This window comes from Paenibacillus sp. J31R122 (assembly GCF_056269185.1).
This window is the reverse complement of record NZ_JBWDNM010000002.1, coordinates 461,370-692,055: the sequence shown is the minus strand read 5'-3', so window position 1 is coordinate 692,055 and position 230,686 is coordinate 461,370. Positions and strand designations below refer to the sequence as shown.

At 42.4% G+C, this 230,686-nt stretch carries 221 protein-coding genes, 4 pseudogenes and 1 riboswitch (2 of these 226 only partly in view); of the genes and pseudogenes, 177 read left to right on the top strand and 48 right to left on the bottom strand.

Annotated features, from left to right (window positions below):
• Nucleotides 1-1,990: the 5' portion of a hypothetical protein gene (locus AC0YN7_RS06300; protein WP_475809088.1), read on the bottom strand. 425 nt of this gene lie to the left of the window's left edge; only the first 1,990 of its 2,415 coding nucleotides appear in the window; it begins with the start codon at nucleotides 1,988-1,990; its stop codon lies beyond the left edge, outside the window.
• Between the two features lie 241 nt (nucleotides 1,991-2,231).
• Here AC0YN7_RS06300 and AC0YN7_RS06295 point away from each other — a divergent pair, with 241 nt between their 5' ends.
• Genes AC0YN7_RS06295 through AC0YN7_RS06285 form a run of 3 tightly spaced genes read left to right on the top strand, consistent with a single transcriptional unit; the run spans nucleotide 2,232 to nucleotide 5,918 of the window.
• Nucleotides 2,232-3,713: a spore germination protein gene (locus AC0YN7_RS06295; RefSeq protein ID WP_475809087.1), complete on the top strand. Its 1,482-nt coding sequence runs from the start codon at nucleotides 2,232-2,234 to the stop codon at nucleotides 3,711-3,713.
• Nucleotides 3,706-4,809 carry a GerAB/ArcD/ProY family transporter gene (locus AC0YN7_RS06290; protein WP_475809086.1) on the top strand — a complete coding sequence of 368 codons (1,104 nt, stop codon included), beginning with the start codon at nucleotides 3,706-3,708 and terminating at the stop codon, nucleotides 4,807-4,809. Before AC0YN7_RS06295 ends, AC0YN7_RS06290 begins: the two co-directional genes overlap by 8 nt.
• A complete protein-coding gene (locus AC0YN7_RS06285; RefSeq protein ID WP_475809085.1) occupies nucleotides 4,806-5,918 on the top strand; it encodes a Ger(x)C family spore germination protein in 1,113 nt (370 codons plus the stop codon). The genes AC0YN7_RS06290 and AC0YN7_RS06285 overlap by 4 nt, the downstream gene beginning before the upstream one ends.
• A 106-nt stretch (nucleotides 5,919-6,024) precedes the next feature.
• On the opposite strand, the gene yjcZ is transcribed toward AC0YN7_RS06285, so the two are convergent.
• Complete coding sequence (gene yjcZ / locus AC0YN7_RS06280) at nucleotides 6,025-6,135, bottom strand: sporulation protein YjcZ (protein ID WP_475809084.1); 111 nt, start codon at nucleotides 6,133-6,135, stop codon at nucleotides 6,025-6,027.
• A 203-nt stretch (nucleotides 6,136-6,338) separates the two neighbouring features.
• On the opposite strand from yjcZ, the gene nirB reads away from it, so the two are divergent.
• The 6 genes from nirB to AC0YN7_RS06250 all read left to right on the top strand — a co-directional run bounded on the left by nirB (nucleotide 6,339) and on the right by AC0YN7_RS06250 (nucleotide 12,818).
• The gene (gene nirB, locus AC0YN7_RS06275; RefSeq protein ID WP_475809083.1) at nucleotides 6,339-8,780 is read left to right on the top strand and encodes a nitrite reductase large subunit NirB; all 2,442 of its coding nucleotides are present in this window, start codon (nucleotides 6,339-6,341) and stop codon (nucleotides 8,778-8,780) included.
• 36 nt (nucleotides 8,781-8,816) lie between these two features.
• Nucleotides 8,817-9,143 (top strand): nitrite reductase (NAD(P)H) small subunit, encoded by a 327-nt coding sequence (locus AC0YN7_RS06270; protein WP_475809082.1) that lies wholly within the window; start codon nucleotides 8,817-8,819, stop codon nucleotides 9,141-9,143.
• A 53-nt stretch (nucleotides 9,144-9,196) separates the two neighbouring features.
• Nucleotides 9,197-9,982 (top strand): formate/nitrite transporter family protein, encoded by a 786-nt coding sequence (locus AC0YN7_RS06265; protein WP_475809081.1) that lies wholly within the window; start codon nucleotides 9,197-9,199, stop codon nucleotides 9,980-9,982.
• Between the two features lie 275 nt (nucleotides 9,983-10,257).
• Nucleotides 10,258-11,214, top strand: a complete 957-nt coding sequence (locus AC0YN7_RS06260; RefSeq protein WP_475809080.1) for an ATP-binding protein — start codon at nucleotides 10,258-10,260, stop codon at nucleotides 11,212-11,214.
• A gap of 28 nt (nucleotides 11,215-11,242) precedes the next feature.
• Complete coding sequence (locus AC0YN7_RS06255) at nucleotides 11,243-12,115, top strand: tetratricopeptide repeat protein (RefSeq protein WP_475809079.1); 873 nt, start codon at nucleotides 11,243-11,245, stop codon at nucleotides 12,113-12,115.
• A 124-nt stretch (nucleotides 12,116-12,239) separates the two neighbouring features.
• Complete coding sequence (locus AC0YN7_RS06250) at nucleotides 12,240-12,818, top strand: LURP-one-related family protein (RefSeq protein WP_475809078.1); 579 nt, start codon at nucleotides 12,240-12,242, stop codon at nucleotides 12,816-12,818.
• Nucleotides 12,819-12,915: 97 nt separating this feature from the next.
• Here AC0YN7_RS06250 and AC0YN7_RS06245 read toward each other — a convergent pair whose 3' ends face one another.
• Nucleotides 12,916-13,485, bottom strand: a complete 570-nt coding sequence (locus tag AC0YN7_RS06245) for an SGNH/GDSL hydrolase family protein (RefSeq protein ID WP_475809077.1) — start codon at nucleotides 13,483-13,485, stop codon at nucleotides 12,916-12,918.
• A 328-nt stretch (nucleotides 13,486-13,813) separates the two neighbouring features.
• On the opposite strand from AC0YN7_RS06245, the gene AC0YN7_RS06240 reads away from it, so the two are divergent.
• The 7 genes from AC0YN7_RS06240 to AC0YN7_RS06210 all read left to right on the top strand — a co-directional run bounded on the left by AC0YN7_RS06240 (nucleotide 13,814) and on the right by AC0YN7_RS06210 (nucleotide 25,899).
• Nucleotides 13,814-14,536, top strand: a complete 723-nt coding sequence (locus AC0YN7_RS06240; protein WP_475809076.1) for a recombinase family protein — start codon at nucleotides 13,814-13,816, stop codon at nucleotides 14,534-14,536.
• Nucleotides 14,537-14,563: 27 nt separating this feature from the next.
• Nucleotides 14,564-15,553, top strand: a complete 990-nt coding sequence (locus tag AC0YN7_RS06235; protein WP_475809075.1) for a recombinase family protein — start codon at nucleotides 14,564-14,566, stop codon at nucleotides 15,551-15,553.
• 432 nt (nucleotides 15,554-15,985) lie between these two features.
• Nucleotides 15,986-16,108: a hypothetical protein gene (locus AC0YN7_RS06230; protein ID WP_475809074.1), complete on the top strand. Its 123-nt coding sequence runs from the start codon at nucleotides 15,986-15,988 to the stop codon at nucleotides 16,106-16,108.
• A 552-nt stretch (nucleotides 16,109-16,660) separates the two neighbouring features.
• Complete coding sequence (locus AC0YN7_RS06225; RefSeq protein ID WP_475809073.1) at nucleotides 16,661-18,205, top strand: TIGR02677 family protein; 1,545 nt, start codon at nucleotides 16,661-16,663, stop codon at nucleotides 18,203-18,205.
• Complete coding sequence (locus AC0YN7_RS06220; RefSeq protein ID WP_475809072.1) at nucleotides 18,177-19,370, top strand: TIGR02678 family protein; 1,194 nt, start codon at nucleotides 18,177-18,179, stop codon at nucleotides 19,368-19,370. Before AC0YN7_RS06225 ends, AC0YN7_RS06220 begins: the two co-directional genes overlap by 29 nt.
• The gene (locus AC0YN7_RS06215) at nucleotides 19,367-23,554 is read left to right on the top strand and encodes a TIGR02680 family protein (protein WP_475809071.1); all 4,188 of its coding nucleotides are present in this window, start codon (nucleotides 19,367-19,369) and stop codon (nucleotides 23,552-23,554) included. Before AC0YN7_RS06220 ends, AC0YN7_RS06215 begins: the two co-directional genes overlap by 4 nt.
• Nucleotides 23,555-23,766: 212 nt before the next feature.
• Nucleotides 23,767-25,899 carry a protein kinase domain-containing protein gene (locus AC0YN7_RS06210; RefSeq protein ID WP_475809070.1) on the top strand — a complete coding sequence of 711 codons (2,133 nt, stop codon included), beginning with the start codon at nucleotides 23,767-23,769 and terminating at the stop codon, nucleotides 25,897-25,899.
• A gap of 537 nt (nucleotides 25,900-26,436) precedes the next feature.
• On the opposite strand, the gene AC0YN7_RS06205 is transcribed toward AC0YN7_RS06210, so the two are convergent.
• The 3 genes from AC0YN7_RS06205 to AC0YN7_RS06195 form a co-directional block, all read right to left on the bottom strand.
• Entirely contained in the window at nucleotides 26,437-28,374 is a 1,938-nt protein-coding gene (locus AC0YN7_RS06205; protein WP_475809069.1) for a glycosyl hydrolase family 18 protein, read from the bottom strand.
• Between the two features lie 224 nt (nucleotides 28,375-28,598).
• The gene (locus AC0YN7_RS06200; RefSeq protein ID WP_475809068.1) at nucleotides 28,599-28,877 is read right to left on the bottom strand and encodes a YxcD family protein; all 279 of its coding nucleotides are present in this window, start codon (nucleotides 28,875-28,877) and stop codon (nucleotides 28,599-28,601) included.
• Nucleotides 28,878-28,879: 2 nt separating this feature from the next.
• On the bottom strand, nucleotides 28,880-29,299 hold the full coding sequence (locus tag AC0YN7_RS06195) for a hypothetical protein (RefSeq protein WP_475809067.1): 420 nt from the start codon (nucleotides 29,297-29,299) through the stop codon (nucleotides 28,880-28,882).
• Nucleotides 29,300-29,516: 217 nt separating this feature from the next.
• On the opposite strand from AC0YN7_RS06195, the gene AC0YN7_RS06190 reads away from it, so the two are divergent.
• Nucleotides 29,517-30,056: a DUF309 domain-containing protein gene (locus AC0YN7_RS06190; RefSeq protein WP_475809066.1), complete on the top strand. Its 540-nt coding sequence runs from the start codon at nucleotides 29,517-29,519 to the stop codon at nucleotides 30,054-30,056.
• Nucleotides 30,057-30,074: 18 nt separating this feature from the next.
• Here AC0YN7_RS06190 and AC0YN7_RS06185 read toward each other — a convergent pair whose 3' ends face one another.
• Nucleotides 30,075-30,650, bottom strand: coding sequence for a beta-class carbonic anhydrase (locus AC0YN7_RS06185; protein ID WP_475809065.1), 576 nt, complete (start codon nucleotides 30,648-30,650; stop codon nucleotides 30,075-30,077).
• Between the two features lie 30 nt (nucleotides 30,651-30,680).
• Nucleotides 30,681-31,007 carry an iron-sulfur cluster biosynthesis family protein gene (locus AC0YN7_RS06180; protein ID WP_475809064.1) on the bottom strand — a complete coding sequence of 109 codons (327 nt, stop codon included), beginning with the start codon at nucleotides 31,005-31,007 and terminating at the stop codon, nucleotides 30,681-30,683.
• A gap of 241 nt (nucleotides 31,008-31,248) precedes the next feature.
• On the opposite strand from AC0YN7_RS06180, the gene AC0YN7_RS06175 reads away from it, so the two are divergent.
• The 6 genes from AC0YN7_RS06175 (at nucleotide 31,249) to AC0YN7_RS06150 (ending at nucleotide 38,392) form a co-directional block, all read left to right on the top strand.
• On the top strand, nucleotides 31,249-32,763 hold the full coding sequence (locus AC0YN7_RS06175) for a carboxypeptidase M32 (RefSeq protein ID WP_475809063.1): 1,515 nt from the start codon (nucleotides 31,249-31,251) through the stop codon (nucleotides 32,761-32,763).
• Nucleotides 32,764-32,901: 138 nt separating this feature from the next.
• A complete protein-coding gene (locus AC0YN7_RS06170) occupies nucleotides 32,902-33,912 on the top strand; it encodes an ABC transporter substrate-binding protein (protein WP_475809062.1) in 1,011 nt (336 codons plus the stop codon).
• 16 nt (nucleotides 33,913-33,928) lie between these two features.
• Nucleotides 33,929-34,723: an ABC transporter ATP-binding protein gene (locus AC0YN7_RS06165; RefSeq protein WP_475809061.1), complete on the top strand. Its 795-nt coding sequence runs from the start codon at nucleotides 33,929-33,931 to the stop codon at nucleotides 34,721-34,723.
• A gap of 82 nt (nucleotides 34,724-34,805) precedes the next feature.
• Nucleotides 34,806-35,603, top strand: coding sequence for an ABC transporter permease (locus AC0YN7_RS06160; protein WP_475809126.1), 798 nt, complete (start codon nucleotides 34,806-34,808; stop codon nucleotides 35,601-35,603).
• A gap of 330 nt (nucleotides 35,604-35,933) precedes the next feature.
• Complete coding sequence (locus tag AC0YN7_RS06155) at nucleotides 35,934-36,497, top strand: outer spore coat protein CotE (protein ID WP_475809060.1); 564 nt, start codon at nucleotides 35,934-35,936, stop codon at nucleotides 36,495-36,497.
• 227 nt (nucleotides 36,498-36,724) lie between these two features.
• On the top strand, nucleotides 36,725-38,392 hold the full coding sequence (locus tag AC0YN7_RS06150) for a putative amidoligase domain-containing protein (RefSeq protein ID WP_475809059.1): 1,668 nt from the start codon (nucleotides 36,725-36,727) through the stop codon (nucleotides 38,390-38,392).
• Nucleotides 38,393-38,543: 151 nt separating this feature from the next.
• Here AC0YN7_RS06150 and AC0YN7_RS06145 read toward each other — a convergent pair whose 3' ends face one another.
• The gene (locus AC0YN7_RS06145) at nucleotides 38,544-38,879 is read right to left on the bottom strand and encodes a YolD-like family protein (RefSeq protein ID WP_475809058.1); all 336 of its coding nucleotides are present in this window, start codon (nucleotides 38,877-38,879) and stop codon (nucleotides 38,544-38,546) included.
• Between the two features lie 399 nt (nucleotides 38,880-39,278).
• Between AC0YN7_RS06145 and mutS the strand changes: the two genes are divergently transcribed.
• The 14 genes from mutS (at nucleotide 39,279) to glnA (ending at nucleotide 56,371) form a co-directional block, all read left to right on the top strand.
• On the top strand, nucleotides 39,279-41,975 hold the full coding sequence (gene mutS / locus AC0YN7_RS06140; protein WP_475809057.1) for a DNA mismatch repair protein MutS: 2,697 nt from the start codon (nucleotides 39,279-39,281) through the stop codon (nucleotides 41,973-41,975).
• A gap of 28 nt (nucleotides 41,976-42,003) precedes the next feature.
• Nucleotides 42,004-44,004, top strand: coding sequence for a DNA mismatch repair endonuclease MutL (gene mutL / locus AC0YN7_RS06135; protein ID WP_475809056.1), 2,001 nt, complete (start codon nucleotides 42,004-42,006; stop codon nucleotides 44,002-44,004).
• On the top strand, nucleotides 44,001-44,777 hold the full coding sequence (locus AC0YN7_RS06130; RefSeq protein ID WP_475809055.1) for a class I SAM-dependent methyltransferase: 777 nt from the start codon (nucleotides 44,001-44,003) through the stop codon (nucleotides 44,775-44,777). Before mutL ends, AC0YN7_RS06130 begins: the two co-directional genes overlap by 4 nt.
• Nucleotides 44,774-45,787 carry a tRNA (adenosine(37)-N6)-dimethylallyltransferase MiaA gene (gene miaA / locus AC0YN7_RS06125; protein ID WP_475809054.1) on the top strand — a complete coding sequence of 338 codons (1,014 nt, stop codon included), beginning with the start codon at nucleotides 44,774-44,776 and terminating at the stop codon, nucleotides 45,785-45,787. Before AC0YN7_RS06130 ends, miaA begins: the two co-directional genes overlap by 4 nt.
• A 17-nt stretch (nucleotides 45,788-45,804) precedes the next feature.
• The gene (hfq, locus tag AC0YN7_RS06120) at nucleotides 45,805-46,050 is read left to right on the top strand and encodes an RNA chaperone Hfq (RefSeq protein WP_475809053.1); all 246 of its coding nucleotides are present in this window, start codon (nucleotides 45,805-45,807) and stop codon (nucleotides 46,048-46,050) included.
• A gap of 152 nt (nucleotides 46,051-46,202) precedes the next feature.
• Nucleotides 46,203-48,674 carry a transglycosylase domain-containing protein gene (locus AC0YN7_RS06115; RefSeq protein WP_475809052.1) on the top strand — a complete coding sequence of 824 codons (2,472 nt, stop codon included), beginning with the start codon at nucleotides 46,203-46,205 and terminating at the stop codon, nucleotides 48,672-48,674.
• A gap of 18 nt (nucleotides 48,675-48,692) precedes the next feature.
• A complete protein-coding gene (locus AC0YN7_RS06110; RefSeq protein WP_475809051.1) occupies nucleotides 48,693-49,343 on the top strand; it encodes a peptidylprolyl isomerase in 651 nt (216 codons plus the stop codon).
• A 225-nt stretch (nucleotides 49,344-49,568) separates the two neighbouring features.
• The gene (locus AC0YN7_RS06105) at nucleotides 49,569-50,126 is read left to right on the top strand and encodes a ribonuclease FAU-1 family protein (RefSeq protein WP_475809050.1); all 558 of its coding nucleotides are present in this window, start codon (nucleotides 49,569-49,571) and stop codon (nucleotides 50,124-50,126) included.
• Nucleotides 50,123-50,800, top strand: a complete 678-nt coding sequence (locus AC0YN7_RS06100; RefSeq protein WP_475809049.1) for a YdcF family protein — start codon at nucleotides 50,123-50,125, stop codon at nucleotides 50,798-50,800. The genes AC0YN7_RS06105 and AC0YN7_RS06100 overlap by 4 nt, the downstream gene beginning before the upstream one ends.
• 89 nt (nucleotides 50,801-50,889) lie before the next feature.
• Nucleotides 50,890-51,876, top strand: coding sequence for an AAA family ATPase (locus AC0YN7_RS06095; protein WP_475809048.1), 987 nt, complete (start codon nucleotides 50,890-50,892; stop codon nucleotides 51,874-51,876).
• A 27-nt stretch (nucleotides 51,877-51,903) separates the two neighbouring features.
• The gene (gene hflX, locus AC0YN7_RS06090; RefSeq protein WP_475809047.1) at nucleotides 51,904-53,196 is read left to right on the top strand and encodes a GTPase HflX; all 1,293 of its coding nucleotides are present in this window, start codon (nucleotides 51,904-51,906) and stop codon (nucleotides 53,194-53,196) included.
• 39 nt (nucleotides 53,197-53,235) lie between these two features.
• On the top strand, nucleotides 53,236-54,528 hold the full coding sequence (locus tag AC0YN7_RS06085) for a methionine gamma-lyase family protein (protein ID WP_475809046.1): 1,293 nt from the start codon (nucleotides 53,236-53,238) through the stop codon (nucleotides 54,526-54,528).
• A 61-nt stretch (nucleotides 54,529-54,589) separates the two neighbouring features.
• Complete coding sequence (locus AC0YN7_RS06080; protein ID WP_475809045.1) at nucleotides 54,590-55,000, top strand: MerR family transcriptional regulator; 411 nt, start codon at nucleotides 54,590-54,592, stop codon at nucleotides 54,998-55,000.
• A gap of 45 nt (nucleotides 55,001-55,045) precedes the next feature.
• Nucleotides 55,046-56,371, top strand: coding sequence for a type I glutamate--ammonia ligase (gene glnA / locus AC0YN7_RS06075; protein ID WP_475809044.1), 1,326 nt, complete (start codon nucleotides 55,046-55,048; stop codon nucleotides 56,369-56,371).
• Nucleotides 56,372-56,714: 343 nt separating this feature from the next.
• Here the strand turns inward: glnA and AC0YN7_RS06070 are convergent, their stop codons facing one another.
• Entirely contained in the window at nucleotides 56,715-56,837 is a 123-nt protein-coding gene (locus AC0YN7_RS06070; protein ID WP_475809043.1) for a hypothetical protein, read from the bottom strand.
• Nucleotides 56,838-57,165: 328 nt separating this feature from the next.
• On the bottom strand, nucleotides 57,166-57,276 hold the full coding sequence (locus tag AC0YN7_RS06065; RefSeq protein WP_475809042.1) for a YjcZ family sporulation protein: 111 nt from the start codon (nucleotides 57,274-57,276) through the stop codon (nucleotides 57,166-57,168).
• Between the two features lie 196 nt (nucleotides 57,277-57,472).
• Here AC0YN7_RS06065 and AC0YN7_RS06060 point away from each other — a divergent pair, with 196 nt between their 5' ends.
• Both AC0YN7_RS06060 and AC0YN7_RS06055 read left to right on the top strand, forming a co-directional pair.
• Nucleotides 57,473-58,231 (top strand): CAP domain-containing protein, encoded by a 759-nt coding sequence (locus AC0YN7_RS06060; RefSeq protein ID WP_475809041.1) that lies wholly within the window; start codon nucleotides 57,473-57,475, stop codon nucleotides 58,229-58,231.
• 608 nt (nucleotides 58,232-58,839) lie between these two features.
• The gene (locus AC0YN7_RS06055) at nucleotides 58,840-59,055 is read left to right on the top strand and encodes a hypothetical protein (protein ID WP_475809040.1); all 216 of its coding nucleotides are present in this window, start codon (nucleotides 58,840-58,842) and stop codon (nucleotides 59,053-59,055) included.
• Between the two features lie 76 nt (nucleotides 59,056-59,131).
• On the opposite strand, the gene lexA is transcribed toward AC0YN7_RS06055, so the two are convergent.
• Complete coding sequence (lexA, locus tag AC0YN7_RS06050) at nucleotides 59,132-59,752, bottom strand: transcriptional repressor LexA (protein ID WP_475809039.1); 621 nt, start codon at nucleotides 59,750-59,752, stop codon at nucleotides 59,132-59,134.
• A 157-nt stretch (nucleotides 59,753-59,909) separates the two neighbouring features.
• Here lexA and yneA point away from each other — a divergent pair, with 157 nt between their 5' ends.
• The 9 genes and pseudogenes from yneA (at nucleotide 59,910) to AC0YN7_RS06005 (ending at nucleotide 65,762) form a co-directional block, all read left to right on the top strand.
• The gene (gene yneA / locus AC0YN7_RS06045) at nucleotides 59,910-60,284 is read left to right on the top strand and encodes a cell division suppressor protein YneA (RefSeq protein ID WP_475809038.1); all 375 of its coding nucleotides are present in this window, start codon (nucleotides 59,910-59,912) and stop codon (nucleotides 60,282-60,284) included.
• A gap of 264 nt (nucleotides 60,285-60,548) precedes the next feature.
• Nucleotides 60,549-61,262 (top strand): ABC transporter ATP-binding protein, encoded by a 714-nt coding sequence (locus tag AC0YN7_RS06040; RefSeq protein ID WP_475809037.1) that lies wholly within the window; start codon nucleotides 60,549-60,551, stop codon nucleotides 61,260-61,262.
• Nucleotides 61,259-62,611 carry an ABC transporter permease gene (locus tag AC0YN7_RS06035; protein ID WP_475809036.1) on the top strand — a complete coding sequence of 451 codons (1,353 nt, stop codon included), beginning with the start codon at nucleotides 61,259-61,261 and terminating at the stop codon, nucleotides 62,609-62,611. The genes AC0YN7_RS06040 and AC0YN7_RS06035 overlap by 4 nt, the downstream gene beginning before the upstream one ends.
• A gap of 28 nt (nucleotides 62,612-62,639) precedes the next feature.
• Complete coding sequence (locus AC0YN7_RS06030) at nucleotides 62,640-63,722, top strand: efflux RND transporter periplasmic adaptor subunit (RefSeq protein WP_475809035.1); 1,083 nt, start codon at nucleotides 62,640-62,642, stop codon at nucleotides 63,720-63,722.
• Between the two features lie 122 nt (nucleotides 63,723-63,844).
• Nucleotides 63,845-64,036: a DUF896 domain-containing protein gene (locus AC0YN7_RS06025; RefSeq protein ID WP_475809034.1), complete on the top strand. Its 192-nt coding sequence runs from the start codon at nucleotides 63,845-63,847 to the stop codon at nucleotides 64,034-64,036.
• Between the two features lie 62 nt (nucleotides 64,037-64,098).
• Nucleotides 64,099-64,182, top strand: a pseudogene (locus AC0YN7_RS06020) (hypothetical protein); the annotation flags it as partial.
• Between the two features lie 34 nt (nucleotides 64,183-64,216).
• Nucleotides 64,217-64,357, top strand: a complete 141-nt coding sequence (locus AC0YN7_RS06015) for a hypothetical protein (protein ID WP_475809033.1) — start codon at nucleotides 64,217-64,219, stop codon at nucleotides 64,355-64,357.
• Between the two features lie 88 nt (nucleotides 64,358-64,445).
• A complete protein-coding gene (locus tag AC0YN7_RS06010; protein ID WP_475809032.1) occupies nucleotides 64,446-64,952 on the top strand; it encodes a hypothetical protein in 507 nt (168 codons plus the stop codon).
• A 24-nt stretch (nucleotides 64,953-64,976) separates the two neighbouring features.
• Nucleotides 64,977-65,762, top strand: coding sequence for an HAD family hydrolase (locus AC0YN7_RS06005; RefSeq protein ID WP_475809031.1), 786 nt, complete (start codon nucleotides 64,977-64,979; stop codon nucleotides 65,760-65,762).
• Between the two features lie 74 nt (nucleotides 65,763-65,836).
• Here AC0YN7_RS06005 and AC0YN7_RS06000 read toward each other — a convergent pair whose 3' ends face one another.
• Entirely contained in the window at nucleotides 65,837-66,385 is a 549-nt protein-coding gene (locus AC0YN7_RS06000) for a 1,2-dihydroxy-3-keto-5-methylthiopentene dioxygenase (protein ID WP_475809030.1), read from the bottom strand.
• A gap of 143 nt (nucleotides 66,386-66,528) precedes the next feature.
• On the opposite strand from AC0YN7_RS06000, the gene metH reads away from it, so the two are divergent.
• Nucleotides 66,529-69,969 (top strand): methionine synthase, encoded by a 3,441-nt coding sequence (gene metH, locus AC0YN7_RS05995; protein ID WP_475809029.1) that lies wholly within the window; start codon nucleotides 66,529-66,531, stop codon nucleotides 69,967-69,969.
• A gap of 119 nt (nucleotides 69,970-70,088) precedes the next feature.
• Nucleotides 70,089-71,024 carry a ribonuclease Z gene (gene rnz / locus AC0YN7_RS05990; RefSeq protein ID WP_475809028.1) on the top strand — a complete coding sequence of 312 codons (936 nt, stop codon included), beginning with the start codon at nucleotides 70,089-70,091 and terminating at the stop codon, nucleotides 71,022-71,024.
• Nucleotides 71,025-71,099: 75 nt separating this feature from the next.
• On the opposite strand, the gene AC0YN7_RS05985 is transcribed toward rnz, so the two are convergent.
• Together AC0YN7_RS05985 and AC0YN7_RS05980 are read right to left on the bottom strand one after the other, a co-directional pair.
• Nucleotides 71,100-71,732 carry an SdpI family protein gene (locus AC0YN7_RS05985; RefSeq protein WP_475809027.1) on the bottom strand — a complete coding sequence of 211 codons (633 nt, stop codon included), beginning with the start codon at nucleotides 71,730-71,732 and terminating at the stop codon, nucleotides 71,100-71,102.
• Entirely contained in the window at nucleotides 71,729-72,016 is a 288-nt protein-coding gene (locus tag AC0YN7_RS05980; RefSeq protein WP_475809026.1) for an autorepressor SdpR family transcription factor, read from the bottom strand. The genes AC0YN7_RS05985 and AC0YN7_RS05980 overlap by 4 nt, the downstream gene beginning before the upstream one ends.
• Before the next feature lie 196 nt (nucleotides 72,017-72,212).
• Between AC0YN7_RS05980 and AC0YN7_RS05975 the strand changes: the two genes are divergently transcribed.
• The 15 genes from AC0YN7_RS05975 to AC0YN7_RS05905 all read left to right on the top strand — a co-directional run bounded on the left by AC0YN7_RS05975 (nucleotide 72,213) and on the right by AC0YN7_RS05905 (nucleotide 89,387).
• Nucleotides 72,213-74,498 (top strand): DEAD/DEAH box helicase, encoded by a 2,286-nt coding sequence (locus AC0YN7_RS05975; RefSeq protein WP_475809025.1) that lies wholly within the window; start codon nucleotides 72,213-72,215, stop codon nucleotides 74,496-74,498.
• A complete protein-coding gene (locus tag AC0YN7_RS05970; RefSeq protein ID WP_475809024.1) occupies nucleotides 74,495-75,823 on the top strand; it encodes a ribonuclease H-like domain-containing protein in 1,329 nt (442 codons plus the stop codon). Before AC0YN7_RS05975 ends, AC0YN7_RS05970 begins: the two co-directional genes overlap by 4 nt.
• Nucleotides 75,824-75,904: 81 nt before the next feature.
• Nucleotides 75,905-76,714, top strand: coding sequence for an HAD-IIA family hydrolase (locus AC0YN7_RS05965; protein WP_475809125.1), 810 nt, complete (start codon nucleotides 75,905-75,907; stop codon nucleotides 76,712-76,714).
• 39 nt (nucleotides 76,715-76,753) lie between these two features.
• Nucleotides 76,754-77,569, top strand: coding sequence for an Fpg/Nei family DNA glycosylase (locus AC0YN7_RS05960; protein WP_475809023.1), 816 nt, complete (start codon nucleotides 76,754-76,756; stop codon nucleotides 77,567-77,569).
• Between the two features lie 43 nt (nucleotides 77,570-77,612).
• On the top strand, nucleotides 77,613-77,957 hold the full coding sequence (locus AC0YN7_RS05955) for a cyclic-phosphate processing receiver domain-containing protein (protein ID WP_475809022.1): 345 nt from the start codon (nucleotides 77,613-77,615) through the stop codon (nucleotides 77,955-77,957).
• A gap of 401 nt (nucleotides 77,958-78,358) precedes the next feature.
• Entirely contained in the window at nucleotides 78,359-79,375 is a 1,017-nt protein-coding gene (locus tag AC0YN7_RS05950) for a 23S rRNA (cytidine(2498)-2'-O)-methyltransferase RlmM (RefSeq protein ID WP_475809021.1), read from the top strand.
• A gap of 240 nt (nucleotides 79,376-79,615) precedes the next feature.
• A complete protein-coding gene (locus tag AC0YN7_RS05945; RefSeq protein ID WP_475809020.1) occupies nucleotides 79,616-81,235 on the top strand; it encodes a serine/threonine protein kinase in 1,620 nt (539 codons plus the stop codon).
• A gap of 85 nt (nucleotides 81,236-81,320) precedes the next feature.
• Entirely contained in the window at nucleotides 81,321-82,877 is a 1,557-nt protein-coding gene (locus AC0YN7_RS05940) for an ABC-F family ATP-binding cassette domain-containing protein (protein ID WP_475809019.1), read from the top strand.
• A gap of 157 nt (nucleotides 82,878-83,034) precedes the next feature.
• A complete protein-coding gene (locus AC0YN7_RS05935) occupies nucleotides 83,035-83,733 on the top strand; it encodes a response regulator transcription factor (RefSeq protein WP_475809018.1) in 699 nt (232 codons plus the stop codon).
• Complete coding sequence (locus AC0YN7_RS05930; RefSeq protein ID WP_475809017.1) at nucleotides 83,730-85,088, top strand: sensor histidine kinase; 1,359 nt, start codon at nucleotides 83,730-83,732, stop codon at nucleotides 85,086-85,088. The genes AC0YN7_RS05935 and AC0YN7_RS05930 overlap by 4 nt, the downstream gene beginning before the upstream one ends.
• A gap of 37 nt (nucleotides 85,089-85,125) precedes the next feature.
• Nucleotides 85,126-85,986 carry a carbon-nitrogen hydrolase family protein gene (locus AC0YN7_RS05925; RefSeq protein ID WP_475809016.1) on the top strand — a complete coding sequence of 287 codons (861 nt, stop codon included), beginning with the start codon at nucleotides 85,126-85,128 and terminating at the stop codon, nucleotides 85,984-85,986.
• A gap of 44 nt (nucleotides 85,987-86,030) precedes the next feature.
• Nucleotides 86,031-86,690: a GNAT family N-acetyltransferase gene (locus tag AC0YN7_RS05920; RefSeq protein ID WP_475809015.1), complete on the top strand. Its 660-nt coding sequence runs from the start codon at nucleotides 86,031-86,033 to the stop codon at nucleotides 86,688-86,690.
• A 16-nt stretch (nucleotides 86,691-86,706) separates the two neighbouring features.
• Entirely contained in the window at nucleotides 86,707-87,381 is a 675-nt protein-coding gene (locus AC0YN7_RS05915; protein WP_475809014.1) for a GNAT family N-acetyltransferase, read from the top strand.
• The gene (locus AC0YN7_RS05910) at nucleotides 87,378-88,154 is read left to right on the top strand and encodes an MBL fold metallo-hydrolase (protein WP_475809013.1); all 777 of its coding nucleotides are present in this window, start codon (nucleotides 87,378-87,380) and stop codon (nucleotides 88,152-88,154) included. The genes AC0YN7_RS05915 and AC0YN7_RS05910 overlap by 4 nt, the downstream gene beginning before the upstream one ends.
• 294 nt (nucleotides 88,155-88,448) lie before the next feature.
• Nucleotides 88,449-89,387, top strand: coding sequence for an aldo/keto reductase family protein (locus tag AC0YN7_RS05905; protein WP_475809012.1), 939 nt, complete (start codon nucleotides 88,449-88,451; stop codon nucleotides 89,385-89,387).
• A gap of 157 nt (nucleotides 89,388-89,544) precedes the next feature.
• On the opposite strand, the gene AC0YN7_RS05900 is transcribed toward AC0YN7_RS05905, so the two are convergent.
• Entirely contained in the window at nucleotides 89,545-90,186 is a 642-nt protein-coding gene (locus tag AC0YN7_RS05900; protein WP_475809011.1) for a thiamine diphosphokinase, read from the bottom strand.
• Between the two features lie 219 nt (nucleotides 90,187-90,405).
• On the opposite strand from AC0YN7_RS05900, the gene AC0YN7_RS05895 reads away from it, so the two are divergent.
• Nucleotides 90,406-91,044: a trimeric intracellular cation channel family protein gene (locus tag AC0YN7_RS05895; protein WP_475809010.1), complete on the top strand. Its 639-nt coding sequence runs from the start codon at nucleotides 90,406-90,408 to the stop codon at nucleotides 91,042-91,044.
• Nucleotides 91,041-91,541 (top strand): low molecular weight protein-tyrosine-phosphatase, encoded by a 501-nt coding sequence (locus tag AC0YN7_RS05890; RefSeq protein WP_475809009.1) that lies wholly within the window; start codon nucleotides 91,041-91,043, stop codon nucleotides 91,539-91,541. The genes AC0YN7_RS05895 and AC0YN7_RS05890 overlap by 4 nt, the downstream gene beginning before the upstream one ends.
• Nucleotides 91,542-91,616: 75 nt before the next feature.
• On the opposite strand, the gene AC0YN7_RS05885 is transcribed toward AC0YN7_RS05890, so the two are convergent.
• On the bottom strand, nucleotides 91,617-92,354 hold the full coding sequence (locus tag AC0YN7_RS05885) for an alpha/beta hydrolase (RefSeq protein WP_475809008.1): 738 nt from the start codon (nucleotides 92,352-92,354) through the stop codon (nucleotides 91,617-91,619).
• A gap of 288 nt (nucleotides 92,355-92,642) precedes the next feature.
• Here AC0YN7_RS05885 and pdhA point away from each other — a divergent pair, with 288 nt between their 5' ends.
• The 11 genes from pdhA (at nucleotide 92,643) to AC0YN7_RS05830 (ending at nucleotide 105,462) form a co-directional block, all read left to right on the top strand.
• The gene (pdhA, locus tag AC0YN7_RS05880) at nucleotides 92,643-93,710 is read left to right on the top strand and encodes a pyruvate dehydrogenase (acetyl-transferring) E1 component subunit alpha (RefSeq protein WP_475809007.1); all 1,068 of its coding nucleotides are present in this window, start codon (nucleotides 92,643-92,645) and stop codon (nucleotides 93,708-93,710) included.
• A 20-nt stretch (nucleotides 93,711-93,730) separates the two neighbouring features.
• On the top strand, nucleotides 93,731-94,708 hold the full coding sequence (locus AC0YN7_RS05875; protein ID WP_475809006.1) for an alpha-ketoacid dehydrogenase subunit beta: 978 nt from the start codon (nucleotides 93,731-93,733) through the stop codon (nucleotides 94,706-94,708).
• Between the two features lie 132 nt (nucleotides 94,709-94,840).
• Complete coding sequence (locus tag AC0YN7_RS05870) at nucleotides 94,841-96,154, top strand: dihydrolipoamide acetyltransferase family protein (protein ID WP_475809005.1); 1,314 nt, start codon at nucleotides 94,841-94,843, stop codon at nucleotides 96,152-96,154.
• A 3-nt stretch (nucleotides 96,155-96,157) separates the two neighbouring features.
• A complete protein-coding gene (gene lpdA / locus AC0YN7_RS05865; protein WP_475809004.1) occupies nucleotides 96,158-97,573 on the top strand; it encodes a dihydrolipoyl dehydrogenase in 1,416 nt (471 codons plus the stop codon).
• A 116-nt stretch (nucleotides 97,574-97,689) separates the two neighbouring features.
• Nucleotides 97,690-98,175 (top strand): acyl-CoA thioesterase, encoded by a 486-nt coding sequence (locus tag AC0YN7_RS05860; RefSeq protein ID WP_475809003.1) that lies wholly within the window; start codon nucleotides 97,690-97,692, stop codon nucleotides 98,173-98,175.
• A gap of 62 nt (nucleotides 98,176-98,237) precedes the next feature.
• A complete protein-coding gene (locus tag AC0YN7_RS05855; RefSeq protein WP_475809002.1) occupies nucleotides 98,238-99,197 on the top strand; it encodes a thymidylate synthase in 960 nt (319 codons plus the stop codon).
• A gap of 36 nt (nucleotides 99,198-99,233) precedes the next feature.
• On the top strand, nucleotides 99,234-99,725 hold the full coding sequence (locus tag AC0YN7_RS05850) for a dihydrofolate reductase (protein ID WP_475809001.1): 492 nt from the start codon (nucleotides 99,234-99,236) through the stop codon (nucleotides 99,723-99,725).
• Between the two features lie 249 nt (nucleotides 99,726-99,974).
• Entirely contained in the window at nucleotides 99,975-101,462 is a 1,488-nt protein-coding gene (locus AC0YN7_RS05845) for a glutamate synthase subunit beta (protein WP_475809000.1), read from the top strand.
• 116 nt (nucleotides 101,463-101,578) lie between these two features.
• Nucleotides 101,579-101,899: a hypothetical protein gene (locus AC0YN7_RS05840; protein ID WP_475808999.1), complete on the top strand. Its 321-nt coding sequence runs from the start codon at nucleotides 101,579-101,581 to the stop codon at nucleotides 101,897-101,899.
• Between the two features lie 50 nt (nucleotides 101,900-101,949).
• Nucleotides 101,950-103,086, top strand: coding sequence for a hypothetical protein (locus tag AC0YN7_RS05835; protein WP_475808998.1), 1,137 nt, complete (start codon nucleotides 101,950-101,952; stop codon nucleotides 103,084-103,086).
• 96 nt (nucleotides 103,087-103,182) lie between these two features.
• On the top strand, nucleotides 103,183-105,462 hold the full coding sequence (locus AC0YN7_RS05830) for a type IA DNA topoisomerase (protein WP_475808997.1): 2,280 nt from the start codon (nucleotides 103,183-103,185) through the stop codon (nucleotides 105,460-105,462).
• 83 nt (nucleotides 105,463-105,545) lie between these two features.
• On the opposite strand, the gene AC0YN7_RS05825 is transcribed toward AC0YN7_RS05830, so the two are convergent.
• Together AC0YN7_RS05825 and AC0YN7_RS05820 are read right to left on the bottom strand one after the other, a co-directional pair.
• On the bottom strand, nucleotides 105,546-106,280 hold the full coding sequence (locus AC0YN7_RS05825) for an HAD family hydrolase (RefSeq protein ID WP_475808996.1): 735 nt from the start codon (nucleotides 106,278-106,280) through the stop codon (nucleotides 105,546-105,548).
• 111 nt (nucleotides 106,281-106,391) lie between these two features.
• Nucleotides 106,392-106,616 (bottom strand): hypothetical protein, encoded by a 225-nt coding sequence (locus tag AC0YN7_RS05820; RefSeq protein ID WP_475808995.1) that lies wholly within the window; start codon nucleotides 106,614-106,616, stop codon nucleotides 106,392-106,394.
• A gap of 158 nt (nucleotides 106,617-106,774) precedes the next feature.
• Here AC0YN7_RS05820 and AC0YN7_RS05815 point away from each other — a divergent pair, with 158 nt between their 5' ends.
• The 10 genes from AC0YN7_RS05815 (at nucleotide 106,775) to AC0YN7_RS05770 (ending at nucleotide 115,709) form a co-directional block, all read left to right on the top strand.
• Nucleotides 106,775-107,500: a phosphonate ABC transporter ATP-binding protein gene (locus AC0YN7_RS05815; RefSeq protein WP_475808994.1), complete on the top strand. Its 726-nt coding sequence runs from the start codon at nucleotides 106,775-106,777 to the stop codon at nucleotides 107,498-107,500.
• Nucleotides 107,497-108,009 (top strand): GNAT family N-acetyltransferase, encoded by a 513-nt coding sequence (locus AC0YN7_RS05810; RefSeq protein ID WP_475808993.1) that lies wholly within the window; start codon nucleotides 107,497-107,499, stop codon nucleotides 108,007-108,009. Before AC0YN7_RS05815 ends, AC0YN7_RS05810 begins: the two co-directional genes overlap by 4 nt.
• Nucleotides 108,010-108,024: 15 nt before the next feature.
• On the top strand, nucleotides 108,025-108,636 hold the full coding sequence (locus AC0YN7_RS05805) for a DUF3298 and DUF4163 domain-containing protein (RefSeq protein WP_475808992.1): 612 nt from the start codon (nucleotides 108,025-108,027) through the stop codon (nucleotides 108,634-108,636).
• A gap of 65 nt (nucleotides 108,637-108,701) precedes the next feature.
• Nucleotides 108,702-109,283 (top strand): response regulator, encoded by a 582-nt coding sequence (locus AC0YN7_RS05800; RefSeq protein ID WP_475808991.1) that lies wholly within the window; start codon nucleotides 108,702-108,704, stop codon nucleotides 109,281-109,283.
• A gap of 325 nt (nucleotides 109,284-109,608) precedes the next feature.
• On the top strand, nucleotides 109,609-109,806 hold the full coding sequence (locus AC0YN7_RS05795; protein ID WP_475808990.1) for a hypothetical protein: 198 nt from the start codon (nucleotides 109,609-109,611) through the stop codon (nucleotides 109,804-109,806).
• Nucleotides 109,807-110,156: 350 nt separating this feature from the next.
• Nucleotides 110,157-111,335: a phosphotransferase gene (locus tag AC0YN7_RS05790; protein WP_475808989.1), complete on the top strand. Its 1,179-nt coding sequence runs from the start codon at nucleotides 110,157-110,159 to the stop codon at nucleotides 111,333-111,335.
• Nucleotides 111,332-112,255 carry a polysaccharide deacetylase family protein gene (locus AC0YN7_RS05785; RefSeq protein WP_475808988.1) on the top strand — a complete coding sequence of 308 codons (924 nt, stop codon included), beginning with the start codon at nucleotides 111,332-111,334 and terminating at the stop codon, nucleotides 112,253-112,255. The genes AC0YN7_RS05790 and AC0YN7_RS05785 overlap by 4 nt, the downstream gene beginning before the upstream one ends.
• 20 nt (nucleotides 112,256-112,275) lie before the next feature.
• On the top strand, nucleotides 112,276-113,235 hold the full coding sequence (locus AC0YN7_RS05780; RefSeq protein ID WP_475808987.1) for an AAA family ATPase: 960 nt from the start codon (nucleotides 112,276-112,278) through the stop codon (nucleotides 113,233-113,235).
• A 12-nt stretch (nucleotides 113,236-113,247) separates the two neighbouring features.
• Nucleotides 113,248-114,375, top strand: coding sequence for a DUF58 domain-containing protein (locus AC0YN7_RS05775; protein ID WP_475808986.1), 1,128 nt, complete (start codon nucleotides 113,248-113,250; stop codon nucleotides 114,373-114,375).
• Nucleotides 114,375-115,709 (top strand): DUF4129 domain-containing protein, encoded by a 1,335-nt coding sequence (locus tag AC0YN7_RS05770; protein ID WP_475808985.1) that lies wholly within the window; start codon nucleotides 114,375-114,377, stop codon nucleotides 115,707-115,709. The genes AC0YN7_RS05775 and AC0YN7_RS05770 overlap by 1 nt, the downstream gene beginning before the upstream one ends.
• An 83-nt stretch (nucleotides 115,710-115,792) precedes the next feature.
• On the opposite strand, the gene AC0YN7_RS05765 is transcribed toward AC0YN7_RS05770, so the two are convergent.
• Complete coding sequence (locus AC0YN7_RS05765; RefSeq protein ID WP_475808984.1) at nucleotides 115,793-116,767, bottom strand: YpdA family putative bacillithiol disulfide reductase; 975 nt, start codon at nucleotides 116,765-116,767, stop codon at nucleotides 115,793-115,795.
• Between the two features lie 257 nt (nucleotides 116,768-117,024).
• Between AC0YN7_RS05765 and AC0YN7_RS05760 the strand changes: the two genes are divergently transcribed.
• On the top strand, nucleotides 117,025-117,564 hold the full coding sequence (locus AC0YN7_RS05760) for an ADP-heptose synthase (protein WP_475808983.1): 540 nt from the start codon (nucleotides 117,025-117,027) through the stop codon (nucleotides 117,562-117,564).
• Nucleotides 117,565-117,698: 134 nt separating this feature from the next.
• Here the strand turns inward: AC0YN7_RS05760 and xerS are convergent, their stop codons facing one another.
• Nucleotides 117,699-118,793 carry a tyrosine recombinase XerS gene (gene xerS, locus AC0YN7_RS05755; RefSeq protein WP_475809124.1) on the bottom strand — a complete coding sequence of 365 codons (1,095 nt, stop codon included), beginning with the start codon at nucleotides 118,791-118,793 and terminating at the stop codon, nucleotides 117,699-117,701.
• 241 nt (nucleotides 118,794-119,034) lie between these two features.
• Entirely contained in the window at nucleotides 119,035-119,634 is a 600-nt protein-coding gene (locus AC0YN7_RS05750) for a bifunctional transcriptional activator/DNA repair enzyme AdaA (RefSeq protein ID WP_475808982.1), read from the bottom strand.
• Between the two features lie 343 nt (nucleotides 119,635-119,977).
• On the opposite strand from AC0YN7_RS05750, the gene AC0YN7_RS05745 reads away from it, so the two are divergent.
• From AC0YN7_RS05745 to AC0YN7_RS05695, 11 genes are all read left to right on the top strand, one after another.
• Nucleotides 119,978-120,634 (top strand): cell wall hydrolase, encoded by a 657-nt coding sequence (locus tag AC0YN7_RS05745; protein WP_475808981.1) that lies wholly within the window; start codon nucleotides 119,978-119,980, stop codon nucleotides 120,632-120,634.
• A 221-nt stretch (nucleotides 120,635-120,855) separates the two neighbouring features.
• On the top strand, nucleotides 120,856-121,575 hold the full coding sequence (locus AC0YN7_RS05740) for a DsbA family oxidoreductase (protein ID WP_475808980.1): 720 nt from the start codon (nucleotides 120,856-120,858) through the stop codon (nucleotides 121,573-121,575).
• 26 nt (nucleotides 121,576-121,601) lie between these two features.
• Nucleotides 121,602-122,690, top strand: a complete 1,089-nt coding sequence (locus tag AC0YN7_RS05735) for a lactonase family protein (RefSeq protein ID WP_475808979.1) — start codon at nucleotides 121,602-121,604, stop codon at nucleotides 122,688-122,690.
• 46 nt (nucleotides 122,691-122,736) lie between these two features.
• A complete protein-coding gene (locus AC0YN7_RS05730) occupies nucleotides 122,737-122,952 on the top strand; it encodes a cold-inducible protein YdjO-related protein (RefSeq protein ID WP_475808978.1) in 216 nt (71 codons plus the stop codon).
• Nucleotides 122,953-123,083: 131 nt separating this feature from the next.
• A complete protein-coding gene (locus tag AC0YN7_RS05725; protein ID WP_475808977.1) occupies nucleotides 123,084-124,406 on the top strand; it encodes a sensor histidine kinase in 1,323 nt (440 codons plus the stop codon).
• A 2-nt stretch (nucleotides 124,407-124,408) separates the two neighbouring features.
• Nucleotides 124,409-125,059, top strand: coding sequence for a response regulator transcription factor (locus tag AC0YN7_RS05720; RefSeq protein WP_475809123.1), 651 nt, complete (start codon nucleotides 124,409-124,411; stop codon nucleotides 125,057-125,059).
• A gap of 107 nt (nucleotides 125,060-125,166) precedes the next feature.
• Nucleotides 125,167-125,649, top strand: coding sequence for a thiol-disulfide oxidoreductase DCC family protein (locus AC0YN7_RS05715; RefSeq protein ID WP_475808976.1), 483 nt, complete (start codon nucleotides 125,167-125,169; stop codon nucleotides 125,647-125,649).
• Nucleotides 125,624-126,556: a DoxX-like family protein gene (locus tag AC0YN7_RS05710; protein ID WP_475808975.1), complete on the top strand. Its 933-nt coding sequence runs from the start codon at nucleotides 125,624-125,626 to the stop codon at nucleotides 126,554-126,556. Before AC0YN7_RS05715 ends, AC0YN7_RS05710 begins: the two co-directional genes overlap by 26 nt.
• Nucleotides 126,553-127,230 carry a DUF4166 domain-containing protein gene (locus AC0YN7_RS05705; protein ID WP_475808974.1) on the top strand — a complete coding sequence of 226 codons (678 nt, stop codon included), beginning with the start codon at nucleotides 126,553-126,555 and terminating at the stop codon, nucleotides 127,228-127,230. Before AC0YN7_RS05710 ends, AC0YN7_RS05705 begins: the two co-directional genes overlap by 4 nt.
• A 133-nt stretch (nucleotides 127,231-127,363) precedes the next feature.
• Nucleotides 127,364-128,239: a radical SAM/SPASM domain-containing protein gene (locus tag AC0YN7_RS05700; RefSeq protein WP_475808973.1), complete on the top strand. Its 876-nt coding sequence runs from the start codon at nucleotides 127,364-127,366 to the stop codon at nucleotides 128,237-128,239.
• A 179-nt stretch (nucleotides 128,240-128,418) separates the two neighbouring features.
• Nucleotides 128,419-129,267, top strand: a complete 849-nt coding sequence (locus tag AC0YN7_RS05695) for an undecaprenyl-diphosphate phosphatase (protein ID WP_475808972.1) — start codon at nucleotides 128,419-128,421, stop codon at nucleotides 129,265-129,267.
• 32 nt (nucleotides 129,268-129,299) lie between these two features.
• On the opposite strand, the gene AC0YN7_RS05690 is transcribed toward AC0YN7_RS05695, so the two are convergent.
• Nucleotides 129,300-130,622 (bottom strand): voltage-gated chloride channel family protein, encoded by a 1,323-nt coding sequence (locus AC0YN7_RS05690; protein ID WP_475808971.1) that lies wholly within the window; start codon nucleotides 130,620-130,622, stop codon nucleotides 129,300-129,302.
• 222 nt (nucleotides 130,623-130,844) lie between these two features.
• Here AC0YN7_RS05690 and AC0YN7_RS05685 point away from each other — a divergent pair, with 222 nt between their 5' ends.
• From AC0YN7_RS05685 to AC0YN7_RS05630, 12 genes and pseudogenes are all read left to right on the top strand, one after another.
• Nucleotides 130,845-132,788, top strand: a complete 1,944-nt coding sequence (locus AC0YN7_RS05685) for an ATP-dependent DNA helicase (RefSeq protein WP_475808970.1) — start codon at nucleotides 130,845-130,847, stop codon at nucleotides 132,786-132,788.
• 339 nt (nucleotides 132,789-133,127) lie between these two features.
• A complete protein-coding gene (locus AC0YN7_RS05680) occupies nucleotides 133,128-134,045 on the top strand; it encodes a tyrosine-type recombinase/integrase (RefSeq protein WP_475808969.1) in 918 nt (305 codons plus the stop codon).
• Between the two features lie 262 nt (nucleotides 134,046-134,307).
• A complete protein-coding gene (locus AC0YN7_RS05675) occupies nucleotides 134,308-134,736 on the top strand; it encodes a GNAT family N-acetyltransferase (RefSeq protein ID WP_475808968.1) in 429 nt (142 codons plus the stop codon).
• 77 nt (nucleotides 134,737-134,813) lie between these two features.
• Nucleotides 134,814-135,554, top strand: a complete 741-nt coding sequence (locus AC0YN7_RS05670) for a spermidine synthase (RefSeq protein WP_475808967.1) — start codon at nucleotides 134,814-134,816, stop codon at nucleotides 135,552-135,554.
• Nucleotides 135,555-135,905: 351 nt separating this feature from the next.
• A pseudogene (locus tag AC0YN7_RS05665) lies at nucleotides 135,906-136,100 on the top strand (IS5/IS1182 family transposase); the annotation flags it as partial.
• Between the two features lie 261 nt (nucleotides 136,101-136,361).
• Nucleotides 136,362-136,856 carry a hypothetical protein gene (locus AC0YN7_RS05660; RefSeq protein ID WP_475808966.1) on the top strand — a complete coding sequence of 165 codons (495 nt, stop codon included), beginning with the start codon at nucleotides 136,362-136,364 and terminating at the stop codon, nucleotides 136,854-136,856.
• Nucleotides 136,857-136,921: 65 nt separating this feature from the next.
• Nucleotides 136,922-138,097 carry a copper amine oxidase N-terminal domain-containing protein gene (locus AC0YN7_RS05655; RefSeq protein WP_475808965.1) on the top strand — a complete coding sequence of 392 codons (1,176 nt, stop codon included), beginning with the start codon at nucleotides 136,922-136,924 and terminating at the stop codon, nucleotides 138,095-138,097.
• Between the two features lie 107 nt (nucleotides 138,098-138,204).
• Complete coding sequence (locus AC0YN7_RS05650) at nucleotides 138,205-138,561, top strand: nuclear transport factor 2 family protein (protein ID WP_475808964.1); 357 nt, start codon at nucleotides 138,205-138,207, stop codon at nucleotides 138,559-138,561.
• Between the two features lie 402 nt (nucleotides 138,562-138,963).
• Complete coding sequence (locus AC0YN7_RS05645; RefSeq protein ID WP_475808963.1) at nucleotides 138,964-139,119, top strand: hypothetical protein; 156 nt, start codon at nucleotides 138,964-138,966, stop codon at nucleotides 139,117-139,119.
• Nucleotides 139,120-139,160: 41 nt separating this feature from the next.
• Nucleotides 139,161-140,171: an SDR family oxidoreductase gene (locus AC0YN7_RS05640; RefSeq protein ID WP_475808962.1), complete on the top strand. Its 1,011-nt coding sequence runs from the start codon at nucleotides 139,161-139,163 to the stop codon at nucleotides 140,169-140,171.
• Nucleotides 140,172-140,400: 229 nt separating this feature from the next.
• Complete coding sequence (locus tag AC0YN7_RS05635) at nucleotides 140,401-141,489, top strand: glucosaminidase domain-containing protein (protein WP_475808961.1); 1,089 nt, start codon at nucleotides 140,401-140,403, stop codon at nucleotides 141,487-141,489.
• Between the two features lie 68 nt (nucleotides 141,490-141,557).
• Nucleotides 141,558-142,076, top strand: coding sequence for a hypothetical protein (locus tag AC0YN7_RS05630; RefSeq protein ID WP_475808960.1), 519 nt, complete (start codon nucleotides 141,558-141,560; stop codon nucleotides 142,074-142,076).
• Between the two features lie 67 nt (nucleotides 142,077-142,143).
• On the opposite strand, the gene AC0YN7_RS05625 is transcribed toward AC0YN7_RS05630, so the two are convergent.
• On the bottom strand, nucleotides 142,144-142,290 hold the full coding sequence (locus AC0YN7_RS05625; protein ID WP_475808959.1) for a hypothetical protein: 147 nt from the start codon (nucleotides 142,288-142,290) through the stop codon (nucleotides 142,144-142,146).
• 130 nt (nucleotides 142,291-142,420) lie between these two features.
• Between AC0YN7_RS05625 and AC0YN7_RS05620 the strand changes: the two genes are divergently transcribed.
• Entirely contained in the window at nucleotides 142,421-143,101 is a 681-nt protein-coding gene (locus AC0YN7_RS05620) for a hypothetical protein (RefSeq protein WP_475808958.1), read from the top strand.
• Nucleotides 143,102-143,156: 55 nt separating this feature from the next.
• Here AC0YN7_RS05620 and trhO read toward each other — a convergent pair whose 3' ends face one another.
• On the bottom strand, nucleotides 143,157-144,053 hold the full coding sequence (gene trhO, locus AC0YN7_RS05615) for an oxygen-dependent tRNA uridine(34) hydroxylase TrhO (RefSeq protein WP_475808957.1): 897 nt from the start codon (nucleotides 144,051-144,053) through the stop codon (nucleotides 143,157-143,159).
• A gap of 261 nt (nucleotides 144,054-144,314) precedes the next feature.
• Here trhO and AC0YN7_RS05610 point away from each other — a divergent pair, with 261 nt between their 5' ends.
• From AC0YN7_RS05610 to serS, 12 genes and pseudogenes are all read left to right on the top strand, one after another.
• Nucleotides 144,315-145,283, top strand: a complete 969-nt coding sequence (locus AC0YN7_RS05610) for a 2-hydroxyacid dehydrogenase (RefSeq protein WP_475808956.1) — start codon at nucleotides 144,315-144,317, stop codon at nucleotides 145,281-145,283.
• Nucleotides 145,284-145,304: 21 nt separating this feature from the next.
• Nucleotides 145,305-145,910, top strand: coding sequence for an NAD(P)-dependent oxidoreductase (locus AC0YN7_RS05605; protein ID WP_475808955.1), 606 nt, complete (start codon nucleotides 145,305-145,307; stop codon nucleotides 145,908-145,910).
• A gap of 174 nt (nucleotides 145,911-146,084) precedes the next feature.
• A riboswitch (purine riboswitch) is annotated at nucleotides 146,085-146,195 on the top strand.
• A gap of 91 nt (nucleotides 146,196-146,286) precedes the next feature.
• On the top strand, nucleotides 146,287-147,225 hold the full coding sequence (locus AC0YN7_RS05600) for an EamA family transporter (RefSeq protein ID WP_475808954.1): 939 nt from the start codon (nucleotides 146,287-146,289) through the stop codon (nucleotides 147,223-147,225).
• Between the two features lie 287 nt (nucleotides 147,226-147,512).
• Nucleotides 147,513-148,394, top strand: coding sequence for a hypothetical protein (locus AC0YN7_RS05595; protein ID WP_475808953.1), 882 nt, complete (start codon nucleotides 147,513-147,515; stop codon nucleotides 148,392-148,394).
• A 40-nt stretch (nucleotides 148,395-148,434) separates the two neighbouring features.
• A complete protein-coding gene (locus AC0YN7_RS05590; protein ID WP_475808952.1) occupies nucleotides 148,435-148,956 on the top strand; it encodes an AAA family ATPase in 522 nt (173 codons plus the stop codon).
• Nucleotides 148,957-149,131: 175 nt separating this feature from the next.
• Nucleotides 149,132-149,608: a hypothetical protein gene (locus tag AC0YN7_RS05585; RefSeq protein ID WP_475808951.1), complete on the top strand. Its 477-nt coding sequence runs from the start codon at nucleotides 149,132-149,134 to the stop codon at nucleotides 149,606-149,608.
• A 333-nt stretch (nucleotides 149,609-149,941) separates the two neighbouring features.
• Nucleotides 149,942-150,796 carry an alpha/beta fold macrolide esterase gene (gene mle / locus AC0YN7_RS05580; protein WP_475808950.1) on the top strand — a complete coding sequence of 285 codons (855 nt, stop codon included), beginning with the start codon at nucleotides 149,942-149,944 and terminating at the stop codon, nucleotides 150,794-150,796.
• 251 nt (nucleotides 150,797-151,047) lie between these two features.
• Nucleotides 151,048-151,470, top strand: coding sequence for a GNAT family N-acetyltransferase (locus tag AC0YN7_RS05575; RefSeq protein ID WP_475808949.1), 423 nt, complete (start codon nucleotides 151,048-151,050; stop codon nucleotides 151,468-151,470).
• A 195-nt stretch (nucleotides 151,471-151,665) separates the two neighbouring features.
• A complete protein-coding gene (locus AC0YN7_RS05570; RefSeq protein WP_475808948.1) occupies nucleotides 151,666-151,989 on the top strand; it encodes an AraC family ligand binding domain-containing protein in 324 nt (107 codons plus the stop codon).
• 245 nt (nucleotides 151,990-152,234) lie between these two features.
• A pseudogene (locus AC0YN7_RS05565) lies at nucleotides 152,235-152,868 on the top strand (alpha/beta fold hydrolase).
• Nucleotides 152,855-153,391, top strand: coding sequence for a P-loop NTPase family protein (locus AC0YN7_RS05560; RefSeq protein WP_475808947.1), 537 nt, complete (start codon nucleotides 152,855-152,857; stop codon nucleotides 153,389-153,391). Before AC0YN7_RS05565 ends, AC0YN7_RS05560 begins: the two are co-directional and overlap by 14 nt.
• Before the next feature lie 282 nt (nucleotides 153,392-153,673).
• Complete coding sequence (gene serS, locus AC0YN7_RS05555; RefSeq protein ID WP_475808946.1) at nucleotides 153,674-154,963, top strand: serine--tRNA ligase; 1,290 nt, start codon at nucleotides 153,674-153,676, stop codon at nucleotides 154,961-154,963.
• A gap of 119 nt (nucleotides 154,964-155,082) precedes the next feature.
• Here the strand turns inward: serS and AC0YN7_RS05550 are convergent, their stop codons facing one another.
• Complete coding sequence (locus AC0YN7_RS05550) at nucleotides 155,083-156,243, bottom strand: serine hydrolase domain-containing protein (RefSeq protein ID WP_475808945.1); 1,161 nt, start codon at nucleotides 156,241-156,243, stop codon at nucleotides 155,083-155,085.
• Nucleotides 156,244-156,349: 106 nt separating this feature from the next.
• On the opposite strand from AC0YN7_RS05550, the gene AC0YN7_RS05545 reads away from it, so the two are divergent.
• Nucleotides 156,350-156,880, top strand: a complete 531-nt coding sequence (locus tag AC0YN7_RS05545) for a hypothetical protein (RefSeq protein ID WP_475808944.1) — start codon at nucleotides 156,350-156,352, stop codon at nucleotides 156,878-156,880.
• 27 nt (nucleotides 156,881-156,907) lie between these two features.
• Here AC0YN7_RS05545 and AC0YN7_RS05540 read toward each other — a convergent pair whose 3' ends face one another.
• Nucleotides 156,908-158,020: an SGNH/GDSL hydrolase family protein gene (locus AC0YN7_RS05540; protein ID WP_475808943.1), complete on the bottom strand. Its 1,113-nt coding sequence runs from the start codon at nucleotides 158,018-158,020 to the stop codon at nucleotides 156,908-156,910.
• 100 nt (nucleotides 158,021-158,120) lie between these two features.
• Entirely contained in the window at nucleotides 158,121-158,390 is a 270-nt protein-coding gene (locus AC0YN7_RS05535) for an excalibur calcium-binding domain-containing protein (RefSeq protein ID WP_475808942.1), read from the bottom strand.
• 115 nt (nucleotides 158,391-158,505) lie between these two features.
• Between AC0YN7_RS05535 and AC0YN7_RS05530 the strand changes: the two genes are divergently transcribed.
• The 39 genes and pseudogenes from AC0YN7_RS05530 (at nucleotide 158,506) to AC0YN7_RS05340 (ending at nucleotide 186,069) form a co-directional block, all read left to right on the top strand.
• Nucleotides 158,506-159,048, top strand: coding sequence for a histidine phosphatase family protein (locus AC0YN7_RS05530; protein WP_475808941.1), 543 nt, complete (start codon nucleotides 158,506-158,508; stop codon nucleotides 159,046-159,048).
• The gene (locus tag AC0YN7_RS05525; RefSeq protein ID WP_475808940.1) at nucleotides 159,045-159,524 is read left to right on the top strand and encodes an NUDIX hydrolase; all 480 of its coding nucleotides are present in this window, start codon (nucleotides 159,045-159,047) and stop codon (nucleotides 159,522-159,524) included. Before AC0YN7_RS05530 ends, AC0YN7_RS05525 begins: the two co-directional genes overlap by 4 nt.
• A 43-nt stretch (nucleotides 159,525-159,567) precedes the next feature.
• Nucleotides 159,568-160,029, top strand: a complete 462-nt coding sequence (locus tag AC0YN7_RS05520) for a GNAT family N-acetyltransferase (RefSeq protein WP_475808939.1) — start codon at nucleotides 159,568-159,570, stop codon at nucleotides 160,027-160,029.
• Between the two features lie 51 nt (nucleotides 160,030-160,080).
• Entirely contained in the window at nucleotides 160,081-160,617 is a 537-nt protein-coding gene (gene pyrE / locus AC0YN7_RS05515; protein ID WP_475809122.1) for an orotate phosphoribosyltransferase, read from the top strand.
• Between the two features lie 299 nt (nucleotides 160,618-160,916).
• Nucleotides 160,917-161,597: an HAD family hydrolase gene (locus AC0YN7_RS05510; RefSeq protein ID WP_475808938.1), complete on the top strand. Its 681-nt coding sequence runs from the start codon at nucleotides 160,917-160,919 to the stop codon at nucleotides 161,595-161,597.
• Between the two features lie 48 nt (nucleotides 161,598-161,645).
• Nucleotides 161,646-162,161, top strand: a complete 516-nt coding sequence (locus AC0YN7_RS05505; RefSeq protein WP_475808937.1) for a GNAT family N-acetyltransferase — start codon at nucleotides 161,646-161,648, stop codon at nucleotides 162,159-162,161.
• 33 nt (nucleotides 162,162-162,194) lie between these two features.
• On the top strand, nucleotides 162,195-162,542 hold the full coding sequence (locus tag AC0YN7_RS05500) for a hypothetical protein (RefSeq protein WP_475808936.1): 348 nt from the start codon (nucleotides 162,195-162,197) through the stop codon (nucleotides 162,540-162,542).
• Between the two features lie 27 nt (nucleotides 162,543-162,569).
• Nucleotides 162,570-163,346, top strand: a complete 777-nt coding sequence (fabI, locus tag AC0YN7_RS05495; RefSeq protein ID WP_475808935.1) for an enoyl-ACP reductase FabI — start codon at nucleotides 162,570-162,572, stop codon at nucleotides 163,344-163,346.
• A gap of 90 nt (nucleotides 163,347-163,436) precedes the next feature.
• Nucleotides 163,437-163,949 carry a GNAT family N-acetyltransferase gene (locus AC0YN7_RS05490; RefSeq protein WP_475808934.1) on the top strand — a complete coding sequence of 171 codons (513 nt, stop codon included), beginning with the start codon at nucleotides 163,437-163,439 and terminating at the stop codon, nucleotides 163,947-163,949.
• A 16-nt stretch (nucleotides 163,950-163,965) separates the two neighbouring features.
• Nucleotides 163,966-164,499, top strand: a complete 534-nt coding sequence (locus AC0YN7_RS05485) for an NUDIX hydrolase (RefSeq protein WP_475808933.1) — start codon at nucleotides 163,966-163,968, stop codon at nucleotides 164,497-164,499.
• An 18-nt stretch (nucleotides 164,500-164,517) separates the two neighbouring features.
• A complete protein-coding gene (locus AC0YN7_RS05480) occupies nucleotides 164,518-164,958 on the top strand; it encodes an HIT family protein (RefSeq protein ID WP_475808932.1) in 441 nt (146 codons plus the stop codon).
• Between the two features lie 62 nt (nucleotides 164,959-165,020).
• Nucleotides 165,021-165,473, top strand: coding sequence for a hypothetical protein (locus tag AC0YN7_RS05475; RefSeq protein WP_475808931.1), 453 nt, complete (start codon nucleotides 165,021-165,023; stop codon nucleotides 165,471-165,473).
• 75 nt (nucleotides 165,474-165,548) lie between these two features.
• A complete protein-coding gene (gene hisA, locus AC0YN7_RS05470) occupies nucleotides 165,549-166,298 on the top strand; it encodes a phosphoribosylformimino-5-aminoimidazole carboxamide ribotide isomerase (protein ID WP_475808930.1) in 750 nt (249 codons plus the stop codon).
• Between the two features lie 158 nt (nucleotides 166,299-166,456).
• Nucleotides 166,457-166,885, top strand: coding sequence for a hypothetical protein (locus tag AC0YN7_RS05465; protein WP_475808929.1), 429 nt, complete (start codon nucleotides 166,457-166,459; stop codon nucleotides 166,883-166,885).
• Between the two features lie 30 nt (nucleotides 166,886-166,915).
• Nucleotides 166,916-167,266, top strand: a complete 351-nt coding sequence (locus AC0YN7_RS05460) for a glyoxalase superfamily protein (RefSeq protein ID WP_475809121.1) — start codon at nucleotides 166,916-166,918, stop codon at nucleotides 167,264-167,266.
• Nucleotides 167,267-167,318: 52 nt separating this feature from the next.
• Nucleotides 167,319-167,846 carry an NUDIX hydrolase gene (locus tag AC0YN7_RS05455; protein ID WP_475809120.1) on the top strand — a complete coding sequence of 176 codons (528 nt, stop codon included), beginning with the start codon at nucleotides 167,319-167,321 and terminating at the stop codon, nucleotides 167,844-167,846.
• A gap of 32 nt (nucleotides 167,847-167,878) precedes the next feature.
• Nucleotides 167,879-168,610, top strand: a complete 732-nt coding sequence (locus AC0YN7_RS05450) for a ZIP family metal transporter (RefSeq protein ID WP_475808928.1) — start codon at nucleotides 167,879-167,881, stop codon at nucleotides 168,608-168,610.
• Nucleotides 168,611-168,661: 51 nt separating this feature from the next.
• Entirely contained in the window at nucleotides 168,662-169,174 is a 513-nt protein-coding gene (locus AC0YN7_RS05445; protein WP_475808927.1) for an acyl-CoA thioesterase, read from the top strand.
• 189 nt (nucleotides 169,175-169,363) lie between these two features.
• The gene (locus AC0YN7_RS05440) at nucleotides 169,364-170,188 is read left to right on the top strand and encodes a hypothetical protein (protein ID WP_475808926.1); all 825 of its coding nucleotides are present in this window, start codon (nucleotides 169,364-169,366) and stop codon (nucleotides 170,186-170,188) included.
• Between the two features lie 144 nt (nucleotides 170,189-170,332).
• Complete coding sequence (locus AC0YN7_RS05435; protein ID WP_475808925.1) at nucleotides 170,333-170,854, top strand: VanZ family protein; 522 nt, start codon at nucleotides 170,333-170,335, stop codon at nucleotides 170,852-170,854.
• A gap of 40 nt (nucleotides 170,855-170,894) precedes the next feature.
• Nucleotides 170,895-171,590, top strand: coding sequence for a response regulator transcription factor (locus tag AC0YN7_RS05430; RefSeq protein ID WP_475808924.1), 696 nt, complete (start codon nucleotides 170,895-170,897; stop codon nucleotides 171,588-171,590).
• Complete coding sequence (locus AC0YN7_RS05425; RefSeq protein WP_475808923.1) at nucleotides 171,583-172,692, top strand: sensor histidine kinase; 1,110 nt, start codon at nucleotides 171,583-171,585, stop codon at nucleotides 172,690-172,692. The genes AC0YN7_RS05430 and AC0YN7_RS05425 overlap by 8 nt, the downstream gene beginning before the upstream one ends.
• 134 nt (nucleotides 172,693-172,826) lie before the next feature.
• The gene (locus AC0YN7_RS05420) at nucleotides 172,827-173,705 is read left to right on the top strand and encodes a carbohydrate ABC transporter permease (protein WP_475809119.1); all 879 of its coding nucleotides are present in this window, start codon (nucleotides 172,827-172,829) and stop codon (nucleotides 173,703-173,705) included.
• A gap of 57 nt (nucleotides 173,706-173,762) precedes the next feature.
• The gene (locus tag AC0YN7_RS05415; RefSeq protein ID WP_475809118.1) at nucleotides 173,763-174,596 is read left to right on the top strand and encodes a carbohydrate ABC transporter permease; all 834 of its coding nucleotides are present in this window, start codon (nucleotides 173,763-173,765) and stop codon (nucleotides 174,594-174,596) included.
• Nucleotides 174,597-174,623: 27 nt separating this feature from the next.
• Entirely contained in the window at nucleotides 174,624-175,784 is a 1,161-nt protein-coding gene (locus AC0YN7_RS05410) for an efflux RND transporter periplasmic adaptor subunit (protein ID WP_475808922.1), read from the top strand.
• A gap of 40 nt (nucleotides 175,785-175,824) precedes the next feature.
• Complete coding sequence (locus AC0YN7_RS05405) at nucleotides 175,825-177,111, top strand: ABC transporter substrate-binding protein (RefSeq protein WP_475808921.1); 1,287 nt, start codon at nucleotides 175,825-175,827, stop codon at nucleotides 177,109-177,111.
• Nucleotides 177,112-177,234: 123 nt separating this feature from the next.
• Nucleotides 177,235-177,534, top strand: coding sequence for a hypothetical protein (locus tag AC0YN7_RS05400; RefSeq protein ID WP_475808920.1), 300 nt, complete (start codon nucleotides 177,235-177,237; stop codon nucleotides 177,532-177,534).
• Nucleotides 177,535-177,585: 51 nt separating this feature from the next.
• A pseudogene (locus AC0YN7_RS05395) lies at nucleotides 177,586-178,251 on the top strand (HAD family hydrolase); the annotation flags it as partial.
• Nucleotides 178,252-178,407: 156 nt separating this feature from the next.
• Nucleotides 178,408-178,833 (top strand): GNAT family N-acetyltransferase, encoded by a 426-nt coding sequence (locus tag AC0YN7_RS05390; protein ID WP_475808919.1) that lies wholly within the window; start codon nucleotides 178,408-178,410, stop codon nucleotides 178,831-178,833.
• 79 nt (nucleotides 178,834-178,912) lie between these two features.
• Nucleotides 178,913-179,464 carry a 2'-5' RNA ligase family protein gene (locus AC0YN7_RS05385; RefSeq protein WP_475808918.1) on the top strand — a complete coding sequence of 184 codons (552 nt, stop codon included), beginning with the start codon at nucleotides 178,913-178,915 and terminating at the stop codon, nucleotides 179,462-179,464.
• 26 nt (nucleotides 179,465-179,490) lie between these two features.
• Nucleotides 179,491-180,372, top strand: coding sequence for a class I SAM-dependent methyltransferase (locus AC0YN7_RS05380; RefSeq protein WP_475808917.1), 882 nt, complete (start codon nucleotides 179,491-179,493; stop codon nucleotides 180,370-180,372).
• Between the two features lie 61 nt (nucleotides 180,373-180,433).
• Nucleotides 180,434-181,066, top strand: a complete 633-nt coding sequence (locus AC0YN7_RS05375) for a hypothetical protein (protein WP_475808916.1) — start codon at nucleotides 180,434-180,436, stop codon at nucleotides 181,064-181,066.
• 18 nt (nucleotides 181,067-181,084) lie between these two features.
• Nucleotides 181,085-181,594, top strand: coding sequence for a hypothetical protein (locus AC0YN7_RS05370; RefSeq protein ID WP_475808915.1), 510 nt, complete (start codon nucleotides 181,085-181,087; stop codon nucleotides 181,592-181,594).
• A 98-nt stretch (nucleotides 181,595-181,692) separates the two neighbouring features.
• Nucleotides 181,693-182,508, top strand: a complete 816-nt coding sequence (locus AC0YN7_RS05365) for a GNAT family N-acetyltransferase (RefSeq protein ID WP_475808914.1) — start codon at nucleotides 181,693-181,695, stop codon at nucleotides 182,506-182,508.
• Between the two features lie 34 nt (nucleotides 182,509-182,542).
• Entirely contained in the window at nucleotides 182,543-183,010 is a 468-nt protein-coding gene (locus tag AC0YN7_RS05360; protein ID WP_475808913.1) for a hypothetical protein, read from the top strand.
• Between the two features lie 122 nt (nucleotides 183,011-183,132).
• Nucleotides 183,133-183,549 (top strand): BlaI/MecI/CopY family transcriptional regulator, encoded by a 417-nt coding sequence (locus AC0YN7_RS05355; RefSeq protein WP_475808912.1) that lies wholly within the window; start codon nucleotides 183,133-183,135, stop codon nucleotides 183,547-183,549.
• Nucleotides 183,546-184,406, top strand: coding sequence for a M56 family metallopeptidase (locus AC0YN7_RS05350; protein WP_475808911.1), 861 nt, complete (start codon nucleotides 183,546-183,548; stop codon nucleotides 184,404-184,406). Before AC0YN7_RS05355 ends, AC0YN7_RS05350 begins: the two co-directional genes overlap by 4 nt.
• A gap of 62 nt (nucleotides 184,407-184,468) precedes the next feature.
• Nucleotides 184,469-185,203 carry a DUF3105 domain-containing protein gene (locus AC0YN7_RS05345; RefSeq protein WP_475808910.1) on the top strand — a complete coding sequence of 245 codons (735 nt, stop codon included), beginning with the start codon at nucleotides 184,469-184,471 and terminating at the stop codon, nucleotides 185,201-185,203.
• Between the two features lie 104 nt (nucleotides 185,204-185,307).
• Entirely contained in the window at nucleotides 185,308-186,069 is a 762-nt protein-coding gene (locus tag AC0YN7_RS05340; RefSeq protein ID WP_475808909.1) for an aminoglycoside adenylyltransferase domain-containing protein, read from the top strand.
• Nucleotides 186,070-186,136: 67 nt separating this feature from the next.
• Here the strand turns inward: AC0YN7_RS05340 and AC0YN7_RS05335 are convergent, their stop codons facing one another.
• Together AC0YN7_RS05335 and AC0YN7_RS05330 are read right to left on the bottom strand one after the other, a co-directional pair.
• Nucleotides 186,137-186,277 carry a hypothetical protein gene (locus AC0YN7_RS05335; protein WP_475808908.1) on the bottom strand — a complete coding sequence of 47 codons (141 nt, stop codon included), beginning with the start codon at nucleotides 186,275-186,277 and terminating at the stop codon, nucleotides 186,137-186,139.
• Between the two features lie 124 nt (nucleotides 186,278-186,401).
• Complete coding sequence (locus AC0YN7_RS05330; RefSeq protein WP_475808907.1) at nucleotides 186,402-186,773, bottom strand: iron chaperone; 372 nt, start codon at nucleotides 186,771-186,773, stop codon at nucleotides 186,402-186,404.
• A 496-nt stretch (nucleotides 186,774-187,269) separates the two neighbouring features.
• On the opposite strand from AC0YN7_RS05330, the gene AC0YN7_RS05325 reads away from it, so the two are divergent.
• The 5 genes from AC0YN7_RS05325 (at nucleotide 187,270) to AC0YN7_RS05305 (ending at nucleotide 190,682) form a co-directional block, all read left to right on the top strand.
• Nucleotides 187,270-188,070, top strand: a complete 801-nt coding sequence (locus tag AC0YN7_RS05325; protein WP_475808906.1) for an inositol monophosphatase family protein — start codon at nucleotides 187,270-187,272, stop codon at nucleotides 188,068-188,070.
• The gene (locus AC0YN7_RS05320; protein ID WP_475808905.1) at nucleotides 188,070-188,612 is read left to right on the top strand and encodes a DNA topology modulation protein; all 543 of its coding nucleotides are present in this window, start codon (nucleotides 188,070-188,072) and stop codon (nucleotides 188,610-188,612) included. The genes AC0YN7_RS05325 and AC0YN7_RS05320 overlap by 1 nt, the downstream gene beginning before the upstream one ends.
• 40 nt (nucleotides 188,613-188,652) lie before the next feature.
• A complete protein-coding gene (locus AC0YN7_RS05315) occupies nucleotides 188,653-188,985 on the top strand; it encodes an SRPBCC family protein (protein ID WP_475808904.1) in 333 nt (110 codons plus the stop codon).
• 171 nt (nucleotides 188,986-189,156) lie between these two features.
• On the top strand, nucleotides 189,157-189,888 hold the full coding sequence (locus AC0YN7_RS05310) for an endonuclease/exonuclease/phosphatase family protein (RefSeq protein WP_475808903.1): 732 nt from the start codon (nucleotides 189,157-189,159) through the stop codon (nucleotides 189,886-189,888).
• 395 nt (nucleotides 189,889-190,283) lie between these two features.
• Entirely contained in the window at nucleotides 190,284-190,682 is a 399-nt protein-coding gene (locus AC0YN7_RS05305; RefSeq protein ID WP_475809117.1) for a CHRD domain-containing protein, read from the top strand.
• Between the two features lie 206 nt (nucleotides 190,683-190,888).
• Here AC0YN7_RS05305 and AC0YN7_RS05300 read toward each other — a convergent pair whose 3' ends face one another.
• The gene (locus AC0YN7_RS05300) at nucleotides 190,889-191,758 is read right to left on the bottom strand and encodes a helix-turn-helix domain-containing protein (RefSeq protein WP_475808902.1); all 870 of its coding nucleotides are present in this window, start codon (nucleotides 191,756-191,758) and stop codon (nucleotides 190,889-190,891) included.
• A 127-nt stretch (nucleotides 191,759-191,885) separates the two neighbouring features.
• On the opposite strand from AC0YN7_RS05300, the gene AC0YN7_RS05295 reads away from it, so the two are divergent.
• The gene (locus AC0YN7_RS05295) at nucleotides 191,886-192,707 is read left to right on the top strand and encodes a phytanoyl-CoA dioxygenase family protein (protein ID WP_475808901.1); all 822 of its coding nucleotides are present in this window, start codon (nucleotides 191,886-191,888) and stop codon (nucleotides 192,705-192,707) included.
• A 225-nt stretch (nucleotides 192,708-192,932) separates the two neighbouring features.
• On the opposite strand, the gene AC0YN7_RS05290 is transcribed toward AC0YN7_RS05295, so the two are convergent.
• Nucleotides 192,933-193,715 (bottom strand): phytanoyl-CoA dioxygenase family protein, encoded by a 783-nt coding sequence (locus tag AC0YN7_RS05290; protein WP_475808900.1) that lies wholly within the window; start codon nucleotides 193,713-193,715, stop codon nucleotides 192,933-192,935.
• A gap of 150 nt (nucleotides 193,716-193,865) precedes the next feature.
• On the opposite strand from AC0YN7_RS05290, the gene AC0YN7_RS05285 reads away from it, so the two are divergent.
• From AC0YN7_RS05285 to AC0YN7_RS05275, 3 genes are all read left to right on the top strand, one after another.
• Nucleotides 193,866-194,741: an AraC family transcriptional regulator gene (locus tag AC0YN7_RS05285; RefSeq protein WP_475808899.1), complete on the top strand. Its 876-nt coding sequence runs from the start codon at nucleotides 193,866-193,868 to the stop codon at nucleotides 194,739-194,741.
• Between the two features lie 332 nt (nucleotides 194,742-195,073).
• Complete coding sequence (locus tag AC0YN7_RS05280; RefSeq protein WP_475808898.1) at nucleotides 195,074-195,418, top strand: hypothetical protein; 345 nt, start codon at nucleotides 195,074-195,076, stop codon at nucleotides 195,416-195,418.
• A gap of 285 nt (nucleotides 195,419-195,703) precedes the next feature.
• Nucleotides 195,704-196,081 (top strand): VOC family protein, encoded by a 378-nt coding sequence (locus AC0YN7_RS05275; RefSeq protein ID WP_475808897.1) that lies wholly within the window; start codon nucleotides 195,704-195,706, stop codon nucleotides 196,079-196,081.
• Nucleotides 196,082-196,241: 160 nt separating this feature from the next.
• Here the strand turns inward: AC0YN7_RS05275 and AC0YN7_RS05270 are convergent, their stop codons facing one another.
• Nucleotides 196,242-196,679, bottom strand: coding sequence for a helix-turn-helix domain-containing protein (locus AC0YN7_RS05270; protein ID WP_475808896.1), 438 nt, complete (start codon nucleotides 196,677-196,679; stop codon nucleotides 196,242-196,244).
• A 368-nt stretch (nucleotides 196,680-197,047) separates the two neighbouring features.
• Between AC0YN7_RS05270 and AC0YN7_RS05265 the strand changes: the two genes are divergently transcribed.
• Nucleotides 197,048-200,233, top strand: coding sequence for a beta-N-acetylglucosaminidase domain-containing protein (locus tag AC0YN7_RS05265; RefSeq protein ID WP_475808895.1), 3,186 nt, complete (start codon nucleotides 197,048-197,050; stop codon nucleotides 200,231-200,233).
• 685 nt (nucleotides 200,234-200,918) lie between these two features.
• On the opposite strand, the gene AC0YN7_RS05260 is transcribed toward AC0YN7_RS05265, so the two are convergent.
• The 7 genes from AC0YN7_RS05260 to AC0YN7_RS05230 form a co-directional block, all read right to left on the bottom strand.
• Nucleotides 200,919-201,917, bottom strand: a complete 999-nt coding sequence (locus tag AC0YN7_RS05260) for a substrate-binding domain-containing protein (RefSeq protein ID WP_475808894.1) — start codon at nucleotides 201,915-201,917, stop codon at nucleotides 200,919-200,921.
• A 76-nt stretch (nucleotides 201,918-201,993) separates the two neighbouring features.
• Complete coding sequence (locus tag AC0YN7_RS05255) at nucleotides 201,994-202,989, bottom strand: ABC transporter permease (RefSeq protein WP_475808893.1); 996 nt, start codon at nucleotides 202,987-202,989, stop codon at nucleotides 201,994-201,996.
• A gap of 30 nt (nucleotides 202,990-203,019) precedes the next feature.
• Nucleotides 203,020-204,528 (bottom strand): sugar ABC transporter ATP-binding protein, encoded by a 1,509-nt coding sequence (locus AC0YN7_RS05250; protein ID WP_475808892.1) that lies wholly within the window; start codon nucleotides 204,526-204,528, stop codon nucleotides 203,020-203,022.
• A gap of 231 nt (nucleotides 204,529-204,759) precedes the next feature.
• Entirely contained in the window at nucleotides 204,760-209,724 is a 4,965-nt protein-coding gene (locus AC0YN7_RS05245; protein ID WP_475808891.1) for a glycosyl hydrolase family 95 catalytic domain-containing protein, read from the bottom strand.
• A 388-nt stretch (nucleotides 209,725-210,112) separates the two neighbouring features.
• Nucleotides 210,113-211,099 carry a substrate-binding domain-containing protein gene (locus tag AC0YN7_RS05240; RefSeq protein WP_475808890.1) on the bottom strand — a complete coding sequence of 329 codons (987 nt, stop codon included), beginning with the start codon at nucleotides 211,097-211,099 and terminating at the stop codon, nucleotides 210,113-210,115.
• Nucleotides 211,096-212,877: a cache domain-containing sensor histidine kinase gene (locus tag AC0YN7_RS05235; RefSeq protein ID WP_475808889.1), complete on the bottom strand. Its 1,782-nt coding sequence runs from the start codon at nucleotides 212,875-212,877 to the stop codon at nucleotides 211,096-211,098. Before AC0YN7_RS05235 ends, AC0YN7_RS05240 begins: the two co-directional genes overlap by 4 nt.
• 6 nt (nucleotides 212,878-212,883) lie before the next feature.
• Nucleotides 212,884-214,503 (bottom strand): response regulator, encoded by a 1,620-nt coding sequence (locus tag AC0YN7_RS05230; RefSeq protein ID WP_475808888.1) that lies wholly within the window; start codon nucleotides 214,501-214,503, stop codon nucleotides 212,884-212,886.
• Nucleotides 214,504-214,949: 446 nt separating this feature from the next.
• Here AC0YN7_RS05230 and AC0YN7_RS05225 point away from each other — a divergent pair, with 446 nt between their 5' ends.
• Nucleotides 214,950-217,541: an alpha-L-fucosidase gene (locus AC0YN7_RS05225; RefSeq protein WP_475808887.1), complete on the top strand. Its 2,592-nt coding sequence runs from the start codon at nucleotides 214,950-214,952 to the stop codon at nucleotides 217,539-217,541.
• Between the two features lie 535 nt (nucleotides 217,542-218,076).
• On the opposite strand, the gene AC0YN7_RS05220 is transcribed toward AC0YN7_RS05225, so the two are convergent.
• The 3 genes from AC0YN7_RS05220 to AC0YN7_RS05210 all read right to left on the bottom strand — a co-directional run bounded on the left by AC0YN7_RS05220 (nucleotide 218,077) and on the right by AC0YN7_RS05210 (nucleotide 222,733).
• A complete protein-coding gene (locus AC0YN7_RS05220) occupies nucleotides 218,077-218,412 on the bottom strand; it encodes a hypothetical protein (protein ID WP_475808886.1) in 336 nt (111 codons plus the stop codon).
• The gene (locus tag AC0YN7_RS05215; RefSeq protein WP_475808885.1) at nucleotides 218,375-219,082 is read right to left on the bottom strand and encodes a hypothetical protein; all 708 of its coding nucleotides are present in this window, start codon (nucleotides 219,080-219,082) and stop codon (nucleotides 218,375-218,377) included. Before AC0YN7_RS05215 ends, AC0YN7_RS05220 begins: the two co-directional genes overlap by 38 nt.
• An 867-nt stretch (nucleotides 219,083-219,949) precedes the next feature.
• Nucleotides 219,950-222,733, bottom strand: a complete 2,784-nt coding sequence (locus tag AC0YN7_RS05210; RefSeq protein WP_475808884.1) for a glycoside hydrolase family 95 protein — start codon at nucleotides 222,731-222,733, stop codon at nucleotides 219,950-219,952.
• Nucleotides 222,734-223,590: 857 nt separating this feature from the next.
• On the opposite strand from AC0YN7_RS05210, the gene AC0YN7_RS05205 reads away from it, so the two are divergent.
• Nucleotides 223,591-223,767, top strand: a complete 177-nt coding sequence (locus AC0YN7_RS05205; RefSeq protein WP_475809116.1) for a TetR-like C-terminal domain-containing protein — start codon at nucleotides 223,591-223,593, stop codon at nucleotides 223,765-223,767.
• 137 nt (nucleotides 223,768-223,904) lie between these two features.
• On the opposite strand, the gene glgP is transcribed toward AC0YN7_RS05205, so the two are convergent.
• The 5 genes from glgP to AC0YN7_RS05180 form a co-directional block, all read right to left on the bottom strand.
• The gene (gene glgP / locus AC0YN7_RS05200) at nucleotides 223,905-226,082 is read right to left on the bottom strand and encodes an alpha-glucan family phosphorylase (protein WP_475808883.1); all 2,178 of its coding nucleotides are present in this window, start codon (nucleotides 226,080-226,082) and stop codon (nucleotides 223,905-223,907) included.
• Between the two features lie 271 nt (nucleotides 226,083-226,353).
• Nucleotides 226,354-227,757, bottom strand: a complete 1,404-nt coding sequence (locus AC0YN7_RS05195) for an ABC transporter substrate-binding protein (RefSeq protein ID WP_475808882.1) — start codon at nucleotides 227,755-227,757, stop codon at nucleotides 226,354-226,356.
• A gap of 32 nt (nucleotides 227,758-227,789) precedes the next feature.
• Nucleotides 227,790-228,953 (bottom strand): efflux RND transporter periplasmic adaptor subunit, encoded by a 1,164-nt coding sequence (locus tag AC0YN7_RS05190; protein WP_475808881.1) that lies wholly within the window; start codon nucleotides 228,951-228,953, stop codon nucleotides 227,790-227,792.
• Nucleotides 228,954-228,989: 36 nt separating this feature from the next.
• The gene (locus AC0YN7_RS05185) at nucleotides 228,990-229,868 is read right to left on the bottom strand and encodes a carbohydrate ABC transporter permease (protein WP_475808880.1); all 879 of its coding nucleotides are present in this window, start codon (nucleotides 229,866-229,868) and stop codon (nucleotides 228,990-228,992) included.
• Between the two features lie 12 nt (nucleotides 229,869-229,880).
• Nucleotides 229,881-230,686: the 3' portion of a carbohydrate ABC transporter permease gene (locus AC0YN7_RS05180; RefSeq protein WP_475808879.1), read on the bottom strand. It continues 67 nt past the right edge of the window; the window shows 806 of its 873 coding nt (coding positions 68-873); its start codon lies off the right edge, out of view — the gene reads right to left on this strand; the stop codon is at nucleotides 229,881-229,883.

The window sequence follows — 230,686 nt, the reverse complement described above, 5'->3', positions numbered from 1 at the left end:
TTAACCATTTACCTTGTCGGTCGAAACTCTCTAAACGGTGATCAAGAAGTACAATCACCTCATCTTGATAGGGAATAATTTTTACATTTGCAGTATCATTCATGTTATAGCCTATATAGAAAGAACGATACTCCTGCTTCTGTACATGATACTGATACAGAGAACCATTGAGATAATACCAGGTAAGCCCGATTTCTGCATCGTCGTACAATTGTTGCGGTCGGAAATACTCTAACTCTACCTTATCCATATTTACTGTAGACTCAAACGGTTGCGTCGCGCGATCCACAAGCTTTAATTCCGTATTAACAGTCAAGCGGTTAGCAGTAGAATCGATATACAATTGGTCTTTCTCAATTGTTATCTGATAGGGAGTAGGCACGGCGAGCGCAGCCACTACCTCTAGCTTGTCATTCAGCTTCAACACGCGAGAGCCTTCCGTATCCGCAACAATCCAAGTATCATTCACTCGAATGAAATCCCTGGCTCCACGACCTGAAGATCCTTCTCCATTCGTAACAGAAACCGTAATTGGTAATTCTCCGATCTTAGCTAATACCCCATCTTTGTATTCGTAAAAATGACGTTCCACCAAAACGAACCACTGGAATCCAATCTTACGGTATGTTTTTGCATAGCCATAATCTCCATCACGATGCACTTGATCCACAGCTTGATGAAGCTCATCCGGAATCGGTTCGTTCGTATTATTATCCTGAAAGCTCCATTTGGGTATCTTGTGACGGAACGTTTCATAGGAATCCAATGTACGCTTATCTTCCTTGATGATGAAATCCTTCAGGGGCGTCGACCAGATCGTCTCCGGGTCGGCTTCTTCAGTGTTAGTCAGATCATGGAAGGAGATATATTTGGTCTTATCGTTAACTTCGTATTCCACAAGCGCCCCTCGTGAGGATATCCACTTCCCCCCTTTTGTTGAGAATTGTGTATACTCAGGCGGATTATCTTCTAAGGAATACCCGTCCTTGTACTGAATAACCTCCAACTTTTCAGGCGACACACTAGTGAAGGTGTGGGGGTTCAATGCTTGCCAATTTCCTTCCCAAAGTCTTGGTTCAAAGTCAAATAAAGTGAAATCATAGTTGAGAAAGGACATATCTTCCTCCCCGGAATGGCTGCGGAAACGTCCAATAATTTGTGGTGAAGCATCCAGGAATGTCATTAATTTGGCATCAACCAAATCATAACCGACATAACGCGACACCATATAAATAGGATCTTGGTAGTAGATTATGTCGCCTTCCCCATCATGAAAAGAGTAAACTGTCGGACCTTCCGGAATTTTAAATACATTTGTATTGGGAAAATACTGTAAATCATGGGCTTTTGTCGGTATTTCCATTGGTATGGAATTCATTAACGCACTGTTAAATCGCTCCCATTCGTTACGGGACGGATCAAATACATACTCTGAAAAGCCTGATGCATTGAGCACCTTCAAGAAAAATAAACGCGGTTCCTCCGCGACAGTGACAGATAGTACCTCTTGAGGACCAAAAAAGATGTTTTTCATCTCTATAACGATTGGTGTAGACCCTATGTGAACAACAATCCAAGCTCCATGGTCAATATACCCTTCAGCTTTGGGGTCCCTCTCAATGAGTTGAGTACCTATGAGTAGGTTCTCTCCGTTCAGCCATGCCTGTGAGGGTAGAGATTCCTTCCATTCGTACAGAACTTGCTTAGCTGTTCCGTCTGAAGTGTAGTAGAGATTAAGGTCTTGCACGTAAATCATTTTCCGGTCTTTTTTCCACAGCACATGGGGTTCCTTCAAATCCGTCATAAATTCGCCATATGCGGGCTTCCAAACTTGTTCTATAGAAGCCGGATTCTGTATAGGGGTAGGGCTTTGTAGCGCGGGTACATGATTTGTATTCTTATTACCGTTTAACATGAAGAAAACAATAGCAAGCAATGTAATGCTGGCGCAGACAATAATAATGAACGACCGTCTTAGTGGTTTCATCATAGCCACCCTTCAAAAATCGTATAATTTCCACAACTATTAGACGCAAATGGTTGTAAAAAGTTTCCAAATATATATTAGACTTCTCATCTCCTATCATAGAATTCACTTTTCGAGAAAATAATGGAATATTCATCCTGCAACAGGGAGAATCTACAAAGTAGCTATCATATCATTGTAAGGGGGCAGGGTCGTGGGCTTTTTTAGAACAATGCTTAATAATAATCGAAGAAAGAGCAGACCTATGTCTAAAAAGACCACGTTATCATTCCAACCGGTATTTCCCACAGTGCAAGAGAATATTCAATATTTGAAAGAGGCGCTGTTTCATACGGACGATTTAGTAGGCCAAACCGTATCGATCCCAGGGTATACGAGCGAGTTCCTTTTTATGTACACCATGTGCGATCAGAGTAAAATTCGTGAGGAAATATTAAAGCCGATATCGGAAAAAAAAGACGGAGATTTAGAAGAAATTCTGATCTCGATGCGAGCGAGCAAGCACGATGATCTTGAGAAAGTGGTTGATTTGTTAGTTAAAGGGAATGCCGTGCTATTTATCGAAGGTATGGAAAAGTGCTATGTAATAGAGGTGAAATCGAATCATGTTCGAAATGTCACCGAACCGAGCAATGAGAAAGTTGTGGAGGGCTCACACGAAGGTTTTGTGGAAAGTGTCGGAATTAATCTACAGCTCGTTCGCAAACATATCGAGAATCGAAATTTGGTTGTGAAGCGGTATAAACTTGGAAATGAAACGAAAATTGAAGCGGTGATTGTCTATTTGCAGAATCTGGCCAATCCCAAGCTTGTCGATGAAGTCGATCGCAGAATACAGAATATTGATGCAGATAATATCTCATCTTCCGAATTTATCGAAGAATTTATTGAGGACAAATCTTTCTCACCCTTTCCACAGCTGCTGCATACGGAGAGACCGGATCGAGTTATTGGCAATCTGCTGGAAGGCAGAGTCGCGCTGTTGGCCGAAGGCAGTTCTACCGCACTAATCATGCCTGTGACTTTTTTTGCTTTTTATCAATCGCCGGACGATTATAGTTTTCGTTCACTGCAAGGATCGTTTCTCCGATTCATCCGAGTATTTAGTTTAGCCATCGCCATCGGTCTTCCAGCTTTTTATATTGCGGTGGTTTCTTTCCATTTTGAAGTGATCCCGCAGGACTTGCTACTGCCGATTAAAAGCAGCATTGAGCACATTCCGTTCCCGCCGATCCTTGAGGCGCTATTTATGGAGCTGACTATCGAATTGCTACGCGAAGCTGGCATTCGGCTCCCTGGTCCGGTGGGACAAACGATTGGGATCGTCGGTGGTCTTGTTATTGGAGACGCGGTTGTCAAAACAGGTCTGGTATCCAACGCCATGATCATTGTTGTCGCCTTAACAGCGATTGCTTCATTCGTTGTGCCTTCTCATGAGATGAGTGCATCGGTCCGAATGTTGCGCTTTCCTGTCATGGTTGCCGCATCTCTATTCGGATTTATAGGAATTGTCTTCAGCTTAATGATCATTCTAATTCATCTCTGTAAATTAGAATCGTTTGGGGCGCCTTATTTTGCCCCTGTCGCACCGTTTCGATGGAAAGACTGGAAGGATACGATAATTCGGATGCCCCAGTGGAAATTAAACCAACGTCCGCATGATCCAGCTCCTCAAAAACTAGATCAACAGCCACATTCAGTGAAAGAAGAGCAGAGTGATGATTAATGCGAGGGATCAAATTACACCAGGACAATTGTTTTTTTTGGTTATCCAGACTCAAATTGGTGTCGGGCTGTTAATGTTGCCTGCAAAGTTGCATAGCGCAGCGCAAGGGGATTCATGGATATCCGTCCTTATCGCCGGATTATTAGTTCAATTTTTTATTGTGATCATATGGTGTTTAAGCAAGAGATTTCCTTCGCTTACGTTGTATGATTATTTGCCAATATTATTAGGAAGATATATTGGAAAACTTGTCCATCTCGTATATTCTGCTTACTTCCTATTTGTGTCAAGCATTATTATTTTGCGGTTTGCTAATATTATCGGTGACTGGGTACTAATTGATACGCCCAAATGGATCGTTATGGGTATGATGACGAGTGTATGTATCTATTTGGTCCGAGAGAGCTTACGAACAATTGCTCGTTTTTTTGTACTTGTATTTTTCTGTAACATTGCGGTGATCATCATCTTTATTTGTGCGTATCTCCATGTTAATTTTCTATATATATTGCCGGTTGGACAAGCTGGAATATGGAATATATCGAAAGGCGTGCATGAAACCATGACGTCATTATCGGGGTATGAGATTCTGTTAATTTGTTATCCTTTCGTGGAAGGAGGCAGCGAGGGAAAAATCAAAGCGGTAACCTTTGCGAATATTTTCACCACATTGGTATATACCTTTGCGGTTTTTACCAGTCTTATCGTATTCAGTCCGCCGGAGCTAGAACTGCTTCCTCAACCTTTTCTTTTCATGGTTAAGGCGCTTTCTTTCAGTGTGTTCGAGCGGCCAGACATCTATTTTCTATCCCTTTGGGTGGTCGTGGCAGCCACTTCTGCGATGGGTTATATGTTCATGGCTTCCAGGGGGATTGCTAATCTCTTTCAGCAGCAGAGCGATCATCGCAAGGCAGTGCCTTATACAGCGGCACTAGTTTTTATAATTGCACTGTTCATTCACTCTCCGCTCTTAAAGGATACTCTGGATAAAATGATATCGATCGCAAATTATGTGTTTATATTTGGGATCCCATTTGTGCTATTGATGATTTCCGTTCTGTTCAAAGTAAAGGGAGCTAGGGGGAGAACGAAGTGAGAACGGGGTTAATCTTATTCGCAACCTTCTCCATGGTAGCAATTCTATCGGGCTGTTGGGACCAGCAAATGCTGAAGGAAACTAGAATTGTAAATATCGTCGGCTTTGATTTGGATCCGGAAGGGAAGCTTCAGGTTACCTCTTCGGTAATCGATGTCAGCGGTTCGCAATCCGGAAGGAAGGATATTGATGAAATCCACACGGCGACAGGAAATATATCCAGACATTTGCGGGATATACTTGATCGTGAGGTGTCCGGTGTATATTCGGCTTCCAAGCTCCGTGTCATTCTAATTGGAGAGGCTTTGGCGAGACAAGGTATTTATCCGTATCTCGATGTATTATACCGTGATCCCAGAAGTGCTTTGAATGCGAATATTGCTGTCGTAGAGGGTACAGCTCATGATGTCATCCGTACAACAAAAACAGGAACTAAACTTTTGGGCGAGCATTTTTACAAGCTAATCCAAAGTACGGAGCGTAGAACGGTAGTTCCGGCGGTTAACGTTCAACTCATCTGTCCGATCATGCTGGATCAAGGTGATGATTTCGCTGTCCCCTATATTTCTAAAAATAAGACGCCTTCGATTTACGGGATAGCTTTATATAATGGCGATAAAATGACAGACAAATTAAAATCTGAAGATTCATTGTTGTACCTGTTAATGAACGATAAATTAGCCAAGACCGCTAGCTTGACGCTTAAAATAAATGCGGAGGAAAATCGGGACCCAGAAAATTATATAGCAATAGACATTCAAAAATTAAAACGGAAGTTGAAAGTAAACGTCCAAAACAACCGAAACATTAAAGTGACGCTCAATTTGAAATTAAAAGTAACTGTAATTGAATACGCTAAGGATCATTTGAATGATAAGCGAAACTTGGATCGGTTGGATAAGAAGCTATCGGAAGAATTGACGAGAAGAGCGCAAGAGATTACGCAGAAAATGCTGTCGGCCAATCATGACGGGTTTGGGATCGGTCGAAAAGTAATGGCTTACTATCCGAATACATGGAAAAGGCTGCATTGGAAAGAGGATTACCCGAGGGTGGAGTTTATTCCTAAAGTGACGGTTGAGATAGTTAACCACGGAATAATGTACTAAATATATGCTCTCACCGGAACGCAAAAGACCCATAGAATGGGTCTTTTTGAGAAGTGTATGAAGGGAATTGACATCCAGAATGTATGGTTACATCCTAGACGTTTATTTAATAGCCGCCGCCGAAACGCATGCAACTACAAGCGATAATCACCAACAAAATGAAAAGCACCAGAATAGTACCAAGGTTTGTAAAAGCACCACCTACATTACCAGACATTTTTATAGCACCTCCTTACGTGTTGAGTACTCTATAATTTATGCATGAGCTTAACGGTCTGACTGTGTGTTTGTTATACAAGCAAATATACAGTGAGAATAGCCCATCCTATTTAAAAATAATGTGATTTTATTCACATATAAATATGTTCTAGGATGCTACACTTATTTTGCAAAGCAAAGCAGAGAAGGAGGCATTCTAACATGCAAGAACAAAAAAAAGAGAAACTAATAGTGATTGGTAACGGTATGGCTGGGATAAGTACAGTTGAGCAAATTCTGAAATTAAGTGATTCGTTTAATATTACGGTATTCGGTAGTGAACCACATCCTAACTATAATCGTATTATGCTTTCATATGTTCTGGAAGGTAGCAAGACGGTCGATGATATTGTCTTGAACGACTGGAACTGGTATAAAGACAATCGAATTACGCTGCATACGACAACGACGGTGACACATATTGATGCGGGAAGTAAGCAAGTGACTACAGACAATGGGATGACGGAATCTTACGATAAGATTATTATTGCTACAGGATCTAACCCGTTTATTCTACCGATTCCTGGTAGCGATAAAGAAGGCGTAGTAGGTTTTAGAGATATTAGCGACTGCAACCAAATGATTGATGCTGCTCAGAAATATAATAAGGCTGCGGTAATTGGTGGTGGACTGTTAGGGTTAGAAGCTGCTAAAGGACTCGTGAATTTGGGCATGGATGTCACGGTGGTCCATTTGATGGAAGATATTATGGAACGTCAACTGGATCACAGCGCTTCGTCAATGTTACAAGCGGAATTGGAACGTCAAGGCATTAAATTCGCTATGGGAAAACAAACCACTGAACTTATTGGGGGGGATAGGGTAAGTGGATTACGTTTCAGCGACGGTAGTGTATTAGAAGCGGAGCTTGTTGTGATGGCGGTGGGTATTAAACCAAACATAGCACTCGCCATGGCTAGTGGTATGGAAGTAGGAAGAGGTATTGTTGTAGATGATTATATGCGTACTTCATTTGAAGGTGTATATTCTGTCGGTGAGTGTACGCAGCATCGGGGAGTATGTTACGGGCTCGTAGCCCCGTTATTTGAACAAGGACATGTGCTCGCAAAGCATATTTGCGGAGTAGACACATTACCATATGAAGGTTCTATTGTAGCAACAAAACTTAAAATTTCTGGTATCGACGTATTCTCAGCAGGTGAGTTTGTTGAGGGACCGGAGCACACTGTGATTGCTGCTAAAGATGAGTGGAAAAGTACCTATAAGAAAGTTCTTCTACATGACAATATCATTGTCGGAGCTGTCTTATTCGGAGATGTAACGGAGTCTTCTAATCTGCAAAAGTTAATTAAGCAACATTCCGAAATGACAGATGATGTTTATAATACAGTCATGGGTTCAGGATGCTGTGGTGGTGGAGCTAAGAAAAAATCTTCTGTAGAAACAATGTCTGATGATGAGATTGTTTGTGGATGTAATGGGGTAACTAAGAAAACAATTATCGATGTTATTACGGATCAGGGTTTAACGACGGTAGATGAAATTAAAGCTTGTACTGGCGCAACCCGTTCGTGTGGAGGATGTAAACCAGTTGTTGAGCAAATACTGCAGTATGTTCTTGGGGATGGCTTCAAGATCTCTTCGAAACAAGGGATTTGTAGTTGTACTTCGCTTGATAGAGATGAAGTGGTAGCAGAGATTACGGCGAAAGGTTTGACAACGACACGCGAAGTTATGAATGTACTTGGGTGGAGTAACGCGGAAGGCTGCTCTAAATGCCGTCCAGCAATTAACTACTACTTGGGTATGATTTATCCAGAGAGTTATGAAGACGAGAAAGAATCACGGTTTGTTAACGAACGAATGAACGCGAATATTCAAAAAGACGGGACATACACTGTTGTTCCACGGATGTATGGTGGCGTTACGACACCGAAAGATCTCAAGATAATCGCTGATGTTTCCTTAAAATATGATGTCAAGGTCATTAAAGTGACAGGTGGACAAAGGCTGGCTCTGATTGGAGTCAAGAAGGAAGACTTACCAAAGGTATGGGAAGAACTTGATATGCCTTCAGGTTATGCTTATGCTAAATCGCTGCGTACGGTCAAAACATGTGTAGGTTCCCAATTCTGTCGATTCGGCACACAAGATTCCATGTCTATGGGAGAACTTTTAGAACGTAAATTTGAGCGTCTCGATTTACCTGCCAAATTTAAATATGCTGTGAATGGTTGTCCGCGGAACTGTGCGGAAGCATGTACCAAGGATATCGGTATCGTAGGAAATGATGGAGGCTGGGAAATCTTTATTGGAGGCAATGGAGGGATTAAGTCTCGTATTGCTGATAGCTTCTGTAAGGTTAAAAGTGATGAAGAATTGATTGAGATTTGTGGAGCAATTATGCAATATTATCGTGAAACCGGCAAATACTTGGAGAGAACTTCGGAATGGGTAGAACGGATAGGCCTTGAACAGATTCAGTCTGCGATATTGGATAATCTAGATAACCGCAAAGAACTCGTTAATCGAATTGAAATTGCGCTACAACAGGTGAAAGATCCATGGAGAAAGATGCTTAATGATGACAAAACACGTACAGCTCTGTATGAAAATAAAAAATCTGCAATTTTAGTGGAATAACCCATTAGTGTGTTGAATGGAAAGGGGAGAGATCAAATGGAAATGACAACGAATTATTATTCTATTGGTTCAATTGAGGAGTGTTTAGTGCAAGTGGGTCGAGTTGTGATCATTGAAGGTCAGGAGATTGCTATATTTCGTACTTCGGATGGGACTGTATACGCTTTGGCAAACAAGTCACCACACCCTAAGGGAGGGCCTTTGGCAGAAGCGATCGTATCTGGACATTATATTTACGATCCCTTATATGACTGGAAGATTGATTTAACGAGTGGAGTTGTGCAAGCACCAGATACAGGCCAAGTCGCGACATATCCTGTTATTGTGAGTAACGATGATATTCAAATTGGCGTTTATGCCTAACAATCTATCATATGAAAATATAAATAACGAAAGGCATTTAGGAGGTAGTCCGCTTGTATACACAAAGTGTAGAGAACATAGTAGATTCGGCGGTTAAGAAAAAAGAAAAGATGAACGAAAGTTTACTTCGCTATACAATTGCTGCTGCATTAGCGGGTGCCTTTGTAGGAATTGGGATTATCCTAATTTTCACATTAGGTGCCCCATTAGCCGCAATGAAGTCACCTTATCAATCCCTCGTTATGGGGGGATCTTTTGGAATCGCACTCACGTTAGTCATATTTGCAGGTTCAGAGCTATTTACGGGTAATAATATGTTTTTTACGATGAGTACATTAGCAGGTAAAACAACCGTGAAGGATACACTTAAGAACTGGAGTATCGTATTTTTAGGTAATTTACTAGGTGCTTTGGTGCTTTGCTTATTGGTTCTAGGTACGGGGCTGTTCAAGGATATACCTGCTGAACACCTTATCTTTACGGCAGTAGCTAAAAAGATGCAACTACCCGTAATGGAACTGTTTTTTCGAGGTATTCTTTGTAACTGGTTAGTATGTCTAGCTATTTGGATGTCCATTCGGGCCAAGGAGGATGTTGCTAAATTAATTCTCATTTGGTGGTGTCTATTTGCCTTTATAGCGAGTGGTTATGAGCATAGTGTGGCTAATATGACGCTATTAAGTATTGCTACCTTATTACCGAATCACCCAGAAACAATCTCTATTGCTGGATGGTTGCATAATATGATCCCGGTTACTTTAGGCAATATTGTTGGCGGAGGTCTGTTCGTTGGTATGGCGTACTGGGTTATTTCCCCAGTTCGAAAAAATAAGAAATAAAACATAATCGTTGGAATGTAAAAGGTGCTTTATAGGTCATAGCCCCGTCAAGTTGACGGTAGTAAGAAGAGTTTGTTAAGCGGCGATCGCTTCTCGGTATTCTATCGGAGAGAGGTCGCCTAATTTTTTCTGGAATTGCTCTTTGTAACCTCGAAAGTCCTCAAACTTTTCCCCCAGCCTAAAACTTTTGTACCCAATGCGGTTGTTTTTATAAAAACGAAGAAATTAACTTGAAATATGGTAAACTTATCTCAAAACTATAGGGAGAGAATAGGATGTCCGATCATGATGAACTTGCCGAACAAAGGCGAAAAAATTTAAAACTCATTCATTTTAGTAAAGATGATCAAGCACTTGTTGAGTCGGATAAACCAAAGGAGACGTTTGCAGATGTGGGCGGCCTAGAGGACGTGAAGAAGAAAATCAGAATGAATTTTATTCTGCCGCTGAAACAACCGGAGATATTCGCAGCATACGGAAAGGCGGCTGGTGGCAGTCTCCTGCTTTTTGGACCGCCGGGTTGCGGTAAGACGTTCTTGGCGCGAGCAGTAGCGGGAGAAATTGACGCAAATTTCATGCACATCGAGTTACAGGCAATTCTCTCGATGTACGCTGGGCAGAGCGAGCATAACCTACATGATATTTTCGAGAAGGCAAGGGAGAGCAAACCATGTGTCATTTTCATTGACGAACTGGATGCCATGGGGGGAAGCCGTCATCAGATGCGTCAACATCACGACCGAATGCTTGTCAATCAGCTTCTTCTAGAACTTGACGGCTTGCAAGCAGAAAACGATAACGTATTTGTAATTGGTGCGACGAATACTCCTTGGTATCTTGATTCTGCCTTGCGTCGTCCGGGACGTTTCAATCATCTTGTATTTGTACCGCCGCCGGAGGAAGCTGAACGGGAGATGATTCTTCAACTCAAAATTTCGGGGAAGCCGACGGATTCTATAAATCTAGCAAAGATTGCTTCGGAGACGAAGTTGTTTTCAGGTGCCGATCTAGAGCAAGTAGTGAGTGATGCTGTGGAATTGGCAATGGAGCGCACCTTCGAAACAGGTGAGATTCAACCGATCACGCATGATGATTTGAAGAAAGTGGCGAAGTCACGGAAGGCAACAACGCTGGATTGGTTCTCGACGGCGAAAAATTATGCTACTTTTAGTGATGTGAATAGAGACTATCAAGTCGTAATGGACTATGTAAAAAAGCACGGAATCAAGTAACAGGATTGGAAACGGGAGGTCTATGGCTGTGGAAAAACATTCTAATCAAGCAGCCTATGCAGCAGTACATCAGCTGATTGAATGGAAACGTTATAAGGAAGCTTTAGTCGAAGTAGAACAAATTCTGCGACAGGAACCAGAGAATCCGGACATTTATGCACTTATTTCTCATATATATTTCTTAATGGATGAATACGAGAAGGCGCTGCATTGGACGAATGAGACGCTTAAACGAGAGCCGGAGCAAGAATTAGCCTGGTATGTGCGTGTCGTTGTTTATTATGAGACAGAGAATGAAAAAGCGTTCAACGAAGCATTGCAGGAAGCTATGCGAATCGATCCATATGAAGCCAATTATTATTTCTTTAAAGCGAATAAGTTAAATAAGAAGGGGAAATTCGTTGAGTCGAAGGAGCAGCTGTTGCATGCCTTAGAGCTCAGACCAGAAACTCCGCTTTATTTGGCTATGCTGAGTTACACAGAGGCGTTGCTAGGAAACTTTGCGGATTCAACTAGATTAGACCGACAGGCGATTCAATATGACGCCGAAATGCCATATGTCCTCTTATATTTGGCATGGGCTGCGGGTCTGCGTGGGGATTACAAGCTTAAAGAGACATACATGCGAAACGCGGTTAGGATAAATCCGGATGATAAACAGTTTCAAGACGAATATTTAGAGTCGCTGCAGCAAAGTGAAAAGCTGTTTCGTGTATTTTTATGGCCTACCAAAATATTACGCAAACTGAAACCGTGGCAAATATTAGTTTCATGGATAGTCGCATGGGCATTATTCAAACCACTCATTATCCTCTTCCTTTTGCTTTATGTGCTAGCACATTGGGTAACGAAGTGGATTGTACACGTGCGAGTGTTCGGCTGGAAACGTAGAGGCTCGTAAGAGCTGAATGAAATATATTGGAGACTCGAAGATTTTTCAATGATTAAAAACATACATAGCTTGACTGGTTAAAAATACATAGTAAGAAGTAAATGTTGAAAGTTAAGAAAGAGGAGACTAAGAAATGAATTCTAAATTCACTCATACGCAGTATCTAGTTAGGAAAAAAGTTCTCACTATTGTGGGAGCCAAATTTCATATTTACGATAACAGCGACCAATTGGTTCTGTTCTCGCAGATGAAAGCTTTCAAGCTCAAAGAGGACATACGGCTATATGCTGATGAAACGATGAATGAAGAGTTGATCACCATTAAGGCGCGCAGTGTTATCGATTTCTCTGCAACCTATGATGTGGTCGATGCCGTGAGCGGAGAGCGCCTTGGTACACTGCGTCGGAAAGGTATGAAGTCGATTCTCAAGGATGAGTGGGTTATTTTAAATTCAAAAGAAGCTGAGATCGGGTTCATCAAGGAAGATAGCCGTCTGATGGCGCTGCTTAGAAGATTCCTTAGCAACTTAATTCCACAAAAATTCAATGTAGAGATAAATTCTAAGCTGATAACGGTCTTCGAACAAAATTTTAACCCTTTTGTCAGCAAGCTGAATGTGGACTTTTCACTGGATACTGCCAATCAGTTAGACCGACGATTTGGTCTTGCAGCCGCTGTACTGCTGCTTTCGATTGATGGGAAACAGGGATAGATTGAATATTGCTAAAGACACTGATCCGTCAGTGTCTTTTTTTCATGTAGAGTGAGCGATTGCTCACATTAACACCTCCATTGTTCTTACTTACAAATTAACGATTAAAGATCATTTCAGCAATTTTTCTATATCCTGTTGCGTTTGGGTGAATCAAATCCTTAGACCAAATCGTGTTGTCACTTGACATAGGGTGATTCCAAAAATCAATATGATCTAAATTGTACGCACTGCTAAGAGATAAAATGAACTCATTTGCTTGTAATAACTGTTCTATTACTATTTGTTTTTTTTCCTGTGGTAAAGGTAATCTAACAGTAAAGTCAGGAAGATTTCCTAATATGATGGCAGCCCCAGACTTACTTAATGTATCGATTATTAGTTCCATTTCGCTCCTATATTCATCGAGATTCCAACGGCCTTTTAAAATATCATTAGCCCCAGCGATCAGACTAACCAAGTCAGGTTGCAAGGCTAAAGCTTCTTCAAGTTGCTTTTCGCGAATCTCTTTAGTGATCAACCCACGTTTAGCTAGATTGGTGAATTTTAAAGTAGGCTCATGCAGCTCAGCAAAGTGTTCAACCCAACTTTTTAATGGGACTCCATCAACCTCATCACCTATTCCTTCGGTAATGCTATCACCTATGGCTACGTAGTGTTTCCACATGTCAGTCACTCCTTTTAGAAAATTATCTTCTAGCATAGAATAAGACAGGTTTAGATAAGAATCCTTCTTTTTCTGTTTAAATCTAACGAAAAGAATCGGAATGGAGCACGCAGTTGAATGAGACGGTTTAGATATGTTTATGAATAAGCCTTTAACCAGAAATGGAGAGCTCGTATCAAACGATGTGGGGTAAATCTGCTGATGGCTCCAATGAAAAGCTGAGAATGCTTCGCACATATATCTATATTCTTTTGAATATATATTAAGGTATTTGAAGAAATTGAGCGAGAATTCATTCAAAATAACCTGAAATAGAACAAGCCGGAGCATGGATGGACATGCGCTTCGGCTTGTTTTTATTTTGTTAAGTTTTCTGCTTGTCTTGCGTAGAATGATGCACTTTGGGGAGAGGTATGTCTATCTCGGCCTCGGCTTGGACAGTTTGGCTCAATATCCGGGCCACATGCTCATGAAATTGCCGCAACGCTTTGTCGGATGGCTGATTAACTTCTTTGATTATATATTCACATTTATTCATGAATTACGTCTCCAAAATTTTACAGTTGTCATATTCGATGATGTGTCATCAAAAATGCTCAACATTCTATTTGGAAGGCGGAAAAATATTAACACGTATGGAGTAGAGGAACTTATGGAAAGCAAAACTATTAAGCACGTAGCCGTCTATTTAAGAAAATCACGGGACGATGGTGAATTTGAAGACGTTCTCTCGAAGCATAGGGATACTCTTCTGGCCCTGGTCGAGAATCGAAATTGGACCTATAGGTTATATGAAGAAGTGGCCTCTGGTGAAAAGATAGAGTCCCGTAAGGAAATGCAGAAGTTACTTCGGCATGTTGAAGACCAGCTCTATGATGGCGTAGTGGTCATGGATATTGACCGTTTGGGGCCTGGAGAAAATAAGGATTGGGCACTCATAAAAGATACGTTTTTGAACTCCGAGACGGTAATCATTACACCAAACAAGATATACGATCTGGAAATAGACAATGACGATGTATCCTTTGATTTCATGTCTATTTTTGCCTGAATAGAATATAAAACGATTAAGCGAAGAATGAAGCAGGGCAAAGAGGCTGGGGCGAAGAAAGGCATGTGGACAAACGGAAAGCCACCGTTTCCATACTATTATGATAAGAACACAAGGTCGGTACTGGTGGATGAAACGAAGCGTCCGATTTACCGAGCGATTGTAGAGAAATATCTTAATGGAACAAACTTGGGACATATCGCCATTTGGTTGACGGATAACAAGATACCCACGCCATACAACATTAAGCCTGATGGAAAGAACAAGGGCTGGTCAAATATTACGGTTCAACGGTTACTGGCAAGCGAAATCCATTTGGGTTACATCACTTATGGCAAAACCCGTTCCAAGCGTGGTCAGGTGGAGCTTGTACCCGAAGAAGAGCGGATTAAAGTCATGGGAACACATGATAAGCTGAAAACACCGGAAGAACATGAAGCGATTATGGAACGGCTGCTTAAGAATCGCATGTTGAATCCCAATTCAAGACGTAACATTTTTCCTTTGTCAGGCTTGCTTTATTGTGAAAAATGCGGTTCGCGGATGAGGATCCGGGTAGGAGAGAACAAGAAGCAGGGGCAGCACTGGAGTGCATTGTGCTATCACCAGTACAAAGATGGCAGCAAATGTGAACAGCGTGGCAAGGTAATGGACGCTGATTTTTTCAATGCTCTGTATGATCGGATTATTCATGTAGACCCGGATATATTACGGGAAATTGAACTGCATGGAAGTCGTTATAGTGATACGCAGACGATCATTGAGGTCAAGGAGCAGGATTTGAAGAAGCAGAAGCGGGCGCTGGACAAGCTACATGAATCGTATGAAGAGGACATGATAACGAAACAAGTGTTTTTGGAGAGGAGGGCAATACGTTCAAGGCAAATTCAGAAGTTGGGAGAAGAGTTGAAGGATTTACGGAAGGTTGTAGTAGATGAAGGAAATTATCCGGCTGTTGAGCAGATATATGAACGGGTAGAGCAGTTTAGGGTTGTGGAGCGTCGCGGTGACGAGTGAAGAGAAGAAAGGGCGTTGAAGAAGTTGGTTGAGCGGATTGTGTATAATCGGGAAGGGAATCGGGTGGAGTTGACGGTTTGTTATAAGTGATTTGAATTAGGATAAGTCTTTGGAGGCTTCTGGAAAAAATTCCAGAAGCCTCTTTTAATATGGTACAATATACCTAAATTAGCTATTATCAGATTTACAACTTCATATAAAGAGGCAATAAATAGAGTAAAGAGCTTTATCAATATTAAGGAAAGTAATCTATTATCACTTGATGTAATAGGACAAATCAGAAATAAAGTAACACAATTTGGTATTTATAGAGAAATTGATTTTCATGAAGTTATTGGAACAATAAACAACACAATACAGTTTCTTATTGCAAGTTTATTTCCTTCTTTCATGAATGACGGAACTGACTAATATAAATTGGATGAGCTAATTATGAAGATTAATGAAACCCTAGAATTGGCTAGGTATCAGGAGAACATTTACTGGTCGGGTTATTTCGGAGAAGAGTTTGCAGATCTATATAATCTAATTGACGAAGTCAAAAACGACAATTAGTTTCAGGAATTCTTAGAACAGCGTAACATGGAGATCTATATTGAACGCGATTGGTATATTGATGCGAGCACGTTTATGATATTATTCTTTGATGACTACGAGGATAAATCACTAGAGTTCAGCACTGTTGATTATCCTAGTTTTAACATTACTTTTTTAAAGAATAATTAAGAAAGGATAATTGCTTACATAGACCATTATCATAATTTGCTAAATGACAATGATAACGCAATATATGAATGCAGTAAAGTAGGTGGCATATCTAGGGCAACTTTGATTTCTTGGGCTCGAAGAAGCAGTTTTAAAAAAACAATATAGTTCCAATACTTTGAAATCTATCTTGAAAAAGAATATTCTTGAAAGTTAATCAGGAAGTCTGATCTGAACTTCAGTTAACTTCGGATTCAAGCGTCGGGGCATTCACCCCTCGGTCCGGCAAAGGTAATGGGAGAGAATTCGGCCGATCTCCAATATCGATATTTCCAAATATTTAAAAACGAGAATACGTTTATCAAATTATGTAAAACAGGACTTCGAAAAGGAGTGTTTCGTTTGGATTTGTCATTGACGCGTGCTATAAAAGAAGCAAGTTATTTGTCAACACAAAAAACGCACCGATATCGTCCAATATTAAGATACATGTATGAGCAACATCGCATATTTAATAATGAAGTTTTACCGATAGAAATTTTCACGCATCTTAAACAATTTCCGGAATTTGGCGATTATACGCTCGAAGAGCAAGATGCTGATTTATCGGTTTTAGTTGAAAACAATAACTTAGTGTTGAACCAAGATAATACAGATGCTGTTACATTGGAAGAACTTATTAGGAATCGAAAAACATATTCACTAACAGAATATACGATTGAATTTGAAAAAATACTTATTTTTATGGAGAAAAAACTTCACCGTATACGTGGTGGTTCTTTGGATAAAAAACTCACTGAGCATCTATATAATGCGCTTGTAAAATTAAACGGATTCTCCGTGCAAACCGAGTTGGATTCGTCTTCGCTTGTTCAACTATATGAAGCGTGGGAGGAGCTGTTCGAACGGTTTACAAAGCTTGATAATGATGCTTCGGATTATTTGAATCATATCAGCGGTGATAAATTGGATAGCAAAATGGAAACCGATGCCTTCATCGTATTTAAAAATCAGTTCTGTTCTTATTTAACGGATTTCATGGTTGAACTTAACCGCAATTCGCCTGCGATAATTAATATTATTACACGCATTTCGGAGAAGAAAATTCAAAACATCATATTGCAGCTCGTCCGTCATAAGAAAAATATGCCGACCACGACGGTCGTGTCGGATAAAGAGTATTCCGATACCTTTTTTGATGTATGGACAGGCATCCGTAACTGGTTTTTGGCAAGTAATACTAAATCGAGCAAAGCGTTTCAACTTGAGTTTCGTACTCGGGATGCCATTAGTAAAATGTCTAAGCTTGCACATTTTTATGCGGAGCGACAATTTGTGAAAAAGAGTCGAGTAACAGAATTTTTACGACTTGCAGACATGGTGCATGAGTCCGGCAACTTGGAAGTAGCTCATAAAGTTTTTTCTTACCTATTCGGATTCGAAGGCATCCAGCATTTCAAAGTCGCACGGAAACCGTCGGAAAGGAATGATGGTACGGTATGGGATTTTGACCCGGATGAGCTAGATGTGACGTATCGTATTCGACCACCATCCGAGAGAACCATAAAACAGAATTTGAAGGTATCGAAAGTGAGCCAGGAGGCACTCGAACAGCAACGGTTGCTCGCGGAGCGACTGGCATACGAAGAAAGTGTATTAAAAGCGCTCGTGGAGCAGCCTTGCTTAATCTTAAAGGATTTGGACACCAGAGTTGAGCCGTTTGTTCGAAAAGCATTATTGGATTGGATAAGTGCGGCGTTCTTGAATCCAGTTGGCTACGGCATCTATGAAGGTACCACAGAACTGGGCGTAAAATTTAAACTTCATAAGGTTAGTAACGATATTATTGAACTGCATTGTTTGGATGGAATCCTCTTCTTGCCCGATTTCGAAATGACATTTACGGAGGTGAAAACGCGTGAAAAAGCTGTCCCAGGAGTCTCTTGATTGCATTCATCAATTGCTTGATAATTTTTGGGTTGTACGCAAGGAAAATCCAGAGCTTTTTTATGAAATTAAACAAAACGAAGGGTTTCTGCGGGATTACTTTAAGGACTACTTCCGTTTTAAGTTGGTAGTTGGGACAGATTTTGCAAAAGTTGAGAAGTTTCAAGTAACGCCTCAACCGTCAACAGGCATATCAGATTTCAAAGAGGTGAAAGATTACGTCATTTTTTACTGTGTACTTGCGTTTTTGGATGGAAAGGCATCAAAACAATTTACGCTGTCAGATGTTTGCCAAGCGGTCGTTTCGTACTACCCAAGAAGTTCCAAGGGATCAGTCAATGAAAACCCTCTACCATTAACATGGAAGGGTAACGAAGGGTATAAAAACCGACTATCACTTGTCCGTGTATTGAAAGAAGCTGTTCGGCGGTGTCTGATAGAAGTAATGGATAAAAACATTGAAGACTTCCAAGACCGAGAAACGAATGATGCACTGCTGCGTTCAACCGGGCTTGTGAAATATTTTATGCGTAATATCAGTTTTAATATTGAAGGAAAATTGACGCTAAATGATATTGTGTTGCTTCAAGAAACTCAGGAACGGGAATTAGGTATAGAAAGAAGGCATTTACTGTACCGGAAATTGTTTTTAGAGCCAGCCTTGTATCGGCATGAAGTATCGGCGGCAGATTTTGATTACTTAAGACAGTACGGTCGCCACCTAAATGAACATGCCGAAAAATACTACGATATGAATGTGGATGTCTACGGGAGCAGTGCTTTTTTAGTAAAAGAGAACGTTAGCACGTTTCGGCGGTTCTTTCCAGCAAGTAATGCTGAATCGAACCTAATTGTTCAGTTTGCAACGTTGTTGCGACTTAAAATCATCGACGATAATGACAGTCTCGTTGAACAAAAAGATGGGACAGTCATTTTAACAAATATTGATTTGGATATTATGTGTCGGCAGCTTATAGATGAAAATAGCCACGGATGGACGACGGGCCTAAAAAGTATGAGTATCACTGAAGTTAAGAATACAATTAAAAATACGCTATTTGAATGGAAATTAGCGGAGACAACGCAAGAAGGCGATTTGAAACTATACGATGTAATCGGAAGATTTTTTGAAAAACCTAAAGAAGAAAATAATAAAGGAGTATGATGATGACTAACGATGCACGGCGTTGGAAGCCTCACCGCTTCATCCTATTTAACTATTGGTATTTTAATTATGAAGAATATTACTTCAAGAACGGAAGACTGTTACTGCGTGGTCATAATGGTGCGGGAAAGTCGATTGCCATGAATACGCTTTTTACATTCATGCTGGATGGAAACAAAGACCCTAAGCGGTTGGACCCATTTGAGTCAAGTGACCGCAAGTTTTATGACATCTTGCTTGGAGAAGAGTCGTTAAACAAGGACATTATCGAGCGCATTGGTTATGTTGTGATTGAATATAAGTTGACGAACACGGAGCAGTACATCACGACGGGATTTGGACTGCATTCCAAACGAAAAAACAGAAGGTTGGAAGATGCCTGGGGGTTTGTGATTCATGACCGTTATCGGCGTATTGGGCGTGGACCAAATCCGATCTCACTCTATAAGGTAGAAGTATTAGATGGTTCACCGGAGCAAATTCCCTTAGATAGAAAACAAATAACGACAGCAATCGGCGAGAGTGGTACGGTCGTTGATAGTAAAGATTACGCGGAACTGATTAATAAGCAACTGTTCAAGTTTCCGGATGTAACAGGACTTAAGCTTTTTACCGATGTTCTCGTACGGCTTAAGAGCCCTAAGTTAACCAAAGGCGGGGGACCTGACGATTTAAAGGAAACATTGAACGATTCATTGCCGCCATTATCGGACCATGAATTGTCCGCTTTAACTACTACCATAGAAGCGCAAGACCAAACACAGCGGGAAATCTTCAAAACACTGAGCGACCTTGGTTTTGCAACGAAACTGGATAAAGGTTATGACGATTATGTTTCATACGTATTTGCGGAGAAGGCTAAGTACTATTTGGAAAGTGAAAACACGTGGAATGCCATTGCTTTGGAACAGCAGACGATACTAAGTGATATTGAAACCAAGAGTGTTGACTACGATGAGACCGAGCAAAAAATCCGAAATATTGAACATGAAATTGAAGGGTTGAAGCAAGCAAGGCAGGAATTGGGGCATGATGAAATAGCGGATTTGGATGATACTCTTCAATCTGCCAGACAAGAACTAACCAGAATATCGAATGAAAAATCAGACAAAACAAATCGCTATGAGTTGAAGAAAACATTATTAACGGATGCGAATTACGAACGGCGAAATATTGAAAATGAATTGTGGACAATTGAGAAAGAACTAAAAGCCGCGTTGGAAAGTCTGGAGGAGCTGGGGATGGATTCGGTATTTGAAGACATCTATCTGGCATTCTTTGACCATTTCGAGCGGAATGAAAAAATTGGCGATTATAATTTTTTGAATTGGGAATCTGAAATAAGGATTAGACTTCAAAGGCTTGGGGTGCTACTCAAACAAATTAGAGAACTGGAACAAAAGAAGCGCGATCTGGATGGTATGAGACAACAAATAGAAGAGAAACAAGACGTTCTTCACAACGAAAGAGAAAAGCGTACGACCCTTGCGAATATCTATGATACGGAACGAAACGACGCTTATGTAGAGCTTGAAAACTGGATAAACGAATTAACAGCTCTCGTGCTTAGCGTTAATAGCAGTACGAGCGTGAAACGGATGATTAATGGATATCTAGAAAACGTGACTGAAGAAGAGTTGATGTCTCCAATCTCGGTTGCGCGCGAAGAACAAGTGTCCCAGTGCCTTAAGGAGCAAGCATCGCTAGAAGTACAAATGCAATCAAAGGTTGAAGAAAGGAAGCTTACTAAAGAAGATATCGGTGTTCTCGAGGGCACTGATGAAATTGAACCTGAATTTCCTGTAGCCAAGCAAATCCAGTTACGTGAGTTCATAGAAAAAGGGATTCCTTACGTACCATTTTACGCTGCGGTTGATTTCAAAAAGAACCTTACTGAAGAACAGAAGTCACGTTTGGAGTCGGTACTAACCGAAACTGGTGTACTAACTTCGCTGATTGTACCCGCTAACCTTTATAACGAAGCGTTGTCCGCAACGGTTCTCAGTACTCATCAAGCTCAGGCGCCGAACAATCTAACAAAGTATCTAGATATTTCGGCTGCCGGAGATGTGAGTCATGATGATGTGCTAGCAGTTCTGAGGGGGATTTCGGTTTCGGAGTCGGACGCCTTTTTTGTAACGGATGAAGGATCATTTAAAAGTTCTTTTACAGCCGGAACAGCTTCGCAGAATGGTGTAGCCAAATATATTGGAAAGCATGCTCGGGAACAAGAGCGGCTCCGTAAAATCGCAGCGTTAAAAGAAAAAGTTGCTGCACTTGAGTTAGAAATTGATAAGCTTGAAGTGCTTTCTAATGAAAGTAAAACGCGACAAAGGAAAATTGAAGTTGAGTATCAATCGTTTCCGAAATTTTCGGCCCTAAAAGATGCTAAGCAACAATTTGAAGTCGTTGCAAAACGCATCGCAGAATTGTTGGAACCTGAAGTCTCGTCGATAAACGAAAAATTCAAGGAACTCAAAACCAGCGTGGAGACGCAAAGCAGGAACCTGAACGCAGAGTTCGAAGACATCGCAATTGAGAAAAATGAGCAAGTCGTATCTGATGCGTGTGATGGTTTACGTAATTTCGAGCGAGCGTTATTACAACTAAAAAGTTCCTACCGTTCACGAGGGGATAAACAAAATCTTTTAAAGATTCAAGATGACAAGATTAGTGTTGTTATAGATGGTGTGGATGAGGCGAGGGCCGCCGTTTTGTCACTAGAAGGGCAAATCAAGAACATAGATATTCGAATAGAAAACTATGAAAAGCGATTACAGGACATTGGCACGGATAATAATCGTGAGCTTGCCAAAAGTATTAACAGTAAACTGGAACAATTGCCAAAGGAACAAAGGGAGCTGGACAGGCGACTTAATGACCTGAAAAACGATTTGAAACATTCTCGTGACCGCCTTCCGATTGGAACTCAGAAAGAACAGTTTATGAAGGAGCTAGTTTCGGCTTGGGAAACTGCCTTATTGCAAGATGTAAAAGAATTCAGGGAAAAGTTTGGGCTTGAAACCGAAACAGATACGAAATCGCTTGCCGAGAGTGTCATGTCGAAGATCGGGCAACTCCTCACGAAGAAGGATAGAACTAAAAATAAAAGCGAGTTGGGCAACGTCTTCTCGGATGCGGACAAGGGATTGCCGGAATACAACTTAATGATGGAACCGGTGGAATTCGAAGTTGATTTTTCACATATCGCTATTGAAGACGAAAGCCGAGTTGAAATGCTTAAAATGATAGCTAGGCGTGAAAAAATTACAATAGAGTATCAGGGCCGTCGTGCTTCGCCGTCGTATGCCAAAAACAAACTGATCGAGCATGAGGAAATGCTTTCAAAGGTAATGGCTGAAAAGGACCGCGAGATTTTCGAAGACTACCTAATTAACCATGTCGGAGAAACAATAAAAAACAAAATTCGAAATGCGAAAGAATGGGTAACACGTATCAACACAATAATGGAAAAGACGCAAAACTCCAGCGGACTAAAGTTTGATGTCGAATGGTCACCGAAAAAGAGTGACAGTGAACAGGAACTCGATACAATAGAATTAGTTCGTTTTTTGGAGAAGGACCCAATGTGGCTTGCGGATCCAGATAGGAAAAGGATTGCCCAGCATTTTCGTACCAAGGTGTATGAAGCGAAACACAAATCTGAGTTGAGCGGAACACAGACTCTCATGGAAGATATTAAGTTGGTCTTGGATTATCGAGATTGGTATGAATTCATTATTTACTACGAAAAAACAGGCGAAAAGCGCAAAGAAATGAAGAAAAGCAATTACAATACCTTCTCCGGCGGAGAGCGAGCAATGGCAATGTATACACCACTCCTAGCAGCAGTTGATGCACGTTTGCAAAATGCTCACTGTGAAGCTCCTCGTATATTTGCATTAGACGAAGCGTTTGCTGGCGTAGATGATAACAATATCAAAGAAGCGTTCAAAGTAATTGAGAGGTACGACTTTGATTACACATTAAACTCACAATCTTTATGGGGTTGTTACGAGGAAGTTCCTGATCTGTCGATTTATGTTCTGAATCGAATGGGGAATTCAAATCTTGTTAATTCAATTTCATACTCATGGAATGGCATTAAGAAGACGCGTGTGGAAGAGCCTTATGAAACAAGCGAGGACGTTCAATCTTCGTTTGCTCAGGTTACATTGTTTTGAGTTATTTGGCGTTCACCACGTGCAGCGTAGGTGAATGAAATTCCTCATGAAGGCAGCAATCTGGACAAATTCATGAGGAATAGTGTCACAAGATGATGGGTTTTCTTTATCTTGAACGATCACCCTTGCGATCGCTTAAAAAGATGAAAGAACTTAGCTTTAATATGCTTGCTAAAATCTTATAAGAAAACCTGCCGGAGGAAACTGGATAGATGGAATCATCATTACAGCAATTAGTTGAGATTTTCCGAAACATCGATGGTTTTAACAGAGTGTTCTTGCTTTTTCGTCAAAAATACAGAAGTTACGGAAGAATTACCAAAAGTACGACAGTTAATCTTGAAGATCCAACACCTGATGAATTACGGGTATTAAACGGATTTTTGGGTTCGGCTTATGGGAAAGATGAGGTAATCCCAATTGCTGCGGACAAAATAGAGAAGGAAATTCGGAATAGTAAATATCGAGAATTATTCGATGGATATGATCTAAATGATTTTTTAAAAATGTACTATGGGGGGAAGTTAACTTCAAAAAGTGAAGACAAGCAGCGTTATGATGCAGAAAAGATGAAATTTTTCCAAGCACTTTCGAGTGAACATCAGATGGAAAGTTCATTCTACCAATTTATTTTATTTATCAAGACTTATAAAAATGCACCATTTATTCATATTATGTACAAAAAGAACCCCGAGCTCCTTAAACAATTGCTTGAATTAATTAAAAAATTATTTGATTACTTACCTTTAAGTAGTAACATCTATTTGCCTATGCTAGCTTATGAGTTTACTGATAATTTTTATGATTTGAATCCTAGATCTGATGGCGGTAAAATTTTGCTGTTTGCATTACAAGTATTAAATCATTTGACATCAGGAAATGTGCTCATTTCAAAACCAAATGAGGAGCAGATCAAAGAGATTTTACGAGGTTATAATATTATATATTGTCCAGAGGCTAATAGAAAAACGCATCGTTTGTGGATTTCAGTTACTCTTAATGAAGAGGAAAACAGATATCAATTGATTCCTTTGAGAAGGATCGGCGAGGGATCTTTTGCAGAAGTATATAGAGTGTTTGATCCCGTATTAAAAAGTGAATTAGCATGTAAAGTGCTTTTTGAAAGATCCAATATGTTTGAAAATAATGTAGCAGGAGGCGACGATCCGTATCTTCGATTTAAAAGAGAAATTAAGTTTCTAAAAAATAAAGTTTCTCATCGAAATATAATTGAAATCAGCAAAATACAACTTGTAAATGAGCCAGTCTTTTTCACGATGCCTCTGGCGGATGCTTCTTTAGATGAATGGTTGGGATTAAATTCTTGCATCTCAGAAGAGGTAAGAATAAGTATCTTTAAAGATATCCTAAATGGTGTAGATTATCTTCATGACCGCAAAATTAGTCATCGAGATTTAGCTCCTCATAATATTTTGTTATTTAAAGAAAGCGACGGGTCTATACTAGTAAAAGTTGCTGATTTTGGGCTAGCAAAAGACAAGCGTTCACTATCAAAATCAACAGGATTATTTGTTAATGGATATGGAAGAGCAGGTTACACTGCACCAGAACAATTAAATAGTTTGAAGAGTGCTGATCATTTATCTGATATTTATTCATTGGGGGCTATTCTTTATTACTTATTAAGTGGAAAGCCACCTGAAGAACGATACAGACGATTGGTTACACATCAGCTCATTATTATGAAGGCTATGGAGGAGGATCGTACTAAACGGTATCAGACAACTAAAGAACTTATTGACGACATTAATCTTATAGATAGAAAAAGTATGAGAAAAGAAAATTCTCCGTTTTATAGTTTGGAAACATATGAATTTAAAGATTTCTCTGCCGATGTTAATTATGTTTTACAGTGTATTGCTTCAGTTCAAATCGAGGATTCTGATAGGGTTATTGAAAAGTTTATAGTACCATTCAAATCAATTCCGATAAATGTATTTGTGGAGTGTGCCAAATGTGACGCGTTAATGATTCCTTTTGTACATATGACTGAAGAAAATATATCAAATGTAACAAATAATAATGAAGTGGACTGGGATCAAGTGTCTTTGCTTATAGATTGTATTTACTATGAGTCACAAAATATAGCATTACAAATAAATGTTACAAGGATATTAATGAATATTGCATTGAAATTTAATAATCTTTTGGCGCAATCGCTACTTGTTGGTATCCTAGTGTCAATGAATAGTTTTACTTTAATATCTCAACAAGTAGCATTTATAATTGAAACAAATTATTCGGAATATCGTGATTTGCTGAAATGTTTGTTGCAGGAAATTGAACACCCTTATGAGATACAAGAAATATTGAATGATTACTAGTGAAAAATTTTCCGACTTGAGCCCTTCCCCCACCTTTTTGGGTAAATAACCCTAAGCAATACTTTACCAAAATCCCACCGAAGAGGTGATGCCTCATAATAACTCAAAAAGTACCTAATAGATTAGCCAAGGAAAAGTTGTCATATCTGCTGCAACATGTAAAAAATCCGGTGAACTGGTTCCCTTTGTGGAAGAGATATTGAATGAAATCGCGAAGCGCGACAACAGGCTCGTCTTCCCTTCTATTGGATATAGCTAGTTATTGACCCACACGTACCTGTCATTGGTGTCACGTTTTGGAAAGTGAATCATTACAGGTGAGGTAGTAGTTGCTTTGCTTAACAAGCATTAAACAGCAGCACACTAGCCGGTAACTTTTCTGAGAATTGCCGATGGGCACTTTAGAAGCTATTTCTCGAACAGCTGAAAGATAAGCCAGCGGACACAGACAGCTATAACAAAACAAGACCCCCGATTCCTGTACAATACAGGAGATCGGAGGTCTTTTTTTTACTATTTCATAAGTTATTCCATTTCCTACTTCATACGAAGCATAGATGTCCACAAATCATTGCTCTCATAACCAAGGCGCCATGCGCCAATACCTGCTAGATCGTATTTCTTAGCAATGTTAATACGAGCTTTCACTGTTTCCTCAGTTTCTGCCCAGAACAGATAAGTATATCCATCCTTATAATACTTGTATTTCATCTGTCCGGATTCTGGATCAAACACACCGGTTGCACCTGTGTCTGAAATAAGTGTTGGTAGCTCTTTCATATAAATAGCACGATTGCCTACGAGCTTACCAGTACCGTCTAGCTTCCATTCCCGTACGTAAAACGGAATTCCCAGCATTAGTTTGCTGCGAGGGATACCGTAATCAAGAAATTGCTTTACACCTTCTTCGACCCATTTTAGCCCTGCGACTGAACCAGGAGTATCACTCCCGCTCCAATGCTCATCATAGGCCATAATGTATATCGTATCAACGACCGCTGCGAGGGCGGCATGATCATAAGCGGTTAGATGATTCCAGCTAACGCTGCCTCTTGGCAAGTCAATTGAAATCGTTAATTTCTTCGCATGCACGGCATTAGCAAGAGCTGTGACGAAGGCAGTGTATGCCTTGCGGTCATTGCCAGCTACTTCTTCGAAATCGAGATTGACCCCAGCAGCTCCGATAGCGACTAGGCGATCAACGAGCTTGCTAATGAATTGCTTCTGAGCAGCGCTATTCGCCAAAAATTCTGTCGTCATTTTTCGGTTGAACTGGTTATGAACAAGTGGCATTACTTGAATGCCTTTTTCTTTTAATGTAGTTACAACTGTAGGGTCAGATGTATCTTTGAGAGAGCCGTCAGCAGCGGATAGCTCGAACCAAGTTGGAGAATCGATCGAAAGTCCTTGCGTATTCGCAACATGATTTAATACAGTTGAACTCGCAGAGCTGCCGTTCCAACCCAAGTACACTAAGCTTTTGATGTTGCTCCAATAAATGCGTCCGTCAGCAGTTCGAACTGTACTATTGGAATAGCTTTTCGCATAGGAGAGAGCGCTTTTCAGCGAGCTGAATGTTTTCAGCTTTTTGTCCTTCTGGTAGACGCTTAAATAGGGAACTCCTGACCACCAAACCGAATCATTATAGACAACCTCGGAATTCACATTTTTTTTGGCGAACTCAACGGCAGCTTCAAGACTTATGAATGTCTTAAGTATAGCGCCGTATTGCTGTACCTTATAAGCTAGAACATTAGAATGAACAACTGCACTGGAAGCTGTATTTACAACCTGGCTGTTTGTAATTGAAGCCGAAGCTTTAATAGCGTCATACAGATAAGAGAAGAGTTTATCTCCTCCAACAGCTTGACCATCAACGACTATTTGATAGACAGGCTTTGCTGCATGCTGACTTTTGACTTGAGCCTCCGTCAGGTTACTCCAAACCCATGAGTTCGTTTTTAACTCGATAATGTGAGCGTTGCCCCACTTTTTAGCTTCCTTTTTGGCAGCATCAAGCGTGGTAAACGACCAATTAGGCAACGTTTTGTCGCCTTGATAAAGTCTAAATTTGGCATGCCCCTCATACTTCCAGCCAATGCTTTCAAGGTCTCTAATATGTACATTAGATAACGTCTTAGCAACTGACAATGCCTGCTCATATGTACTAAAATCTGATTTTGCTATCGGCTTGCCGTTCTGATAAACCTTATAGCGGGGGAAATTATCCCATACCCAGCTACGTCCAGCAATCGTCTCCACATGAGAATAAGTGAATGATTTGGCATAAGCGATCGCTTGTGATTCTGTAGCAAATTCTTTCAAAGCTTTGTCATTCTGATAAACACGGTATTTCGTCATCGCTGCAGCTGTTGCTGCGTCGATTGTGCTAGTTGTCACCGTCATCAAAGTTTGGCAAAGTAAAACTAGCAATAGTGCTGTACTTATCTTTCTTTTCATACGTTTATTCGACACGCTCCTCTCACTGTCTCTCTATTAGACGCAAAAAGAGGAGGGAGGTTGCTAGAATTGTGTGAATATTTTAGATGTAATATTTCCCAGGAGATCTTTATGAAGGTAATATTACAAACGTAATTGGCTTTGCCATCCACTTTTATATTAAAAAAAGCATCCATCAGCTGCTTCATCACGATGATGAAGTGCAGCTAATGAATGCCTTAGATTCTCTTATCTAATTACTAGTCAGCTATATCCGCCCAGAAATCCTCGTCCGCGTCGAGTTTTATTTCGGAGCGGAATGTTCGGCGGTTGTATTGTTTATACATATACTGCTCGATTGCTTCCAGCAGATTTGCTTCAAGGAGATATTGGGAGCGGCCGTTCACCCAAACTTCAGCCGTAAAACCATATTCCTCTTCCCAGGACAGCTGTACTTCTACGTCCGTAGGATTAACACCTCTACGTTCAGCCATATGCATACAGACAGCGTTAATGATTTCGTCCGTATAAATTCGCATGATTAGTAAGGTCTCCGTTGGTCTGGCGGGTTACGCTTGCTGCGGAAATATACAAAGGCCGCACGTATGACCATAATGATCGCGAAGATGGCAAGCATATTAATCATAAATCCTAGAATGTTTCCGAAAGCGCCTAATCCACTGAACATGCTTCCGAACAATAAGCCGGCCAAGCCGCCGACCATTAAGCCTTTCATTAAACTACCGCCGCTGAAAAATCCAGGTTTTTTCGCGCCAGCTTTTGCTGGTGCTTTGGTTCCGGGATTCGATTGAGTAGCGCCATCGGATTTCTTTGGTGTAGTAATACTTTGTTTAGGTGATTTAATGCCGCCACCGCCACGCGGTTTAGCATCGGCATATTGTCCAAACCCTAATGTGAAAAATAACGCAAATGCAATTGTCAATAATAAACCCTTTTTCATCTGTAAGTTCTCCTCCTGATTTTCCGTAATACAAGCATTGCTTACACATTAAAATACGGCTAATATAGACGAAGGTTTCAATTTTTTATTAGCCTATGTGCTGAGGTAGAAAAGTAGTCGTACGATTTGGACAAACTCATTTATATTATTATTGCGAATCGAGAACTGAGGTCTGTGATCCAGTGTCAGTCCGTTTACGCTTAATAGGAGGGATAACATGCAAATGTTTCCTGTCGCATATGTTTCCTATTTAGTTGAATTTCATGCAACAAGAGATTATTTCGAGTGTCACGAGCTGCTGGAGGAGTATTGGAAGGAGCATCCAGGGGATACGCTTTCTGATACATGGGTAGGGTTTATTCAGCTTGCTGTCGGACAATATCATGAACGTCGAGGCAATCAGCGTGGAGCGGCGATGATGTATGCTCAAGCAGAGAGAAGGCTGCAAGCTTCGCCATTGGAAGAGCTTGGATTAGACAAAGTAAGCCTACTTGAACAGCTAAGCAAAAGAACAAATGGCTTTGAGACAGAAGCTGCGACGAGTTACTTCGATATGAATTTTCAAATCATTGATGAACAATTAAGACAGTTATGCGAGCAACAATGCATAGAGCGTGGACTGGTATGGGGTGTGTCCAGCCAGTTAAATGATGATTCACTTATTCATCGGCATAAGTTAAGAGATCGTTCAGACGTAATAGCGGCAAGACAAGCGGCATTTTCAGCCAAAAAAAAGGAGCGCGACGGCTTGTCATAAAGCCGAAACGCTCCTGTTCTATTCGTGCGAGCTTGCATCGTTAGCATCTACCAAATGTTCCAATTCTCCAGTTTCTGGATCAATAATTAGTCCATGAACAAGAATGTTTGCTGGCAGTAGGGGATGATTTCGAATAATACTTACGGTATTTATGACACTGTCCTTAATATTGTCAAACCCAGTTAGCCAGCGCATAAGGTTAAGACCGGAATGCTTGAGTGTATTAATGGTATCTTCTGATATACCGCGATCTACCATGTGCTGAATGATTTCTTCGGGGTTTATTCCAGTCATGCCGCAATTGTGATGTCCGACCACAAATACTTCGTCTGCTTGCAGCTCATATACCGCTACGATTATGCTTCGCATAATATTGCCGAAGGGCTGTGTAACAATGCCGCCAGCGTTTTTTATAATTTTGGCGTCACCATTTTTCAAGTTCATTGCTTTTGGCAGCATCTCGGTTAAGCGTGTATCCATACAAGTCAGTATGACCATCCGTTTATCAGGAAATCTGCTTGTCGCATATTGTTCATATTCTCGGTTAGAGACGAATTGTTTATTATGACTTAATATTTGGTTGATGTTGCTCACTTGCGTTTGCCTCCCTAGTACAATTCTGAATTATAAGGCCATGTTTAGAAATCGAAGATTATTCGTATAAATTTGATTGTTGCTCCTCAGGCTGAAGCTGTTGTGAGTAGGATCGTAATCAACGCGTAAATTCGGTTCGTAATAAACCTCATGCCGCGGCTCGTAATAGAAAGGGAAGGGATCCCCTTGCGACAGCTGGTCATCAACTGAAGGCTCATCTATAAGCTGTAGGCTAGGTACGCCGCTGACGACACAGCCGCAATCTTCTGTATCGTGGAGCAGCTTAAGCAGCTTAGTCCCGTCATTTAAATAAGGAGCTAGCCGATCTTCAGCCGTTTTAGAAAATGTAATGTGCATTTGCAGTACCTCTCTTTCTTTACGCCTAGTTGCAGTTTTGTTTGATTAGGTTTAAGTTGATTATAAGGATTGTAATAAGTAAGATCAAGCGTAAACTACTGTCGCCGTCCTTGCGGCAAAGCAAAGTTTCGCGGTGAATGATAAGCCTATTATAAGTGTGAAACTTATAAAGTCTTATCATTCAAGTTAAGTTCCAATGAATGGATTTTGAATTTTGTTACATAGGAAAGGTGGAATACTAATGTCAGTACAACAATCAGAATCGCTGCAAAGCTTTAGAGAAACGGTACGCAAAATTAAAAGCTACGAGGAAGCGCTTGGTGTCCTTTATTGGGATCTACGAACAGGCGCGCCTCGTAAAGGAATGAATAACCGATCAGAGGTTATCGGTGTTCTATCTGGAGATTTGTTCAAGGTATCTACTTCACCTGAGCTTGGGGAATGGATGTCGAAACTTGAAGAGCGTTCTGTCTTCTCGGGCCTGTCAGAAATCGATCAACGTCTATTAACGGAGACTCGTAAGGAATACGATCGCAGCATAAAAATTCCACCGAAGCTTTATCAGGAATATGTCGTGCTTGCCTCACAGTCCGAATCGAAGTGGGAGGAAGCGAAGGGAAATAATGATTATGCAAGCTTCCAGCCTTATTTGGAAAAAGTCATTTCCTATACGAATCAATTTATTGATCTATGGGGGGCAAAAGCAACTCGTTATGATACATTGCTAGACCAATACGAGCCTGGTATGACTGTATCTGAGTTAGACCGCGTGTTCGGAGGCTTGCGTAAGCAGCTCGTGCCGCTTGCATCTGCTATAGCTAATTCATCGCATCAACCGGATACTTCATTCCTCAGCCAGAAGTACGATAAAGATGCCCAGAAGGCATTTAGCATGCACATATTGAAACAAATGGGCTTCGACTTCGAAGCTGGACGACTGGATATAAGCGCTCATCCATTTGCAACCGGTTTGAACCCAGGCGATGTCCGTATTACAACACATTACTTAGAAAATGATGTAACAAGTGCGCTGTTTGGAACGATTCATGAAGGCGGTCATGCGCTTTATGAGCAAAATATAATGGATGAGCTTATCGAAACGACTTTGTGCACGGGTACATCCATGGGTATTCATGAATCGCAATCCCGCTTCTGGGAAAATGTAATTGGTCGCAGCAGACCTTTCTGGGGAAGGTATATGGGCAGCTTGCAGGAGCATTTCCCTGGTCAGCTTGACGTTTCAGTTGATCAATTTTATAGAGGCATTAATGTCGTACAACCATCACTAATCCGAACAGAATCAGATGAGTTAACGTACAATTTGCATATTATTATCCGCTATGAGATGGAGAAGCTTATTTTCAACGAAGGCGCGAAAGCCGCTGATTTGCCAGCGATTTGGAATGAAAAGTACAAAGAATACCTTGGAGTGACACCATCCAACGATGCTGAAGGCATATTGCAGGACGTTCATTGGTCCGGCGGAGCATTTGGGTACTTCCCATCTTATTCACTTGGCAACATGTACGCTGCCCAAATCGCGGATACGATGGAGCGTGATCTGCAGGGCTTCTGGTCACTCGTAGGAGAGGGTAATCTACTGCCAATCAAGCAATGGCTGACCGAACGGATTTATAAATATGGAAAACTAAGAACACCGGCTGAGCTCATTCAAAACATAACAGGCAAGCCGCTTGATCCGCAGTATTTAGTCACATATTTAGAAAAGAAATACAAAGATATTTATAAGCTGTAAGCTTACGAAGGCTGTTCCGAAACGTCTCATTGACGATCCGGTGACAGCCTTCTTTTTTGTACCGCTATTCACCGCCTAGGCCCATGGTGCATAGGCTGAATGACAACAATTAAAGTGAAATAGCGGGAGGGAATGAAAATGAATAGACGTAATCTCATGTCACTGCTGCTAGCGGTGGTGCTCATCGCCACAGCTGTGCTTGCAGGCTGCGGCAAAGGAGGTTCGGAGAAGACAACCGTTCGAATCGGAGAGGTCACTCGGTCGTTATTCTATGCACCTGAGTACGTGGCTATTGCCAAGGGCTTTTTTGAAGAGGAAGGGCTCAACGTGGAATTAACGACTACCCCAGGCGGAGACAAAACGATGACCGCTTTGCTCTCAAATGTAATTGATGTTGCTCTTGTTGGTTCGGAAACATCTATTTATGTTAATCAACAGGGTACGGATGATCCCATTATTAACTTTGCTCAATTGACACAAACCGATGGAACATTTCTTGTAGCGCGCGAGGCAGATGACAATTTTGATTGGAATACATTGAAGGGGAAAGTTTTTCTTGGCCAGCGAAAAGGCGGCATGCCGCAAATGGCGGGAGAATTTGCTCTGAAGAAAAAAGGGATTGATCCTCATGCTGATTTGGAGCTCATTCAAAATGTTGATTTTGCCAATATATCAGCTGCTTTTGCATCAGGAACTGGTGATTATGTTCAGCTATTTGAGCCAACGGCATCTATTTTTGAGAAAGAAGGAACAGGTCATGTAGTAGCATCATTCGGTACAGAAAGCGGGAAATTGCCGTACACCGTATTTATGACGAAAGAGAGCTATATGAACAAAAACAAAAAGGTCGTTCAATCCTTTACGAATGCGATCTATAAAGCACAGCTCTGGGTCGCCAAAAATGATGCGGCAACGATAACGGACACTGTTATCTCCTACTTCCCAAAAGTAGACCGTGAAATTCTGATTAGTTCAATCGACCGTTACAAGCAACAAGGCTCCTTCGCTTCAGATCCAATTATCGATGAAGCGGAATGGAATAACCTGCTTGATGTTATTTCCTCCGCGGGTGAGCTCAAGGAACGTACGGAGCATAGTGAGCTAGTGAATACCACTTATGCCGAAAAAGCGATTAAAGCCGTGAAATAAAAGAGGTGCTTGCATAATGAACGTACCGGTGCTTGAGCTGCAGAAGTTATCTCATGTTTACGTAAATGAAAAAGGCGCCTCACTTGCAGTGGAACAAATTGAGCTGACCGTCTCTCGCGGTGAATTCGTCAGCTTAGTAGGACCAAGCGGCTGCGGCAAGACGACGGTGCTGAGTTTATTAGCAGGCCTATTTCCTCCGACACGCGGGCAAGTGCTGCTAAATGGCGAGCGAGTAACTGGCCCATCCCCTAAGGTAGGCTATATGCTGCAGCAAGATTTTTTGTTCCCTTGGAGAACGATAAGAGATAATGCCGCTTTAGGGCTAGAGATAAGCGGGCGCAGGACAAATGAAACACTTCTTTCTGTCGATGACTTACTTGTAGAGCTGGGTCTTCCTGACTCGGCCCTTCGTTATCCGCATGAGCTCTCTGGCGGAATGCGACAACGAGTTGCTTTAGCTAGGACGCTTGCAACAGAGCCTGAAGTGCTGCTGCTCGATGAGCCTTTTTCCGCATTGGATTTGCATATTAAACTTCAGCTCGAGGATTTGGTTCAGCAAACGTTGAAAAGGCTGGGCAAAACAGCTGTACTTGTTACGCATGATCTAGCAGAAGCGGTTGCGATGAGTGATCGTGTCATTGTACTGGGTCGAAATCCGGGTCATATTCGGTGTGTGTTGGAGATGCCAGAGGATATTCGGTTAGCATCGCCGCTGGATGCTCGTAAGCTTCCAAGCTTCCAGCCTATTTTTGAACGGCTATGGGCGGAGCTGGATGATGAGGACAATGAAGGGGGAGGACGCGTTGGATGATCGTAAGCGGGTGAAGCAATCGAAAGCGAATGACCGAGACATCGCGTCTATAACCGGTATTCAAGAGGATCGCCGCGACTGGATGCAGGAGCTGCATAATCGGTATAAGCTGCGTGGGCGTCGTGTAACTGCTGCTGTAGGTGTGACCCAAATAGTCATCCTGCTCCTATTTATTGGACTCTGGGAGGCAGCTGGTCAGTATAAATGGATTGATCCGCTCTTATTCAGCTACCCAACAAAGCTATTTCGTTTACTATGGGAAATGAGTTTTGATGGCAGCTTGTGGCCGCATGTCGGCATGACGGTCCTTGAAACGATTGTAGGCTTTGCGTTAGGTACGTTGCTCGGGACAGCCATTGCAGCGATACTTTGGTGGTTTCCATTTTTGTCTCGTGTATTCGATCCTTATTTGGTCGTTTTGAATAGTATGCCGAAGGTCGCTCTGGGTCCTATTTTTATTGTAGGGCTTGGACCGGGCTTTATGTCTATAGTAGCTATTACTTTATCGGTTACGGTTATCATAACGACTCTTAATATTTACAACCAGTTTAGAGAGATTGAAACGGGCTATGTAAAGGTTGTTCGATTGCTCGGAGCATCACGTTCGCAATTATTTCGGCTCGTTATATTACCAGCTTCATTTCCCGTCATCATTTCAACTTTGAAAGTGAACGTAGGGCTGGCCTGGATAGGTGTTATCGTTGGGGAGTTTCTCGTTGCGCAGGTCGGTCTCGGTTATTTGATCATCTATGGCTTTCAGGTGTTCAACTTTACGCTGGTGCTATCAACATTATTTGTTATAGCTGCAGTTGCGACCGTTATGTATCAGCTGGTAGCGATGCTAGAACGACGGTTAACGGAAGGCTGGCGTGAGCGGTAGTATGGTAAAGCTGGCTATTAATATGGCATATATAAATCAATCTGAATAGGCTCTATCATGCTCAATGAGCCTATTTATGTTTTTTTAGAAAAAAAGTAATTTTGTCCGAAATTCGACCATAGAATATAGAGGGAAAAAATTCGTTGCGCAGCTAGCGTAAACGGTTGATGCGGATCTTTGGCGACACAGCGTATGTTTCGCAAAGAAATATAAGATTTTATATAAGCGTATAACTTATATATTCTTATATTTCGGGAAAAGAAACAGTCACCCTAGACGAATGTCCTGCATACACTTTAAATGAATGATTGTATGGAGGAGGTTAAATCAATGACTATTGCAGATAAACAGCTGCATTACAGAGAAATTATCACTAAAGCTGTCTGCGGAAAAGGTCGTAAGTTTTCCACTGTAACCCATACCGTAACGCCGCCTCATCATCCAACCAGTATTCTGGGTGCATGGATTATCAATCATCAGTATGAAGCGGTTCGTTCGGGCGACGGCATTGAGGTGATCGGTACTTACGATATCAACATTTGGTATTCGTACAGCAAAAACTCGCAAACAGACGTAGCGAAGGAATCCGTACATTATGTTGAGCATGTCAGTCTCTCCTATGTAGATCCGAAACATCGGGCTTCGACAGAGGAAGTGTCTGCCGACGTGATTCAAGAGCCAAATTGTATCGAAGCGAATATCACTTCGAATGGCTCTGGTGTCGTTGTACGTGTCGAACGTGAGTTTTCGGTTGAACTAATTGCCGAGACTAAGGTTTGTGTAGCGGTGGTACCAGGCGGTTGCGGTGACCTGGATGGCAAGGATTTGGAATTCAGCCTCGGCGATAGCGATTATGAGGATTTGGATCCAGACTTGCTGGACGATGATCTGTAAGCAAGCGGGCTGCTTTGCTGTCAAGTTATCATATGCTGCGTTAGCAGCATAGTAGAGGGCGAAAGCCCTCTTTTTTTTTCTTTTTTTTAAAAAAAGATTGGATTTGTTCTGCAGACTGAGAATGGAAAGAAATTGGTGCTATTTTGATATTATTAACGTGAAGAGTGGGGAAGTGAAAATTCCCACATAATCTTACGAAGTAAAATAGGATAAAGGCGGTAAGAGCGATGGCTTCGACGTGGATATGGCGCGGCAGCTATGACCGACTGGAACGGATCGATTATACAGAGCGGATGGATCGCGTATCCGATGAACGAAATAGGCAGTCCATCAATGCTAAGCCTTGGACTGACGTTAAGGATGGGGACGCGGTCATTTCGTATTCAGTTACACGTTCGATTGATAACCGCTTCGGCTGTGTATGGGTGTTAAACGCAAGCAGTTTGGTGGCAGAGCACATGTTATACGAGGAGAAGCAGCGCATCTGGATGCGGGCTGCTTTATATAGCGGGGTATCCTTTGAAAGTGAACGGTTGTATCGTGTAAGCGTGGTGAACCTGGAGCCGATAGAGATACAACGAATGGATAGACAGGGAAGAGCAATCGGGGAAGGTCAGGTATTATTGACTGGTGTTGATGAAAGCCCGGTGGGCAGTGATCAGCGAGGATTTTGGAGTGGTGAAAGCGGAGCTTTGCAGAGCATCGATAAAAGCCGAGCGGGCAACAATCCGGGGAATAGTTGGAGAGCTGATCGAGTGGCGCCGCAGGTGAGGGAGGAGGTAGGGCAGGGCATTGGCGAGAACCGAGCGGGCAGCAATCCGGGGAATACTTGGAGAGCTAATCATTTGGCGCCGCAGGTGAGGGAGGAGGTCGGGCACGCCATTGGGCGATGGCCTGAGGATGTGGTTCTTCGGCGGGTAGTACGCACCGCCGTGCAAGCACTCTACGCGCTTGGCCTCGATATTGGAGAGGCTGAGATCGCGCTTGGGGGGGACGGGCGAACAGCCGTCCGAGCAGCTTGGCCGAGGCTGAGGGAGACGAAGCTGGAGGCGGCTGCGCTGCGCCGATTCGCTGCGTGGTATGCAGCAGCGAGAGCGGGGGAAGCGGAGAGGCGGCCGCTTCTAATTGGCGCCGATCCGGAGTTTGTGCTTGTGACGCCGAGCGGGAAGGTCGCGGCGGCGTCACGTTTTTTTGGGGCTGGCGTCGGCGGGGCTGCGGGAGCCGACGCTGTGCTTGTGGGGCGGCGGCTCCTTTATCCCGTCGCCGAGCTGCGGCCCGAGCCGGCCGCTGACCCGGCCGCGCTCGCCGCGAACGTACGGCGGCTATTGCTGCGCGCCGCCGACCGCATCAGCGACCCCGCTTTGCGCTGGGCCGCAGGAGCAATGCCCGTGCCGGGGCTAGCGCTCGGCGGGCACATTCACCTAAGCGGAGCGCCGCTTACCAGCCGCTTGCTCCGCCTTCTTGACAGCTGCGCGGCTTTCCCGCTTGCTCTAGTTGAGGACCCCGCCGGGCGAGCTCGTCGTCCCCGATATGGAACACTCGGAGACTATCGCCTGCAATCGCATGGCGGGTTCGAATACCGCACGCTGCCAAGCTGGCTCGTCTCGCCGGCAGCGGCAAAAGCAGCCTTCGCATTGGCGCTCTTATGCGCCCGCGAGGCGTTCAATTTGTTTTACATACCTGCTCTCAATGAGCGGTATGTTGAAGCTTATTACACCGGCGACCGCACAGAGCTTGCTGGCTGTCTAGACGAAGTCGCTGCGTCGATTACGGCGACTGCAAGCTACTCAGAGCTAGCGCCTTACATTGAGCCGTTATTTGACGCGGCCAGTCGCGGCGCAACATGGAATGAAGCCGCGGATATTCGCGTGAAATGGCGGATTGCCCCTTTTTAAAAGGTTGACAGCATTTATTTAACTCATGTAATCAATCGGACTCAAAGCCACAATGAAAGCAGTTATGGAGGTTTGTTATTTGTTGATTCTTTATTAGTTGTTTCGATATTAGTTGATTCATTATTGAAAGCGAGAAATACTTCAAAACCAATTACTCACCCACCCAAGCTCCTTCAATGCTCCTCATATCAAACCATTCGCCGTCTACCATAAAGCGGCTGTTAGGGAGGTCGATGCGGTCCAGCACGCCTATTACTTCAAGTGCTTCATAAGGGTGATACATGCGAAGCTTGATCTGCATTCTGTGTTTAAGAGATAGCTCGAGAGCTTGCGATACACCTATTAATTGCTGCTCCTGCAGCTTTACTTGCTGCCGGCGAATGTGCTCGTGACGTTGCTCCTTCATTGCTTCGGTGTGTTCAGAAAGCAGCTTAAAGCCGGTATCCCACATCAGGTTGCTGTCCGGAGATAATTTGTTCACTTTCACGATCGTAACCACCTTTTCATTATCAATGGTTCTATTATATACAGAACAAATGTTCTTATTCTAGTCTTGACTTTTCAATAAACGGACATACTCTTTTAATGCTAGCTTAAGCTTTCTTTTATAAAATAAAAACATCAACCCCACAGTTGATCTATAGAGCTAGGACAGACCCACAGCAATGTGGGTCATTTTTTTGTCTGAAAAAGGTTTTCCTGATAATTCCATCGCCTGCATTTCACCATGAATCGAACACTTTTACCGTAGAGGACAAAGAGAGCCGTATCGCTTGTAGCGCACACTTGTTCCGCTTGGTATAATGAAGTTCTACTGTTAACTATAATAGGAACGAGCCTCCTTAATAATTAGAAGGATTGGCCCGTTCATTTTTAGGAGGACGTCATGTCTGAATATACGCCGATGATTCAACAATATCTTGCTATAAAAGAAGAAGCGAAGGATGCTTTTTTATTTTTTCGTTTAGGTGACTTTTATGAAATGTTTTTTGAAGATGCTATAAATGCTTCCCGAGAACTTGAAATTACACTGACGGGTCGAGGGGGCGGCGGGGATGAAAAAATTCCTATGTGCGGTGTTCCCCATCATTCAGCTGAAAACTATATTAGCAGACTTGTAGACAAGGGCTACAAGGTAGCCATTTGCGAGCAGGTAGAGGACCCTTCAGCTGCTAAAAGCATCGTTCGCCGCGAAATCGTGAGGATTATAACGCCAGGAACGGTGATGGAATCAAAGGCGCTGGAGGGCAAGTCCAATAATTTCATTACAGCAGCCGTTCTTTCCGGAGGCATGCTCGGCATTTCCGCATGTGATTTATCGACTGGCGAGCTGTATGTCACTTCATTTCCAGACCATTTGGAAGCGTTGATCGATGAAATAAATGTATATCAACCAGCGGAGATCGTTGGCGATTCTGAATTATTGGACAAGCTGCAGGCTGCAGCTGTATGGAACAGACAGGTACTCTTGACTGCTCGGGAGCCAATGGCAGAGGAAAAGCTTACCGAGCATTACGGAGCAGCTGAGCTGGAGCGGCTATCGGAGGCGCGTCTTCGCGCTGTTAGTATTTTGACAGGCTATCTGGACGAGACGCAGAAACGATCACTTGGACATGTACGGACTATTAGTACATATGAACCGAATCAATTTATGATTTTGGATCATTACACAAGAAGAAACTTGGAATTGACGGAGACGGTTCGCGACCGAAGCAAGAAAGGCTCGCTCCTGTGGCTTCTGGATCGCACGCAAACTTCAATGGGCGCGCGAATGCTTCGCCGCTGGATCGACAAGCCACTGCTAAGCAGCAAGGCGGTTGAAGCGCGATTGGACGCCGTGGAGACGCTCTATCGCGATCTTATTTTACGCGATGATATTCGAGCAGAGCTTCAACCTATCTATGATTTGGAACGATTGGTAGGCCGAGTTGCGTTTGGCAGCGCGAACGGAAGAGATCTTCAAGCGCTGCGCAGCTCGCTGCAGCGTATTCCAAGCTTGTCTACGCTTTGTGAGCAGTCCGGATCGGATGTTCTAAAGAAGGTTGTAGACGGAATAGATGATTGCTCGGACTTGGCGGACCTTATCGAGCGGGTGCTGGTTGATGAGCCGCCGGTTGCGATTCGTGAAGGAGGGCTCATACGGGCTGGGTATGATGCCTATTTGGATACGCTTCGCGAGGCAAGCATGAACGGGAAGAAATGGCTTACTGAGCTTGAACGGCAAGAACGTGAAGCAACTGGAATTAAATCGCTCAAAATCGGCTACAACAAGGTGTTCGGCTATTATTTGGAGGTATCCAAAGGAAGTATCGCTATGCTTCCGGAAGGCCGATATGAACGCAAGCAAACGCTGGCGAACGCTGAACGTTACGTTACACCTGAGCTGAAGGAGAAGGAGCGTCTTATCCTTGAAGCGGAAGACAAAATGGTCGATTTGGAATATGCGCAATTTATCGAGCTGCGCGACCATCTCGCCTTACATTTGCATAGGCTGCAGCAAGCGGCAGCTGTAATAGCGGAGCTGGATGCATATCAATCACTCGCAACGGTAAGCGCCGAGCGCAGATTCTCACGGCCTCGCGTGAATGAAAGCTACGATTTGCATATTGAAGACGGCAGACATCCGGTTGTAGAAGCTATGATGGATGGTACTCCTTTTATAGCTAACGGCACCTCACTCAGCAAGGACGAAGAGTGGATGCTGCTTATTACAGGACCAAACATGGCTGGGAAAAGCACATACATGCGACAAGTTGCGTTAATTTGCATCATGGCCCAAATCGGCTGCTTCGTACCGGCAAAATCAGCTGTCATACCACTCATCGATCGGATTTTCACTCGAATCGGAGCCGCTGACGATCTAATAGGCGGTCAGAGCACCTTTATGGTGGAAATGAAAGATATTCAGATCATGACGGAGAAGGCTACCGCGAATAGTCTTGTTATTATTGACGAGCTGGGCCGGGGAACGTCGACTGGTGAAGGTATGGCGATAGCGCAGGCCGTTATTGAATATGTTCATCATCATATTGGCTGCAAGGCGTTAGTATCCACCCACTTTCATGAGCTTGCGCATTTAGAGGAATCATTGCCTGCACTTACAAACGCGCGGATGGCGGTTGAGGAGAGCGGTGATAATGTTACGTTTTTACGTAAGCTGATCCCTGGCGCGGCGGATACGAGCTATGGCATTTATTGCGCTCAGCTTGCAGGCCTGCCGCAGTCGATCATAGGACGGGCTTATGAGCTGCTTGAAGGCGCTGAACCCTATTCTGCACAAGCTGCAAGTATAGCGATCATAAGAGATCCTAATCTAGCTAATAATCAATCACCTAGTCTAAATACATCAAATCAACACGCTCTTGAACACAAAGCTAAGGAGAGTACAGGAAATTACGGCATTGTACAGTTGTCCATTTTCGACGAGCCAGCTGCAGCACTGGAACCGGAGCCTGTTAAACGGAAGGCAAGTCCTAAGGCGGAACAGCTGGCCGAGCAGCTTCGCAAGCTTGATTTGTTTAATTTGACGCCGATGCAAGCGATGCAATGGCTGAATGATATGAAAGGCAAGCTGAACGAATAATAGAAGCGAGAGGGGGAGTCGTAGCATCATGGGAAAAATTAAAGTTCTAGATGAACAGCTTGCCAACCAAATTGCCGCGGGAGAGGTAGTAGAACGTCCTGCCGCTGTTGTGAAGGAGTTAGTGGAAAATGCGGTCGATGCTGGAAGCACGACAGTCGATATAACGATTGAAGAAGGCGGGCTGACGCTCATTCGAGTAATCGATAACGGCTTCGGCATCGAGGCATCCGATATTGTTACGGCGTTCCAGCGTCACGCGACGAGCAAAATATCTACGAGCAGCGATCTTTTCAAAATAGCCAGCTTAGGCTTCCGCGGTGAGGCGCTTCCGAGTATCGCGGCAGTTTCCAAACTAACATGTATTTCTTCGGACACTACAACCGGTCTTGCAAGGCGCATCGTCATTGAGGGTGGTACGATAACGACGGATGAACCGGCTAACTCTCCGCAAGGAACCGATATAACTGTGAGAGATTTGTTTTATAATACGCCTGCTCGTCTTAAATATATGAAAGCCATCCAAACAGAGCTTGGCCATATTTCTGACTATATTTACCGAATCGCGCTAGCTCATCCCGGTGTCGCCTTTACTTTTAAGCACAACGGAAATGTACTGCTTCGGACGCTTGGAACGGGGGATAGACTGCAGGTGATTGCGGCAGTGTATGGCTCAAGTACCGCAAAGGCGATGCTGCCAGTTGAAGCGGAAAATGCGGATTACGAGCTTCGCGGCTATATATCCAAGCCGGAGCTTACGCGTGCGAACCGAAATGGAATAACAGCCATCGTTAATGGACGATACATTCGCAGTCATGCCATTAATCAAGCATTGCTTCAAGCTTTCCATACTTTGCTGCCGATCAATCGGTTCCCGCTTGCTGTTTTGGAAATTGGCATGCACCCGAGCTTGCTTGATGTTAACGTGCATCCATCCAAGATGGAGGTACGCTTCAGCAAGGAGCCTGAGCTTCGCTCATTAGTAGAAGATGCTGTAAAAAGCGTTCTAGGTCGTCAGCGCCATATACCAGGTCCTGAATCAAGTACAAAGCAGGATCGCTCAACGCCGTTGTTCGTACAGGACGCAATATCATTTCATCGCCCTGAGCCGCAGTCGGAGTCATTCAAGCCATTCGCACCGAATCGATCAACTGGCTCATCGCTGCCCAGCATGCCCCAAGTATCACGAGAGTATATTCCTCGCGATGCGACGGAAAGACTGTATGCAGCGCCTGCAGCTTCAAATGTACAGAGCTTAACAGTACGGGAGCAGACTGCTGCCTTGGAGCAAACTTCTACATCAGTAGACTTGTCAGCTGATTCAACTGCATCATCTGACCTTGCATCAGCTTCAATAGCATCAAATCAATTTGCAGTACCACCCGATAATGCAGAGCTGCAGGAAAGCCAGGTAGCCTCGCAGCAAACGGAGTCGGATGAGCCGCCATTTCCTGAGCTGCATTGGATTGGACAGCACCATGGCACCTATATCGTGGCGCAAGCAGAAGATGGACTGTATCTTATTGATCAGCACGCGGCCCATGAAAGAATTAATTACGAATATTATTTTCGTAAATTTGGCAATCCTGAAGACGCGAGTCAACAGCTTCTAGTACCGATTACGATGGAATTTACATCTGGAGAAGCGGAGCAGCTCCGGGATCTGATGCCTTTATTTTCTCAAGCAGGAGTTGAAATAGAGCCGTTCGGCGCGCAGACCTTTCTTGTTCGAGCTTATCCTGAATGGATGCCTGCGGGTGATGAACAGGCCATACTCGAAGAAATGGCAGAGCTGATTATTTCAAATCGCAAGTCGATTGACATTGCGAAGTTGCGAGAGAAGGCGGCGATCATGTGCTCTTGCAAAGCGTCAATTAAAGCAAATGACCGGATGAACCGTGAGGAGGGCGAAACATTGCTTGCAAGACTTTCGAGATGCGAGCAGCCGTATACATGCCCTCACGGAAGACCTATTATTGTACATCTTTCTACCTATCAGTTGGAGAAAATGTTTAAGCGGGTGATGTCGTGATTGTGACAACTACAGCTAAGCCATCCAGCAACACGATGGATCAAGCAGCTCGACTAGCGGTGGAGCTCTCAGCTAAATTAGTTGCACGAGGAAATTTGACAGTTCGCAAGCTAATAACACTTAGCGCTGATGAGCGATTAATTGTAGTTACTGAGCAAGAGGTTCGGTATTATGATGGACAATCTGAAACGTCGTTATATTTTCATCCAAGCATGGCCTTCGTGCGGGTAAAACGGCTCCGTAAAGGTGAGACAGATCCGCTCATACAGCTGTCTGGCTGCCTTGAAGGCGATAGCGTTTTGGACTGTACGGCTGGATTAGGCTCAGATTCTCTTGTTTTTGCTTACGCGGCAGGCGAGAGCGGCAGCGTTGTGGCATTGGAAAGCGAACCCGTGCTTTGTGCACTTGTTCGTGAAGGACTGGCAAGCTACGATACGGGCTTGGATGACGTGAATGCCGCTATGCGTCGCATCGATATACGAAACGTTAATCATCTTGATTACTTGATGACATTGCCAGATAAAAGTGTAGATATTGTGTATTTCGACCCGATGTTCCGGCGGCCCATTAACGAATCGAGCTCTATGGAGCCGCTTCGATCTATTGCGAATATGAATGCTCTGACGTCTGAGGTCATCGAACAGGCAGTGAGGGTAGCGCGCAAAACGGTTGTATTGAAAGAAAATCAAGCGAGCGAAGAGTTTATAAGACTCGGCTTTGAGCGGCGTCATGTGAACACGTCGAAAATTGCATATGGAGTGATAGAGCTTTGAATGAATCTATAGACAACGACCAGCTAGAAATCGCTCCTGCCGCGAAGCGCAAGCAGCCGCTTCTCGTGCTTATTGGCCCGACAGCGGTTGGAAAGACCAGAATGAGTCTTGATATAGCCAGAGCATGGAACGCTGAAATTATTTCCGGCGACTCCATGCAGGTCTATCGCGGCATGGATATCGGCACGGCCAAAATCAGCAAGGAAGAGCAAGAAGGCATTCCGCATCATCTCATTGATATTTGCGAGCCTGACGAATCCTACTCAGCGGCAGATTTTCAAGCAGAGGCGATCCGTACGATTGAACAAATTGCTGAACGCGGCAAGCTGCCTTTCATCGTCGGAGGAACCGGTCTATATGTAGAGTCGGTATGTTATCAATATCAATTTGCGTCTAACGGCTCAGATGAGGCTTTTCGGCAGGAGCAGGAACGGTTCGCACTGGATAATGGGCCGGAAGCATTGCACCTCAAGCTAGCGGAAGTGGATCCTCAGGCCGCACAGCGGCTGCACCCGAATGATTTGCGACGAGTTATTCGCGCGTTAGAGGTTTATCATATGACTGGACAGACGTTTACTGAGCAGCAGGAGGGTCAAAAGAAAGAGTCTCCATACGAGCTTTGCATCATCGGTTTGACTATGGACCGTGTAAAGTTGTATCGTAGAATAGAGCAGCGGATAGATTTAATGATGGAGCAGGGCTTGGTGGACGAGGTTAGACAATTGCTGGAGCGGGATATGCCTCCGCAGGCTGTGGCGATGCAGGGACTTGGTTATAAGGAAATAGCGGACTATTTGCAAGGAAACTGTTCTTTGGAAGCTGCCGTAGAACGACTGAAGCGAGATACTCGAAGATTCGCGAAGCGGCAATTATCATGGTTTCGACATATGAGTGATATTCATTGGATCGACATGGATGAAAATTTTCACAACAATTTACTACTGATTCATGATACAATAGCAGGAAAGTTTCAAGTTAATCTTGAATATACTTCTAATCATTCTTTTTAAGACGGGGGTAACGTCCAATGAACAAATCAATTAATATTCAAGATACGTTTCTTAATCAGCTGCGCAAAGACAGCATACCTGTTACGGTTTTTTTGATGAACGGATTTCAAATACGGGGCGTTATTAAAGCTTTTGACAATTACACAATCATTATTGACAGTGAAGGCCGTCAGCAGATGGTCTATAAACACGCGATTTCTACTTATACTCCACAGCGCAATGTATCGCTTATGCACCATGAGCTTAACGGTTCAGATGCATAGGTGAAAACTGGGAAGTGAAACATTCTATAATCGCGCTACGTTTAACTAGATAGCGGCAGGCAAGGACAACCCGCTCCAAGCTGGGTTGTCCTTTTCATTTCATGGCAAAAATAAAGTGTATGGATTCTGGAACAACAGGAGGGGAGTCGGCTATGGCTGAACGACCAAGCAGCAAGACTGCGACGAAAACGAAAAAGAAAAAGAAAAAACGGATATCAGGGCGCAAGTTGTTTTATGGCGTATTTTTTACCGCGGTAATTGCAATCGTTTGTGGAATAATTGGTTACCTATTTATTATATTGAATGGTGAACGATTATTGGCTGAGCATGGAAGCAAGTTGGAGCTAGGAGAAACATCGATCATTTACGATGTGAACGAAACAGAAATCGCTAGACTATACAATTTGCATGATAATCGTGAGCTGGCGGAATTCAAAGATATCCCAAAATCGATGTTGGACGCGATTGTAGCTACAGAAGATCAACGTTTTTACGAGCATTCAGGCATTGATTTCTTCTCAATTGGACGCGCGGTTGTGAAGGATGTTATCGCTCGAAGCGCAGTTGAGGGCGGTAGTACGATTACACAGCAATTAGCTAAGAACGTATTTCTAACTGCTGATAAGACATTTTTTCGAAAGGCGACTGAAGCTTCAATTGCTGTAGCGCTGGAGCATCAGATGTCTAAGGAAGAAATTTTAACGATGTACCTAAACCGTATTTACTTTGGTAAAGGTGTATATGGAGTGAAAAATGCTGCTAAATACTATTTTGGTATAGAGCTTGAAGATTTGGAGTTGTGGCAGGCCGCAACGCTAGCCGGCATGCCGAAGGCGCCGAATCGTTACAACCCTATCAAAAATCCGGAGGATTCGATGAATCGCCGCGCAGTCGTACTCAAGCTAATGTACGATCAAGGAAAAATTACTGCTGCTGAAATGGAACAAGCAAAAGCCGTTGTGTACGAGCTGCCAGCTAATCACGAAGAAAATAAGACGGATCTCTATCCAGCTTTTGTTGATTTTGTAATTGAAGAGGCTATTAAGGTAACGGGAAAATCTGAGGAAGAATTGCGGATTGGCGGGTATAAAATATATACAACGCTCAATCAGGATGCTCAAAAGGCAGTCGATACCGAATTTAATAACGATAATAACTTTGAACACAGCGATGATCCGAAGCGCCAGGTTGAGGGTGCGATGATTATTATGGATCACCGTGACGGTGAGATACAAGCGATGTCTGGCGGTCGGGATTATGTTAAGAAAGGCATTAGCCATAACCGTGTAGAGGTAAAACGCCAGCCTGGTTCAGCAATCAAGCCGATTATCTCTTATGGTCCTGCACTAGAAACGGGTAAGTACTACCCATGGACAGTGCTGGCAAATGACAAGAAATGCTTCTCCGATTATTGTCCTACTGATAGATGGGGAGCGCAAGCGGTCACGATGAATCAAGCGCTGAAGGATTCACGCAACCTTGCAGCTGTATGGATGCTGAATGAAGTAGGCTTGAAGAAAAGCTTTGAGTTTGCAACTAAGCTTGGCATTGAGCTAGTGCCGGAAGACCGTAACTTGGCGACCGCGCTTGGAGGCTTAACTATTGGAACTACGCCATTGCAGATGGCAACTGCTTACAGCGTGTTTGCGAATGGCGGCAAATCAGTCGATCCTCATACAATCGTTAAGATTGTGGGTAAGGATTTGAAATGGGATTATAAAGCTCCTGTTTCCAAGAAGCTTATGTCAGCAGAAACGGCCTGGTATATGACCGAGATGATGCAAGATGTAGTAAATGGCGGAACAGGTAAGAAGGCGGCTATTAATCGCCCTATTGCCGGGAAAACGGGTACGACTCAGTACGGAAAAATGAGTAATAAAAATTCGGGTATTAAAGACGCTTGGTTCGTAGGTTACTCACCGGAATGGACTGCAGCAGTATGGATGGGCTACGATGTTACAGATCCAACACATTTTCTGCAAACTGGCGGTTCAAAATCGGCCGCACTGTTCGGGAAGGTCATGAAATCCGCTTTAAAAAATGAACCAAAGTCCAGCTTCGTGAAACCGAAAGGAATCAAAGAGAATACACCGCCGGCAGCAATAACAAATTTTAAGGCGGTATTCAATCCCGAAGAAATGAAGGTCCAGCTATCGTGGGATCCGTTAAAGGGAAGCGATATTACGTATGAGGTATATCGCAAGGAAGCTTCAGAGAGTGAATTTAGTCTGTTTGTAGACGGACTTATAGAAGCTGGTATCGATGATATGAGTGCATTCCCAGGAATGACCTACTCCTATTATGTGGTTGCGAATGATGGAACGAATAAGCTGGAAGGCAGTCCATCTCCTATGATTACCGTTCAAATTCCAGAGACCGAGATAACCGAACCAGATATTCCTTTGGAGCCTATTCCAACTGATCCAGTGGAAGAGACACCACCTCCAACCGAGGGGGACGGTGATCAAGGGACGACGGAACCAGGAGATGGCACCGAGATTCCGGGCGTAACACCTACTCCGGATACAGGAAATGGCAGTGCCGAGCCTGGCGGAACGACTAATCCAGGAGAAGGAACCGGTAATAATTCAACGGTGAATTCCGGAATGGAAGGCAATATGTAAGGAACAGGTGGTTAATTAATGAATAAGCAAAGAATTACGCGATTTCGTTTTTTTATAGCTCTTGTATCCATTGCCATACTTGTAGCTGGCTGCGGCTCAAAGAGTGATGTACGGACAACGGCCGGGAATGGCGAGGCCGCGCCTGTGAAGACAATTCGATGGGAGAAGATGCCTGAAATGAGCATTGATCTCAACAAGTCTTATACAGCGAGGTTCCGTACGAATAAAGGCGATTTTTCAGTAAAGCTATTCGCTGATGAAGCGCCTGTAACGGTAAATAATTTTGTTTTCCTAGTGCGTGAAGGCTTTTATGACGGGCTGACGTTTCATAGTATCATTGAATCGTACATGATATTAGGCGGTGATCCGAAGGGGAATGGAACGGGTACGCCAGGTTATTTCATACCTGATGAGCTCGACGCTGGAATGAAATATGAGGAAGGAATTGTAGCTATGGCTAATGCTAGCAAGCCCAATTCTGGAGGCAGTCAGTTTTTCATTTGCACGGGTCCGGACGCGGCTAATTTAAATCGTGAACCAAATTACTCGATCTTCGGCAAGGTGGAAAGCGGTATGAATATTGTACAAGCTATAGCCAAAACACCGATCAAGAATAACACGCCGACCGAGAAAATCGTCATTGAGTCAATTGTAATCGAAGAAGTTTAATGCTAACGCCGTCCCAAATGGGGCGGCGTTTCTTTGTTATTGGGACAAATAGCTCGGTTTATTTTCTCAGTCTGCTGGAGATGGACGTTAAGATATGGTAATCTTTTTTTATAGGAAGATTTCAACAGTCGTTTGTCACTTAGTGGTTCGTGGTTGAGAAAAGAGGAATTTTCGCATACTAATTGATGCGAGCTTTTCCCAAATGAACGGAAGGGTACGTTCCGTATGAAGAGAAAATTTTCTGATCGTGCAAACTGGCGGCGTATTTTACGTAGAAGCTATTCATGTCTTGCGCTTGATGGCGAGGAGTTCAAAGGGTTAGTTACGTTTTATCGGATTCACGAACTGAGAGAGCCGCTCTGGAAAGAGTATGATGGACGGAAGCTATGCTTGGCGGATCGCGGATACTTATGGATGCAGCATTTCCCGAGAGGCGAGCATTTTGTTGTAACGACCATGTTTGATGATAAAGGCCGCGTTGTACAATGGTATATCGACATTTGCAAAACGCAGGGCTTAACCGACCAGCAGGTTCCTTGGTTCGATGATTTGTATTTGGATGTAGTAGTGCTGCCTAGCGGCGAGGTGTTTCTAATGGATGAGGATGAGCTGGAGGATGCATTGCGGCAAGGGGATGTAAACAATCGGGACGTTGCGCTCGCACGCAAGACGGCCGGTAAACTGCTCTCAAGTATTCGGAATGGCCGATTCCGTTACTTCACACTCAGTCTAAAGCATAGGAAGAGCCTAATGGAGCGCGCTGGGGAGCTTAGTGAATCATGAAGACTGCAACAAATCGGAGGAGCAAGCCGCGTAAACGAACGAAAAAAAGTCGTCCGTGGCTGCTCCTGTTTCGCATAGTTGCTTGGTCGATTGTCGCTGGCGTGTTTTGGTGCGGCTACATGCTATGGTTGATTAACGGTTTTGATTCGGACAAGCCGCTGGGTAAAGCTGATGCAGGGATTGTGCTTGGAGCTGCGCTTTGGAATAATGTGCCAAGTCCAGCGCTTAAGGAAAGATTGGATTACGCGTTCGAATTGTATGAGCAAGGTGTGGTGGACAAACTGATTTTGTCCGGAGGCTTCGATTACAAAGGCGCGAAGAAAACAGAAGCAGAAGGTATGCGTGACTATTTAATCGCAAAAGGTATAACGGCTGACAAGCTGTTGCTAGAAAAGAAAGCAACAAGCACCTACGAAAATTTATTGTTCAGTAGTGCGATTGCAAAGGAGCATCAGCTGTCTAAGCTGATTATTATTACGCATGATTATCATGCCGCGAGAGCCGGCGAAATGGCAAAACAATTGGATTTTGCTCATGTAGAACTAGCGGGAACCCATTCTGAGGTGCTTGATGCTTTTTATAATGAGTCCCGCGAAGTACTTGCGTATACGAAATGGAAGCTTGATTCGGTATTTCTATTGTTCGGCCTAAGTCCTCCAGATCTGTTGCTGTGAATCTGTTAATATGCGACTGCAAGATAGAATAAACTTGTAGTGCGGTTAGCCGCCACAGCTTCTGGTGTAAAGGATAGGTGATAGAGCAAATGAATGGAAACGTCGTTTCAGGTCCAGGGAATGGATCTGCAAGACCCTCCCGTCAAATAAATGTTGTGCTTAGAAGTCAAGAAAGCTTTCAGACGGGAGTGTCTGCACCAGCTTTGGAGCCGGATCATCACGCTGCCTTAAAGCCGCTTCCAAGCGTAGATCATTATGCGGATATACAGAAGGATTTAGAGCCGATGATCGGCATGGAGAACGTAAAATCACTAGTATATGAAATTTATGCTTTGCTCTATATTAGCCGGATGCGCTCGGAAGCGGGTTTATTCGGAGGCTCTCATGTGTATCATATGATTTTTAAGGGCAACCCAGGGACTGGGAAAACAACTATTGCACGTATTGTGGCAAAGCTGTTTCAGAAGATGGGTGTCTTGACTAAGGGTCATTTGATTGAAGTAGAGCGTGCTGACCTCGTCGGTGAATATATCGGTCATACGGCGCAAAAGACTCGTGATCTTGTGCGCAAAGCGTTAGGCGGCGTGTTGTTCGTTGATGAAGCGTACAGCCTCGCTCGAGGCGGGGAGAAGGATTTTGGGAAGGAAGCCATTGATACGCTTGTTAAAGCGATGGAGGATTACCGAAATCAGTTTGTTCTCATATTAGCGGGATATCCTGCTGAGATTGATGATTTTTTGCTGACCAACCCAGGCTTGCCGTCACGTTTCCCGATACAAATTGAATTTCCGGATTATTCGGTGGATCAATTAATTCAAATAAGCGAATTGATGGCGAAAGAACGAGACTATATATTGCAGCCGCAGACGATATTTAAGCTAAGACAGCATTTAATGCAGGAGAAGCTGAGCACGCTATTCTCGTTTAGCAATGCAAGGTATGTGCGGAATTCAATCGAGAAAGCGATTAGATTTCAAGCCGTGCGTTTATTAACACAATATGCTAGCTCCGTCCCAGCGAAGCAGGAGCTCATGACAATCAGGCCAGAGGATTTAAAATGGGATACGAAGTCTTAAAGAGTGTGAAATAAGAAGGAGTATGAAATGAGCGAGAAAACATTCGATACGAATACTAATCTTAGTGAAAAGGCGATATTAGTCAGCTTAGTCACTTCTAACGAAAAACGGAATGGTGGGGACCCTGAGCATTCACTGCAAGAGCTTGTACAGCTCGCAGAAACAGCAGGAGTAGAAGTGCTCACCACCCTGACGCAAAATAAGGAATCAGCGGATACTAAGTGGCTGATTGGCAAGGGGAAGGTACAAGAGGTGAAGGCGCTGGCGGACGAATTAGGCGCTACGACAGCGATCTTTGATCAGCAGCTTTCGGGGGCACAGGTTCGTAATTTAGAAGAGTCTCTTGATCTGAAAATTATCGATCGAACCCAGTTGATCCTGGATATATTTGCACAGCGAGCAAAAACTCGTGAAGGTATTATACAGGTAGAGCTTGCACAGCTTAGCTACTTGCTGCCTCGTCTGTCTGGCCATGGCAAAAATTTGTCGCGGCTAGGCGGGGGAATCGGTACGCGGGGACCGGGTGAGTCGAAGCTGGAAACAGACCGCCGACATATTCGCGATCGGATATTCGATCTGAAGACGGTGCTTGAAGAAGTCGTTCGCCACCGAAAGCTTCACCGTGAGCGCCGTAAAAAAGCAGGTGCGATCCAAGTAGCATTGGTCGGCTATACGAATGCAGGCAAATCAACTCTTCTCCGCGAAATGACACAAGCTGACGTGCTTGTTGAAAATCAACTATTTGCTACGCTCGATCCAACCTCACGCGCATTGGAGCTGCCAAACGGTCGTGAAGTAATTCTAACCGATACAGTAGGCTTTATTCAAAATTTGCCGCATGATCTTGTAGCAGCCTTTCGCGCGACGTTGGAGGAAGTGAATGAAGCAGATCTCGTTCTTCATGTAATAGATAGCAGCTCACCAATGCGTGATGAACAAATTGTAGTCGTTGAGAAAATTTTAGCTGACCTGGGCTCAGCCGATAAGCCGACGGTTAAGGTGTTTAACAAGAAGGATCTGTGTAGTACAGAGAGCGGCTCATTATCCGATTTGCCAGTAACTGGCGGTGATACTTTGGTTATCAGCGCTTATGACGCGGATGATCTCGCGCTACTGCTCCAAACGGTTCAAGACAAGCTTAGCGGTGACACTCTTACCTTTCTCGTGCCGGCAGAACGAGGTGATATAATCGCGCTTGCTTATCGGAGCGGAGAAGTTATTAATCAAGAGGTAAGTGAAGAGTCTTTACGTCTTACTGTACATGTAAGCAAGCAGCAATATGAGCAGCATGGTCAACGCTTGAAGCAATTTATAGAATAACAGATATGGGTTACGTTACTAAAGGGAGAAGATATCGGCATGAATGAGCAACATGAGAAACAGAATGTGTGGGAACAGCTTGAGAAGCTGGCGGATGAAGCTGAGCTTCACGTAGCGGATTCCTTTCGCAGCGTGGATCGTATAGCGGAGCGTAATCAATGGAAGGTTATTCGGGCATTTCAACATCATAAAGTAAGTGATTTTCATTTTGCTGGCTCGACGGGCTATGGTTATAATGATAGCGGACGTGAAATACTCGATCTAGTCTACGCGGATGTAATGGGTGCTGAGGCGGCTATCGTTAGGCCTCATTTCGTTTCCGGTACGCATACGATTAGTTGTGCCTTGTTTGGCATACTGCGTCCAGGGGATGAGCTTTTGTATGTTACTGGCAAGCCCTATGATACGTTGCACAAGGTTATCGGCAAATCCGGAGACGGCAAAGGCTCGCTTCAAGACTGGGGTGTGAAGTATGCAGAGGTAGATCTGCTTCCTGACGGAGGTCTGGATTGGGAGCGGATCAAGCAATCGATAACGGCCAATACTAAGGTGATCGGAATTCAACGCTCTCGGGGCTACGATTGGCGCGCATCCTTTACGGTTGCTGAAATTGCTGAAATTGTAAAACGAGTTAAAGCTTTTAAAGCCGATGTGCTTGTTTTTGTAGACAACTGCTACGGGGAGTTTACAGAGCTGCTCGAGCCTACTCAGGTAGGCGTAGATATAATGGCAGGGTCTCTCATCAAAAACCCCGGAGGCGGATTGGCCGAAACGGGAGGCTATATCGCGGGAACTGCCGAAGCAGTACAAGCAGCTGCTTATCGGCTGACTGCCCCAGGAATTGGCGGCGAGGTTGGCGCAATGCTCGGAACACTTCGTTCGATGTTCCAAGGCTTATTTCTGGCGCCGCATATGGTCGGTCAAGCGATTAAGGGCAGTATTTTGGCAGCTTATATGTTCGAGGAGCTGGGGTTTGAGTCTAAACCTCGATGGAATGAGCCGAGAACAGATCTTATTCAAGCGGTGAGATTTGGACAGGCTGAGCATCTTATCGCATTCGTTCAAGGGATTCAGAAAGCAGCTGCGATTGATGCCTATGTCGTGCCAGAGCCGTGGGATATGCCTGGGTATGAGAATGCTGTCATTATGGCTGCTGGAACCTTCATTCAAGGCGGAAGCTTAGAATTATCTGCAGACGCACCGATTCGCGAGCCTTACATTGCTTATATGCAAGGCGGATTAACCTACGCTCATGCGAAATATGGTGTTCTGACGGCGTTAAGCCAGCTTGTGGAGAGTGGTTTGATTGTGACCAAACCTAACATGACTTGACACATTTGAGGCGCGACGTTAGAATGGACATATATTAGAGCAACTGGAAGGTTGATGCGACATGGCTGATGATATTCGCAGAAATATGGCATTATTCCCAATTGGAATCGTTATGAAACTTACGGATTTAACAGCCCGCCAAATCCGGTACTACGAGCAGCATGAGTTGATTATTCCCGCGCGTACCGCAGGAAACCAACGTTTATTTTCGTTTAATGACGTAGAGCGACTATTGGAAATTAAATCGCTAATAGAGAAGGGCGTTAATATCGCCGGCATTAAGCAAGTCATGAATCCTGTATCTAAGGAATCTGATGACGCGACGATCGTAAGTGAGCAATCTGAGGTTAAACGTAAGGAGCTTTCTGATCAACAACTGCACAGATTACTTAAGCAGCAGCTGCTAGAGAAAAGACCAGGACAAGCTTCACTTATTCAAGGTCAATTGACTCGCTTCTTAAATAAGCGATAATAGAGCCAGGCTAACTATTGTTTTACAATCAAAGGAGATGATTCTATGGGTTACACCAAAGAAGATATCAGACGTATTACACAAGAACAAAATGTTCGATTTATCCGTTTGCAGTTTACCGATTTGCTTGGGACAATTAAAAACGTTGAAATACCAGTCAGTCAGTTAGAAAAGGCGCTCGATAACAAAATGATGTTTGACGGATCTTCTATTGAAGGTTATGTGCGCATTGAAGAATCCGACATGTATTTATATCCTGATTTGGATACTTGGGTAGTTTTCCCATGGGTAGCACAAGATAGAGTTGCCCGTTTAATTTGTGATATCTATATGCCTGACGGTACACCATTTGCCGGAGATCCGCGCGGCATTTTGAAGCGTGCGCTTAAAGAAGCTGAGGCAATGGGATATACAGCGATGAATGTCGGACCTGAACCGGAATTTTTCTTGTTCAAGACGGATGCGAATGGCGAACCGACTACAGAGCTTAATGACCAAGGCGGATACTTCGACTTGGCACCAATGGATATGGGCGAGAACTGTCGCCGTGAAATCGTACTTACTCTTGAAGAAATGGGCTTCGAAATTGAAGCGTCACATCATGAGGTTGCACCAGGACAGCATGAAATCGACTTTAAATATGCGGACGCTATTAAAGCGGCAGATCAAATTCAAACATTTAAGCTTGTTGTAAAAACGATCGCTCGTGAGCATGGCTTGCACGCGTCATTCATGCCTAAACCTTTGTTTGGCGTGAATGGTTCAGGTATGCACTGTCACCAATCCTTGTTCCAGGGCAACACAAATGTGTTTTACGATGAGAAGGACAAGCTAGGTTTAAGTGCGACAGCACGTCACTATATGGCGGGTATCTTATTGCATGCTCGTGCTATGGCGGCTGTTACTAATCCTACAGTCAACTCATACAAACGTCTTGTACCTGGTTATGAAGCGCCTTGCTACGTAGCTTGGTCGGCAAGCAATCGTTCGCCGATGATTCGTATACCAGCTTCACGCGGCTTAAGTACTCGTGTTGAGGTTCGTAATCCGGATCCTGCAGCGAATCCGTACCTTGCTCTAGCGGTTATGCTGAAAGCGGGACTTGATGGAATTAATAACAAGCTCCAATTGCCGGAACCAACGGACCGCAATATTTATATTATGACAGAAGAAGAGCGTCTTGATTCTGGCATTCCAAGCTTGCCTGTTGACTTGAAAGAAGCGTTAGACGAAATGCTGAGAAGCGACATCGTTTGCGAAGCGCTCGGTGACCATGCGCTTGCTCATTTCTACGAATTGAAAGAAATTGAGTGGGATATGTACCGCACACAGGTTCACCAATGGGAACGCGATCAATATTTGATGTATTAAAATAAGTAATCCCTTAGCGCTTTGAGCGCTAAGGGATTTTTTTGTAGGAGTGAGTCAATTCGCGATTGTTGCAATTACGTATACCTTATCTATAGGCTTGTACAACGGAGATTTATGATGTAAATATTCATAAACCATGATCCTTAAAGCATGCTCCTGCAGTTGTTTCTTTGGAAGATAGATTTTCTCTTTCGTAAGTATAAACAACTTGTTCTGATAATTCTCTAATCTGGCTTTCATATGGCATAGCATCACTAATATCTATCTTAATTGGCGAAAGTTCCGGGAAGGTATATGAGTCTACGGTTTTGAGATTGTGTCTCCTGAAGATTTAGAGCAGGTTTTATTTCTTTTCTTGTCTTGCTTTAATTAGCGACAACAAGCTTATTCCATCGGTTATAATTATTAAAATCGCAGCTATTATTGCTAAGTCATCAGCAGTCAATCCTTCTGTATCTTTTTTCATTAACCAAACCTCCTATACTTGTTCCCCATTAGTATATTCATTTATTGTTCAGTTGATAGGGCTTTTGGTAAGTAGATATTAAGTATTAGAGACAAAATTTTTAAAGAAACATCAAGTGCTAGAATCGCGGTAAAGCAGCCCAAATATGTATTTCTACGATCTATGAAAAAGGAGTTTTTGGATTAAGTACATATATACAGTTAGAACAATTGTTGCGTATTAAGAAATAGCTGCTTGGGAATATTGATTCATGAAAATAAATAAAAGGCCCATAGAATGGACCTTTTGTTAAAGGAATTCTTTATCTACAATTAATAATCATTAATTATTAATAACCCCAGCCACCAAATCCTGTACTACATGCGATAATTACCAATAAAATGAACAGCACCAGAATAAATCCCAAGCTGTTATTAACACCGCCAACGTATCCACCCATTAAACATTCACCTCTTTCCTCTTTTGTACATTATAGGTTATGCACTACTTTAGCTTCATGTTTGGGTGTTTGTACAGTAAAGAGGATCGACCAGACTAAATAATGTAGGAAAGATGTATGAGGAATAAAAGAAGGGTCTAAAGCTAACCATAAAATCGCAACGTTACTGTGTGATAATATAGGGGAGGCTGGATTAATGTTTAGATTGATTGTATTGGCAGCACTATTACTAATAACAGGTTGTACGAGTAATGGCAACATGACACAAAAGCAAGTGACTCCTAATCAAGCACGTATTCAAACTCAAGCTCATACTACTACACCAGCACGTATTCAAACTCATGCTCATACTACTACACCAGCACGAAACTTAACCCAGGCATCATCTACTGCTACGACGAATGCAGGGAAATCATCTATTTCGATGAAACAAGTGCCGGGTGCAGCTTCAAACTGGTTTGATTGGTTAAATCTCGGTCAGGTACCGGTAGAAAATCCAAGGAATCAAACACCAGTACAACCACCTGCAAATAATCCAGCACCAGTACAACCACCTGCAAATAATCCACCAAATCAAAACACTAATTCGTCTCAATTTGAACAGCAAGTTTTGGATTTGGTTAATAAAGAAAGATCCAAAGTGGGCTTGAACTCCCTAAGTAAGAATGCTGAATTAGCGAAAATGGCGATGGTCAAAGCACAGGATATGCATAATAACAATTACTTTGATCATAATTCTCCGACTTACGGATCACCGTTCGATATGATGAAGCAGTTCGGAATCACATACAGCTCAGCGGGAGAAAATATCGCAAAGGGCCAAAGCAGTCCTACGCAAGTTATGAACGATTGGATGAACAGTCCGGGGCACAAAGCCAATATTTTGAAAAACAGCTTTACCCAGATCGGAATAGCCTATTATAACGGTGAATGGGTACAAGAATTTATTGGCTAACTAACTATCAATATATGCCCGAGGATGAACAAAAAAACCGAAACCTGACACTTGATCACCTCGATTTATTATTTGTAAAGTCAATATGCTCTCAAGAAGGAGAAGTTACGTTATAACAAACAAAAGACCCATTGAAGGGTCTTTTGTTTGTTTGTAGTCAAAGTTTAGTGTCCTGGACTTAGGGACTTTATATCGTAATTGAATTTATTAGTAACCTCCACCAAAGACGCCACAGCTACAAGCGATAATTACCAATAAAATAAAGAGCACCAGAATAGTACCAGTGTTTGTAAAAGCTCCACCTACACTAGACATTTTTCATTCCACCTCCTTTTATTGAGTACTCTGTAATTTATGCACGTATTCTTCGATGTGATTGGATTCTTGTTACGTAGATACATAAACCGTGTCATAAGCCCAGAGCTTACACTGAAATATGTTGAAAAGGCAGTTGCAGAGGGGATTGCTCCTATTTTGGATATATTCGTATATCGGATAGCTTTTATTTTCTTGCAATAAGAGCGAATGTTTGGTATATAATAAGAACATGTGTTCTATTTATTGTTAAATGTCGTTTGCAAGGTTCAAGTGAATGGAGTTGTGTATAGATGCTTGGAGACCGAGAGCGAAAGCTGTTGCGAATTTTGTGGAATTTGAATCAATTGGAATGGGTAAAGAGTGACTTTACATTAGTTTGCCGGTTAACCGGGTGGTCAGACAAAGAAATCGCGTTATTATTGGATAATTTAATTGAGGACAAATATATAGAGAGGGATGAGGGGAATCATTTTGTTCGAGTGATTGAAGGATGGGATCGTACGTAAAATAGGTAAAAAAAAGACTGAATCCCGTATGCTTGCGCTTGGATTCAGTCTAGTTAGTATGTACGTTTTAGGCTAATTAATGAATATCACGGAATATTCCGATAACCTTGCCTAAAATCGTCACATTGTGAAGTCGAATAGGCTCCATGGAGGAGTTCTCCGGTTGTAGACGAAAGTGATCCTTCTCTTTGTAGAAGGTTTTGACAGTTGCTTCATCGTCTTCAGTCATTGCAACAACGATGTCGCCATTATTGGCAGTTGGCTGCTGACGAACGATAACATAGTCTCCGTTATGAATACCAGCCTCGATCATGCTTTCTCCCATTACGCTCAAAATAAAAACGCTGCTATCGCCTACGAAATGCGATGGAAGGGGGAAGTACTCCTCGATATTTTCAGTTGCAGTAATAGGTACACCTGCGGTTACTTTGCCGACTATCGGCACTTTGGATACAGAGAGAGGTATAATTCCATCTACACCTTCATTGTCTAATATTTCAATTGCACGCGGCTTAGTTGGATCTCGGCGAATAAGCCCTTTCTTCTCCAATCTGTCCAAATGACCATGAACGGTTGAGCTGGATAATAATCCAACAGCTTCTCCGATTTCTCGGACGGACGGCGGGTAGCCTTTCTCCCGAACTTCATTCTTAATAAATTCAAGAATCGAATGTTGTCGGTTGGAAATCTTCGACACTGCGATCACTCCAATAGTAGGTTTGTTGTAGGAAATTATAACATAGAACCGGAGTTCGTACAAACATAAGTTCTTAAGTACAGAAGTTCGTATTTTTTTGTTGACTACAAACGTTTGTTCGTGTATTCTGAAAACAGAACAAACGTTTGGGGTGCTGATGATGATAACTAGTCCAAGTTTTTACAAATCGATCCATACACAACCAGAGAGTAATTTAACAACAATTAGACGCCGTCTGCTGCCGGTTATGCAGCGGCATGCTGTGAAGATAGTAGTGAGTATCGCTTTATTTGTTTTATTGTTTACAAGCTTTTTGCTTATGGGTACTAATGCATCAGGGAGTGAAATTACACCTGCTTCGACGAACGAACAGGTTGTAATTGTAAATGCTGGAGACACTCTTTGGGAAATCGCCAAGCGTTTTAATGATGGCAGTGAGGATACTCGATATATAGTTTACCTAATTAAGGATCGGAATGGACTGCAGAATGCAAATATTAAGCCTGGTCAGCAGCTCATTATTCCGAATTGAACATAGGAACATTAATTAATAGTTTGCAAATACAACACAATCGATAGCTTTCCGAACAAGCAGGATGAATGACTTCTGCATGTTTAGGAAAGTTTTTTTGTTTGAAGTGAAGGGGAAGAAGACTTTCAGAACGTCTATTAATAGGGACATTAATGAACGGAGGTTAATAACAAAGTATGTAATAGGCTCGAAAGAGTTGGTTATACCACAGCTTTTATATTAAAATAGATTAGATTGTCAATTTTTGTAGAAGGAGAACCCTATATGTTACGTGTTGAAGGCTTATCCCATTCTTTCCAAACGGGGAGTGAAACGACTCCAGTGCTCCAGCAGATAAGCTTTACTGTGAGTAAGGGAGAGATGGTCGCGCTGCTAGGCAGCTCCGGCTCCGGCAAGTCCACCTTATTGAATTTGATGGCGGGCTTAATGAAGCCAACAGAAGGCAATATTTACATTGCCGATCATAATATTGTATCGATGAATGAGAACCAATTAGCCGAATTTAGGCGAAAGCATATTGGATTTATTTTTCAAGCATATGAGCTGGTTGCACATCTCACCGTTCGTGAAAATGTAGAACTTCCGCTAGTATTTCAGTCGATTCATCCATCAGTTCGTAAACAAAAAGCGCTCGATTTATTAAAGCAGGTCGGTATTCCTGAAAAAGCGGATTTGTTCCCATCTCAGCTATCGGGAGGGCAGCAGCAGCGTGTCAGTATTGCGCGTTCGCTTATTACAGAGCCTTCGGTCATATTCGCAGATGAACCAACAGGGAATTTGGACACGAAGACGGAAGAAGAGATTATAGCTATTTTGAAGCATTTGAACCATACGATGAAGACGACTTTTATTATTGTTACACATGAGCGTGAGGTAGCCATACAGACACAAAAGATTATTACATTGCGAGATGGCTTTCTCGTTACGGAGCACGAAACAGCCCCCGAAACTAGGGTTGTGGAAGGGAGTTTACATTGAGAATTAGCGATATTACCCGTTTATCTTGGGATCAAGTGAAGCGACGAAAAGTGGTCACAGCACTTTGTGCGGCAGGCATATCGATAGGCTGCGCAGCTATAATCGTGGCAATGAGCATAGGCGAGTCCGCTCAGGTCTATATCGAACAAGAAATGAACAGTTATTTGAAAATGGATGAAATTACTGTGAGTGCCAATACAGGCGGACACTCAAATTCAGAAGGCTCTGCTCCAGAAGCAGGAGCTTTACAGAAGGGCAGCTTAACAAAGCAAAAGCTGGATCTAATTAAGAAGTTTCCACATGTCGTAGCTGCGGCTCCCTTTCAGCAGTTGAATTATATGCAGATGTCTACACTTGATCAATCGAAATCGCCCAATCACACCGAAGTTATCGCAACCGATCTAGATATGCTGTCTGCGTTTGGCCATTCTTTTTTGCAAGGGAAAACTTCTGATTTGACCGGGACAGTTGTTCTCAATTACGGCGCGACACTTGGTATGGCGGATGAGGAAGCGCGCCAAAGCTTACTGACACAGATGGACAAAAACCCGTTCGATGAAGAGTTGATTAAGCAATATGAAAATTTAAATCGCATACCTACACCGTTGTATCAGAAACAGATTATTTTCCGCAATAATTCAATGGAAAAAGCCTATAACAGCACGCCTTTGCGAATTGTTGGCGTGTTGAAGAAGCCAGATGGGATGAACGAAAATAATGTGATGTATGACAAGAAGGCTTATGTCTCTATGGAGACAGCTAAGCAGCTTAATAAGGAATTAAAGCTCGGCAATGAAAATGAGAATACATACAATTCGGTAGTTGTTAAGGTCGACAGTCAAGCAAATATTGAACAGGTGGAGAAACAAATACAAAAGCTGTTTTTAACAACACAAACGAATTTACATCAGAAGGAAAGGCTGGCGAATGAGTTTAAAATCATTAAGGCAGCGGCAATCGGCATTGGTGTATTTATTCTCATTATCGCTTCGATATCGATCGTTGTTGCGATGACGATGTCTACCTATCAGCGAAGAAGGCAAATTGGTATTATGAAGGTTCTTGGCGCTAATCTAGGACAAATTCGCAATATGTTTATTGTAGAGGCTGCTTTATTAGGTTTCCTGGGCGGACTGCTCGGTGTGCTGTTTTCTTATTGGATAGTTTGGGGTATCAATGGGTTGATACATGCGCTTTCGGGTGAGCAGGACGCAGTTATTATCTTTATACCTTTATTGGCGATACCGATTGGGATGATGTTCGCATTAGCGACTGGAGTGTTATCCGGCATTTATCCGGCGATCAGTGCATCCCGAACAGATGCATTAACCGCAATTAGACGAGATTAGAAATTGGCAGTAGAAGGGGCATATAACGATGAAGAAGAAAATAAAGCTTGGCATTATCGGACTTATTCTAATTGCAATCAGCTTTGGACTGTACAAACTAAGCAATCCGTCACAACAGATGGATCTCACAACAGAATCTCAAGATATTACATTTCAAGTGACGAAGGATTCACTTGTAAACACTGTAGAAGTTAAGGGGAAGTCCTTATATGAGCATGAGACACTTGTATACGCTCCATTTGGCTCTGAGGTTACAAAATGGTCCGTTGAAGACGGTGCTCAGGTTAAAAAGGGAGATGTATTGTTTCAGCTTGATCAGACAGCAGGTCAAAATGAAATTTTACAGATGGAGGCCTCTTTGCGTAAAGCAAAGCTTGAAGCGGAGTTAAACGAATATTTAAGCGAGCAGGAGGATGAAGCATCTCCCGTTGAATGGTCGGAGGAGGCCCGTAAGAAGCAGCTGGTCGAACGTGAGATCGCACGCTTAACCCAAGAGCTAAATGATGTTACAACGGGTATTCAAACGAAGGATTTGCAGAAGAAAAAGAATGAGCTGACAGAATCGAATTACCGTTCACCTGCTACAGGAATATTTCTGTTTGATCAACCGAATAAACGTCCTCAGGCCGTAGCGGACAATGAATATATTGGTAAGGTCGTTGATTTGAATAAGCTGCAGTTCATTGCTTTGGTTGGTGAGCAAGATGTATTTCGTATAAAAGCGGGAATGGCAGTGCAAGTAAAAATGAATGCAATGAAGGACGTAAAGCTGTCTGGAAAAGTTCTGAAGGTGTCTAAGTTTGCTAAGACGGGTACGGATCAAAATAATTTAGATCAAGCTGCGCAATTTGAGGTTGTCATTACGCTTGAGCCCAATGAATATTTAATAGCCGGCTTAACCTTGAATGGAGCTATCGAAATCGATCGCAAAGATAATGCGACAGTTGTTCCTACCATCGCAATAACGCGTGAAGATGACAAGCATTTTGTAATGCTGGACACTGGAAATGGACAATACGAGCGTAAGGAAATTAAAATTGGCTTGGAGACAGCAGAACTGACAGAAGTGCTTGAAGGGCTTAAGGAAGGCGATCAGGTTGTACTTCGCTAAATAAATATGTACAACATGTGAAATGTCGAATGACTCCGCATCCATCTTCTTGACAACTGATTGCTCGAAATGTAAAAGTAGAGTATAGTGCATTTTCAGCATGAGAGGAGAGAAGCAAGATAATGGAAATGGATAAGATTATCGCGAGAATTAACGAACTTTCTCGTATAAATAAAACAACGGGTTTGAGTGAAGAGGAAACAAAGGAACGAGATCAATTAAGACGCCAATATTTAGAGATTTTCAAAGGTAATTTCCGTCAACAATTAGATACAATCACGATTGTTGATAATGAAGATGAGGTCAAACATTAATTTATAAGTAAGGTACTCATGTCCAATCCAAGAAAGAGTGTCTATGAGTTGGGTTATCACGAAAGCATATTATGGACGGCGTAGAAGCAAGTTTAAATCGTCTTCAAACGGATTATATTGATTTATATCAATACTGTGTGGGATGAAGGGATTACGTCACCGATATTTGGGGCAAGCACCTTGGAGCAGTTCGAAGATAATATGGGGGCAATTGGCTGGTCTATGCCGACTAAAATTTGGGACAAGCTCGAGGAAGTAAGTGCATTGCCGGATGATTACCCTAATCGATTCATTGATAAATCTCGTCGAGCATTCGATTAGTTTACGAGGTCAAGGGGTTTACTTGGCCGTTTGAGATGATTGTTTATGAAGCTTGTTTTGCTTTATAAAAATAATAGGAGGTAATGATTTGTCACGTTCTTGGGAGCGCAAGGTGCGCAAAAATATGAATACTGTAAATAAAAAGCGTAAAAAGCAAGGAAATGGCCAAATCATTCTAAATGCGGAGCAATCACAAAAAATTGTTGGACGTAATTACATAGCGCCAATTTTACTTATTGTGTTTATTGGCATGTACGTCTTCATGATGCTAAGAGATAAAACATTTGAAACGAATACTATGTTTTGGGTAACGGTAGGATGTTACATTTTTCTTGCCGCACTATTCTTCTTGCGAAAGCCCTATATAACGATCGGCAAGGATTTCTTGCAAACTCGCCGTATGACTGGTGACAAGCGACTGCCAGCAGAAGCGATCAAAGCGATTAGTGTTCAGAAGGGCTACGTAATTGTTGAACAGCAAAAAGGATCAAATTGGGTGTTCTCGAGAGTTATGAATCGTTACCCGACTGATCTAATTGCTGAGAAATTGAAAAGCTTTGCACAAACCCATGGAATTGCCTATCAAGAAAAATAAACCTGTAGGAGAGTTTGAACAACAATGGCTAAACAAGCTGTATTATTTGATCTAGATGACACGCTGCTATGGGACGACCGCAGTGTTAAGGAAGCCTTTCAAGCGACATGTCAAGCGGCGTCAGAGGTGTCTGGTGTTGATCCTGACGCTTTGGAAGAGGCGGTTCGTCGTGAAGCGCGAGCATTATACGAATCATATGAGACATTTCCTTTTACGAAAATGATCGGAATCAATCCTTTTGAAGGGCTGTGGGCGCCGTTTCTCGAAGGTGAACAACCAGAGTTCCGCCAGCTGGAAAGTCTAGCTCCAGGCTACCGTAAATCTGCGTGGACACAAGGCTTGCGAGCTTTAGGTGTAGATAATGAACAGCTTGGTGCAGAACTCGCAGAACGTTTTCCAGCAGAACGCCGTTCACGGCCTATTGTATATGAGGAAACGTTCCGTGTGCTTGATGCTTTGAAGGGCAAGTACAAGCTTCTGCTGCTAACGAATGGTTCACCGGATTTGCAGAGAGAGAAGCTTGCTGGTGTACCGCAAATTATTCCTTATTTCGATCATATTATTATTTCAGGTGAGTTTGGCGAGGGTAAGCCTGCCGCTTCGATTTTCAAGCATGCGCTTGAGCGTCTCGGCATTGAGCCCGATCACGGCATCATGGTTGGCGACAAGCTAACCACTGATATATTGGGTGCGAATACGATTGGTATGACTTCCGTATGGATAAATCGTCATGGAGCGATTCGCAATGATGAAATCGTACCTACTCATGAAATTGAAAATTTAGAAGAGCTGCTGCCGCTTCTAATTTAGCAGAAATAGCTTAAAAGCCCCTCGTTCACAGCCATTGCCGCGAACGAGGGGCTTGCATTGTTTAAATGTCCAAACTAGGCTTTGTTGCCTGCAAAAGCTTCGTCTGCAAACGGATGTGCAATCCAGCCTTCTGTTTCAATGAAAAGTCGAACGGCAACAATTTGACGGTTATCCATTAGAGTGAAGAAGTGCGGCTTGTATTCTGGAACGGAAATGACATCGCCTGCCTCCAGCTCAACGTCGAAATAGCCAACATCGTCAGTTCCTTTTATAATAAATATTCCTTTGCCGGCAGTGATGGCGCGAACCTCATCTTCGGTATGTGTATGAACGTTTTCGAATTTTTTTAGAAGTTCGTCAAGATTAGGAGTTGCGTCGGACAAAGCGATAATATCCCAAGTTTGATAGCCGCGGCGAGCTGCAAGATCACGAATTTCTTCATCGTAAGTAGATAGAATTTCTGCCTTATCCTCATCTGTAAGAATAAACTTTTGTTGTAAATTCTCTGCTAGCTTACTTGTAGCCCAATGCTCATATAACACTTCTTGTTTTTCTAGAAATGCACGGACATTTTCCTCGCCTGTAATTCTTTCCTCGGTGTTACGGATTTTTATTTCAGCCATGCTCTTTCCCTCTTTTCCTATGGAAATTAGATGATATAATGATTATAAAACAAAATAAATGGATTGTCGATGGATTTACCTGTTCAGACAGCTAGGATTCTGATAAACTATTGGTTAATGATTTTTGGGAAGGATGAAGAATTTTGTCGAAACCAACGATACAACAAATGCTTGAAAAGCGCATCCTCATTTTGGACGGCGCGATGGGCACTATGATACAGCAAGCGGATTTACATGAGGCAGATTTTGGCGGAGCAGAGCTGGATGGCTGTAACGAAATGCTAGTGCTGACTCGCCCAGATGTTATTCAATCCATACACGAGCAATATTTAGAAGCAGGCGCTGATATTTTGGAGACAAATACCTTCGGAGCTACAAGCGTTGTACTCGCAGATTATGATATCCCTGAGAAAGCGAGAGAAATCAATTTAGCAGCAGCAAAGCTGGCACGTATTGCATGTGATAAATACAGTACTCCCGATAAGCCGCGTTACGTAGCTGGCGCACTAGGTCCCACTACGAAAACGCTGTCCGTCACGGGTGGCGTAACGTTCGATGAGCTTGTAGACAGCTATTACGAACAAGCGCTTGCATTGATTGAAGGAGAAGTGGATGTCCTGTTGCTGGAAACTTCTCAGGACACGTTGAACGTTAAGGCAGGCAGCATCGGTATTCGCAATGCTTTCGAGAAGCTGGGCCGAGAGCTGCCAATTATGATTTCTGGAACGATAGAGCCTATGGGTACTACACTCGCAGGGCAAACGATAGAATCCTTCTACATTTCACTTGAGCATTTGAAGCCGATTTCAATAGGTCTGAACTGTGCGACGGGTCCAGAGTTTATGCGTGACCATCTACGTACTTTAAGTGAAATCGCAAAAGCGGGAGTCAGCTGCTACCCGAATGCAGGCTTGCCGGATGAGAATGGTCATTATCATGAATCACCGCAGTCACTCGCTAAAAAAATGGAAGCTTTCGCTGAGCAGGGCTGGCTGAACATTGCTGGCGGATGTTGCGGCACAACTCCTGAGCATATTCGTGTAATGGCTGAGACGATGGCGCAATATTCGCCGCGCACGAAAATGGGTGAGCATTCAAATGCGGTTTCTGGTATAGATACTGTGTATATTGAGCCTGAGAATCGGCCGATTATGATCGGCGAACGTACGAACATCTCAGGATCGCGTAAGTTTAAACGACTGCTCAAAGAAGAAAAATTCGATGAAGCATCGGAAATTGCAAGAGCTCAGGTTAAGGGCGGGGCTCATGTTATCGATATTAACCTGCAGGATACGGATATTGATGAGGAGTATGCGGTACATCAATTTTTGCCTCAGGTTGTTAAGAAAATCAAAGCGCCTCTAATGCTCGATTCTACCTATGACCATATTATTGAGCTGGGTCTCAAATATTCACAAGGTAAAGCGATCATTAACTCCATTAATTTGGAGGATGGTGAATCCAAGTTTGAATCTATCGTTCCATTAATACACCGTTATGGTGCTGCTGTTGTTGTAATTTTGATCGATGAGCGAGGGCAAGCAGTTACACGCGAGGCAAAACTAGAGGTTGCTGAGCGTTCCTACCGATTGCTCGTTGATAAATATAAGCTGAACCCCGAGGATATTATTTTTGATCCGAATATGTTCCCAGTCGGTTCTGGCGATCCACAATATATTGGTTCGGCAGTAGAGACTCTCGAAGGTATTCGTATGATTAAAGAAAAGTTTCCGCTAGCGAAAACGATTCTGGGTCTTAGCAACGTTTCTTTCGGTTTGCCTGACGCGGGGCGTGAAGTGCTTAACTCTGTCTATTTGTATCACGCGACGAAAGCAGGTCTCGATTACGCTATTGTGAACACGGAGAAGCTTGAGCGTTACGCTTCAATCCCTGCTGAAGAGCGTCGACTTGCTGAGGAGCTCATTTACAACACGACGGACGAAACGCTGGCCACGTTCGTTGCTGCGTTTCGAGATAAGAAGGTTGAGAAGAAAGAAAAGATTTCTAACCTTACACTTGAGGAGCGGCTTGGTTCATACGTAGTGGAAGGGACTAAGGAAGGTCTTATTCCTGACCTAGATGAAGCACTCAAGAAGTATTCTGCGATGGACGTCATCAACGGCCCGCTTATGCGCGGGATGGAGGAAGTTGGACGTTTATTCAACGGAAACGAGCTCATCGTAGCTGAGGTGCTTCAAAGTGCTGAAGTTATGAAAGCATCGGTTAACTACTTGGAACAATTCATGGAGAAAAATGAATCTTCCGTCAAAGGGAAAATCATTTTAGCGACCGTAAAAGGCGATGTTCATGATATTGGTAAAAACTTAGTTGAAATTATATTGTCTAATAACGGCTACAAAATTATAAACCTAGGCATTAAAGTGCCACCGCAGCAGTTGATCGAAGCATACCGCAATGAGAAGGTAGACGCGATCGGCTTATCTGGTTTGCTTGTTAAATCAGCACAACAAATGGTTGTTACAGCTCAGGATTTGCGTACAGCTGGAATTGACGTTCCTATTTTGGTCGGTGGAGCGGCATTGACACGTAAATTTACGAAAACGAGAATCGGTCCAGAGTATGACGGACTTGTCCTTTATGCGAAAGACGCGATGGATGGCCTTGATATTGCCAATAAAATAATGGATGCGGGTCATCGTGAACGAATGGAAGAGGAGATGGCCGCTTACAAAGCGTCAGGCGGAGCGGAAGAAGAAGAGAAGAAGCAAATGCCAACGCTGTCTCGCGCTGTTCGATCCAAAATATCGCCGGATGCGCCAGTATTTACGCCTCCGGATTTGGAACGTCACGTATTGCGTGATGTACCGATTCCACATATCGTGCCTTATATCAACATGCAAATGCTGCTGGGTCATCACCTTGGCTTAAAGGGTACAGTGGATAACTTGCTTAAGGAAGGCAACGAGAAAGCCATCCAACTTAAAGCGACGGTAGATGAGATTTTGAATAAGGGAGCTACAGAGGGTATCGTTAAGGCGCATGGTATGTATCGATTCTTCCCGGCGCAGTCATCCGGCAACGATATTATCATCTATCATCCCGAAGACCAGACACAGGAGATCAAACGTTTCACATTCCCGCGTCAACAAGTTGAGCCACATCTCTGCCTGGCTGATTTCTTAAAATCAGTGGAAAGCGGCATTATGGATTATGTGGGCTTCCTAGTTGTAACAGCGGGTCACGGCATTCGCGAATTAGCTAATGAGTGGAAGGATAACGGCGATTACTTGCGGTCACATGCTCTACAATCTGTCGCACTTGAGGTTGCCGAGGCATTGGCTGAGCGTGTGCATCATATTATGCGTGACGTAAGCGGTTATCCGGATCCGCTTGAAATGACGATGAAGCAGCGCCATGGCGCTCGTTATCAAGGGATACGTGTATCCTTTGGATATCCCGCTTGTCCGAATCTTGAAGATCAAGAGCCGTTGTTTGATTTGATGAAGCCGGAGGATATTGGCGTTGAATTGACGGAGGGCTATATGATGGAGCCGGAAGCGTCCGTTTCTGCGATGGTATTCGCTCATCCGGAAGCACAATATTTTAACGTTGAAAAATTGTAATATAGCTAGATCATGAGAAGAAGAGCCCTCCATCGTTCGGTTAACCGAGCAAGAGAGGGTTCTTCCTTTCATAAATAACGATCACGCGGCAAATGCTAGAAGGAGAGGTGAACTACGAAATGAACATTTGGTTTTTAGGAACGGGCGCTGGGAGACCTTCAAAATATCGTAACGTGAGCGGGATTGCGCTCCAATTGTCAGAGCCTAGCTGTGGTTGGTGGTTGTTTGACGCGGGAGAAGCAACGCAGCATCAGCTTATGCGAACGCCGTTAAAGCTAAGTAAACTGGAGGCTGTATTTGTCACGCATTTGCACGGTGATCATATTTATGGATTGCCTGGCTTGTTAAGCAGTCGTTCCTTCGATGGCGGGGTTACACCCGTTCAGCTTATTGGGCCAGTCGGGCTCAAGCAGTACATGGATATCGTATTTGCTGTAAGCGGAACACAGTTGGATTATGAATTGAATATTCACGAAATAGCTGATGAGGATAACGTTGTATTCACTAATGAACGGTTTACTGTAGAAGCGGATACTCTAGAGCATAGGATGCCTTGCTATGGATTCCGAGTAATAGAGCATAATCAACCGGGCAAGCTTCTTGTACATAAACTGAAATCGCTAGGCATAGAGGCAGGCCCTATATATGGAAAGCTGAAGCAGGGGCAGTCGGTTACACTGCCGGATGGAGTTATTGTTCAAACAAAAGATGTGACAGGTGAAACTAAGATTGGCAGAGTAGTAACTATTCTTGGTGATACGAAGCCCTGTTCAAATGCGTTAAAGCTTGCTAAGGGAGCTGACTTGCTCGTTCACGAAGCAACCTTCGCGGCAGGCATGGAAGAGAAAGCGCATGAATTCGGGCATAGTACTACGACAGACGCGGCGAAAACTGCGGCAGCTGCTAAAGCGAAACGACTTATTATGACTCATTTCAGCGGACGTTATAGTAATGAGGATTTGAGTCAGCTAGAAGAGGAAGCCGCTATACATTTTAGTGCGGTGACAGCTGCGACCGATTTTTATATGACGGAAATTCCAAGAGAAGTAAACTAATTAACCGGTAAGCAAAAGCTTACCGGTTTAGTTTTTCTGTGAGGGACAAATAAAAATAACAGAGGTTCTCTTCACTTATTTTTCTTTTTTGGCATAATAGGATGCTAGAAAGATTGAGGAAAGCGAAACGATAATGATGATGCTAAGAAATACAATGCTTTGTAACGGTGCAGGAATGAAGACGGTACCGATCATCAATAAACCGCCAATGACAAAAAATTTAGCAGACATTTGGTGTGTTTTCCGCCAGACTGTTTCACTATTTAGAGTCTTGGGCGTTTTAATACCGATTAAGTAATTCTGCTTAAAACGAGGCATATAATTACCGATTGCGACAAATAAAACACCAATTATTGGGGTTACAATATTTCCAATGTTAATCTCGATACCGTAGCCTAAAGCAATGTTGAACCCATGTAAGACCAATAAGCCGAGCAATAATGTATTCTGTATGACATATAGACTGGATTTTAACTTGGAAATGTTATTTTTATTTGGATCCATTTTTGGTTTGAGCTTGTTCAGTACCGTCATTAATATCATCAAGCCCGGCATTAAAAATAAAGCAAATGCTTTGTTGGCATAATTGTCAATTTCATTATTTACATTCCAATGAATCGGCATTTTGTCCGGCATGTCGGGGTACACAACAATTCCTGCGATGATGGCGACTGCGATAATTAACCATGAAATTAGTGATTTATTCATACTTCGTCATTCCCTTCTGATTTTGATTGCTGAAAGGAAACAATCCATTTCATCAATTCTTGAAAAACGGTCGTGTTCAGTGAATAAACAATGTGCTGACCCTGGCGCTCATCCCATACGAGATCGGCTGACTTAAGCAAATTAAGATGATGGGAGATACTCGGCTTGGTCATTTGAAAGTGGTCGGCGATATCTCCAGCGGTCAAATCACGATCACGAAGTAAATCCAATATTTTGCGCCTAGTCGGATCGGAGAGTGCTTTGAAAGCAAGGTTGATGGACATAGCAGCCGTCCTTTCTCATACGATCTATTTATTAGATGTTTAGATAATTGTCTAAATGTCTAACATACGTCCAATATATCGTTTTTCTTAACGGCTGTCAATGGATCAAATGATTTCCAGTAAAATTAAAATTGCAGCACGAACATGTATTCTGTAAAATGGATACGAAGAGGGTTAGATGAGGAGTGGGATGGTTATGAACCGATGGACGGGTAGAACCTCCGGCTTGGAGGAGTGGTTAGAGCAGGTGCGCCAAAATACCGAGGTTATGGAAAATGTGACGCACTGGCGAACCATTGCTCCACGCGAGGCGAATACCGCCCCGCTGCCGGACGGGCTGCATCATGCATGGAAGGAAGCACTGCATTCCCGTGGAATCAGTGAGCTATACACGCATCAAGCGGCTGCCTACGCTGCGGCGCGCGCAGGCAATCACGTCGTAGCCGTTACGCCGACCGCTTCCGGCAAGACGTTATGCTACAATTTACCTGTCATGCAATCGTTGCTGGAGAATGAAGAGGGCAGAGCGCTTTACTTATTCCCAACGAAAGCTCTAGCGCAGGATCAAGTAGCTGAGCTTCAGGCTTTGGCCGATTTGATGGAGGTTGGCATCAAGACTCATACATATGACGGAGACACGCCCCCAACGGTACGAACCGCGATTAGAAATGCGGGTCATATCGTAGTGACGAATCCGGATATGCTGCATTCGGCTATTTTGCCGCATCATACGAAATGGGTAAAGCTGTTCGAAAATATAAAGTTTATTGTAATTGACGAAGTACATGCGTATCGTGGCGTATTTGGAAGTCATGTTGCCAATGTTATTCGGCGGTTAAAAAGAATTTGCCATTTTTATGGCTCTAATCCGCAATTTATATGTGCTTCAGCAACGATAGATAATCCTAAGGAGCATGCAGAGCGATTGATCGGCGAGAAAGTTACGCTGATCGATAACAATGGCGCACCGATGGGAGAGAAGCATTTTGTATTCTATAATCCGCCGGTAGTAAATCAGCAATTAGGTATTCGTAGAAGCAGCGTGCTCGAAACACGCAAGCTGGCGGCTTTGCTGCTCAAGCAAGGTGTTCAGACTATTGTTTTCGCTCGCAGCCGAGTAAGGGTAGAGCTGCTGTTAACGTACTTGCAGGAGTTAATAAAGGATAAGTTGGACGCCAAAACAATACGAGGCTATCGAGGCGGTTATTTGCCCAAGCTGCGCAGAGAAATTGAACGCGGACTTCGTTCAGGTGAAATTCGCGGAGTCGTTAGCACGAACGCCTTGGAGCTAGGCATTGATATTGGACAGCTGCAAGCATGTGTCTTAAATGGCTATCCAGGCACGATTGCAAGCACTTGGCAGCAATCAGGTCGCGCGGGCAGACGTCAAGAGAGCTCTGTAACCTTTATGGTGGCAAGCAGCAATCCTCTTGATCAATATATGATTCAAAATCCAGACTTCTTCTTTAACCGGCCGCCTGAACGAGCGTTGATTAATCCTGATAATTTACTTGTACTAATCGATCATGTGAAATGCGCGGCGTATGAGCTGCCCTTCAAGGTTGGCGATACGTTCGGATCAGAATCGCTGGAAGACATGATGGAATTTCTTGTTGAGGAGAAGGTGCTTCACAAAGCAGGAGGACGTTGGTATTGGATGGAGCAATCATTTCCAGCTCATAATATATCGCTGCGATCCGCCGCTCAAGAAAATTTCGTCATAATCGATAATACGAATGGAAGCCGCGTTCTCGGAGAGGTGGATCGCTTCAGCGCGCCTACGCTTATACATGAAGAAGCTATTTATATTCACGAAGGTGTGCAGTATCAGGTTGAGAAGCTCGACTACCCGGAGAAAAAAGCATATGTTCGCGAGGTTAATGTTGATTATTATACAGATGCGAATCTTGCCACGGAGCTTAAGGTGCTCCATGTTGACAAGGAAAGAGATGCTGGCGAATTACTGCTGCAATACGGTGAGCTAACCGTGAATGCAAAGCCTACTATTTTCAAGAAGATTAAACTGCGCACACATGAAAATATCGGCTCCGGGCCGATTCATTTACCAGAAGAAGAGCTGCATACGAGTGGTTATTGGTTCTCATTCAGTGAGGAAGCTGCGGCGCGCAAGAGCAAGAATGAAATGCAATTCGCTTTGCTGGGCATCGCTAATGTGCTTGTTCACATTGCTCCGCTTTATCTGATGTGTGATCCGTTCGATATTAGGGTCGTGCCACAGGTGAAAGCGGTGCATACACAGAAACCGACGATCTACTTTTATGACCGCTATCCTGGCGGTATAGGCCTTAGTGAACGATTGTTCGAGGTTCATGATGAGCTTGTTCGTCGAGCGATGTCGCTGATCCGCGCATGCTCCTGTCTAAGCGGTTGTCCGGCCTGCGTAGGTCCAATTGAAGAGGTTGGTCTGCTCGGTAAGCAACAGGCGTTAGAGCTTCTTAATGAGATGGGGGGCACACGATGAGCGGGCTTCGCGATAGAATGAATCGCCTGCGCGGAGGAAGCGTTGACCATAGCGTTGAACAAGTTAAATTGGAACAAGCTTCTGAATTGATTGAGCTGCCAACTGCCGCCGAGCAACTGCGGACGGAGGAAGAAGAGACGGAATGGATATCACCGGTATGGGCAAGCTTTGGCGTTAAGCTGCAAGCAACGGAAATCGGCAGCTTTTTGCTTCGAAAAATCATCTATCCCGTTTCGTTTCGGCATGGGTTACACGCAATTGACGAGCTCCATCATGCGGCTCCCGGCCTAGAAAGCTTTCATCCGACTGCCAGCACATCACCTGAGCAAATCTTGTTTCTAGACTTGGAAACGACTGGATTAGGCGTGGGAACAGGCAATGTGCCGTTTATGGTCGGGATAGGTTACATGTTGAATGAACAATTTGTCATTGAGCAAGCTTTAATTCGCCACCCAGCCGAGGAACAGGCAATGCTTACCTATTTGCAGCAAAAGCTAAGCAACTATACCTTTCTTGCTACGTATAATGGAAAGACGTTTGATTGGCCGCTTGTACAAAATCGATTCATTATGAATGGGCTGGGACGAAATCTATGGGAGCCTAAGCATCTCGACTTTCTCCATCCCGCTCGATCGATATGGCGGAACACTTTAGTTTCATGCAAATTAAGTCATGTGGAGGAAGAACGCCTTGGTATTCATCGTGAGGATGATGTACCTGGATCATTAGCGCCGCAATTGTATTTTGAATTTTTGGCGACAGGTGATCCTGCGCCTCTCGAAGGGGTTTTTCTTCATAATGAAACGGATATGCTGTCGCTTGCATGCTTGGCTATTCGTTTCGGACATTTATTGAATGGTAATCTTCAAGAGTTTATCCCGCTCCCGACTGAGCCCGAGGAAATGGTTCGCACAGGGCTATGGCTTGAGAAGATGGGGAAATCGATGCTATCCGATCAATTGTTTGAACTTGCTTTTCATACGGAGAAAGCAAACGCATCAACGCTTCTCATGCTGGCGGGACGTGACAAGAAGGCTGGAAATTGGGTGCGTGCTGTGTTATTGTGGCAGAAGGCTATTATTCAATCAACTTCACATCATAGTTCAGCTGCTCTGGAAGCAAATGTGGAGCTGGCGATGTATTATGAGCATAAGGTCAAAGATTATGAGACGGCACTACAATTCGCTAAGAATGCATTAGAGGATGCAATAAGTCATTCCATGCTTCAGCGTTTAGATGCTAAACGACGAGCGGAGATAGATGCTCTGCGTAATCGAATTTCTCGGCTGAACCGCAAGTCAGAGAAGCTAAATCGATCGATTTGATGTGATTGCAAGAATCAAACGTTTAAAATAGACGTATAAAGCAGACGGATGCAATTGGCATGGGAGGCGCACGCAGCTATGATGGTAAAACGGCCTAAAATGCGCGGTTTACTTATTGATTTGGATGGAACCTTATATCACGGTACGCACCGGATAGAAGGCGCGGATACACTTATTTCATATTTGAAGGAATCTGGGCTTCAATATCGCTTTGTAACAAACAATTCTTCCGCTTCACCTCAGGACGTAGCGGATAGGTTAACGAAAATGGGGATTTTGGTGTCACCTGAAGATGTCTGTACATCAGCGCAAGCTGCCGCACAATATATAGCTGAGATTCATCCAAGCGCTAAGGTTTTTATCGTTGGAGAAGCAGGCATAAGAGAAGCATGCACGCAGGCGGGGTTAGAGATTACAGATGATCAGCCCGATTTTGTACTGCAAGGCATAGATAGATCGTTCACCTATGAAAGACTGACTAAGGCGGTTCGATATATCCATAGCGGCGCTCAATATGTACTAACGAATCCTGACCTGCTCATTCCTTCGGCTGACGGGCTTATACCTGGAGCTGGATCAATTGGCGCTATGCTAAAGGCTGCAGGAGGCAAGGAGCCGACATTGATCGGCAAGCCGTCTTCTATTTTAATGAAATATTCTTTGGACAGTATTGGTCTTACTGCTGATGAGACTTGGGTAATCGGTGATAATATGGCCACGGATATCGCTTTCGGTCATGCTTCAGGGTGTGGAACGATACTCGTTCTAACAGGTCTTACAACAGTGGACAATCTAAATTTTTACACGGAACAAGCTGGCTGCAAGCCAGATGTGATTTGCAATCATCTAGAGGAGCTTCGTGCGTTTATTTCCGAATACAAGGGGATATAAGAGAAACAATCGAAGACTATAGGAAGGAAGCGGATTTTCATGCATGAACTGCCGGAACTGGACGTATATAGGGCTGCGCTGACGGAGCATTTTGCCGGAGCCCAAATAACCGGTATAGAAGTTACGAATGTAAAAGTGTTTCAAGCAAGCGCAGAGCAGTTAGAGAGAGACATCGTTGGAAAAGTGGTATGGTTCATTGAACGACGCGGCAAACATTTGCTATTTCACTTGGATAATGGCAAACGGATTATGCTTCATTTGTCACAGGGGGCTTATTTATATAAAAGTTCAGATGATGATCAGCGTAGCCGCACCGCACAGGTTGTAATTCGGTTCGGGAATGAAACACTTTATATCATCGGACTGCGCGCAGACGACGTGCAGCTGCTGATGGTCAAAGGTGTAGAAGAACAGCTTGGACAGTTCGGACCTGACCCATTTGATAAAAGACTGAATTTAGATCGTTTCATTGAACGATTCGCCAAAAAACGCGGCTCATTAAAGGCAGCACTTATTGACCAGCATGTATTATCAGGAATTGGCAGCATATATGCTGACGAGATCTGTTTTGAAGCGGCTATTCGTCCTGACGTGAAGATTCCTGTTCTGAATCTTGAAACTTGGGAACGTATATACGCTGCTATGCATAAAGTGCTAAAGGAAGCGATTTCACATGGCGGAGTAGGCGACCAGCCTTTCTCCGAGGACGATAAGTTAACTGGTGGATATAATATTCATCTTCAAGTTCACAATCGTGAAGGTCAATCATGCTCTCGATGTGGAGCGACGATTGAGAGAATAAATGTTTCTGCACGCAAAGCTTTTGTATGTTTGGGCTGTCAGAAGGATCAATGATACAGCTTGCTTTGAATTCGTTGCGTGAATGGAGGATTTGATCATGATTCATGTTTATTTAGATGATTATCGCGTATGTCCAGAAGGATTCGTACTCGCGCATAATGCTGATGAGTGCAAACAGCTGCTTGATCTCGAGAGTATTGGTATTTTGTCGCTCGATTATGATCTAGGCTGGGCCCAGCCTACGGGCTACGAAGTGGTTCGACACATCGTGGAGAGCGGTCGTTACCCAGAGGAAATCTACTTACACACCTCCAGCGCATCGGGACGAATGCAAATGTATCATCTGCTATCATCAAACGTTCCGGCAGAAACCAAGCTCCACAACGGTCCCATGCCGGTAGAATTAATAAATCAGATTGCTAACCTTGTGAGATCTGAGTAACAATAAAGTTACTCAGATTTCAATGTTTCTAGGTTACAAAAGCGCTTCACCGCCAGAAACTTGAGAGCGCCTTAGTAACAGCAACGTAACTCAGATCTCAGCGTTTCTAGGTTACAAAAGCACTCCAAACGAAAGCGTGTCCCATCGGGACGAAAGCGATCTACCGCCAAAAGAAACTCGCCAGCATCAGGGTATCTCCATAGTTACTCCAATTGCAGGTGTCCAGAGGGTGCAACCCTCGGGGCCCTCCCTTGGAAGGGAGGGTTTGGGTGGGTTCGAAAAGCCCTTTAGGGTTTGGGTGTAAAGCCTTTTAGGGTTTGGGTTTAAAGCCTTTGAAGGTTTGGTAGTAAAGCCCTTCAGGGTTTGGGTGTGGGAATATATAACGGAAGAGGCATAGAAACGTGAGTCAATGGATAGGAACAGCAAATCAGAGCTATTCGCCATATGCGATGGAAGAGCTTCGGAGGCTTGTTGGAGGCGCGGCCTTCACACAGCTTTCAGCGGGTGAAGTTTTTTTGATGAATAGTCCACTAAGCCGCGAGGCTACGTTGGAAGCCATCCATCAACAGGAGCCTATTTTCTTGCGGCATGTACAGCCGATTGATCGCATGATTGAAATAACCGGGAGCGCAGATGACCTGGAACAGTTATCCGATTTGGTGCGGAATGCCGTATTTACGCTCCAGCATAAACGGATTGCAGTACATATAAGACGTACTTTAAAATCTGAATTTCATTATAGCGCGTCGGATACGAAGGCCGTACTAGACGCGGTGCTTGAAGAAATTGATGCGGAGCCTGTCGTTCAACAGCCGGATATTATTATCGCCATATATGCTGCGGTACAGCAGCTGTATATTGGTTTCGGCACGCCATCGGACATGCTGTCTGATTGGCCAGGAGGCGCTGTTCGTTTTCAACGAGAGGAAGGACAGGTTTCTCGAGCTAAATTCAAATTGCTGGAAGCGGAGCGGACTTTCGGGCTAGATTACTCCTTGTTTAGTCGAGCATTAGATATTGGTGCAGCACCAGGAGGCTGGACTTCTTTACTGCTGGAGCGAGGACTGCATGTTACCGCAGTCGATCCGGCAGATTTGCATTCATCATTAATAGGGCATCCGGCACTAAATCACTTAAAGCGTAACGCGTCTGAAGTGAAGTTTAAGCCGAAAACCTTTGATCTGCTGGTGTGTGATATGAGCTGGAGCCCTATGCTAATGTGCAAGCTGGTGCTTGATCTTGAAGCATCGCTCGCAGAAGGGGCATCAGCAATTATTACTGTAAAATTAATGCATCGCAAGCCTTTGCAAACGATAAAAGAAGTAATTGAGAGACTAGGATCGGTGTTTTCGCTTGAAGGCGCCAAACAGCTGTTCCACAACCGTGAGGAAATTACGTTATATTTACAAAAAAAATAACGGGAAGTGCCCTTCATTATGAAGGTTGCTATTTTACTTGAAGGCTTTGCTCGCATTCTGAATTTGCGAATTAAGCACAACATGTATATTAATGTAAAACTGGTTGTTTTTACTTATAATTATATGCTAAAGTAGCAGTAATTAATAAGATAGAGTACCGGGAAAGCATCCCAATTCCGCTTCTGTAACAACTGGCGGTATTGGGTTCCTTTTTTTGTGCTCAAAACAGGGGGAATTAGCTTGAACAATCCTCAAACCACCTTGCATACATTACAGATGGGGGAAATGTTTGGTGAACGCTATCGTGTTGTCGGTACGATTGGACGGGGCGGTATGGGTGTTGTATATGCCGTAGAGGATTTGAGGCTGGAAGGTACTCTTAGAGCTATGAAGGTAACGGCTCCTGTTTCGAATGGCAGAGGCAGGTACTCGGATGAAGCGTATATGTTAATGCAGCTCCAGCATCCGCATTTACCATTAATCATTGATTATTTCACCCTGTCAGAAGAAGGATATGAAGTACTCGTTATGGACTATATTGATGGACAGACTATTTCTACTGCACTTGAAGCGCTCCACACCAGCTTTACTTTTGGTCAAATAATAAATATTGGCATTCAGCTTTGCACTGTTTTATGTTATTTACATGCACAGACGCCGCCTATCATCCATCGAGATTTGAAACCGTCGAATGTGATGATCGATAGTAAAGGACATGTAAAGCTAATAGATTTTGGTATATCACGACGATATAAGGATGATAAGGATCGGGATACCGAACAGCTGGGTACAGTTGGTTACGCGGCACCAGAACAGGCCGGCTTAGGACAAAGCGACGCAAGGACGGATGTATATGGTTTCGGAGCTCTGCTGTATTACATGCTCAGCAGCGGCAGAAGTTATACTCCAGATAAGTTAAATGTTTGGAATCAGGATTCATTCGGTCATTGGCTAAGCGGGGTTCCAACAGAGTTCAAAATTATGCTTCAACGTATGCTGCAGTCCAATCCTCAGCTTCGATTTCAATCTATGGATGAGGTTGAACGGGCTTTGAAGCCGTTTGACCAGCAATTGCAGCAGGTGTATCTTCAAGGAGCGTTTCATACAGAACCTCACATCATGCCAGTAAAACGGATTCAAGCTTGTGTCCTATCTATATCTTCTGGAGCAGGAGCAACATTTGTTTCAGTTACTTTAGCGGCGCTTCTTGAGAAGCTAGAGGTATCGACTACAGCAGTTGAGTATAGCGGATTAAATCCAGAATGGCATGGGTTGCTGCCGAGGCGAGCTAGACCGAAAGACTCTGATCAAAAGGGGCTGCCGGCTTTTGATCAACGATATATGATTTTCAAGCAACAAGGCAGCTCGGTAAACTGGATCACGCTTCAACCAGAGCAGCCTGTGAACACCGTATCTGATGATCAAAGATTCGATCAGATGCTTCGTCAGACAAGCAGTGAGCTTACTCTAATCGATCTGTCTCATAGATGGCAAGAGCCGCGTGCGCTTCAACTGCTGAAGCAGTCTCGTTTGATTTTTGTGGTAGCTGATCCTTATGTAGCCAAGTGGGAGCTTAAAGCTCTTCATAAGCTTACTGACATTGCAAGTGAGATGAAGGAAAAGGGATGTCGCGTTGTTTGGATTGCTAATAAGGATTTGCGGTTTCGCGAACGGAGTGAGTGGCTGGCCTTATTTCCAGCAAAGCCGGCTGCCGCAGTACCCTTACTCCAATCTGAAGCAGCGGTAACCGCTCAATGGAACGGACGATGGATAACGGACGAAACAAGGTTGGCAAAAAGGTTGAATCGTGCTTTTCAGCCTATTTTTGCATTACTTTACAATGAAATTAATACAAAATAGTCGTATTTGTGTTACAATAATACGGGCTAAAACGATAGAACTTGAAGACAAGAATTAGTGATCATTCATGAATGGAGATAAAATAATGAGTTTGTTAACTGTAGAGCAATTATCACATACGTTCGGGGATCGGGTATTATTCAAAAATGTATCCTTCCGTTTGTTAGAAGGGGAGCACGTAGGTCTTGTAGGAGCTAACGGGACTGGTAAATCGACGTTAATGAATATTTTGACAGGAAAGCTTTTGAAAGATGAAGGTAAGGTGGAATGGACTCCACGCGTTCATTATGGTTATTTGGATCAACACACAAAGCTCGAAGCGGGTAAAACGATTCGCGATGTGTTGAAGGATGCTTTTGCACCGCTGCTTGTTTTGGAGCAGGAGTTAAATGAAATTGCAGCGCAAATGGGTGATGCTGATCCGGATACGCTTGACAAATTACTTGAGCGAATGGGTGAGATTCAAGAGGAGCTCGAAATAGGCGATTTCTATTTAATCGATGTAAAAGTAGAAGAAATGGCAAATGGTTTAGGACTTAGCGTTATTGGTTTAGATCGCGACGTAACCGCATTGAGCGGTGGTCAGCGTACAAAAGTATTGCTTGCAAAGCTGCTTTTGGAGAAACCTACGGTCTTATTGCTCGATGAGCCTACGAACTATTTGGATGAAGAGCATATCAATTGGCTGACCAATTACCTAAAGTCGTATCCGCATGCATTTGTTCTGATTTCACATGAAACGGACTTTATGAACCAAGTAGTAAACGTTATTTATCATCTTGAATTTACGAAGATGACGCGTTATACAGCCGATTACGAGAAGTTTCTTGAGATGGCCGACCTGAATAAAGCACAGCATATCGACGCCTATGAGAAGCAAAGGGATTTTATTAAAAAGCAGGAAGACTTTATTTCTCGAAATAAAGCACGTGCCTCGACCTCTGGCCGGGCGAAGAGCCGTGAGAAGCAGCTTGATCGTATCGATCGAATCGACAAACCTGAAGAAGCGGCTAAGCCTACTTTTAACTTTAAAGAATCACGCGCAAGCAGCAAAACCGTTTTTGAAGCAAAAGACATGGTAATTGGGTATAACAAGCCATTGCTGCCAAAAATGAATATGCTCATTGAACGTGGTGATAAAATTGCTATTGTTGGTTGTAACGGTGTAGGTAAATCTACTCTGCTTAAGACCATTCTAGGCGTTGTTCCACCTCTTGACGGAGTAACATACCGTGGTGATTATTTGAACCCAGCTTACTTCGAACAAGAGTCGAAAGCACCGACAATGACTCCGCTAGAAGATGTATGGAATGAGTTTTCGACGATGACACAGTCAGAGGTTCGCGGAGCGCTAGCACGTTGCGGACTGAAAAATGATCATATCTCTCGTCAGCTTAATCAACTGAGCGGTGGGGAACAAGCAAAGGTTCGCCTATGCAAATTGTTGATGCACGAAAGTAACTGGATTTTGTTCGATGAGCCGACGAACCATTTGGACGTCGTTGCCAAGGCTGAATTGAAGCGTGCGCTTACAGCATTTAAAGGCACAGTAGTGCTCGTATCTCACGAGCCTGACTTCTATGAAGACTGGGTTACCAAAGTATGGGATGTAGAAGCTTGGTCGATGCAAACACAGCACTAATAGCAGCTGTGTCTCCGAAGCAAGACATACTGCATGCAACACTCGCCGGTCTACTTTTCCAGTAGATCGGCTTGCTTGCTTTTATGATGTTGCTTCATTATGATGAAAGAAAAAGCTCGTGTATAAGAAGATAATCGAAAAGCAGGTGAACGTTAAGATGAATGAACGTATTCTTGTCGTTGAAGACGAAGCTGGTATTTCACGTATATTGCAGCTTGAATTAGAGCATGAAGGTTATACAGTAGGAACAGCGGCTGACGGCCGTACTGGTTACGAAATGGCTTCTACAGGGGAATGGGAGCTTATGTTGTTGGATGTTATGCTTCCTGAGATGAGCGGTATTGAAGTGCTGCGATTATTGCGTCAAGCAGGTAATCCTGTACCGATTATATTATTGACTGCTAGAGATACGGTGCCGGATAAAGTGAGCGGTTTCGAGCACGGTGCGAATGACTACATTACGAAGCCGTTCGCAATGGAAGAGCTGCTTGCGCGTGTTCGTAATATTTTACGTATTTTCCAGATTAACCCGCGAGAAGGGGAAGGTTCTGATTTGATTAAGGTCGGAGATTTAACGATTGAGCTGCGTACGCGCAAAGTATATCGCAAAGACCTTCTTATTGAATTGACGCCGCGTGAATTCGAGCTGCTGGTTTACTTAGTTGAGAACAAAAATGATGAAAAGTCTCGAGAGGATATTTTATCTGAGGTATGGGGCTATGATTTCATTGGTGAGACGAACTTGGTTGATGTGTATATTCGTTATTTACGCCAAAAGTTGGACAAGGGTTACCGCCATAAACTGATTCATACAGTTCGTGGAGTAGGTTATATGATAAAGGAGCCCGATGCATGACACTGCGTAAACGATTTACGCTTTTCACCATTTTTTGGCTTATCTTTATTTTGATTTTGTTTAATATTTTCGTGTATTTTTATGTGATAAAAATCACGACTGAGAGCGAAGAAGAAGTAATATCCAATAAGGTGAATCTAATGCTCGAGAACCCTCGAATACAGAGCGGTCAAGGACTTAATTCACCAGAGCTTCTGAACGATTATTACAATGTAAATGAAATGATCCGCATCATTGTGCCGAATAACCGAGTGGTCAATATATCAGGCACGGATCCACTCTTGCTTGAGCTGCCTGCAACCTTTGAGACGCAGCATCATACCGGTATGATTACTAAGAGCGGAGAACGTGTGCTATATATGCGTGTACCGATTTATGAGGGTGGCAATGTCATTGCCATGCTCGAGGTTAATCGCATACTAGATGAACTGGACAATTATTTGCAGGTGCTGGTCGCTGCTTTAAGTATTACGAGTGGCGGGGCTGTTTTATTTGCTATTTTTGGGACGTATTGGTTCACTTCAAGGCTAACTGCGCCTATTCAGCAGATGGTTAATACGATGCGAGAAATTGATCGCAGCGGTAAACTCAAGCAAATTGAGCTGAGTAATCGTGAGGAATCAGCAGAGCTGCTGCAGCTAGTACGCGCGTTTAATCAAATGATTGAACGACTTGATCGTACATTCGCCAAACAAAAGCAATTCGTAGCGGATGCTTCACATGAGCTGAAAACTCCGCTTACGGTTATTAGCAGCTATGCGGGTATGCTGAAGCGATGGGGACGGGATGATCAAAGTCTTCGTGACGAGGCGATTGAGGCGATTGATAAAGAAGCGAATCGATTGCAAAACTTGACGAAATCGATGCTCATGCTCGCCGAAGCCGAACAAGAGGATTGGTTGCAGCAGGAGATGTTTGACGTCGTGCAAGTCGTTGATGAAATCGCGACGATGCTGCAAACTACTTTCGGACGCTCTATTCGTATTAAAGCATTATCCAAGGTGGTTCGTATGGTTGGCGATAAGGACAAAATCAGACAATTGCTCGTTATTTTGCTTGATAACGCCATTAAATACTCCAAGGATCCGATTGATATTACAATTACTCTTATGAGAAACATTGTTAAAATCGAGGTCAAGGATAAGGGGATGGGCATCCCTGAAAATGAGATACCGCATCTGTTTGAACGCTTCTATCGAGTAGATGGAGCAAGAAGCCGCACTACCGGCGGTGTAGGCCTCGGCTTATCCATTGCGAAGCGAATTGTCGATTTGCACGAAGGCAAAGTAGATGTATTTAGCTTGCCTGGTCTAGGCACTACGATTACGCTGCAGTTTAAACAACGTAGAACTTAGATAAATGACATATAATTAGTGACAGGAGGTTAATTTTATGAAGTTTCGTACGGCCGCCGTTCAATATAAGCTGGAGGACATTCAATCCTTTGAGCAATTTGCTGAACAAGTGACTCATTATGTCCGCAATGCGTCTGAATATGGGGTTCAATTTGTATTGTTCCCCGAGTTTATGACGACCCAATTATTGTCTATCGGTGATGGGAGCGGAAATGCGCTCTCGATTGAGAGACTTCCTGATTTTACTGAAGCTTATTTGCAGCTTTTTGGTGCATTAGCTGTTGAATATGATGTATATATTGTTGGCGGGACACATGTTCTTGAAGTCGATAATGGTAAGCTTCGAAATGCTGCACATCTTTTCCATCCAAATGGGAAGATAGATATTCAGCATAAAATACATCTTACTCCAACTGAAGTCAGCGAGTGGAATATGTCACCCGGTGAAGGCGTTGAAGTGTTCGAAACAGCATTCGGTAAAATTGCGATGCTGACCTGCTATGATATTGAATTTCCCGAAATTGTACGGATAGCGCGAGCGAAAGGTGCGGATGTCATATTTTGCCCATCCTGCACGGATGATCGACACGGTTTTTATCGTGTTCGATACTGCTGCCATGCAAGAGCAATTGAAAATCAAGTTTATATTGTGACGACAGGAACGGTAGGCTCCTTGCGAAAAGTTGATTTCATGCGCTCGAACTTTGGCCAAGCTGCCATTATTGCACCTAATGATATTCCATTCCCTCCTGCAGGCATTTTAAGCGAAGGAATCATAAATGATGATATGTTAGTCGTTGCTGATCTCGATTTAAATCTGCTGGAGGATGTAAGAATAAGTGGATCTGTGACAACATGGAGAGATCGCAGAACCGACCTCTACACGGATTGGAATTAATCAAACGACTCTAAAAGTCAGCAAATGATGAGAGGTGAAAAGCAGTGCGCAAGTCATTATATTTATTTATAGATGGCAAGCCTCAAAAAACCATTATTCGCAATTATAACGAGTCTGACTTTAGTGCACTCATAGATATACAGCGTGAAAGCTTTCCTCCTCCTTACCCGGAAGAATTATGGTGGAACCAAGAGCAGCTGTCAGAGCATATTTCTCGTTTTCCAGAGGGCGCGTTATGTGCGGAGCTCGATGGGAAATTAATTGGTTCAATGACAGGACTTATAGTTGATATGAAAGATTATAGCCAGTCACATAATTGGAATTCTATAGCTGACGAAGGATATATTCGAAATCACAATGGTAGCGGCGATACGCTTTACGTAATTGATATTTGCGTCGTTCCTGCGTATCGTAAATCGGGTATTGGAAAATGGCTCATGCAAACGATGTATGAGACGGTCGTGCATTTAGGATTGAAAAGACTGCTAGGCGGCGGACGAATGCCAGGATACCATACATATGCTGCTGAAATTTCCCCTGAGGTTTATTTGGAGAAAGTGCTGCTAGGGGAAATGAATGATCCTGTCATTACGTTTCTTCTGCGCTGCGGTCGGACACCGACAGGGGTTGCTAATCATTACTTAGAGGATGTTCAGTCCTGCAATAATGCCGCCATTATGGAATGGCGGAATCCATTTAATTAGAGGAGAGTCTGCTATTATGTTAATTTATCATCGTATAACATCCATTGAAGACCAATATTTCAGCGCTTTGCATCAGCTGCTGCAAACGATATTCCCGCCCGAAGAGGTGCTTGCATACGAGCTTTGGAAGGAGCCTCTTGAAGATCCTACAATTCATGTGTATGTAGCTGTTCAAGATGGAGAAGTGGTTGGTTCAACGGAATACCGCTACTACCCAGAACTACGAGTTGCTATGACTGATTTTACGATAATTGGAAAACCGTCACTCGGAATCGGAAGGTTCCTGCTCCGAAATCGTGAACGTGATCTTGAGAGACTTGCAGAACTGTCGGGAACAACGTCCCTTGGCATGTTCGCTGAGGTTTACGATCCGTATCGTGCGGAGAGGCATGAATTTGGCGGCGTTTCTCCTATGAATCCGATCGTGCGTCGTGAGGTGCTGTCGCATATTGGCTATAAGAGATTAAATATTTCGTATGTACATCCGTCTTGGGATCATGAAGGACAGGCTGTATCTGAGCTAGACTTCTGTTTCTTGCCGATGGATGAAGAGTTGTCGGTTATTGACGCCTCACTTGTCGTTTCCTTCTTAGAGGGGTATTACTCCGCTTTGCCGAATAAACCAAAGGAATGGCTTGCAATGATGGATCATATCCGGGGCTTAGAACAGATAGAGCTGCTTCCACTATGACCCAGCTTATATTTAGGGGCAACGGAGACTCTATGGGAGTGCCGCGCGTCTATTGTAGTTGCGAGGTATGCGAAGAAGCGCGATTTACTAAGATAAACCGTCGTCTACGTTCCTCTTTGCAAATGGAAGAGCCCGAGGCAGGAACGATTTGGATCGATTGCGGACCAGATTGGGCAAAGCAAATGGAAGCAGCAAAGCTTCGAGCTATTGATACGATGCTTATCACACACGCGCATTTTGATCACATTGGCGGCTTAGTCGAGTGGGCTGACGCTTGTCGCTGGCTGAAGAAGCGGGGAGTGGCTTATGCTCCAACGGAGGTCATCGGTGAAATTTTAGATCGCTTTCCTTGGCTTGAAAACCATATTACGTTTCATTCTTTCGATCAGGCCATTCGTCTTGGACAATGGAAGGCGTCAAGCTGGCGTGTTCATCACGGGAAAAATGGTTACGCTTATGCGTTTCGATTCGAGAATATAAAAAGCGGTTATACCTGGGCATATTGTTCTGATTCCATTGGATTAACAGAAGAACAGCAGGCTCCGTTATATGGTTTAGATTTACTGGTACTTGGAACTAGTTTCTACCATGAGCCGTTTCCTTACGAAACTCGTTCTGTTTATGATGTTCTCGAAGCCATTGAATTGACCAAAAAGTGGGGAGTCAGTAGGACTGTACTCACTCATATGTCGCATGATATTGATTTGAGAAAGTCATATTTATTGACAGAAGGAATGACTTTTGCCACGACTGGTTTGTCAATAACGATATGAGACCATTAGAATCGAAAACATAGAAGTACATAGCAGTTAACAAATACAGAGCAAAGGGTGTTCGGCCTCCTGTGCTCTGTATTTTTTTGATTTCTGGAGGAACCAGCAGATTCATGAGTTTGTGTCACTTATCGGATAAAAGTTACTTTTTGTATAGTATCTATATTCGAAATAATAAAGTAATAATTATTTCACTACTTCAAAGTTGAACGAAACTTGTCTAGAATAGAGGGGCAAGCTTAACTAACGGCTTTACAGCTTAGTGTCATCACATTTAAGAGGAGATGAAAAAAGATGGAATTCCGTAAGCTGGGAAAAAGCGGATTGAAGGTTAGTGAGATTAGTCTAGGCAGCTGGTTGACATATGGTGGATATGTGGAACGTGAAAATGCAGTGAAAGCGATTCAAACTGCCTATGGGTTAGGTATTAATTTTTTTGATACAGCGAATGTGTACGAGAGGGGGGAGGCTGAGAAGCTGCTCGGAGAAACGCTTCAAGCATTCCCTCGTGAATCTTACGTACTCGCCACCAAGGTATTTAACAAGATGGGTGAAGGTCCAAATGATCGAGGACTATCTCGCAAGCATATTATAGAGCAATGTCATGCCAGCTTGAAGCGCCTGCGAGCTGACTATGTCGACCTGTATTACTGTCATCGACATGACCCAGAGACACCTATGGAAGAGACGCTCCGAGCGCTCGATGATTTGGTTCGCCAAGGGAAAGTGCTTTACATCGGGGTAAGTGAGTGGACAGCAGCACAGATGGCGGAAGCTCACGCAATTGCGGACCGCTATTTGCTCGACCGTATTGTAGTTAATCAACCCATCTATAATATGTTTAATCGATATATAGAGAAAGAAGTAATTCCTTATGGGGAGCGTAATGGCATCGGACAGGTTGTGTTCTCGCCGCTTGCACAGGGACTGCTGACTGGCAAGTATAGCTCAGTCATTGACTTCCCGGCGGATAGCCGCGCTGCTAAGCTGGATTGGATGCGAAAAGGTGTTACCGATGAGAAAATTAACAAAGTGGTTGAACTAGGTCATTTGGCGTCAGAGCTTGAACTCTCAGTTGGACAGCTTGCGTTAGCTTGGATTTTGCGGCAGCCGAATGTATCCAGTGCTTTGATAGGGGCCAGTCGTCCAGAGCAAGTTGAGGAAAACGCAAAAGCATCTGCAATTACAATAAGTGCTGATATGTTAGAGCGTATTGAACAGATTTTGACTTAAATTTAGAAGATGTGAAAGCTTGAAAAAAGAATGAGCAGGATCATGCCGTGTAGATGTATATAATAATGAAGCCGCTCAAGGAAAATACCTTGAGCGGCTATTGTTTATGTCTTCAAAAGATTCTTCCTGTATTACAGGTGATATGTAACGATTTTAGTTAGTCCCTACTTTGGATGACGAGCAGCAATCCTTCACTTAATTGGATGGTACCTGTCTGATCAGTCAAAACATTGCTAATTCCGAGCGATTGACCGATAGTTAACTCAGCATCATGAAGCGGATATTGAAACCCAGTTAGTGTAATTCCTGTTACACGCATGGTGAGTGGAAGTAAAGAAACATTGGAATACCCTTGTTTATTAATCGTTAGTCGGTCCGTCGCGATAAAAATTTTATTATGGTTATCGATAATAGCTGCTCGAACATTATCTTTAGCAGCGAGCGCCAGCAGATGGACATTGGCTAAGGAATGATCGAATCGGGTTCCGAGCGCGCCGAGCAGTACTAATTCTCTTGGCTTCATATCCAGGGCAAGTCGAACTGCCATTTCGGTATCCGTATAATTTTTGTCAACAGGGTCACAATCAATCGTTTGCCCGCTTTTTTGGCGAATTTCAATGAAATCTTCTTCAGACACGGAATCGAAGTCACCAATGGCTATATCCGGGCGGAATCCTTGCGAAATTAGGAAACGCGCGCCGCTGTCGGCACCTATAAGCAAATCGCCTTGCTGTATATGCTCAAGCGCCCAAGTGTCCAGTTGTCCTCCCGTGAATATTACAATTCGAGGTTGATGCATCTATAATCGTCCTTTCTTATGTACAAAAACTAAGTTTATGAAAATAAGTATAAAGCTTTTTCTTCTACAAAAACTAGTATAATCCATCCAGCCTCTGAAATCATGCACTGTCTATGCCAAAAAATTGTCGTTGCGAAGTCGAATTCACCCAGCTAAAATGGGGAAGGAAGTACCAATTGAGCCAGTGGTGCATAGGACGGGAAGCGAGGAAATTCAGGGGTGGACATCTTCGGCATATTTAGTATTATCGGTACAATTGCATTTGCGGTCAGTGGTGCAATAGTAGCGATGGAGGAAGAATACGATATATTAGGTGTTTTCGTTCTAGGCTTAGTGACCGCGTTTGGTGGAGGGGTAGTGCGTAATATGTTGATTGGCATGCCGATCACAACGCTTTGGAGCCACGGCTATTTGCTGAAAATAGCGATTATCGCTATGACGGTAGCGTTCCTGCTGCCGCTCAATTGGATTCAACGCTGGCGGCGCAGTGAAGCTTTTTTTGATGCTATCGGCTTATCTGCGTTTGCTATTCAAGGCGCGCTTTATGCAACCGAGATGAAACACCCGCTTAGTGCTGTACTCGTTGCGGCTATGTTAACTGGTATTGGCGGAGGAATTATTCGTGATGTGCTTGCTGGACGCAAGCCTCTTGTACTAAAAGATGAAATCTATGCCGTTTGGGCGATGCTGGGTGGAGTGGTGATTGGGCAAGGGTGGGCCAAGACGGATCTTGAATTATTAATTTTATTTGTCGTTATTATTACTTTTCGAATGCTGTCGGTATATTTCAAATGGAAATTACCGCGCCGTTCGCTTAAGCTTAACGCTGAATCACAGCAGAAAGAAGGTTTACAATGAAAGCACGCATTTTGTTCGTTTGTCTAGGCAACATCTGTCGTTCGCCTATGGCCGAGGCGGTTATGCGGCATCAATTGGAGCAAGCCGGCTTGTCTACACTGGTCGAGGTGGATTCAGCAGGTACAGGGGATTGGCATTTGGGTCACCCGCCGCATGAAGGCACGCGAAAGCAATTGGAGGAGCATCAAATATCACATGCAGGCATGAAGGCGCGTCTAGTCGTTAATAATGACTTTGAAACCTTTGATTATATAGTTTGTATGGATTCAAATAATCTGCGTGATGTACGGAAGCTAATGGACGATGCAAGAGGCGGATTAAGCAATGTTGAAAACACGCACAAGCAGCTTCTCACGTTTATGGAGCTTCTTCCGGATAACGAGATCGTTGACGTACCGGACCCGTATTATGACGGGAATTTTTCGTTCGTTTATGAATTGGTTGATGCAGGTTGTAAGCAATTGCTAAATCGAATAAAAACCGAACTGAATATATAAGTTATAGAAAAGAGAAAGAGCTGTCCCGGCCATGGCCTTAAGGACAGCTCTTTCTTATGGAAACAAAACAGGTAGTTATTCAATCTCGATAAAGTAGGAAAGAGCCTGTGCAAGCTCTTTTTGCCAGAAGCCCCATTGGTGCTTGCCATCCTTCTCTTCATAAAAGATAGTCGCTTGCTTCAGATCCAGCAACGCTTTAGCGTTACGATTTAAGGATACGAAATCATAGACGCCCGTATCGGTTTCATAGGCGTCCTCCTGCAAGCCAACGATCATATAGATGGTTAACCAGCTTAAGTCTGCGACATTGGCAATTATACTTTGCGAGCTTGCATAGTAAGCGCCGGATAATGACATGACTTTTGTAAATAACTGTGGGTATTCAAGCGCTAAGTGAAGCGATACAGAGCCTCCAAGTGAATCTCCTGCAAGAATTCTATCCTCGGCTTCTCTTCTCACCGAGTAACGCTCTTCTATAAAAGGTAGAAGCTCCTCCGCAAAGAAACGCAGGTAAGCTTGATGTCGATTCCCGTCAGGATCATACTCCGCGGTGCGAAACTTTTTATCGACATCGACCCCTACAATGATAAACGGTTCTAAACCTTCATCTAAAATCAACCTAGTAGCGGTTGTCGCGATCCGGCCAAAGTTGAAAAAGTCCTCTCCGTCTTGACAGTATACGACAGGGTAGCTAAGCAATTCATTGTAGCCTGGCGGTAAAAAGACGCGTAAATTACGTGATTGCTCTGGAAGGTAGCGACTAGGAACCGTTTCTTTGTTAATTGTTCTTTTTAAATATTTGTTGTCAGTCATATCTATATCTCCCTCTAAAATGGATTATTGAATGGAAAGCGGCTGTTGTGGGTAAACAATAGAAAGGTGTTCTGGGCATAAATCATTTTTTTTAATTTGTTGTATTATGCTGTTATACAGAAAATTTAAGTCTGTAGCATATACAATTTCTTAAAGAATGACGAGAATCGGCTAAAAAACAACGGTTTTTTTGCTTTTTCGCTTTGAACTTTTGCTAAACAGGGTTATAATAATTCTATAACAGAGGTAAAAGTTTTTCAAATATTTCAATTGAGGTGAGCGTTCAAAATGAGCAAATTGCCATACGAAGTTCAAACGGAACCGGTAACGCCGCTATCCGTGTTGTCACTCGAGGGTGAAGTTGTTAATCCGGATTTGATGCCGACATTGACAGATGAACAGTTAAAAGAAGTTATGTATCGCATGGTATTTACCCGTACTTGGGATGAGCGTGCAGTTAATCTTGGACGTCAAGGCAGACTTGGATTCTACGCGCCAGTTTCTGGTCAAGAAGCATCGATGGTTGGTAGTGAGTATGCCCTAAATAAAGACGATTTTATTTGTCCAGGTTACCGTGATATGCCACAGATCGTATGGCATGGTCTACCTCTATACCAAGCTTTCCTATATTCGCGTGGTCACCAGCATGGTGGACAAATCCCGCAGGACGTGCATGTCTTGATGCCGCAAATCATTATCGGCGCTCAAATTTTGCACGCAACTGGCGTTGCTATGGCATTTAAGAAAAAGAACGAGAAGCGTGTTGCGATCACTTATACAGGTGATGGCGGTTCTTCTGAAGGTGACTTCTACGAAGGTTTGAACTATGCTGGCGCATACAAGCTGCCGGTTATCTATGCTGTTCAAAACAACGGCTATGCGATTACTACCCCATTCGCTAAGCAAACTGCTGCTTTGTCGATTGCTCATAAAGCGGTTGCTGCTGGTATCCGTGGTGTACAAGTTGACGGAATGGACGTACTTGCTGTTATCAAAGCAGTTCAAGAAGCTGCTGAGCGTGGACGTAATGGCGAAGGCGCAACGTTGATCGAAATATTAACATACCGTTTCCGTCCGCATTCCATGGCGGATGACACGACAAAATATCGTACTAAAGATGAAGAAGCTGAATGGGTATTGAAAGATCCGCTTGTTCGCTTTGGCAAGTTTTTGGAGAAAAAAGGTCTTTGGACCGAAGAAGATACAAACCGTGTGAAAGAAGAAGCGAAAGCGACTGTCAATGAACACATCAAAAAAGCTGAAGCAGTTGAGAAAATGACTGTTGCTGGCTTGATCGATACAATGTTTGAAACAACACCGCAATACTTGGAAGAGCAAAAGGCTGATTTTCAATAGTAGAGGAGGAACTGACGATCATGGCTCAAATGAATATGCTTGAAGCAATTCGCGATGCAATGCGAGTAGAACTTAAACGTGATTCGAACGTTGTCATCTTCGGTGAGGACGTAGGTAAGGTTGGCGGAGTATTCCGTGTAACAGAAGGCTTGCAGGATGAGTTTGGCGAAGATCGCGTATTTGATACGCCTCTTGCTGAATCAGCACTCGCAGGTATGGCGGTAGGTATGGGGCTGCAAGGCTTCCGTCCAATTGCAGAAATTCAATTCGTTGGTTTTATATATGAAGCGCTTGACCAAATGTTTGTCCAAGCAGCACGTATGCGTTATCGCTCAGGCGGACGCTACAATTCGCCAATCGTATTCCGTACACCTTTTGGCGGCGGCGTGAAAGCAGCTGAGCTTCATACGGATTCACTTGAAGGACTAGCTGTTCAAACACCTGGTATTAAAGTCGTTATTCCTTCCAATCCTTATGATGCAAAAGGTTTGATGATAGCTGCAATTCGTGATAACGATCCTGTATTTTTCATGGAGCATTTGAACCTTTACCGTGCGTTCAAGGCAGATGTGCCTGAAGGTGAATACACAGTTGAGATTGGTAAAGCTAATGTTGTTCGCGAAGGCAGTGACGTAACGATCATTACTTATGGCATGATGGTTCACACAGCTGTAAAAGCGGCAGAAGAGCTGGAGAAAACAGGCGTTAAAGTAGAGGTAATTGACCTTCGTTCGCTTGTTCCTCTTGATATCGACACGATTGTAGCATCCATTAAAAAAACAAACAGAGCTATCGTTGTTCAAGAAGCACAAAAAACATCCGGTGTGGCTGCGGAAGTTATTGCTCAAATCAACGAAAAAGCAATCTTGCACCTAGAAGCGCCAGTTCTTCGTGTTGCTGGACCAGATACGGTATATCCATTCGCTCAAGTTGAGGATGAATGGCTTCCAAACATAGCTCGTATCTCAGCAGCCGTACAAAAAGTACTGAACTTCTAAAATAAAAAATCAAAAAAGTTTTGTTTTCACAAACTATGATAAAGCTTACGAAGTAGTTTTGTATTCACAAAACTAAGATAATGCTTACGATGCAAGTTTTGTATTCACAAAACTTTAAGGAGGTTGCGACCGATGGCTAAATTTGAATATCGGTTTCCTGAGCTAGGCGAAGGATTGCACGAGGGCGAAATTATTAAAGTGCATATCAAAGTCGGCGATACGGTTACAGACGATGATATTATTATGGAAGTTCAAAATGACAAGGCAATCGTTGAAGTGCCATGTCCTGTAAATGGTAAAGTGTTAGAAGTTCTTATGAAGGACGGACAAGTTTGCCATGTTGGCGAGATTGTTGCAATTATCGATGCGGAAGGCGAATTGCCTGAGCAAGCAGCACCAGCTGCTGAACCAGCGAAAACGCCAGAACCAGCGGCACCAGCACCAGTTGTAGAAGCACCTGCTGCTCCGGCAGCGGCACCAACTACAGCAGCAGCTCCAACAGCAACTGGCGGTATCGTACTTGCGACACCTAGCGTTCGTAAATTTGCTCGTGAAAAGGGCGTAGACCTGACGCAAGTTGGCGGAACAGGCAAGAACGGCCGTATCACGCGTGATGATGTGAATGGATTTGGTGGAGCACCAGCTGCTGCAACAGAAGCGGCAGCATCAACAGCACAACCTGCTGCAGTAGTGCAGGCTGCAGGCGATACTAAAGCAGCACCAGCAGCTGCTGGTACAGCACATCGTCCAGAAGAGCGCGTACCATTCAAAGGTATCCGCAAAATAATCGCAAATGCGATGTCCAAATCGGTCTACACAGCTCCACATGTAACGATCATGGACGAAGTAGACGTTACAGAGCTTGTCGCGCTTCGTGCGAAGTATAAGCCTTATGCGGAGAAAAAAGGCTCCAAGCTTACTTACTTGCCGTTTATCGTGAAGGCGCTCGTTGCAGCGTGCCGTGAGTTCCCGATTATGAACTCGACGCTTGATGAGGCAAACCAAGAGATCGTGTATCGCAAGTACTACAACATCGGAATCGCAACAGATACGGATAACGGCTTGATCGTTCCGGTTATTGACGATGCGGACCGCAAAAGTATATTCATGATTGCTGACTCTATTCGCGATCTAGCTGTACGTGGACGTGACGGTAAGCTTGCAGCAAGCGAGCTTAAAGGCAGCACAATTTCTATCTCTAACATTGGTTCTGCCGGCGGTATGTTCTTCACACCAGTTATCAACTTCCCTGAGGTTGCTATACTTGGCACGGGCCGGATTACAGAAAAGCCGATCATTCGCAATGGCGAGATCGTAGCAGCTCCAGTTATGGCGCTTTCTCTGAGCTTTGATCACCGTCTAATTGACGGCGCAACTGCTCAAAACTTTATGAATTACATCAAACAGCTTCTGGGCCAACCAGAACTGTTCATAATGGAGGTATAAGACATGGTCGTAGGTGATGCTTCCCTAGATATTGACACTCTAATTATCGGTGCGGGACCTGGTGGTTATGTAGCAGCAATTCGTGCTGCACAGCTAGGTCAAAATGTACTTATCGTGGATAAAGAACATGTGGGCGGCGTATGCTTAAACGTAGGCTGTATCCCTTCTAAGGCGCTTATTTCCGCGTCACATCAATATGAATCAATCAGCCACGCATCAGCTTTCGGTATCGAGGTTGGCGAAGCGAAGGTTGACTTCACTAAAGTCCAAGAGTTTAAAAACGGCATCGTGAAAAAATTGACCGGCGGCGTTGCTTCATTGTTGAAAGCCAACAAGGTTCAATATTTCCAAGGTGAAGTTATGTTCATCAACGAAAACGAAGCGCGCGTATTCAACGATCAAGAAGCGCCTCGCTACCGTTTCAAAAACTGTATCATTGCTACAGGCTCACGTCCAATTGAACTGAAAGCATTCCCTTTCACTGGTCGCATCGTGTCTTCTACAGGCGCTTTGTCACTACCTGAAATTCCGAAGAGCCTTGTCGTTATCGGCGGCGGTTATATCGGAATCGAGCTTGGACAAATGTATTCCAAATTCGGTACTAAAGTAACTGTTATCGAGGGATCGGATGCTATCTTGCCTGGTTTCGATAAAGATATGTCTTCAATCGTTGCTAAGAAACTGAAAAGCACAAACGTTGATATCATTACTGGCGCACAAGCAAAAGGTGCGGAGCAAACAGATAAAGACGTTACTGTAACTTACACAGTTGGCGACAAGGAAGAAAAAGTAACAGCTGATTACTTGCTTGTAACAGTTGGACGTCGTCCTAATACAGATGGCGAGCTTGGTCTTGATCTTATTAACGTGAAGCTGTCCGATCGCGGTCTAGTTGAGGTTGATGAGCAATGCCGTACTAATATTCCACACATCTATGCAATTGGTGACATCATTGCTGGACCAGCGCTTGCGCACAAAGCAATGTACGAAGGCCGTATTGCTGCTGAAGCAATCTCAGGTCAAACTAGTGTTATTGATTACAAATGTGTACCAGCTGTCTGCTTCTCTGACCCAGAATGCGCAAGCGTTGGCTTGTCCGAGAAGGAAGCAAAAGATAAAGGCCACAACGTGAAGCTCGGCAAATTCCCGTTCGCTATTAACGGACGCGCAATGTCGCTGAATGCAAACGAAGGCTTTGTTAAGCTTGTATCTGATGCAGATACTGGTCTTGTATTGGGCGCTCAAATCATCGGTCTTGAAGCTTCCAACATGATTGCTGAGCTTGCTCTTGCAATTGAAATGGGCGCAACACTTGAGGATATCGCACTTACTATTCACGCGCATCCTACACTTGGCGAGATCGTGCTTGACGCAGCAGAAGTTGCACTAGGTCACCCAATCCACACATTCATTAAATAAATGGCTCAAATAGACGCCGTTTAGCTATACTAGAGGTCACGCGGCTATTTCAGCCACGGGGCCTCTTTGTGATTTATAAGGGCTACATACAACATTTTAGAGGAGCAGACATCGACATGGAGCAGACGTTTAAACCAGCAAGTGAATCTAGAACATTAATGACTCAGATCATTTTCCCGCTCGATACCAATCATTATGATACGATGTTTGGCGGTAAAGTGATGGAATATATGGATAAGGTAGCCGCTATTGCAGCGATGAGGCATTCACGTATGCAGGTCGTAACAGCTTCAACAGACAGTTTAGATTTTTTGGGACCTATTCGTGTTGGGGAAGTCATTGAGGTAGAAGCATTTGTGTCTTGGACCAATCGGAGCTCTATGGAAATTTATGTGTCTGTTAAATCCGAAAATTTGTTCAAAGGTGATCGTAAAACGACAGTAACCGCATTTTTCACCTTCGTTGCGCTTGATGAGAATGGCAAATCCGCTCCAGTTCCAACGGTTGTGCCGGAGTCTGAACTAGAGAAGCAGCTGAATGCATCTGCGCCTGAGCGCCATGAGCTTAGAAAGAAACGGAAGCAGGACAGAGAACAGAAATAATGATATAATAATTGTTATTTTAATTAATGTATCGGTTAAAGCTAGCAGGAGGCGGTATCAGAATGAGTAACAGTGAACAAGCTTATTTGCAACTGTTGAAATATGTATTAGAGCATGGCACAAAAAAGGAAGATCGCACAGGGACTGGTACGATTTCGACATTTGGCTATCAGATGCGATTTGATTTAAGAGAGGGATTTCCTTTGCTCACAACGAAGCGTGTACCTTTCCGTCTAGTTGCGAGCGAGTTGATTTGGTTTATCCAAGGGGATACCAACATACGTTATCTTCTTCAAAATAACAATAATATCTGGAATGAATGGGCATTTAAAAAATGGGTGGAAAGCTCATCTTATACAGGGCCCGATATGACTAACTTTGGTTTACGTTCGCAACAAGATGTAGACTTCCAAGTCTTGTATGAGGAGCAAATGGATCTATTTAAGCAAAATGTGCTTACCGATGATTCTTTCGCTGCTGAGTTCGGTGAGCTAGGAAATGTATACGGAAAGCAATGGCGTGATTGGAAGACCTCGCAAGGGGAGACGATTGATCAATTGAAGGATGTAATCGAGACCATTAAACGTAACCCTGACTCAAGAAGACTGATTGTATCGGCTTGGAATCCGGAAGATGTGCCCAGTAATATGGCGTTGCCGCCATGTCATACCATGTTTCAGTTTTACGTATTAAACGGCAAGTTATCCTGTCAGCTTTATCAGCGCAGCGCGGATATTTTTCTAGGAATTCCATTTAACATCGCCAGTTACGCGTTGTTGACTCATATGGTTGCGCATGAATGCGGACTTGAGGTAGGCGATTTCGTGCATACTCTGGGTGATGCACATATTTATACAAATCATCTTGAGCAAATCGAGACGCAATTGTCACGTGAAATGAGAGCTTTGCCTCAATTAAAGCTTAACGCGGACAAAAAGTCGATTTTCGACTTTGATGTCGCTGATCTGTCCATAGAGCAATACAATCCGCATGCGGGAATTAAAGCGCCGGTAGCCGTTTAATACAAGCAGCTTACAAATTGAGAGGATTGGTCTTCAATGTCTATTACATTAATCGGAGCTATGGATCGCAATCGGACGATTGGAATTGGCAATCAGATGCCATGGCGCCTGCCGGCGGAAATGGCTTTTTTTACAAAAATGACTACAGGCAATACAGTTTTAATGGGTCGTAAAACATTTGAATCTCTTCCAAGACCGCTTAAAGATCGCAAAAATGTCATTCTAACCAGGCAGCAGGATTTCCAGCAGGAAGGCTGTGAAATTGTTCATTCCATCGAGGAAGCGCTAAATCTCTATAAAGATGAAGAATTGTTTATTATGGGCGGAGCCGAGATTTACGAACAATTTCTCCCCTTTGCAGATACTATATTGCTAACGGCAGTAGATGTAGAAATCGCAGGCGGGGACGCCTTCTTCCCAACCTTCTCAGAAGCGGATTGGAAGCTTGTGGAAAGTACGAGTAGACCAAGTGATGAGAAAAATGCATATTCTTTTACATTTCAAACTTTCATTAGACATTCTAACTAACTTTTATTCGCTAACTTAAACATTTGACGAACGATATGTAACAAAGTGCAAATGATTGTACGGATAATCCATTAACGACAATAGAGCAGAAATGCTAGGATGTTGTAAAATAGTTTATGAGTGACTCGTTTTTTTTCTGATTTATGCGGATGAAGTTTGTTATTGAATATGAAATAGATTCCCGATATATTTGAAAGAGAAGTTTTTTTATAAGGGTACACGGGGATTATGGATGGAGGAGCTGCGATCATGTCTACACCTACTGGTTTTATGGAATATCAACGCGAATTGCCGGCGGATCGCGACCCGCTGGAACGTATTAAAGACTGGCAAGAGTTTCATAAGCATTTCTCAGATGAGCAGTTGAGAACACAAGGTGCTCGCTGCATGGATTGCGGCACGCCTTATTGCCATACAGGAATTGAGCTCGCAGGTACAGTATCTGGCTGTCCAGTCAATAACTTAATACCTGAATGGAACAATTTAATTTATCGGGGATTATGGCGTGAAGCGCTAGATCGTCTGCATAAAACGAATAACTTTCCTGAGTTTACCGGTCGAGTATGTCCAGCTCCATGTGAAGGGTCTTGTACGGTTGGTCTTATAGGTGACGCCGTAACAATCAAAACAATTGAACAAGCTATTATAGACCGTGGATTTGAAGAAGGCTGGGTAGTTCCGCAGCCGCCTAAAGTGCGTACAGGAAAGAGAGTTGCAGTTGTAGGGTCTGGACCAGCTGGAATGGCTACTGCTGCACAATTAAACAAAGCAGGGCATACCGTTACGGTATATGAACGTGCTGATCGTATTGGCGGTTTGCTTACTTACGGCATACCGACGATGAAGCTAGAGAAGCATGTCGTTCAGCGCCGCGTTGATATTATGGCAGCAGAGGGCGTTGAGTTTGTAACTAATACAGAGATCGGTAAAGATATTACCGCGAAGGAACTTGTAGAACAGTTTGATGCGGTAGTGCTTTGTGGTGGTTCCACCAAAGCGCGTGACGTCGAGATGGAAGGACGCGACCTTGACGGCGTACACATGGCGATGGACTACTTGAATGGCACGATCAAAAGCTACCTGGACTCCAATTTGGAGGACGGCAACTATATTTCCGCAAAGGACAAGAACGTTATCGTTATTGGCGGCGGCGATACAGGTACAGATTGCGTTGCTACTGCTCTCCGTCATGGCTGTAAATCAGTCACTCAATTCGGTACACACGCGAAAGCGCCGCTTGTGCGTGACAGCTCACAAAACCCTTGGCCGCAATTCCCGAACGTGTATACACTCGATTATGCGCAGGAGGAAGCGAAAGCGTTGTTCGGTGAAGATCCGCGCGCGTTTTCTGTTCTGACGAAGAAATTTGTCGGAGACGGCAACGGCAAGCTGAAGGAGCTTCATACCGTTCAAATTAAACGGACAGTCGATGAGACAGGTCGTAAAATATATAGTGAAATACCAGGTACTGAAAAAGTATGGCCTGCAGATCTAGTTTTTATTGCAGTAGGCTTTGAAGGTCCAGAAAACATGATTATCAACCAGCTAGGTCTTGAGCAGGATCGCCGTACAAATGTGAAAGCGACCTATGGCAAGTACAACACAAATGTTGAAAAAGTGTTTGCAGCGGGCGATATGCGACGTGGTCAAAGCTTAGTCGTATGGGCAATCAACGAAGGTCGTGAAGCAGCTCGTGAAGTTGATAAATACTTGATGGGTTCCTCCTTGCTCCCTTAAACGGTAAGTATACAGTTTTTTTAATGAGAGCAAAATATGCGGGAAGAATAAGCGCCTACGGGCGCTTTTTTTGCTTAAATAAGGTATAATAATGTTTTCGAGTAGGAGGGATACATATGATTAAATATGAATTAGATCGAGTGACCGAGTTGAAATTCCAATCCTTTCAACCGCGGATCGAGCGCCGGGATGATCAATGGGTAGATATTGTTATTCGTTTTGAATTAGCGCCGGGACACACATTACCAGATGATTTTATTAGCCTCACAGCACTAGTTATTTGTACACATGACGGAACGATCGCTCAAATGGTTCCGCAGGATGAGGACTGTGATTGCGAATACCAGTTTACGGCAGGAGAGAAGGAACAAATCACAGCATTTATAATGCAGCCGTCTATCCAATCAAGCATTCAAAAACTAAGCTCCACAATATAAGGAAAGTTGTGGTAAAATCGGTGTGAGTTGACGCGAAGGGGCGATTCGTGATGCCATCCGAAGAAGCATACGTTCTGTCACCAACAGACGTTCGTAATATCCGTGCTTATGTGCAGCATAAATATGCTGCAATGCCTCATGAGAAACGAGCAGAAATAGTAGCAGATGCTGTAAATCGAATTATCCATAAGCAATTGCCTGACTTTGAAGACAGTCTAAAGCGATCAGTTACTGCGATGCTCATCCGAACTGCTGTACTTGAACAACAAAGACCTGTTAAAGCGGATGATATTTTCAAAGTATGCTTATCTCTCGGACATGCTGCTGAGCATATTTATGAGCCGCTACATGCGTGGATTGAGGAGCAGCTTCACATTAGCTGTCATAAATCGGTGCTTCATAGACTGTTGGACAAGCTTTCAACAGATTTGGATGTTGATTCTGCACTTAGCAATGATACTAAGATTAGTCTCTGGACGCAGCTGCGAGACTTATTAAAGCATGAATCTGTGACGGTACTCGCAAAGCCGAAAACTGCAAATTTGGCAGAGGTCATCACGCTTCCGAATTCGCAATCCATTCTTTTGAAGAATAAGCTGCGTGCAAGAGCTATTATGTACAGTTCACTTAGCGTCTGTTTAATTATTGCTACATTATTATATGGATGGTCTTTAAATAAGTCGTCATTAAATAAACTGCAGCCTACTGTTGCTTTGATGCCTGTGCAGACGATTAAGGTAGCTGATGATGGCCTTCCATCCCAGCTTCGTTATCAACCGATCGATGAAGTGAGGCTTGTTCATTTTCTGGAATCGAGATCATCCCTGCTGGCCGAAAAGCCGTATTTCGATGCGATAGTGGGAGCTGCAAAGGATTTTGATATTCATCCTGTATTATTATTTGCTATTACCGGTCAGGAGCAGGCATTTGTTCCAACAACGAATAAGCAGTCCAAGCAAATCGCCAACAATCCATTCAACGTTTTTCATAGCTGGAAGGATTATAATACGACCATACAAGAGTCAGCAGAAATAGCATCACGGACTATCGTTAATTTAAGTAAGAATCGCCCAAAGGACGTTGACCCAATTACATGGATTAATCGAAAATATGCGGAAGATCCAAAATGGTCCAATGGTGTTCGTTCGATATTTGCTATGATTCTTAATAAGCTGGAAAAGCCATAACACACTTGTTTTATAGAAAAATTAAATTTATGAATAGATATAATGAAAAAAAGAGATATTTTTTGGATTTGTGCCTAGTGAAGGAGCGATCATCTTTTGAAGACACTCATAATTGCGGAGAAACCAGACATGGGACGAAATATAGCTGCCGCAATTGATCCCAAAGCGAAAAATCATCGTTCATATATTGAAGGTGAACAGTATATTATTACTTGGGCGATTGGGCATTTAATTGGTCTCGCTGAACCAGACGCATATGATGATCGTTATAAGAAATGGAACATCAATGATCTTCCGATTATTCCCGATCAATTCAAGCTTGTTCCAAATGTAAAAACGATTGATCAATTGAAAGTAATTGGTGAGTTGGCAAAACGAAGCAATATGCTCGTTAATTCCTGTGATGCGGGGAGAGAAGGTCAATACATCTTCTCGCTCATTCAGCGTCATCTTAAACTGCGTCAACCCGTTAAGCGGCTATGGATTTCTGACTTGACTCCAGAAACGATTAGAAAAGGGTTTGCGGAGCTTAGAGAAGGTGCAGACTATGAGAACTTAACCAGAGCGGCTACTGCTCGAAGTGAAGCGGATTGGCTCATTGGCATGAATGGATCACGTGCATTTACGACCAAACATAATGTGCTGTTATCAGTTGGAAGAGTGCAAACGCCTGTTCTAGCTCTTATATATGATCGCCAGAAACAGATCGAAGCGTTCTCATCGTTAAAGTTTTTTGACCTGGAAGGACATTTTATTCAGAATGAAATGTCGTATCGGGGGATGTGGCAAGGGGAGCGTATGACTGATCAAGCCAAAGTTGAGGCGCTTGCAGCTAAGGTTAAGGGGAAAACGGGACGGATTGCCTCCTATGAAGTGAAGGATACGAAGGAGTATCCTTTTAAGCTGTACGATCTCACTTTGCTGCAGCGTGAAGCGAACGGGAAATATTCATTTTCTGCAAAGAAAACGCTCGATACCGCTCAGGCGCTGTATGAGAAGCATAAGGTCATCTCGTATCCGAGGACGAACTCCAATTATGTGACGGAGCAGAACATACCGGAAATGCACAAAACATTGTCCGCTCTGCAAGGTACCATCTATGACGATCTAGTTAAGGGAGCGAACAGAAGCCTTGTTCACAAAGGTAATAAGTTCATATGTAATCCGACAAAGGTTGAGGATCATCATGCAATTTTGCCGACCAATCGTAAGGCTTCAGGACTTAGTCCTGATGAGCAGAAGCTTTATGATCTTATCGTAAGACGTTATCTATCGCAGTTCTATGCGCCAGCCGAATATAAAGTGCATACAGTGCTGACTGAAGTGGAGAATGAAACTTTCAAAACGACGGTAAAAGAGCTTATTAGCTTAGGATGGAAGGTTATTTATGCTGATCAGAAAAAGGATAAGGCAAAGTCATCTAAAAGCAAGGACTCGGAAAGCATAGAAGAGGAAGAAATCGAGGTTAGTGAACCGTTCTCCATTGATGCGCAGGAGGGTATTACATGCGAGGATGCTATCGTGAAAGAAAAGGATACGCAGCCGCCAAAGCATTATACGGAAGGCACATTACTGAAGGCGATGGAAAGTGCGGGGAAGCAGATCGAGGATGAAGATGTGCGCGATGCGATGAAAGACTCAGGTCTCGGCACCCCGGCAACTCGAGCGGCGACTATCGAGCGGTTGAAAAATGTCGGATATGTTGAGATGCAAGGCAAAAAAATTCAAATTGCCCAAAAAGGCCGTACCGCTATCGAATTAATTCGGGGAGCTGGTATTGAGCTTTTAACATCGCCCGAAATGACTGGACTTTGGGAGCGTCGACTGAATGAAATATCCAGAGGGACCGCTTCCGATGGCGCATTCATGGAAAATGTGAAGAAATTTGCAACGATGATCGTTGATAAGGTTCGTGTACAATCTCGAGCTGATAAAACATCGTTTGAAAGCGAAGCATCAGAGGCGGGTAAGTCAGGGAAAGAGCGTGGCGGCCGAGCGGCTGCTAAAGCATCTCCAACACGCAGCCGCACAGTAAAAGCTAAATCATCAGCATCTGCGGATAGATCTGGGGCTAACAAAGCTGCAGGTGTTAACGCGGCTGGACCAGCTTTCATTGCTAACTGTCCACGAGAAGGCTGCGGCGGCTCTTTATTTATGGGGAGAAAAGGCTATGGCTGCTCTCATTATAAGGAAGGCTGTAAATTTGTCATCTGGAAGGAAAGCTTTGGCCGCAGTCTAACGGATGTTCAGGTCAAGGCATTGGTGGAAAAGGGGAAGACAAGCAAACTTAAGCTTATTTTGAATGATGGTACCGCAACAGAAGGACGTATTGTTGTCATTAGCCAAGAGACAGGCGAGCTGGGGATCGAACAGTAGGCATCAGCTTGCTGAAAACCAATAGACCCGAGTCTACTTCATAGGAATGAAGCTTACTCGGGTCTATTGGTGCTAATTAAGGTCTAGCCATTCACGTATCCATGAATCGTATCCGGTACTTCGAGCAGATGATCTAAGGTGAAAAAAGCACCCTTTGGTTCTACTTCAATCTGAATAACATTATATTCCCATTCTGACTTAGCTCGCATATGAATGGCATGGATGCCAGCTGTTAAGGCAGGAACAACGTCTGTTCTGATGGAATTGCCAATCATCCAAGTACGATTACGATTGAATGTACCTGCTGTCAATATATCCTCCAGCGCGTCACTATTCTTCAGCCTGCGGATATAAATGCGTGATTCAAAATAGCGCTCTAATTGAAGACGTTCAATCTTGCGTCGTTGGATGAGCACCTCGCCACCTGTGTAGAGATGCAGCTCATGGCCAGCCTCGGCAAGTGAGAATAAAGTCTGTTCCATTTGTGGATAGGGCTCTGTCTCGTGCTCATACACGCTTAAACCGAGCTTCCATAAAAAGTTTTCTTCCGTGCTGGAGCGCTTTCGTCCAGTTACATGAGAAAAATGGATATAGGTGTCAACGAAGGACTGAGGGAAGTGTTCGCTTTTAAATCCAAATACAGTGACACCTGCAATATCAATTTCCATTTGTTTGTCCCGAATCGATTCAACGGTAATCGGGCCGAAACCAGCAAACCATGTGGTCATCGCGTCAATGAATTGATCGATGACCAAATAAAAATATTTATTACAATGGATTAATGTATCATCTAGGTCAAACATAATTTGCTGTTTCATAACGCGCATCTCCTTATTGAAACTTGAAACTGTAAGATCAATCTACCGCATAAGGAGGTGCTCAGTCAATGTGATGGGTATAAGGGGCTAAGCTAAGCACTGCACAAAGGGTTAAGCATACTTGAGCTGTGAAGCTGCCAACTGATTCTTAATAAACGAAATACGCCGGCGTACGTAAAAATCTCTACTCTCTCCCTTCAAATCTTTCGGGGTGATCACCTCCTCTGCAAGGTTATCGATAATGATTAGTCGTCCATCAGCGTAAAACTTAAAAGTTAAGTCTCGCCAAGGATGTCCTTTCTCTACATAACGGAAATTTTCGCAGATGTTATTCATGGTGATCAGGCCTCCTTCAATGATTTGAATTCGATGATCAATAGAACGTTTGTTCTTGTTTTTATTATACCAAACATTTGTTCGTGTGGAAACTGTTTTTTGTTTACCGTAAACTAGACTCATAGAAGCGATTGCTGCTAACAGAAGGAGCGCGGAAAATGATTAGAATAAAGCATTTGACCAAACAAATTCCTGGTGGACCTAAAATTCTCAATGATATTAGTTTCGATGTATACCCTGGTGAGTTTATTGCTATAAAAGGGAGCAGCGGCAGCGGCAAGTCAACACTTCTTCGGTGCCTTGCATTGCAGGAAAAGTGGACCGATGGAACCTATCAATTTGATGGTAATGATGTGTTCAAGCAAGGCTTCACTGGAAAGATGAAGGTGCGACGCGAAGTTGCTTATTTAGAAGAAAAACCGTTTCTCTTTCCTAACAAGACGGGTTTGAAAAATGTGATTATCGGTTCCGTCACACAAACTCCGGCTTGGCGCAGGTGGACAGGCATGATGCGGAATGATGACTATATGGGGGCTATGGACTTGATTGAGAAGCGTGGCCTGCTAGAGAAAGCCCATCAGAAGGCTAGCACGCTGAGCGGCGGTGAGCGTCAACGGATGGCTGTCGCTAGAGCGCTCGTGCATGGAGCAAAGGTCATTGCTGCGGACGAGCCAGTATCAGGTTTAGACCCGCATACGGCGGATCAAGTGCTAAGTGATCTGAAAGCGCTATGCAAGGAGCAGAACGTAACCGTTATCGCTGTCATGCATCAAGGGGATTGGGCGGAACGGTTTGCTGACCGCATTATCGGCTTGAATCAAGGTAGAATCGTGCTGGATGTGAGCGGGAGAAGACTAACCGAACGAGAGAAATCGCTGCTGTGAGTCAGATCGAGCTGCGTTTAATTACGGAGGACGAGCTGGAGACTGCCCTTAAGCTCGAGCAAAGCTGCTACACGCCCGAAGCTGCGGCAACAATTAACGGCTTTAAATTTCGCTATAAGCAGTATCGTTCATTTTTCTGGTCAGCTTGGCGTGGAACCACCTTAGTTGGAATTACTAACGGCGTTCGCACTACCCAAGAGAAATGCGGAGATGAGATGAAGGGCGAGCTTGCCGATGCTGAGAATGGAACAAACTTTTGCGTACTGACGGTAGCGGTCGATTCTAACCATAGACGTCATGGCATCGGGGCGCTTCTGTTGAGGAAACTTGTGGAGCAGTGTGAAGCTAGTGGGATTGATACCATTATACTGATGTGCGAGCAGCATTTAATCTCATTCTATGAACGAGAGAATTTTAAACTGCAAGGTGAATCATCCTCGACACATGGAGGAATCGTTTGGTATGAGATGAGTCGCAGCCTGCATATAATGAAGCATCTTACCGAGTAGGAAGGTGTCTTCGACATGGCGTTTCAATCACCCGTAATTGTTCAAACAGCTAAAGCTACTTTTCCAAAAGCAGATCTCGCTGTCCCCTATATAAGCGGCGGACCGAGCGATCGAGCGGACAAGAAAATAAACGAAACCATACTCAAAGAGGTTCAGCTGCTAGTGGACAGCCAAGGCCCTCTCGATGATCCTAGAGCCCAGATGATCGGTTATTACGAGCAGAAGACGAATCAAAAGGATATATTGAGCCTGTCGATTTTTAATTATGCCTATACAGGAGGCGCACACGGCATTACGGTGCAGCATTCGCTAACATTTAAGCAGTCAACGGCCGAAACCTATACGCTTAAGCAATTGTTTAAGCCAGGCAGTGATTATGTGAATCGGTTGAATACCATCATTGCTGCGCAGATTAAAGCTCGAGCGATCGACACCCTTGAACCGTTTAAGACGATTCGACCGGACCAGGACTATTATATAGCAGATCGAGCGCTTATTATTTATTTCCAGCTTTACGAGCTGGTGCCGTATGTGTTCGGCTTTATGTATTTTCCAATATCGGTTTATGAGCTTCAAGATATTATAAGCGAGGATGGGCCGTTGGGGCCGATGCTTGTTAATGATTAGAGAGAACATCATACTTACTTTCGTGCTATGACTTTGCTGCCGTAAAGCTTTAAGGAGACGACACAATGACTTATATGCTCATTCTTGTTGCAGTGGCTCTATTTATCGCCGTGTCGTTCCTAGTTTATCGCCGTTATAAAGTGGATAAGCTGCAACAACTAAATGCTCTGGCTGAATCCGTTACTATACCGGTTCTACCTGAGAATCAAAATTTATTTAACACGATTACATCTTCGATGAATACAGGAAACCAGCCAAGCATATCGACAGTGGTCGATCGGAGTGGGGCGAGACCATGTATTTTAGTTGTTGACGATCAATTACCGATTCGCATGCTTCTTACGGAACTGTTTCAAACAGCTGGCTGTGACGTTCACGAGGCTAAGAATGGTCATATCGCATTGGAGATTTTAGAAAAAAATCGAGTGGATTGTGTACTGCTTGATCTGAAAATGCCTGATATGGATGGGATTGAAGTGCTGCGTTTTATTCGTAAAATCAATAGTAATGTGCCTGTTATTCTAATAAGCGCTTATGTGGAGCCTTCCAAAGTAGAAGAAGCGACGAAGCTAGGTGTACATAAGCGATTGTCCAAACCATTTGACATTGATGAGCTAAGGAACGAGGTTCTTCGTTTAGTTTGTTAATAGGATGAGCTGACTAACGGCATAGCTGCCGTACTTGCTCTGGTCTTAGGTGGCTGCGTAAGTACCGTATAGATGCTGCTTACAACTGATTTATGAGCAAATATGAGGGCTAAAAGATAGATTTTCGAGTTTAAAGCTATTGGTAGGTTTTTGATGAGAAAGGAGGCTTTCAGCACGTTATTTGTGCTTAAAGTCTCTTTTTCGATTAGTTTGAGGGCTGTAAACTTGATTTTCGAGTTTACAGCTGTTTTTGCTTTTAGGACTAGTACTTTTGCTCAACATTGAGCATAACACCAGTCATACATTAACGAATGGGGGTGTTCGGGTGCTCGCAGGAGTCCTAGTTGTAATGGTGATCATTTCATTTCGGGGCGGCGGTCTTCAATCGATGACGGTATGCTCACGCGTCGTATTCAGCTTTTCTAGAGATGCGATGCTCCCATTTAGTCGAAGTGGGCAGTTGTATCTGAACGCTTTCAATCGCCAATTCAAGCCGTCAGGCTGTGTGCTGTCATTTCATTAGCGATGCTTGTTGCAGTTCAGCTATTCAAAGGGTCAGAACTAATAGAATGGATGGAGCGGAAAAACTCATTGAGCTAGTATTTATTTCCGAATATTTCGGGAAATGAACGGATAAATAAGCGGGAAATATAAGTGAATTTTCAGATAACATTTCCCGGGTATACGCAATAAGCTACAGGAAAGAAATCTTTTCGACACCACGTGGATTCATATTTTGTAGAAAGTGTCGAATGTTAATAGAAGCTTACAAATAACTGCAATAATAATTAATGCTATAAGTTGTCTTTGCCAACTTCTCCCTATCAAGACTATAATAGTCGTATACACAGATTGTCGAGGAGGATTAAACAGATGGCAGATGAAAGGGAGTCGGCGAGACTTGTTTCACTTGACGTCGGCGAACCTGTTGCAATCGCTTACGGCACTAAGGAAGTTATTTCTGGCATTTTAAAACGATCATCGGAATTAGCACATCCGATTGGACGGAAGAAGATATATGCATCGACTGAAACGGATGCAGCAGGTGGATCAAGGAGGCTAGTTGGCTTGAACAGCTTAACAGATTTCGACATTTATTTAAAGTCATACGAATTTCAAGAGCCATGCATCGTAGAGCAACAGGAAAGCGGCATGAACAATACTACTAGGATGATTGTTTCAGGGGATCACCGGTTCGTACTACGCATCTATAATAATCATAAGGATGCTCATATCGTAAAGCTTGAACATGATGTGCTAACATCGTTGATCAAGAAGCGGCTCGATTTTGAAGTTCCCGTTCCGGTTCGGAATAGAAGCGGCGATTCAGTAACAATTGGCAGGGATGGCACGATTTCTTCCTTATTTCATTATATTGAAGGAGATAGACCGGATGCTTCGCTTCTTACTCATGTCAAAGCACTGGGCCATATAGCAGGCAAGCTAACGTTAGCACTGAGTGAGATAGAGCTGAGTAGTCAGGCGATTTACAGTCCTTATTATTTGTTGGAGAGCACGTACTCCTCGATTGATGAATCAGCTTTCTTGGAATTGACGGAACGCTATGAGTCGCTCAGGTCAAGACATGACAGTGTTTTTGAACTCCTTCAAGAGCGGAAGGAGATCGCCGCGGAGTGCGAAAGCATTTCCCATTTGCCTAAACAATGGATTCATGGGGATCTCGTATTTAATAATACGGTATCGCGCGGGGAAACAATTATCGGCGTGCTTGATTTTGAGTTCAGTACGATTGATGTACGCGCAATGGAGCTGGCAGTCATCCTTGTAGATCTAATCAAACCAGATGTAGCTGGTTGTGCAGCAAAAGTGAAAGCGCTAATTGATGGTTATTCGGAAACAATCACATTAACCGACAATGAGCTTGAAAAGCTGCCAGTCTTAATGAAGCTGCGATTATTGGATGTAGTACTCCATTTTGCTATCCGTCTTCGAGACGGTTTAGATAAGGAAGATGTGTTGTGCAGTATAATTGATCAATCTTTATATGGCTGTCATTGGATTAACGAACAATGGGAGGATGTAAATCGATGAATTTAGCTAGTGAACTGGGTTATGGAGAAAATGAGAAGCTTTTGCTTATAAATGCAGATGATTTCGGATCGTGTCATTCTGTAAATGTAGCTGTACAGCAGCTGCTGACAGATGAGATTGTAAGCTCTGCTACTCTAATGATGCCTTGCGGCTGGGCAAGGGAAGCGGCGCTGTGGAGTGCGCGTAATCCTCAGTTTGACGTGGGAGTTCATTTGACATTTACGAGCGAATGGGATTTATACCGCTGGGGTCCGGTTAACCGTCATGGCATTACTTCCTCACTTGTCACGACTGAGGGTTATTTCCCAAAGGATTGTAAAACTTTTGAGAAGCAGGCTGATGAAGTACAGGTAAAAGCTGAAATAATTGCCCAAATCGAAATGGCGCTTCAAATGGGGATGAAGCCAACGCATGCAGATAATCATATGGGCAGCTTGTATGGTTTAGCTACGGGCCGCAATTTCCTGTCTATCGTTTTAGATGTTTGTGCAGCTTATGGTTTGCCATTTCGTCTGCCACGCAATTTGCGGCAAAATGATGATCAAGTCGCGCCACCTGAGCTTGCTGAGCAAGCGAAGCTGCTAGCAGCTTTAGCGGATTCCAAAGGTGTCGTTATTCTCGATTACTTGGTAGGGCTTCCTTTTCATTTGCAAGACGGGGAAACCTTCGAATCTTTCAAAACAGATATGCAGCAGCTAATCAAAAGGCTGAAGCCAGGTGTGACGGAGCTGATTATTCATCCGTCACTGGTGACAGAGGAGCTTAACGCTTTTCACGGTCAACCGTTAAAACGGGGAATGGAGCTTGAGCTGTTTCGCGATGAAACTATTCAGCAAACTCTTAAGGACGAAGGAATTCGATTAATTCGCTGGCGCGAGCTGCAAAAACTGCAGCGTGACCGCAGCGGCTACACGATTTAACAAAAGGAGCTGTACGACTTATGCCATTTCATTCCGTTAAACAATTAGCCGATCAAGTAAAAGCTAACATTGGACGTGTCATAGTAGGTAAAGAAGAGGCAGTCGAATTATTGTTGATTGGACTGATTACGTCTGGACATATACTGCTGGAGGATGTGCCGGGAACAGGAAAGACGATGCTTGCAAAGTCATTAGCTAAGTCACTTACTCTCCAATTTAAGCGAATTCAATTTACACCTGATTTGCTTCCGTCAGATTTGAGTGGAATTCATTTCTACAATCAGAAGCTGAGTGAGTTTGAGTTTCGCGCGGGCCCTTTGTTTACTAACCTATTGCTTGCCGATGAAATAAATCGGGCAACTCCGCGTACACAATCCAGCTTGCTCGAATGTATGGAAGAACGGCAAATTAGTATCGATGGAGAAACGAAATGGCTAGGCCGACCTTTCATGGTGATAGCTACTCAAAATCCAGTCGAGCATCAAGGAACTTTTCCACTGCCAGAAGCTCAGCTGGACCGCTTCTTATTCAAAATAAAAATGGGCTATCCAACGACAGAGGAAGGTATTCAGTTGTTAAAGCGATTCAAAGACAGTGATCCTCTAGAAACGCTTGAGCCCGTTGCTGACATTGAAATTATTCAGAAAGCTCAGAAGGCATACACGTCTGTTACTGTAAATGATGATGTGCTTCAATATTTATTGAGTATTGTTGAGCAGACGAGGAAGCGGGAAGAGGTATCGATTGGTGTCAGTCCTCGTGGTAGTCAGGCACTGCTTCGTGCCTCACAAGTGAATGCGATATTGCGCGGACGTGATTTTGTGACGCCGGATGATGTGAAGGCAATGGCAAAGCCGGTGCTGTCACATCGATTAGCTCTTCGCGGCATGCAGCGAAATTCTGCAAACGCTGACGCAATTATTGATGATATTATTCGTCAGACAGCCGTGCCAGCAGAAGCTGGCTTATCGGTTCGATAAGGCGGCGGCGCGATGATTTTATTTTGGTTCATAGTTGCGGCTATCGGCATTATATTTTTACAGGGCCACTTGTTTCAACGCTATGTGCTGCGCAAAGTGACCTATCAACGGCATTTTCAAACGAAATCATGTTTTAGCGGTGATCGGGTAGAACTGATTGAGCAATTGTCGAATGAGAAATGGCTGCCAGTTCCATGGCTTCGCATAGAATCATTATTGTCGACTCATTTGCATTTTCAGAAATTAGATAATTTTTCGATAAGCAGTGGTCAGCTTTATCAAAACCACAAGAGCTTTTTTAGTCTATCGCCTTATACCAAAATTACACGTAAACATCATATTACTTGCTCCAAACGTGGCTGGTATAAGCTGCAAACGGTTACGCTAACTGGCGGTGACCTGCTCGGGATGTCCAATAGCTCGCGGCAGATTTCTTTAGATGGTCAGCTTCTTGTTTATCCGCGACCTGCTGAGGTGCCAGTGCACGAGCTGCCTTATCACAGCTGGCAAGGAGACCAATCGGTTCGGCGTTGGATCATAAGTGATCCTTTCGTTATAGCAGGAGTACGTGATTATCAGGCAGGGGATACGTACAAGCAAATTAATTGGATGGCCACTGCCAAGACAGGACGGCTTCAAGTGCATCAGCATGATTTCACTGCAGATCGCAGGCTAATGATCTATCTGAATGTTGATGATGCGGAAGGTATGTGGCGTTCAGTGACGAATCATGCTCTTATTGAGCGCGGTATTGAATGGGCGGCAGGTGCAGCAGAAGCTGTTATCCAGCAAGGGATGGAAGTAGGTTTTGCGACCAACATGCCGATTGTAGGCTCTAGGGACAGCGTTAAGCTTGAGCCGCGCAGCGGTCATGAGCACTTGATCGGATTGTTTGAAACAATGGCTAAGCTTGAGGTTGAACGCACAGAGTTGTTTGATTACTTACTCGAGACTGAAGCGCAAAGTGGTTTTAGTGAACGTGATGTACTCATTATTACCGCCTACTGGAATGAAAAGTTTGAGCTGCTGGCGGAAAGATTGCGCTATAACGGCAATGCTGTTGCGGTATGGATTATTCAAGAGGAACAGCCTTCAGGTGAAGAACGAGCAAGTACGGGCAGAGATGAGGTGAGCGCATAATGGCAATGATGAAACAAGCATCTTTGTGGTCGTTTTTTGGACGAGGCGTAATAGAGCTGTTTTTCTATTTGCCAGTATTGCTTGTTGCTGCCGTTTATTTACTGCCGTCTTCGGTCGTTTGGGTCTGGGTCGTGACGCTCACTTTATGTTATTGGGTGGGGTCAATGTTAATCGGTATTCTGCCGAAATTGCGATTAATCATTCGGCTGCTTCTTGCAGCAATAATTGGTGCTGTGCATACTAGTCTTTCCATTCTATTAGGGGGTGGCGAGTTCGGTATTGTAGCACCTGTTGTTTGCGGATTATTAGGAACAATAGTTGCTTCAAGAGGAATGTCAGCTATGCTTTACGGTTGGTCAGCTAGTTTCACGAATACACGTATGCTAGTCGGCGTTATCATTTATGTTGCCATACAGCCATTGAAGATATTTTTATTGAAGGAAATTGCGGAGTATAACGAAGTACTTATTATATGCGGTGTTGCAGCTGTTATTTTAACTTTCTTTTTTGCAAATGAGAGACATTTGAACAATGAGACGATTGATACGGGAAAGTCACCCGCAACATTGGCCTTCAAAAGACAAAACCGTATTATGATGATTATTGTAGTAGCTATCATTAGTTTGATTGCAATGTTCCGGCAAATTCAACAATCGATAGAAAACTTCTTTCATACCTTGATTCAAAAGCTGATGAGTTGGTTTAATCGGCCACATGATAATCAACTGATTGAGGAGCCTGTAAGTGAACCTCCTCCAAGCATGCTGCCAAATGAGGAACATAAGCCTCCGGCTGAATGGATGATATGGCTGGAACAAATTTTGAAAATAATCGCTATTGTGCTAGTCATACTCATCGCAGCGGTACTCTTGTACTTTGTAATTAGAAAACTGTATCAATTGGTTAGAGCATTAGTCGCTAAGTTAATGCTGCGAGGCGCGGAGAATCGTAATGGAGAATCCGGATTCACCGACGAGGTTGAAAATTTAATGACGTTAACTAGCTTGAAAGAGCAGATGGGAAATCAGTTGAAAAAGCTGTTACCGAAGAAACGTGAGCATGGTCTTGATTGGGATGATCTGACTTCTAATGCGGAGAGAATTCGTTTTTTATATAGACGTTATGTTCGGGCGGATATGAATCGGGGATATACTTTTCAAAGCTATCTGACACCTCGAGAGACAGCTGTAGATCTGGCAAAATGGAAGGGTACAGATAAGAGTATAGAAGAAGTCAACGAGTTAATTGACGTTTATGAGACGGTACGTTATGGCGGTAAGCAGCCTGGCGATCAGCAAGTGTCCGCTATCAAGCAGAGGATCGAGCCAAAGTAAGAGTAGCAGCTCACAGCATTAGACAGTCAAGTTAGGATTAATTCCTGCGATGACTGTCTTTTTTTGAGCTGTATTTGTATACATTATTTCTTTTGTAAAATATGCTCTGCTATTTTTCGTCCGTGATAACGGCCTGATTCAATAAAGATCTCATTTGCTTCATGTCGAGACGCGACAACACCTGCAAGGTAAATTCCAGGCACATTTGTCTCCATTGTTTCAGGCTGGAAGGTAGGGTAGCCTTCTTCCTCCATAGTAATGCCTGTAAGAGTCAAAAAGTTGCGATCAGGATGGAAGCCCGTCAACGCAAGCACAAAGTCGTTCGAAATTCGTTCGTCACCTTCTGGCCCTTGTACTAGAATATCATTATTTTCGATCGCGATAACTTTGGAATTAAATAGCATATCAATGGAACCCTTAGCTACCTTACTTTCAAAACCAGGTCTAACCCAGGGCTTAATGCTGGAAGAGTAATTCTCACCTCGATAAACAACAGTAACCTTAGCACCGACTCGTTCCAGCTCTAATGCGGCGTCGATTGCTGAATTGCTGCCGCCAATAATAGCAACCTTCATACCAACATAAGGGTGAGACTCGCGGAAAAAGTGGCTGACCTTTGCAGTATTCTCACCAGGAATGCCCAGCACGTTTGGATGATCGAAGTATCCTGTAGCTATAATCACATAACGGCTTTTATATGTACGGCATTGACCGAAGCGATCTTCACTTTCCAAAATGAATAGGTCATTTTCTGGCGTAATGCTAGTAATAGCTTCATATGCTTGAATACGTACTTCATGACGTTGTGCGGCTGTACGATAGTAGTTTAACGCTTCTAGTCTTGAAGGCTTGTCATTAGCGGTAGTAAAGGGTATATCGCCAATTTCCAATAGCTGCGGCGTGCTGAAAAAGTGCATGTAGGTCGGGTATTGTGATATAGAATGCACGATATTTCTTTTCTCTATGACAAGCGGGTTGAGACCTATTTTCTTTAAATCTATGGCTGCAGCTAATCCGCAAGGTCCGGCTCCAATTATTATTGCATCTTCAATTTGCATGATGTGTTCCCCCCTGAATATATGTTGAAGCAAAATAAGCTTCGATAATAGCATAACTTTACGCTCATTTTACTGCTATGTGGATGTGAAACGCAAATTTGGCGTTTGTCTCTCTTGTACAGGCAATGTATTATTGTATAATTAATTGGATACTTGTTTGAAGAATTGCTTACGAAGTAAGTTTTGCATTCGCAAAACAAAGATTACGCTTACGAAGTAAGTTTTGCATTCGCAAAACTTTTAAGAGGAGGAGACATATGCGGCGGCGATTTGTTATTGAGGCGGTTTTAGTGGCAACGTATGGGCATCTTCTTGTGCCGAGTCGTCCTATTGATTATATTGTGCCTTATTCATCTATTGCAGAGCTTTACGAGATGAGAGACGGAACCGATCCGATCATGGACGATCCAGACGATGATGGTCATGTTAAAGCGAAAATAATAGAGCTGATTAATTTTTTCGAAGACTCTTTAAACCGTAAAAAAATTGAAAAAGCGATGCAGGTGCCATGGCGTGAGAGCTCACCGCTTTTATTAAATGATACAATTCAATTTACCGTTGTACATGCCGTGGATAACGCGCATTACGGTGAAATGTTTGACCCGATCGAAACGGAGTTGCTGCTTACTGGATTAAAGCTGAATGCACCGTTGCTTTCGGATCAGTATGAATTTCAGGATAGGCTGATTGAGGCAGAGGTTCCGGTGCAGGTATACGATATTGAGGATTTTGAATTCGCTGTAGAGGAAGGCATATCCTCGAGTGATTTGGAATTGAATGAACCAGAGCGTTTTTAATTCCTATTTTATTTTTATAAATTGCTATCTCGTGCTGACTCAGCTGTCCATGCAAGATTCGGTTATTCTACAAGCGAGTACTTCTTCCTGAGTAAGGTTGTAAAGAGGGCAAATCAAGCAGCGTGTGTGCAGCGTTAGCTTGATTCGTCCTCTTTTTTTATCCGATCAATAGCTTGGGCCATCGTTTTGTCTGTCAAATGCGCGTAAATTTGAGTCGTTTCTGGAGAAGCGTGTCCTAATTGCTCTTGTGTCTTATAAATATCATTGCGCAAATAATAGTCAGTTGCAAAGGAATGTCTTAATTTATGGACGGATAAATATGGCTTTCCGAATCGCTTGGCATATTTAATAACCATCTCTTGAATTGCCCGCTTCGTCATGCGAGAGCCTTCATTTTTTCCATTCGCAATCGCGAGAAACAAGGCTTTTTCACGCTTTGGAGCCTTGTAACGGACTTCCCTAAGTGTTAAATATGCAGTTAAGTCCTCGACTGCTTCTTGACGGAAATAGACTGGTGTTTTGAAGGAATCATCATTTTTACCTTTACGATATACGTAGCAAAGCTTTTTCTTAAGATCAATATCATCCACATTCAGGTTAACAAGCTCTGACACACGTAACCCTGAGTGTAAAATAAAGCTAATAATACACGCGTCTCGTATCATATTTAGCTCGTATGCGTACAACGCTTGCTTATTGGCAGCAACATCAGTTCCATAATGCTGCTTAATATATTCCATAAACTCGAGTATTTCTTCTTCTTGCAGAAGCTTGCCCTCTAGCTTGGCAGCTGTATCCTTCGGCTTATGTGTTCGTTTAATAGTAACCTTTGCCATCACATTACGTTTCAGCAAAGGATAGAACTCTTCATCCTCGGCAATTTGGCTTAAGTAATGAAATAAAGAACGAAGAGAGGACAGCTTCCGTGAAATTGTTGTCTTGCTATTTCTTTCCTTCTTATGAGTCGATAAGTACATCCGATAGCCATCAATACTGTCCATATGCAGCTTCTCCAGCTCGAGCAATTCAACATTTTTTAGCGTGCCTGCCTCTGACAATCCTTCTGCCATTAGCCAATTGAGAAACGTTTCATAATCACGTATGTATTCAACTAAAGAGGAGGGAGATAGATCTGGCAGCTTATAATTAATAAACTTTTCGATATACCACGGCATGGAAGGAAGCTTCTTATCGAGCTCTTCACGATCCTTCTGTTTTAAAATATTTATGGTAAACACCTCATTCGATTAATGACATTAATTATTATTCACATTAATTGTTTCTGATACTAACTCAACATAATAATAGTTATGTAAACAAATTAACAATGAATAAACATACTCAAATGCAACTAGCATGCATTAGAATAATTTCGATTGCTATTGCTATTGTACCTTTCTTATGAACAAGTGTTCAAGAAGAAGTAGTGGAACAAATAAACACAAGGATTTGACAATACAGTACCCCTCATTAATTATCTTTTCCACGATAAAATGCTGGTGTATTACCGGTTTTCTTCTTGAACAGTGTTATAAAGTAGGGTGTATTGGATATACCAACAGCCTCGCCAATATCGGCTATCCTTTTGTCAGTATTAGTAAGCAGAGACTTAGCTCGCTCAATCCGCACTTGTTGAATGTATGCTACTGGAGTGATGCCTTTGATCTTCTTGAAAGTTCGATGTAGGTGATATGGACTGCCATGGCTTATATCAGCGAGCAGCTTTAGAGATAGCTGTTTCTTGTAATTTTTATCGATGTAATCCGTGACAAGTGTGATCCATTCTTCATCCGGCAATCGTTGCCCTGTAGGTTTGCATCGCTTGCATGGACGATATTTTGCGGATAATGCTTGTTCGACGGTTTGAAACAAGCAGATGTTTTCTTTTTTTGGCGGTCTGGATTTACAGGAGGGCCGGCAAAAAATGCCTGTAGTTTTTACTGCGTAAAAAAATTTATTGTCGAAAGAGGTATCATTTTCTATAATGGCTTGCCATTTATCGTCCGTTATTATATCCCACTTTGCAGTACGAATCGATTCAACCAAATCAAGGAAAAGCTCTTTTGACATTATCATCACCTCTACATTATTATAACTGCCAATATGAACATTTGTACGTTTTTGAAGTGAAATAGCAAGATAATGAAATTGCAATACGTAGAAAAAAGGACATGCAAAGAAGTTCATTTGCTTGTCCTTTTATTTAGAAATTCAGCTTTAAGCTGTATCTGTGATACGTATGAAATGCCGACAACTCCAAATTAGCAATTTAATGTAATTTATGTATTTGGGTTACATTGCAGCTATTGACTATGTTAAACTCTAACGAACCCATCGATTGCATGCCAAACTTAACACATTTTGCGGATTTTTCTTAAATGCGCAAAAGAAAAAGGGAGGTTCATTACACATAATGAACAATAAATTAGTCAAATATAGTGTGTCCATTCTGTTCCTTATCATGATTGCAGTGGGATTGCCATCTCAACAAGCTGATGCTGCCAAACCTGCTACATTAAAAGTAGGAAGCACGAATGCAGATGTTCCAGATTTGCAATATCGTTTGAAAACAATGGGATACTTTAACTCTCCCATCACCAGCAATTTTGGTTCAGATACCTTTGATTCTCTGCTAAAGTTTCAGGAGGATCACGGCATTACTGCAGATGGAATTGCCGGCTCGAATACATGGACATTGCTGAAAAAGGTTTCTGTGAATCAAGAAGAGCTTGATTTACTTGCAAGAATTATTTACGCGGAATCACGCGGCGAGCCCTATGAGGGTCAAGTGGCAGTCGGTGCGGTCGTTATGAATCGTGTCGAATCTTCCAGCTTTCCCGATTCGGTGAAACAGGTTATCGAACAGCCCCGGGCTTTTACCGCTGTCGATGATGGTCAATATCAATTGAAGCCTGATTCACGTGCTTATCAAGCAGCCGAGGAAGCAGTAAGAGGCAATGATCCAACGAATGGAGCACTTTATTACTTCAATCCGGAAACAGCAACTTCGAAATGGATTTGGTCGCGGACACAGACGGGCAAAATAGGTCACCATATTTTTGCGATTTAAATTGCTTGGCACGAACCAGTTGAATTTAATAGCATATTTTGTGCAGATGAAAGGAATCTTACTATGGGCTAGTGCTTAGAGTAAGGTTCTTTTTTATGTTACAATAAGATCTGCTGTAAAATGTATAAGAAAGTGGGCATTGGTGACGGTATCGGTTATAATCTTATATTAAAGGCAATTGTAATAAATTAATAACTAATTATTTGTTGGAGGTGCTTGTAATGAAGGTAGAAATTTGGTCGGATTATGTTTGTCCGTTCTGTTATATTGGCAAAAGAAAGTTTGAAATAGCGCTCGAGCAGTTTGCGCATAAGGATAAAGTAGAAACTGTGTTTCGCAGCTTTGAGCTTGACCCGAGTGCGGACCCTCATGCAAATATAAGTACACATAGCATGCTGGCTACCAAATATGGAATGAGTCTTGAGCAAGCGAAGGCAACTAGTGCTGATGTAGCTAAACAAGCTGCAGCTGTAGGTCTTACGTTTAATTTTGAATCTATGGTGAACACGAACACATTTGATGCGCATCGACTTGTCCATTTTGCATCTGAGCAAGGAAAAGAAAAGCAAATGTCGGAGCGACTATTTAGAGCTTATTTTACAGACAATGATAATGTAGGAAATCGTGAAAAGCTTGCCGAGCTGGCGGCAGATGTTGGACTAAATGCTGCAGCCGTTAAGGATATGCTGGCTACTAGCCAATTTGCAGATGCCGTTCGAGGAGAAGAAGAGGATGGCAGCCGTCTTGGCATTCGCGGGGTTCCATTTTATGTAATTGATCGCAAATACGCTGTATCAGGTGCTCAGCCGCCGGAAGTATTTTTGGAAACATTAAATAGAGCGTGGGAAGAGAAATACCCGACGCTAGTGCAAGTAAACCAAACTGAGCAAGATGCTTTATGTACGGACGGAGTATGTTCTCCTGATGCGCCAAAAGCATAACGTTTGTTAGAAAGGAGAAATTCTTAGTGACTATCGAACAAAAACAGCTGCATGTGTTTGCCGGTTCCTACGCGGAGTCAGAAGACAGTGGCGTGTACGTATATGTAATGGATGAAGAAACGGGTACTTTAACGTTGAAAGATGAGTTTGCAGGATTAAAAAATCCAACATTTCTCAATGTTGATGTAGATCATAACTTATTATATGCCATCTCTGAGACAGTCAATGATACAGGACAAAAAGTAGGCGAAGCTGCTGTCTTCACCATCCATCCAAAGAACAGCTCGATAAGTCTAATTGAGCGTAATGTAACGGTCGATTCTACAACTTGCCATATTCAGCGTGACAGCCAAAATAAATATTTGACGGTCACTAGCTATCATGGCGGTATGATTGGTTTGTACCGGATTGCCGAAGATGGCACAATTGGCAAACAGCTGGATGTACAGCAGCACACGGGCAGCAGCAAGCATCCTGAAAGGCAGGATCGTCCGCATCCGCATTCTTCTTTTTATAGTCCAGATGGACGATATTTGTTTGTGTCAGATTTAGGTCTTGATCTAGTTGTAACCTATGCTGTTGATGAAGAAAGCCAAAAGCTTATTAAACACAATGAGGTTGCCGTTCATGCAGGAGCTGGGCCACGTCACTTGGCTTTCCATCCAAGCGGTAACTTTGCTTATGTTATTAATGAAATTGACTCGACGATCACTTCCTTTACATATGATGAGGAGAATGGTCAGTTAGCTATATCAGGTACAGTCAGTACATTGCCGTCTGACTTCGCTGATGAAAATTCATGTGCGGAAATTACCGTTTCAGCAGATGGAAAATATGTATACGGATCTAATCGCGGCCATGATAGTATTGTTGTATTTGCAGTGAATGAGCAAACAGGATTGCTTACTCACGTTCAGCATGTATCTGTAGAAGGTGGCCATCCACGTCATTTTGCATTAACACCTAATGGCAATTATTTAATCACAGCGAATCGTGACACGAATAATATCGCAACATTTCGCGTAGACCAAACAACGGGTAAGCTGCAGTTTACCGGGAAAAGTACAGAAGTATCTAAGCCAGTTTGTGTTATGCCTGTCTATTTAATGGCATAAACAATTAATGCTATAAGCTATGAAGTGAAGAGGGGAATACATCAGCGTGTCTACTAGCGAAGAATCAAAACCGAAGTTAAAGCCAACTAAAATCTTTAAATGCAAAAATCCGGAATGTAAAGCGTGGGTTAGAGATGAGTTCGCAGCAAGCGAGCAAGCTTGTCCGATATGCAAAGGTCCAATGCTCAGAAGCATGCGGCATTTACCAGCCGTTCAGAATAAACCGAAGCCACAGCCTCGCAAACCGAAATCAGATTATTAATCAATCCAAACAAAAGATCCCAATCCATTTAAATGGATTGGGATCTTTTGTTTGGATTGGTGCATCGCTTAACGATCGGAATGTGGTACGATAAGAGGACTAAACGTGGATAGATAGGATGGAATGACTGTATGCTTGTTTATTTTGTCTCACTGATAATAGCAGCCATAATTATATTATTGAACAACTGGCGCAATGCATCGAATCGCTGGGCAGCCTTTTTTCTATGCTGCGCATCAATCGGTGGTCTATCTGATTTATTAGTAGAGAGCGGTTTTCCATCATTAGCAGTTCTATCTCGTCTTCTTAACTACACCTTGACACCATACGGTGTTCTTTTGTTTAGTCTCGTTTATTCTGGAAATTATCGATTAACCAAGTTTAAAAGGATGTTGAATCTGCTGCTGCTTCCTCCAGTTGTAACGGTTGTAATAGCAGTTTTAATACCAGATCAATCATTATTTTTCATTTTACTGCTCATCTGGAGCGCGCCATATTACTTGTTTTCTTGCTACCTGCTTGTCGTTTCATTTTGGAGAGAGCAGGACTTAAGAATGAAGCGGAGTCGCTTCATTACGACGATTATAATCGTACCTACACTTCTTGGCGTACTAGTTTTCATTAATATTGCAAAGGTTATTTCACCAAGCTTTGATTTTTTTAATTATATATCTGTGTTTATTATTTATTCACTTGCTGTAGCGTTGTTATGTACATTTCTGTATGGTGTACTGGGTGTAAAGCTCAAATTCGAGCGTGATCCGCTTGAAAGCACGATGAAAGCAGTCAGTACAGGTGCTGCCATGTTGAATCATACGATCAAGAATGAAATAGGGAAAATCTCGATTGTTACAGACAATTTGAGAAGTTCTTTTCCAGAGACGGATGAGCAATCGCAGCAGCAGCTGCAAATTATTGCGAATTCCTCGAATCATATGCTTGCCATGGTAAATCGCATACATAGCCAGATGAGAGATTTTATACTCCATGAGGAGCCGTGTCGAATCGATAAGTTGGTTGATACGGTCATCTTGCAGCACCAAGGAATGTTGGTTAAGGAAGGGGTTAAAGTAAGTACAACTTATACAATATGCCCTATTATCTTGTGTGATTCTGTTCATGTTAGCGAGGCGATCGGTAATGTGCTTATGAATGCGAGTGAAGCAATGATGGGAGACGGAGTCATAGAAGTTGGTCTTACAGCTTCAAAACGCTTCATTGAGCTGGCGATAAAAGATAACGGGTCTGGAATCGCAGCCGACAGGCTGGGTCACGTATTTGATCCGTTTTACAGCAGTGGTAAGGCTGGCCGAAATTTTGGGCTTGGCTTATCCTATGTCTATAATGTGATGCAAAAGAGCGGCGGGTCGGTTGCTATTTCTAGCATAGTTGGCAGTGGAACCTGCGTGTCATTCTTTTGGCCGCGGAAAAAAGTGATAGAAGGTAGGGAATAAATCTGAGCCTTATAAAAGTGTTTATAGTCGAAGATGATGCGGATTGGATCAAAGCGTTGACCACCTTCCTTAACAGAGAGAATGATATGCTCGTTGTAGGGGCTGTAACAAACTCGAGTGACGCACTTAGATTGGCAGAGACGACCACGTTTGATGTCATTCTTATGGATATTCAGCTCGAGGGAAGCAAGCTTGACGGCATTCAAACGGCGATGGAGATGTATGAACGTTCACCAGCGAAAATCATTATGCTTACGTCATTAAATGACGAGCACTCCATGACGAAGGCTTTTACAGCCGGTGCCATTCATTATTTAGAGAAGACACGTTATCAAGAGCTTCCGCATACGATTCGCAGCGCCTTATATCATTCCGCACCGATGGACGCTCTTTTGAAGGAGCTAGCACGGCTTAAACGGGAGGAACAGCTAAAGGAATTAACCGGAGCAGAGCGTGAGGTGTTCGAGCTGATTGAAGCAGGATATACACAATCACAAATTGAAAAAAAACTATTTAAGGCCGAAAGCACGCTCAAAAACCAAGTGAACAAAATGCTGAAAAAGTTTGGAGTTCGCAGCAGCAAGGAAGCGGTAGAAAAGGTGAAAAGAAGAGGCCTGTTTCAACGAGAGGAAAAGGATCTGAATAAAAAATAGGGGTACTACAATATGTAGTACCTCTATCTATGTTGTTCTACGAAAGTTGGAACTGCTATATGGCCTTATTTTGGATTACAATAACGGTGAGGGGCAGGGGCTGAAGCATGAGTCGAGTGAGTTCAAGTGAGAAGGGATATACTGTACTACTAATTGACGGCAAGTGCCTATTATGTAATGGAATTACAAGATTTGTTGCAAAACGTGATCGAACATTAGCATTTCGCTTCGCCTCTCTTCAATCCATCGTTGGTCAGCAGCTTCTTGTAAACGGGCATTTGTCCACGGAGGATATCGATACTTTTGTTATGGTAAAGGACGGGCAGTACTATACGAAATCGGATGCTGCGCTTCGAGTGTTCCGAAAGCTAGGTGGTTTATGGCCGTTATTATATATATTCATTATTGTTCCCACAGCTTGGAGAAACGTTATCTATGATTTGGTAGCAAAAAATCGCTATCGCTGGTTCGGCAGAACTGAACAATGCTTGCTGCCGTCTGCTGAACTGAAGGAACGTTTTCTGGCAAATGGTATTGATGCGGTTGTAAAGGGAGAGGAAGCAAATGAAGAGCGCACCGATCTACGTTGAGATTGATATGAAGGTCCCTATAGAAGAGCTATGGGAGCATACACAAATGCCTGATCAGCATGTACAATGGGATCTTCGTTTCTCCGATATTCATTATTTGCCAAGAAGCAGTGAATCGGACAACCAACTATTTTTGTATCAGACTCGAATCGGTTTCGGTTTGAAAATAGAAGGAACAGGAGAAACGAGCAGCTCGTATCGCGAGCGATCTGATGAACGACTTTCCACTTTATCATTTGCTTCCGATCAATCCATCTCTTTGATTAAGCAAGGTGGAGGTTATTGGAAATATAAACAGAATGATGACAGCATTACATTTAGTACGTTATATGATTATAAAACAAGGTTTGGATGGGGTGGTCGCATACTTGATCATTTCCTATTCCGTCCAATATTTGGGTATGCAACCGCATGGAGCTTTGATAGGCTGCGGATATGGCTAGAGGATCGCATTCCCCCGTCTGTCATTGCGGAGAGGGCGATCATTCACTATCTCAGTGTAGTGATGCTAATGTTTTTATGGTGTTATGAGGGGCTCGTGCCTAAGCTGCTATTTCCGGAAGCGGGGGAACTGCGCATTATGCAGCAATTAGGCTGGTTCGCAGGGTTCGAGGAGATAATGGTGAAGGTTCTAGGCATTGGCGAGATTGGTTTCGGCATGCTGGCTGCTTATTTACATCGCAGTAAATGGATTTCGCACATTCAAATATCCTTACTTATTTTATTATTAATACCCGCTATATTATATAATCCAGAGCTGCTTCGCGCACCGTTTAATCCGCTTGTCATTACTTTACCTATGATTGCATTGTGTATAATGGGTCATCTCACCAAACAACATTTACCTATGACTGGCCGTTGTAAGCGTAAACTTAGACCTGTCCATAGAAAGGGGATATCGATATGAGTTCCATATATGAGAAAGCGTTGGGGGAGGATTTTTACAAGCTTCATCCTCGAATTCAGCAACGTTTTGGGTTCAGCAGTGAAGATCATTCGGCTTCGATCGGGCGCGGTATAATGAAACGCGTCTGGTACAATAAACTAGTAACTATCCCTCTATATATTGGAACATTTAGACATATTATGTTTCCTCAAGGCGGCAACGATATTCCTTTTTCTATAGAAAACTTTGCTTACATTGATTCTTACGGCCGAGAAACTGTCACCTGGATTCGAAAGTTTAAATTTCCTCGGACGGTTAGGCATTTTGACGCTACGATGGTGTATAGCGGGGAAAGAGATGTAATCGTTGATTATTTGGGAAATAAGCAGCATTTGGCGGTTGACCTCGATTTAAAGGTTATGCCTAACGGTGGAATACGAATTCGTTCTGGTGAGCAGCGGTTTTATGAGGGACGATTACAGTTTCGATTTCCGCGTTTGTTGACAGGTACCGCCGAGGTAATTGAATGGTATGACGACGAGGAACAATGTTATAAAATAACGGTTGATGTACGAAACCCGATTATTGGACAAATATTTCGTTATGAGGGAGCCTTTCAGGCTTTTTTTATTCCTACTAACGAAGCTGCCATACCTGTCGGTATAAAGCCTCTGCGCGACGAGAAGAGAGAATAATCTAAGGATAGTGTTTATTCCTCTTTGGCACTTCCCAGCTCTACGTAGTATAATAGCAAAAGCATAGAAACAAACAATGCATGGGCTAGAGGGAATGACATACTGCGATAATAGAAAATGGGGTTCAAATTAAATGAAAAAATTCAAAAAATTTTATATAGAAACAACGAGCATTTGCAACTTATCCTGCAGCTTCTGTCCACCAACTCTGCGAGCAAAGGGATTTATTGAGATAGAGGATTTCAAGAAGACGCTGGATCAAATTAAACCACATACGGACTATATTTACTTCCACGTTAAGGGTGAACCGATGCTGCATCCGAAGATTGGCGAGCTGCTAGATATTAGTCATGAGAAGGGCTTCAAGGTAAACATTACTTCAAACGGTACGCTCATTACGAAAAACAAAGCGAAGCTGCTTAATAAACCAGCGCTGCGTCAAATTAATTTTTCGCTGCATAGCTTTGACGGTCATGCCGGCTCTAAAGATAAAGAGGGCTATTTAGCGGAAATTTTGTCGTTTGTAAGAGAAGCGATAGCGAGCACTAATATGATCATTTCATTCCGGCTCTGGAATCTCGATATGGATAATGAAACGAATATGCAGAAGAACAAAAACCGTGAGCTTCTTGGAATGATTGAGAAGGAGTTTGATCTTGATTATAAAATCGATGAGAAGTTTATACCTGGAACAGGCGTGAAGATTGCTGATCGTATTTACTTAAATCAAGATCCTGAGTTTAAATGGCCAGATTTGAAAGAGCCTGAAGATGACGGCAAAGGGTTCTGCCATGCACTTCGTAATCAAGCGGGTATATTAATTGACGGAACCGTTATTCCGTGTTGTTTGGATGGGGAAGGCGTTATAAACCTAGGCAACATACATGATACGCATTTTTCTGACATTATTGAGAATGAGCGTGCGACTAATCTCTATGATGGCTTCTCCAGGAGAGAAGCGGTTGAGGAGCTATGCAGAAAATGCGGTTATCGCCAACGCTTCGGCTGATTTATGTCATCGCACCTATGGGTTAAGGAACTCGGATGAACAATATAGGAATGTGGAACTAGTTAATGAATAGAACAGCTGGCTTTTGTGGGCGACGCTAATTTATGTTATGATTTCATTCGTGCGGTATCCGTCTATTCGTCGAATCTATCATACGCAAATGAAGGAGATTTCAAAGCATGGATTTTTTAACTATTTTAAAAGCGATTATTTTGGGAATGGTAGAAGGCTTGACTGAGTTTGCTCCAGTTTCTTCAACGGGACATATGATTATCGTGGATGATATGTGGCTGCAATCAGAAAAGGAATTGACAAAGTACGTTGCGAATACGTTCAAAATCGTCATTCAACTGGGATCCATACTAGCGGTATTAATAATTTTCCGTGAACGCTTTATTGAATTGCTTGGTTTACGCCGGTTTCTTAAACGGAATGAGGTACAGGTGGTTGATCGTAGTGGAGGAAAGAAACTAAAGCTAGCTCACATTATTGTTGGACTTATTCCAGCTGGTGTATTCGGCTTATTGCTTGAGAATTACATTGATGAGTATTTATTTTCAATCGGGACAGTTCTTATAGGACTTGTTGTCGGGGCCATATTTATGATTATCGCGGACAAATTTAGACCTGCGAAGCCAAAGGTAGAGTCGGTTGATCAAATTACTTATAAACAGGCTTTCTCAGTCGGCCTCATTCAATGTTTGTCACTATGGCCAGGCTTCTCGCGTTCAGGCTCCACGATTTCTGGAGGGGTATTGCTTGGATTGAGCCACCGCGCCGCCGCTGACTTTACGTTCATCATGGCTGTACCGATTATGGCTGGTGCAAGTGTTCTGTCATTAGCGAAAAACTGGCAGTACTTCACGTTAGAATCATTGCCATTCTTTATTGCTGGCTTTATTAGCGCTTTCGTATTTGCACTCATTTCCATTCGCTTCTTCTTGAAGCTCATTAATAAAATTAAGCTCGTGCCATTCGCAATCTATCGGATTGTGCTGGCAGCTGTCATTTATATTGTGTACTTTTAAACTGAAAGAAGACCTGATTTCCATCGCTGGAGTCAGGCCTTCTTTTTGTTTGTGACAATGGCGTCAAGTGTATTCCTATCTGTCTGCAGATGGAGTCTGGACTTCGAAATTCCGTTTTTTTGAGAACTGTAAATACCTCTATGACCAGAAAATAGATAGCTTATGATACAGCCGATAAATAAATAAACAGCACCTTCAGCGCCGAATAATTCGATCCCCATAATAAAGCATGCAATTGGAGTGTTCGCGGCACCGCTAAATACAGATACGAATCCGATTGCAGCAAGAAAAGGCACAGAGACATACAAGAAGTCAGCCAAAGCGCTTCCTAGTGAAGAACCGATTACAAACAGCGGTGTAACTTCTCCACCTTGAAATCCTGTTCCGAGCGTAATCGAAGTGAATAACGTCTTGAGTATGAAGTTGAATGGAGAGACCGATTCTTGAAAAGCTTGCTGGATAAGCGGAATGCCTAGTCCCAAATAGTCCCGTGTCCCCAGTGAATAGACTAGAGTGATAATAATAAGGCCGCCAACAAAGCTTTTTAATACTGGATTCGCAAACCATTTGGCAAACAAAGCTTTGCAAGCATGTGTCAGCTCAGTAAAGAGCAATGCAGTTAATCCGAACAAGATGGAAGCCAGTACAACCTTCAATATAAGTAAAGCTTCTAGTTGTGGAACCGTCCCCATTGAAAAATGAAGATGTTCGATTCCCCACGCGCTAGTAACGAGATGTCCGACATAACTGGCTATAAAGCTGGGAAGCAGTGCTTCATAGCCGACGACCCCGATTGCTAGAACCTCTATTCCAAAAATAGCCCCAGCCAATGGTGTGCCAAATATAGATCCAAAGCCTCCGCTAATTCCGCAAATCAGGATGAGCTTCCGATCTAATGGACTTAACTTAAACATCCGACCAACCCAATCGGATAAGCTTCCGCCCATTTGCACAGCTGTGCCTTCACGACCAGCTGATCCACCGAACAAATGGGTAACTAGCGTCCCAAATAAAACGAGCGGTGCCATTCGCAACGGGATCGAGCCGTTGCCATCATGAATCTGCTCTATGATAAGAATATTTCCCCTAGATGAGTTCTTTCCAACCTTTATATATATGTAGCTCACAACTGCTCCGCCAATTGGCAGCAGCCACAGCAACCATTGGTTGGCAAGCTGTGCATTAGTTACCCATTGTAACCCGGTAAGAAAGAGGGCAGATGCGCTGCCCGTTAATATACCAACAATGCCTGCTAATAAGAGCCATTTAAGCGAAAATCCAATCATAGCAATTTGTAAGCTTCTTTCAGACATATTGAGAAATAATTTTCTACCACTATGCAAGATGCTTTTCATACCAGATCGCTCCTATCACCGAATAACTTGTTAATTATAGTAATTAATTATAGCTAGGTCAATCTGTTGACTGTTTAGATCAATAAATGTTATATTTGAATGTATGCTTAGTATGTATGAATGTACCGTCTCTGAATAAGATGGGTTTAAATACAAATTTTTCACAAACGGCTGCGTTATTATACGCAGCCGTTTGTGTCTACTACTTGGAGGCAAGTAATTGTGAACAATTATCCTTTTGAATTTGATCCAAAACAACCGTTTATACAACAAGCAAGTGACTGGATCGCAGATGTATTTTATGAAAAGCTTCCTGAAGCAGGCTTCGAAATAAGAGATGAACAAATTTACATGGCGTTTCAATTGGAAAGGGCTTATGCTGATAAACAAATCATTTTCGCAGAAGCAGGCGTAGGAACGGGGAAAACATTCGTATATTTGTTGTATGCGATCAGCTATGCACGTTATATGAGAAAACCGGCGATAATAGCGTGTGCAGATGAATCTCTGATTGAGCAATTGGTTAAGCCAGAAGGCGATATTGCTAAGCTTGCGCGTTATTTAGATTTAACGATTGATGCGAGATTAGGTAAATCTGCAGATCAATATATTTGTTTGAATAAGCTAGATGATGCACGTTCGGGTCAAGACAATGCTGAACTGTTCGACAGTATTTATCGAGGGTTGCCGAGCTTTGTTCAGAAACCGGAAACGATGCAAAGCTTTCACCCTTATGGCAATCGGAAGGAATACCCGAGCTTGAATGATGAGATGTGGGACAAGCTAGGCTGGGATGTGTTTCAGGACTGTTTGGTATGCGATCAGCGTCATCGTTGTGGTCAAACGTTATCACGCGATCATTATCGAAAGGCTGCCGATATTATTATTTGCTCACATGATTTCTATATGGAGCATGTGTGGACCTATGAAGCTAGGAAACGTGAAGGACAGCTTCCGCTGCTTCCAGATTATAGCTCTGTCGTATTTGATGAAGGTCATTTGCTTGAAACGGCCGCTCAGCAAGCATTGACGTATAAGCTGAATCATGCTGTGTTCGAAGGCATAGTAACAAGATTGCTGACTGAGGAAATTCGGGAGAATACAGCAATAGCTGTAGATGATGCAATTATTCAGAGTGAGCATCTCTTCAATCTCATTAGTAATCGCAGCGTGAAAATTCCAGCTTCAGATCGTAGAGAAATCGAGTGGGATGAAGAGCTTCTTCGTGAGGTTAATCGACTTCAAGATGCATTAACAGCCATTGAAGAGGAGCTTGTATTTGAAGGCGGTTTATATACGATTGATTCGTATCAGCTTAAAATTGTCGAAGAGCATTTGGAAATGATCCAGTTTGCTTTGTCATTATTTAAACGACCAGACAAGCCGATTAGCTGGGTAACGCATGATAACAATGGTATGTCTCTTGTAATTATGCCGAAATGGGTGAAGGAAGTGCTAAAGGAGCAGGTGTTTTCTCGTAAAATGCCGATCGTTTTTTCTTCTGCAACACTTTCCGTTAGTGGTTCATTTACTTATCTGATGGATATTTTGGGAGTAGAGAAATCACTATCATTCTCGGTGCCATCCCCTTACGATTACAAGCAGCAAATGCAAGTTCTACTACCTGAGATTAGCAGTAAGCTAACTTATAACGAGAAAATAGATCATACAATGCGTTTGTTGAATCAGCAAAATGGAGGCTCATTAATACTCTTCCCATCAATGGAGCAGTTGGAGCTATTTAAAACAGAGATTGTGCTACAGCCTGGCAGTGAGAAGCTTCACTTTCTATATGAAGGCTCTGCTGAAATCAGCTTTCTTATCGAGCAATTTCAAACAGATGAATCGAGCATACTCTGTGCGGTAACGTTGTGGGAAGGGTTGGATATACCAGGACCATCACTGTCACAAGTCTTCGTATGGGATCTGCCATTCCCTCCAAATGACCCCGTATTTGCTGCAAGGCGGAATGATGCTTCACAGCCATTTGATGAAGTGGACATGCCTTACATGCTTTTACGTCTAAGGCAGGGAATCGGCCGGTTGATTCGCTCACGTGAGGATAATGGTACGATTGTTATTTTTGGTGATAAGCTGAATGAAGTTAATGTTCGTAAGCAAGTGGAGAGCGTAATGCCCATAGGAGTAACTTTATCTGAATTTTAATCTTAAAGTGCAACAAATAGAGAAGGCATTATCCTTTCATAGGATGATGCCTTCTTATATTTTTGATTCGAATAATGAAGATCTTAGGGCCGCAAAAAATTGCGTGAAATACATATTTCACGCAATTTGATTTGTAAGGGACTTTTCAGGTAAGATAGAAGGGCGTTATTTACTTTCAAAGTGTTAATTTTTATGAGTTTTATGAAAATATAGGAGATTATGAGTTTCCCCTTATACTAACCTATTTTTTACCGCGAAACGAGCTTGCGTCACCAAAGGACGGTGACAGACGTTTACGCTTGGACGGAGGCGGCATAGAAAATTAGACAGCATGAGGTTATGGACAGTTATGGAACAGAGATCGAGTTGTTTTCTATTTGGATGAAAAATCAAGGAATGACCAAAGCGACACATCAAGCGTATATGAATGATACTTATCACTTTCTGCAATCGGTGCATCCAACAATGACGAAGCTTATTACGAAAATGGACATTATGCGGTTTCTATCCGTCTGTCGAGAGAATGGGGCAGGGGATGAAGCGCGTAATCGCAAGCTATCGTCATTGCGATCTTTTTTTAAAGCATTAATTGAGATGGAGCATCTGGAAGCGAATCCGGCGACGCTCATTCCGAAGTCAAAGCAAGAGAAGAATAGAATTCCTGTCTATTTGGAGGGGAATGAGCTAGAAGCGTTGCTTCAAATGATTGATGGGAAGTATTATATCCGAAATGTGGCTATTGTCCTATTGATGGCGTACGCGGGCTTGCGAGTTGGGGAAATACATCGGATGAATATACAAGATTTCAGACAGGACGGATCCATACATATTCTCGGAAAAGGGCGTAAATGGCGTGTTATACCGCTTCCTGACGCCATACAAACGATATTGAAGCAATCACTAGATGAACGTAAAGATTCAAAGCAAGGGAAAGAGCAGCCATTCTTCGTATCTCAGTTCGGCAGAAGACTCTCCATACGAATGATTCAAACGGTCACTGATGATACGATTAAGCAGCTAAAGGTAGAAATGCCGGAATTATCCGATAAAAGGTTGTCGAGTCACAAGCTTCGGCATTCATTTGCAACCATGCAAATTCGCAGTGGCACTGATATTCGAACGCTTCAAGAGCTGCTTGGTCATGCAAGTATAGAAACAACGCAGATTTATACTCATATTGACAATAAACAACTTAAAAATGCAATGAATAACATTGCTTCCAAAATACCTATTATATCAGATAAAAAGATTACATAATATTAGTTATGTAAACATATCAGTGAAACACCGAATAAGACGGTACATAATAATTGTTATGTTAACAAAATTGGCAGCGGATCAAAAAAATGCTGACGAAGGATATTGATACTTGTTTTCCTGCTTCTGCATCCCAAGCCGTCCAATAGAGAGGTCTCAGTTGCAGCATACTAGTTTTCTATCCGCCGTGAAGACCTTTTAATCGAATTAGGGTATTATAATAGATGTAGATCGAAGCTTGAAGTGGAAGGAAAGTGTCACTATGCAAACAGAACGAGTAAAGACAGAGGCACAATTAGAAGAAGCATACCGGATTCGTAAAGCGGTATTCGTTGAAGAACAAGGTGTCAATGAGGAAGTGGAGCTGGATGAGTATGATGATATAGCAGACCATGTTCTCGTATATTTTGACAACAAAGCAGTTGGAACTGGAAGAATTCGATTGCTGGATGATATGGCGAAGCTAGAGCGGATTTGCGTCTTAGCAGAGTATCGCAAGCATAGTCTTGGTAAAGCTATTATGAATGAGCTCGAAGCTATCGCTGGTGAAAAAGGGGCATCAAAAGCAAAGCTGCATGGGCAAGTACAAGCTGCTGCTTTTTATGAAAAGCTAGGCTATGAAGTAGTCTCTACTGTTTTCATGGAAGAAAACATCCCTCACGTTAAGATGGTTAAAGATTTATGTCGTTAACTAATTAATGATAGTAGTTTGAATGGATAGCGTTATCAGAAATCATCTGATGCTCTATCCAGAAGGGGAACAACTATTTGCATCAACTAGCACAGGAGCTCAGCAGAGGGCAAATCATTACTGTTTATGATGCTGCCCAGTTGTATGGGGAGTTAGGAAAGTATCGAGTTTTACAGTTTTCGGATAACGCTATACAAGGCGCAATAGACTTGAAGGATCCTAAACGAGTCGTGCTAGAGTATCCAAGAGCCATTATGCATGTAATGGAGTATAATGCTCCTTCGTTCGATAACGTGTTTGTTATAGGGCATGGCGTGGGGACAATTGCCGGTCATTATCCAGACAAGAAGTTTACGGTAGCGGAAATTGACGAGAAAGTCGTAGAGCTAAGCAGAGCTTTCTTTGATTATAACAAGGATAATGTTGTGATCGGAGATGGGCGTCAGATCCTTATGAAAGAAGAGCCTAACAGCTTTGATTTTATCATTTTGGATGCATTTAACAAAGAGGGTACTCCGTATCATTTAACAACGATGGAGTTTTTCGAGATGACGAAAGAAAAGCTCTGCTCAGCTGGTTCAATCATTATGAACCTAATGGGAAGACCGAAAAATGACAGGTTAATTAATGCTATATATTCCACTCTTAGAGAAACGTTTATTAACACAAAAGCGTTTACGTTACCGGGTGCGGATACGGCAGACATACAGAATATTATAGTAATAGGCAGTAACCGTAACATAGATTTCCAGCAGCGTGCTATGGCTGGCTTTATAGAGATCGAATTGGGACATGGTCATATCATAATGGATAGATAGTAAAGCTAAAATCAATTGACAAAAATTACAAAACAGACTACTCTGTAATTGAACTGCACCCCGTCAAGTAGACTTTTCTCTTCTGTTGTCTTATTTGACTGTATTTTATACAACCAACTCCACTTCAAAAACGTTGTATTTGTCCCAGACTGTATTTCATACAAGCTAATTGCCTGTTACGTAGATAAAGAGCTTCAAACAACCTATTTGATTGTATCTTTTCCAATCAAACACATTGAAACATGAGAATATAAGCTGTTTGAATGTACGATATCCATTCTATACGCCCATCTATCCCACTTACATGCGTTGAAATACGCACACGAAAGCATGATTCAATCAGAAATCACCAAAGTGGGGTGTTATAAGGAAGGTTCAAAGACAAAATCGTTTTCGATACGCATCAAATCAACAGAACTTAGCGAACTAAAATATAGACACGGTATGATGTGGCATCTTCCTCGGATTCTGGCTGGCATGCACATGCAAGGGGCAATGGCCATATTCGCTGTTAATCTCAAAAGAATATTGACACTTATGAAGTAAAAGAGATAGAGAAGAAGAAAAATAGGCTGCTTTCCATTCAGAATAGAATGGAAAGCAGCCTATTTTAATATAAATTCGTTTCACAAGATTAATACACAGGTTTTTCAGTAGACTCCATTCCTAGATCTTCTTTTTACGTTTTCCAAAAGATTTGCAACAATTGTCTCCCATTTTCGTCTTTAATAGTTGGGGAGAATTGGTATGGAAAGAATTTGATTTATGAATTAGTATGATTTTGTGCTTGGGGGGCGGAAATTAATTATGCTAAAGAGAACATTAGTGATAAGTAGCATTGCCATCCTATTAATAATTATCGGAATTGGATATATGTTGTATGAAAAACAAGGCACTTATTACGCTGTATGGGAGAAGAAGTGGGGAATAACGATCTCGAAACCAGCGGAACTAAAAGTAGTCTTTGAAAGTCCTCCAAGCTTTAATGGAGATGGAGAGGCTTTTTTCACTCTAGAATACAAGGATAACCGAATAAATGAACTCAAAAACCAATCATTTTGGCAACCAATAGATGAACACTCAATTAGTGTCATAGATGGAAGGCTAGCAAGCTTTAAAAAAATGGTTTTAGATATTTATTTAGAAGAGATAGAAAAGTATGAGACATTATATGAGAACCATCCTATTGAATTTGGTATAGGTGATTTATATTTCTACAATGGAAAAAATGACGGTAGTTACTGCATCACTGTGCTTAATTTAGAAAAGAAAAGGTTGTACATGATGGAGTGGACTCAATAAGAACAATGAGAATAGTACATCTTATCATTATCAAATTTACGGGGAAAATCGGAGGGTTAATTATTATGAAGCAGCTTAAGTTTATATTTATTTCATTTTTTACGATAGTAATATTCTCATTAGGAGGCTCTTCTTTAACGAAGGAAGCTAGTGCAGCAGCTAAGCCGATTATTGTAACAACTAACGAGTCTCGGACAGAGGAATTTCAGAACACTCCTATCCTCGAAAAAGGATCAGTCTACTTACCATTAAGAGAAACCGGAGCTTTTATGAATAGTAAAACAACGTGGATTTCTGAAGGAAAGCGGATAATTATCACAAGTCCTACTACTCATATTGAAATGAAGCTCGGCAGTAAGCATGCCACGGTAAATGGAAGGTCGTACACGCTAACAGCAATGCCGAAAAATGAAAAAGGTGTCGTATATGTTCCTATTCGGTTCGTAACAGAGGCGCTTGGAGCAAAAGTAGATTGGATTTCAAATGAACGTCGTGTCAATCTAACCTTCAAAAATCTGTATTTATTTGCGGAGAAGGGTTTGAAAAGTTATTGGTTGAATCGTGAAAACGGAGAATTATACGTATCCAATCATTCAGAAGCATCCAGGCTTGTGGCGGATACAAAAGCAAATATATATGAGAACGCTTTATTTACTTTCGATTCGATGTCTTCAAATGTAGATTTGCTACATATTCAAGATAATTTTGGGGAGCCGCACATAAACGATAACATTTTTAAAATGGTTGTTGTAGAAGGGCAGTTAATTTTTGAATCGAAAGTGTACTATCATGGAAACCATCCTATTCGAAATATAGATTGGACTAAAAATAAGCATGCTCTTCTAATGGATGGATTCATATTATATGAAATTGATGAGACAGGGAAAATATTGGCGAAAAGCGATTTGCAGGAGCTTACTGGGTACAAGGATACTCCATTTCAAGTGGAGTTGTATGATGAGAAGTATATGGTGGTTCGACCCCATAAGACGGGTTGGTTGACACTGATAGATCGACAAACGAATAAAGCGACGCGATTAGCTGATGTATTTTTAGATGAAGAAAAGATAGAAATCTACCGAACTATGGAACCATCAAACACGGTCTTTGATGAGTGGGACGGACTTAAAGTAATCGAGCGTGAAGGAGATATACTGAAACTTAGTCATTATTGGTTTGTAGATAATTCCACTAGTGAGTATAGTTATAAGCTTTCAGCAGCCGAAAATCTAGAAGACTAGGAGAGTGTGATAGGTCACAGATTAGAAGCAGTTCATCTGAATGTTTTACATTCAAAATATAAGGTAAATTTAGAAAAGCTTAACTTATTTGAGTGAGGTGATTGATAATGGAAAGTGAATCTTCATTGAAGGAGCAGTTGTTGGAACTCGAAAAAAAGTTACTACTACCAGAAATTCGAGAATCGCAAGCAAAGCTATCAAAGTTACTTTCAGACGATTTTTTTGAATTTGGTAGTTCCGGGCAAGTTTGGCGTAGAAGTGAGGGAATTGGAGAAGAGGGAATAGGCATTGTAAAAATGACACTAGATCATTTTGAAATACATCCTTTATCTAACGATACAGTGTTAACTACCTACCGAATATTTAATCAAGTAAAAATGCAACATACGCTGCGCAGTTCAATATGGAAGTTTAGTGATGGAAGATGGCAAATGTTTTTTCATCAAGGAACACCTACCCAATAAACTCACTTTTTCAACCATTATATGGTATACATAAAAAATAATTATCGCATGTTAAGACTTAATTCTTAATCTTAAGCAAGAGCACACTATTCTCAAAAATGTTCCAGTAAAAAAGCGCACAGGTCCAAAAGATCTTGTGCGTTTTTCTGTTTTATGGTAAGTAGGACACTAAAAGAATAAGGATGTCACCAGAACGGCAGTCTTCTCTTTTACTTGTTATAATATAATTAGAAGGCATTCTAATGACATGGTCTTCCATTCGGGAGTTTATTCAAATTCCCAATGAACTCACCGGTAAAAATATTTGTTTTAATTATTGACGGTCTTGTTAATGATTTTAGAGATTTCGAAAAAAAGATAATTATCTACATATTACGATTAATTTAAAAGGGGTGATACCGCTTGAACGTAGTTATTCTTATTACTTGCGTCATTATCGTTCTATGTATTATTAACATCGATGGCAGGTTGAAGAAGAAGCTAGATAACGATGAACGTATCATAGATAGACTTGATGTTTTGATTAAAACACTAAAAGATAAGGAAAAGACAGAGTAGGGCAAGACTGTTTTATAATTATTTTGAGGAGTGATGTGAAGATGAAAGTATTATTTATCGGAGGCACTGGCCTAATTAGCGAAGCGGTATCAAGTCTTGCAATAGAAAGAGGGTTTGAGCTTTATTTGTTCAATCGTGGCAAGAGGGACGATTTTGTTCCTGAAGGCGCTAAAGTCATAACAGGTGACATCCGTAATCTGCAGGGAGCGGCAGCAGCGCTGGAGGGGCATGAGTTTGATGTTGTCGTTGATTGGATTGCTTTTACACCCGAGCATGTTCAAGCCGATATAGAATTGTTTCGAGGGAGAACGAAGCAGTATATTTTCATTAGTTCCGCCTCTGCCTATCAGAAGCCTCCACGGCACTATGTGATAACAGAGAATGACACTCCGCTTGAAAATCAATATTGGCAATATTCACGGGACAAAATCGCATGTGAACAGCTGCTGCAAGCTGAACAAGCTGACTCTGGTTTTCCGATTACGATAGTAAGGCCTTCATTCACCTATGGGGATACCATGATCCCGGCGGCTCTAAATAGCTGGCAGCATCCTTGGTCTATCGTATCGCGTATTCGGCAAGGCCGTCCTATAATTGCACATGGAGACGGTTCATCTCTTTGGACAATGACCCATAACACTGATTTTGCAAAAGGCTTTGTTGGTCTTCTTGGCAATGATGAAGCAATAGGGGAAGCCTATCATATCACTTCAGACGAAGTTCTTACTTGGAATCAAATCTATGAGGCGATTGGAATTGCAGCTGGTGTTAAGGCGAAGCTCGTACATATCTCTTCCGATTTTCTTATTTCGTATGATCCGGAGCTTGAAGGCAGCCTGCTCGGAGATAAAGCGGTAAGCAGCGTCTTTGATAATACCAAAATCAAAAATGTAGTTCCTGAATTCCAAGCTAATTTGACATTTGGCGAAGGCATTAAACGTACAATCGCTTGGTTCGAAGCACATCCTGAGCGCTGTACCGAAGATAATGAGTGGAACGAGCAGATGGATCGTATCATTGCCGCTCATGCTTCAGGATATAAGATAACATAATGCTACCAAAATTAACCTAAATCTGAAGCTTCTCTCTGACGAGGGAAGTTTTTTTGTTATTTATGAGTAATCTCTCATTTGAAAAATGGACAAAAACTCTTCTGACTCTAGACTAACCATCATATACTCAACACAGACCGTCCCACTGGATAGTTGTTGATAAAAGCTTGCCATATAACCTCGGTTGTCATTTGGTTACACCAAAAAAACGATGGAAAGAGGTATATCCATGCTAAAAAAAACGAGCCAGAAATTGTTCGTATATGCGTTAAGTTTAGCCGTTCTCCTTACACTTGGGATGCAATTTAATAACGTGACCGATGAAGACGCAAAGGAAAGTTTAGTGCCTGCAGTTGAAATGACCGACCGCTTGCAAATAGATGGTCCCACAATCCTTCCGGTTGTACAGCCAGTAATCCCCATACCGATCTTAGAACCTGAACATTCGGAAACAGTGGAAACAAAGATTGAGCCAGTAATGGAACCGGTCCCTGTACCAGAGGTCAAAGCAGTTGCTAAAGTAGTTGAGCCACCTCTTGATACTTATGAAGTTACCGCTTTTTACCTCAATGTTCGTGAAGGATCAAATGCCCGATCTAAGATTCTACAGACAATTAAGCAAGGTACTCGAATTGAAATTTTATCGACTTCAGATAATGGTTGGCTTAAATTAAAGGACGGTGGTTATATTCACGGAGGATATGCTAAGCTGGTTGAGAAAGAAACAGTGAAATCACCTGTGACCATAGAATCACTACAAGTAAGAACGTTAGAGTCTAATGAAATACATAATGTTTCACCAAAGCAAGTGGATAAAAAGATAATTGAAGTTAAAAAAATAAAAGATCCAGAAACGATTGATCAAACGAAAGAGTCTAAGCCTAGTCAACCAACATCAACCGTTGCATCCGATTCAGGATTAACAGTAGAGCACATTGCTCAAATTTTTGAAGGAACGGCACTTGCAGATTATGACCTAGAGGAAGCCATTCTTGAAATCGAAGAAAAATACGGAATAAACGCATATTTCACAATTGCAGTGATGAAGCTAGAGAGTGGCAATGGTAAAAGCAAGCTCGCTAAAAACAAAAATAATTTATTCGGATTAAACGCGATTGATGGCGATGAACATAATAGGGCCTTTAGCTTTAAAACGAAGAGTGACAGTGTCTTGAAATTTGGACAGCTCCTCTCTAAGAGCTATGTAGGAAAGGGTCTTAAAACTATAGATAAGGTAGCTAAGAAGTACTGTCCCTCAAATGACAAGTGGGCGGGCTTAGTCAAAAAAATAATGAAGAGCGATTATAAAAAGCTATAAATGGTTTAATTGAAATTGGCGATAATATAGAGGAGGGGTTTATCGACCAACCATAGGAGGCTACGCCCATGAGTACAAACATACACAAGGTACCGTTTGGCTATGAACCGCCGAAGGATGAGCTAAAGGGTACGCTCATTTATTATGATTCCTTTGAGGATACCACGGATGCCGAACTGGAACTTGCAGCTGAAGTAGCTGAGGAGCGTTCATTTGCTAAGCTTGTCCTTTATCCATTGCATGATGAAACTGTAAGACGAATGACGAAAAATCCAGTCAGTGCGTTCTATAAACGTGAGGATAGGCTTCATGAGTGGAAGCGTGAAAAAGGTGGAGAAAACATCATTGTTGAGCGATTAGAAGGCAAACGAAAAAAATATACACCAATTGATTCCGCTTTGCGGCATTTCCAAGATAAGTATCCTTCACCCTATTTTTTATATGTGACTGATGAGACTGCAAATATGTTCGCTTCTTATTCCTCTTTTGAAGAGTGGATTGTAAAAATTCGGCTTATATTAACGTCGGAGCCTTCAAAATTGCATCCGAGATTAGAGAAATATAGGCATCGTTGGGATGCCCTATAAGGAAGAGGCGGTACGCAGAGAAATATATTGCGTGCCGCCTTTTCCCATATTCAGAAGGGTCACATAATTATCCTGTGGATGGGCTATTCGGTATATGGCCTTTCTGGTTGCGGTTCTCATTAGTCGAAGCTGCAAGATTATTTTCCGCTTGCTTAGAGTGTGTCACGTATGCTTCATTTTTTTGAGATTCGGATCGGATTTTGTTGCGAGCCATTTCAATTCCTCCTTATTTTAGCTTGGGCTTAAAAATTCTACAAATATAGAGTTCCCTAACTAAATTGAAATTAGTTCTTTTCAATAAGTTTTTCACATACATTTTTCTGAAGCTTACTTGGAGAAGAGGGATGATGATGAGTAACTTTGTAGGGTATGAGTCTATCGTGCGTAATTTCCTGCCCCCAAATGCGGAGATCATTGAGCTGAAGAAGCCTGTCAGTCAGCCAGCGATACTGATTGCAGATGTGGATGGCGATTATGATCGAGAAATTACAACAGCTTATTGTCTGGAAGGTGAGCCGTATATTTTGACACTAAAGCGAAGCGGGAATAATTGGTACCGTATTTATGAAATGAAAGGGAAAGGTATTGGTATAAGCGATTTTTGGGCAGCTCCGATTGTAAGACCCAATCAACTAAACCTTATTGTTGGCTGGCAAGCGGATTGGAACGTTGCGGAGCTTGATATTTTCGAATGGTCTCATCATGGTTTTCATCGATTAATTGAAGAGGGCACGCAATATAGTCGGATGGAAATTGAAGATATGCCTGGCATATATGGCAGGGACGGTGTTTGTGAGCTTGCGCTATGGTCACATGACAAGGCTGACGCTTATCGTGTAGAAACCTACCGTTGGATGCCGCAGGGGCTCGTTCCTGCGTTGGATGTAAACCCTTATTACTATCAGAGGGTGGCTAATTACTACCAGGCGTTAGCAGCTAAAGAGCCGGATGAACCACTGTATCGATCTTACTTGGATGAAGCCATCATCAAAGCAGGTCAAACTAGACCATTTCCGATTATATAAGCATAAAAAAGAGGTTGATCTTCGATTAGGAAGATCAACCTCTTTAATTATTTTTCTAGGTTAAGCTGAGAACATGCTCTTCACATTCTGCCGAGCAGAAGCTGTCATGTTTTTCTTCGCATTCCTTACAAACGATATGCTGCAGATGGCACGAATCATCGGCACAATTGATATAGATATCAGCTGGTGCAGCACAGTGATGACATTTTCCGACGACCGTAGCTTCGTCAGTATGGTTAATGGTAACGGAAGTTCGCTCGTCAAAAACATAGCATTTTCCGTCAAACAGCTTGCCTTGTACCTCTTCATCCTTACCATAGGTGACGATTCCGCCTTCAAGCTGATACACATTATTAAATCCTTCACTTAACATTACACCCGTTAGCTTCTCGCAACGGATGCCGCCGGTACAATACGTAAGAATAGGCTTATCCTTATATTCCTGCATATTTTCACGAAGCCATTCCGGAAATTCCTTGAAGGTTTCAAGAGTTGGCTTAATGGCGTTGCGGAAATGACCAAGATCATATTCATAGTCGCTGCGGCCATCCAAAACGATGACATCTTCTCTTTGCAAATACTCATGAAACTCTTTAGGTGAGAGACGTGTTCCGCTAAGTGTGTTCGGATCAAGCGGCTTTTCGTACCGCAACGTTACAAGCTCTTTTTTATAACGGACGAATATTTTTTTGAAAGCATGACCTTCAGCCTCGTCTATCTTAAATACGATGTCTGAAAATAACGGATTCGCGCGCAGGTCGTTCATATATTGTTCCGTTTGCTCGAATGTACCAGATAGGGTTCCGTTGATGCCTTCATCGGCAATCAGAATGCGGCCCTTCACGTTTAGTTCTTTACAATATGCAAGATGCTCAGCAGCGAACAACTCCGCATCAGGTATTTCTACAAATTTATAATACAATAAAACACGGTAATTGTTGTTTTCACTCATTGTAAAAGTCCTTTCCAAAAACAAATAAAATCAATCTATATTATAGTGGATATTGTACATGTTATCAACAGAACAAACGTTCAACCCAGATCATTTAGGTAAAGATGAGTTTCAAACTCATTTACAATAGAGTAAGATGGACTAGAGATTACCTAAACGGCAAGTCTGGCCATCTCAGCTGGAACCATTTCTCGGAACGACCGGTCATTTTGTTATTGTAGTAACGGTGAGCTGACAGTATGAAATCGGAGGAGAATATTTGTGAAACCAACAGTTTTAATTGATCGACAATTACCAGACGAAGTAGAGAATTATATTGCTGAACATTGTAATATAGAAAAATGGGAAGGCGCTGGGCCAATTCCTAGAGAGGTTTTGTTCGAAAAGCTTTCTACTGCCGATGGTTTGCTCACAGCAGGGATGAAAATTGATTCTGAACTATTAGAGCATGCACCTAAATTGAAAGTTGTTAGCAGTATTAGCGTTGGCTATAACCATTTTGATATCGATGCCATGAAGAGTCGTGATGTCATTGGTACAAATACTCCGCATGTTTTAAACGAAACAGTAGCAGATTTAGTATTTGCTTTCCTTCTAGGTACAGCTCGAAGAGTTGCTGAATTGGATCATTATGTGAAAGCCGGCAGTTGGAAAACTGGCGATGGCGTGAAATTATTCGGTACGGATGTACATCACGCTACACTTGGCATTATTGGTATGGGTCGAATTGGTGAGGCTGTTGCTAAGCGTGCAAGGCTTGGATTTGAAATGGATGTCCTTTACTATAATCGCAGCCGTAAGCATAGTGTAGAAGAACAATTAGGTGTTCGCTACGCCGAGCTCAATGATTTACTATCTTCGTCCGACTTCGTCGTTTTATTAGCTCCACTCACGAAGGAGACAAATAGGATGATCGGTCGTAATGAGTTTCAACTCATGAAGCCTTCATCGATATTCATCAATGTATCTCGTGGTCAGTTGATCGATGAGGAAGCATTATTAGAGGCGCTTCAGGCTGGCACGATTAGTGCGGCGGGCCTTGACGTTTTTGAGAAGGAACCGATCTCTGCCGATCATCCTTTTTTACAAATGCCAAATGTGCTTACACTGCCGCATATCGGATCGGCTACATCAAAAACGCGCTTGGAGATGGCAATGCTTGCTGCTCAAAATATCGTTAGCGCTTTAGCCGGACAAACTCCACCGAATATAATAGATGATTTCAAATGATGAGGGAGTTGAAAGTTTTAAATGACACTGCTGTTAGTTGGCTCAACAGGAAGAACGGGGCAATTTATTCGATCATTTGTTGAAAATAGAGGGGTTCCAGTTAGATGCCTTGTCCGTTCACCACATGAGCCCGATTTACACATAGTAAATGGGGATGTCCGTGATGAGAAGACCGTCCTAGAGGCTATGATGGGCGTAGACGGCGTTATTTGTGCTTTGAGTACGGAAGGAAACGGCACTTTAATGCGCGGAATGGATAACATTATTTCAGCCATGAACAGTTGTGGGATTAATAGGATTGTTACGATTGGAACGGCTGGCATTTTGCCAAGCACTATAGAACCTGGTTTGCTGCGTTATCAATCCATTGAAAATAAACGTACTAACCATGAGGCTGCAATGGAGCATCATCATGTTTTTACAGAGCTTTCAAAAACTTCTTTGGATTGGACAATTGTTTGTCCGACAAGGCTTATTCAGCAAGAAAAAGAAAGTAATTACCGCGTTCAGAGTGAAGTGTTGCCGGACGGAGGAAATCATATTTCTTTTGAGGCAACTGCAGAGTTTGCCGTATCCGAATTTTTCAATCAAGAATATGTAAGAGCTCGCGTAGGCATCTCTGTCTAAGGTGATTTACAGTATATATTAACCTATTGACTTAAACATATTTGTCATATATTATTTACACTATTGTTGAATTTTTAAAGATATTTATGAATTTATATGTATACACTTTATAAATGTTCTTATATATCTCAGCGAATCGAACGCTTTTGCCGCAGAAGACGGCGATAGCCGTTTACGCTTGTTTAGCGAATAATTCGTATAACCTCACGATCGTCTATTGCACCAAGGGTGAGGGTATCTACAGGAAGCCTTAACTTCCTAACTACGAATATGGGATCACTTCAGAAATGATGATCTTATATTCCTAGTTAGGATTTTTTTTGTGAATTTTTGTTCATATACTTTTGATAAAGTTAAGAGAGGGGCAATATAATCTGTGAAGTATTTATTATCAGTTTTTCTAGGGGCAGCCAGCTACGGGATTTTGTCAACGATTGTCGTTCTTGCATATGGAGAAGGTTATCAATTAGGTGAGGTTGTAGGCAGTCAGTTATTCATTGGATTCTTGCTCTCATGCTCATTAGCTCTTTATACGAAATGGCGTGAGAAACGTAAGCAACGTACAAATAGCTTGCAGAAAGGTACAGTCTCAAATGCTAGTACTAAACTGACTTGGAAGCAACGACTGCTATTAATGGCAGCAGGTACTCCAACAGCTATTACTGGACTGGTCTATTATGAGTCACTTCGATATATTCCCGCTTCACTTGCAATTATTTTATTATTTCAATTCACTTGGATTGGAGTTGTAATTCAGGCGATAAGTCAACGTAAGAGGCCAAACGGAATTATGATGTTTACATTAGTGATTTTGTTAATGGGGACTTTGCTGGCTGCAGGTATAATAGAGCAGGGCGCAGAGAAATTCAACATCATGGGTGTGTTTTTAGGACTGATATCTGCTGTCAGCTATTCACTCTTTATATTGTTTAGCGGCAAAGCAGTACCGTCGGCTAACCCCATGTATCGCAGTATGTGGATGATCGCGGGGGCAATGACGATAGTATTTATTTTGTTTCCTCCGCTATTTCTGTTTAATGGGCTATTATGGGATGGACTCATATGGTTCGGCTTATTACTAGGTCTGTTTGGAGCATTTATACCTCCCGTATTGTTTGCTATCGGAGTACCGCATATCGGTGAAGGGATGGCAGGAATTCTAGGAGCGGCTGAGCTTCCGGTTGCCATTTTACTCTCCTCTATTGTTCTACATGAGCATGTGAGTATGATGCAATGGGTAGGCGTTATTATTGTCCTCATCGGAGTCATGCTGCCTGAACTGTTTAAGCGAAGACAGCGATTAAAAAGTGCATAATTCTTGTATAGAATATATACAAAAAAAACACCACGTGTCCGAAAAGTGAGGCCATTGAAAAATAAAAAGGTATAACCACTCGAGAAAAATGAGGAGGTTGTACCTTTTTTTGTATAATTAAAGCATAATAAAGGTAAAGGTGAGCCAAATGATTCAACTGCAACAAATACGGATAGTTAGTGGGAAAGAACAATAGTGGTCTGTATGCCTTCAAAGTGAGTATAGAATAAAAACGATATAATCACGTCGATAATGTGGGGATAATATAGGTTATTAGGAGGACTTTAATGCAAAATCATCGTGAATTATTACAATTTAAAATAAAAAGTACAAAGTACCATTATGAGCAAGCAGACGAATTGTTACAAACTTTAAATAAAGATAATTTACATATTTTCATTAGTGAGTTTTGTGCGATGATGGAAGTGATAAGCAGTAGCCTTAACCTAGCACAATCATACGCGTTTAAGCAAAGTGCAGTTGAAGTAATTGCGTTTCAGAAAACACTTGATGATCATATCGTAGATGAATTGAAATACATAAATCAGTTTGTTAGTGCAAATCGAACTGACAATTTATTTCTTATATCAGACAATCTTGATATCGATATTAAACCCATTATCAGAAACCATCAAAGCAGATACTATGACAAAAGAAGCTTACTTTCATACTTTAAAGAAGTGATAATATTATCTGAAGCAATTATTCAACAATTTATAAAGATTTATGAAGAGAGTTCTGCTATATATGATCAATCATGGAGAACGGTTGATATGCATCGCTCATCTTTTATATGCAAAGAATGTGGTGCTTTAGTGACATCAATATTGAGCCATATAGGTAATTTAAGTGGTATTTCTCTAGTAGAGAAAGAAAGTTACCTTTCTCGTTCAACGTATGTATATGGACACGAAGTGATGAGAGCTGATTTGATCCCTTTTAGTGGGGCAATTGAAATTACAGAAGATGAGGTTTTAATCTCGATTGATAGTTTGTATATTGATATGAAGAAGGAACCAGCACCTGGTTGTTGTGGTCCCGATTCATCTGTCTATAACGTATTTTGTTGTAATGGTCATCCGGTAGGGAAGGAAGCTGCTGATTGTTATATGCCTCATTTTATTCGAATGCCTTTAGACAGGATTAAGAGAAGGGAAACTTACTCATAAGCTATCGACAAGCGATCATAGTTGCGAAAGGGGATTGTCCATGCAAACCGTTTATATATTGTCAGGACCAGCCGGAGTTGGGAAGTCAACGACTTCAAATGCATTGGTAAAAGCACTGAAAAATAGTGCCTATATTTCGGGTGATGATATAAGCCATATGCACGTTAATGGCCGTAAGCTCCCTTGGGAAAGTAAATCAGAGTCATTTCTAATTTGGAATAATATTTTAAGTCTCACTAAAAACTTCATTACTAACAATGTCGATGTTGTTGTAGATTATATTGCATTTCCAGATGATGTGAAGTGGTTTAAGGATCATTTAGTGAAAAGTAACGTTAATATTGTTTATGTAGTTTTATGGACAGATAAAGAAACACTTTTGAAAAGAGACCAGATGAGAATACGGGAACATCGTATGGGTGAACGTTGCTTAATATTAATTGAAGAGTTTAAACAATCAGGACTAGATACTAAGTTTTTACTTGATACTACTGAAAATACCACAGATACATTAAATCTGACTATTGAAATGATTATAAACAATGAACAATTTAGATTTTAATATTAAACTAACTTTTTAGTTAAGAAACCCTTTTGATCGTTTACAACGTCTTATTTTCGAGGTGATCGTATGAGGAAATCTACCTTATTACTTAGTCTTATAACGTTAGCCATTTTATTAGTAAGCTGCAGCTCACAAAGTAATGATGTCAAATCTGATGAAGGCTCGGTCGACAATGATTTTGTTAATTATTCAGCGAAAAGAGATAACTGAAAAAGATTTTGTCTATCGTCTTGTAAGCGAGAAAGATGAATATCAAAAGGGTGAATCAGTTAATATGTATGCTGAATTAGAATATATTGGCGATAAGAACGAAATCACCATCTACCATTCCGCATCTCCATTCTATTTTCCAATGGTGGAAAAAACACAGAATTATGAAATTTGGTATGGCATGGATCAACCTTTGTTGAGCACAAAACTTAAGCGTGGGGAACCGCTTCGTGAAAAATACAATAAGAGTGGTGGATATAGTGAACAAGATGAGAAAGAATACATCGAATTCATGAAAAACCTTATTGAAAAGGGATTTCCTGCTGGTAATTATGTTGTTAATGGATTTGTAGATTTTTATGTAAAGACCAGCGAAGGCAGTAAGGATAAAGAAGATTTTAAGATAAGTGCTCAAATCAATTTCAAAGTAAGTGAGTAAAATCGTATTAGCGGGGGCTATCCAATGGAAATTGCTATTGTAGGTGATTATCATAAGGAATATCCATCACATTGAGCTAGAAAAGCTCCTTATTAAACAAACGACAAACACATACTTTTAAAATAGTAAGCAACTATGTTAAAATTTGAAGTGCGTTAAAAACCTTTTAAATATTTACTAGGAGTGTGCTTATCGTGATTATCAAATTCATTCGTCTACGTTAAATTGAGGTACAGTTTATTAATGCTCAAGCATTTTTGGGGAATGTGTTGGGTTTTATTTAAGTGTGCTTTTTTCTTTTTAACCAAATTCGAATGAAGTGAGGAATTACCAATGAGCGAACAGATTATTAAAATTAACGGAATTGATATATGTGCAGAAAGTTTTGGGGATTCTAATAATCCTGCAGTATTGCTGATTATGGGAGCTATGTGCTCGATGGTTTATTGGGATGAAGAGTTTTGCCAACGATTAGCGGATACCGGACGATATGTTATCCGATTCGATAATCGAGATGTCGGTCGTTCTACTAGCTATGAGCCGGGAACTTCCCATTATACAGTGGTTGACATGGCCGATGATGCTGTTGGGTTACTTGAAGCGTACCATATTGAACAAGCACACATTGTCGGAATGTCTTTAGGTGGTATGATTGCTCAAATTATAGCAGTACGCCATCCTCAAAAAGTTCTAACGATAACATTGCTAGCATCGAGTATTCTTGGAGCTGATGATAATAACCGGGATCTGCCACCAATGGATGAGAGGATACTCGCTTATCATGCTAATGGAGCTACTTTGAATTGGTCAGATGAAAATTTGGTTGCAGATTACTTGGTTTCTGGGTCAGCCTTGCTCTGTGGTTCAAAACATAATTTCGATGAGAAGAGAGCGTATAAGCAGGTAAGGAAAGAAATAAAACGAGCAAATAACCTACTCAGCATGTTTAATCATGCCCTTCTTAAAGGTGATGATTCCTTCGAGGGGAAGATAAATAAAATTAATGTACCTGCGTTGGTTATCCATGGGACAGAAGACACCGTGCTCCCATATGAACATGGTCTAGCTCTTGCCAATGAAATTCCAAATGCAACTTTACTCTCCCTAGAAGGAACAGGTCATGAAAACCACTCTGACGATTGGGAAAATATAATTCTATTTATTTCGAATCATACTGCTGTCGTTTAGGATTTACGAAATTAATGTAGTTGAATAAAATACAATCCAAGAAGGGTTACATATCCGGTTATTCCGGTTGTAACCCTTTTTTTATGTAAATCACATCGATGAACTTCACCTTCAACTGTGTAGTCTGCTTAAACGAAGTAAAGTTTAGATATAATCATTTTTTCTTTCAAATGTATAGGATCAATATGGTAAATTATATTAAAAAAACTCATACCAGCTGATTCAAAATGAGAACAGGAGCGGAATAACAGATGGAATTATATCTATCCAATGAATTAATTAGTGCTGACAAAGCCTTTATAGGCAATAAAATGTTTGAGTTTAACTCGAAGCATTTCCCTGATAATTTAAAAGGTCGATATCAAGAGGTACAGCTATTCTTAAAAAATGCCGATGGTCAAATCTACGGTGGGCTCGTTGGGGAAATTTGCTGGAACTGGTTGGAGGTACATTACTTATATGTTAATGAAGAGCTTCGCAAGCTAGGGTATGGTCAAAAACTATTATTTGAAGCTGAAAAAATAGCGAAAGATAAAAAATGCGATTTTATAAAGCTCGATACATTAAGATTTCAAGCTTTAGATTTTTATAAAAAGTACGGATATGAAGTGTTTGGAGTAATTGAAAATGCAGGCACGCATACGCACTATTATCTTAAAAAGGATATTTCATAACACTTATAGAAATGAAGGTGTTATAGATGAAATTAATTGATGAATCTATATTAAAATTGGCAGAAAAGTTTCAACTTCCTGAACGGATATTTAAGGTTGATTCATTACCTTGGATTCCCTTCATAGAGAATCATTCCTGTTTTTTCAAACCTTTGCAATTCGATTTGAGTACAGGTACATGGATAACTATTCAAAATGAAAAGCAATCAAGTCTTAGGAAGGCACAGACATACCGGCGGAGGTGTGATTGGGTATAATATCCAAGGGAACTGGAGATACGAAGGACGCAATTGGATAGCTACACCAGGAACTTTTATTTTTGAGCCGCCTGGAGACATACATGCATTGATTACTGAAGCCGAAGAAGTGCTTACGCTCTTTATTCTAGGGGGAACACTTCAATATAATAATGACAACGATGAAGTTACAGCTCAAGATGATATATACACGGTAATTAAAAAGTATAAGGATTTTTGTGAGCAAAATAATATTCCTGAAAACGATGATTTGATCTATTAAAAGTCGAATGTGCAAAGGTAATGGTTACGGAAAAGCGGTTGCTTAGGCAGCCGCTTTTTTAGATAGACAACAGTAATAACTCATGTAGGAAAATATGGAAGATTAAAATTCGGTTATACGATATGCTTGAGACAGGAGTTACTGGGGTCCTCAATATGTGCAGCCAATGGCTGGAGAGTTGCCTTGGTAAGGGACTTAATGAACTTGATCGTGTTTTTTCAAAGCTGGGCTGAAAAGGGGGAATTATAGCTATGCATTATAAAGAATGCGGAGATAGGAACGCATCTCTTATGGTTTTTTTGCATGGTGGAGGAGTAAGTGGTTGGATGTGGGATAGGCAAGTTCAGTTTTTTACTAATTACCATTGTTTAGTTCCTGATTTGCTGCAACTAGGTATGAACAGTAATGACACTCCATTTTCAATACGTGGGACTGCAGAGAAGATCATTGAACTCATTGAGGAAAAAGGCAAGGGAAAGCAGATTGTTGTTATTGGGTTCTCGTTAGGTGTCCAAATCTTAATTACGATGCTTAGTAAAAAGCCGGATTTAATAGACTATGTACATAGATGAAGAATATTTTGAGATTTATTACAAGGAGAGTCTACTACTTAAAGAAGCAACGTTCATTCAAATTATGGAAGAAAATATGTCATATCAAATACCGGGAAATTTCAGAAATGCGAGCGGTCAGATACTGATGACGGTTGGAGAAAAGGAAAAAAGCATGATGAAAAAATCTTTTACTGATATTTTGAATTCTAATTCAAGCGCTAAAGGAATTATTATTCCTAAAATTGGTCATGGAATCTCTTTAGCGAAACCAGATCTCTTTAATAAACTTGTTGAAGATTCGATTACCGAAAATGATGAAGCATAAGAAAATTCATATTATCGGGTCAACAGGGAGCGGGAAGACGTATTTAGCTAGAAGTCTTTCAAAACAACTGATTATTCCTTATTTTGAATTAGACAGCGTAATGTGGAGTGGTTCAGTAGAGTTTGGTGGAAAGAACTCACCTGAGACTCGAGATAAATTACTTACAGAGATTATCAATAAAAAACAGTGGATCATTGAGGGAATTTATTATAAATGGGTGGCTCGAAGTTTTGAAGAGGCAGATGTAATTATATTTTTAACTCCTAAGCCATTAGTAAGAGCAATTAAGATTATTAGTAGATTTATTAAACAGCGATTGGGGTTTGAGAAATCACACTACAAACAAACCTTAACAGGTCTGATTAAAATGTTGCAATGGAACTACAAGTTTGATAAAAGTAATAAGAAGTTGATATTAGAAATACTAGAATTACACAAGCAAAAATTGATAATAGTGAAAAGCAATAAGGAAGTACTTTACAAAGCAGCTCAAGAAGATGAAATAGACTATCAATCTAAATAACCTCAAACAACTTGTGTTCCTTTCGAATAATATGTTATAATACTTCAAAATTAATAATCGGAACACGCCAGTGAAGAGAATCCAACTCGGAGGCGTTCTCGTCAAGGGGAGGAAGCACCTTCCCCCTAAGTTTACCGGGCCCGCCCGTTATCGCGGAACAAAGAGGATTGAACAGCTCGTCTGTTTGGTCAATTTGGGTGGCACCGCGAGTAAAAAACGCTCCTCGTCCCATAGGGATGAGGGCGTTTTTTGTGTTTTTCTAACGAAAAGGAGCGCGGTGACATGTTGGACATGAAATGGATAAGGAAAAATCAGGAGCAAGTACAGACAGTAGCGAATCAGAAGGGGATAAAAATTTCCGTTGCTGAACTGCTGTTATGGGACGAGAAGAAGCGCCTATTGCTGCAAAAGGTTGAAGCTTTGCGAGAAGTTCGAAACAAGCTTTCGTTTCATATTGGTACGCTGGTTAGGCAAGGTGCTCAGCTTGAGGCGGAGCAAACGAAGCAAAGGGTAAAGGAAACGAATGAAGAGCTAAACATTTTGGAAACGGAACTGGCAAAAGCCGAAAGGAATGCAGCTACACTGCTAGCCTTGGTTCCCAATATCGTATCACCGGATACTCCGGATGGCCGGTCGGATGCAGACAATGTGGAGATTAGAAGGATAGGAGAAGCCCCTATCTTCCCATTCGAGCCGAAAGATCATATGGCGCTTGGCGAGCTTCATGATATGATTGATACACAGCGAGGCGTTAAGGCAGCTGGCAGCCGGAATTATTACTTGAAGGGAGCAGGAGTGCTGCTCCATCGTGCTGTGCAGCAGCTTGCTATAGATTTACTTCTGCAAAAGGGTTTCAAATTGATGGATGTGCCATTGATGGTCCGTACCGACGCGATGAGCCATACCGGTTTTTTTCCGCTCGGCGAAGATCAAACTTACCGTGTTGATGGAAATGATAAGTGGCTGGTTGGCACTTCAGAGGTGCCGTTGGTGACCTATTACGCGGGCGAGATTGTGGAGATAGAATATCCAATCAAACTGGCTGCTGCATCGTTATGTTTCCGCAGCGAGGTTGGCTCGGCAGGCAGAGATGTTCATGGACTATATCGTGTGCACCAGTTTGCAAAGGTTGAACAAGTCATTTTATGCAGAGCTGATCCTGAGTTGTCGGAGTCGCTGCTGCAGGAAATTACGGAAAATGCCGAGGAGCTGCTTCAATCTCTGGAGCTGCCTTATAGAGTCATGGCGGTTTGCTCAGGCGATATGTCGCAAAAAACATATAAGCAATACGATATCGAAACATGGATGCCGAGCCGACAAGCATATGGGGAAACGCATTCGTCGTCGAACCTGCATGATTTTCAAGCACGCCGCTCGAATATACGCTATCGAGCCGAGGACGGCGCGTTAAGCTTTTGTCATACGCTCAACAACACTGCAGTGGCCAGTCCGCGCATCCTCATTCCACTCATTGAAAATCATCAGGAGGAAGACGGTTCAATTCGTATACCGACGGCACTTCAGCGTTATATGAATGGCTTGCAGCGATTGGTTATTGGAGTAAATAAATAAGACTGTTAAGAAATGCGGTAAGCAGCGGCACTAAGGTATCTGCTTACCGCATGATTTGGTTTCAGGGTCGTATAAGAACTTATAGAATAAAGAGGATAGAGATTTTATGGATAATTGCTTCAATCCTCGATAGCGGCTATAACGGCATTATTGAATAAATTCATACAAGGGAACCAAACATCGTGCCCATCATTTCTGCTGCTTTCCACGGAAAAGATAACCTGGACAGTTTCATAGTGCGGGTCGACCGTAATATTGACTCCGCCCGCTCCACCGCAAACAAGAGCTTTGGGTGAAAACAAGTCACCACTATCTTTTTTGTTACCGTTAACCGGCCAGCAATAACCATAAGAGGCATCGATAAAAACTTGTGAACCATATGTAGACGATACATGTGGAATCTGGTCTCGTGTCATTTCAATGACGGCTGCTGAGCTCAAAACCCGCTCCTCTCCATATTTGCCCTTGTTCAGAAACAATTGTCCGAATTTGGCAATGTCAAGAGCGGTGGAATATGCACCACCTGCCGCTGATGGCCGCGTCAGAGCTTCCGATGTATGATACCAGTTCCCTCCCGGTAAATCCTCTGACCTCTTGATAACCTTGCTATGTAGCGATTCTGGAACGTAAAAGTACGTATCGTTCATTTCCATTGGGTTGAATATGTTTTCACTGCAAAACTCTTCAAGCGATTGACCGCTTATTCTTCGAACAATTTCACCAAGAAGCTCAACTCCATAGCCGCAATACGACATCTCTGTTCCGGGAGGCTTCCATAATGGCGCGTCGTAGCCGAGAAACAAACTCCGGTGTATGGCAGGGTGCTGGGTTTTGTCTGCCGGAGGGATGTCGATCAGCCCTTCCTTCTTTTTGGAATGTTCGGTGACATCCATATTTCGGAGGCCGGAAGTATGCGTCATCAGATGATGAATAAGAACTTTATGTTTGTCTTCTCCTACAAATTCCGGGATGTAGTGCGACACTGGAAAGCTTAAGCAGAGCAATCCATGTTCAACCAATATCATGGCCGCTGTAGCCGTAATCGGTTTCGAAATCGACGCGAGCGGGAAAATCGTATTTATCGATAGCGGTACATCTTCTGCGTTTGGGCAGGAGGTACCGTAGGCTTTATGGCTAACGATAATACCTTTACGAGCTACAACGATGACAAAGGCTTGTGATACTTTATCATTAGCCCATCCTTGTACCAACTTTTCCATGCGAACTATCTTTTGCGAGGACATTCCTGCTTCTTCCGGTGTGCCTTCCCTAAGTTTCATAAGTCATCTCCTATTTATTCGAGAATACTTTCGTTGATTTTTTTGAGTAACTCTACAGCAAGTGTATAATGAAGAAATCGTAAAATTAAATGAATGTGGTGATAAAATGGATGATCAAATACAACTAGCTAAAGAACTATTTTTCAACTATAGTGGTAGCTTTTTTCAAATGCATCGTGAAGGAAACTTGGAAAAATACAAGACATATCAAGTTGCAAATGAGCATGAAGTAGAATGGTATAAAGAAATGATTAACGAAATCAGTTCGGAGTTATCCATAATGAACTGGAATGCAGTTTCTCAACTGGATTCTGTTGCTAAATATTATAAAGACAGCTTAATTCTCGAAAATGTTATTTCATTTGTGTCACAGCATATTATGGGTTCAGATAGTATCGTAAAATTAATGTACGCAGAAAGTATGATTAGTCTAATAAAGTCTTCAAAAGAAATCATGACAAATGATTTATTATATCGCTCTTATCAAGCTACCCTACGAATACTCGAAGATATCATTTCTAAACCTTTAGTGACTGACCCTGGACATGAATTACATCTGTTAGATTTGAGGGACAAGAAATCGTTAAATAATAGAGCTAAGAAAAATATCGATGATCTTATTGGCTATATTGGCTGACTCCGTAAAGTTAATCATGTTGTGAAATTATAAAACATCGGTTAGCAGCTCTCTAAAAATGGGCTCAAGCGATTGAGCCATTCTTTTGAAGCCAAGATCTGTCGGGTGAACGCCGTCTACTGTACATTCCTCAGCATCTTCATCACCAAGCAATATATAACCATCGAGGAAATGGATGTTGGAATCTCCTTCACTTTTCAACCTTTCCACAGTAGATCTCTGAATTTCTCTTTTATCTTCATGATATTTCTCTTTAACTTCGTTAAAACGGATATCCGCATATTGTATATTAGAAATAACTAAAATCGGAACGAATGGGTGACGCTCGCGAAGAATTCGGATAAATGGCGGTAGTGTACCTGCTAATTCCTCAACTGTTCCTGAATTTGCTTCATAATCTAGAACAAGGAGTGCAGGATTCGGTATATCAGCAATCGTTCGAGCAACCCCTGCTTCGCCTCTTCCGTTTCCAGAAAAACCAAGATTAATAAATTCAAGCGGGATGGTACGGCTTAAAATATTCGGATATGCCATTCCTGGTCTTGTTGCACAGCCGCCTTGTGTAATCGATGTTCCATAGATAACAACCGGTTTATTGCTTGCATATTCAGGAGCTGAACTGATCTGAGCATCTGTATCTATACCAATTAATACCTCTTCAACCCCCTGGTACAATGGAAAGTTTAATGTGACGCAAAACTCACGTTTAGTTGTAAATTTGTATAAAGTGGCTTCATATTCGGATTTTGTGTGATCAAAGCTGGTAGTCCCAATGAAGCTTTGAGTTCCAGGCTCTCCCAGATAACAATCGAACCCGCATTGTCCTGTTGCTGGCATATGATACATATTAGCCGATCCTGTAAGCTTAACTCTTATCGACAGTTGTGAGGTGTTTGTAATAAATCGGATTTGCCCTCCTGCGGTACAATTTGCAAGCGCATCGACTTCGGGAGGTAGAATGTCTTTAGGCGAGGAAGGAAGGCGACGGTATTTCTTTTCTTGTTCTAGCCAAGCGAAACCAGCAATATGAAAAGGCGCTTCAAGCGGCGATAACCATTTTAGAGAATCATCTATTCTATCCTCAATGGTCATATTTGGATCCAGTTCAATAGCATTGACTGATTTAAGTTGATCTGACATTAGCTTTCATCTCCTATAAAAAGTATGGTAAGCATGCGTTGTAAAGGGGAATTATGGTAAAATATATTCAGCGAAATAACTTGCAATGTGATAATGGACGTTAACGTTCACAAGCAATCAAGTCATTATCACGATCGCTTTTTTTATTAGCGTCATAGATTTCTTTTGAAACAAAAGGTTTGTACTTGGTTTTTCCACCTTTGTTTTTCGCAGTTGAAGTACGGGCAACCCCACCTTTATATACTTTATTTAATTCCGTACAGTTTTTATACGTTTTAGTCTTCGTACTTGCGTCTACTACTTGTGTAGATGTAATTGTGATTCCGATAACTAGAACACATGATAATGCATATAAAGCTATTTTCTTCATGAAGACATTCCTTTCGGTAAATTTACTCTTTTAATGATCATAATCCTAGCACTATTTATAAACAATACCAAATTTGGATTGAAGAGCATATTTGGTGATTAGGGAGGACTAAGATATGAAGTGGTTGTATTTAGTGAGACATTGCAAGGCTTTCGGTCAAGAAGCTAATGCCGAGTTGACCGATGAAGGAATACAACAAGCGGAAGATCTAGTAGAATTTTTTAAGGATAAGCAAATAGAATTCTTAGTATCTAGTCCGTTTGTGAGAGCGATTAACACGATTAAACCGCTAAGTGACAGAATTCATAAAGAAATCCAGATAGACAAACGCTTGCAAGAGAGGATACTGAGTAGTATTCAGCTGGATAATTGGTTAGAAGAGCTTGAACGAACATATATCGACTATGATTTAAAGTTTGAAGGCGGAGAATCGTCAAACGATGCCTTATTTAGAGGGATGGAAGTCATTGAGGAGTTGTTAGCTAGACCGGAAAGCTCCATTGTTGTTGTAACTCATGGGGCGTTGTTATCATTATTGATTACACATTATAATAATGAATTTGGATTTGATGGTTGGAAAAACCTTTCTAACCCAGATGTCTATTGCTTAGAAAAAACGGATGATCATTTGATTATGAAGAGGATTTGGGCTAGATGATGATTTCATTTGAAACAGGACCTAATAAATTTCAATATCGAGCAGCGAGTATTGTTATACATAATAATCGAATCTTATTACAAAGGGCTATTGATAGCCTGGTATGGTTTATTCCAGGTGGGCGTGTAGAGTTTGGTGAAACAGCTGCTGGAACTGTTGATCGCGAGATGATTGAAGAATTTGGAGTGGAAATAATAAAGAAGAAGCTAGTTTGGATGGTAGAAAACTTTATTCATTTCCCAGATAAAAAGGTACATGAGATTGGAATGTTTTTCTATGTTGATTTGTCAGTTGACCATACGATCTTTTTACATGAAAATGAATTTATTGGAGCGGAGGAAGGGTTTGTGAACAGATGGATTCCTTTCGAATTGCTTAAAGATTATAATATAGTGCCTGAATTTGTTATGGCTGAATTGAGAGTATTAGATTTAGACATGGGTATGAAACACATTATAAATAAGAGCGTTAGATAAATCATTTCTGCTTAGTGCCTAAAGATTGGGGATCAGATCAAGTATGGAAGAAATAAATATAGTGCAAGTACCCTCTGACAGCAAAGACTTAGCGGTTCTAATCGAAAAGCTGGATGCTTATTTGTTAGATAGATATCCAGTAGAAGACATATTCGGTTTGGACTTTACTGATCCTAATGTGAATGAGGTTGTGTTTGTCATGGCTTATCAAAATAAGGTTCCGATAGGCTGCGGTGCGATTAGAGCTCTGGATGAAAATGAGACAGAGTTAAAGAGGTTTTTTGTAGAAGAAGCTTATCGTAATAAAGGAATTGCAAAATTGATTTTGGATGAGCTTGAAAAGCGAGCAAGAAACTTACATTTTAAAGCGATAAAATTAGAAGCAGGAGAACCACAGCCTGAGGCTTTACGGTTTTATAGAAAACATGGTTATTATCCAATTGAGAGATTTGGCGAGTATGTAAACAGTGAATCCAGCGTTTGCTATGAGAAACAACTTTATTAATAACGAGAAACTTAATATTACGATTTAGCTTATAACAATTCAAGGAGTGACATTATGAAAAAGAAACTAGCTAAAGACATCTTTGAAATCGCTCATTTAACGGGAACATTTACATTGAGGTCTGGTCAAGTTTCAAATGAGTATTTTGATAAATATTTATTTGAATCCAATCCCCAATTATTAGACCGGATTGCAGAACAATTGGCACATCTAGTACCTGTTGGAACAAATGTCCTTGCTGGTCTTGAGATGGGCGGTGTACCGATTGCAACAGCATTATCACTCAAAACTAATATTTCATCCGCTTTTGTGCGAAAGAAAGCGAAGGAGTATGGTACATGCAAGCTTGCGGAGGGAACAAGCATAGCCGGTAAGAAGGTTGTTGTAATTGAAGATGTAATTACAACAGGCGGACAAGTAATTTTGAGTACCAATGATTTACGTGCGGCAGGAGCAATTGTTGAAGACGTAGTATGCGTCATTGAACGTGATCCAGAAGGTAGACGGAAATTAGAGGAGATAGGCCTAAGAGTCCATGCTCTATTTACGATGGATGAGCTACTAGAAGCGGGAAGCGCCTCCGTCTAATCATTTATCGAAAACGGAGCCATATGAATACGAACCTCTATGGAAAGCAGGGATCTCTTAAATGACAAGCGTAATAATAATTATATTACTACTTATAGTCATTGCGCTCTTGGTAAATATTAACCACAAGCTGCCGAAAAGGGACTATGTTAAAGAAGCCGTTGAAAAAGCAGTTGAAAATGATCTCAAAAACAGAGATGCTAACAAGACTCTTTAGGATTAAAATGGTTTGACCTTGCGTATTCGAATGATTTTCATGTGACTCCGATAGTAGAGATGATATATGAGAGGGTGTTCTCATGGAAACCAAAGCTGTTATATTCGACTTATTTGAAACACTAATAACTGAGTTTGGTAATGGAGAGAGGCTTGCAAAGCGATCCTATAACTACATGGAATTGTTGGGACTCACTAATGAGGATTTTAAGAGGGAATTTGGACGAAGACAGCAGAGAAGAATGACAGGTGAATTGAAAAGCTACCATAAAGTGGTTGAGGAGATCTTGGCCAGTAAGGAACTGCCATTCAATAAAGCATCGATCGATCATTTGTATCAGGAACGCTTAAAAGAGAAGCAAATGCCTCTTCTAACTAGGAATGAAGATGTTATCAATTTATTAGAGGTTATTCGAGCGAAGAATGTTAAAATCGGGCTTATAAGCAATTGTACGGAAGAGGAAGTTCGGAGCTGGAGTGATAGTAATCTTTCTTCATACTTTGAAGATGTAATTTTTTCTTATGATGTAGGTTTGGCAAAACCAGATAAACAGATCTATTTATTAGCTTGTGAAAGGTTAGGCGTAAATCCAGAAGAAGTTGCATTTGTTGGTGATGGGGGTTCTAATGAGCTGACAGGCGCACATGATGTAGGTATGAGTGTTTATCATGCAACATGGTTTAATACTTATATCGAAAGTGAATTTCCAAAGTTGAACAATACAAAACAGTTAGTAAGAGAACTTTTTGGCAAGCAGGAATGAACGCTACTATTTAAGGTATTAATATAATTGTAAAGATCGAATAATGGGGTGGAAATATTGAATCCTGTAGATGGGAACGTAGTGCTGGACATTCAAGCTGCTTCCATTGAAGATGGTCCAACTATATTGGATTTATGGCGCAGATCGGCGGAATGGCTTCAGTCAAAGGGAATAAAACAATGGGATCCTAATTATTTTAAAATAGAGCAAATCGAGGAATGGCTAGATAATGGTGCGAATATCTATCTCGCGAGACTTGATGTCGAGGTAGTTGGCACTCTGTTGATTTCTTGGACAGACCCATTTATATGGGATGAATTGAATGATCTTGAGTCGGGTTATATCCATCGATTTGCTGTGAGTAGAAAACATACAGGCAGTGGAATCGGTAAACTGCTTATGGATTGGGCAGAGAATCATATCAGGCTGAAAGGGAAGAAGATAAGGCTTGATTGTATGGCGGACAATCTTCGATTGAATCAATATTATCAAAGCAGGGGTTATCGACTTGTAAGAGGGAAGAAATGGGACCATTATAGCGCAAACCTTTATGAAAAGAATTAAAGTTATTCAAGACTTCGCATAGAGGTGTTAGAAATGATAATATGGATAAATGGTGCGTTTGGAGCGGAGAAAACGCAAACTGCCTTCGAGCTGCACAGAAGAATAGAAAACTCCTATGTATATAAGGAACTTTTGCTGAAAAGATTAAAGAGTCGCGGTGATGGCCATCAATCGTGGGCAGCCCAGCAAATCGAGCGATGTATAGCTGGTTTGGCGGATGAAACCTTTCAGCATCATATTGATACAGACCATATGACTGTGAATCACAAGGTGTCGTATATCGCGGGAAGAATGGATATCAGCTTAACTCCAGACAATCGCGGAGCAGCAAGAAGTGTATATGATCGATTAAAAACACAAGTGCAACAAATCAAGTTTTAAATTTATAAGTTATTAGGAGGAACAACTATGTCTAACATCATGCAAAATAAAGTAATCGTCGTAATGGGTGTCGCAAATGAAAGAAGTATTGCCTGGGGAGTAGCAAAATCCCTTCATAGCCAAGGTGCAAAGCTTATCTTTACGTACCGCAAAGAAAGATCGTTAGGAAAGCTGCAGAAATTGCTGCTAGATCATCAAATGGAGGCTTTACAGACTGTATCCTGTGATGTATCAGATGATGAAAGTGTAATCGCTGCTTTTAAAGAGATTGAAGCTGCCACGGGTACAATCCATGGTCTTGTTCATTCCGTTGCTTTCGCTGATAAGGATGAGCTGCAGGGTGAATACCTGGATACAACAAGAGAGGGCTACTTAATTGCTCAAAATTCAAGCTCATATTCATTGGTAGCTGTTGCTCGGGAGGCGAAGCGATTAATGACTGATGGCGGCAGCATTGTTACTCAAACTTATATTGGCGCAGAACGAGTAGTGAAAAATTACAATGTAATGGGGGTAGCGAAAGCAGCATTAGAAGCTAGCGTCAAATATTTGGCAGAGGATCTTGGAAAGCACGGAATAAGAGTAAATGCGGTATCGGCAGGGCCGATACGTACATTAGCAGCAAAAGGAGTTTCCGGCTTTAATGATATTATGTCAACCATTGATGATAGAGCGCCGCTTAGAAGGAATATTGATCAAGATGAAGTCGGTGATGCGACCATGTTTTTATTAAGCAACCTAGCTAGAGGGATTACGGGAGAAACGCTTCATGTGGATGCTGGTTATCACATTTTAGCATTGTAAATGTTCCACTATTGGAAAAGACAAAGAAATCACCACCTGTATGCGTATAGGTGGATTTTTTTTTAAGAACACGAATTATAGGAGAGTCCAATGCAAATAGACATTAAACAGTTAACCTCGCAACAGCTGGCTGATGATTGGAAGGCTGCTTTTGCCGAGCATCAGATTCATCGTCCCGATGAGTATTATTCAAAATGTTTGAAAGAAAATGAGACTGGTGAGCGTGTGACATTACTCGCCTACATCGACAATATATTAGTTGGTTGCTCTCATCTGAAGTATAAATCAGATTATCCTTACTTTAATGAACGGCAGATTCCTGAAATCAATGATTTGAATGTGTTTAGTCCATACCAGAGACAAGGCGTTGCTAATAAGTTAATCGAGCAATTTGAATCTATTGCATCGAAAACCTGTTCTCAAATCGGTATCGGAGTTGGCTTATATAAGGATTACGGAAATGCTCAAAGGATTTATTGCCGAAGGGGCTACATTCTTGACGGTAACGGGGTCATGTACAATAACGAACCGGTTGCTCCAGGTGCGATGGTATGTGTGGATGATGATCTGAATTTGTATTTTATTAAGGAACTCAATTTTTGACATAGGAGAACATAACATGATTACATATAATATTTGCTTTATTAAGAGAGGACAAGAGGTTTTATTACTAAACCGAGAAAATCCTAGCTGGATGGGCTGTTGGAATGGTGTAGGCGGTAAAATCGAGAAGTCGGAGTCTCCCCGAGATTCGATGATTCGAGAATTGTATGAGGAAACCAACATAGAAGATTGTGATGTTCATTTCAAAGGGCTTACGACTTGGACTAGCGATAGTTCGAATTTCGGAGGGATGTACATGTATTTTGCAGAAGTGCCTGAGGGCTTTGAATACATAACTCCAATAAAGACAAGCGAAGGCATACTGGATTGGAAAAAAATCGATTGGATCATGAATCCGAATAATGTAGGGGTTGCTTTTAGTATTCCAAAAACACTTGAGGCAATACTCTATGATCCCAATTGCTATGAGTATCACTGTGTCTACAGTAAGGGTGAATTGATAGATTTCAAATCAACACAAATACCACCTTCAATGGAAACAAACGAAGTAATGAGGGAGCAGTACTTTAATAAGTATTTCGTTGTATAAAGGAGATGCTCGAACTTTATGGAGATGGATCCTTGCCTTGGATGTAGAATTGCCAATCATCTTATTGATGCAAATGTTGTTTTTGAAGATGAGCATATTAGCTGTGTACTGGATATTGCACCATTTAACGAAGGGCATATTATTATTTTGTCTAAGCAGCATTTTTATGAGCTTGAGGATCTAACACCTGAAGTATTAACTGCGATTATGCAAGCATCAATGAAAATGAGTCGAATCATTAAGAGGCTTTTCAAGCCGGATGGGATAACCATTTGCCAGAATGGCGGACTTTTTAATGATTTGATTCATTACCATATGCATGTCATACCTCGCTATACAAATGACGGGTTTGCTTGGTCAGAACCAATATTGGATCATCATGCAGATACAAGATTAAAGGAAACGAAGGAATTTATAATAAATGAAATGAAACATCCTGACCTTTTACAGGACCCTTAGATTTAGAATAAACGAAGGACAATTGGAAGGGCAGGTGCCACTTGGACAACGATGATTCGAGCATGAAACTACGAATTAAGAAGCCCAGTAGCATAATCGTATCATTATGTGTAACCATTCTATATGCAGCTTTGATGTCTCGTACATTATGGTCTGTAAAAGATATCGTACACAGTTTCATCTTTCCATTTGCTATAGCCATCTTATTATTTTGTGTATGTTATGTTATCTATTTGTTAGTAATTCTATTTTCAAAATCAATGGACATTACATTAACAGAAAATGGAGTTATAATAAAGGATCGGATGATCCAATTAGAACAGATAGACAAAATTATGATAGATGGATACTTTAGACCTACATATGGCATAAAGCTTAAAAATAAGCGGATTGTGCCAGCACATTTATGTTTCAAATTTGCTGAAAATATCGACATGTCAGAAAAACACCTTTTAAATTGGGCTGAAAAACATCAAATTGAGATTAGTAAAAAAGGCGGTTGGAGAAGGGTTTAAACAACCATGTTGCATTTTTTTCAATTTCTTATAAGATTGTTTATACAAAGAAAAATACAGAATAGAGGAAATATCTTGAAATTTAGACCTTGCATAGATTTACACGATGGTAAGGTAAAGCAAATCGTAGGAGAAACACTAAATACCGATATTATTGAAAACTTCGTTTCAACGTATGATTCAACGTATTATGCATCATTATTTCAGAAGGATGGTTTAACTGGCGGTCATGTTATTATGCTTGGAAGCGGGAATGAAGAGGCTGCAATCAAAGCACTGCAGCAGTATCCAGGCGGCTTGCAAATTGGCGGAGGCATTACGACAGAGAACGCATCCTATTATTTGAATAAAGGTGCATCACATGTCATTGTGACGTCTTATATTTTCCGTGATGGACAATTAAACGAAGAGCATCTTTCTCAAATTGTAGCTGAAGTAGGTAAAGAGCGACTAGTTATTGATCTTAGCTGCAAAGAAAAAGACGGGAAATGGTTTGTCGTAACAAATCAATGGAAGCAGTTCAGTGATTTTGAAGTGAATAAAGAAAATATTCAATATCTTGAGCAGTTTTGTGATGAGTTTCTTGTTCACGCTGTCGATGTGGAAGGAAAGCAGCGGGGTATTCAGCAAAGTCTGGTTAGTGCTTTAGCGGATTGGGTGAGCATTCCAACTACTTATGCAGGCGGGGCTAGGTCTTTGGCAGATATGGATCAGTTTCACGAGCTATCAAACGGCAAATTAGATTTAACAATTGGGAGTGCACTTGATATTTTTGGTGGGGACCTACCATATGAACAAGTTGTATCTTACCTATATAAAAAATAGAGATTATTCCATCGAATACATAAAGGTTTCTTCAATAAATGGTTCACAGCAAGGGTGGTTTGAAGGATTTTCTTCGAACCATTCTTTGTTGAACAGTGATTCATGTAAACAATAAAATTATAAGCCCATACTGAACAAGCATTTGGAAGGAGACTGTTATGAGACCGGAGCATTATAAGCTGCTGATCGAATTTGTAAGCTGGGCTGGCACGCAGACCTACATAGATGGAGTTGCATTATTAGGATTAAATGCTAAAGATGAAATTACGGAAGAATCAGAGGATTTAGATTTTGTTATCGTGACAGACAAGATAGACAAAACGATTGACAATATTATTAAACAATTTAATGCAGAACAGCTGGAGCAGATCACGAGGCAGGATCGAGGTAACATTACTTCATTACGAGTTGAATATTCAAATGGATTAGAGGTTGGCTATGGTGTGGTTGGCCCAGCTTGGGTTAAGGAGCCCTTTGAAGCAGCAACTATTGATGTCGTTATGCAGGGCTTTAAGGTGCTATGGGACGAAGATCATATATTTGATAGACTAATTCAAGCGGCAGAGGATAAAAAGTGGTTAGCATAATCAATTAAAGGAGGATGTGTTCCTATGCATATGAAGAGTATTATTCCGATTTTGCGAATATTGGACGAAGTGAAGGCTAAGGAATTTTATATTGATTTTCTGGAGTTTAAAATAGACTGGGAGCACCGTTATGAAGCGGATTTCCCGCTATACATGCAGATTTCCAATGGGTCATGCTCTCTTCATTTAACTGAGCATTATGGAGATTGTAATCCAGGTTCCGCAATACGTATTGAAGTAGATAATGCCATGCAGTGGCAGCAGCATTTACTAGCCAAAAAATATAAATTTGCACGTCCAGGTTTATCCGAAGAACGGAATGAGGTTAGTGTGACTGACCCGTTTGGAAATAAGCTGCATTTTTATACGCCAGATAAATAAGTAGCAATGAATCTCGAGCATCGGAAACAAGGAAGGGATAATCATCGTGAACATGCAATTAATTAGAGAATTAACCGAGCTTGATCTGAAACTAAGCACTAAGATAAAAACGGATCGGAATGGTAGTCGTTATTGGTTTCGAAGAGCTGCACGTTCAGTCGTTTATAATACCAGTAATGAGATTGCACTACTCCACGTAACGAAACATAACTATTATAAGCTGCCTGGCGGGGGCATTGAAGCTAATGAACATATATATGATGCTCTAAAGCGTGAAGTGCTTGAAGAAGTGGGAGTAGATATAGAGATTGGCAATGAGATTGGGCTTGTTATCGAGTATCGGGACGAACAGGAGCTTATTCAATTTTCCTATTGTTTTGAATCGATGACAAGAGGTACACTTCAGACTAACTCATTAACGGAGGATGAGAAAGCTAATGGTTTGTCGTTGCAATGGTTTACTCTAGAGGATGCTATTTCCAAAATGGAACAAAATAAGACTGATGATTACGCAGGCAAGTTCATTAGAGAGCGCGATTATTCGATTTTGAAGCAAGTTCGCGATAACAAAGGCACCTGAGAGTATACATCTATAGGTTAAGGAGAATTTACATGATTGAGGCGTTTGTCGGAAGCTTCATATCAGCTATGGCAACTGTGTTAGGGGCAGTGCCGCTGCTTTTCGTTAAAAGCTTGTCCGAAAAATGGAAAGATGTTCTTATCGCTTTCACAGCCGGAATTATGGTGTCAGCCTCTACTTTTGGACTTTTACCACAAGCATTAAATGAATCAGGTATCATACCATTAACTATAGGCCTACTTGTCGGAATCATCGTGTTGGATTTGTTGGAAAGAAACATCCCTCATATTGATGTAGAAAATGAACGCGGTATTCATTCCTTTGATTCTAAATCTTTGCTTGTCATTATCGCATTATTCATTCATAATATTCCGGAGGGTTTAAGTACGGGATTTAGCTATGCTAGTGAAAATTCCTCACTCGGTCCGATGGTTGCTATCGCTATAGGTGCTCAGAACATGCCGGAAGGTCTAGTGTTGGCTATATTTCTTATTCATTCCAAAGTTAGCAAAGTAAAGCTGATGCTGCTTGTTACTTTGACTGGCTTAATGGAAGTTGTATCTGCGATAGTCGGTTATTTTGCAGCGAGTTATATTGAGTCATTGATCGGATATGGGCTTGCCTTTGCATCAGGAGCGATGTTATTCATCGTGTACAAAGAGCTTATCCCTGAGACACATGGTCATGGGTATGAAAGGTCCGCTACCTATTCTTTTATCATCGGACTTCTTGTTATGATTTATATTAGTTATTTTTTTGGGTAAGTTTAGGTAATGTAAAAATCAATAAGTGTTTACTTGAAAGGGAAGAATGGAATGGAACAAAGATTTTCGCGTGAATCAAAATGCTACAAAACAGCAAGAGTATTTCCAACAGATGTAAATAATCACAACACTTTATTCGGTGGCAAATTAATGGCTTACATAGACGATATTGCTTCAATATCCGCCACAAAGCATTGCAGAAGATCTGTCGTGACGGCATCTACTGACTCCGTAGATTTTTTGCATCCTATACGACCTACAGACTCAGTATGTTTGGAATCGTACGTATCATGGACAGGCAGAACATCAGTTGAAGTATTTGTTAAGGTTGTTAAAGAAGATCTATTAGTCGGTGATCGGAAGGTTGCTGCTACTTCCTTCCTAACTTTTGTCGCATTGGATGAGGATAAAAAACCGGTAGTCGTACCGGCTGTTGTACCTGAGACGGAGGAGGAGTTGATCTTGTTCGAAACAGCTCCACATCGTGCAGAATTGCGTAAAACACGCAGAGATGAAAGTAAGAAATTCGCTGGATTTCTAACCGTTCTAAATCCTTGGGACTGATACCATTTTTAATCGGTAATAACATTTACAAAAGCATGTTTACTTCGTTTATTACGATTTAAACATGCTTTTTTGTAGGTTTGACTATAGTGCAACATTATATGGTAATTTACCGTAATTAAGCTATAGGCTTAGCAGCGATGTTAGGACATAAGAATGAAGGTAGACATATTATAGGGAGGCGCTTATATGGACGAAAATCATTTGATACAGCAAATCGAGCAGCTTGAACGAGCTCGCATGGAATTTGTTCCGAATAAATTTATCGGGAAGTTCATAGTTAATACCGGTGATATCATTAAAGAGAAGCAGCTCTTGCAATCTATTGCTTTCGATCATGAATCGATTCATTATCTAACCCAGTTAATTGTTGATGATTTGGAATCTAATAAGAAGTTTCAACGAATACAATGCATCCAAATCTTCTTGCGAATACTAAAAAAACGTGCATCTTCCGAGCCCTTCAACAAGCTGCAAATGAAAAGCCTATTTTCCTTATATAAGTATATTATTAATTTCGGTAGCGATGAGTTGAAACAGGTTTTCACAGCTGCACTAAGAGGTCAACAGCTTCAAGCTGAAGATATACAATGGTTAATTGAGCAATCGGAACATGTCGAGCAAGTCATTGATCTGCTATTAAACTACCCTTTGAAAAACAGTCTGATTACAAGCTGGGTACAAACGATTTTATCCGAAAAAAAACTTCAGAATCGAATCGCTGAAGTTATAGCGCTATTAATCGAAGATGATCTGCCGGAGCAGATTGACCAAGTATCGATAGATAATGAAACGATCATGTGGGCTATTTATTATAGCCATTGCTCGAAAAACAAAAAGCGAAAGCTTATTTTAAAATATATGAACTATGAAAATTATGAGCCCGCGCTTGAGGTGGCCAGTAAGCTAGGTATTGGAAAAATCTCAAATGAGCTGTTGAAGTATTATCAGTTACAGCAGGAAAACAATCAGGCTGCGGTTTGTATGCTTACCCTCAATGATGTAGAAGTTTAAGAAAAATTTTATTTTTAACCCCATTTCTTTTTAAATAGTTTTACTTATCCTAGAGTGAATGCATGGTTAGGAGGAAACTATGAATGAAGAAGTGGTTTTTTTGCTGATCAGGACTCAAGAGTATAGTGAATGTGAGGATGACATATGAAACATAAGAAAATGTTGAATGATATCATAATCCAATTGCTTTTTGCACTATATGTGTACGCGTTATTCAAAATTATACTATTTAAGTTCGGCTCAATTAATATGAGATTTCTCTGGCAGCAGCTCAAGCTGAGTCTAGGGAACCCTGATTCTATCAGCAGGCAATTTAATAAAGGCAATCTGATTCCCTTTAAAGAAATATCCAGAACGATTCATGGTATATCGAGTCATGGCCTAATTAACTTGGTTGGGAATTTCGTGATATTCATACCATTTGGTATTTTGCTTGGTTTAATGTTAAGAAACGGGAAAATCTCTTTTATAGGCGCATTCACACTTTCGTTAGGTTTAAGTTTAATCTTAGAAAGCGCACAGGTCTTATTCTCTATCGGAAGTTTTGATGTCGATGATCTCATACTGAACTCTAGTGGCGGCTTGATCGGTTTCATTATTTTCAAATTAGTCGCTCAGTTAGTAGCTACATCAAGAGTTATCCAAGCAAGAGGTAGGCCTATCTGATACAATTAAAGCCATACTAACGCAATACGGGGTGGAACGAATGAAGCCAATCACAATTCTGATAGCAGATGATGAGGCAGAGATTGCCGATCTAATTGAGCTGCATTTAAAAAAAGAGGGTTACTTCTGCATTAAAGTAGCTGATGGGCAGGAAGCTATTTCAACTGTTCAGACACATTCCATTGATTTAGCAATTTTAGATATTATGATGCCTAAACTGAATGGCTATGAAGTTACAAGACAAATTCGAGCTCAGCATCATCTGCCTATTATTTTTTTAAGTGCCAAAGCGACGGACCTTGATAAGATTACAGGGCTGGTAAGTGGAGCGGATGATTATGTGACCAAACCATTCAACCCGATGGAATTGGTTGCTCGTGTGAATGCTCAACTGAGACGTTCCACGCAGTTTAATCAACCCACGCAAGCGAGTAAGCTTGCTTTGGAGGCAGGAGGATTGGTCATCTATCCCGAAGAACGCACATTATTCCTTTACGGCAAGCCAATTGAACTAACTCCAAAAGAGTATGATATTCTGTATCTGCTAGCCAGTCATCCAAAGAAAGTCTATAGTGCGGAAAACATCTTTCAACAGGTATGGGGCGATGCATACTATGAAGGCAGCAATACGGTCATGGTACATATTCGTACCTTGCGGAAGAAGCTCGGGGAAGACATTCATAAAAACAAACTGATTAAAACAATTTGGGGGGTGGGATATACATTCAATGGCTAAAATGATCCGAAGCTTTCGATTTAAAATGATTCAACTCTTTGGTTTAAGTATGCTTTTTTCCGCTGTCCTTACCTATATGCTCTATAAAGCTATCCAACTCTATTATTATACGACCAAAATCGAATATCCAACGACTCAAATTCGTTATTTTATGAGAGATATTGGGGATGTTAACTTCTTTATGCTTATTTTCATTCCTCTCTCTTTTTTGTTTTTCTTTCTCCTCACCAAACGATATGCGGCTTATTTTAATGAAATATTCAGCGGAATTAATCAGCTTGCGAATGGTGACTTCAACAATCGTATACATATTCCATCCAATGATGAATTCGGGGATATTGCGAGAGACATCAATTTGGCAAGTGAAAAATTGCAGCAAGCTTTGGAGAGAGGAGATTTTGCAGAATACAGCAAGGAACAATTGGTCTTGAATTTGGCTCATGATTTGCGTACGCCGTTGACTTCGGTTTTAGGTTATTTGGATTTCATTCTTCAGGATGATCAACTCACTGCAGAACAAATCAATCACTATACGAGCATTGCTTATACCAAGTCTCAACGTTTAGAAAAGCTCATTGACGAGCTATTCGAAATCACTCGAATGAACTATGGAAAGCTTACTATTGAAAAAAAACCAATCGATCTGAGTGAGCTTCTCATCCAATTAACTGAGGAGCTATACCCTGTTTTTGAGAAAAATAACCTGGAATCCCGATTGAATGTGACTCCGCATATGACTATTAGGGGTGACGGTGAGCTTTTGGCACGCGTATTTGAAAATCTACTGACGAATGCCATTCGCTATGGAAATGATGGCCAGTATATAGACATTAATTGCAATTTTGATGCAGAAAATGTGGTGATTCAAGTGGTCAATTATGGAGATCATATTCCCCCGGAAGAGCTGCCGCATATCTTCGATATGTTTTTTACGGGCGATCAAGCGCGAACTCATCGTGAGGGGAGCACTGGCCTTGGCCTGTCTATTGCGAAGAATATTGTGGAGCAGCATCAAGGCACCATTTCGGCTCAAAGCAGTTTAATTCGAACGCTTTTTGAAGTCCGTTTCCCGCAAAAAATCGGTTCTGAAACACTCAGTTAACGTTTAAGTTGAGTATTTAAGGAAAATTTTATAATTACCCCACTTCTTTATTTAACAGTCTGCCCTATTCTAAATGTATGAATGGGAGGAGAGAGCTGTGAATGAAGAAGTGGGGTTTTTGGCATGTCATCATTATGAAGAAAAAAATAAAAGAATGGATTCGCAAGGATGCTTCAACGGCTTTGATGTTTCTGGCACCGAGCGTTATCGGGTTTGCACTGTTCTACCTTATTCCGTTTGCGATGGGGGTGTTCTATTCGTTTATGGATAGTACGGTAGACAGCCATTTTGTAGGATTGGCAAATTACCGCGAGTTACTTGCAAGCAATTCCTTCCGAAAAGCGTCATCCAATACGTTTTATTTTAGCGTGGTTAGTGTTCCGCTTATACTTGCGATGTCGTTAGCTTTGGCAATGCTGTTGAATAAAAATATATATCTTCGCAAATGGCTGCGGACTGCATATGTGCTGCCGCTTGTCGTTCCAGTCGCCTCAATTATTCTCATCTGGCAGATACTGTTCGATTGGAATGGCTCCTTGAATGCATGGCTGAGTGGCTTTGGAATCGAACGTGTGGATTGGATGAAGACCGATGCGGCCAGAAATGTAATCATTGTCGTTTATTTATGGAAGAACATTGGCTATAACGTGATTTTATTCTTGGCGGGACTGCAGCAAATCCCGAAGGATTATTACGAAACCGCCCAAATTGAAGGGGCAGGGCGTTTACGGCAGTTTGGCAGTATTACACTTGTCTATTTAATATCCACCATGTTCTTTGTAGTCATCATGTCGATCCTTAACTCGTTTAAAGTATTTCGGGAAACGTATTTGATCGCAGGCGATTATCCGCATGACAGTATATACATGATGCAGCACTATATGAACAACATGTTCACCTCGTTGGATATTCAGAAGCTGACTGCGGCGGCGACCTTGATGGTCGGCTGTATCCTTCTGATCGTTATGGGATTGTTTGCTCTTGAACGCCGGCATCGGCAGTTCATGGAATAGGAGGAAGTCGCTGTGCTTGTTACCGAAGTATTGAAAAAAAGTGCGTTAACGGTCGTCATGGTCGCTATAGCAGTCCTGTTATTATTCCCAATTGTGATCACTTTCACAAATTCGTTCATGACAGAGCAAGAAAGTGACATCAATTATGGGCCCATTGGGCAGATGAACAAAGCGGCTGCAGGGAGAGAAAATCCTTTTGTGAATTTAAAATTGCTGCCGGATCAAGTGACCTTGGAGCAGTATGGAAAGGTGTTGATGGACAGCCCTAGATATCTGGCGATGTTCTGGAATTCGGTATTTATGGTGGTGCCGATCATCGCAGGGCAAACTCTGGTAGCAGCCCTTGCTGCGTACGCGTTCTCCAAGCTGCAATTTCGCGGTCGGGATCACTTGTTTCTCGTCTATGTCTTGACGATGCTCATGCCATTCCAAGTGACGCTAGTTCCGAATTATATTATGGTGGATAAGCTTGGTCTGCTGAATAGTCCGAATGCAATAATATTACCTGGAATTTTCGCAGCTTTCGGTGTGTTTATGCTCAGGCAGTTCATGCTGGATATTCCATATGCCTACATCGAAGCGGCTAAGATGGACGGAGCTGGACATTTGCGAATTTTCTACAAAATTATTATTCCGATGATCAAACCGGGTCTGGCCGCGCTTGTCATCCTCTTGTTCGTCGATTATTGGAATATGGTGGAGCAACCGCTTATTTTTCTGGATGATCCATTCAAGCAGCCGCTATCGGTTTTTTTATCTAGGATCAATGGTGAGCCGGGGGTTGCTTTCGCTGCATCCATGCTCTACATGGCTCCGATGGTGCTGCTGTTTCTGGATGCCGAAACGTATTTCATTGAAGGCATTCAATTGTCTTCTGGCATTAAGGGATAATTTTTGTGAAAAGGAGAAAGACGGGATATGGAATTAGAAAAAGAACTGGGTGATCGTAAGCGCAAACGAAGCATTCAAGTTATTTTCATTGTTTTTTTGGGATGTTTAATCTTTTTTACATTGTTCAGCAACACGCTGCAGTCACTGACTTTGCCGAAAGTGAGAACGGAAAAGCCGGCTAACGGAAGTCTTTTATTTACGATCGAAGGCAGCGGTATGCTGCAACCAGTCGCCGAAGCCAGATTATCGAACCCTGCCGGCTGGAAGGTTGGAAAGATTCTTGTAAAAGAAGGGGATCGTGTGAAGAAGGGACAGAAACTAATCATTTATGACAGCAAAACCGCCGAACGAGAATTGAAAGATGAAATAACCAACTTGGACAAGCAGAAAATCGAGCTGCTGAATATTCAGGATCAGTACGTCCAGTCAATCATGGAAGGGGACGAACTCCAGATTCGGAAGGTAAAACGCGATATCGATATGAGTAAACTTGATCTAGGCACGCAGGAACGTAAAGTCAACGAGTTGAGAGACCGTCTGACCAGTCAACAGGAAATCACCGCCCCTTTCGATGGTATTTTAACAAAATTGAATGCCATTGAAGGGTTAGCATCAGGAGGAGAACCGGATGTTCTTATTTCGAACAGCAGCCTTGGTTATCGATTGGAAATTTCTGCCGATTCAACGCTTTTGTCCAGCTTAGGGATTTCAAGCGGAGAGAAGATAGAGGTTCAGGTACATACTGTCCAAGGGCAACAGACCATTATGATTGACGGCACGATTGATGTCGTGGCGAATGCACAACCGCGTACCGAGAGCTCATCTGGTAAAAATGCGAGCCAGACCCTAACGATCCCTCAGAAGGCTCTTAGTATTAAGGTCGTTAATTCCGAGCTGAAAGGGGGTGAGCAGGCAAGGATCAAACTTGAGAAACGCTCACAGCAAGAGGGATTGGTCATCTCCAACGAGGCAATTCATCAGGACCATGACGGCATATTTGTTTATAAAATAGACTTGCAAAGGGGTGCATTAGGCAATGTCTCTATTGCCCGTAAAGTCCGAATTCATTCTAGTGAAACGAATGACAAAGAAACGCTGATTCAAGCGGATAGTCTTTATGAAGATGACCTGATTATTATGGAAAGTAGCGAGCCTTTACAAGACGGAAACCGTGTTCGTCTGCAATAGTTAAGCATGTATACGATAAAATGATAGGAGAATTCATACAATGAAAAAGTGGCTGTGTATAATATTTATTGGTATTTTAATCACGACAACGACCGCATGCAGTTCAGGAGGTAGCGAGGAATTGGCAAGTACGGGGAAACCGGTAATCAAAGAGGGGAAAACAGTTGTTACTTTGTCTATGCAACAACCGAGCGCATTTATTCAGACAGGAGAGAAAAAGTTTGAAGAAAAGTATCCCGACATCGATCTGCAAATTCAGATCACAGATGATTATGAAAAATACCAAAAAACGACGAATGCAGCGCTGCTATCAGGGAAGGGTCCGGATATCTTCGATATAAGCTATTTGCCTATCGACAATTATGTGAGCAAAAAGATTCTCCTGAACATGGATGATTTCATCGAGCAAGACAAAACACTGAATAAAAGCGATTTGCAAATGAACGTTTTGGATGTGTTGAAGCATAATGGCGGTATGTATGCCATGCCTTTATGGTTCTCCCTGCGGGCGTTTGTAGGCGATGGGGACCTTCTTAAGGACGCGAATGTTGACGATAAGAACTGGACCTGGAAGGAGTTTGAAGAGATTTCGAAGAATCTGGGGGGGAAGGGCACGGAACACCGCTACGCTTTAGCGGGAGACCCGCCGGAATACCTCCTTCAAGGAATGATGTTGGATAGATACTCAGAGTTCGTTGATCATACAGCGAAACAGGCAAAGTTCGACTCTCCCTTATTCGTGGAAGTGATGAAACAAATTAAAAAAATGTACGATAATAAAGTCATGACTTCCGAAGCGGCGGATATAGGCAAGCAAATGTTCTCTTTTATCGATTTGGGATCGCCGGCAGACTTTATCAATGTTCTGCATCAATTCTTCTCAAATCCGAAGCTGCTGCAAAAACCAGAACAAAAAGGTGGAACGAGGTTTATCCCCCAATCTCGGTTTGGGATTCAAGCCAAATCTCCTGTTAAAGAGGAGGCTTGGAAGTTTATTGCCTTCCTGTTATCCGATGAGGGGCAATCCCTGCAAGAGAGAGAAGGATTTTCACTGCTTAAATCTGTGAATGAGAAGCAGCTGAACGACATTCAGGAACAAGTTAAAAGTGGAAAGTACAAGCTTGAAGACGGGAAAACACCCAAGGTGTCGGACGAACAATTTACTCAGTTCAAACAGCTCATTAGTACAACGGATAACTATGCGATGGTAAGTACAGCGATTGTCATTATAGGAGATGAGTCCAGAGCATTCTTTAGCGAACAAAAGACTGCGGAGGAAGTAGCCAAGCTGATCCAGAACAAGGTGACAACCTATTTAAACGAGTAGCAAATATTGAGGTAGAAGCAGCGCACTTCTTGCGCTGCTTTTTTTAAAGCTATCAACATGGAAAATAAAATAATCGAATGATCATTAACGAAGCCGATTGCTATTACATTGGGAGTGGTGACAATGAGATATAAGGATGAAAAATCTTATCGAGAACAAGTTTACACAAAAGTTGAGATTTTTAGTATTATAAGGGTGAATCTAATAGAAATCTTGGCTGTCACTCCAGGGATGGTAGAGACAGAAATGCAATTGCACGCTAGAAGCAAAAATGATGAGCAATTTGAAATGGCTGGTTACTTTAAAGAAGCTTATCAAACTGGGAGACTACAATCAACGGAAGCAATCGGAGCACATTTATTGCGTATCATGGAGACAAAAATCGAAACTGGAAAGTTAGTGAACTATGATTTTTCGATGTAATAGAGCGGCTAGAAGAATTAAGTATCTATAACCATTAATGGAGGGTTTATCATGATACCTGATACTGAAAAAGAAGCGATGTCACTCATGGATCATAAAGCAATCATCTTTGATCTGGACAATACACTATTAGATCGTACTAGAACATTTGAGCTTTTTGCACAGAAGTTCATACATCTGTATTTTGAACATGCTACATACGCTGATCATGATGAACTTGTTGCAAAAATTATCGAGTTAGATGAGGATGGCTACAAGGATAAAGTAAAGTTGTTCAGTGAGTTGCTTGAACAATTGCCATGGCATCAGAGGCCACAGCATGACGAGCTAATAGAATTTTATACAAAAAATTATGTAAATAGTGCAATCTTGATGGAGGATGCCATTGAGCTATTGAAATGGTGCAGCAGCAAATATAAAGTTGGGCTTATTACGAACGGGAGGCATATCATTCAGGATGGTAAATTGAACAACTGAATATCAAGCCATATTTTCATTCCATAGTCATCTCCGAGAGCGCTGGGGTAAAGAAGCCAAACAAGCAAATTTTTGATATCGCCCTACAGCAGTTAGAATTACCAGCTAAAGAGTGCATCTTTGTAGGGGATCATCCTATGAATGATATTGACGGGGCATCGAGGGCAGGTATGGACACTATATGGATGGAAGTCAATCAGACGTGGAGAGAAGACCTTCAGGTGCAGCCGCTGTACAAAGTGAGAACATTGAAACAATTATTAGAATATCTCAGAAAGTGATGATTTTGATCAAATAACGAGACCAATCAAAAATAGATTGAGGTTCGTCTTATGAAGGACAATACGATTGTTCTAACGAGCGCTGCTAGTCCAATTAAAAAGAGGTGGGGATTATATGGAACTTTACTACAATGATTATTTGATAAGCGACGACAAAGAGCTCATCGATCGCAATCAAGTTAAAGCTTTTTTAGCTAAAAGTTATTGGGCGAGCACACGTCATGAGGCAACTATTGATAAATCAATTGACAACTCAGTATGCTACGGAATTTACAAAACGGGTGTACAAGTTGGGTTCGCGCGGTTAGTAACTGATGATGCAACAATGTATTGGCTATGTGATGTGTTTATTGAGGAAAGCCACCGTGGACTTGGTCTAGGGAAGAAGCTGGTCGAGTTCATTACGCAATCAGATCGTTTCAATCATTTAATGGGGCTTTTAGGCACGAGAGATGCACATGAGTTATACGAGCAGTATGAGTTTGTTAGGGACCAAAAACGATTTCTTAGAAGAGCACCAGATCATACAAGAAATACATAAAGAAATGACTAAATGGATGTAACTGTACATAATGATGCTTTATGTGAAATGATCAGCAAGTGCGAAGGGAGAATAACCCATGTATGCATTAGAGTTGTTTTTTGGATCGGAGCTTAACCATTATGTTAAGGATAGCTGGCAGCAGTTAAAGGACTTACATATAACGTCTACTATGTTGAATATTCAAGATCTGCGTCCTCATATAACTGTGGCTGTATATGATCAGATTGAGGATTTGGAAGCCTATAACAAACAGCTGGATGAGCATATGAGCGGACAAGAGAAGTTTACTGTTTCTTTTGATAGCATTGCCACATTTCCATCTACAAACACGGTGTTTGCGGCTCCCACAATGACTAGCGAATTGTTTCATCTGCATCGCAATTATTATGAGGCTTTCGAAGCTTTCTCTAAATCTGCTCATGTCCATTATACACCTGATAGGTGGAGTCCTCATTGCACATTGGCCATTCAGTTAACTAAATTACAAATGACAAGGGCAATGGCTTGTTGTTTGAACCACTTCAAACCGTTTAAATCGTCGATCGAGTCTGTTGGTTTGGTTCATCTTCAGTACGACGGCGGAAGCTGTATTAGTAGTACTACGATTAAGGAAGTAGTTTTTAAATAAAACATCAAAGAAATGGTGTGACCGACATGAGTGTTGATTACTGGGATACCCGAATAGAGTACTTAAAGCGAACAAGAGCTTTAAACTTGAACGATGATTATTTACGCTTTTTAGTTAGAGATGTGTGGAAGATCGATCAGCCTGTTAATGTTATCGACTTTGGGTGTGGCTATGGGTATATGGGATTAAAGCTGATGGAATTGCTGCCTCAAGGCTCCTCCTATACGGGGTTGGATCGAGGAGAGAAGCTTATTAAGGAAGCAACTGAGCTGTTTAGCAAACTGCCTTATGACGCGACCTTCACTGAGGTAGATATTAATGAGTATGAACCTGTACGGAAATATGATCTTGCGGTATGCCACGCTTTTCTTATGCATATGAATGATCATTTAACCACATTAAATAAAATGATTAACAGCGTTAAATATAGTGGGAAGGTGATTTGTTTCGAGTCCAATTGGATCTCCGCAATGGCTAATCAATATTGTAGTGGATTTGAACAATCAGATGGGATATCACTTGGTATCCTGCAGCGCTTATTTGAAATGGATACAACGAGCACCGGCAAGGATGGCAATATAGGGATTAAGCTTCCGCAAATGATGAGCGAGCAGGGATTATCCCAAATTGAGTGTAGAGTAAGCGATAAGGTCAATTATTACAATCCAAAATCCAGAGATGAGAATCTCTATAAATCTTTAACTGAAGATGGGATTGGTGGTATGCCTGGAGAGCGTTTAATTGTTATTGAAAATTTAATGAGCCGGGGGCTTACACAGCAAGAAGCGGAGCAGCAGTATGAGAAGGAATTATTTTTCGCATCACACTTTAACAAACAAGGTACGGAAGAGCACTTCGTGTTCGCACCTACGTTGAAAATTACGTTTGGTACGCTACCTAAGAAGTAAGGAGTGATTTGAGAATGGGTTTTGATATAACAGGTCATCGATTCGTTAAAAGGTTAATCAGATGAAACGTCCTATTATTGCTCTTATAGTCCTTATTGTTTCGCTACTGCTCTCTTTTCCACATCATCTCGGAACATCGCTGGGTGATGATTTTGTTCGGCTGCTTGGATTAAATCCATGGAGTGGGAAAGGGGATACCGGACTTCACTTTACTGTCCTATTTACTTTTTTGTTATTTGCATATGGTTTGATTTGGGTCGTCATCGGATACAGAAGTAAGTATCCTTCAGTATTCTTGATGGTTATTGTTGGTTGTGTCGTATTCGCTAATACTTACCCCATCGCTTCTGAGAAACTGATGTTTGCCGTGAAGCACAATGCAACAGGTGATACTTCATTCGATTACTCCAGTAAAGAAAGTACTTGCAGCTTTCGTACGAATAATGGATTAGTCGAAGTATCATGTTCATTGACAATTTTTAATTACGGCAAAGAGGTATTATTAAAGCTTAAACCACAACTCCCATTCATGGATTCATTTGATGATAATCTTGAATTTCAATATATTGAAGTAAAACCGCATAAGAAACGAACAATAAATAACATCATCTTCACTCAGAAAATTGATGAGAACCATGGCGTTAATGGAACGAAGCAGCCTATCCGTTTTCAAATTGAGGTCGCTCGTTTTTGATCAGAAAAGGAGGAATATATGCTTGTACAATTAAAAGAAGACGAGTTGAATAGTGAGCGGTTATCGTGGTTATGCATAGAACCAGCGCTTATTCAATCTCGAGCTAAAGCTCCTGCCGTGAAGGCAGCCATTTATAATGAGCTTAGTGAGGCACAAAAAGCTTTGTATATGTTTTATGCTTATCACAATCATGTTCAATCGAGTGCAGAGCTGTATTGGTACGCTTATTATTTTATTCGTGATTTAAAAGGATGGCCGCTATTGCGAAAATGTGCACAGTTTTTTCAAGATAATGCTTTGTTGGAAATCTATGATCTAACCCATTCAGTGCTTGAAGCAGAACTATCTGAACCAGACGGTACATGGAGAAATGCATCTCCTTCTGATCTAGAGGGAAATGAAAAGCTGACTGAAAATGTACGAATACTATATGAAAAGTATGTAGAAGCTGCAGCTACTACTATCAGTAATATGAATTGCTATATTAATCAGCATCCGGATGAATTTTATGAGCTGGCTATTGGGTAACTGAAGGGCACATCAATCGATGAATAGGAGTCTATTTCCTGATTCAACAATTCCGTAATTTGTGTGAAATATGAAAATGAAAGCTGGAGGTAGTTTTTTTGGATAAAAGTCCTTTGACAGAACAATTTCTATATGAAATTGAACAATCAGAAATAAATTATATGATAGACCGGATGACAGCCATTCAAAGTAGGGAAGGAAATCCTGAAGGGATTGAAATGCTGAGAATTGAGGATGCTGTGTGCTTTTATAGTGGAACGATGCCATGGGCTTCCTTTAACACGGTAAAAGGTATTCGATCCCATCATGTAAATGCGCTTGAAGAGATTATAGCGTTCTATCGGGATAGATCACGTAAACCTCAAATTGAGGTTGTACCCGGAACGGTTGATGGAAAGCTTCTAAGTACGTTATCCCAGCTTGGAATGTATCAATCGGGATTTCATACCTCCATGTATTTACACACAAATGATTATGTTACCAAAACCCCTTCACCTCAGATAGACATAACGGAAATTAGTGAAAATGAGTTCGAACTCTATGCTACGATTCATTGTAGAGGGACAGGCTTATCTGATGATGGCATACCACATGTCGCACAGAATAATCGAATTCTCCATAATCGAAATGGTTGGAAGTTTTATATGGCCTATATAGATAATGAACCAGCTGCAGTTGGGGTCATGTATATGGATAAGGATACTGCATCACTTACGTTTGCCGCAACCTTACCGCAATATCGTAATCATGGTCTTCATGAACAGTTACTGCGAAAACGGATTGAAATGGCCATTCAAAATGGTTGTACACGAGTGGTAGCTCAATGTTCATTTATGTCACAAAGTCATCGAAATATGGATCGTGTTGGTATGAAGATCGCTTATGTTCGTACAAATTGGACGGAGCAATCGTAATCAAAATAAACAGATAAACGGAGATTTTACAAACATGAAAAAGAAATATATCGGTATTTTTTTACTTGTTGTAATTTGTATAGTGGGAACCATATTAATTGTTTTTAAGGATTATCCCAAAATAATTAGCGAGCAACCTTTTAAAGATCTAATCACTAAAAGCAGTGATGGTGATATTATCGCATTTAAGGATGTAACTAGCTTTGAATGGGATGAGGTTCGTATCTATGGTCCATACTCAGATCCAAGAGAAGATACGGATATAAAGCATATGAAAAAAGTAAGTGATTCGATTAAATTTAGTGATGCTATTTTCCAACTCGTATTTGTTAAAGATAACGCAGCTATTAGACAAGTTTCACTTTCAAGAAGCTACGTGAACTTTGATGATAATGTGGAGTTTGAGAGTAATTTGAAAGGCAAAATCTCTAAAGAAGAAGGCGTATTTTATGTAACCAGAAACGGGGATATCGTAACATTAAGCAAATTACCAAACGAATAAAGAATAGATTGATTATAGTTGGAGCGGGATTAGCAAGCGCATAGCATGGTAATCAATTCTAGATTGTTTATGTTGAAATGGATTAGCGACTACACTATAATGTGTAGTGTAAGGAGGCTTGTATGGAAATTAATAAATTTAAATATGGTGAGGTAGGATTGAATCGTTTCTTTGGATCATTAGAAGCCAAAGTCATGGATTTTATATGGGAAGCGGAAGAGCTGAGTATTAAGGAAGTTCAACAACGTTTGGAGAAGGACAAGCCCATCAATTTTAACACCGTCATGACTGTAATGAATCGATTGATTGATAAGGGGATTTTGGAGAAACGACTTCATGGAAGACTATCGCTTTTCCGTGCCACTCAATCGAAGCAAGATTTTATCGAGCAGCAGTCCAAAAAATTGACAGAAAATCTGCTTGATGAATTCGGTGGAGTTGTCATTACTCATCTGATTGATGCCTTAAAAGATGTAGATAAGGATTTGCTCGATAAGCTTGATCACAAAATTCAACAGTTAAAAAAGGAAAAACAATGATGATCTGGAGAAAAAAATCTTCTTTCGTTTTTTCGATAAGTGTATTTGTCGCCGTTTTTGTCTGGGTCCAAATGGGGATGTACTTAGCTCATCTTATGTTCGGTATTAGTTTGAAGATGAATATATTCAAGTTTTGCTTAAGCCTGTTTAAAGAAAACTCGTTTTATTATTTTATGATGATCATACTTTTGAACGCACTCATTGCTCATTCAGTATTGCTCACAGTGATCAAAGCTATTCAGCAATTAGTATTATCTAGAAGGTTTAAGAGTAAGTTATTGTCCCTTCAAAATATAGCGTTAACTGATCATATTGAAGCAGAGTATCGATTACAAAAACAAAACATAATGATCATTGATCATGATCAATTTATGGCGTTTACGCTAGGTTTTAGAGAACCGCTCATCGTGCTTTCAAGCGCATTAATCCATATACTTGACGAACATGAGCTGGAGGCAGTTATCGAGCACGAAACCTTTCATCAAAAAAACTATGATTCCATCAAGATTTTCATGCTACAAATCATATCGCAGACGCTTTGGTTTATACCACTTACGAAGTGGACGTATGAAAACTATAAGATTATTAGCGAACTATCGGCAGATGAATACGCGATTAAGAAAACCGGATCCGAGCTAGGTTTGGGCAGCGCATTATTGAAATTGATTAATAACTACTTCGATGATCGTACAGCTCCTATCTTGGCTCATTTTGCGGATAGAACGGTTAATTACAGACTGCAACAATTAGTGGAACCAAAGAGCAGCATTCCTGTGAAGTTAAAAACTTCAGCTATCGTGATCTCTATTCATGTCCTGCTATTATTTATGAGCATGATTGTGTTGGCAATCACATAGTTTTTTTTGAGACGATACACTACGAGGAGTAGTGTTGATAAAAGGAGAGTGAACTAATTATTATGAATTCACATATTGGAATGCATCAAGAGACTAGCTCCACATCCATATTGCTTTATGTTATTGGATTGATATTTATCTTAGCGATAATTTGTTATTGGTACGCTGCAAAGCTAAAGAAAGAAAACATCAGTCGGTTAAAAATAGATGAAATATTTCAGCGAAGACAAAGGAGGAAGAACAGCAAAATACTCGGTCATATTTTAATTAGCATGTCTATCGTGATTTCTATCATTTACTTAGTCCAGGAAACAGATGGCAAGTATGATGTGAAGTCATTGAATTTCAATGCTCCGATCGAAGTGAATGAAGATAAATATTATGGTGCAGAACATTCTACTGATCCCGTACAGTATGAAATGAAGATACCTACATCAGGTACTCATAGTCCACATGATTTGAAATTTGGTTTCTATAAGGAGAAGCCTACTAATGAGATGTTAGTTCATAATTTGGAGCATGGAGATATTATCATTAATTATCGTGCTGATGCGGACCCTGTTAAGCTCAAGCAGCTCGAGTATTTCACTAAATACACAGAAGCCGGGGCTGGTATTTTAGCCGTTCCGAATGAAAATATCCCAACGGGCAAGGAAATTGTAGTCACAGCATGGACGAAGACGATGGAGCTTGAAAGTATTGATGAGAAGAAGATTGGTACATTTATATTTACCTACATCAATAAAGGACCTGAAGTGATACCTCCTCAAATCCGTCGAGGCGGAGGAACGATGTAATTTATAATATTGTACATGAATCGAATGCAATCTTTGTTTCATTGACGAGTTAAAATTACCCAAATATAATCAATGGATAAAGAATCATTTAGAGGTGGGTATCCATGAGCACTCCACATAATTTGGATAAAGTTGTAGATTTGTTTAAAGAGGAAATGGACAACAATTTGATAGGAGTATATTTACACGGCTCGTTGGCAATGGGTTGTTTTAATCCATGTAAAAGTGATATTGATCTATTGATTGTTGCACATGAAAAATTATCAACAGACATTTGTAAGCGAATTGCAAAAAAGCTTCTAAAAATCCATGAGAGCTTGCCTAATGAAGGTGGAATTGAGGTTAGCATTATTTTAGAAGCGTGTCTACAAGACTTTTTGTATCCGACTCCATTTGAGTTTCACTATTCTGACTATCATCGAGAAAAATATGTATCCGATGAGAATTACATTTGTGGAGGATTTGAAGACCCAGACTTGGCAGCACATATTGTTGTTACCTATCACCGTGGTATTGCATTATACGGCAAAGCTGTTCGAGATGTATTTAAGCCGATTGACGAGCAATTTTATTTATCATCCATTTTCTCGGACGTAGAAAATGCTTCAAACGACATAATTGATAAGCCTGTCTACTATACACTTAATCTTTGTCGAGTTCTTTACTTTCTGAAAGAGGGTATAGTCGCTTCTAAAAAAGAAGGCGGAGAATGGGGCATACGTGTATTGCCCTCGGAGTATCATCAGACCATCCAACTATGTCTAAATGAATATGTTGGAATCACAGAAGACACCGTGTTTAGTATTGAGAAATTAACGAGCTTTGCTGATTATATGAGTGATGAAATAACAAAATCAATCAGATAGAAGGTAGTTCAAAACGGCATTTCAGAATGGTATTTCTGAAATGCCGTTTTTTTCGTCAAATAAGTACTTAGCAGCTCTTATTGTTGTCTTTGTTTTCCTTCATTGGAGCAGAGCCAGTATCCTCAGCTAACTTATCGCCGAATTGATCTAAACGGGATGGACTTGAAGCAGGTCCGTCATTTTTGGGCTTATTATTTCTACCTGTCATAATCATCACCTCCAACTTGTATAGCATAAACAGAGTGAGAGGAAATGATTCAGATATTTAAGGAAAGTGTTGGTTTAGAATAAAGTTTGATTAAAATTAATTGAATCCCTAATAATCTGATTTTTTATTCTCGCCAAAAAGTTGAACAATTTGCCTTATCAAAAATATTAAACGTAATCATTTTCTCAAGTAATGAGAAATCAACTGGACTATTCCACTTGATACGCATCAACTGCTTCGTGTGATCATAGCCCGCCTGCACAATTTCATCAGAAAAATGATTAATCCCTGCACTTTCAGGGGCAACAGCCAAATGTTGTTTGGCTACGCTAAAGCCAATAATAAATGTGTCGTGATCGGTAAACATGGGCTGATTCCACGCAATCTTGGGCCTTAAATTTGGAAATGTCTTAGCTACCCAAGACAAAACTTCTTCCGTTCTTTCCAGATGTTGGGGGTTATCAATCTTTGCTAAATACTCTGAAAATACTTCCATTTTGTTCTCTCCTAAACTAAAAAAATATTAATGAAATAACCTCTTACAGGCATCATACCCGAAGAGGCTATTTTTTATCAAACTATATTTAAAAGTTACAGAAAAAATCGGAGCTGTACTGAGTTGGTTCAGATATTGTGAACCTATATTTATATTCCATATTATGAAATAAAGGTATAATTGATAAGCGGAAACAGAAGTGATTTAAATGAGCAGGTGAATCTATGAAGTTGAATAGAGGAGAAATATAGGAAATAAGGAATTGGGAAAGCAGTAGCTAAGCAAATATTTAATTTACATAAAGGGGGATGGGAAGTTTATCAGTTAGAAAGTAAAAGAAACAAGTGACAAGACATTAAACTACTTTTTATCTGTGGCCGTAATAAATGGCGCAGTTTAACTGCTTCATTTCTAAATCAAAAGACGAATTATAAAATTATTAATCTTGATAAATAACTAAAGAATTGTAGAGATTCATTCAAAAGGGGAGAATTGTATGGAAATATCAATCGTTCGTATGGCACGAGAAGTAGCAATAGCGGCAGCTTATGAGGCTGGAAGATTGCTTCGTGAACGTTTTGGAACGATTACGCAGTATGATGAGAAGGATATTCACGGTGATATCGTAACAGAAGTCGATCATATGGCAGAAGAGATTATTTTACGCAAAATAAAACTACTGTTCCCTGATCATCGCATTAGATCGGAAGAATGTGGGGATAACGCTGTTCAGAGTGATTGGATGTGGCTTGTCGATCCTCTGGACGGGACGAATAACTTTGCTATTGGAATGCCACTTTTCGCAGTATCCATTACCTTATTATACAAACGTATACCTGTACTAGCCGTCATTTATGAGCCAATTACAGACCGCCTATATACTACAATTGCTACGGAGGGCGCTAGTTGTAACAACGTAGCTATTTCTATGAACAGAGCGAAACCTTTTGTGAAAGCAAGGGTTGGTTGGATTCAAGGACATAACGTGCAAAATAATCCGAAAGCCGTTAAGCTGCGTCACTATATTGATGTGAACACAAAGAGAATGATGCGTTTGTGGGCACCAACTCTGCAGTGGTGTATGTTAGCTAGAGGGGATCTGGATGGTATTATATTGTACAATTCAGAGGGTGAGGACCTGTATTCCGGCATACTCATGGTGCAGGAAGCTGGAGGAATTATCATTGATTATGAGGGACAGCCGTTTGCTGGGATGATCGAGCAGCCGTATTTGATTGCGTGTCATGCAGATCACAAAGATTATTTCATACAAATGGTCAAGGAAGGACTTAGATAATGTCTATTCATAAAATAAAGCGCCTCATCATTATTGGTTCGGCAGGGGCAGGGAAGTCTACTTTGACGAAAAAGCTGAATAGTATAATGAATATTCCAGTCATACATTTGGATCGCTATTATTGGCAGCCAAATTGGATTGCAACGCCAAAGGATGAATGGGATGAAGTTATACGCAAGTTCACAGCTGAAGATGAGTGGATCATGGACGGGAATTATTCGAGAACCTTGGACCTGCGGCTAGAGCGCGCGGATGCTGTTATTTTTATGGACATGCCGCGTCTGCTCTGCATTTATAGGGTGCTGAAGAGAAGAGTTCAATATCACGGACGCACAAGAGTAGACCTGAATGAGTTGTGCCCTGAGCAGCTTGACGGTTCTTTCATTCGATGGATATGGAACTTTAAGCATCGGAATAGACCCGGAATCATGAAGAAGATAGAGCAATTTGATAAGCAAAAGAAGATATTTATCGTACGGTCTCGCAAAGAAGTAAGAACACTGCTTCAACAGCTGCAAGAGCAGGTTGAACTAGCACAATAGAACCATTTTACATATAGGAAATACGGAGGATATAGAGAAGATGGTCGTTGTATCCACACATATCAAGATTAATGTATCTATTGAAGAATGCTTTGATATGGCGCGTAATATCGATATACACACACAGACAGTTTGGAAGCATACGAGGGAGAAAGCCGTTGCTGGTGTAACTTCTGGAACTATTAAAGCCGGAGAGCTCGTCACCTTTGAGGCTACGCATTTTGGAGTTAGACAAAGGCTTACATCGAAAATTACTGAATATGATGCACCATTTTTGTTCGTTGATGAGACGCAGAAAGGTGCTTTTAAGAGCTTAAGGCATGTTCATGAATTCCAGGCATCCGATACAGGTACGATCATGAAGGACACCTAATATTTTGAAGCTCCGTTAGGCGTACTGGGATGGATTGCAGAGCGGATTGTATTAAAGTCCTATATGAAAAGATTTTTAGAGCATCGTAATCAGCAGCTTAAACTTCTTGCTGAGCGAAGCAACTGAAGTTAGTGGTTTAATTTTGAAGTTATCGAAAAGAGGGATAAATTAATGGAAAAATCAATGAAAACAATTTCAAATTCAGAAATCCGAATCCTGACATACAACATTCGTCATGGTGAAGGAAACGATAACATTGTAAATTTACCCCGAATTGCTGAAGTCATAGTGAGTTTGAATCCAGACATCGTTGCCTTGCAAGAGGTGGATAATAATGTCCCGAGAAGCGGTAACGTAGATCAAGCTGCAAAATTGGCTGAATTGACTGGGATGGATGTAGCTTTCGGTAAGGCAATCGACCTCTCCGGCGGAGAATACGGATTGGCGTTGCTTTCCCGTTACCCAATTACCTCTTCAGAGATAACATTGCTGCCGAAAATGAGCGGAGATGAGCAGCGCGTTGTGGTAACGGCAAAGATTGAACCAACCAACGGTTTACCCGAGTTTACGTTCTCCGGAACACATCTAGAGTGGTTCCCGAAGAGTATTCAGGCAGCACAAGTTAATATGATTGTTGAACGTTACGGTGCAACTTCTCCTTACATATTGGCTGGTGATTTAAACGCAACTCCAGAGTCAGATACGATCAAGACGTTAGAGAGCAAGTGGACAGACGCTACTGCGGGTATTACGGATTGGACTCATGAAGAGGACGGTAAGATTGACTACGTGATGTACGGAAACAATAATCAATGGCGTGTGGTTAGCGCTCAAGCCATTAAGGAAGATGTCGCTTCCGATCACAGGCCTGTTTTAGTGGTTCTAGAATGGATTGGTTCATAACGATAGAGAAAGTGGCCATATTCTAATTCATTTATTGGCTTTCAAATATGAAATCGTATTCATTATTTAAATGGCTAAAACAATTTGAAAAACTAACTGAAACCGAAAGGATAAAAACCGAGAATAGTATATGATTTCGAAATTTCAATTTATAAAAGCGATGACAGTGATTTTGCAGCAAGCAAGTAATGGGATGATACCTTGGAGCAATCGCAATAGAGAATATAGTAAAGAGAGTTTATCCATAATGGTTAGGCTCTTTTTTTTGTGAAATCATCAGATAGTCGTGAGGAATCGCATATCTAATAAGTTTAGTAGAATACTAGACGAATTAACAAACCATTATTAGATCACGGAATATAGTAAAGTATTGCGAGTGAAGAGAGGTGAAGACAATTAAAACATTCAGAGCATTATTAAGAGGGAGAAATGAAGTCCCTCCTGTAAGAACTGTAGCTACAGGAAATATTATACTCAAATCCTGCAGCAATAATAGTCAATTGAATTTCCGACTCATTGTTCGTAATATCTCTAACGTAAACCAAGGCCATATTCATCTAGGACGAGTCGGGCAAAATGGTCCTGTTGTTGTTTTCCTATTTGGTCCGTCTAAATTTGGAATATCAGTAAGACAAGGAATCGTTCGAGGCACCTTAACAAAGCGAGATTTAGTAGGTCCTTTACAAGGAATGACGATCAATGACTTAATTCGTGAGATTGAAAATGGAAATGCCTACGTTAATATGCACACCGTTCAGAATCCAAATGGTGAAATTCGTGGACAACTTAAGTGATAATTTTATCGAACAGAATTAATTTTATCATTCCCCAAAAGTTTAAAAACTCGCATTTATTGAAAGTCCTTTGGGAAGGAATTTTTAAAAGGGAAATCATAATTATGTAGGATTAAACTAAAGATATATCGCATTAATTACCGCGTAAAACGCGGTTTTTTTGTTTTATCGGTACACATTTTTGACAATGTGCAATGCCAAGAATATTATTTTCCTCTAAAGGCTCCTGGAGACAAGCCTTCTCGGGATCGAAACATATTTGTAAAATGACTGACATCCGAAAAACCGCAGTATTCAGCTATTTTGGCTATAGAATATGTAGTAGTGGACAGCAGCTCCTTCGCGTGATCCAGTCTGAGATTAATTAGGAACTGATGCGGCGGAACTCCGTAGCGCTCACGAAAAACCGTCCGAAATCGAGAAGTTGATAGGTTTGTGCGTTTAGCCAAGTCCTCTATGCAGAGTGTTTCTGCAAGATGAAATGAAAAATAAGACGGAATCCAATCCAAGTCATGAGGATAGTTTGATTTGAGATTGGCAGGATTGGAGTGGTCTTCAATGATGTGATGCAGGAGCTGAGTAGCTATTCCTTGCGCCTTTAGCTTGGATAAAGGATTCGGTTCAAGCCAGCTTTCTATCATTTCCAACAACAAATTCCGATAAAGGTACGGCTTGCTGGGCTCTAGCAGAACTGGGATCGACAATCCTTCAAAGTCGTTAAGTTTAGGCTGCATGAGATGTTGGAAGGATTGGAGATCGATCTGTCCTGGTTTTGTCGGAAAGCTCTTCTCCCTGTCAGTGTGGAAGAAAAAGTCCATATGAGCAAATGGTGTTGCATTATCAGCGAAAGCTTGTAAGTCATGCACGGATCCGGGTTGTAGTAGACAGAATTGCCCTTCTTGGAGCTGATATTTAGTTCCATCGGCGACGATCGTTAGTTCTCCTTTTTGTATATAGATGAGCAAATAATCTAGTAGCTTCCGGAAAGGAGAATAATAGGCGGAACGTACAGGGAAATCGCTCTCTCTTATGTAGGGGACGATGGGATGGGTGTTAGCAAATGAAAACAGATTCATGATAGCCACCTTTATATTCAGTCATTTTATACAACTAAAACGATCATTACACACAAAGACCAAACTGTCAAAATTCCTTACAATTAGCTATGTAATGAATGATTGATAAACAAGGAGCGGATTCGAAATGAGCATAATTAACAACCTTCCCGATTTGAACGAGGTATATGATCTTCCCGAAGAGCAAATTCGCAATTACAAGCGCGATGGACATACAATTGTGAGAGCATTAGCGAAACAAGACGAAATTTCCATCTATCGCGATGTAATCAGTGAGATAGTTAAAGAAAAGAACTACCAATCAAAACCGATGGAAGAACGGGATACGTATGGTAAAGCTTTTATTCAGATCTCAAATCTATGGAGAATGAGTGAATCCGTTGAAAAGTTTGTTATGGCGCGCCGTTTTGCAAAAGTAGCCGCTGATCTGATGGGAGTTCCATCGGTAAGAATATATCATGATCAAGCCTTATTCAAAGAGCCAGGGGGCGGACATACGCCATGGCATCAGGACCAAATCTATTGGCCATTGGACACGGACAAAACAATAACGCTATGGATGCCGCTTGTTCCCATTGCGAAGGAAGTTGGATCAATGAACTTTGCTTCCGCTACTCATGGCCATGGCATTATTACGAAGCAGGAGATTTCGGATGAATCGCACCGCACCTTCAAGGAATACGTTGAGGGTAAAGGTATAGAGCAGGTAAACTATGGTGCTATGGCAGCTGGAGACGCTACGTTTCACTCGGGGTGGACGCTCCACAGCGCACCAGGCAATCCAACAGAACAGATGCGCGAGGTAATGACCATTATCTATATTGCGGATGGGCTGCCTATTGCTGAACCGGATAGCAATGCACGAAAAAATGACTTGGCAAATTGGTTTCCAGGACTTAAGCCGGGAGATATTGCTGCAAGTCCCCTTAATCCCATTGTTTATCCTTAGGCCTTTTAAGAAATCGTTCTTGCTTCTGCAAGAACGATTTCTTGCTTTTCGATAAACTGATATCGAGGTGTCTCCGTAAAAAGTCATTTTATTGCTTATGCCGCAGAGAGATCGCGTTCTTCCAGACCATACAAAAACTCGAAAAAAAGGAGGCACAATGTAATGTTGCCTACGGAAATAGTTTAACAGCATATGGAATTTGGTGCCGGACGGAGTTCAGAGACCTTATTTACTAAAGTTATTGCTATCCTTGAAGTTGAAATGAATCGATGCGTCAAATTTAGGAAATGGCAGATATGAATTTTTAACTTCACCCATATTACCGCGCATTAAATGTATACTGTGATTTTCATTCAAGACTCGAGTGCTTGTTGGGATATAACGAATGGTTAAGCCTGCACGACGATGAGGTGAATGATTCGCTTTTGAGCCATGTATGATGTTCGGATGATGAATGGATACACTCCCTGACTTTAATACGAGGTCTACTGCTTTGGATTCATCAACGTACTTCTTCTCAATTTCTGAACTCAGTACGTTCTCAACCTCGAAGCTACCTTTCATCTCTTGTAATTGTATTTTGTGAGACCCGGGAATAACACATAAACAACCGTTCTCAACGATGGAATCATCCACAGCTAACCATAAGGTAATGACTTTCATGGGTTCTAACGGCCAATAGCTGCCATCTTGATGCCATAGGACTGGTTGACCAGTAAAAGCAGGCTTGCTAATATAATGGGAAGCAAAAAGGGCAATGTCAGGACCTATAAATGATTCTGCGATATCCAATAACCGTTTATCGCTTACAAGTCGTAACCAAAATGGATCATGCTTAACTAAATCATTATGGAGCGCTTCAGGACGAAGATTTGGATTTTTATCTATTAACCATTGAATATGCTCCTGTGCTTCTTTCATTAGATCGCTATCAAGCACATCAGGAAAGATGAGGTAGCCCTCTTTTTCGTATTTCTCTACCATTTCTGAATTTATTATCGCTGTCATTTCAATCGTCTCCTTTAAATGTATGAATGTAATTCTTAACTCAAATGTACAAAAATACTTGGCTTGCTGTCTTTGTACGACTGAGCCTTTTTTTTATATCAGTATGCCATCTTATAAAGATCCTGTATGAAAAAAAGAAAGGAATAGATTATGGACATTCACCAACTTAATTCATTCGCTCTACATCTACAGGATCCTGATGCCGCAATTCATGTTTATTATTGGGGATATTTAGAGAAACATTATACCCATGAGCTTCATAAACACTCTTTTTTTGAATGTTGTTACATTACGAGCGGGTCTGGATACTATATCGATAATGGTGTACGTTATGATATATATCAGGGAGACTGTTTTCTTTCTAAGCCGGGTATATGGCATCAAATAGAAGGTAATTCCGGAGAAGGAATTGGAATCGTGTATCATGCTTTTGAGTTGATAGAAGAAATGTCATCAATTGAAATGATAAATGGGTATCATCGATTGCTTAAAACGAATCACGTCGTGGTGAGAGCAGAAACCCCATCCACCACGGCAACTTTATGGAACATAATAATGAACGCGGGACACTATGGCGTAGCCAACCGACAGATGCTAAAGCATATGGCTTTCACCTTGATCTTATCTATTTTTCAATTATTTCTCGATGAGGAAGACGTTGAGGAAAAAACCTTGAGTAGGACAAATGAATCCGTTATCTTGAACCAAGCCAAGCTATATATTGTAGATAACGTATCGATAAGAATCAAGTTACAGGATTTAGCCAAGCATTTACATATCTCAGTTCGGCAGCTTTCTCGTCTTTTTAAAGATGAGTTAGGTGAAACATTTTCGGATTATTATCGAAAGACCAAAATTTATGTCGCAACATCTCTTTTGGAAACATCTAGCTACTCATTGACACAAATTGCAGAATTATCCGGGTTTTACTCTATTCATCATTTCACCAAGGCCTATAAACAAGCTACCGGATATACCCCTGGACAATGGCGAAAGATGGCAGGATGGCATAATACAAGAGCATAAACCGCCTCATTAGCATTAGAAGGCAAACTTAAACAAATTCATTTATATGATGAACACAATTGGTGAGGGTTCAACCCTATTAGCGAGCCTGACCATTTGAATGTGGATATTCAATGGATGAATAAAGCTCATTATGCTTATCAAAGCAATAGCTTAGCCGGCTTCCTAGAGATGTAGAGAAAGGTAATTATAACCGGTAAACGGTAATTTATCTCGCCCTCCATACCACGTAGACATTGTAGGCCTTCGCCTTGCGGGTCAATTGTACAGGTCACATTGTCTGTGTGCGAATACAATATGGTGTATTCCAAAACTGGAAGGAGATAATTACTGTGAACCGTAATGATTCCTTTAACATGGGCAGCATGGGCAGCATGGGTAGCATGGGTAACATCGGTAACATGGGTAACATGGGCAATGTAGGCAGCATGAAAGGCGCTGAATTTTGTCCCGATTGTCCAACGCAGACGGTCTATGATCCTCCAATTACACAATACGAGGACTACTACCATCCGCAGCTTGTGAATGTCGTTCAAAATATTGAAACAGTGAAGAAACATCATTGTTGTCCTGTCTATCAGCACCATTACACGCATACAGAGAAAAATGTTATGGTTTCGAGCGTGAAACGCGGGAAACATTCTAAAGGATCTTCCAAGAATCGTTCGAAAAAATAGTCCGTATATTAAAACAATGACCCGTAAGAAAATGACACTTCACGAAGGATGTGGCCATCTTACGGGTCATAAGTATGCTTTCAGGATGATGGGTACAAAGCGGTTGTCTGTTACGGGAAAATACTCAGATTAAGTAACTCACCGATGCAGAATGACGTGAGCATAGAGGGGGAATAGTTGATCTAAATTATCATATTTAGTACAATAAAAATATCAACATAATATTGGAGTTTTTCGATAAAAAATGAAATATATACAAAAGTATAAGAAAAGGAGATTGGCAAAATGATTAATAAAGTCGGACAAATTATGTTATATGTGAATGACCAAGATGAGTCATTGAAATTTTGGACAGAAAAAGCAGGGTTTAGCTTAGTTGCTGAGGAAAATAACGGGCAAATGAGATGGATTGAAATTGCTCCAACAAACGGAGCACAAACGAGTATTGTGCTTCACAATAAGGAACTAATTGCTAAAATGCAACCTGAATTAAATCTCAATACACCTTCGTTATTGTTTTTCTCGGAAGAACTCGATAGCTTATATAAAGAATTTACGGACAATAATATCACAGTCGGAGAACTTGTAAATATGCCTTCTGGAAGAGTATTCAACTTTGCTGACAATGAAGGAAATTACTTTGCGGTTATGGAAAGAAAGTAATCACAAAATAAGAAAAACCATTTTAGCCCAGATTTTTTTCTCAAAGTAACGAAGAACGATATTTGAATATTTGATTACATAAGTGCATGAATAGAATAAACGAGGATTAGATTGCTGAGGCATCTGATCCTCGTTTTCATTTGAAATGATTCATTCCACATTACCCTTTCGGAACGTTCCGATAGGCGGTTGGAGTGGAACCGGTCAGTTTTTTAAACAGTCTCGAGAAATAGTATGGATCGGTTATGCCGATATTTGCAGCAATTTTCTTGATAGACAAACCCGTTAAACTGATCATTTGGGCAGCCTTTTGGATTTTCATACGCAAAAAATACTCAATCGGGGGGAATCCTGTTTCCTCATTAAATAATAAAATTAAATGCTGTTTAGACAAGCCGGTGTTCTTGGCCAGTTCAGGGAGCTTTATGGAATCCTTCAAGTGATCATTCATATATCGGATGGCGAGTTCCAGATATTGCTCTCTTTTTTTGTTTTTGACTGTTCCTCCTGTGCTGATCCCGATGCCGCTGATCAACTGGCGCATAGAATGAGATACGTGGGTGTGGATGGGAAGTGAGTAGGTTTTTTCCGATAGCAAAACATAACACTTTTGATTTTATTTGCGTGAAAAAGCAGATAAGATGTTGATCCATAAGAACCTTTGTCGAATGTCTTGAAATGAATTCAAATCTTGATTACCTTTAACAATGAAGACTGTAAGCGTTACATATTTCGGTACATGGTCTTGGTCCTAAGATTTCGATCGTGAAGTGGGTATCTACAAATCGATAACGAAATACGCCTGTCCAAGCGTGTAACCGGATGAAGCCGGGCACGAGCTTAAAGAGGTCACTCTTTGGTTCGTGCTTTTTGCGTTTTTCGTGACGTGGAAAGGGGGTGGATAAGCTCATCATAGATCGATCATGATGGCATGACATAATGAATTGATAGAGAGGTGATCTGTTCATGAACGTATCCTTTTTCAATGCGAAGTCAAATAAGAATAAGAAGACCATGTCTCGTTCGATTTCTTTTGTGCTAGCACTCGCACTTGTCATGCCGATGTTTACGATGCAGGGTTCAACGGTTTCCGCTGCAGAAGCATCCCAATTGCCTGAAATTTCACCCATACCGCAATCCATTCAATCGACGGGGGATGGATTCCGCATTCCGTCTGAGGTGGGTATCGTAACAGGCAGTACATCGGACCCGGCTGCGGTTCAGAGCGTCGAAGAGATACTGCGGAAGGCTGGCGTGCAGAACATCAATCGTGTCCAGGATACTGCGGTTCCGAATTCACCCGTCAATGTATGGGTTGGAGGACCTTCGGAGAATCAAGCGACAGCGGCTGCACTGCAATCACTTGGGGCTGCGGGACCAGATGATATGAAGGACGAGGGGTATGTCCTGGCTTCAGGCACGGATACATCAGGCAAGCAAAAAATCGTGCTCGCCGGGAAGACAACACTAGGTACTTTCTATGCGGCTCAGACGCTTCGTCAACTGATTACAGTGAAGGAGGGGGCATTCCGTATTCCGTCTGTAACCATTCGCGATTGGCCGAAAATGGCATGGCGCGGTTCAATTGAAGGCTTCTATGGCGACCCGTGGTCCCATCAAGATCGTCTTCGTCAAATCGATTTCTATGGCCAGCAAAAAATGAATATGTTCATTTATGCGCCTAAAGATGACCCTTATCACCGGGATAAATGGCGTGAAGCCTATCCGGCTGCGAAGTTAGCAGAGATTGCCGAGCTCGTTCAGCGATCGAAGGAGAATCATGTGGAATTTGTCTTTGCCATCTCGCCGGGAAATAGCGTCTGCTTCTCTGATGATGCAGATTTTGGGGCGCTGACGACCAAAGCGCAAGCGATGTGGGATGTTGGTATTCGCTCGTTCGCGATTTTCCTGGACGATATCGATAAGACATTACGTTGTAATGCCGATAGGACTAAATTCAACAGCGATACGAATCCGGTCGCTGCTGCGCAAGCCTTTCTGCTCAATCGATTCAAGACGGAATTCATTGATAAGCACGCAGGAGCTCATCGTCTGATTACCGTCCCAACGGATTATGCGAATATTACTGCGACCGCTTATATTAACCGATTTGCTGCCTTGGTTGATCCGAGCATTATCGTCCAATGGACAGGATCTGCTGTTGTTCCAGCGGGCATTTCGGCATCCGATGCGGATAAGGCGAATGCAATTTATAAGCATGATCTGTTGATCTGGGATAACTTCCCTGTGAATGATTATGCACGGGATCGGTTGTACTTAGGCCCGCTCTACAATCGGGATGCAGAGCTTGCTGATCATGGCATTATTGGTCTAACGACGAATCCAATGAATGAAGCGGAAGCGTCCAAAATTGCGATTTTCACAATTGCCGATTATTTGTGGAATCCCGCGGCGTATAATCCAGAGACAGCATGGCAGCTGAGCTTGAAGCGCTTCGGCGGTGAGGTTGCTGACGCACTCCGTATTTTCGCAGAGAATAATTATTCCTCTCCGCTCAATGCGAAAGAATCATTAACGATTAAGCCGCAAATCGATAATCTGTGGACGGCCTTTATTGGGGGAGGAAGCATTACCAATGCAGCGAACCAGCTAATTTCAGAATTTACGAAGCTGCAGCAAGCACCTGCTGCACTCCGCAGCGGCCTGAACAATCCGGATTTCATCGACGAAACGAAGTTCTATCTGAACAAATATGAGCTGTACGGCCAAGCGGGAGTAGAAGCGACGCAAATGCTGTTGTCTCAGAAACGGAACAACAAGCAGCAGTCGGCTGAGCATCGTACGGCGTTGAACAATGTAAGAACGCAGATCAATGCGATCACGAAGGCAAAGGCGAATCAAGTCTTCGAAGACTACATCTTACGTGCGATTCGCGAGAATGATAACTGGCTAGGTGTAGGCACATCCACACCGTTCCCGATTACGACGATGGGTACCTATCAGACGAATACCCCGGCCAAAATGCTCGATGGCAATCTGAATACGTACTTCTGGAGCAGCAATTCCCCGGCAATCAATGATGTCATTGGGGTGGATCTGAATGAGGTGCGCAAGGTATCCAACGTTCAGGTATTAATGAGCAAGAGCGGCAGCGTGAACGACTATGTCCATCACGGTGTGCTGGAGTACTCGATCGATGGAGCCAACTGGACACAGCTTGCGATATTAGAGGAGAAGCCGGAGATCAGCGTTCCGCTGGATAATCAGAAGGCGAGATTCGTTCGCATTCGTGCGACAGGAACACAGGAATATTGGGTCATTGTGCGTGAGTTCATTGTTACTTCAACCGCGATTCCGAAGGAACCTACAGCTGTTCTCGGCGGTGACGATACGGTTCAAGGTGATAATGAGTTCAAGCTGCAGCTTGGCGTCGAAAATGTCACGCAGAGCGTGTATGCCCAAGATTTAGCGATGAATTATGATGCAAACGTGATGGAATTCGTGTCGGCGAAGTCTTTGGAAGCTGGAGTGAATCTACTTCAGACGGGCAAAGATACCCCAGGCAAGCTGCGGTTTATTCTGGCGAGTGAAGGTCCGGGTCACGCGATTACTGGAGATAAGCAATTGCTGGAGTTGACCTTCAAGGCGAAAAAAGTATCGCAAATGACGGAAGGAACGATTTCGATTAGCAATGCAACATTGGGAGACCATTTGGGAGCGGAATCAAACATTGCCGTGTCCTCGTTGACCATTCAAGTGAACCCAGTGCCAAGTGATAAGACAGAGCTGAATAACCTGATTCGCACGGCGCAAGCGGCTTACGATGCGGCCGTAGAAGGTACGCAAATCGGTCAGTACCCAGCAGGTTCGAAGGCGAAATTACTAACGGCCATTCAAGCGGCTCAAGCGGTCGCGAATAACGCAAGTGCAACCGTGGACCAAGTGGCTGCGGCAATTCAAGCCTTGCAGCAGGCACTGGACACATTCAAAGCATCGGTTATCACGACGAAGCCGGGCGATGTGAATGGCGATAGCAAGGTTAGTATCGGAGATTTAGCGATGGTGGCGGCTCATTACGGCAAAACATCATCCAGTCCAGATTGGACACAAGTGAAGAAGATGGATATCAATGGTGACAATGTCATTGACATCAAAGACTTAGCTGCGATCGCATCGAAAATTATTGAATAGCAGGTAGGCGTACGAAAACGATCAGAAGCCTAAAGTCGACTTTCGATACAGCAGAAATGCTGGGTAGGAAGTCGGCTTTAATCAACACTGGTTTAAGAATGAGGTTGAAAAGTACGAATTGAATGAATGATGAGTTTCATTATCGTTATACCTGAGATCATTGCATATTATAAACAACGGCGGTTGTTTGTATAGAGCTATAAAATTGAGACCGCCTAAATCATTTATTGGTAAAATCAGTTTTAATGAGACTTTGCTACCATAAAATTAAATACTTTAAGGGGTAAAGTGAAGGATCAGCTTTTTATTATATAATATCAAAAGAAGAGAGAACATAAGTTCTAAAACGTTTATCGGTACAAATTTTTGTCATCCGAGCCAGACGGACATTATTATATGACTTTTGGGGCAGCTTTTTATTCTCGTATACTATTTCACAAAACTCGTATTTTGTACATATGTATGTAAACAGGCATGACGCCTTGTTAGATATGGATTTAATGTATGTATGACATTTGTATTTATGAGTAAAAACATAACTATGTCTCTATCCCCTAATTTCTGTTTAACACAATCAGTATTGGAACAAAAAAAAGATGTGCTTTAAGCACATCTTTATTAATATTCTTATATCAGTTCTTAAACACATTATTTTACCAATAGAATATGTTTTAATCGTTCTACGTTATTCATATAGTACAGCCTTAACATCATCATTGTCGATATTCGTTTTGTCATACCATACGAAGCCACTGTCGATTACGGAATCAACCTTTTCACCTTTTGCAGCCGCTACAGCCGCTTTAACCGTTTCGTAGCCGATACCAACTGGATTCTGAGAAACTGCGCCAGCCATTAAGCCATTTTTTATTGCATCGATTTGCGCTTTGCCGGAATCATAACCGACAACTGTAATTTGACCTTCCTTCTTCATTTCAGAAACCGCGTTAATTACCCCGATCGCAGAGCCTTCATTTGTACCGAAAAGGCCTTTCAAATTCGGATACGCTTGCATAATCGCCTTAGCTAGGTCAGTCGATTTCAAGTGATCTCCGCCACCATATTGCACATCTACAACCTTAATATTCGGATACTTTTCTTTGATACGATTAACAAAGCCTTCGCTACGGTCAATACCTGTCTGGCTTGTTTGGTCATGTCCAATAACAGCAACTTCCCCTTCACCACCGATAAGTTCAGCCATTTTATCTGCTGCGATACCTGCTGCTACAGCGTTATTCGTCGCTACCGTTGCCACTGGAATCGTGCTGTCCACGCCTGAGTCGAAGGCAACAACCGGGATTCCACCTTCTTCTGTTTTCTTCAGCAATGGAATGGAGGCTTGACTGTCAAGCGCTGCGAAGCCAATTGCACTTGGTTTCTTATCAAGAGCAACTTGAAACATTTCGAGCTGCTTATCAACTTGTGATTCATTCTCAGGACCTTCGAACGTAATAACAACGTCTAGCTCTGCCGCAGCCTTCTCTGCACCGTTCTTAACCGCTTGCCAGAATTGATGCTGGAACCCTTTGGAGATGATTGGAATGTACATTTTTTGTGTGCTGCCAGGTGCTGCAGATGCCTTCGAAGTAGCTGTTGCAGATGGATTATTACCGCCGTTCGAGCTGCATCCGCTTACAACCAATGCAAGTGATAATGCTGCTAATACCAATACCTTTTTCATGTTCATATCCCCTTTTTGAGTTGAGTTTTGATAATGTTCGTAATCTATATAATCTCCAACAGAGATGATACCTAAGTTAAGCCTTACGACGCCGTAAAATATCAGCGTATACTGCGAGCAGAATGACAAAGCCGACAACGACTGTCTGCCACTCTGGGGGTACTGACAGGATGCGAAGCCCGTTCGTCAACACGCTCATAATTAGAGCACCTATGACTGTGCCGACAATCGATCCCTTACCACCGCTTAGTGAAGTTCCACCGATGACAACCGCTGCGATGGCTTCCAGTTCATAGCCCATACCAAGTGCGGGCTGAGCCGAATTAAGGCGGGACGCCATCAGAATACCACCAAGTCCTGTAAATAAGCCTGAAATCATGTAGATAATAATCTTCCATCTCCGCACATTAACGCCGGATAGACGCGTTGCTTCCTCGTTGCTGCCGATCGCAAAGTTGTAACGGCCGACGATTGTGCGGGACAATAGCAGACTTCCCACAATTGCAGCAAGGAAGAATATCAATACAGCATTAGGGATGTCAAAGCCTGGAATAAGGTCACCAAGCACTGAGCCCAGAGAAATTTTCATAAACAATTCATTATCCGTGAAATAAATCGGCTTCGTGCCCGAGATGACGAGCGCAAGTCCTTTGGCGATCATCATCATCGCAAGTGTAGCGATGAAGGGCGGGATTCCGAGACGTGCAATTACAACTCCGGAGAACAGCCCGCATATCCCTCCCGTTAACAGCCCGCCGATAATACCAACCCACACAGGCAATCCCCACATCGTAATGAAGACTCCCGTCATGACCGCACTCAGCGTCATAACTGTTCCGACCGACAAATCAATGCCGCCCGTAACGATAATGAACGTCGCGCCAAGTGCTAATACTCCGATTACCGCCGTGGAGAGTAAAATCCCAACGATATTGGAAAAGTTAAAGAAATTGCTCGATGCAATTGAAAAAAAAACAAAAAGCAAGATCAAGCTCCCGAAAGCCAAAAATTGCTGAAGCCCCGCAGTGAATACAAAACGTTGTTTCTGAGCAGATCCTAGTACTGGCTTCATTCTATCCCTCTCTTTCTTAATCACCTTCTACTAGCTAATCCGGTCAGTTGCATACGTCATAATCTGTTCTTGCGTAGCGAGTTCATCATTCTTGAGCTCACCTGTAACTCTGCCCTCGCACATGACGATAATCCGGTGGCTGAGCCGCAATATTTCCGGCAGTTCTGAACTGATCATAATAATCGATTTCCCCGAGTCAGCAAGGTTTTCAAGCAGTCTATAGATCTCGCTCTTAGCACCGATATCGATTCCGCGTGTCGGCTCATCGAATATGAGAATGTCGCAGTCTCTCGTTAACCATTTGCCGATAATCACTTTCTGTTGATTGCCTCCAGACAAGTTTTTCAGCTTCTGTCCGATACCGGGTGTCTTGACCTTTAACTCTTCGACTACTTTCTGCGACACATCAGTCATTCGTTTGTCATTAATCCATCCGAAGCTTTTTGCGAAGCGGCCTAATGTCGCCATCGCTATATTTGTCTTAACATCCATTTCGACCAGACAGCCAAAATGCTTTCTATCTTCGGACAGATAACCGATACCATACTTCACTGCTTGATAGGGCCCAGAAATCTGCACCTTACGGCCATGGATGAAGATTTCCCCTGAGTCGATCGAATCAGCGCCGAAGACTGCTCGGGCCAACTCGGTTCTTCCAGCCCCGACGAGCCCAGCAACGCCAAGAATTTCCCCCTTACGCAGCGAGAAACTCACATCGTGGAGTCTATTCCCACGATTCAGCTTGCGCACATCGAGCACGAGCTCTTTTTCATTGTCCTCCTGGCGATCTTGCTTGGCAGGCTGATAGATTTCCCGGCCTACCATCATCGCAATAATTCGGTCGATGCTTACTTCTTCAGTTGACACCGTATCTATGTAGCTGCCATCGCGCATGACCGTAATCCGATCCGTGATCCGCTTTAATTCCGCCATCCGGTGAGAAATATATACGATTCCTACGCCTTTCGCCCGCAACTGGTTGATCATCTTAAACAGCTCTTCAATCTCAGTATCACTAAGCGCTGCCGTTGGCTCATCCATAATCATTACCTGCGAGTCATAGGAAATGGCTTTTGTAATTTCAACCATCTGCTGCTTGGCAACAGTCAGATCTGACACTAGTGTGGTCGGATCAATGTCCAAATTCATCTGCTTTAATAAAGTTGTAGTCTTTCTATTCATCTCTTTATCATCAAGAAACAGCTTAATAGCTTTACGTGGCTCTCTGCCAATAAAGATGTTCTGAGCGACGGTCAGATCTGGTGCCAGATTAAGCTCCTGATGAATCATACTAATTCCAAGCTGCTGAGCTGTTCGCGTATCCGGGATATGAACTTCTTTCCCTTTATAGATAATGCGTCCCCCATCTTTCGAATACACGCCAGTCAATACTTTCATCAATGTCGATTTACCTGCACCATTCTCTCCAACAAGAGCGTGCACCTCGCCGGATCGGAGCTCGAACTGACACTGCTTTAATGCATGGACACCAGCAAAATGCTTCTCGATTCCTTCCATCTCTACAACAACTTGACTCATCGTTTCCCCCCTCTCAACTCCTTATTCCTATTGTTACTATTTAATTTACACCCTCTGCCCCTTAACTTAAATGTGGTTTTCGCTTGAAATACTCGAATATTTTTGGAATTGCTAAAAGCAGCCGTCCCGATTATTTCCGGAACAGCTGCTTTTCACTTAAAGGATAAGAAAACAGGGCTGCTCATACGCAGTTAAAAACTACGTATGGGACAGCCCTATTTCGAATTAACACTATCCGATGATTAATCTAGCGATTGCAGCCAAATCTAAAATATCAATGACTCCATCTGGAACGATATCATATGATTGGATACTTTCCCAATCTGGACTTGCGCTATCCTTACCATAATGAGCAGCAATTATCGCCAAATCACCGATACTTACTTTCTCGTCATGATTGACATCGCCTGGTATTCCAGGAACTTTCACAGTAACCTCCACAGTGTGGGAAGACAGCTCAGCTGTTACATCCACACCTTCCCCAGTGCCAATCGTAGCCGAAACAATTGCAATGTCACCTTTTGCTGTCGCACTAATCTCTTTCGCTTTGAACGTCAGCTCTATGATTTCAGCATCCGCCGTAACCGCTTGATCGGCTCCAAGACTAGCAAGCACTAATCGAATTTCGCCTGGAACACTCGTTTCTGGTTCAAAAATGCTTACCCCTGCCATTAACGAGTCGGCCTTAACGTATTCGAATAGGTTCGCATCATAATTTAGTTTAACGTACTGGCCATAAATCGTTTGTGTCACATCGCTAAGTCCATATTTTACAGTGAACAGATTTCCATGCTGAATCGCATTCGGCCCTGTTAATGTAGTCGCTAGCGACGGTATCTCTTCCGGTACATCAGCTTCTAATGTAATCGCAATCGATTGAGCCTCTTTCGCTGTAAAACTAGCGCTTTGGGTTACAAAACCAGTCTTACTTACCGTGTACGTGTATTCACCTTTTTCCGGTAGTGTGAAGGTGCTACCATCGCTACCTGAACTGTATAGGTACCCGTCAGCATCCTTTATTTCAATTGAAGCATCTGCAGGCGAAACATCAAATTTGACATCTCGGTAAGCTGCAGAACCGCCATCTGCTCCTATTAAGCCTAATTTAATATAGGAGAAGTTAAAATCTGCTCGCGTCCAAAATACATAAACATCTTTTATACCGGTGACATTCACATTCGGGGTTATAGTTGCCTCTGTGAGATTTTTATAACCACCCGTATTGATGAAACTATCCAAAGTAGCAATCGTTGTAGCTTCTTCCACTGTTCCCTTGCCCGGCTCGGCAATCCGAATATGAATTTGTCTCGTTGTGTTTGTCGGTGTTGCATAGCCGATGGCGATACTTTCGAGACCATTCTGTAGGTCAACGCTGTTGTATTTCAGCCAGCCATTATTACCAGCGTACTCAACCCACTCCTCGCTGAACCTCATTTTACCTTCGCTATCATTGCCAGCAGATTCCCCGTTTCGATCTATCCCCCTAAGCTTGATGGATTGAATCCCCAATTTCACTTCAAGACTTGAAGAAATCAGCGGATTCTCGGTCGAAGTAGCGACAATGATAATGTCCTGATTTTTGGCACCTTCTTTTATTGTAAGTACGCCATCGTCGCTAATTTTAACGCCCGAGTACCTTCCGCTCAAACTCCACTTCACATTGTTACTGCCCATTTCGGTTGAACCGTCCGAATATTCGACCCCTGCCAAGTAGGTCACATCCTTACTACCCGTTGCAGGCAAGCTGATTTGTGTATCACCCACAATCGTAATCCCCGCTGGCGGTTCGCTGTCCTTATTCATGAAAAATTGCAACGATTTTAAGTTGACTGGTTGAACAAAAGAAACATACAGATCATGTGCCCCACTTATTTCGTAGTCCAAGTTAGCAGAAAACGTCTTGTAACTGTTGAGATCTCCTGTATGATTCACAAGAATATTCGCAATCACTTCTCCATCTGGCTTATCCAGTCGCAACTCAATTTCCCCCAACCCTCTTAGGTCCTTCTTATCAGAGGCTGCTTCAATGAAAACCTTAGTTGCTCCTTTGTCGAATTGCACATTTTTGAATACTGCATAATCACCGGCAGCAGCTCCTTGCAGCGCAGCAGTACCTTTGATAATTTGGCCGTAAAGGAAATTGGCATCTACTGCATGCATCACTTCATAAGGGTTAATCTTATCGGCTTGAATAATAATCTCATAAGTCGCACCTTTTTGGGCATCAATGACAATGGTGTTGCTATCTACGATTGTATAAGCAACCGCTTTGCCGCTACTCACTACAGTAGCAGTGCTGATATTACTCCCTTTTACCGTTATGGAACCTGTAGTACCCGTTTTTAATACCGCCGACGTGAGTTTCGACTGCTCCCAAGCCATGTCGACCTCCACATTCCCTCTAGCTTTCAAGCCAGACACACTGCCTAGGTTCCATTTGGAAGGAAGTGCTGGCAGTAACTGGATTGCCCCGCCTTGACTTTGCAGTAGCATCTCAGTTATGCCGGAAGTTGCACCGAAATTCCCGTCAATCTGGAATGGAGGATGCGTATCAAACAAATTGCTCAGCGTTGAATTGTAAAGTTGCTCCTTGAGTAGCTTTTGGGCACGATCGCCATCGTGAAGGCGCGCCCAGAAGTTAATCTTCCATGCTTTACTCCAGCCTGTTCCGCCGTCACCGCGGGTATTTAAAGTTACTTTCATAGCTTCGACAAATTTGTCATCCTGTTCACTGCGTCCCGCAACTACTTGCGATCCGGGGTGTAGTGCGTACAAATGATTCACATGACGGTGGCCGTTATCACCTGTAAGGTCCATATTCACTTCGTCTTTCCATTCCATAAACTGCCCGCCAAGTCCAATCTTTGGTCCTGCAAGGCGGGACTGTGCATCCACAATTTCAACCAATTCCGAACTCTCAATATTCAGAACCTTACTTGCCTTGATCACCTCATCGTAAATTCCCCAAACTACGCTTTGAACTTCAGTCGCGCCCAGAGAGTAGGGTCCGTGTTCTGGAGAATAAGATGGATTCGCAACCAACGTGTTGTCACGTGTATCTACCCATAGCGTATCCACCCAGAACAATGCAGCACCTAGCAGTACGTCATAATACTCCCGAAGAAATTCTTCATCCATCGTGAATTGATAACGCTCCCAGATATGTTGCGCTAACCAAGCCCCATCTTCAGGAGAGAAAAAAGCGCTACTTGTCGCAGGGGCGGTATTTCCCCATATATTGTTCTCATGGTGTGTTGTCCAACCTCTGACTGGATCGCCTGCCGGCGTGACGTAGCCATGCTGGGCGCTCAATTCCCCTCTCGGCACTAAGCTTTTAATATATTCGATCAAAGGCAGATTACTTTCCGAAAGATTAGTTTGCTCTGCAAGCCAATAGTTCATTTGCAAATTGATATTGGCATGGTAGTCCGCGCTCCATGGCGGATTCGTTCCGTTCGCCCAGATTCCTTGCAGATTAGCTGGCAAAGACCCTTCTCTGGAAGATGCAATTAATAAATACCTGCCAAACTGATAGAAAAGCTGCTCCAAATAACGGTCTTCCATTTGTGTATTAGTTCTTGCATAGCCGGCCAACAATTGGTCCGTCGGCTTATTTGGAAATGGTGCGTTCATCAGGTTAAGCTCCACACGGTCAAACAGTTCTTTATAATCGGCAATATGGTCTTCATACAATTTGTCAAAGCCTTTCTCTGCGGCTGCTTCAAGTCTCGCACTAACATTGATAAGTGGATCTTTGTTAGTGAAATAGTTGAAACTATCATCCATGGACTGCAAATAGTTCGTGCCTGCAGCCATCAGGATCAGGATGGAATCCGCATTTTCCACCTGAATGCCATTATCCTTCGCAACCATCGTTCCACCAGTAGGAATAACCTTAATTTGCTGAGCAAAGTGCAGCGTATTGCCAAAATCCGTAGCGGCATTGGCCTTATTATGGTCGCTTGGCCACCCGGTCATCGTTATGGTGTCCCCTGCTGAAGAGATTGTCTTGATTTTTTGGGCAGATGTCACATTGACGAACTGATTAATCTTCCCGGATTCTGTCGAACTCAATCGTATAGCCATCACTCTATCCGGATTACTTACGAAATATTCCTTCGTCATCTCAGCGTCATCCAGTTGATAAGAGACATTGGCAACCGCATTATTCAAATCAAGTTCTCGTTTGTAATTGGTAACAACATGTTCCTCCGGAATAGTACTGTTGTCGAATAGAACCTCTAAATCGGACATTTGCAGCGCTTGATTGTTTCCGTACAAAGAGGTTACGGTGAGCTTGAAATATTGGTAGGAGCCGGGCTCATCCAGTTCAAAAACTTGAACTTGCTTCCGTCCCGCAAGTGCAAAATTCGTTACCGTATCGATGGTTGTAAATGTTGTTCCATCGTTGGATGCGGAAAGCGTCCAGTTCTTCGGATCCCTACCCTGCGCATCATTACCTGTCGTAATGGAGTAGGAGCGGGTTGGGATTTCTTCATTGTATTCCCAATCAATCACATATTCAGCTGCTCCGGCATGACCATCGGCGAAATACTTAGTGTCCTTATTCCCATCAAATAGCATACTAATAGTCTCGTTCTGATTTTTTGTGTTATCCTGAGCGGTATAAAAACGGCTGATGAAGGGCTTCTCCAAAGTTAGATCACGTAGCCATATGGAACCCAATTCCTGATAGGAACCAAAATTTTGCTTTGTTCCAATTAGACCATTTGCTCCATTGATTAGATTCGTAAGTGAACTAGGAACACTGTAATTTCGAGCGATAACTTTGCCATTCGCATCGACGTAAGGAGCCGTTCCTTTGGAATATTCCGTCATCAAGTCTTGTAATTGCGTTCTAGCTTGCTGAAGAACGCTATGCTTAGCCTCTGCACTGCCTTTATGTCCTCCGTTATAATCGGGATTCGCGCCGGGACCACCCGACCAAAGCGATTCTTCGTTAATTAGGATTTGATCCTTATCAGCGCCGCCAAATACCATTGCGCCCATAAATCCATTTCCTAGTGGGAGCGCTTGCGATTCCCAGCTCGTTGCAGCCTTTGTATACCATGTCTTCAGCGGAACTTTACTGGCAGTTACAAGTGGAATTTCTCCCGATGCAGAAACGGGGTTAGCAATGATTCCCGAAATGGCCATCGTTACTGCAAGCGCAGAACAAGCAATCTTTTTTAACATAAAGCTACCTCCTCAAATTCTGTATTATGTCCTCCTGTGAACTGCTCATTTCCCTGTACTTACCGTGGAATGACGATCACCCCAATTCCCCTCCTTTACCTCTTCTTATTCATTGATTAACCAGATTCCAAGTATTTCCTTTTGATTATTATTCAAATGCTAAACTAAGACAATGTAAAATTGTCCACAAGCAGTCGATTATTTTACTTTCGGTGTATCGTGCAGAAACACTATAAGAATTCACCAAAATAAATGATGCAATTGATTCAGTCGAAAAAATTAAGCCAATTATGTAAGGTGACGAAGAGAAGAGCAAACGCCAAAAAGCACCTCAAGGTGACATTAAGCACCTCGGATGCTAAGTGAGATAGAAGAGGAGCCACCCTAACTACTTGCCAACGAATGGAAACAGCAACTTCTGATTTTCCTCTTCATACATATTTTGTTTGGTGATAACCACTGACCCCGTATCGATCTGCTTCTGTACTTTCTTTCCTCGGACCGCCTCTACCGCCGTCTTGACACTTAAGTACCCCATCTGAAATGGTCTCTGAATAACCGTAGCCTTCATCACGCCTTCGTCCAGCAGTTTAATTTCATTCACCGAGCTATCGAATCCGATCAGCTTGACTTGCTCACTAACCCCTAGCTCCTGAATCGCTCTCCCCGCCCCGACTGAAGTCGGCTCATTCAGCCCGATGATCCCTAGCACATCAGTATGCGTCTGCAATATTTCCTTTGCTTTCAAATAAGCTTTCTGTTCGGACCCCTCGACAAAATAAGTATCCAATCGTTCAATATTCGGATGCCCGTCCAGCAGCTCTAGCACTCCTTTTTCACGATCAATATGGGAAGCCGCATTTTTGACATAACTAATGATTGCGACTTTGGACGGACCTTTAAGCTCTTTCAACATCGCCTGCCCGGCTTCTCTGCCGGCTCTGACGTTGTCTGTCGAAACGATGCTTTGGGCAATATCGGAATTGATCCCTGAGTCGACAATGATCAGATTAATCCCCTCTTCCACGACCTGATTGGAGATCGGCACCAATTGATCAAAATCGGTGGCGGCGAGTACGATTGCATCAGGTCGTTCGTCGATCGCTTTCTCCACTAATGCAATCTGTCCCTCTACATCCGTTTCATCTTTAGCCCCCCACACCTGAATGTTCACATCGAACTCTTGGGCAGCTACGTGCACCCCATCAACCAACACCTGCCAGAATTCAATAGAAGCATCATTAGATTTAATAATGACTGTAACGTCCAGGGACTTTTTGCTCGACAATCCTTTAGATCCATAAATGAAACTCACCGCAATAACCAGAACAACAACAATCACTCCAATGATCCACCTATGCTTTGCTATACTCATTTGTCCTCCTCCAGTGGCGGAAGAGATTTGGGAAAGTGAATATACACCGTTGTTCCTTCGCCCGGTATGCTCTCATAAGCTAATCCATATTGCTGGCCAAAATAGAGCTTAAGCCGTTCATGAACATTCAGCACTCCGACTCCCCTCCCTCCCCCTGTTCCTAACCTTGGGATCAAAATGGTTCTCAACTTTTCTTCATCCATCCCGTTTCCATTATCTTCGACAATCAGCAGGACTGCAGATTCCGTTTCCTCCGAACGAATTCGGATAAAGCCAGGTCCGCGTTTCATCTTAATACCGTGATAGATCGCATTCTCGACAATCGGCTGTAAAATAACTTTAATCGTTTTGTACTCCCAAACCGTATCGCTGATTTCAATTTGATAGTCCAGCTTGTTTTTATAGCGCATTTTTTGAATCATCAAATAGTTCGTAATATGCTCGATCTCATTCCTTATCGAAACAAGCTCTTCTCCTTTACTTATCGATGCGCGGAATAACTTGGCAAGCGCCGAGGTCATTAAGACGACTTCCTGTGATTTATTACTTTCCGCCATCCATACAATAGAATCCAATGTATTATATAGAAAATGCGGGTTGATCTGAGCCTGCAGTGCGTTCAGTTCACTTATACGCTTCTGCTCCTGATCGTGCACCACCTGCTTCATTAGCTCTTTTATTTTGCCAACCATAATATTAAATGTCCTTGCTAACCTACCAATCTCAAACGATCTCGGAACGGGCACATGAATGTCAAAATTCCCCTTCTCTACTTCTTTCATATAGCTCTGCAATTGCTTAATCGGTTGGCTCACTCGCTGTGACATAAGGAAAGAAATCACAATCGCAATGATAATACAGATAAGGCCTAGCAAAAAAAATGACATCCGAATCTCATTCTGATTGCCGATAAGCTCATCCACATAGGATACACCGACAATTTTCCAACCGAAATCTGAATCCTGTACGGTATACATCCGACTATCACTACCTTCATCACTTGTGAAGGTTCCACGCTCGATTTCCAGTACCTCATCAATCATTTCAGACTTCAATTTACTGTATATTAGCTGTTGTTGGGGGTGATAGACTATATTCCCGCTGGAATCGACGATAAACAAATAGCCTCTTTGACCAAGCCTGATATCTTTGAACATGTCATTCATTACACTGAAATTTAAATCTGCTAGGAAGATACCTAACTTTTTATCACCATCCCGGCTCATTAGCTCCCTACTCAACGACACAACCCATGGATAGTGGTCCTTAAACACAGGCTGTACATGCGATGGAGAGATGACGCTCTGTCCGCCTGCTTCCTGAGCGTTGCGATACCAGCTCAAGCTTGTCCGGTCGATGGACGAATTAAGCTCCAACTCCCTCCGCCCCGAGACAAACTGACCGTTATAGCTAAACACATTAACTGAAGTAATGTCGCTTCTAGATACGAGCATCGATTCCAGCAGCTTCGATATCATTTCTTTAGCTTCCTTTTCTTCCGTTAAGGTTGCAAAGCTTTCTTTGGATAGATAATCCTGCACGAGGGGGTTGCCAGCGACTAGCTCCGACATGTAGGTCATGCCATTCACGTAAGATTTAATATTGTTGTTCACTTGCTTCACAAGCTCCGTCGTATATTCCTGTGCTTTCGTTTGAACAGCATCTTGTGTCAAGTAATAAGAAATTACACTCATAATCATAATTGTCATCAATATGAGCAAAACAGAGGAAAGCACCATATTCGTCTGAATACTACGGAACCGCGAGAAGATATTCACCCTGCATCACACTTTCTGTTTATTCATTTTATTGCGGAATTCCGTTGGAGTATCTCCCGTATATTTCTTGAAAGCTCCGCTGAAATAATGCGGATCGCTATACCCAACTGCAAATGCGACCTCATAGCTCTTCATTGATGTTAAATTCAACATCTCCTTGGCCCTCTCCATTCGTTCGTCCGTTAGAAACTCTATGAATGATCGCCCATTTTGCTGCTTAAATTTGCTACTGAAATAACTTGTACTCATCGATACTTGCTTACATACCGACTTTAAAGATAATTTAGAATCCATATAATGCTGTCTCACATAATCCATGGCCATAGCGATTTGACGCGCACTCTGGTCCTCACGCTTGCTTTGGATAACCAATACCGCTTTTCCGCATAAATCCTTCATCCAAGATTCAATTTCATCTAAGGTAGCAAAATGATTGATTTCCGTAATCAGATTTTTGACTTCACCGAACACTTGTGGGCTGTTGCTGTCCATTTCGTAGAGCGTGTGCATTAATGACAATATAATACGCTGAAGATATATATAGCAGATGTCGATGGGAAATACATGGTCTCGAAACTTCGAGAACAAACTCTCCATCCATTCGTTCATCTCTTGCAGCGTTCCTGTTTTTAGTTTTGTAATTAGCTCGTTTTCCAGTTTGACAACTGAAAGCAATTCCGGACGTTCACGCTGCTCCATATCCGCGATCCGAATAATTTCATTCATACCGATCACAAATCTATAATCCAAAGCGGATAATGCTGACCGGTGAACAAGGGGCGCATTGTCTTCCCATCTAGCGGTATGCCCGATCCCGATCGAAGCTTTAAGTGGCAAGAAGGAAGTAACTGCGCTATGTATTTCTTCAGCTTTTAGCATGGCATATTCCAGCAATTGTTCACTATCATCGCCGGACAGTAGGACGAATACACGGTTTTCCCGATCCCGGAAAATAACAGTCCCTATGTATGTAGCCGTAATTTCTTGCACTATATTAAATACAGCAAATCGTAAGAGCTCCTGCTCGAATAAAGTCGAGGGTAAGCTTAATCCAAATTCGTCCACATCAATAGCAAGCTCAACTACTATCGGACCGTTCCATTGGATTTGAAAATCATTGCATCGTTCCTTCACTTGCTTCTGGGTCATCGACGAAGATACCAAACGTTCCAGAAAACGCTCCTTCAATAGTGGAAAGCTTTCCGTCAATTGACGCTTCAGCAACTCATAATCTTGAACTCCCCTTCTTTCGAGATCTAATTCTGTAGCTACTCTTCGCATAACAGTCTCAAGCTCGGCTGCTGTAACCGGTTTCAATATATAATCTGTAGCTTGCAATTTAAGCGCTTGCTGGGCGAATTCGAAATTGTCATATCCCGTGAGGATAATAACCTTTATTGTCGGCTCACTTGTCGCTAGCTCGCGAGTCAGTTCAATGCCGTTCATGAATGGCATCCCGATATCTGTAAGTACGACATCAGGCTTCTCGCGCTTAATAAACTCCAGCGCTTCCAATCCATCCTCGCAATCGCCTATACATACAAAGCCGAGCTGCTCCCAATTCATCTGGTCCTTAATCGCTTCCCGTATTAATGCTTCATCATCCACGATCAACAATTTATACATCGAATTCCCTCCTCTTAGTGCCATGCTACATGGTCAACCAACCAAACGAGTGAATTTCACAACTAACAATGTATCCTATTCGACGAGAAGATCCATTATCCTTGGATCAACTGCCAAAAATGTATAAAACTGACTAAATTATAATGATACAATGAATACTGATGTGCCCGTTCCTAAAAACTCGGCTGAATCACTACATAGAAATGTGATTTCAGAGATTTACATCGTATTTAAAGAGATTTTTCCATTTTTTTAAAAAGTACACCGTGATATCCTTGGTTTGTAATAATTACGTTAAAAACTCTGAATTAGGTAGTAATTTGGAATCCAAATGGGGGTGAATGGAAGTAAAAGTAACGTTGATGGAGTAGTAAGGAGGTTCAGTTCACTTTGTACCGCTTTATTTTTTTGCAATTTATCATTTTCTAAACAAGGAGAGGTTTAAAATGTTAAAAGGCAAACACTTCAAAAGTCTCACCATTTTAACGTTACTGGGGTTAATGCTCATGAACTTCGGGCCAGCCATTACTAATGTTCAGGCTGAAGCAGCTAATGGACAAGTTGAAGAGGGTCTGAAAGGAATACCAGGAACAGTTGAACATAGTTCAGATGAGAACACCGCCGCTTGGCAGCGTTTACAATATGGAATGTTTATTCATTGGGGATTGTTTTCACAGCTAGGAGGCGTTTGGAATGGAGCACCTGTCACCAGAGGCTACAGTGAACAAATTCAGATGTGGGCAAACATTCCTGAAAAAGATTATATCGAGGCTGCAGCCAATACCTTTACAGCTGAAAATTTCGACCCAGACGCGGTCTGCTCTCTGGCAAAAGACGCAGGGATGAAGTATATCGTTATCACTAGTAAGCATCACGATGGTTTTGCTATGTTTGATACAGCTACTACAGATTATAATATTGTAGATAAAACTCCTTACGGAAAGGATCCATTAAAGGAACTTGCGGACTCGTGTCGTAGCATAGGATTAGGGTTTGGTGTTTACTTCTCGCTAGTCGATTGGAACCAAGGACATGCATTTGATGGTAACAATAATAATCCGATACCAGCATCGATGGAACCAATCATCGAAGGTCAATTGAAAGAACTAATGACAAACTACGGTCCTATTGCTGAGGTATGGTTTGATATGTCCTCACCAACCAAAGCTCAAAGTAAGAAGTTTGCTAATATCGTTCATGAGCTTCAACCAAACACCGTTATAAATAGTCGGATTTGGAATAACGAAAGTGATTTCCGTACATTAGGAGATAATCAGGTTCCTACTACTATAATTGACGGAGCTTGGCAGACACCTGCCTCGATTTATCATTCCACTTGGGGATACCGCAGCTGGCAAGTACGCGACAACCTTGAAGGAAAGGTTCGGGATCTTGTAGTAGGTTTAAGTAGTGTAGTTGCACGTGGCGGCAATTACCTGTTAAATATAGGTCCTCGTGGCGATGGCTCAGTTGTTGAATTTGAGGCTGATGTACTTCGTGCAATTGGAGACTGGCTTGAAAGGCATCCTGGAGCTGTAACTGGGGCTTCGGCAACTAGTTTCGGTAAACAATCTTGGGGTGAAGTAACGGTAAACAATCAAGACTTGTTCTTACACGTGACTAATTGGCCGAAAACAGGGAATCTGAAGCTTCCTGGGCTTGCAACCCAAGTTCTTAAAGTAGAAGGCGATGGAAATACCGGAGAATTAGAATGGCATCGTAATGGTAATGATCTTGTAATCAAATTACCTGATCAGCCAACAGATTCGATCCTTCCGGTAATTAAGGTCGGATTAGCTGATGAGCTTCGCATTATTCCTGCAAAGACACAATTGGTTTCTAATGAAGGAACATGGACTCTTAATTCAACTAACGTCGACCTAGGACGTAGTTATGCTGATGGTGGTAGTTATTATACAAACAAGCAAACTACAATTCGTCACACTGCCTATATTGTTAGCCCAAAAAGCGGTCAAGTGTACCTTGAACTGAGTGGGAAAGCAATTGCAAATGAGAAATATCGAGTGGAAATTGGGAATCGCTCTTATGTTGTAACGGGTGATCAACTTACTAAGGAAAAGATCGGGCCATTCACAGTCCCTGCCAACGAGGTAACTCCATTTACGATTACGCTCGCAGAACCCGCTTACTTTTCCATGGATCTCGGATTGCAATTCACCTCAGCACGTATAGCGATGCAATCTAATGCAGCGATGTTGAGCGGCGCAGCGAATATCGATGCCGGCAGTTCGTTCGACTTAACTTACGGATTATCTAATGTGATAGGCGACATCTATGCGCAGGATCTGACGTTCTCCTATGATCCGGCGAAAGTGGATTTTGTTGCTGCCGATTCTTTGAAAAATGGAATACAAGTAATATCCCAGAAAGAAACACCGGGCCAAGTTCGAATTATTGCAGCCAGTCTGGGAGCGGATCAAGTTTTAAATAACGATGGAAATTTACTGAAGCTATCATGGAAAGCCAAACCGCTCACCGAATCGACGCAAACGGAAATCAGCCTGTCCAATGTAATTGTATCGGACGGTAATGGCGTAGAAACACAGCTCCAAAACGCAGTTCACAGCATGTCGATCACTTACACAGCTCCAGCCGATAAAACGGAATTGAACAACGCAATAAGCAATGCTCAAAGCACATACGATTCAGCTGTAGAAGGTGATAAAGTCGGCCAATACCCTTTTGGTTCGAAAACAGTTCTGAAAGCAGCGATCGAAAGCGCCCAGGCAGTTGCAGACAATGCGAAGGCTACTCCAGAGCAAGTGAATAAGGCCGTATCCGATTTGAATGCTGCATTGTCGGCATTTACCGCTTCAATTAATGTGGCAATTCCGGCAGACATAAACGAAGACGGTAAAGTTACTATCGGTGACTTGGCGATGGTAGCAAGCCACTATGGCAAAACGTCCACAGATCCAGATTGGGAAACGATTTACAAAGTTTCCGATCTGAACAATGACGGCAAGATTGATATTCTAGACCTAGCGATCGTAGCCCAATTGATTCTCGGATCTTAATACTCATTACAATTGAAAAGCTGTCCCGCACTAGCAGAATAACCTGCTGCGGGACAGCTTTTTTATATTGCAGATGTCAATTAGATATACATGTTCTCGAAGCTTCGAGAACAAACTTCAGGAGAGGATAGAATTATGGGAAGTTCTCCAATAGCTCTTTCTTGTGTTGGCGTATTCCCATGCTTTCTGTTTCTGGGTACCGAATGTTCGATAATCAAATGACCGTTTCTTGCGGGTCATGGTGCGAATACTCAACTCTCGATGAATGGCTAAGACATGTTTCTTTAAAAGGGTATCCTTTTCCTTGCGAGATGCATGCGCTTTAACTTTACTGATCCAACTTTCCTCCTTCAGCTGTAGTCATACGATCTTTTTCTTTATCTCTTCCGTGTATCGTGAAAACCTCTGTCATTTTGTTGCCATAAAAAATCCCCTCCAATAAACAATGTTGAGTCCATAAAATCATGAGCTCTTTTTTCACTGTCTACCGTAAGGGGATAATACCGGGTAGTAAAATTACACCATCACTTTTTTATTATACTGTCTCAATGATTATTCTTGCCAATATTGCGAGATCCTCAATATCAATCTTGCCATCACCGTTCAGATCTCCCAGTATTCGGGTTATTACCGAAGTTTTAAACGTTTCCAGCGCTACACTCAGTTCGCTTGCTGCTTGATCCACTTGCTCTTGAGATGCCGATGTATTGTCAGCTACTGCCCGAGCGCTATCAATCGCTGCTTGAAGCGCGGCTTTCGATCCCGCTGGATATTGACCGACATTCGTTCCTTCTGTTGCGGCATTATATGCGGTTTGAGCAAGCGAAATCCATTCATCTAACGTCGTTTTGATTACGTGGTGGATTGACACATGATGCGAAGCACCTTTCAATTGCAACTCTTTTCCTTCGCCAGTAAAGGGATCCGTAGTAGTACTTCATCAAGAGCTCGTCATTGAGCTGAACATAGGATCTTGACCAATATTTCTCCCACCAATCCTGATGAAAAGCATATGAACGGTTAATAGCTGATTCGTTTTCAACGGCGTTCAGTTCTTCCATAACATGGTCAGTTGACTTGGCAGAGAATTTCCCGCCTCCGATTGCTGATATCACATACACGCTTCCAGTTGCGGGCAATGTAAAGGTTAAGGTCCCCAGATCAAAAGTGTTGGACTTTATATCGATTATTTCAGCGCCAATGACTTTCGTTGCCACTGTCACTGTCTCATCCACTTTTCTGGTTACCCATACCCCTTTACTTCCATTCAATATTCCTGCACTGGTTACTCTACCATCGTTGACCATGGCCTTTAGAGTCATCTTGACTGGTTGCTCAATTCCATCAATGCTAGATAATTGGGTAATTAGATAATTTCCATTATCTGTTGTCCAAGAGCTTGTAGAAACAGTGCTTTCGGTTGTAATAGGCAGCACCGCTTCTACCTGTGCTTTCAACATGTTCTGAGTTTGAAAATATAATGAACTATCCCCCGAAACGGTTGCCCGGTTCTCATTTCCATAGTTAAAATCTAGATCCAATTCACCTACATATTTAATATTATGGCTTAGATCACTTTTAGAAATATGAAATACTTGTTTATCAAACCTTCCTCCTGAAACAACGGCAATATCACCATTTCCGAGAAGCGGCCCATCTGGGATACCCCTTTCCCCCGAAAGATGGAGGTGTTGTGTACTGAGGCTTCATAATTCCAGATGCTACTGAATCCCACTGTTTGCACTGCGCCAATGTTAATGTCATGGTTAAAATAACCTCCATATATTAAATAGTCATTATGAGACATTTGGTGATATAAGTAATTCAACTTTTGCAGCTTAAAATAGGCAGGTAACCCTTGATGTAGCTGGGCAAACAGGCGATCCATTGCTGGAGTTGTGTTTGAATGAGTCTTGTGATTTTCTTATTGGCTTACTTCATCACAAAGTAAATGATTATCTCAGTTTGACTGTATTTTATCCAATCAAAACTTTATTCTAAGTGCTGGGTGGAGTTAGACTGTATTTCATCCAGTCAAATCGACTGTTTGGTCCTGAAAAGGTTGCTAGCGTCGTATTAGAGTGGATATTTTCCATTCAAACACAAAGGAAAGGGATAAAAAGACGATTAGACTGTACAAATTCCATTCAAACAGTACGTTTTTAATGATAAGAATGTATAAGTTTCACTCTCATAATAGGCTTAACATTCAGCGCGAAACATTGCTTTGCCGCCAAGGCCGTCGACAGCCGTTTACGCTTTGTCAAGCCCCATGAATATTTGGTCAAAATCTCATTGATATAAACGTTTCCAGGTCTTTTTTGATCTGCGAAATTTGAGTAAGTAAAATTCAAATCATTTCCCCCCTGCCTATCGGCTTGCAGCTGGGGGGTGAACAACACAGACAATTATTTGACTGCCACCGGTGCGGTTGGCGATGAGATGCCGACCCGGGTGACAGCCGTCACCATGTAGTAGTAGATGGCATCTGCGGTCACGGCAGTATCTGTATAGCCATTGGCGACCACGGTGTCGAGCCGCTCATAGCCCGTTCCATAAACAGAGCCGGCAGACTGACCGGAGGCTACGGTCTGAAGCTTCTGGCGGTAGACCACATATTCCGTTGCATCTGGAGTATTGTCCCAGGTCAGCTCGATGGACTCATCGCAAGTACGGACGGCCTGCACACTCCGAGGCCGTGCCACGCCCGCCGCTGCCTGTCCGGGCAGGTTTGATAGGGTGTACACCCCGCCCTCGGTGGTCTGAAACGAAATCCTGTCATTGGAAATATGTTGGACGGATGCGCCGGAAACGATTGCGCTGCCGACACCGGGATATTCTATCTCACTGACGCCGCCGGCGCGGGAAGTTATGGTCATAGCCGAGAGCTTCGAACCGGCCCAGTCCATATCAAAGACGAAGTTGCCTCTGGCAACCAGGCCCCTGACACTGCCGCTGGGCCACGAGTCGGGCAATGCGGGCAGCGGCTGGATGTAACCCAGATGGCTCTGCAGCAGCATTTCCGCAACGCCGGAGGTGTAACCGTAGTTGCCCTCGATCTGGAATATATATCCAGCACTGTCCAGTGCGCCTCCATGGGAACCGTGGGAATCCAGCAGGTTGTTCATAATTCCGCGGGCGTTCTGGGTTAAAAACGCCTGTACCATTCGATATGACTTGTTGCCATCCATCGTTCTGGCCCATAGGTTCAGACGGTGTCCCTTAGACCATCCGGTCGTGATCTCGAAACCGCTATGCTCCAGAGAAACCTTGGCAGCGTCTATATAGGCCTTGTTTTCCTTGTTTATCAGATTGCCTGGATACATGCCGATCAAATTGGAATTGTGACGATGCACATCTGCGCCGCCAGCATTGAAGTTGTAGGCTCTGCTGCTCCCAATGCAGCCTATGCTTGTTTCGTCATACCACTCTTTGATCTGGCCCTGATTTCCGATCTGTATGGGGTTTAGACCATCCATCTTCTCCAGCCAGTCTTTGCGAAGTTCCTCATCCACGCCGAGGATCTTGGAAGCCTCGATGGTCTCCTTATAGAGCTGCCAAACCACCGACTGGTCATAGGTGCTGCCGATGGAGGTCGGGCCCTGCTCGGGGGAAATCGAAGGTGAAACCACCCAGCGATTTTGCTTTGTACTCCAATTCAGATAGGAGTCCCAGAACTTGACCTGCTCGCGCATGGCCGGATAGATGGTCGAACGCAGGTACTCCACATTGCCGGTGAAGCGGTAGTAATCATACACATTTTGCAGCGCCCAAGGCGCGCCGCCCATGTTCCAACCGTACTCCTGGCTGCCGCCGGGGGCGGTCATGCCGAAGGGGTTATTCTGGGTGTGGACAACCCAGCCGTTTTCCTCACCGGGTCCACTGATTACGCCATGAGAATTGGAGGCGGTGACACGGCCCGGCTTGCGCAGGGAGTCCACGTACTCCACAAAGGGGACGCCACTCTCAGCCAGGTTGGTGTTATACACCGGCCAGTAGTTCATCTGGACGTTGACGTTAAAGTGGAAGTCACCGCCCCATTCCATGCTGCCCACGCCCCACATACCCTGGAGATTGGTGGGCAATGCGCCCTCGCGGGAGCCGGCGATGGTCAGATAGCGTCCGAACTGAAATACCATTACATCCAATATTTGATTGAAATTCCCCTTACGGTACTCGCCAATAAGCTCATCGGTGGGTACATTGACCGGGGCCGCGCCCACATCCAGGCTGACACGTGAGAACAGCGAGTAGTAATCCTCGACGTGGCGGTTGCGCAGCGCCTGATAGCCCCTGCCCACTGCTTTATCCAGCTTGTCTGTGATATCCACATGGGGATCCTCACCGCGATAGGTCGGATAGTCATTCTTGTAGTCGGTACCGGAAGCCATCACGATGGTCACAGCATCGGCATTGCGCACCTGAATCGTTCCTGAGGAGGTCGTGGTAGTAGTACCGCCCATGGTCAGCACGCGGATCTGTCCCTCATATTTCAGGCCGTTGTCCGCAATCGCCCCGTAAAGAGTAATGGTGTTATCCAAAGCGGCTATCGTCGCACCATCCTGTTGGCAGGACATACTAACATCAAAGCTCTGCTTGCCCTTGTTGTCGGCAGTGAAATGGTAGACTTGCACCTTGTCGGGGTAGCTCGCAAAATACTCACGCCGGAAGATACCATCGTCGTTCTGGTAGGAAACCGAAGCGATAGCCGTATTGAGGTCTAGGTCGCGGACATAATTTCTGGCCGTGGCTTCCGTATGACCTGCGGGAGCGAAGTCCACCCAGAGGTCGGCAAAGTCCTGATAACTGCCCATGCCGTCAAGGTCGCCGAACATATCGCTGACATTGCCTCCGCCATTGTTGTATGAGTGGCTTTCCAGCTCATCTTGATTTTTTTTGACCGTATTCTCCGACATCGGCGTGCTGCGGTTGCCACCATTGTAGTTTCTCGATGTTGCCGGGCCGCCGGTCCAGAGGGTCTTTTCATTGAGGTGGATCCGATCCTTGGTTACGCTTCCAAAGAGCACGGAACCAAAAAATCCGTTGCCGATTACAAGGCCCTCGGTTTGCCAATCTCTGACCGGCTGTTTGTACCATAGGCGCATACCGTTTCTGGCAGCCTCTTGCTCAGCCTGCTCCACTAATGTGGGCTCGGAATGGCCGAACTTTCCGTTGATTCTACTATTGTTCATGTGTTTACCTCCTGGTATCTAATTATGTAGTCTCTCGGCTATCATACTACACATCAAACTCCACAGTAAGTGGAAGGCACTCTATCAAACAGGAATTGCTCATTATACAGCAATGGATGACGGTATTGCTACGCTATATTAGGCGGATTTTATTTATGTAAATCAGATACGTATCTAATTGGGCTGTGATTGAATGGGAAGTGGCTTAGGAGTTAACCACTTCCCTTATTTATACGATATAGCGGGCCCAAATCCTGTCAACAGATGCTGCTGAATTATACTCTTACTGCGCTCTCAGTATTTATCTCGTCTTGAACAACCTTGATAATATAATCTCCATATGTATCATAAGCACTCCAATCATCAAGTTGAATAGATATTTCACCATTTACTTGATTAAACGGTAAAGAAATCCCGGTATACAGATCTGTAATAGTTTCAATTGAAATAGTTATCATCAAGAACACATTACTTCCACGAGAGTACTTTGCAAAATGCCGGACAAAGGTTTGAGCTTTCTTTCATCACCGTTAGCATTCCTGTAGAGCATTATTTATCGTCCCTTATCAAGCTGACAAATTTCACGAATTAGTGAGCCTTCGTGAGAGAACAAAATAGTTCATCGGCAATGGGAACACATTCTTGGCCTAAATCGGCAATCGGTACATATTCTTGGCCTAAATTGTTTATCGGTACATATTCTTGACATTGCACATTGCCAAGAATATGTACCGATAAACAAAAAAACCGCGATTTACGCGGTAATTAATCGGCTCATATTCTTGTCACCCGACAGTTTAGTTGTTTATTTATAGGCAGTCTTTCATTCCTCCGCCACCGTCGAATTCAGAGAACGACTGCAGTACCTGGTCGGAACTCGTTTGTACGAAAGTCTACATCAGGAGAAGTCCGGTTCGAGTAGGTCCGTTCAGCCCGCTTCTTATATTATTGCTTATCTGGGCTCTGGCCAGTTCGGATTGATCCAGCATTGGTTCATGACCGATCGAACGCTTCCCCGGACGAAATTGCCCTGATGCTGACTCGAATTATCCGTAATTCTCCCTGTCTTTCCCCTCATTTTAGCGGAAGCTGACGACATCCGATACCATTTACGGGAATGCAAGACGACGGTGTCCTTCAAGGCTCCGCCGTCTTATATGCCGTTCTTCCTTTATCCCCAAGCAGCCAGCTCCATCTCGAAATCGGTCGTGAAATCTGGGCTGATCGGCGTGACCCGCACGTTCACGTTAGCCTTCCAGATGTTGAATGAGACATCTGGTAAAACGCCCTCGTAGACATACAGTCCCTTGGCCTGCTGCTGTAACAGCTCCAGCTTTGCCTTCCAGATGCCACGACGGCCGTCGGAACCGACCGCCTCCACGCGGACGTCCTTGTGCCAGATGGCGCCGAGTTGAATTTCGGCACGGAAGGCCGTCTTGTTTAGCCCGATCCTGCTGCTATGGTCGGCCAGAATGTCCGCTTTCCTGACGCAGACGCCGGACCAGTTGTCACGGATGAATTGCTTGTAGGCGGCAACCCTTGATGCGACCTCGAAGTTGTCAGCGGCGAACCGCTTCCCCCTTACGGTCGTGGGGACATACAACTTGTGCCAATAATCGCTTACCATTCTGTGGGTGTTGAAGACGGGCGCGATTGAGCAGATCGACTCTTTCATCAGGTTGACCCATTCCGTCGGGACCGCGTGATCACCCCGCTTGTAGAACAGCGGAATAATCTCTTCCTCGAGCAGCCGGTAAAGCGCTTCGCTGTCCTGTTGCGCCTGGTATTCGAAGTCGCCGTCCGTCGCGCCTTCGATGGCCCAGCCGTTCCGCCCGTTGTAGCCTTCCACCCACCAGCCGTCCAGTACGCTGCAGTTGAGTACGCCGTTCATGGCCGCCTTTTGCCCACTTGTACCGCTCGCTTCCATCGGCTTCACGGGCGTGTTGAGCCAAACGTCGACGCCTTGGACCAGCTTCTTCGCCTTATCCATCGCATAGTTCTCCACAATGTAAACCCGGCCCTTGAACCTTTCCTCACGGGATAACTCCACTATTCTGCGGATAAGTTCCTGTCCCGGTCCGTCCGCGGGATGCGCTTTTCCGGCGAAAACTAGGCACACGGGGCGCTGCGGATCGCCCAAAATGTGCGCGAGCCTCTCTAGGTCGCGGAAGATGAGCAGTGCCCGCTTATACGTCGCAAACCGCCTGGCGAAGCCGACGATCAACGGTCCTTCACCGGATGAGGCAAGCGGCAGGCCCAACTCCCGGACCATCTCAGATTTCGCCCGCTGATGCTCCTCCCACAGCTCTATGAGTGGGATATCCCGAACAGCAGCCCATACATCCGGTTCCGCAGTGCGGACGGCCCAGTTGGGCGGGAGGTGCCGGTCGAACAGATCCTTCATGCCGGTGGCTAGCCACGTCCCGATATGGATGCCGTTCGTGACTGAATCGACTGGAATGTCCTGTCTCGGAATATGCGGCATCCACCGGTGGAACATGTCCTGGGTCACCTCGCCGTGCAGCTTGCTCACCCCGTTCACCTTTGACGACGTGCTGACGGCAAGCCGTGTCATGTTGAACGCATCGCCCACTTGGCCGAGCGACAGCACTCGCTCCCTGTCCGTCCCGAACTGCCAGTAATAGTCGCCGAAATAACGGTCCATCATGTCGATGGAGAAGACATCATGCCCGGCCGGAACTGGTGTGTGCGTCGTAAATACTGTGCTCGCCTTGACCGCTTCAAGTGCCGTCTCGAACAGCACTCCTTCGGCGGACAGCATGCGGATGCGCTCGAGCGTCAGGAACGCTGGATGCCCTTCGTTCATATGCCAGACGTCCGGCTGGATGCCCAGCGTTGCAAGCAGTCTCGCTCCGCCGATACCGAGGATCATCTCCTGGCTTATGCGAACGTCTTGTTCGCTTGGATAGAGAGTGTCGGTCAAGCGGCGGTCCGCGTCGCTATTCGATTCAACGTCGGTATTGAGCAGGTACAGAGTGACCGAGCCCATCTGAACGGACCATGCTTTCACATACACCTGCCTGCCGCCCACCATCACGTCGACGACGAGAGGCCGCCCTTCGGCATCCCGCACGAGACGAACTGGGTAGGAGCTCGCCTCTGGGTCGATTTTGTGATACAGATGCTGTTGCGAGCCGCCCTCATCGATGTGCTGCTGGAAGTAACCGTTACCGTAAAATATGCCTACGCCCGTAAGCTGAACATTCATGTCTGAGGCCGCCTTGATATGGTCGCCTGCCAATATGCCAAGGCCGCCCGAGTAAATCGGTAAAGTTTCGTCAAGTCCAAATTCTGCCGAGAAATACGCTACACCACCGTTTGACATCATCCCACCTCATTTTCGCGAAAAGTTGCGTTTTGCCTTGTAAGCACCTGACTTGATGCCTCTATACTATATGCCGGTTTGCAGTACACGTGCCTATAGCAAGCGGGAGCCACCCTGTGGTAAACCCCGGCAAGCCGGATATATAGGAAACCCATTTTTCATACAGATCACTGACTGAGTTTGACACTACTCGCGTTAGTGAAGTAAATAAAAAAACGGCTGCAGAAGCAGCCGTTAATATCGTTAACTATATTTAATTTATAGAAAATCTAGATCATTCATTCAAATAAATAGTCACTCTGTTCTGAATAATTTTGGCTACGTCTTCAGCTGGTTTTTGCCCAGTAAAATAAGCTTTAGCTTCTTCAGCAATGATCGTTTGAACCTTGTTCATTGGTATTATCTGAAGAAAAGCTTCTGATATCATGGTATTTAGTACCTGAAGATCCTTATCGGATACTTGCACTATCCCGCCCTTCCCAGTATCAATCGTTCCATTTTTTGCTTCATTCCTTACATCATCAAACATATTTTCATTAACGGATTTATTCATCGAGAAGCCATCTTGCTGCGGTATGCTTTGCATATCTTTGGACAAGAGGAATTTCATGAAATCCCACGCTGTCCCTTTGACAGTTGAATTCGAATTCATAGCAATGCTATTAAGTCCGCCGAACGCAACCCCAGATTTCTGCTCAGTCGTATGCGGCTTCTGATAAATTTTTCCGTTTTCATAGTATAAACCGAGACGAGCTAGGTAATCTGTTGGGGAATATATTTCTGATAGTTTAAAATTGCTATTAGGTTCGAATTCGGCTGATATGATTTTCTCGGCGTACAAACTCTTTACACGCTTTAGTAGATCTGTAAAGAGTGTGGAATCAAAATTCGCTTTACGGTTAGCTCCGTCTACCAACTCAGCATAATTATCCGACACAAGTGAGTTAAGCATATTCTCTGGTTCCAAGCCTGCTAAAGAGTTGGCATGAAGACCCTTATCTGCTAGTTGTTTTCCTACATCTGCAAACTGACTCCATGTCCAGTTCTTATCATCGATAGTGATGCCAGCTTCCTCAAAAGCAACTGTATCCCCGAACAAAGTTTCCAAGTAAAATTTGGTTGGAAGAACATATAGCCCACCATTCATTTTTGAATTATTGAGTATGTTCATATAATATAGGTTGGGGTCGAAGGATTTATCCATTTTCACGAATTCGTCTAAGTTTACGAACGCTTTTTTGCTAACGTACTTATCAATCGGCAGGTCGACAGTATTAACGACAAATAAATCTGCTCCTTTACCCGACAAAATCTCTGTTGTGGTCGTTTTAATGTATTTCTCCACTTCAGCAGGGCTCATCATACCACCAGCTTGTGAAAACTCTTTAAACTCTATCGTCGTATTCGGATGAGCAGCTTCGTATTTCTGTTTTGCTTGCATGTAGAAATCGTTCGTGGCAAGGATTGAAATCTCAAGGGTCTTCTTGCTCTCTTTATTTTCATCCTCTAGGATACTGATACTGTTATTCTCAGAACCACTAACGGTTTTGCCTGTACTATCAGTACTTACGGAACTGCTGCTTTCTTGTTTGTCGCTGCTATTCGTTGTACTACCACTGCATGCTATTAAACTCACCATTAATACTAAACATATGAATATACTTAACCATTTTTTCATTATTAAATTCACTCCCAATTATTTATGAATATCTATCTCTTTCTTACTCTCATGCCATCTTGAAGCGGTTCACTACTCTCCATAATGACTAACTGTCCAGGATAAGCCCCATTAAGGACAATGGTTGTATCTACATTTGCATCACCTACTTCTACGGCCACCTTGTTAGCATGATACGTGTTGCCAAGCGGTCCTTTCTTTTCTTCCAAGACAAAAATATACGGATTAGAACCCTCACTATGAATGGATTTACTCAGAAGAAGCACGCCATTTTCATCCGCAATAGACTTACTGAGATTCACAGTTGCTTGTTCTCCGCCCTGTAATTCTGTACTTTGTATCGTGATTAGAACTTGTTTAAGAGATTTGGATACGGACGAATTGTTCTCTCCCCCATCATTTACAGCCGAAGCCGAATTATTAGCATCCACATATTCAATTCCTGTAACAACACCTTCTAGGGATTGGGTAACTCCCTTGATCTTGACATCAACGTTCTGTATGCTTCCGAGCTCCATTTGATCGGCAATCGAGGACGGAATTTGTAAAGCCAATTGAAAGCCTAGACTCGAATTAGATAGGAGCACATCTCCCCCAACACTACCTGATGGAAGACCTATTATGGCAGTTACTTTCGTGATGACACCATCGTACGGAGCCACGATATGTCTGTGACTCTCCAAGTCCTCCTGCAAATTGCGCACTTTACGTTCCTGTACTCCTATTTCTAGACGTGCAACCTCAATATCTCGTTTGGTGCTGCGAATCTCTATATCATCCCCGTTATGAAAAGAGTTAATATAACGTTCTTGCAGGCCTTCCTTCATTAACTTCTGCTGAGAGAGATTAGCTTGCTCATCTTGGATGCGATTCTCAGCTTCTCGACTATCATAAGTCACGAGGGTTTGGCCCTTAGTGACACGATCTCCTACTTTTACCTGTATATCCTTGACAATCCATCCATTCTTGTTGGACAGATCTACTTCACTAATCGGCAGCAACAATCCGCTGCCGCTGTAATTATGTACAAGTGGACCGGATTTCCCTTCTTCTACCCAAACTTTGGGTAGATTCATCGTGAGCAGTGTATTGCTATAGAGAGTTAAGATAAGCAGTATAGCAATGAATAAGATAAATAAGCGTCTGATCCATCGTTTATAGCTAGATTCAGCATGCTCTGTGGCACGCATCTCCATGTAACTTCCCCCCTTCTTGTCTTTCCCATATATGCACTAACCCTTAATACCTGACAACTGAACACCCTCAATAAAATAAGATTCCGAATATAAAAATAGAAGTAACATCGGAGACATATATAGTACGGACGCGGCAAAACCGATTCCTCGTGCCTCCTGTTGGATTCGTGATAAGTATAGAGAAAGTGGCTGCTTAAAAGTATCATCTATAAAGATCAGAGGTTGCTCTACCATGTTCCAATAATCTACAAAGAGAAGAACGACTAATGCAGCTAATCCTGGTTTGATTAAAGGAAGAATGATTCGATAAAAGATTGTCAAATGTCCAGCACTATCCATGATGGCGGCCTCTACATAAGAATAAGGGATCGACAACATGAACTGCCGGAGCATAAAGACACCGAAAGCAGCAAATATTCCAGGAAATACGATTGCACTTGCGCTGTTCAAGAGACCAAGTTTATCCACGATAATATAGTTCGGCACTAACGTCACTTGAAATGGCATGAGCATAACCATTATATAAACGAAGAATATAGGCTCTCGACCTCTAAAACGAAGTTTAGCAAAAGCATAAGCAGCGAGTGATCCTACTACGACCTGCCCAATGATGATGGGCACAACCATGAATACAGAGTTCCAAAACATATTCAGATAAGTTGATGTTTGCAACAGAACTTTGCCATACTGCTCGAAGGATACCCAATCAGGAATCAGTTTTAAATTTACAAATTGATCCTTTTCTCCTGCAGACTTGTCTATCATCTGCCCAATAAGATCGTAATTAGTTCCGATCTCTTGCTCTGTCATAAGCGAGTTCATAAATGTAAATATAATAGGGAATACCATAAGTACTGCTATGACAAACAGGATGAGGGATAAGAAACATTTGTGTAGAAACGCTATTCTCTTCATATTATTCCTCACTCATTCCATAAATCGTCTGAATTGACGCTCCAGTGCGAGCATTCCAACAACAAGAACCAGTATGTAAGCTACCATCAATGTTGCGGCCGCTGTCAACTTCTGGACATCAAGCGAAAAAAACATATTGTTCATGTAATGCTGCATCAGATAAATACTGTCATGCGGATAATCTCCTGCAATTAAATATGTTTCTCGGAAAATTTTGAACGAATTGATGATCGACATTAAGACGACGAGGAACATCGTAGGTGTTAAATATACGAATGTAATATGGGTTAGTTTACGGAGCGGACTCGCCCCTTCTATGTCCGCAGTTTCGTAATAGTCGCGTGGTATGCTCTGTAGTCCTGCCAGAAATAATATGATATTGTAACCGACATATTTCCAAAGATAAGCAACTGAAAGCACACCTCTTGCCCACTCCGATTTCATCCAGTCGATTCGCTCAAGCTCTAAGCTTAGCAGCCAGCCGTTCAGTGCTCCATTCCAATCAAACAGAATTTGCCAGATCATCACAATGGAGGCAACTGGTACTACAAGCGGCAACACATAGGCAGTCCTGATCCATTTACGAAAATATACATTCTGATTTAAGAGCAATGCTAAGATTAATGAGATAAGAACTATTAACGGAACGCTTATACCAGTGAACAGCATCGTATTCCACGAGGCTTTACGGAAAGAATCACTTGCAAGCAGTTCTTTATAATTGTCTAAGCCTACAAAAGATCCACCTATCGTGTTATTCATCAATGAGTACACAACACCCATACCAAATGGGATTAGATAAAAGATAGCAAAACCAA

Coding starts and splice junctions, on each gene's coding strand:
- AC0YN7_RS06000 (WP_475809030.1), bottom strand. CDS start 66,385: ATGGCTGAAATAAAAATCCGTAACACCGAGGAAAGAATTACAGGCGAG.
- AC0YN7_RS06110 (WP_475809051.1), top strand. CDS start 48,693: ATGAATAAGCAAAGAATTACGCGATTTCGTTTTTTTATAGCTCTTGTA.
- AC0YN7_RS05620 (WP_475808958.1), top strand. CDS start 142,421: ATGATGATGAGTAACTTTGTAGGGTATGAGTCTATCGTGCGTAATTTC.
- AC0YN7_RS05975 (WP_475809025.1), top strand. CDS start 72,213: ATGAACCGATGGACGGGTAGAACCTCCGGCTTGGAGGAGTGGTTAGAG.
- AC0YN7_RS05815 (WP_475808994.1), top strand. CDS start 106,775: ATGATTAGAATAAAGCATTTGACCAAACAAATTCCTGGTGGACCTAAA.
- AC0YN7_RS05325 (WP_475808906.1), top strand. CDS start 187,270: ATGGAAATATCAATCGTTCGTATGGCACGAGAAGTAGCAATAGCGGCA.
- pdhA (WP_475809007.1), top strand. CDS start 92,643: ATGAGCAAATTGCCATACGAAGTTCAAACGGAACCGGTAACGCCGCTA.
- AC0YN7_RS05375 (WP_475808916.1), top strand. CDS start 180,434: ATGAAACGTCCTATTATTGCTCTTATAGTCCTTATTGTTTCGCTACTG.
- AC0YN7_RS05900 (WP_475809011.1), bottom strand. CDS start 90,186: ATGCATCAACCTCGAATTGTAATATTCACGGGAGGACAACTGGACACT.
- AC0YN7_RS05455 (WP_475809120.1), top strand. CDS start 167,319: ATGCAATTAATTAGAGAATTAACCGAGCTTGATCTGAAACTAAGCACT.
- hfq (WP_475809053.1), top strand. CDS start 45,805: ATGAACAAATCAATTAATATTCAAGATACGTTTCTTAATCAGCTGCGC.
- AC0YN7_RS05840 (WP_475808999.1), top strand. CDS start 101,579: ATGATTAAATATGAATTAGATCGAGTGACCGAGTTGAAATTCCAATCC.
- AC0YN7_RS06175 (WP_475809063.1), top strand. CDS start 31,249: ATGTCAGTACAACAATCAGAATCGCTGCAAAGCTTTAGAGAAACGGTA.
- AC0YN7_RS05530 (WP_475808941.1), top strand. CDS start 158,506: ATGAAGTGGTTGTATTTAGTGAGACATTGCAAGGCTTTCGGTCAAGAA.
- AC0YN7_RS05190 (WP_475808881.1), bottom strand. CDS start 228,953: ATGGAGATGCGTGCCACAGAGCATGCTGAATCTAGCTATAAACGATGG.
- AC0YN7_RS06160 (WP_475809126.1), top strand. CDS start 34,806: ATGCAGGAGCTGCATAATCGGTATAAGCTGCGTGGGCGTCGTGTAACT.
- AC0YN7_RS06200 (WP_475809068.1), bottom strand. CDS start 28,877: ATGCGAATTTATACGGACGAAATCATTAACGCTGTCTGTATGCATATG.
- AC0YN7_RS05255 (WP_475808893.1), bottom strand. CDS start 202,989: ATGAAGCCAGTACTAGGATCTGCTCAGAAACAACGTTTTGTATTCACT.
- AC0YN7_RS05360 (WP_475808913.1), top strand. CDS start 182,543: ATGAAAAAGAAATATATCGGTATTTTTTTACTTGTTGTAATTTGTATA.
- glgP (WP_475808883.1), bottom strand. CDS start 226,082: ATGATGTCAAACGGTGGTGTAGCGTATTTCTCGGCAGAATTTGGACTT.
- AC0YN7_RS05345 (WP_475808910.1), top strand. CDS start 184,469: ATGAATTCACATATTGGAATGCATCAAGAGACTAGCTCCACATCCATA.
- AC0YN7_RS05225 (WP_475808887.1), top strand. CDS start 214,950: ATGTTAAAAGGCAAACACTTCAAAAGTCTCACCATTTTAACGTTACTG.
- AC0YN7_RS05560 (WP_475808947.1), top strand. CDS start 152,855: ATGATGAAGCATAAGAAAATTCATATTATCGGGTCAACAGGGAGCGGG.
- AC0YN7_RS05510 (WP_475808938.1), top strand. CDS start 160,917: ATGGAAACCAAAGCTGTTATATTCGACTTATTTGAAACACTAATAACT.
- AC0YN7_RS05390 (WP_475808919.1), top strand. CDS start 178,408: ATGGAACTTTACTACAATGATTATTTGATAAGCGACGACAAAGAGCTC.
- AC0YN7_RS05700 (WP_475808973.1), top strand. CDS start 127,364: ATGAAAAAATTCAAAAAATTTTATATAGAAACAACGAGCATTTGCAAC.
- AC0YN7_RS05675 (WP_475808968.1), top strand. CDS start 134,308: ATGCAAACAGAACGAGTAAAGACAGAGGCACAATTAGAAGAAGCATAC.
- AC0YN7_RS06060 (WP_475809041.1), top strand. CDS start 57,473: ATGTTTAGATTGATTGTATTGGCAGCACTATTACTAATAACAGGTTGT.
- AC0YN7_RS05790 (WP_475808989.1), top strand. CDS start 110,157: ATGGCAGATGAAAGGGAGTCGGCGAGACTTGTTTCACTTGACGTCGGC.
- AC0YN7_RS05745 (WP_475808981.1), top strand. CDS start 119,978: ATGAACAATAAATTAGTCAAATATAGTGTGTCCATTCTGTTCCTTATC.
- AC0YN7_RS05440 (WP_475808926.1), top strand. CDS start 169,364: ATGGACGAAAATCATTTGATACAGCAAATCGAGCAGCTTGAACGAGCT.
- AC0YN7_RS06150 (WP_475809059.1), top strand. CDS start 36,725: ATGGCTTCGACGTGGATATGGCGCGGCAGCTATGACCGACTGGAACGG.
- AC0YN7_RS05230 (WP_475808888.1), bottom strand. CDS start 214,503: ATGTATAAATTGTTGATCGTGGATGATGAAGCATTAATACGGGAAGCG.
- AC0YN7_RS05805 (WP_475808992.1), top strand. CDS start 108,025: ATGGCGTTTCAATCACCCGTAATTGTTCAAACAGCTAAAGCTACTTTT.
- AC0YN7_RS05315 (WP_475808904.1), top strand. CDS start 188,653: ATGGTCGTTGTATCCACACATATCAAGATTAATGTATCTATTGAAGAA.
- AC0YN7_RS05905 (WP_475809012.1), top strand. CDS start 88,449: ATGGAATTCCGTAAGCTGGGAAAAAGCGGATTGAAGGTTAGTGAGATT.
- AC0YN7_RS05480 (WP_475808932.1), top strand. CDS start 164,518: ATGGAGATGGATCCTTGCCTTGGATGTAGAATTGCCAATCATCTTATT.
- AC0YN7_RS05370 (WP_475808915.1), top strand. CDS start 181,085: ATGCTTGTACAATTAAAAGAAGACGAGTTGAATAGTGAGCGGTTATCG.
- AC0YN7_RS05290 (WP_475808900.1), bottom strand. CDS start 193,715: ATGACAGCGATAATAAATTCAGAAATGGTAGAGAAATACGAAAAAGAG.
- fabI (WP_475808935.1), top strand. CDS start 162,570: ATGTCTAACATCATGCAAAATAAAGTAATCGTCGTAATGGGTGTCGCA.
- AC0YN7_RS06065 (WP_475809042.1), bottom strand. CDS start 57,276: ATGGGTGGATACGTTGGCGGTGTTAATAACAGCTTGGGATTTATTCTG.
- AC0YN7_RS05350 (WP_475808911.1), top strand. CDS start 183,546: ATGATGATCTGGAGAAAAAAATCTTCTTTCGTTTTTTCGATAAGTGTA.
- AC0YN7_RS06030 (WP_475809035.1), top strand. CDS start 62,640: ATGAAGAAGAAAATAAAGCTTGGCATTATCGGACTTATTCTAATTGCA.
- AC0YN7_RS05845 (WP_475809000.1), top strand. CDS start 99,975: ATGTCTACACCTACTGGTTTTATGGAATATCAACGCGAATTGCCGGCG.
- nirB (WP_475809083.1), top strand. CDS start 6,339: ATGCAAGAACAAAAAAAAGAGAAACTAATAGTGATTGGTAACGGTATG.
- AC0YN7_RS06245 (WP_475809077.1), bottom strand. CDS start 13,485: ATGTGGAAACACTACGTAGCCATAGGTGATAGCATTACCGAAGGAATA.
- AC0YN7_RS05355 (WP_475808912.1), top strand. CDS start 183,133: ATGGAAATTAATAAATTTAAATATGGTGAGGTAGGATTGAATCGTTTC.
- AC0YN7_RS05415 (WP_475809118.1), top strand. CDS start 173,763: ATGGTCGCTATAGCAGTCCTGTTATTATTCCCAATTGTGATCACTTTC.
- AC0YN7_RS05320 (WP_475808905.1), top strand. CDS start 188,070: ATGTCTATTCATAAAATAAAGCGCCTCATCATTATTGGTTCGGCAGGG.
- AC0YN7_RS06115 (WP_475809052.1), top strand. CDS start 46,203: ATGGCTGAACGACCAAGCAGCAAGACTGCGACGAAAACGAAAAAGAAA.
- rnz (WP_475809028.1), top strand. CDS start 70,089: ATGAACATTTGGTTTTTAGGAACGGGCGCTGGGAGACCTTCAAAATAT.
- AC0YN7_RS05435 (WP_475808925.1), top strand. CDS start 170,333: ATGAAACATAAGAAAATGTTGAATGATATCATAATCCAATTGCTTTTT.
- AC0YN7_RS05545 (WP_475808944.1), top strand. CDS start 156,350: ATGGATGATCAAATACAACTAGCTAAAGAACTATTTTTCAACTATAGT.
- AC0YN7_RS05595 (WP_475808953.1), top strand. CDS start 147,513: ATGCAAAATCATCGTGAATTATTACAATTTAAAATAAAAAGTACAAAG.
- AC0YN7_RS05780 (WP_475808987.1), top strand. CDS start 112,276: ATGCCATTTCATTCCGTTAAACAATTAGCCGATCAAGTAAAAGCTAAC.
- AC0YN7_RS05450 (WP_475808928.1), top strand. CDS start 167,879: ATGATTGAGGCGTTTGTCGGAAGCTTCATATCAGCTATGGCAACTGTG.
- AC0YN7_RS06240 (WP_475809076.1), top strand. CDS start 13,814: ATGGATGGACATGCGCTTCGGCTTGTTTTTATTTTGTTAAGTTTTCTG.
- AC0YN7_RS05420 (WP_475809119.1), top strand. CDS start 172,827: ATGAAGAAAAAAATAAAAGAATGGATTCGCAAGGATGCTTCAACGGCT.
- AC0YN7_RS05785 (WP_475808988.1), top strand. CDS start 111,332: ATGAATTTAGCTAGTGAACTGGGTTATGGAGAAAATGAGAAGCTTTTG.
- AC0YN7_RS05970 (WP_475809024.1), top strand. CDS start 74,495: ATGAGCGGGCTTCGCGATAGAATGAATCGCCTGCGCGGAGGAAGCGTT.
- AC0YN7_RS05575 (WP_475808949.1), top strand. CDS start 151,048: ATGGAATTATATCTATCCAATGAATTAATTAGTGCTGACAAAGCCTTT.
- AC0YN7_RS05800 (WP_475808991.1), top strand. CDS start 108,702: ATGACTTATATGCTCATTCTTGTTGCAGTGGCTCTATTTATCGCCGTG.
- AC0YN7_RS05935 (WP_475809018.1), top strand. CDS start 83,035: ATGAATGAACGTATTCTTGTCGTTGAAGACGAAGCTGGTATTTCACGT.
- AC0YN7_RS05890 (WP_475809009.1), top strand. CDS start 91,041: ATGAAAGCACGCATTTTGTTCGTTTGTCTAGGCAACATCTGTCGTTCG.
- AC0YN7_RS05915 (WP_475809014.1), top strand. CDS start 86,707: ATGTTAATTTATCATCGTATAACATCCATTGAAGACCAATATTTCAGC.
- AC0YN7_RS06080 (WP_475809045.1), top strand. CDS start 54,590: ATGGCTGATGATATTCGCAGAAATATGGCATTATTCCCAATTGGAATC.
- AC0YN7_RS06180 (WP_475809064.1), bottom strand. CDS start 31,007: ATGCACATTACATTTTCTAAAACGGCTGAAGATCGGCTAGCTCCTTAT.
- AC0YN7_RS05340 (WP_475808909.1), top strand. CDS start 185,308: ATGAGCACTCCACATAATTTGGATAAAGTTGTAGATTTGTTTAAAGAG.
- mle (WP_475808950.1), top strand. CDS start 149,942: ATGAGCGAACAGATTATTAAAATTAACGGAATTGATATATGTGCAGAA.
- AC0YN7_RS05275 (WP_475808897.1), top strand. CDS start 195,704: ATGATTAATAAAGTCGGACAAATTATGTTATATGTGAATGACCAAGAT.
- AC0YN7_RS05335 (WP_475808908.1), bottom strand. CDS start 186,277: ATGACAGGTAGAAATAATAAGCCCAAAAATGACGGACCTGCTTCAAGT.
- AC0YN7_RS05960 (WP_475809023.1), top strand. CDS start 76,754: ATGCATGAACTGCCGGAACTGGACGTATATAGGGCTGCGCTGACGGAG.
- AC0YN7_RS05330 (WP_475808907.1), bottom strand. CDS start 186,773: ATGGAAGTATTTTCAGAGTATTTAGCAAAGATTGATAACCCCCAACAT.
- yjcZ (WP_475809084.1), bottom strand. CDS start 6,135: ATGTCTGGTAATGTAGGTGGTGCTTTTACAAACCTTGGTACTATTCTG.
- AC0YN7_RS05835 (WP_475808998.1), top strand. CDS start 101,950: ATGCCATCCGAAGAAGCATACGTTCTGTCACCAACAGACGTTCGTAAT.
- AC0YN7_RS05285 (WP_475808899.1), top strand. CDS start 193,866: ATGGACATTCACCAACTTAATTCATTCGCTCTACATCTACAGGATCCT.
- AC0YN7_RS05405 (WP_475808921.1), top strand. CDS start 175,825: ATGAAAAAGTGGCTGTGTATAATATTTATTGGTATTTTAATCACGACA.
- AC0YN7_RS05570 (WP_475808948.1), top strand. CDS start 151,666: ATGAAAAGCAATCAAGTCTTAGGAAGGCACAGACATACCGGCGGAGGT.
- AC0YN7_RS05725 (WP_475808977.1), top strand. CDS start 123,084: ATGCTTGTTTATTTTGTCTCACTGATAATAGCAGCCATAATTATATTA.
- AC0YN7_RS05870 (WP_475809005.1), top strand. CDS start 94,841: ATGGCTAAATTTGAATATCGGTTTCCTGAGCTAGGCGAAGGATTGCAC.
- AC0YN7_RS06040 (WP_475809037.1), top strand. CDS start 60,549: ATGTTACGTGTTGAAGGCTTATCCCATTCTTTCCAAACGGGGAGTGAA.
- mutS (WP_475809057.1), top strand. CDS start 39,279: ATGTCTGAATATACGCCGATGATTCAACAATATCTTGCTATAAAAGAA.
- AC0YN7_RS05930 (WP_475809017.1), top strand. CDS start 83,730: ATGACACTGCGTAAACGATTTACGCTTTTCACCATTTTTTGGCTTATC.
- AC0YN7_RS05750 (WP_475808982.1), bottom strand. CDS start 119,634: ATGTCAAAAGAGCTTTTCCTTGATTTGGTTGAATCGATTCGTACTGCA.
- AC0YN7_RS05410 (WP_475808922.1), top strand. CDS start 174,624: ATGGAATTAGAAAAAGAACTGGGTGATCGTAAGCGCAAACGAAGCATT.
- AC0YN7_RS06105 (WP_475809050.1), top strand. CDS start 49,569: ATGAAGAGAAAATTTTCTGATCGTGCAAACTGGCGGCGTATTTTACGT.
- AC0YN7_RS06230 (WP_475809074.1), top strand. CDS start 15,986: ATGAAGATTAATGAAACCCTAGAATTGGCTAGGTATCAGGAGAACATT.
- AC0YN7_RS05490 (WP_475808934.1), top strand. CDS start 163,437: ATGCAAATAGACATTAAACAGTTAACCTCGCAACAGCTGGCTGATGAT.
- AC0YN7_RS06170 (WP_475809062.1), top strand. CDS start 32,902: ATGAATAGACGTAATCTCATGTCACTGCTGCTAGCGGTGGTGCTCATC.
- AC0YN7_RS06055 (WP_475809040.1), top strand. CDS start 58,840: ATGCTTGGAGACCGAGAGCGAAAGCTGTTGCGAATTTTGTGGAATTTG.
- AC0YN7_RS05765 (WP_475808984.1), bottom strand. CDS start 116,767: ATGCAAATTGAAGATGCAATAATAATTGGAGCCGGACCTTGCGGATTA.
- AC0YN7_RS05650 (WP_475808964.1), top strand. CDS start 138,205: ATGGAAAGTGAATCTTCATTGAAGGAGCAGTTGTTGGAACTCGAAAAA.
- AC0YN7_RS05590 (WP_475808952.1), top strand. CDS start 148,435: ATGCAAACCGTTTATATATTGTCAGGACCAGCCGGAGTTGGGAAGTCA.
- AC0YN7_RS05640 (WP_475808962.1), top strand. CDS start 139,161: ATGAAAGTATTATTTATCGGAGGCACTGGCCTAATTAGCGAAGCGGTA.
- AC0YN7_RS05265 (WP_475808895.1), top strand. CDS start 197,048: ATGAACGTATCCTTTTTCAATGCGAAGTCAAATAAGAATAAGAAGACC.
- AC0YN7_RS06025 (WP_475809034.1), top strand. CDS start 63,845: ATGGAAATGGATAAGATTATCGCGAGAATTAACGAACTTTCTCGTATA.
- AC0YN7_RS05535 (WP_475808942.1), bottom strand. CDS start 158,390: ATGAAGAAAATAGCTTTATATGCATTATCATGTGTTCTAGTTATCGGA.
- AC0YN7_RS05520 (WP_475808939.1), top strand. CDS start 159,568: ATGGAAGAAATAAATATAGTGCAAGTACCCTCTGACAGCAAAGACTTA.
- AC0YN7_RS05655 (WP_475808965.1), top strand. CDS start 136,922: ATGAAGCAGCTTAAGTTTATATTTATTTCATTTTTTACGATAGTAATA.
- AC0YN7_RS06295 (WP_475809087.1), top strand. CDS start 2,232: ATGTCTAAAAAGACCACGTTATCATTCCAACCGGTATTTCCCACAGTG.
- AC0YN7_RS05955 (WP_475809022.1), top strand. CDS start 77,613: ATGATTCATGTTTATTTAGATGATTATCGCGTATGTCCAGAAGGATTC.
- yneA (WP_475809038.1), top strand. CDS start 59,910: ATGATGATAACTAGTCCAAGTTTTTACAAATCGATCCATACACAACCA.
- AC0YN7_RS05715 (WP_475808976.1), top strand. CDS start 125,167: ATGAGTCGAGTGAGTTCAAGTGAGAAGGGATATACTGTACTACTAATT.
- AC0YN7_RS06290 (WP_475809086.1), top strand. CDS start 3,706: ATGATTAATGCGAGGGATCAAATTACACCAGGACAATTGTTTTTTTTG.
- AC0YN7_RS05245 (WP_475808891.1), bottom strand. CDS start 209,724: ATGTTAAAAAAGATTGCTTGTTCTGCGCTTGCAGTAACGATGGCCATT.
- AC0YN7_RS05585 (WP_475808951.1), top strand. CDS start 149,132: ATGATTTTGTTAATTATTCAGCGAAAAGAGATAACTGAAAAAGATTTT.
- lpdA (WP_475809004.1), top strand. CDS start 96,158: ATGGTCGTAGGTGATGCTTCCCTAGATATTGACACTCTAATTATCGGT.
- AC0YN7_RS06085 (WP_475809046.1), top strand. CDS start 53,236: ATGAATGAGCAACATGAGAAACAGAATGTGTGGGAACAGCTTGAGAAG.
- glnA (WP_475809044.1), top strand. CDS start 55,046: ATGGGTTACACCAAAGAAGATATCAGACGTATTACACAAGAACAAAAT.
- AC0YN7_RS05400 (WP_475808920.1), top strand. CDS start 177,235: ATGAGATATAAGGATGAAAAATCTTATCGAGAACAAGTTTACACAAAA.
- AC0YN7_RS06270 (WP_475809082.1), top strand. CDS start 8,817: ATGGAAATGACAACGAATTATTATTCTATTGGTTCAATTGAGGAGTGT.
- hflX (WP_475809047.1), top strand. CDS start 51,904: ATGAGCGAGAAAACATTCGATACGAATACTAATCTTAGTGAAAAGGCG.
- AC0YN7_RS05985 (WP_475809027.1), bottom strand. CDS start 71,732: ATGAATAAATCACTAATTTCATGGTTAATTATCGCAGTCGCCATCATC.
- AC0YN7_RS06165 (WP_475809061.1), top strand. CDS start 33,929: ATGAACGTACCGGTGCTTGAGCTGCAGAAGTTATCTCATGTTTACGTA.
- AC0YN7_RS05540 (WP_475808943.1), bottom strand. CDS start 158,020: ATGTCAGATCAACTTAAATCAGTCAATGCTATTGAACTGGATCCAAAT.
- AC0YN7_RS05445 (WP_475808927.1), top strand. CDS start 168,662: ATGGAACAAAGATTTTCGCGTGAATCAAAATGCTACAAAACAGCAAGA.
- AC0YN7_RS05875 (WP_475809006.1), top strand. CDS start 93,731: ATGGCTCAAATGAATATGCTTGAAGCAATTCGCGATGCAATGCGAGTA.
- AC0YN7_RS05710 (WP_475808975.1), top strand. CDS start 125,624: ATGAAGAGCGCACCGATCTACGTTGAGATTGATATGAAGGTCCCTATA.
- AC0YN7_RS06190 (WP_475809066.1), top strand. CDS start 29,517: ATGCAAATGTTTCCTGTCGCATATGTTTCCTATTTAGTTGAATTTCAT.
- AC0YN7_RS06235 (WP_475809075.1), top strand. CDS start 14,564: ATGAAGCAGGGCAAAGAGGCTGGGGCGAAGAAAGGCATGTGGACAAAC.
- AC0YN7_RS05740 (WP_475808980.1), top strand. CDS start 120,856: ATGAAGGTAGAAATTTGGTCGGATTATGTTTGTCCGTTCTGTTATATT.
- AC0YN7_RS05475 (WP_475808931.1), top strand. CDS start 165,021: ATGAAACTACGAATTAAGAAGCCCAGTAGCATAATCGTATCATTATGT.
- AC0YN7_RS06095 (WP_475809048.1), top strand. CDS start 50,890: ATGAATGGAAACGTCGTTTCAGGTCCAGGGAATGGATCTGCAAGACCC.
- AC0YN7_RS05860 (WP_475809003.1), top strand. CDS start 97,690: ATGGAGCAGACGTTTAAACCAGCAAGTGAATCTAGAACATTAATGACT.
- serS (WP_475808946.1), top strand. CDS start 153,674: ATGTTGGACATGAAATGGATAAGGAAAAATCAGGAGCAAGTACAGACA.
- AC0YN7_RS05630 (WP_475808960.1), top strand. CDS start 141,558: ATGAGTACAAACATACACAAGGTACCGTTTGGCTATGAACCGCCGAAG.
- AC0YN7_RS05465 (WP_475808929.1), top strand. CDS start 166,457: ATGAGACCGGAGCATTATAAGCTGCTGATCGAATTTGTAAGCTGGGCT.
- AC0YN7_RS05660 (WP_475808966.1), top strand. CDS start 136,362: ATGCTAAAGAGAACATTAGTGATAAGTAGCATTGCCATCCTATTAATA.
- AC0YN7_RS05635 (WP_475808961.1), top strand. CDS start 140,401: ATGCTAAAAAAAACGAGCCAGAAATTGTTCGTATATGCGTTAAGTTTA.
- AC0YN7_RS05690 (WP_475808971.1), bottom strand. CDS start 130,622: ATGAAAAGCATCTTGCATAGTGGTAGAAAATTATTTCTCAATATGTCT.
- AC0YN7_RS05380 (WP_475808917.1), top strand. CDS start 179,491: ATGAGTGTTGATTACTGGGATACCCGAATAGAGTACTTAAAGCGAACA.
- AC0YN7_RS05705 (WP_475808974.1), top strand. CDS start 126,553: ATGAGTTCCATATATGAGAAAGCGTTGGGGGAGGATTTTTACAAGCTT.
- AC0YN7_RS05260 (WP_475808894.1), bottom strand. CDS start 201,917: ATGAAAAAGGTATTGGTATTAGCAGCATTATCACTTGCATTGGTTGTA.
- trhO (WP_475808957.1), bottom strand. CDS start 144,053: ATGAGTGAAAACAACAATTACCGTGTTTTATTGTATTATAAATTTGTA.
- AC0YN7_RS05820 (WP_475808995.1), bottom strand. CDS start 106,616: ATGAATAACATCTGCGAAAATTTCCGTTATGTAGAGAAAGGACATCCT.
- AC0YN7_RS05500 (WP_475808936.1), top strand. CDS start 162,195: ATGATAATATGGATAAATGGTGCGTTTGGAGCGGAGAAAACGCAAACT.
- AC0YN7_RS05980 (WP_475809026.1), bottom strand. CDS start 72,016: ATGTCCATCAACCTTGCTTTCAAAGCACTCTCCGATCCGACTAGGCGC.
- AC0YN7_RS05885 (WP_475809008.1), bottom strand. CDS start 92,354: ATGACTGACAACAAATATTTAAAAAGAACAATTAACAAAGAAACGGTT.
- AC0YN7_RS06070 (WP_475809043.1), bottom strand. CDS start 56,837: ATGAAAAAAGATACAGAAGGATTGACTGCTGATGACTTAGCAATAATA.
- AC0YN7_RS05940 (WP_475809019.1), top strand. CDS start 81,321: ATGAGTTTGTTAACTGTAGAGCAATTATCACATACGTTCGGGGATCGG.
- AC0YN7_RS06260 (WP_475809080.1), top strand. CDS start 10,258: ATGTCCGATCATGATGAACTTGCCGAACAAAGGCGAAAAAATTTAAAA.
- AC0YN7_RS05770 (WP_475808985.1), top strand. CDS start 114,375: ATGGCAATGATGAAACAAGCATCTTTGTGGTCGTTTTTTGGACGAGGC.
- AC0YN7_RS05760 (WP_475808983.1), top strand. CDS start 117,025: ATGCGGCGGCGATTTGTTATTGAGGCGGTTTTAGTGGCAACGTATGGG.
- AC0YN7_RS05425 (WP_475808923.1), top strand. CDS start 171,583: ATGGCTAAAATGATCCGAAGCTTTCGATTTAAAATGATTCAACTCTTT.
- AC0YN7_RS05695 (WP_475808972.1), top strand. CDS start 128,419: ATGGATTTTTTAACTATTTTAAAAGCGATTATTTTGGGAATGGTAGAA.
- AC0YN7_RS05550 (WP_475808945.1), bottom strand. CDS start 156,243: ATGAAACTTAGGGAAGGCACACCGGAAGAAGCAGGAATGTCCTCGCAA.
- AC0YN7_RS06210 (WP_475809070.1), top strand. CDS start 23,767: ATGGAATCATCATTACAGCAATTAGTTGAGATTTTCCGAAACATCGAT.
- AC0YN7_RS05300 (WP_475808902.1), bottom strand. CDS start 191,758: ATGAATCTGTTTTCATTTGCTAACACCCATCCCATCGTCCCCTACATA.
- AC0YN7_RS05460 (WP_475809121.1), top strand. CDS start 166,916: ATGAAGAGTATTATTCCGATTTTGCGAATATTGGACGAAGTGAAGGCT.
- AC0YN7_RS05295 (WP_475808901.1), top strand. CDS start 191,886: ATGAGCATAATTAACAACCTTCCCGATTTGAACGAGGTATATGATCTT.
- AC0YN7_RS05855 (WP_475809002.1), top strand. CDS start 98,238: ATGAGTAACAGTGAACAAGCTTATTTGCAACTGTTGAAATATGTATTA.
- AC0YN7_RS05525 (WP_475808940.1), top strand. CDS start 159,045: ATGATGATTTCATTTGAAACAGGACCTAATAAATTTCAATATCGAGCA.
- AC0YN7_RS05680 (WP_475808969.1), top strand. CDS start 133,128: ATGGACAGTTATGGAACAGAGATCGAGTTGTTTTCTATTTGGATGAAA.
- AC0YN7_RS05210 (WP_475808884.1), bottom strand. CDS start 222,733: ATGAACAATAGTAGAATCAACGGAAAGTTCGGCCATTCCGAGCCCACA.
- AC0YN7_RS05965 (WP_475809125.1), top strand. CDS start 75,905: ATGGTAAAACGGCCTAAAATGCGCGGTTTACTTATTGATTTGGATGGA.
- AC0YN7_RS05825 (WP_475808996.1), bottom strand. CDS start 106,280: ATGAAACAGCAAATTATGTTTGACCTAGATGATACATTAATCCATTGT.
- AC0YN7_RS06215 (WP_475809071.1), top strand. CDS start 19,367: ATGATGATGACTAACGATGCACGGCGTTGGAAGCCTCACCGCTTCATC.
- AC0YN7_RS05605 (WP_475808955.1), top strand. CDS start 145,305: ATGACACTGCTGTTAGTTGGCTCAACAGGAAGAACGGGGCAATTTATT.
- AC0YN7_RS05430 (WP_475808924.1), top strand. CDS start 170,895: ATGAAGCCAATCACAATTCTGATAGCAGATGATGAGGCAGAGATTGCC.
- AC0YN7_RS06005 (WP_475809031.1), top strand. CDS start 64,977: ATGGCTAAACAAGCTGTATTATTTGATCTAGATGACACGCTGCTATGG.
- AC0YN7_RS05250 (WP_475808892.1), bottom strand. CDS start 204,528: ATGAGTCAAGTTGTTGTAGAGATGGAAGGAATCGAGAAGCATTTTGCT.
- AC0YN7_RS05485 (WP_475808933.1), top strand. CDS start 163,966: ATGATTACATATAATATTTGCTTTATTAAGAGAGGACAAGAGGTTTTA.
- AC0YN7_RS06100 (WP_475809049.1), top strand. CDS start 50,123: ATGAAGACTGCAACAAATCGGAGGAGCAAGCCGCGTAAACGAACGAAA.
- AC0YN7_RS06155 (WP_475809060.1), top strand. CDS start 35,934: ATGACTATTGCAGATAAACAGCTGCATTACAGAGAAATTATCACTAAA.
- AC0YN7_RS05775 (WP_475808986.1), top strand. CDS start 113,248: ATGATTTTATTTTGGTTCATAGTTGCGGCTATCGGCATTATATTTTTA.
- AC0YN7_RS05185 (WP_475808880.1), bottom strand. CDS start 229,868: ATGAAGAGAATAGCGTTTCTACACAAATGTTTCTTATCCCTCATCCTG.
- AC0YN7_RS05310 (WP_475808903.1), top strand. CDS start 189,157: ATGGAAAAATCAATGAAAACAATTTCAAATTCAGAAATCCGAATCCTG.
- AC0YN7_RS05910 (WP_475809013.1), top strand. CDS start 87,378: ATGACCCAGCTTATATTTAGGGGCAACGGAGACTCTATGGGAGTGCCG.
- mutL (WP_475809056.1), top strand. CDS start 42,004: ATGGGAAAAATTAAAGTTCTAGATGAACAGCTTGCCAACCAAATTGCC.
- AC0YN7_RS05240 (WP_475808890.1), bottom strand. CDS start 211,099: ATGAGTATAGCAAAGCATAGGTGGATCATTGGAGTGATTGTTGTTGTT.
- AC0YN7_RS05850 (WP_475809001.1), top strand. CDS start 99,234: ATGTCTATTACATTAATCGGAGCTATGGATCGCAATCGGACGATTGGA.
- AC0YN7_RS05625 (WP_475808959.1), bottom strand. CDS start 142,290: ATGGCTCGCAACAAAATCCGATCCGAATCTCAAAAAAATGAAGCATAC.
- AC0YN7_RS05195 (WP_475808882.1), bottom strand. CDS start 227,757: ATGAAAAAATGGTTAAGTATATTCATATGTTTAGTATTAATGGTGAGT.
- AC0YN7_RS06195 (WP_475809067.1), bottom strand. CDS start 29,299: ATGAAAAAGGGTTTATTATTGACAATTGCATTTGCGTTATTTTTCACA.
- AC0YN7_RS06250 (WP_475809078.1), top strand. CDS start 12,240: ATGAATTCTAAATTCACTCATACGCAGTATCTAGTTAGGAAAAAAGTT.
- AC0YN7_RS05925 (WP_475809016.1), top strand. CDS start 85,126: ATGAAGTTTCGTACGGCCGCCGTTCAATATAAGCTGGAGGACATTCAA.
- AC0YN7_RS05385 (WP_475808918.1), top strand. CDS start 178,913: ATGTATGCATTAGAGTTGTTTTTTGGATCGGAGCTTAACCATTATGTT.